209 protein-coding genes, 1 tRNA gene and 1 pseudogene (2 of these 211 cut by a window edge) are annotated in these 228075 nt (G+C 70.4%); 79 read left to right on the top strand and 132 right to left on the bottom strand.

The window, feature by feature from the left end; all coding sequences use genetic code 11:
* The 4 genes in view from MICNX66_RS06865 to MICNX66_RS06850 are tightly spaced (at most 52 nt apart) and all read right to left on the bottom strand, a layout consistent with a single transcriptional unit that may run on beyond the window.
* On the bottom strand, positions 1-785 hold the 5' portion of the coding sequence (locus tag MICNX66_RS06865; RefSeq protein WP_187663860.1) for an aspartate ammonia-lyase. It extends 676 nt beyond the left edge of the window; the window shows 785 of its 1461 coding nt (coding positions 1-785); the start codon lies at positions 783-785; the stop codon falls past the left edge of the window.
* 52 nt (positions 786-837) lie between these two features.
* On the bottom strand, positions 838-1767 hold the full coding sequence (locus tag MICNX66_RS06860; protein WP_187663859.1) for a phosphodiesterase: 930 nt from the start codon (positions 1765-1767) through the stop codon (positions 838-840).
* A 47-nt stretch (positions 1768-1814) separates the two neighbouring features.
* Positions 1815-2150 carry a peptidase gene (locus MICNX66_RS06855; protein ID WP_187663858.1) on the bottom strand — a complete coding sequence of 112 codons (336 nt, stop codon included), beginning with the start codon at positions 2148-2150 and terminating at the stop codon, positions 1815-1817.
* The gene (locus MICNX66_RS06850) at positions 2147-3511 is read right to left on the bottom strand and encodes an inorganic phosphate transporter (RefSeq protein ID WP_187663857.1); all 1365 of its coding nucleotides are present in this window, start codon (positions 3509-3511) and stop codon (positions 2147-2149) included. Before MICNX66_RS06850 ends, MICNX66_RS06855 begins: the two co-directional genes overlap by 4 nt.
* 154 nt (positions 3512-3665) lie before the next feature.
* Here MICNX66_RS06850 and MICNX66_RS06845 point away from each other — a divergent pair, with 154 nt between their 5' ends.
* Together MICNX66_RS06845 and MICNX66_RS06840 are read left to right on the top strand one after the other, a co-directional pair.
* On the top strand, positions 3666-5759 hold the full coding sequence (locus tag MICNX66_RS06845) for a S9 family peptidase (protein ID WP_187663856.1): 2094 nt from the start codon (positions 3666-3668) through the stop codon (positions 5757-5759).
* A gap of 283 nt (positions 5760-6042) precedes the next feature.
* Complete coding sequence (locus MICNX66_RS06840) at positions 6043-6906, top strand: DUF559 domain-containing protein (protein WP_187663855.1); 864 nt, start codon at positions 6043-6045, stop codon at positions 6904-6906.
* A gap of 197 nt (positions 6907-7103) precedes the next feature.
* Here MICNX66_RS06840 and MICNX66_RS06835 read toward each other — a convergent pair whose 3' ends face one another.
* From MICNX66_RS06835 to truB, 6 genes are all read right to left on the bottom strand, one after another.
* Positions 7104-8132 (bottom strand): 6-phosphofructokinase, encoded by a 1029-nt coding sequence (locus tag MICNX66_RS06835; RefSeq protein ID WP_187663854.1) that lies wholly within the window; start codon positions 8130-8132, stop codon positions 7104-7106.
* A gap of 204 nt (positions 8133-8336) precedes the next feature.
* On the bottom strand, positions 8337-10481 hold the full coding sequence (locus MICNX66_RS06830) for a DEAD/DEAH box helicase (RefSeq protein WP_187663853.1): 2145 nt from the start codon (positions 10479-10481) through the stop codon (positions 8337-8339).
* A gap of 201 nt (positions 10482-10682) precedes the next feature.
* Complete coding sequence (locus MICNX66_RS06825) at positions 10683-11633, bottom strand: bifunctional riboflavin kinase/FAD synthetase (RefSeq protein WP_187663852.1); 951 nt, start codon at positions 11631-11633, stop codon at positions 10683-10685.
* A complete protein-coding gene (locus MICNX66_RS06820) occupies positions 11630-12067 on the bottom strand; it encodes a hypothetical protein (protein ID WP_232089220.1) in 438 nt (145 codons plus the stop codon). Before MICNX66_RS06820 ends, MICNX66_RS06825 begins: the two co-directional genes overlap by 4 nt.
* A 56-nt stretch (positions 12068-12123) precedes the next feature.
* On the bottom strand, positions 12124-12492 hold the full coding sequence (locus MICNX66_RS06815) for a hypothetical protein (protein ID WP_187663851.1): 369 nt from the start codon (positions 12490-12492) through the stop codon (positions 12124-12126).
* Positions 12489-13382, bottom strand: coding sequence for a tRNA pseudouridine(55) synthase TruB (truB, locus tag MICNX66_RS06810; protein ID WP_187663850.1), 894 nt, complete (start codon positions 13380-13382; stop codon positions 12489-12491). The genes MICNX66_RS06815 and truB overlap by 4 nt, the downstream gene beginning before the upstream one ends.
* A gap of 52 nt (positions 13383-13434) precedes the next feature.
* Between truB and MICNX66_RS06805 the strand changes: the two genes are divergently transcribed.
* Positions 13435-14331, top strand: coding sequence for an A/G-specific adenine glycosylase (locus MICNX66_RS06805; protein WP_187663849.1), 897 nt, complete (start codon positions 13435-13437; stop codon positions 14329-14331).
* Positions 14332-14338: 7 nt separating this feature from the next.
* On the opposite strand, the gene MICNX66_RS06800 is transcribed toward MICNX66_RS06805, so the two are convergent.
* The 6 genes from MICNX66_RS06800 to MICNX66_RS06775 all read right to left on the bottom strand — a co-directional run bounded on the left by MICNX66_RS06800 (position 14339) and on the right by MICNX66_RS06775 (position 22436).
* The gene (locus MICNX66_RS06800) at positions 14339-16345 is read right to left on the bottom strand and encodes a helix-turn-helix domain-containing protein (protein ID WP_187663848.1); all 2007 of its coding nucleotides are present in this window, start codon (positions 16343-16345) and stop codon (positions 14339-14341) included.
* 208 nt (positions 16346-16553) lie between these two features.
* The gene (rbfA, locus tag MICNX66_RS06795) at positions 16554-16979 is read right to left on the bottom strand and encodes a 30S ribosome-binding factor RbfA (protein WP_187663847.1); all 426 of its coding nucleotides are present in this window, start codon (positions 16977-16979) and stop codon (positions 16554-16556) included.
* Positions 16980-17084: 105 nt separating this feature from the next.
* Entirely contained in the window at positions 17085-19814 is a 2730-nt protein-coding gene (infB, locus tag MICNX66_RS06790) for a translation initiation factor IF-2 (RefSeq protein WP_187663846.1), read from the bottom strand.
* Positions 19815-19908: 94 nt separating this feature from the next.
* The gene (locus MICNX66_RS06785) at positions 19909-20163 is read right to left on the bottom strand and encodes a YlxR family protein (protein ID WP_187663845.1); all 255 of its coding nucleotides are present in this window, start codon (positions 20161-20163) and stop codon (positions 19909-19911) included.
* A gap of 62 nt (positions 20164-20225) precedes the next feature.
* The gene (gene nusA / locus MICNX66_RS06780) at positions 20226-21209 is read right to left on the bottom strand and encodes a transcription termination factor NusA (protein ID WP_187663844.1); all 984 of its coding nucleotides are present in this window, start codon (positions 21207-21209) and stop codon (positions 20226-20228) included.
* Positions 21210-21395: 186 nt separating this feature from the next.
* Entirely contained in the window at positions 21396-22436 is a 1041-nt protein-coding gene (locus MICNX66_RS06775; RefSeq protein ID WP_187663843.1) for a TIGR00730 family Rossman fold protein, read from the bottom strand.
* A gap of 134 nt (positions 22437-22570) precedes the next feature.
* On the opposite strand from MICNX66_RS06775, the gene MICNX66_RS06770 reads away from it, so the two are divergent.
* Entirely contained in the window at positions 22571-23074 is a 504-nt protein-coding gene (locus MICNX66_RS06770) for a pyridoxamine 5'-phosphate oxidase family protein (protein WP_187663842.1), read from the top strand.
* 22 nt (positions 23075-23096) lie between these two features.
* On the opposite strand, the gene MICNX66_RS06765 is transcribed toward MICNX66_RS06770, so the two are convergent.
* Positions 23097-24857 carry a proline--tRNA ligase gene (locus MICNX66_RS06765; RefSeq protein WP_187663841.1) on the bottom strand — a complete coding sequence of 587 codons (1761 nt, stop codon included), beginning with the start codon at positions 24855-24857 and terminating at the stop codon, positions 23097-23099.
* Between the two features lie 39 nt (positions 24858-24896).
* The gene (locus tag MICNX66_RS06760) at positions 24897-25667 is read right to left on the bottom strand and encodes an isocitrate lyase/PEP mutase family protein (RefSeq protein ID WP_187663840.1); all 771 of its coding nucleotides are present in this window, start codon (positions 25665-25667) and stop codon (positions 24897-24899) included.
* Between the two features lie 78 nt (positions 25668-25745).
* Here MICNX66_RS06760 and MICNX66_RS06755 point away from each other — a divergent pair, with 78 nt between their 5' ends.
* Positions 25746-27161, top strand: a complete 1416-nt coding sequence (locus MICNX66_RS06755; RefSeq protein WP_187663839.1) for an RNB domain-containing ribonuclease — start codon at positions 25746-25748, stop codon at positions 27159-27161.
* A 103-nt stretch (positions 27162-27264) separates the two neighbouring features.
* Positions 27265-27957 (top strand): nucleotidyltransferase domain-containing protein, encoded by a 693-nt coding sequence (locus MICNX66_RS06750; protein WP_187663838.1) that lies wholly within the window; start codon positions 27265-27267, stop codon positions 27955-27957.
* Between the two features lie 85 nt (positions 27958-28042).
* Here MICNX66_RS06750 and MICNX66_RS06745 read toward each other — a convergent pair whose 3' ends face one another.
* Genes MICNX66_RS06745 through ispG form a run of 3 tightly spaced genes read right to left on the bottom strand, consistent with a single transcriptional unit; the run spans position 28043 to position 30437 of the window.
* Positions 28043-28909 (bottom strand): hypothetical protein, encoded by an 867-nt coding sequence (locus MICNX66_RS06745; RefSeq protein ID WP_187663837.1) that lies wholly within the window; start codon positions 28907-28909, stop codon positions 28043-28045.
* A 51-nt stretch (positions 28910-28960) separates the two neighbouring features.
* Complete coding sequence (locus MICNX66_RS06740) at positions 28961-29293, bottom strand: nuclear transport factor 2 family protein (protein ID WP_187663836.1); 333 nt, start codon at positions 29291-29293, stop codon at positions 28961-28963.
* 13 nt (positions 29294-29306) lie between these two features.
* Positions 29307-30437, bottom strand: a complete 1131-nt coding sequence (gene ispG, locus MICNX66_RS06735) for a flavodoxin-dependent (E)-4-hydroxy-3-methylbut-2-enyl-diphosphate synthase (RefSeq protein WP_025103167.1) — start codon at positions 30435-30437, stop codon at positions 29307-29309.
* 210 nt (positions 30438-30647) lie between these two features.
* Here ispG and MICNX66_RS06730 point away from each other — a divergent pair, with 210 nt between their 5' ends.
* Positions 30648-32531: a chorismate-binding protein gene (locus tag MICNX66_RS06730; protein ID WP_187663835.1), complete on the top strand. Its 1884-nt coding sequence runs from the start codon at positions 30648-30650 to the stop codon at positions 32529-32531.
* A 15-nt stretch (positions 32532-32546) separates the two neighbouring features.
* Here MICNX66_RS06730 and MICNX66_RS06725 read toward each other — a convergent pair whose 3' ends face one another.
* Positions 32547-33860 (bottom strand): M50 family metallopeptidase, encoded by a 1314-nt coding sequence (locus MICNX66_RS06725; protein ID WP_187663834.1) that lies wholly within the window; start codon positions 33858-33860, stop codon positions 32547-32549.
* Positions 33861-33926: 66 nt separating this feature from the next.
* Between MICNX66_RS06725 and MICNX66_RS06720 the strand changes: the two genes are divergently transcribed.
* From MICNX66_RS06720 to MICNX66_RS06710, 3 genes are all read left to right on the top strand, one after another.
* On the top strand, positions 33927-34511 hold the full coding sequence (locus MICNX66_RS06720) for a hypothetical protein (protein WP_187663833.1): 585 nt from the start codon (positions 33927-33929) through the stop codon (positions 34509-34511).
* An 88-nt stretch (positions 34512-34599) separates the two neighbouring features.
* Positions 34600-35274: a YcnI family copper-binding membrane protein gene (locus MICNX66_RS06715; protein WP_187663832.1), complete on the top strand. Its 675-nt coding sequence runs from the start codon at positions 34600-34602 to the stop codon at positions 35272-35274.
* A gap of 94 nt (positions 35275-35368) precedes the next feature.
* Positions 35369-36985, top strand: coding sequence for a Mur ligase family protein (locus tag MICNX66_RS06710; protein WP_187664138.1), 1617 nt, complete (start codon positions 35369-35371; stop codon positions 36983-36985).
* A 12-nt stretch (positions 36986-36997) separates the two neighbouring features.
* Here MICNX66_RS06710 and dxr read toward each other — a convergent pair whose 3' ends face one another.
* Together dxr and MICNX66_RS06700 are read right to left on the bottom strand one after the other, a co-directional pair.
* On the bottom strand, positions 36998-38080 hold the full coding sequence (dxr, locus tag MICNX66_RS06705) for a 1-deoxy-D-xylulose-5-phosphate reductoisomerase (protein WP_187663831.1): 1083 nt from the start codon (positions 38078-38080) through the stop codon (positions 36998-37000).
* A 42-nt stretch (positions 38081-38122) separates the two neighbouring features.
* The gene (locus MICNX66_RS06700) at positions 38123-39085 is read right to left on the bottom strand and encodes an FKBP-type peptidyl-prolyl cis-trans isomerase (RefSeq protein WP_187663830.1); all 963 of its coding nucleotides are present in this window, start codon (positions 39083-39085) and stop codon (positions 38123-38125) included.
* 124 nt (positions 39086-39209) lie between these two features.
* Here MICNX66_RS06700 and MICNX66_RS06695 point away from each other — a divergent pair, with 124 nt between their 5' ends.
* The gene (locus MICNX66_RS06695; RefSeq protein WP_187663829.1) at positions 39210-39989 is read left to right on the top strand and encodes a lysophospholipid acyltransferase family protein; all 780 of its coding nucleotides are present in this window, start codon (positions 39210-39212) and stop codon (positions 39987-39989) included.
* Between the two features lie 9 nt (positions 39990-39998).
* Here the strand turns inward: MICNX66_RS06695 and MICNX66_RS06690 are convergent, their stop codons facing one another.
* Positions 39999-40496, bottom strand: coding sequence for an OsmC family protein (locus tag MICNX66_RS06690; RefSeq protein WP_187663828.1), 498 nt, complete (start codon positions 40494-40496; stop codon positions 39999-40001).
* A gap of 84 nt (positions 40497-40580) precedes the next feature.
* Here MICNX66_RS06690 and MICNX66_RS06685 point away from each other — a divergent pair, with 84 nt between their 5' ends.
* Positions 40581-41576, top strand: coding sequence for an asparaginase (locus tag MICNX66_RS06685; protein WP_187663827.1), 996 nt, complete (start codon positions 40581-40583; stop codon positions 41574-41576).
* Between the two features lie 28 nt (positions 41577-41604).
* On the opposite strand, the gene MICNX66_RS06680 is transcribed toward MICNX66_RS06685, so the two are convergent.
* The 16 genes from MICNX66_RS06680 to prmC all read right to left on the bottom strand — a co-directional run bounded on the left by MICNX66_RS06680 (position 41605) and on the right by prmC (position 57487).
* Positions 41605-44370 carry an FtsK/SpoIIIE domain-containing protein gene (locus MICNX66_RS06680; RefSeq protein WP_187663826.1) on the bottom strand — a complete coding sequence of 922 codons (2766 nt, stop codon included), beginning with the start codon at positions 44368-44370 and terminating at the stop codon, positions 41605-41607.
* Between the two features lie 57 nt (positions 44371-44427).
* Positions 44428-45225, bottom strand: a complete 798-nt coding sequence (locus MICNX66_RS06675) for a PP2C family protein-serine/threonine phosphatase (RefSeq protein WP_187663825.1) — start codon at positions 45223-45225, stop codon at positions 44428-44430.
* 243 nt (positions 45226-45468) lie between these two features.
* Positions 45469-46278 carry a large exoprotein gene (locus MICNX66_RS06670; RefSeq protein ID WP_187663824.1) on the bottom strand — a complete coding sequence of 270 codons (810 nt, stop codon included), beginning with the start codon at positions 46276-46278 and terminating at the stop codon, positions 45469-45471.
* Between the two features lie 136 nt (positions 46279-46414).
* The gene (locus MICNX66_RS06665; RefSeq protein WP_187663823.1) at positions 46415-47161 is read right to left on the bottom strand and encodes a YaaA family protein; all 747 of its coding nucleotides are present in this window, start codon (positions 47159-47161) and stop codon (positions 46415-46417) included.
* Positions 47162-47236: 75 nt separating this feature from the next.
* Complete coding sequence (locus MICNX66_RS06660; RefSeq protein ID WP_025103153.1) at positions 47237-47497, bottom strand: F0F1 ATP synthase subunit epsilon; 261 nt, start codon at positions 47495-47497, stop codon at positions 47237-47239.
* A gap of 2 nt (positions 47498-47499) precedes the next feature.
* Entirely contained in the window at positions 47500-48954 is a 1455-nt protein-coding gene (gene atpD, locus MICNX66_RS06655) for a F0F1 ATP synthase subunit beta (protein WP_187663822.1), read from the bottom strand.
* 26 nt (positions 48955-48980) lie between these two features.
* Positions 48981-49877 (bottom strand): F0F1 ATP synthase subunit gamma, encoded by an 897-nt coding sequence (locus tag MICNX66_RS06650; RefSeq protein WP_187663821.1) that lies wholly within the window; start codon positions 49875-49877, stop codon positions 48981-48983.
* A gap of 19 nt (positions 49878-49896) precedes the next feature.
* Positions 49897-51537, bottom strand: coding sequence for a F0F1 ATP synthase subunit alpha (atpA, locus tag MICNX66_RS06645; protein ID WP_062634989.1), 1641 nt, complete (start codon positions 51535-51537; stop codon positions 49897-49899).
* Between the two features lie 47 nt (positions 51538-51584).
* Positions 51585-52376, bottom strand: coding sequence for a F0F1 ATP synthase subunit delta (locus MICNX66_RS06640; protein ID WP_187663820.1), 792 nt, complete (start codon positions 52374-52376; stop codon positions 51585-51587).
* Positions 52376-52954, bottom strand: a complete 579-nt coding sequence (locus tag MICNX66_RS06635; RefSeq protein ID WP_060922506.1) for a F0F1 ATP synthase subunit B — start codon at positions 52952-52954, stop codon at positions 52376-52378. Before MICNX66_RS06635 ends, MICNX66_RS06640 begins: the two co-directional genes overlap by 1 nt.
* A gap of 27 nt (positions 52955-52981) precedes the next feature.
* A complete protein-coding gene (gene atpE, locus MICNX66_RS06630; RefSeq protein WP_025103147.1) occupies positions 52982-53218 on the bottom strand; it encodes an ATP synthase F0 subunit C in 237 nt (78 codons plus the stop codon).
* 43 nt (positions 53219-53261) lie between these two features.
* Positions 53262-54050, bottom strand: a complete 789-nt coding sequence (gene atpB / locus MICNX66_RS06625; protein ID WP_187664137.1) for a F0F1 ATP synthase subunit A — start codon at positions 54048-54050, stop codon at positions 53262-53264.
* 144 nt (positions 54051-54194) lie between these two features.
* A complete protein-coding gene (locus MICNX66_RS06620) occupies positions 54195-54713 on the bottom strand; it encodes a hypothetical protein (RefSeq protein WP_187663819.1) in 519 nt (172 codons plus the stop codon).
* Positions 54710-55882, bottom strand: coding sequence for an MraY family glycosyltransferase (locus tag MICNX66_RS06615; RefSeq protein WP_187663818.1), 1173 nt, complete (start codon positions 55880-55882; stop codon positions 54710-54712). Before MICNX66_RS06615 ends, MICNX66_RS06620 begins: the two co-directional genes overlap by 4 nt.
* Entirely contained in the window at positions 55879-56574 is a 696-nt protein-coding gene (locus tag MICNX66_RS06610) for an L-threonylcarbamoyladenylate synthase (RefSeq protein WP_187663817.1), read from the bottom strand. Before MICNX66_RS06610 ends, MICNX66_RS06615 begins: the two co-directional genes overlap by 4 nt.
* A 52-nt stretch (positions 56575-56626) precedes the next feature.
* Entirely contained in the window at positions 56627-57487 is an 861-nt protein-coding gene (gene prmC, locus MICNX66_RS06605; RefSeq protein WP_187663816.1) for a peptide chain release factor N(5)-glutamine methyltransferase, read from the bottom strand.
* A 98-nt stretch (positions 57488-57585) separates the two neighbouring features.
* Here prmC and cysK point away from each other — a divergent pair, with 98 nt between their 5' ends.
* Positions 57586-58524 (top strand): cysteine synthase A, encoded by a 939-nt coding sequence (gene cysK, locus MICNX66_RS06600; protein ID WP_187663815.1) that lies wholly within the window; start codon positions 57586-57588, stop codon positions 58522-58524.
* A gap of 8 nt (positions 58525-58532) precedes the next feature.
* Positions 58533-59102: a serine O-acetyltransferase EpsC gene (epsC, locus tag MICNX66_RS06595; protein ID WP_187663814.1), complete on the top strand. Its 570-nt coding sequence runs from the start codon at positions 58533-58535 to the stop codon at positions 59100-59102.
* A 27-nt stretch (positions 59103-59129) separates the two neighbouring features.
* Here epsC and MICNX66_RS06590 read toward each other — a convergent pair whose 3' ends face one another.
* The gene (locus MICNX66_RS06590) at positions 59130-60674 is read right to left on the bottom strand and encodes a CitMHS family transporter (protein WP_187663813.1); all 1545 of its coding nucleotides are present in this window, start codon (positions 60672-60674) and stop codon (positions 59130-59132) included.
* 150 nt (positions 60675-60824) lie between these two features.
* Here MICNX66_RS06590 and MICNX66_RS06585 point away from each other — a divergent pair, with 150 nt between their 5' ends.
* Positions 60825-62471 carry a sensor histidine kinase gene (locus MICNX66_RS06585; RefSeq protein WP_187663812.1) on the top strand — a complete coding sequence of 549 codons (1647 nt, stop codon included), beginning with the start codon at positions 60825-60827 and terminating at the stop codon, positions 62469-62471.
* Complete coding sequence (locus MICNX66_RS06580; protein WP_187663811.1) at positions 62468-63121, top strand: response regulator; 654 nt, start codon at positions 62468-62470, stop codon at positions 63119-63121. Before MICNX66_RS06585 ends, MICNX66_RS06580 begins: the two co-directional genes overlap by 4 nt.
* A 16-nt stretch (positions 63122-63137) precedes the next feature.
* Here the strand turns inward: MICNX66_RS06580 and prfA are convergent, their stop codons facing one another.
* The 5 genes from prfA to lysA all read right to left on the bottom strand — a co-directional run bounded on the left by prfA (position 63138) and on the right by lysA (position 70055).
* On the bottom strand, positions 63138-64217 hold the full coding sequence (prfA, locus tag MICNX66_RS06575; RefSeq protein ID WP_187663810.1) for a peptide chain release factor 1: 1080 nt from the start codon (positions 64215-64217) through the stop codon (positions 63138-63140).
* An 8-nt stretch (positions 64218-64225) separates the two neighbouring features.
* On the bottom strand, positions 64226-66175 hold the full coding sequence (gene rho / locus MICNX66_RS06570) for a transcription termination factor Rho (RefSeq protein ID WP_442922893.1): 1950 nt from the start codon (positions 66173-66175) through the stop codon (positions 64226-64228).
* Between the two features lie 164 nt (positions 66176-66339).
* Positions 66340-67305, bottom strand: coding sequence for a homoserine kinase (gene thrB, locus MICNX66_RS06565; protein ID WP_232089233.1), 966 nt, complete (start codon positions 67303-67305; stop codon positions 66340-66342).
* A gap of 5 nt (positions 67306-67310) precedes the next feature.
* The gene (locus MICNX66_RS06560) at positions 67311-68615 is read right to left on the bottom strand and encodes a homoserine dehydrogenase (RefSeq protein WP_187663808.1); all 1305 of its coding nucleotides are present in this window, start codon (positions 68613-68615) and stop codon (positions 67311-67313) included.
* Between the two features lie 21 nt (positions 68616-68636).
* Positions 68637-70055 (bottom strand): diaminopimelate decarboxylase, encoded by a 1419-nt coding sequence (lysA, locus tag MICNX66_RS06555; protein WP_232089219.1) that lies wholly within the window; start codon positions 70053-70055, stop codon positions 68637-68639.
* 146 nt (positions 70056-70201) lie between these two features.
* Here lysA and MICNX66_RS06550 point away from each other — a divergent pair, with 146 nt between their 5' ends.
* From MICNX66_RS06550 to MICNX66_RS06535, 4 genes are read left to right on the top strand one after another with little or no spacing between them, the layout of a single operon-like run.
* A complete protein-coding gene (locus MICNX66_RS06550) occupies positions 70202-71275 on the top strand; it encodes a YihY/virulence factor BrkB family protein (protein WP_187663806.1) in 1074 nt (357 codons plus the stop codon).
* Between the two features lie 52 nt (positions 71276-71327).
* Positions 71328-72218 carry an alpha/beta fold hydrolase gene (locus tag MICNX66_RS06545; RefSeq protein ID WP_187663805.1) on the top strand — a complete coding sequence of 297 codons (891 nt, stop codon included), beginning with the start codon at positions 71328-71330 and terminating at the stop codon, positions 72216-72218.
* Positions 72211-72792, top strand: a complete 582-nt coding sequence (locus tag MICNX66_RS06540) for a TetR/AcrR family transcriptional regulator (protein ID WP_187663804.1) — start codon at positions 72211-72213, stop codon at positions 72790-72792. The genes MICNX66_RS06545 and MICNX66_RS06540 overlap by 8 nt, the downstream gene beginning before the upstream one ends.
* 1 nt (position 72793) lies before the next feature.
* On the top strand, positions 72794-73528 hold the full coding sequence (locus MICNX66_RS06535) for an alpha/beta fold hydrolase (RefSeq protein WP_187663803.1): 735 nt from the start codon (positions 72794-72796) through the stop codon (positions 73526-73528).
* Between the two features lie 15 nt (positions 73529-73543).
* On the opposite strand, the gene MICNX66_RS06530 is transcribed toward MICNX66_RS06535, so the two are convergent.
* Positions 73544-74386, bottom strand: a complete 843-nt coding sequence (locus tag MICNX66_RS06530; protein ID WP_187663802.1) for an LmeA family phospholipid-binding protein — start codon at positions 74384-74386, stop codon at positions 73544-73546.
* Between the two features lie 7 nt (positions 74387-74393).
* Positions 74394-76058, bottom strand: a complete 1665-nt coding sequence (gene argS / locus MICNX66_RS06525; protein ID WP_187663801.1) for an arginine--tRNA ligase — start codon at positions 76056-76058, stop codon at positions 74394-74396.
* A gap of 93 nt (positions 76059-76151) precedes the next feature.
* Between argS and MICNX66_RS06520 the strand changes: the two genes are divergently transcribed.
* From MICNX66_RS06520 to MICNX66_RS06480, 9 genes are all read left to right on the top strand, one after another.
* Positions 76152-76961, top strand: a complete 810-nt coding sequence (locus tag MICNX66_RS06520; RefSeq protein WP_187663800.1) for an SGNH/GDSL hydrolase family protein — start codon at positions 76152-76154, stop codon at positions 76959-76961.
* A gap of 16 nt (positions 76962-76977) precedes the next feature.
* Positions 76978-77050: transfer RNA gene (locus tag MICNX66_RS06515), tRNA-Arg, on the top strand.
* A 399-nt stretch (positions 77051-77449) separates the two neighbouring features.
* Complete coding sequence (locus tag MICNX66_RS06510; protein ID WP_187663799.1) at positions 77450-77728, top strand: helix-turn-helix domain-containing protein; 279 nt, start codon at positions 77450-77452, stop codon at positions 77726-77728.
* Between the two features lie 31 nt (positions 77729-77759).
* On the top strand, positions 77760-77954 hold the full coding sequence (locus tag MICNX66_RS06505; RefSeq protein ID WP_187663798.1) for a type II toxin-antitoxin system HicA family toxin: 195 nt from the start codon (positions 77760-77762) through the stop codon (positions 77952-77954).
* On the top strand, positions 77951-78334 hold the full coding sequence (locus MICNX66_RS06500) for a HicB family toxin-antitoxin system (protein ID WP_187663797.1): 384 nt from the start codon (positions 77951-77953) through the stop codon (positions 78332-78334). The genes MICNX66_RS06505 and MICNX66_RS06500 overlap by 4 nt, the downstream gene beginning before the upstream one ends.
* Before the next feature lie 237 nt (positions 78335-78571).
* Complete coding sequence (locus MICNX66_RS06495; RefSeq protein WP_164498170.1) at positions 78572-78745, top strand: hypothetical protein; 174 nt, start codon at positions 78572-78574, stop codon at positions 78743-78745.
* A 61-nt stretch (positions 78746-78806) separates the two neighbouring features.
* On the top strand, positions 78807-80093 hold the full coding sequence (nhaA, locus tag MICNX66_RS06490; RefSeq protein ID WP_187663796.1) for a Na+/H+ antiporter NhaA: 1287 nt from the start codon (positions 78807-78809) through the stop codon (positions 80091-80093).
* A gap of 100 nt (positions 80094-80193) precedes the next feature.
* A complete protein-coding gene (locus MICNX66_RS06485; protein ID WP_187663795.1) occupies positions 80194-81342 on the top strand; it encodes a zinc-dependent alcohol dehydrogenase in 1149 nt (382 codons plus the stop codon).
* Positions 81343-81344: 2 nt separating this feature from the next.
* Entirely contained in the window at positions 81345-81911 is a 567-nt protein-coding gene (locus MICNX66_RS06480; protein ID WP_187663794.1) for a hypothetical protein, read from the top strand.
* Positions 81912-81940: 29 nt separating this feature from the next.
* Here MICNX66_RS06480 and MICNX66_RS06475 read toward each other — a convergent pair whose 3' ends face one another.
* From MICNX66_RS06475 to MICNX66_RS06460, 4 genes are all read right to left on the bottom strand, one after another.
* Entirely contained in the window at positions 81941-84112 is a 2172-nt protein-coding gene (locus MICNX66_RS06475; protein ID WP_232089218.1) for a heavy metal translocating P-type ATPase, read from the bottom strand.
* 67 nt (positions 84113-84179) lie between these two features.
* On the bottom strand, positions 84180-84440 hold the full coding sequence (locus MICNX66_RS06470) for a YHS domain-containing protein (RefSeq protein ID WP_187663793.1): 261 nt from the start codon (positions 84438-84440) through the stop codon (positions 84180-84182).
* A gap of 23 nt (positions 84441-84463) precedes the next feature.
* Entirely contained in the window at positions 84464-86719 is a 2256-nt protein-coding gene (locus MICNX66_RS06465) for a heavy metal translocating P-type ATPase (RefSeq protein WP_187663792.1), read from the bottom strand.
* Positions 86719-86928 carry a heavy-metal-associated domain-containing protein gene (locus MICNX66_RS06460; protein ID WP_025103117.1) on the bottom strand — a complete coding sequence of 70 codons (210 nt, stop codon included), beginning with the start codon at positions 86926-86928 and terminating at the stop codon, positions 86719-86721. Before MICNX66_RS06460 ends, MICNX66_RS06465 begins: the two co-directional genes overlap by 1 nt.
* Before the next feature lie 158 nt (positions 86929-87086).
* Here MICNX66_RS06460 and MICNX66_RS06455 point away from each other — a divergent pair, with 158 nt between their 5' ends.
* Positions 87087-88019, top strand: coding sequence for an HAD family hydrolase (locus tag MICNX66_RS06455; RefSeq protein WP_187663791.1), 933 nt, complete (start codon positions 87087-87089; stop codon positions 88017-88019).
* A gap of 19 nt (positions 88020-88038) precedes the next feature.
* Here MICNX66_RS06455 and MICNX66_RS06450 read toward each other — a convergent pair whose 3' ends face one another.
* From MICNX66_RS06450 to MICNX66_RS06430, 5 genes are all read right to left on the bottom strand, one after another.
* A complete protein-coding gene (locus tag MICNX66_RS06450) occupies positions 88039-88932 on the bottom strand; it encodes a formylglycine-generating enzyme family protein (RefSeq protein WP_187663790.1) in 894 nt (297 codons plus the stop codon).
* Between the two features lie 34 nt (positions 88933-88966).
* Positions 88967-91300: an arylsulfatase gene (locus MICNX66_RS06445; protein WP_187663789.1), complete on the bottom strand. Its 2334-nt coding sequence runs from the start codon at positions 91298-91300 to the stop codon at positions 88967-88969.
* Between the two features lie 78 nt (positions 91301-91378).
* Positions 91379-92713, bottom strand: coding sequence for a hypothetical protein (locus MICNX66_RS06440; protein ID WP_187663788.1), 1335 nt, complete (start codon positions 92711-92713; stop codon positions 91379-91381).
* 29 nt (positions 92714-92742) lie between these two features.
* Entirely contained in the window at positions 92743-93084 is a 342-nt protein-coding gene (locus MICNX66_RS06435; protein ID WP_187663787.1) for an SHOCT domain-containing protein, read from the bottom strand.
* Position 93085: 1 nt separating this feature from the next.
* Positions 93086-93520: a DUF6325 family protein gene (locus MICNX66_RS06430; protein ID WP_187663786.1), complete on the bottom strand. Its 435-nt coding sequence runs from the start codon at positions 93518-93520 to the stop codon at positions 93086-93088.
* A gap of 145 nt (positions 93521-93665) precedes the next feature.
* Between MICNX66_RS06430 and MICNX66_RS06425 the strand changes: the two genes are divergently transcribed.
* The gene (locus tag MICNX66_RS06425) at positions 93666-94091 is read left to right on the top strand and encodes a DUF6325 family protein (protein ID WP_187663785.1); all 426 of its coding nucleotides are present in this window, start codon (positions 93666-93668) and stop codon (positions 94089-94091) included.
* Positions 94092-94104: 13 nt separating this feature from the next.
* On the opposite strand, the gene MICNX66_RS06420 is transcribed toward MICNX66_RS06425, so the two are convergent.
* Positions 94105-96561: a LuxR C-terminal-related transcriptional regulator gene (locus MICNX66_RS06420; RefSeq protein WP_187663784.1), complete on the bottom strand. Its 2457-nt coding sequence runs from the start codon at positions 96559-96561 to the stop codon at positions 94105-94107.
* Between the two features lie 178 nt (positions 96562-96739).
* Between MICNX66_RS06420 and MICNX66_RS06415 the strand changes: the two genes are divergently transcribed.
* The 4 genes from MICNX66_RS06415 (at position 96740) to MICNX66_RS06400 (ending at position 102815) form a co-directional block, all read left to right on the top strand.
* Complete coding sequence (locus MICNX66_RS06415; RefSeq protein WP_232089217.1) at positions 96740-97876, top strand: AI-2E family transporter; 1137 nt, start codon at positions 96740-96742, stop codon at positions 97874-97876.
* A gap of 123 nt (positions 97877-97999) precedes the next feature.
* The gene (locus tag MICNX66_RS06410) at positions 98000-99679 is read left to right on the top strand and encodes a SulP family inorganic anion transporter (RefSeq protein WP_187663782.1); all 1680 of its coding nucleotides are present in this window, start codon (positions 98000-98002) and stop codon (positions 99677-99679) included.
* Positions 99680-100351 (top strand): GAP family protein, encoded by a 672-nt coding sequence (locus MICNX66_RS06405; RefSeq protein ID WP_187663781.1) that lies wholly within the window; start codon positions 99680-99682, stop codon positions 100349-100351. It begins immediately after the preceding gene.
* A gap of 121 nt (positions 100352-100472) precedes the next feature.
* The gene (locus MICNX66_RS06400; RefSeq protein WP_187663780.1) at positions 100473-102815 is read left to right on the top strand and encodes an arylsulfatase; all 2343 of its coding nucleotides are present in this window, start codon (positions 100473-100475) and stop codon (positions 102813-102815) included.
* Positions 102816-102838: 23 nt separating this feature from the next.
* Here the strand turns inward: MICNX66_RS06400 and MICNX66_RS06395 are convergent, their stop codons facing one another.
* The 3 genes from MICNX66_RS06395 to MICNX66_RS06385 all read right to left on the bottom strand — a co-directional run bounded on the left by MICNX66_RS06395 (position 102839) and on the right by MICNX66_RS06385 (position 108272).
* Entirely contained in the window at positions 102839-105370 is a 2532-nt protein-coding gene (locus MICNX66_RS06395; protein ID WP_187663779.1) for a LuxR C-terminal-related transcriptional regulator, read from the bottom strand.
* Between the two features lie 144 nt (positions 105371-105514).
* A complete protein-coding gene (locus MICNX66_RS06390; RefSeq protein WP_187663778.1) occupies positions 105515-106498 on the bottom strand; it encodes an FUSC family protein in 984 nt (327 codons plus the stop codon).
* A gap of 103 nt (positions 106499-106601) precedes the next feature.
* Complete coding sequence (locus MICNX66_RS06385) at positions 106602-108272, bottom strand: SulP family inorganic anion transporter (RefSeq protein ID WP_187663777.1); 1671 nt, start codon at positions 108270-108272, stop codon at positions 106602-106604.
* 180 nt (positions 108273-108452) lie between these two features.
* On the opposite strand from MICNX66_RS06385, the gene MICNX66_RS06380 reads away from it, so the two are divergent.
* Genes MICNX66_RS06380 through MICNX66_RS06370 form a run of 3 tightly spaced genes read left to right on the top strand, consistent with a single transcriptional unit; the run spans position 108453 to position 110157 of the window.
* Entirely contained in the window at positions 108453-108839 is a 387-nt protein-coding gene (locus MICNX66_RS06380; protein WP_187663776.1) for an SHOCT domain-containing protein, read from the top strand.
* A 38-nt stretch (positions 108840-108877) separates the two neighbouring features.
* On the top strand, positions 108878-109711 hold the full coding sequence (locus MICNX66_RS06375; RefSeq protein WP_187663775.1) for a mechanosensitive ion channel family protein: 834 nt from the start codon (positions 108878-108880) through the stop codon (positions 109709-109711).
* A 44-nt stretch (positions 109712-109755) separates the two neighbouring features.
* Positions 109756-110157: a RidA family protein gene (locus tag MICNX66_RS06370; protein WP_187663774.1), complete on the top strand. Its 402-nt coding sequence runs from the start codon at positions 109756-109758 to the stop codon at positions 110155-110157.
* 1 nt (position 110158) lies between these two features.
* Here MICNX66_RS06370 and MICNX66_RS06365 read toward each other — a convergent pair whose 3' ends face one another.
* Genes MICNX66_RS06365 through MICNX66_RS06350 form a run of 4 tightly spaced genes read right to left on the bottom strand, consistent with a single transcriptional unit; the run spans position 110159 to position 113729 of the window.
* Positions 110159-111235 carry a DNA polymerase IV gene (locus MICNX66_RS06365; protein WP_187663773.1) on the bottom strand — a complete coding sequence of 359 codons (1077 nt, stop codon included), beginning with the start codon at positions 111233-111235 and terminating at the stop codon, positions 110159-110161.
* 39 nt (positions 111236-111274) lie between these two features.
* Positions 111275-112126 carry a CPBP family intramembrane glutamic endopeptidase gene (locus tag MICNX66_RS06360; RefSeq protein WP_187663772.1) on the bottom strand — a complete coding sequence of 284 codons (852 nt, stop codon included), beginning with the start codon at positions 112124-112126 and terminating at the stop codon, positions 111275-111277.
* Entirely contained in the window at positions 112123-112848 is a 726-nt protein-coding gene (gene trmB, locus MICNX66_RS06355; protein WP_187663771.1) for a tRNA (guanosine(46)-N7)-methyltransferase TrmB, read from the bottom strand. Before trmB ends, MICNX66_RS06360 begins: the two co-directional genes overlap by 4 nt.
* A 41-nt stretch (positions 112849-112889) precedes the next feature.
* Positions 112890-113729, bottom strand: a complete 840-nt coding sequence (locus tag MICNX66_RS06350; protein WP_187663770.1) for a DUF3097 domain-containing protein — start codon at positions 113727-113729, stop codon at positions 112890-112892.
* Between the two features lie 122 nt (positions 113730-113851).
* Here MICNX66_RS06350 and MICNX66_RS16985 point away from each other — a divergent pair, with 122 nt between their 5' ends.
* The 4 genes from MICNX66_RS16985 (at position 113852) to MICNX66_RS06330 (ending at position 117991) form a co-directional block, all read left to right on the top strand.
* On the top strand, positions 113852-115882 hold the full coding sequence (locus MICNX66_RS16985; RefSeq protein ID WP_187663769.1) for a TPM domain-containing protein: 2031 nt from the start codon (positions 113852-113854) through the stop codon (positions 115880-115882).
* A gap of 59 nt (positions 115883-115941) precedes the next feature.
* A complete protein-coding gene (locus tag MICNX66_RS06340) occupies positions 115942-116685 on the top strand; it encodes a PspA/IM30 family protein (protein ID WP_187663768.1) in 744 nt (247 codons plus the stop codon).
* A 62-nt stretch (positions 116686-116747) separates the two neighbouring features.
* On the top strand, positions 116748-117551 hold the full coding sequence (locus tag MICNX66_RS06335; protein WP_187664134.1) for an arginase family protein: 804 nt from the start codon (positions 116748-116750) through the stop codon (positions 117549-117551).
* Entirely contained in the window at positions 117548-117991 is a 444-nt protein-coding gene (locus tag MICNX66_RS06330) for a Fe-S oxidoreductase (RefSeq protein ID WP_187663767.1), read from the top strand. The genes MICNX66_RS06335 and MICNX66_RS06330 overlap by 4 nt, the downstream gene beginning before the upstream one ends.
* Position 117992: 1 nt before the next feature.
* Here MICNX66_RS06330 and MICNX66_RS06325 read toward each other — a convergent pair whose 3' ends face one another.
* From MICNX66_RS06325 to MICNX66_RS06315, 3 genes are read right to left on the bottom strand one after another with little or no spacing between them, the layout of a single operon-like run.
* Positions 117993-118463, bottom strand: coding sequence for an SIP domain-containing protein (locus MICNX66_RS06325; protein WP_187663766.1), 471 nt, complete (start codon positions 118461-118463; stop codon positions 117993-117995).
* A 33-nt stretch (positions 118464-118496) separates the two neighbouring features.
* Positions 118497-119231: a tyrosine-protein phosphatase gene (locus tag MICNX66_RS06320; RefSeq protein ID WP_187663765.1), complete on the bottom strand. Its 735-nt coding sequence runs from the start codon at positions 119229-119231 to the stop codon at positions 118497-118499.
* The gene (locus MICNX66_RS06315) at positions 119228-119704 is read right to left on the bottom strand and encodes a carboxymuconolactone decarboxylase family protein (protein ID WP_187663764.1); all 477 of its coding nucleotides are present in this window, start codon (positions 119702-119704) and stop codon (positions 119228-119230) included. Before MICNX66_RS06315 ends, MICNX66_RS06320 begins: the two co-directional genes overlap by 4 nt.
* Positions 119705-119882: 178 nt before the next feature.
* Between MICNX66_RS06315 and MICNX66_RS06310 the strand changes: the two genes are divergently transcribed.
* From MICNX66_RS06310 to MICNX66_RS06285, 6 genes are all read left to right on the top strand, one after another.
* The gene (locus MICNX66_RS06310) at positions 119883-120800 is read left to right on the top strand and encodes an alpha/beta fold hydrolase (RefSeq protein WP_187663763.1); all 918 of its coding nucleotides are present in this window, start codon (positions 119883-119885) and stop codon (positions 120798-120800) included.
* Between the two features lie 92 nt (positions 120801-120892).
* Positions 120893-122410, top strand: coding sequence for an ABC transporter substrate-binding protein (locus MICNX66_RS06305; RefSeq protein ID WP_187663762.1), 1518 nt, complete (start codon positions 120893-120895; stop codon positions 122408-122410).
* Positions 122411-122426: 16 nt separating this feature from the next.
* The gene (locus MICNX66_RS06300) at positions 122427-123377 is read left to right on the top strand and encodes an ABC transporter permease (protein WP_187663761.1); all 951 of its coding nucleotides are present in this window, start codon (positions 122427-122429) and stop codon (positions 123375-123377) included.
* On the top strand, positions 123374-124243 hold the full coding sequence (locus tag MICNX66_RS06295) for an ABC transporter permease (RefSeq protein WP_187663760.1): 870 nt from the start codon (positions 123374-123376) through the stop codon (positions 124241-124243). The genes MICNX66_RS06300 and MICNX66_RS06295 overlap by 4 nt, the downstream gene beginning before the upstream one ends.
* Positions 124240-125031 carry an ATP-binding cassette domain-containing protein gene (locus MICNX66_RS06290; RefSeq protein WP_187663759.1) on the top strand — a complete coding sequence of 264 codons (792 nt, stop codon included), beginning with the start codon at positions 124240-124242 and terminating at the stop codon, positions 125029-125031. Before MICNX66_RS06295 ends, MICNX66_RS06290 begins: the two co-directional genes overlap by 4 nt.
* On the top strand, positions 125028-125816 hold the full coding sequence (locus MICNX66_RS06285; protein ID WP_187663758.1) for an ABC transporter ATP-binding protein: 789 nt from the start codon (positions 125028-125030) through the stop codon (positions 125814-125816). The genes MICNX66_RS06290 and MICNX66_RS06285 overlap by 4 nt, the downstream gene beginning before the upstream one ends.
* A 79-nt stretch (positions 125817-125895) precedes the next feature.
* On the opposite strand, the gene MICNX66_RS06280 is transcribed toward MICNX66_RS06285, so the two are convergent.
* From MICNX66_RS06280 to MICNX66_RS06270, 3 genes are read right to left on the bottom strand one after another with little or no spacing between them, the layout of a single operon-like run.
* Entirely contained in the window at positions 125896-126510 is a 615-nt protein-coding gene (locus tag MICNX66_RS06280) for a GNAT family N-acetyltransferase (RefSeq protein ID WP_187663757.1), read from the bottom strand.
* A gap of 4 nt (positions 126511-126514) precedes the next feature.
* Positions 126515-127234: a uracil-DNA glycosylase gene (locus MICNX66_RS06275; protein WP_187663756.1), complete on the bottom strand. Its 720-nt coding sequence runs from the start codon at positions 127232-127234 to the stop codon at positions 126515-126517.
* A complete protein-coding gene (locus tag MICNX66_RS06270; protein ID WP_187663755.1) occupies positions 127231-128013 on the bottom strand; it encodes an SDR family oxidoreductase in 783 nt (260 codons plus the stop codon). Before MICNX66_RS06270 ends, MICNX66_RS06275 begins: the two co-directional genes overlap by 4 nt.
* A gap of 159 nt (positions 128014-128172) precedes the next feature.
* Between MICNX66_RS06270 and MICNX66_RS06265 the strand changes: the two genes are divergently transcribed.
* Positions 128173-129495 (top strand): bifunctional o-acetylhomoserine/o-acetylserine sulfhydrylase, encoded by a 1323-nt coding sequence (locus tag MICNX66_RS06265; protein WP_187663754.1) that lies wholly within the window; start codon positions 128173-128175, stop codon positions 129493-129495.
* Between the two features lie 106 nt (positions 129496-129601).
* Positions 129602-130807 (top strand): homoserine O-acetyltransferase MetX, encoded by a 1206-nt coding sequence (gene metX, locus MICNX66_RS06260; protein WP_187663753.1) that lies wholly within the window; start codon positions 129602-129604, stop codon positions 130805-130807.
* Positions 130808-130813: 6 nt separating this feature from the next.
* Here the strand turns inward: metX and MICNX66_RS06255 are convergent, their stop codons facing one another.
* Genes MICNX66_RS06255 through MICNX66_RS06235 form a run of 5 tightly spaced genes read right to left on the bottom strand, consistent with a single transcriptional unit; the run spans position 130814 to position 135070 of the window.
* On the bottom strand, positions 130814-131419 hold the full coding sequence (locus MICNX66_RS06255; RefSeq protein WP_187663752.1) for an NUDIX domain-containing protein: 606 nt from the start codon (positions 131417-131419) through the stop codon (positions 130814-130816).
* Between the two features lie 9 nt (positions 131420-131428).
* Complete coding sequence (locus MICNX66_RS06250) at positions 131429-132658, bottom strand: MFS transporter (protein ID WP_187663751.1); 1230 nt, start codon at positions 132656-132658, stop codon at positions 131429-131431.
* 9 nt (positions 132659-132667) lie between these two features.
* On the bottom strand, positions 132668-133000 hold the full coding sequence (locus MICNX66_RS06245) for a thiamine-binding protein (protein ID WP_187663750.1): 333 nt from the start codon (positions 132998-133000) through the stop codon (positions 132668-132670).
* 4 nt (positions 133001-133004) lie between these two features.
* On the bottom strand, positions 133005-134243 hold the full coding sequence (locus MICNX66_RS06240; protein ID WP_187663749.1) for a hypothetical protein: 1239 nt from the start codon (positions 134241-134243) through the stop codon (positions 133005-133007).
* Positions 134240-135070, bottom strand: coding sequence for an ADP-dependent NAD(P)H-hydrate dehydratase (locus MICNX66_RS06235; protein ID WP_187663748.1), 831 nt, complete (start codon positions 135068-135070; stop codon positions 134240-134242). Before MICNX66_RS06235 ends, MICNX66_RS06240 begins: the two co-directional genes overlap by 4 nt.
* A 56-nt stretch (positions 135071-135126) precedes the next feature.
* Between MICNX66_RS06235 and MICNX66_RS06230 the strand changes: the two genes are divergently transcribed.
* On the top strand, positions 135127-136194 hold the full coding sequence (locus MICNX66_RS06230) for an NADH:flavin oxidoreductase/NADH oxidase (protein WP_187663747.1): 1068 nt from the start codon (positions 135127-135129) through the stop codon (positions 136192-136194).
* A 59-nt stretch (positions 136195-136253) separates the two neighbouring features.
* On the opposite strand, the gene MICNX66_RS06225 is transcribed toward MICNX66_RS06230, so the two are convergent.
* From MICNX66_RS06225 to MICNX66_RS06215, 3 genes are all read right to left on the bottom strand, one after another.
* Positions 136254-137315: a hemolysin family protein gene (locus MICNX66_RS06225; RefSeq protein ID WP_187663746.1), complete on the bottom strand. Its 1062-nt coding sequence runs from the start codon at positions 137313-137315 to the stop codon at positions 136254-136256.
* Positions 137312-138631 carry a hemolysin family protein gene (locus MICNX66_RS06220; protein ID WP_060923227.1) on the bottom strand — a complete coding sequence of 440 codons (1320 nt, stop codon included), beginning with the start codon at positions 138629-138631 and terminating at the stop codon, positions 137312-137314. The genes MICNX66_RS06225 and MICNX66_RS06220 overlap by 4 nt, the downstream gene beginning before the upstream one ends.
* Positions 138632-138744: 113 nt before the next feature.
* A complete protein-coding gene (locus MICNX66_RS06215; protein WP_187663745.1) occupies positions 138745-140199 on the bottom strand; it encodes a GuaB1 family IMP dehydrogenase-related protein in 1455 nt (484 codons plus the stop codon).
* 161 nt (positions 140200-140360) lie between these two features.
* On the opposite strand from MICNX66_RS06215, the gene MICNX66_RS06210 reads away from it, so the two are divergent.
* Complete coding sequence (locus MICNX66_RS06210) at positions 140361-144044, top strand: multifunctional oxoglutarate decarboxylase/oxoglutarate dehydrogenase thiamine pyrophosphate-binding subunit/dihydrolipoyllysine-residue succinyltransferase subunit (RefSeq protein WP_187663744.1); 3684 nt, start codon at positions 140361-140363, stop codon at positions 144042-144044.
* A 66-nt stretch (positions 144045-144110) separates the two neighbouring features.
* Here the strand turns inward: MICNX66_RS06210 and MICNX66_RS06205 are convergent, their stop codons facing one another.
* From MICNX66_RS06205 to MICNX66_RS06195, 3 genes are read right to left on the bottom strand one after another with little or no spacing between them, the layout of a single operon-like run.
* A complete protein-coding gene (locus MICNX66_RS06205) occupies positions 144111-145412 on the bottom strand; it encodes a GNAT family N-acetyltransferase (RefSeq protein ID WP_187663743.1) in 1302 nt (433 codons plus the stop codon).
* 50 nt (positions 145413-145462) lie between these two features.
* A complete protein-coding gene (locus MICNX66_RS06200) occupies positions 145463-145708 on the bottom strand; it encodes a zf-HC2 domain-containing protein (protein ID WP_025103064.1) in 246 nt (81 codons plus the stop codon).
* On the bottom strand, positions 145705-146367 hold the full coding sequence (locus tag MICNX66_RS06195) for a sigma-70 family RNA polymerase sigma factor (RefSeq protein ID WP_025103063.1): 663 nt from the start codon (positions 146365-146367) through the stop codon (positions 145705-145707). The genes MICNX66_RS06200 and MICNX66_RS06195 overlap by 4 nt, the downstream gene beginning before the upstream one ends.
* A gap of 66 nt (positions 146368-146433) precedes the next feature.
* Between MICNX66_RS06195 and aroA the strand changes: the two genes are divergently transcribed.
* The 3 genes from aroA to bcp are packed head-to-tail and all read left to right on the top strand — an operon-like array spanning position 146434 to position 149307.
* Entirely contained in the window at positions 146434-147750 is a 1317-nt protein-coding gene (aroA, locus tag MICNX66_RS06190; RefSeq protein ID WP_187663742.1) for a 3-phosphoshikimate 1-carboxyvinyltransferase, read from the top strand.
* 3 nt (positions 147751-147753) lie between these two features.
* Positions 147754-148824 carry a ribosome small subunit-dependent GTPase A gene (gene rsgA / locus MICNX66_RS06185; RefSeq protein ID WP_187663741.1) on the top strand — a complete coding sequence of 357 codons (1071 nt, stop codon included), beginning with the start codon at positions 147754-147756 and terminating at the stop codon, positions 148822-148824.
* A 9-nt stretch (positions 148825-148833) separates the two neighbouring features.
* On the top strand, positions 148834-149307 hold the full coding sequence (gene bcp, locus MICNX66_RS06180) for a thioredoxin-dependent thiol peroxidase (RefSeq protein WP_187663740.1): 474 nt from the start codon (positions 148834-148836) through the stop codon (positions 149305-149307).
* A gap of 15 nt (positions 149308-149322) precedes the next feature.
* On the opposite strand, the gene MICNX66_RS06175 is transcribed toward bcp, so the two are convergent.
* Positions 149323-149709 carry a hypothetical protein gene (locus MICNX66_RS06175; protein WP_187663739.1) on the bottom strand — a complete coding sequence of 129 codons (387 nt, stop codon included), beginning with the start codon at positions 149707-149709 and terminating at the stop codon, positions 149323-149325.
* Positions 149710-149938: 229 nt separating this feature from the next.
* On the opposite strand from MICNX66_RS06175, the gene MICNX66_RS06170 reads away from it, so the two are divergent.
* Positions 149939-150187 (top strand): WhiB family transcriptional regulator, encoded by a 249-nt coding sequence (locus tag MICNX66_RS06170; RefSeq protein ID WP_017203224.1) that lies wholly within the window; start codon positions 149939-149941, stop codon positions 150185-150187.
* A gap of 59 nt (positions 150188-150246) precedes the next feature.
* On the opposite strand, the gene MICNX66_RS06165 is transcribed toward MICNX66_RS06170, so the two are convergent.
* Positions 150247-151731, bottom strand: coding sequence for a sensor histidine kinase (locus MICNX66_RS06165; protein ID WP_187663738.1), 1485 nt, complete (start codon positions 151729-151731; stop codon positions 150247-150249).
* A gap of 24 nt (positions 151732-151755) precedes the next feature.
* A complete protein-coding gene (locus tag MICNX66_RS06160) occupies positions 151756-152142 on the bottom strand; it encodes an Rv3235 family protein (protein WP_187663737.1) in 387 nt (128 codons plus the stop codon).
* Between the two features lie 185 nt (positions 152143-152327).
* Here MICNX66_RS06160 and MICNX66_RS06155 point away from each other — a divergent pair, with 185 nt between their 5' ends.
* Positions 152328-152942, top strand: coding sequence for a hypothetical protein (locus MICNX66_RS06155; RefSeq protein WP_187664133.1), 615 nt, complete (start codon positions 152328-152330; stop codon positions 152940-152942).
* 3 nt (positions 152943-152945) lie between these two features.
* Here the strand turns inward: MICNX66_RS06155 and MICNX66_RS06150 are convergent, their stop codons facing one another.
* Entirely contained in the window at positions 152946-153224 is a 279-nt protein-coding gene (locus tag MICNX66_RS06150) for a helix-turn-helix domain-containing protein (protein WP_187663736.1), read from the bottom strand.
* Between the two features lie 98 nt (positions 153225-153322).
* Here MICNX66_RS06150 and MICNX66_RS06145 point away from each other — a divergent pair, with 98 nt between their 5' ends.
* Positions 153323-153943: an SAF domain-containing protein gene (locus MICNX66_RS06145; protein ID WP_187663735.1), complete on the top strand. Its 621-nt coding sequence runs from the start codon at positions 153323-153325 to the stop codon at positions 153941-153943.
* Entirely contained in the window at positions 153940-155220 is a 1281-nt protein-coding gene (locus tag MICNX66_RS06140; RefSeq protein ID WP_187663734.1) for an AAA family ATPase, read from the top strand. Before MICNX66_RS06145 ends, MICNX66_RS06140 begins: the two co-directional genes overlap by 4 nt.
* On the opposite strand, the gene MICNX66_RS06135 is transcribed toward MICNX66_RS06140, so the two are convergent.
* Both MICNX66_RS06135 and secA read right to left on the bottom strand, forming a co-directional pair.
* On the bottom strand, positions 155111-156337 hold the full coding sequence (locus MICNX66_RS06135) for a pyridoxal phosphate-dependent aminotransferase (RefSeq protein ID WP_187663733.1): 1227 nt from the start codon (positions 156335-156337) through the stop codon (positions 155111-155113). The genes MICNX66_RS06140 and MICNX66_RS06135 overlap by 110 nt on opposite strands.
* 67 nt (positions 156338-156404) lie before the next feature.
* A complete protein-coding gene (gene secA / locus MICNX66_RS06130; protein ID WP_187663732.1) occupies positions 156405-159209 on the bottom strand; it encodes a preprotein translocase subunit SecA in 2805 nt (934 codons plus the stop codon).
* A 190-nt stretch (positions 159210-159399) separates the two neighbouring features.
* Between secA and MICNX66_RS06125 the strand changes: the two genes are divergently transcribed.
* Complete coding sequence (locus MICNX66_RS06125; RefSeq protein WP_187663731.1) at positions 159400-160032, top strand: PadR family transcriptional regulator; 633 nt, start codon at positions 159400-159402, stop codon at positions 160030-160032.
* A 72-nt stretch (positions 160033-160104) separates the two neighbouring features.
* Positions 160105-161430, top strand: coding sequence for a hypothetical protein (locus MICNX66_RS06120; protein WP_187663730.1), 1326 nt, complete (start codon positions 160105-160107; stop codon positions 161428-161430).
* 76 nt (positions 161431-161506) lie between these two features.
* On the opposite strand, the gene hpf is transcribed toward MICNX66_RS06120, so the two are convergent.
* From hpf to mtrA, 5 genes are all read right to left on the bottom strand, one after another.
* Positions 161507-162163, bottom strand: coding sequence for a ribosome hibernation-promoting factor, HPF/YfiA family (gene hpf / locus MICNX66_RS06115; protein ID WP_085607163.1), 657 nt, complete (start codon positions 162161-162163; stop codon positions 161507-161509).
* A 131-nt stretch (positions 162164-162294) separates the two neighbouring features.
* Complete coding sequence (locus MICNX66_RS06110) at positions 162295-162942, bottom strand: ComF family protein (protein ID WP_187663729.1); 648 nt, start codon at positions 162940-162942, stop codon at positions 162295-162297.
* A 91-nt stretch (positions 162943-163033) separates the two neighbouring features.
* Entirely contained in the window at positions 163034-164752 is a 1719-nt protein-coding gene (locus MICNX66_RS06105) for an LpqB family beta-propeller domain-containing protein (RefSeq protein WP_187663728.1), read from the bottom strand.
* The gene (gene mtrB, locus MICNX66_RS06100; protein WP_187663727.1) at positions 164749-166428 is read right to left on the bottom strand and encodes an MtrAB system histidine kinase MtrB; all 1680 of its coding nucleotides are present in this window, start codon (positions 166426-166428) and stop codon (positions 164749-164751) included. The genes MICNX66_RS06105 and mtrB overlap by 4 nt, the downstream gene beginning before the upstream one ends.
* 7 nt (positions 166429-166435) lie before the next feature.
* The gene (gene mtrA, locus MICNX66_RS06095; RefSeq protein ID WP_025103044.1) at positions 166436-167116 is read right to left on the bottom strand and encodes an MtrAB system response regulator MtrA; all 681 of its coding nucleotides are present in this window, start codon (positions 167114-167116) and stop codon (positions 166436-166438) included.
* A gap of 95 nt (positions 167117-167211) precedes the next feature.
* On the opposite strand from mtrA, the gene MICNX66_RS06090 reads away from it, so the two are divergent.
* From MICNX66_RS06090 to MICNX66_RS06070, 5 genes are all read left to right on the top strand, one after another.
* Positions 167212-168522, top strand: a complete 1311-nt coding sequence (locus tag MICNX66_RS06090; RefSeq protein WP_187663726.1) for a glycerophosphoryl diester phosphodiesterase membrane domain-containing protein — start codon at positions 167212-167214, stop codon at positions 168520-168522.
* Positions 168519-169160 (top strand): DUF4129 domain-containing protein, encoded by a 642-nt coding sequence (locus tag MICNX66_RS06085; RefSeq protein ID WP_187664132.1) that lies wholly within the window; start codon positions 168519-168521, stop codon positions 169158-169160. The genes MICNX66_RS06090 and MICNX66_RS06085 overlap by 4 nt, the downstream gene beginning before the upstream one ends.
* Positions 169157-170344 carry a DUF4350 domain-containing protein gene (locus MICNX66_RS06080; RefSeq protein WP_232089216.1) on the top strand — a complete coding sequence of 396 codons (1188 nt, stop codon included), beginning with the start codon at positions 169157-169159 and terminating at the stop codon, positions 170342-170344. The genes MICNX66_RS06085 and MICNX66_RS06080 overlap by 4 nt, the downstream gene beginning before the upstream one ends.
* Before the next feature lie 97 nt (positions 170345-170441).
* On the top strand, positions 170442-171365 hold the full coding sequence (locus tag MICNX66_RS06075) for an AAA family ATPase (protein WP_232089232.1): 924 nt from the start codon (positions 170442-170444) through the stop codon (positions 171363-171365).
* Positions 171366-172673: a DUF58 domain-containing protein gene (locus tag MICNX66_RS06070; protein WP_187663724.1), complete on the top strand. Its 1308-nt coding sequence runs from the start codon at positions 171366-171368 to the stop codon at positions 172671-172673.
* Positions 172674-172689: 16 nt separating this feature from the next.
* Here MICNX66_RS06070 and MICNX66_RS06065 read toward each other — a convergent pair whose 3' ends face one another.
* The gene (locus MICNX66_RS06065) at positions 172690-173682 is read right to left on the bottom strand and encodes a stage II sporulation protein M (RefSeq protein ID WP_187663723.1); all 993 of its coding nucleotides are present in this window, start codon (positions 173680-173682) and stop codon (positions 172690-172692) included.
* Positions 173683-173698: 16 nt separating this feature from the next.
* Between MICNX66_RS06065 and MICNX66_RS06060 the strand changes: the two genes are divergently transcribed.
* Positions 173699-174508 carry an RDD family protein gene (locus MICNX66_RS06060; RefSeq protein WP_187663722.1) on the top strand — a complete coding sequence of 270 codons (810 nt, stop codon included), beginning with the start codon at positions 173699-173701 and terminating at the stop codon, positions 174506-174508.
* Between the two features lie 21 nt (positions 174509-174529).
* On the opposite strand, the gene MICNX66_RS06055 is transcribed toward MICNX66_RS06060, so the two are convergent.
* Positions 174530-174736: a DUF3499 family protein gene (locus tag MICNX66_RS06055; protein ID WP_025103036.1), complete on the bottom strand. Its 207-nt coding sequence runs from the start codon at positions 174734-174736 to the stop codon at positions 174530-174532.
* Between the two features lie 78 nt (positions 174737-174814).
* Between MICNX66_RS06055 and MICNX66_RS06050 the strand changes: the two genes are divergently transcribed.
* Positions 174815-175240, top strand: coding sequence for a hypothetical protein (locus tag MICNX66_RS06050; protein WP_232089215.1), 426 nt, complete (start codon positions 174815-174817; stop codon positions 175238-175240).
* 9 nt (positions 175241-175249) lie between these two features.
* Here the strand turns inward: MICNX66_RS06050 and MICNX66_RS06045 are convergent, their stop codons facing one another.
* The 4 genes from MICNX66_RS06045 to manA form a co-directional block, all read right to left on the bottom strand.
* A complete protein-coding gene (locus tag MICNX66_RS06045) occupies positions 175250-176632 on the bottom strand; it encodes a DUF5719 family protein (RefSeq protein ID WP_187663721.1) in 1383 nt (460 codons plus the stop codon).
* A complete protein-coding gene (locus MICNX66_RS06040; RefSeq protein ID WP_187663720.1) occupies positions 176629-179670 on the bottom strand; it encodes a glycosyltransferase in 3042 nt (1013 codons plus the stop codon). Before MICNX66_RS06040 ends, MICNX66_RS06045 begins: the two co-directional genes overlap by 4 nt.
* 80 nt (positions 179671-179750) lie before the next feature.
* Positions 179751-180068: a WhiB family transcriptional regulator gene (locus MICNX66_RS06035; protein ID WP_149084934.1), complete on the bottom strand. Its 318-nt coding sequence runs from the start codon at positions 180066-180068 to the stop codon at positions 179751-179753.
* A 161-nt stretch (positions 180069-180229) separates the two neighbouring features.
* Positions 180230-181354: a mannose-6-phosphate isomerase, class I gene (gene manA, locus MICNX66_RS06030; protein WP_187663719.1), complete on the bottom strand. Its 1125-nt coding sequence runs from the start codon at positions 181352-181354 to the stop codon at positions 180230-180232.
* A 68-nt stretch (positions 181355-181422) separates the two neighbouring features.
* Here manA and MICNX66_RS06025 point away from each other — a divergent pair, with 68 nt between their 5' ends.
* Both MICNX66_RS06025 and MICNX66_RS06020 read left to right on the top strand, forming a co-directional pair.
* Positions 181423-182838, top strand: coding sequence for an O-antigen ligase family protein (locus MICNX66_RS06025; RefSeq protein ID WP_187663718.1), 1416 nt, complete (start codon positions 181423-181425; stop codon positions 182836-182838).
* Entirely contained in the window at positions 182835-184130 is a 1296-nt protein-coding gene (locus MICNX66_RS06020; RefSeq protein ID WP_232089214.1) for an O-antigen ligase family protein, read from the top strand. Before MICNX66_RS06025 ends, MICNX66_RS06020 begins: the two co-directional genes overlap by 4 nt.
* 13 nt (positions 184131-184143) lie before the next feature.
* On the opposite strand, the gene galE is transcribed toward MICNX66_RS06020, so the two are convergent.
* Positions 184144-185133, bottom strand: coding sequence for a UDP-glucose 4-epimerase GalE (galE, locus tag MICNX66_RS06015; protein ID WP_187663717.1), 990 nt, complete (start codon positions 185131-185133; stop codon positions 184144-184146).
* Between the two features lie 147 nt (positions 185134-185280).
* Between galE and MICNX66_RS06010 the strand changes: the two genes are divergently transcribed.
* From MICNX66_RS06010 to MICNX66_RS06000, 3 genes are read left to right on the top strand one after another with little or no spacing between them, the layout of a single operon-like run.
* Positions 185281-187191: a glycosyltransferase gene (locus MICNX66_RS06010; protein ID WP_187663716.1), complete on the top strand. Its 1911-nt coding sequence runs from the start codon at positions 185281-185283 to the stop codon at positions 187189-187191.
* Complete coding sequence (locus MICNX66_RS06005; protein WP_187663715.1) at positions 187188-188150, top strand: glycosyltransferase family 2 protein; 963 nt, start codon at positions 187188-187190, stop codon at positions 188148-188150. Before MICNX66_RS06010 ends, MICNX66_RS06005 begins: the two co-directional genes overlap by 4 nt.
* Position 188151: 1 nt before the next feature.
* Positions 188152-188751 carry a hypothetical protein gene (locus MICNX66_RS06000; RefSeq protein ID WP_187663714.1) on the top strand — a complete coding sequence of 200 codons (600 nt, stop codon included), beginning with the start codon at positions 188152-188154 and terminating at the stop codon, positions 188749-188751.
* A 22-nt stretch (positions 188752-188773) separates the two neighbouring features.
* Here MICNX66_RS06000 and MICNX66_RS05995 read toward each other — a convergent pair whose 3' ends face one another.
* From MICNX66_RS05995 to MICNX66_RS05965, 7 genes are all read right to left on the bottom strand, one after another.
* The gene (locus tag MICNX66_RS05995) at positions 188774-189508 is read right to left on the bottom strand and encodes an ABC transporter ATP-binding protein (protein ID WP_187663713.1); all 735 of its coding nucleotides are present in this window, start codon (positions 189506-189508) and stop codon (positions 188774-188776) included.
* The gene (locus tag MICNX66_RS05990; RefSeq protein WP_187663712.1) at positions 189508-190326 is read right to left on the bottom strand and encodes an ABC transporter permease; all 819 of its coding nucleotides are present in this window, start codon (positions 190324-190326) and stop codon (positions 189508-189510) included. The genes MICNX66_RS05995 and MICNX66_RS05990 overlap by 1 nt, the downstream gene beginning before the upstream one ends.
* 10 nt (positions 190327-190336) lie before the next feature.
* Positions 190337-191473: a UDP-galactopyranose mutase gene (glf, locus tag MICNX66_RS05985; RefSeq protein WP_187663711.1), complete on the bottom strand. Its 1137-nt coding sequence runs from the start codon at positions 191471-191473 to the stop codon at positions 190337-190339.
* Between the two features lie 49 nt (positions 191474-191522).
* On the bottom strand, positions 191523-192818 hold the full coding sequence (locus tag MICNX66_RS05980) for a nucleotide sugar dehydrogenase (RefSeq protein ID WP_187663710.1): 1296 nt from the start codon (positions 192816-192818) through the stop codon (positions 191523-191525).
* Positions 192819-192890: 72 nt separating this feature from the next.
* Complete coding sequence (locus MICNX66_RS05975) at positions 192891-193838, bottom strand: glycosyltransferase family 2 protein (RefSeq protein WP_187663709.1); 948 nt, start codon at positions 193836-193838, stop codon at positions 192891-192893.
* Positions 193839-193892: 54 nt separating this feature from the next.
* Entirely contained in the window at positions 193893-194960 is a 1068-nt protein-coding gene (gene wecB / locus MICNX66_RS05970) for a non-hydrolyzing UDP-N-acetylglucosamine 2-epimerase (RefSeq protein WP_187663708.1), read from the bottom strand.
* Positions 194961-195010: 50 nt separating this feature from the next.
* Complete coding sequence (locus MICNX66_RS05965) at positions 195011-196315, bottom strand: glycosyltransferase (protein ID WP_187663707.1); 1305 nt, start codon at positions 196313-196315, stop codon at positions 195011-195013.
* Between the two features lie 166 nt (positions 196316-196481).
* On the opposite strand from MICNX66_RS05965, the gene MICNX66_RS05960 reads away from it, so the two are divergent.
* Both MICNX66_RS05960 and MICNX66_RS05955 read left to right on the top strand, forming a co-directional pair.
* Entirely contained in the window at positions 196482-198257 is a 1776-nt protein-coding gene (locus MICNX66_RS05960) for an ABC transporter ATP-binding protein (RefSeq protein ID WP_187663706.1), read from the top strand.
* Positions 198258-198304: 47 nt separating this feature from the next.
* Positions 198305-199537, top strand: a complete 1233-nt coding sequence (locus MICNX66_RS05955; protein WP_187663705.1) for a glycosyltransferase — start codon at positions 198305-198307, stop codon at positions 199535-199537.
* A 54-nt stretch (positions 199538-199591) separates the two neighbouring features.
* Here the strand turns inward: MICNX66_RS05955 and MICNX66_RS05950 are convergent, their stop codons facing one another.
* Genes MICNX66_RS05950 through MICNX66_RS05935 form a run of 4 tightly spaced genes read right to left on the bottom strand, consistent with a single transcriptional unit; the run spans position 199592 to position 203490 of the window.
* A complete protein-coding gene (locus MICNX66_RS05950; RefSeq protein WP_187664128.1) occupies positions 199592-200578 on the bottom strand; it encodes a Gfo/Idh/MocA family protein in 987 nt (328 codons plus the stop codon).
* Positions 200575-201672, bottom strand: a complete 1098-nt coding sequence (locus MICNX66_RS05945; RefSeq protein ID WP_187663704.1) for a DegT/DnrJ/EryC1/StrS family aminotransferase — start codon at positions 201670-201672, stop codon at positions 200575-200577. Before MICNX66_RS05945 ends, MICNX66_RS05950 begins: the two co-directional genes overlap by 4 nt.
* Positions 201669-202280: an acyltransferase gene (locus MICNX66_RS05940; protein ID WP_232089213.1), complete on the bottom strand. Its 612-nt coding sequence runs from the start codon at positions 202278-202280 to the stop codon at positions 201669-201671. The genes MICNX66_RS05945 and MICNX66_RS05940 overlap by 4 nt, the downstream gene beginning before the upstream one ends.
* Before the next feature lie 46 nt (positions 202281-202326).
* Positions 202327-203490 carry a glycosyltransferase gene (locus MICNX66_RS05935; protein WP_187663702.1) on the bottom strand — a complete coding sequence of 388 codons (1164 nt, stop codon included), beginning with the start codon at positions 203488-203490 and terminating at the stop codon, positions 202327-202329.
* Between the two features lie 76 nt (positions 203491-203566).
* On the opposite strand from MICNX66_RS05935, the gene MICNX66_RS05930 reads away from it, so the two are divergent.
* Complete coding sequence (locus MICNX66_RS05930) at positions 203567-204265, top strand: glycosyltransferase family 2 protein (RefSeq protein WP_187663701.1); 699 nt, start codon at positions 203567-203569, stop codon at positions 204263-204265.
* 3 nt (positions 204266-204268) lie between these two features.
* On the top strand, positions 204269-204634 hold the full coding sequence (locus MICNX66_RS05925; protein ID WP_187663700.1) for a DUF2304 domain-containing protein: 366 nt from the start codon (positions 204269-204271) through the stop codon (positions 204632-204634).
* A gap of 3 nt (positions 204635-204637) precedes the next feature.
* On the opposite strand, the gene MICNX66_RS05920 is transcribed toward MICNX66_RS05925, so the two are convergent.
* The 15 genes and pseudogenes from MICNX66_RS05920 to MICNX66_RS05855 form a co-directional block, all read right to left on the bottom strand.
* Positions 204638-206533 carry a DUF6541 family protein gene (locus tag MICNX66_RS05920; protein WP_187663699.1) on the bottom strand — a complete coding sequence of 632 codons (1896 nt, stop codon included), beginning with the start codon at positions 206531-206533 and terminating at the stop codon, positions 204638-204640.
* The gene (locus tag MICNX66_RS05915) at positions 206530-207264 is read right to left on the bottom strand and encodes an ABC transporter ATP-binding protein (protein ID WP_187663698.1); all 735 of its coding nucleotides are present in this window, start codon (positions 207262-207264) and stop codon (positions 206530-206532) included. The genes MICNX66_RS05920 and MICNX66_RS05915 overlap by 4 nt, the downstream gene beginning before the upstream one ends.
* Positions 207261-208196 carry an ABC transporter permease gene (locus MICNX66_RS05910; RefSeq protein ID WP_232089212.1) on the bottom strand — a complete coding sequence of 312 codons (936 nt, stop codon included), beginning with the start codon at positions 208194-208196 and terminating at the stop codon, positions 207261-207263. The genes MICNX66_RS05915 and MICNX66_RS05910 overlap by 4 nt, the downstream gene beginning before the upstream one ends.
* A 52-nt stretch (positions 208197-208248) precedes the next feature.
* A complete protein-coding gene (locus tag MICNX66_RS05905; RefSeq protein WP_187663697.1) occupies positions 208249-209724 on the bottom strand; it encodes a hypothetical protein in 1476 nt (491 codons plus the stop codon).
* Positions 209721-210419, bottom strand: a complete 699-nt coding sequence (locus MICNX66_RS05900) for an acylneuraminate cytidylyltransferase family protein (protein ID WP_187663696.1) — start codon at positions 210417-210419, stop codon at positions 209721-209723. The genes MICNX66_RS05905 and MICNX66_RS05900 overlap by 4 nt, the downstream gene beginning before the upstream one ends.
* Positions 210416-211459, bottom strand: a complete 1044-nt coding sequence (locus tag MICNX66_RS05895; protein WP_187663695.1) for a nucleotidyltransferase family protein — start codon at positions 211457-211459, stop codon at positions 210416-210418. The genes MICNX66_RS05900 and MICNX66_RS05895 overlap by 4 nt, the downstream gene beginning before the upstream one ends.
* The gene (locus MICNX66_RS05890; protein WP_187663694.1) at positions 211456-212100 is read right to left on the bottom strand and encodes an acetyltransferase; all 645 of its coding nucleotides are present in this window, start codon (positions 212098-212100) and stop codon (positions 211456-211458) included. Before MICNX66_RS05890 ends, MICNX66_RS05895 begins: the two co-directional genes overlap by 4 nt.
* Positions 212093-213190: an N-acetylneuraminate synthase gene (gene neuB, locus MICNX66_RS05885; protein ID WP_187663693.1), complete on the bottom strand. Its 1098-nt coding sequence runs from the start codon at positions 213188-213190 to the stop codon at positions 212093-212095. Before neuB ends, MICNX66_RS05890 begins: the two co-directional genes overlap by 8 nt.
* Positions 213180-214349 carry a UDP-N-acetylglucosamine 2-epimerase gene (gene neuC, locus MICNX66_RS05880; protein ID WP_187663692.1) on the bottom strand — a complete coding sequence of 390 codons (1170 nt, stop codon included), beginning with the start codon at positions 214347-214349 and terminating at the stop codon, positions 213180-213182. The genes neuB and neuC overlap by 11 nt, the downstream gene beginning before the upstream one ends.
* Positions 214346-215503 carry a LegC family aminotransferase gene (locus MICNX66_RS05875; RefSeq protein WP_187663691.1) on the bottom strand — a complete coding sequence of 386 codons (1158 nt, stop codon included), beginning with the start codon at positions 215501-215503 and terminating at the stop codon, positions 214346-214348. The genes neuC and MICNX66_RS05875 overlap by 4 nt, the downstream gene beginning before the upstream one ends.
* Positions 215500-216495: a GDP-mannose 4,6-dehydratase gene (locus MICNX66_RS05870; protein WP_187663690.1), complete on the bottom strand. Its 996-nt coding sequence runs from the start codon at positions 216493-216495 to the stop codon at positions 215500-215502. Before MICNX66_RS05870 ends, MICNX66_RS05875 begins: the two co-directional genes overlap by 4 nt.
* A 51-nt stretch (positions 216496-216546) precedes the next feature.
* A complete protein-coding gene (locus MICNX66_RS05865; protein ID WP_232089210.1) occupies positions 216547-217818 on the bottom strand; it encodes an LGFP repeat-containing protein in 1272 nt (423 codons plus the stop codon).
* A 75-nt stretch (positions 217819-217893) separates the two neighbouring features.
* Positions 217894-217965, bottom strand: a pseudogene (locus tag MICNX66_RS17050) (hypothetical protein); the annotation flags it as partial.
* Positions 217962-219620: an LGFP repeat-containing protein gene (locus tag MICNX66_RS05860; protein WP_187663688.1), complete on the bottom strand. Its 1659-nt coding sequence runs from the start codon at positions 219618-219620 to the stop codon at positions 217962-217964. The gene MICNX66_RS05860 and the pseudogene MICNX66_RS17050, both read right to left, overlap by 4 nt.
* A gap of 101 nt (positions 219621-219721) precedes the next feature.
* Positions 219722-220795 carry a glycosyltransferase gene (locus MICNX66_RS05855; protein ID WP_187663687.1) on the bottom strand — a complete coding sequence of 358 codons (1074 nt, stop codon included), beginning with the start codon at positions 220793-220795 and terminating at the stop codon, positions 219722-219724.
* Positions 220796-220917: 122 nt separating this feature from the next.
* On the opposite strand from MICNX66_RS05855, the gene MICNX66_RS05850 reads away from it, so the two are divergent.
* Positions 220918-222681 (top strand): DUF4012 domain-containing protein, encoded by a 1764-nt coding sequence (locus tag MICNX66_RS05850; protein ID WP_187663686.1) that lies wholly within the window; start codon positions 220918-220920, stop codon positions 222679-222681.
* Between the two features lie 142 nt (positions 222682-222823).
* A complete protein-coding gene (locus MICNX66_RS05845; RefSeq protein WP_187663685.1) occupies positions 222824-223390 on the top strand; it encodes a hypothetical protein in 567 nt (188 codons plus the stop codon).
* Between the two features lie 176 nt (positions 223391-223566).
* On the opposite strand, the gene MICNX66_RS05840 is transcribed toward MICNX66_RS05845, so the two are convergent.
* The 5 genes from MICNX66_RS05840 to MICNX66_RS05820 all read right to left on the bottom strand — a co-directional run.
* Positions 223567-225021: an LCP family protein gene (locus MICNX66_RS05840; protein ID WP_187663684.1), complete on the bottom strand. Its 1455-nt coding sequence runs from the start codon at positions 225019-225021 to the stop codon at positions 223567-223569.
* Entirely contained in the window at positions 225018-225485 is a 468-nt protein-coding gene (purE, locus tag MICNX66_RS05835; RefSeq protein WP_187664126.1) for a 5-(carboxyamino)imidazole ribonucleotide mutase, read from the bottom strand. Before purE ends, MICNX66_RS05840 begins: the two co-directional genes overlap by 4 nt.
* A 124-nt stretch (positions 225486-225609) precedes the next feature.
* The gene (locus MICNX66_RS05830; RefSeq protein ID WP_187663683.1) at positions 225610-226734 is read right to left on the bottom strand and encodes a 5-(carboxyamino)imidazole ribonucleotide synthase; all 1125 of its coding nucleotides are present in this window, start codon (positions 226732-226734) and stop codon (positions 225610-225612) included.
* A gap of 94 nt (positions 226735-226828) precedes the next feature.
* Positions 226829-227341 (bottom strand): PH domain-containing protein, encoded by a 513-nt coding sequence (locus MICNX66_RS05825; protein WP_187664125.1) that lies wholly within the window; start codon positions 227339-227341, stop codon positions 226829-226831.
* A 94-nt stretch (positions 227342-227435) separates the two neighbouring features.
* Positions 227436-228075 carry the 3' portion of a biotin--[acetyl-CoA-carboxylase] ligase gene (locus tag MICNX66_RS05820; RefSeq protein ID WP_187663682.1) on the bottom strand. Its footprint extends 131 nt past the window's final position, so only the last 640 of its 771 coding nucleotides appear in the window; its start codon lies beyond the right edge, outside the window — the gene reads right to left on this strand; it ends in the stop codon at positions 227436-227438.

Genomic DNA, 228075 nt, shown 5'->3' with positions numbered 1-228075 from the left:
AGCCCCGTGATCTCGCGCAGGTGCTTCAGCACGGCCGGCGCGTAGTCGGGGTGGGTGGTGATGCCGGTGCCGATGGCGGTCGCGCCCATGTTGATCTCGAACATGAGCGAGGCGTTCTCGGTGAGGCGGCTGTGATCCTCGCCCAGGGTCGTGGCGAAGCCATGGAACTCCTGGCCGAGCGTCATGGGCACCGCGTCCTGGAGCTGGGTCCGGCCGACCTTGAGGATGTCGTGGAACTCCCCCGCCTTGCCGAGGAACGCCACGCGCAGGGCGTCCAGTTCGTCGAGAAGCGAGCGCAGCGTCAGCGACAGGCCGATCTTGACCGCCGTCGGGTAGACGTCGTTGGTCGACTGGCTGCGGTTCGTGTGGTCGATCGGGGAGAGGAAGGCGTAGTCGCCCTTCTCGCGTCCGGCCATCTCGAGCGCGATGTTGGTGATGACCTCGTTCGCGTTCATGTTCGTCGAGGTGCCGGCACCACCCTGGATGACGCCGACGGTGAACTGATCGTGGAACTCGCCGTCGATGACGCGCTGCGCCGCGCGGTCGATGAGGTCGGCGCGCTCGGCGTCGAGGACCCCGATCTCCTTGTTGGCCCTCGCGCTGGCCTGCTTCACCATCGCGAGCGCGATCACCAGTTCGGGGTACACCGAGATGGGGCGCTTCGTGATCGGGAAGTTCGCGTCGGCGCGGGCGGTGTGGATCCCCCAGTACGCCTCGGCGGGAATCTCCATGCTCCCCAGCGAATCGGTCTCGGTACGGGTATTGGCGGGCGCGGCAGAAGCCATGTCACATCCTCGTGGGTCGTGGCGAACGGAAAGGTCGGGGGATGCGTCCAGTCTACGCCGGTCCCTGCGGGGGTTTTCTGGAGAACGCCTCCAGGCGCCCTTCCGGCGTCAGCGCCGCCATGCGGGCGACCCACTCCTCGGAGAAGTAGTCGCCGGTCGGCGCATCGACCACCGGGACGACGGTGTGCGTGATGGTCTCCGGCCGCACGTGCACGAGCTGGAACGCCTGGGCGGCGTCCATGCCGTTCACCTCAGACGCGGGGCGCGCGACGTTCATCGTGTAGCAGGTGGCGGACGCCACGCTCACCGGGACGCCGGCGAACAGCCCGTGCGAGGAGTAGTGCAGGTGACCGGCGAGGATGCCGCGGACGTCGGTGCCCCGGATGACGGCGGCCAGCTCGTCCTGATGCCGCAGCTCGAGGATGTCGAACAGCGGCAGATGGCTGGGCAGCGGCGGGTGGTGCATCGCCAGGAGCGTGCCGTGCGGCGCCGGCTCGGCGAGGACCTCGGCGAGCCACGCGAGCTGCGCCGGGTCGAGGTCGCCGTGATGCCACCCGGGAACGCTCGTGTCGAGCGCCACCAGACGCAGCCCGTCGAGATCCCACACCCCGGTGACCGGCTCTTCCGTGGGCTCGGCATCGAGGAGGACCTCGCGCAGCACCGGGCGCTCGTCATGGTTACCCGCGACCCAGACCACGGGAGCGCCGAGTTCGGCGGCGACCGGCTCGATCGCCGCACGCAGCCGGCGGTACGCATCCGGCTCGCCGAGGTCTGCGAGGTCCCCGGTGATCACGATGGCGGCGGGAGCGGGATGCACGGCGCGGATCGCCTCGAGCGTCCGCGCGAACGTGCGCTCGACGTCGTACCGTCCCCCCAGCGCCGCACCTCCGGCGAGGAAGTGCGGATCGCTCACATGGATCAGGACGTGGGAAGCGGGGGCGTACCGACCGAAGACCGGTGGTGTTCCCTTCGCTGCGGACATGTCCTCAGCCTACGGCCGGTCACCGACGCACCCGGCGCACCGCGGACTCAGTGGCCGATGACGATCAGGAGGATGCCGGCGATGACTGCGGCGGCGCAGAGCACGAAGCAGCCGTAGGCGCCCACGAGCGCGAGCGTCTTCTGTCCTTCGGTGAGCGGACTCTTCTTCGCTGCCTTCGCCGCCTGCTTGGCGGCCCGCTTGAGCTCCTTCTCCGAGATCACCGTGATGGCGTCGGTGAACTCCGCGGGGCTCACGACGGGCGCCCGCCCGCTGCGCACGAGCAGACGCAGGCCCAGGGCGTAGAAGGTGACGATGGCGGCGGCGCCGATGAGCGCGGCGGCGAACACCTGCAGGAAGGCGATCCAGTCGATCGTGACGTTCATGCCGAGTCCCCGTTCTGCGACGCGTCGGACGACGAGGCGCTGCCGGTCTTCGCGGCCTTCGCGTCCGCCTTGGCCTTGGCCTTCTTCTTCGCCTTGTCCTTCGCCTCGGCCTTCGCCTTCTCCTTGGCCTCGGCACGGGCCTTCGCCTCCGCCTTCGCCTGGGCGATGCGCTGCTGGCGACGCGTGGGCGGCGGGGTGTCGGGAACCTCGACGGCGAGGTGGGATTCGGCGACGTCGCTCATGGCGTTGGCCGGCGTGACGGCGTTGCGCCGAGAGCGCATGTACAGCCCGAGGATGATCGCCACCGCGAGGACGGCGTCGATGGCGACGCCCCACGGGCCGAGCCACACGACGAGCAGTGCCGCCAGGGCGCCGACGCCTCCGGCCGCGGGCAGGGTCAGCAGCCAGCCGACGCCGATGCGACCTGCCGTCCGCCAGCGGACCGTGGACCCGCGGCGACCGAGGCCCGATCCGATGACCGATCCCGAGGCCACCTGGGTGGTGGAGAGCGCGAATCCGAGGGCGCTGGAGGCGAGGATCGTCGCGGCCGTCGAGCTCTCCGCCGCGAAGCCCTGAGCCGGCTTGACGTCGGTCAGGCCCTTGCCCAGCGTGCGGATGATGCGCCAGCCGCCGAGGTACGTGCCGAGGGCGATCGTGAGCGCACAGGCGATGATGACCCAGAGCTCGGGCTCGTGGTGCGCACCGGACTGCCAGCCGACGGTGATCATGGCGAGCGTGATGACGCCCATCGTCTTCTGCGCGTCATTCGTGCCGTGTGCGAGGGCGACGAGGGAGGACGTGAAGATCTGACCCCAGCGGAATCCGTCCCGTCCGTCCGGCTTGCCGTCGTAGCGACGAGTGACCGAGTAGGCGATCTTCGTCGCGACGTACGCGATGATGCCGGCCGTGATGGGGGCGATGAGGGCGGGGAGGACGATCTTCGACAGCACGGCGCCGAAGTCGATGCCGCCGAGACCGGCGCCGACGAGCGTCGCGCCGATCAGTCCGCCGAAGAGCGCGTGGGACGAGCTCGACGGCAGGCCGAGCAGCCACGTCAGCATGTTCCAGGTGATGGCGCCGATGAGCCCGGCGAAGATCAACGAGAGGAACAGCTCCGCTCCCGCGGCGATGATCGCATCCTCCTGGATGATGCCGCCGGAGATGGTCTTGGACACCTCGGTCGACAGGAAGGCGCCGACGAGGTTGAGGAGAGCGGCCAGGAGGACCGCTGTCTTGGGCTTGAGCGCTCCGGTCGCGATGGGCGTGGCCATCGCGTTCGCGGTGTCGTGAAACCCGTTCGTGAAATCGAAGAAGAGTGCCAGCGCGATGACGAGCACGACGATGAGGGCTGCGGTTTCCACCGTTCGCTTTCGGTCTTGAGGAAGAGGGAGATGTCGACGGGATCGACGTGACGAACGAAGAGTTCACCGTGGGTTTGACTTCCGTTTACCGGCCCCGGTAAATCCTGCCACCGTCCCCCGTGCCGGTCAACTCGACCTGGGATAGCGTGGGACGGTGACTGACGCCCCGATCGCCGCCCGCCGTTCCACCCTCCGCACGCATCACGGCGACACGGTCGACGACCCGTACGAGTGGCTGCGCGCCAAGGACTCCCCCGAGGTCATCGCACACCTGGAGGCGGAGAACGCGCACACCGAGGCCGAGACCGCGCACCTCGCCGCGCTCCGCGAGACGCTGTTCCAGGAGATCAAGGGACGGGTTCAGGAGACCGACCTCTCGGTGCCGACACGGCGTGGAGACTGGTGGTACTACAGCCGCACCGAGGAAGGCGCGCAGTACGGCATCCACTGTCGCGCCGCCGCCGCCGAGGGCGATTGGACGCCGCCGCGTCTCGAGCCGGGGGTGCCCGTCCCCGGTGAGGTGGTGCTGCTGGACGGCAACGTCGAGGCGGAGGGGCACGAGTTCTTCTCCCTCGGCGCGTTCGACACCTCCGACGACGCGACGAAGCTGCTGTGGTCGATGGACTTCGAGGGCGACGAGCTCTATACGGTCCGCGTCCGCGATCTGGAGACGGGCCTCACCCTGGACGATGAGATCCCGAACACCGGAGGCGCGTTCTTCACCCCGGACGGCACCGGGGTCCTCTACACGACCCGCGACGATGCGTGGCGCCCCGACACCCTGTGGCTGCACCGGCTCGGGACCCCGGTGTCGGACGACATCACGCTCTTCCACGAGCCCGACGAGAAGTTCTGGCTCGGCGCCGGGATCACGCGGAGCCGGCGCTACCTCGTGATCGGTGTGGGCTCCAGCATCACGAGCGAGGAGTACCTCGTCGACCTCGCCGGCGACATCACCGCGGAGCCGCGCACGGTGTGGCCGCGGCGCGAAGGCGTGGAGTACTCGCTCGAGCACGCGGTGGTGGACGGTGAGGACCGGCTCCTCATCCTGCACAACGACGACGCCCTGGACTTCGAACTCGTCTCCGTAGCGGCGGACGACCCGCAGGGCGAGCGCCGCGTCGTCGTCGCCCATCAGCCAGGACGGCGACTGCTCGGAGTGGACGCCTTCCGCGACTTCGCCACGGTGGAGTATCGCAGCGAGGGCCTCGAGCGCGTGGGCCTCCTGGACTACGCGACCGACACGGTGGAGGAGCTGCGGTTCGACGAGCCCCTCTACTCCGCGGGGGTCAGCGGCAACCCGGAGTGGCACTCCCCCTTCCTGCGACTCGGGTACACGTCGTTCGTCACGCCGGGCACGGTGTACGAGCTCGACCTCGCGACGCGGGAACTCGTGTTGCGCAAGCAGGTGACGGTGCTCGGCGGCTACGACCCCGCCGACTACGGACAGCGTCGGGAGTGGGCCACCGCGGAGGACGGCACCCGCGTGCCGATCTCCCTCGTGTGGAAGCGCTCCTTCGGCGAGCCCGGTGCGACCACGCGTCCCGTCCACCTCTACGGCTACGGCTCGTACGAGCACTCCATCGACCCGGGCTTCTCGGTCGCACGGCTCTCGGAGCTGGACCGCGGAGTCGTCTTCGCCGTGGCGCATGTGCGCGGAGGCGGCGAGATGGGTCGGCAGTGGTACGAAGACGGCAAGCTCCTGCACAAGCGGAACACCTTCACGGACTTCGTCGCCTGCGCCCGGCACCTCGTCGACGAGGGGACGACCACCCCGGCCCAGCTCGTCGCGGAGGGCGGCAGTGCCGGGGGTCTGCTGATGGGCGCGGTCGCCAACCTCGCCCCGGAGCTCTTCGCCGGCATCCTCGCGGGTGTGCCGTTCGTCGACGCGCTGACGACGATCCTCGACCCGTCGCTCCCCCTCACCGTGATCGAGTGGGACGAATGGGGCGACCCGCTGCACGACCCCGAGGTCTACGCGTACATGAAGTCGTACACGCCGTACGAGAACGTGCGCGACGGCGTGGAGTATCCGCGGATCCTCGCGGTGACCTCGCTGAACGACACCCGGGTGCTCTACGTCGAGCCGGCGAAGTGGGTCGCCCGGCTGCGGGAGGCCGGCGCGAAGGACGTGCTGCTGAAGTGCGAGATGGTCGCGGGGCACGGGGGCGTGAGCGGACGGTACAACTCCTGGCGCGAGCGGGCGTTCGAGATCGCCTGGCTTCTGGACACCCTCCACCTCGCCTGACCCGCGACATCAGGCGCTCGCGCGACATCAGGCGCCTGCGCGCTGACCTGGCCTGAACTCGCGCACGCCTGTGCTGGCGGGGCGCGACGCCGGCACAGGCATCGGCGCGGAGTCAGGCACGCGCGGGGCGTCAGGCGCCCATGCCTGTCCTGGCCTGAGCTCGCGTGGAGGCCTGTATTGACGGCGGACCACTGCTCCTGCACAGGCGGAGAGTTCCGGGAAGCGCCTCCCCAGCCGCGGTGGCGTGGTGAAGCGCGGCAGCGGGAGCCCGCAGGGTGGAGGGGTGACACGCACACGGGTGGAGAGCTGGGTCCGGGAGCAGGGAGGATCCGCGCATTCGTCGCGCGTGCGCGAGGCGGGCTTCACCGAGTACCAGATGCGTCGGGCGGTGCGGGAAGGGACGCTTGAGCGCGTGCGCCGGTCGTGGCTGCTCGTCCCTGAGGTCGATCCACGGCGCAGGGCCGCAGCATCCGTGGGCGGAAGGGTCACCTGCGTGAGCGCGGCGGCCCTCGCCGGATGGTGGGATGTCGGGGCCGCGGAGGTGCACGTCGCCCTCCCCCGCACCGCCTCTCGATTCGATCGCGTCGGCGTCCAGGTGCACTGCGCACAGGGGCCCGTTCCGGTGCATCCGCGGGCGGCGGTCGATCCTGTCCTAGGCGTCCTGTTCCAGGTCGCGCGATGCCGGCCGTTGATCGAGGCCCGCGCGATCTGGGAGTCCGCCGTCCGCCACGGGGCCGTGGAACTGGACACCCTCGCACGCGTCCGGTGGCGGTGCGATGCCGCGAACCGCCTTGCTCGAACCGTCCGCGGCCGGTCGGACTCCGGTCCCGAGACGGTCTTCGTCGAACGGATGCGCGCGGTCGGCATCGACGTGCGACAGCAGGTGTGGGTCGACGGCCATCCGCTCGACGGTGTCATCGGCGAACGGCTCGCCATCCAGATCGACGGCTTCCGCCACCACAGCGCCGCGGGCGACCGGCGACGCGACCTCGCTGCCGACGCAAGGCTCGCACTCCGCGGCTACACGGTCCTCCGCTTCGACTATCACCAGGTCATGGTCGACGACCGTCATGTCGAGGACACCGTCCTGGCCGCGCTCGCGCAGGGGCTCCATCGCGCAGACCATCGAGCGACGGGTCGCGGATAGCGGACCGAACACAAGCACAGGCCCTCACGCAAGTTCAGGCGAGAAAGACAGCAAGACGCCTGAAGCCACGCGAGAGCCTGACACGGCGTGAGGTCGTGAGAACAGGCGGCCACGCGGACACAGGCCCTCACGCAAGTTCAGGCAAGAAAGACAGCAAGACGCCTGAAGCGGCGCGAGAGCCTGAAGCCGGGCGGAGGTCAGCCGAAGAGGGCGGCGGCCTCGTCGTAGCGGTAGCGCGGCACCGTGTTCAGCTCGCCGAGAGCATCGGCGAACGGGACGCGGACGATGTCGGTGCCCTGCATCGCGACCATCTGCCCCCAGGCGCCGTCAACGATGGCGTCTGCGGCGTGCAGGCCGAGGCGGGTCGCGAGGACGCGGTCGAACGCCGACGGCGAGCCGCCGCGCTGGATGTGGCCGAGGATCGTGGCGCGGGTCTCGATGCCCGTGATCCGCTCGATCTCGGGGGCGAGCAGGTCGCCGATGCCGCCGAGCCGCGGTCGGTTGAACGCGTCCAGGCCCTTGTCGCTGTAGGCCTCGTCCATGCCGGCGAGCTTGAAGCCCTCGGAGACGACGACGAGCGGTGCGCGACCGCGATCGTGGGCGCTCGTGACGAGAGCGGTGATCTCGTCCAGCGACATCGGCACCTCGGGGATGCAGATGACGTGGGCCCCGGCGGCCATCCCGGCATGCAGCGCGATCCAGCCGACGTGACGACCCATGACCTCGGCGACCATGCAGCGTTGGTGGGAGTCACCCGTGGTGCGGAGCCGGTCCATGGCGTCCGTGGCGATGTTCACGGCGGTGTCGAAGCCGAAGGAGTAATCCGTGGCCCGGAGGTCGTTGTCGATCGTCTTCGGAACGCCGAGCACCTTGATGCCGTCCTTGGCGAGACGGTCCGCCGCCGCGAGGGTGCCTTCGCCGCCGATCGCGACGATGCCGTCGATCTTGTGGCCGTAGAGCGTCTTCGCGATGTTCTCCGCACCGCCGCGCTCCCCCTCGTACGGGTTGGTGCGGCTGGTGCCGAGGATCGTGCCACCCACCTTGGACAGGCCCTTCACCTCGTGCCGGGTCAGGGGCATGAAGTCGCCCTCGACGACGCCGCGCCATCCGTCGCGGATGCCGACGAACTCGAGGTCGTAGGTCGTGGTGCCCTTGAGCACGATGCCGCGGATGACCGCGTTGAGTCCGGGGCAGTCGCCGCCGCTCGTCAGGATGCCGATTTTCATGCTGCTGCCTTCGGAGGTCGAGGGATGGGGGTGAGGCGACAGTGCCTGCGATCGACACTAGCGCGCCGCCCCCTCGCGTGGCCATTCGAGCGCGTCGAAAACGGGCGATCTTGACGACTGCAACGACCGATGCCACCGAACTTCGCGCCGCGGCAGGAAAATCCGCCCGCAGCGGCGTTAAGAACTCTTGTTCTTGACGCTCGCTCAGCGGCCGCCGAGAGCCTCGCGCAGAAGATGCATCAGCGCGGCCAGCTGCACCGACTCGCTGGCGGTCTCCTCTGTCGCCTCGCCGTCCAGCGCGCGAGCCGCGAGCCCCTGCTTCTGGTCGATGAGCTCCGCGATCTTCGTGTCGATCGTGTGGGCGGCGATGATCCGCCACGCCGTGACGGGCTCGTCCTGTCCGATGCGGTGCACGCGGTCGATGGCCTGCGTCTGCTCGGCCGCGGTCCACGACAGCTCCGCGAGCACGACGTTCGACGCCGCCTGCAGGTTGAGGCCGACGCCGGCCGCCGTGAGCGAGCACACCGCGATGCCGACCTCGGGATCGCCGTTGAAGTCGTCGATGGCCTGCTGCCGTGCTGTGTTCGTCTGGTCACCGCGGATGGACACCGCGCGGATGCCGGCCGAAGCGAAGTGCGCCTCCGCCTGGTCCATGACGTCGATGTGCTTCGCGAAGAACACGACCTTGCCGACCGAACGCTGCAGCTGCGCGGCGTAGTCCGCCGCCAGAAGCGCCTTCGCCTGACCGATGCGGCGCACCATGGTGAAGACGTTGTCTCCCCCGGTGCCGGCCGCCTTCGACTCCTCGAGCTCGTTCTGCGCGACGAGACGGACGATGTCGTCGTCGATCTCGCCCGGGGCGAGGCCGCGGTCGCCGCGTGCCTCGATGATGCGACGGTAACGGGCGGCCAGCCGCTCCCCCAGCTCGCGCTCGGCCTGGCGGATGCTGCGGCCGAACTCGTCGTCGAGCTGCACGGGCAGATCGGCGATCAGCTTGTCGGGCAGATCGGCGGCGACGTCCTTCTTCTTCCGTCGCACGATGCCCATCGAGATCACCGCGTCGCGGGCCTCCGGGTAGAAGGCCTTGTCGGCAGGCGTCAGTCCCGTCGCGTCGAGCTTCTCCATGAGCTCCGGTCCGGGCTTCTCGCCGTTCGTCCAGCCGAGGAAACGCCAGATGGCGTCGAAGTCCTCGACGTCGTTGATGAGCGGGGTACCGGTGAGCGCGAGCATGAGCGGATCGTGCCCCGGCGTGCGCTCGCGCACCTGCGCGGCGAGCGAGAGCACGTTCTGCGAGCGCTGCGACGAGAGGTTCTTGATGAAGTGCGCCTCGTCGACGACCATGCCGCGCAGACCGATCGACGCCAGCCACGACATGTGACGGTCGAGGATCTCGTAGTTCACGATGAACACGTCGGCGAAGGCGTCGATGTCATCGCCGTCGCCCTGGATGACCGTGGCACGACGCTGCGGCGTCCACCGCTCGACCTCGCGCGCCCAGTTCATCTTCACGACGTTGGGCACGACGACGAGCAGCGGATAGGCGCCGGCGACGGAGGCCGCGAGCACCGACTGCGCCGTCTTGCCGAGGCCCGGCTCGTCGGCGAGCAGGAAGCTGCGGTGCCCGGCACGGACGGCCTCGAGGAAGCGCGACTGGTGCACCATGATCTCGCGGCCCTTGGGCGAGAGGTGATCGAACTCGGGGGCCGGGGGAAGCTCCATCGACGCCGCGGCACCGCCCGCACCCGTCTCGAATGCCTTGTACAGCGGCCCCATGAGCTCCCAGCCGTCGAGACGGCGGCGCGGCGTGCTGGCCGGACGCGGCGTCAGGTCGGGCGCCAGGAACGGGTTGGCGAGCTGGCGGGCCTCGACCGACGGCGGGGTGACCTGACGCTCCGCGATGGCCGCGGGCACCACCGACACCTGTACGGGCGCGGGGTCGGCGATGATGAGCTCCTCGGGGGGAAGCTCGGCACCGGACTCGAGCAGCCAGTCGCGACGCATCCGCTTGGCGACCGGCGAGGTGGCCTGGTCGGCCTCGAGCAGCTGGATGAGCGAGGTGTCCCGAGCGGCCGTCTTCGCGAGGATCGTCGCGACGCCGTCGAGCCGCTTGAGCAGCTCGGCGCGGGCCGCATCGGTGATCTCGGTGTCGGCCTTGACCCTGGCGCGCTCCTCGCGCACCAGGAACGCGATCACCTGGAACTTCGTGCGGTTCGTGGGGCCCAGCTTGCCGCGCTGGGACTTCGCCTCGATCTCGCGCACCTTGCGCGCGAGGATCGGGATGAGGGGTGCCTCGTCATCGCGACGGGACGTCTTCTTGCGCCGCGGGGCGGCGGTTGCCGTGGTCGGCATGCTCCTCCTGAGCCTGAAGGGCTCCGGCTCCCTCAGGGAGCCGTGAGCCGTTCTCGTCGTCCGCGTGTGGCGTGAGCCAGGACCGTGCGGACTGTGGATCGGTGTTCCCGCCGGAGCACGCGATACGTGCGGGACCGGTGGGAGCCTGATGCCATTCTATGCCATCCCGGCCCCCGGCCGCGGAAGCAGGGTGCCGCCGTGTTACACGGGTTCGTCGAGGATGGCCGCGGCCTGCGCGACGTCGGCGGCCATCTGCGTCATCAGCTTCTCGATGCCCTCGAACGCGACCATGCCGCGCAGCCGCTCGACGAACTCGACCGTCACGTCATGACCGTAGAGGTCGAGACCGGTCTCCCCCAGCACATGGGCCTCGACCTGACGCACGAGCACGTCGTCGAAGGTGGGGTTCGTTCCCACCGAGATCGCCGACGGATGCCGGATCCCCGTGTCGTGGTCGACGAGCCATCCGGCGTAGACGCCGTCGGCGGGCACGAACGCGTCGACGATCGTGGAGAGGTTCGCGGTCGGGAAGCCGAGCTCGCGTCCGCGCTTCAGGCCGTGGACCACGACGCCGCGCACGTCGGGATACCGTCCGAGCGCGCGAGTGGCCTCGGCGACATCCCCCGCCATCAACAGCTCGCGGATCCAGCTCGACGAGACCCGTCTGCTGGAACCCGGAAGGTAGACGTCGTCCACGACCTCGACCGAGAAGCCGTAGCGGGGGCCGAGTGCGCGCAGCAGCTCGGGCGTTCCTGCACCCCGGTGCCCGAAGCGGAAGTCGGCACCGACGAGCACGGTGGACACGTGCAGCGCGCCGACGAGGATGTCGACGACGAAGTCCTCGGCGCTGCGGGCGGCGAGCGTCTCGTCGAACGTGAGCACGAGCGTCGCGTCGAGTCCGAGCTCGCTGAGGAGTTCCAGCTTGCGGTCGACGGTCACGACGTTCTCGGGGCACCGGTCCGGACGGATCACGGCGAGCGGGTTGCGGTCGAACGTCACCGCGACGGCACGGCTCCCCGAGGCCGCGGCGGCCTCCTCCAGACGGCGGATGACCGCCCGGTGCCCCTCGTGCACGCCGTCGAACTTCCCGATGGCGACGGCGCTGGGGCCGTAGCCGTCCGGGACCTCGTCCGGATTCCGGAACACGATCACGCGGCGACCTCGACCGGACGCGCGGCCTCGACGGGCCGGTGCGTGCGGAGCCACCAGATCCCGAAGACCGGGAGGACGAGAGGGATGAAGAGGTAACCGCGCCCGAACAGCGACCACACGGTCTCGTGCTGGAAGAGCTCGGGGAGGACGAGGCTGAGGACGCCGACGACCAGGACGCCGGTGAGCTCGAACACGATCGCGACCCACGCGACGGTGTACCAGCCCCGACGCCGCGCGAAGACGAGTGCGAGCGTCGCCAGGACGTACACGACCGCGGCGAGCGCAGACAGCGTGTAGGCCAGCGGGGCCTCGTCGAATCGACGGACGATCTGCACGAAGCTGCGCCCGGTGGCCGCCAGCGCCATCACGGCGTAGACGATCACCAGGACACGACCGATACCGGTCATCCGGGTGGAGGGGGCGGTGGAGCTCATAGCGCATTCCATCCTAGAGCCGGGTGAGCCGCCCGGCGTCCGCTCCCGGCCCGCGCTCAGGCGACCTGGATCGTCCAGATGACCTGCATGCGCCACAGCATGATCGCGATAGCGAGGGCGGCCACGCCGAGAACGACAGTGCTCCACCGGCTGCGCTCCATGAGGGCCCAGAGCACCGCACCGATCGGGAGCAGAGCCGCCGAGACGAGATACACCCAGAACTCCAGCAGGTCCCCGGTCGGCGGATTCCCCGCGAGGGGCGCGACGATGGCGACCACGACCTGCACGAGCAGCAGCAGCTCGACGAGCGCGAGTGCGCCCACCGAGAAGTCGCTGGGGCGCCGACCGGCGAACCCGGCACCGAGGCAGAAGAGCCCGGCGGCGACGGCGACGACGATCTCCACGATCGTGAACCACAGGATCATCGGGAGACCTCCGGCATGTTCATGGCACTCTTCACATCGGCGCCGCGCTTCTCGACGATCCCCACCAGCGCGCCGTCGTCCTCGATGGCCGCGGCGAGCGGACCGTCCAGGCGCACCGCCTGCCCCGCCAGACGCTTGCCGTGGCGCAGATCGCGGGCCTCGTCCGCCGTGACGGGGAGTACGGGGAGCACGCGAGCGGCGGCCTCGCCGGGGGTGAGCACGGGAGCGGTGTCGAGCGCGTCGATCGACACCGCGTCGCGCACGTCGAACGGGCCGACGCGGGTGCGGCGGAGCGCCGTCAGGTGACCGCCGACGCCGAGGGCAGCGCCCAGGTCGCGGGCGAGCGAGCGGATGTAGGTGCCGGACGAGCAGTCCACCACGACATCGAGGTCGAGGGCGTGGTCGTCGCGGCGACGGGCGAGGACATCGAACCGGGAGACGACGACCTCCCGCGGCTCGAGGACGACCTCCTCCCCCGCACGGACCCGGTCGTACGCGCGACGACCGTCGACCTTGATCGCCGACACCGCGCTCGGGACCTGGGAGATCGCGCCCGTCAGCGCGGCCACCCCGGCATCGATCGCCGCGTCTTCGACAGCGACGAGGGCGGCGGGGTCCGCAGTGTGGAGGATCTCGCCCTCCGCGTCATCCGTGGAGGTGACGGCACCGAGCCGGATGGTCGCCTCGTAGGTCTTGTCGGCGCCCACGATGTACGTGAGGAGGCGGGTCGCACCCTCGATGCCGATGACGAGCAGCCCCGTCGCCATCGGGTCGAGAGTCCCGGCGTGGCCGACCTTGCGGGTCCCGAAGGCCCGTCGGGTGCGGGCGACCACGTCGTGACTGGTCAGCCCGCCGGGCTTGTCGACGAGGAGGATACCGGGGGTCGCCATCCCTCCAGCCTACCGAGGCCGAGAGCGGCGACCGCTCGCCTAGGCTGGAGGGATGGCCGCGCCCGCACCGTCCCCTGCGACGTTGACGCCCCTGCTCGGCTGGTACGCCGAGGCGGCACGCGACCTCCCGTGGCGCCGGCCGGACTTCCATGCGACGTTCGGCGCCTGGGGCGTCCTGGTGAGTGAGTTCATGCTGCAGCAGACGCCCGTGACCCGGGTGATCCCGCATCTCGACGCGTGGCTGACACGGTGGCCCACGCCCCGCGCGATGGCGACAGCGTCCACGGCGGACGTCGTGCACCAGTGGGCGAACCTCGGCTATCCGCGGCGGGCCCTGTGGCTGCACCGGGCCGCCATCGAGGTGGTCGAACGGCACGGAGGCGTCGTGCCGCGCGACGTCGACGCCCTCCTCGCCCTCTCCGGCATCGGCGACTACACCGCCCGTGCCGTGGCCGTCTTCGCGTACGGCGACCGACATCCCGTCGTCGACACCAATACACGGCGCGTCCTGGCACGAGCCGTCGATGGACGGGCGCAGCCGGGGCCACCATCCCGCCGCGACCTCGCTCTCATGTCCTCCCTGCTTCCCGAGGGGGTGACTGAGGCGAGCGTCCTCAACGCCGCGGCGATGGAACTCGGCGCGACGATCTGCACGTCGCGCGCGCCCCGGTGCGAGCGCTGCCCGCTGGCTGACACCTGCGCGTGGCTCGCAGCCGGCCGACCCGATACCGGAGACGAGCGACGGCGACAGGCCACGTTCGAGGGGTCGGACCGCCAGGCCCGCGGCGCCGTGCTCCGGCTCCTGCGCGATGCGGCCCCCGAGCCGGTTCCGCTCACGGCGGTCCTCCCGGCATGGCCCGACCTGCATCAGCGGGATCGGGCGATCGATTCCCTGATCGCAGACGGACTCGCGGAAGCGGACGGGAAGGGACTCTCGCTGCCGCGGTGAGCGCTGCTCAGAGGTACTGCTCGGTCCGGTGCGCCAACACGGTCAGCTCGACACGATTGCGCACGTGCAGCTTCGCGAACACGCGTCCGAGATGCACCTCGACCGTCCGGATCGACACCGACAGGCGCTCCGCGATCGCGCGGTTCCCCGTCCCTTCGACGGCGAGCATCGCGACCTCCAGCTCCCGCGACGTCAGCCGCTGCGCCCAGGCGCTCCGGCACACGGGGAGATGCGCGCCGCCCGTGACATGCGGGTCGGTCTCCAGCCGCTGCAGACGCCGGCGGACGGCACGCCCCCACGCGCTCGCCCCGGCGGCCTCGAACAGTATCTCGGCCTGCGCGAGGTGACTGCGGGCCTCGATCGGATCCCCGTGCAGCCCGGACCTGACCCCCAACAGCGTCTCGACACGGCCGCGGGCGAAGGGCGACCGAAGCCGTCGTGCCGCCTCTCGCAGGGTCTCCTGCTCCGTGCGCCAGGCACCGTCGCCGGACGCCGCGACGGCGTGACGCAGGGCGTCGGCGAACTCCGTCTCCGGTGGGCGCACCGCCGGTGACGCCCGTCCGGCCTCGGGGACGAGCACGACCTCCTCCACCCCCGGCACCGCGAAGCGCGCCTGCGGCTCCCCGCGATCCCGCCACAGCCCGATCGCACCGGCGGCCGCCTCGAAGGAGCCGTTCAGGAACGCCTCGACAGCGCGGTCCACCAGTACGTCCATGTCTGCGGCCGGAGGGAGCACGGCGGTGAGAGCCCTGGCGATCGGGCTGAAAGCGCCGAGGACCGCGAGATCGAGCCGCCGCGCCAGCACCACGCCGAGTCCCGCGAACGGGATCGCAACGGGGAGCTCGACCGCTGCCCGCCGCAGCAGCAGCCTGGCGCGACCGATGTCTCCCCGCCAGACCAGAAGCAGCACCTCGGTGACGATCCGGTAGGCCCGGCCCAGTGGGCTGTGCTCGAAACCGGGGATCATCGGATCGCGCTCCCCCACCCCGGGGAGATCCGCGGTCTGCAGCAGCCGCAGGCCCTCGTCGATGTCGCCGCCGCACGCGGCGAACAGCGCCCCCGACACGGCGCCCAGCAGCCCGCCGGCTCCTGGCACGTCACCCGTGACGACCTCCCCGGCGAGGAGGCCGCACAGCGACTCGACCGCGTCCCGCAGGACGCCGTCCCCGCCGACGCGCGAGGCACCGTCACGGACATCGGCGAGCCAGCGGCGCCCCGCCCTGCGGTCACCGCGCTCCGCGCACAGGATCGCCAGGAGCGCCGCGGACCGCGCCCAGGAGTCGCCGTCCGCCGTACGCAGCGGAGCGAGCCGCTGCGGATCGACGGCCGGCACCGCTCCGTACCGGAACGTGCGGGCGACGAGGAACGGTCCGAGCGCTCGCCCCCGACGGTGCTCGGCGGCACCGCAGACGAGGCTTCCCAACCATTCTTCGGCATCCGCCGCATGACCGCATGCGAGCGCCGCGCACCCGGCGAGCACTCGCGCTTCCTCGCCGATGTCGCCGGCCGCGTGCTTCGCGGCCTCGGCGGCGAGCAGCAGCACGCGTTCCGTGCGTCCCTCTGCGGCCGCGGCGCGGGCACCCGCCGTCAACGCCGCCGCGGACAGACGATCGCGGGCGGCGCCTCCACGGGCGCGATGCCAGGCCGCAGCCACCCGATCTCGCCGCCGGACGGCGACCGCGGCGAGGCGCGCGTGAGTATGCGCGACCTCAGCCGCCGACGCGGTCGCGTGCACTCGCGTCTCCATCCGGGGATCGGCGAACCGGACGCGTCCCGCGTGGATCACCAGGTAAGGCGAGGCGCCGCTCGCCCGCACCTCCTCCACGCCGCGCCCGTCCACCGCGAGAACCGGATAGAGGTCATCCTCGAACGCCAACGCCACGGTGAGCAGCAGCAGCCGGTCCGGGGTCGACAGCATGCCGAGAGGGACGGCATCGGCGGCGGACGGCAGCGGCCACGGCAGCCGGCCGAGACCTCGCCGCTGCTCCGGTGTGAGGCGGGCCGCCACCGCCATGACGGCAGCCTGATCCTCCGGAAGCGCGGCGACGAGCCGCGCGGCTACGTGCGGGGCACACGCGAGCTCTCGAGCCCGAAGCTCGTCCAGCAGCGCCTCGACGTCGCCGGGCGCGACGGACGACCCCGCAGGCGCGTTCCGAGACTCGATGTCGATCCCCCCAGATCCACCGGTTGTCCCGCCGCGGACCTGAGGGTATCAGACGGGATCAGTCCTCGTCGTCGTCCGCACGGTAGGGGTCGGCCTCACCGGCGTGGGTCGCGGAAGAGGCCAGCTTGGCGACCTCCGCGTCCCGCTCCTGCGCCTCACGGAGCAGGGCGGTGATGTGATCCGCGTTCTCCGGGAGGGCGTCCGGGATGAACTCGAGCGTGGGGACGAGTCGCGTGCTGAGCTGTCGACCGACCTCGCTGCGCAGCATTCCGGTCGCGGACGTGAGCGCGGCACCGCTGGCGAGGCGCTCCTCTTCCGTACCGAGCACCGTGTAGAACACGGAAGCGTGCTGCAGGTCGCCGCTCACGCGGACGTCGGTGATGGTCACGAAGCCGAGACGCGGGTCGCGCAGCCCCTTCTCCAAGCGCTCGGCGAGGATCACGCGGATGCGATCCGCGAGTCGGGCCTGTCGTTCACCAGCCATTGTTCCTTCTCCCACCTCTGTGCATCGCGGTTCCCAGCGAACCGCGGAGGCGGCTGCCCCCTCCCCCGTCATGGGAGGAGGAGGCAGCCGCCGGAGCCGTGCGGATCAGCCGCGCGGCTTCTCCACCATCTCGGTCGTCTCGATCTCGTCGCCGATCTGGATGTCGTTGTACTTGCCGAGGCCGATACCGGCCTCGTAGTCCGTCCGCACCTCGGTGACGTCGTCCTTGAACCGGCGCAGCGACTCGATGGCGAGGCCATCGGCGATGACGACGCCGTCTCGGATGACACGGGCCTTCGCGTTGCGCGTGATCGTCCCGGACCGCACGATGACACCGGCGATGTTGCCGAACTTCGAGGAGCGGAACACCTCGCGGATCTCGGCGACGCCCGACTGGACCTCTTCGTACTCCGGCTTGAGCATGCCCTTGAGCGAGCTCTCGATCTCGTCGATCGCGTTGTAGATGACGGAGTAGAAGCGGATGTCCACGCCCTCACGCTGAGCACGCTCGCGCGCCTTCGTGTCGGGGCGGACGTTGAAGCCCACGATGATCGCGTTGTCGATCGTCGCCAGGTTCACGTCGGACTCGGTGATCGCACCGACACCGCGGTGGATGATGCGCAGCTGCACCGAATCGTCGACCTCGATCTTGAGGAGGGACTCCTCCAGCGCCTCGACGGCACCGGAGACGTCACCCTTGATGATGAGGTTGAGCGACTCGACCTTGCCCTCTTCGAGAGCACGGGTGAAGTCCTCGAGCGAGATGCGCTTGCGGGCCTTGGCCAGCTGGGCGTTGCGCTCGACGGCTTCGCGCTTCTCCGCGATCTGACGCGCCATGCGGTCTTCCTCGGTGACGATGAAGACGTCGCCGGCGCGCGGCACGGAGTTCAGACCCTGCACCTGGACCGGTCGGGACGGCGCAGCCGCCTCGACGACCTCGCCGTTCTCGTCGATCATCGCGCGGACACGGCCGTAGGCGGTGCCCGCCACGATCGCATCGCCGACCCGGAGGGTTCCGGACTGGATCAGCACCGTCGCGACCGAACCGCGGCCCTTGTCGAGCTTCGCCTCGATGGCGACACCGCGAGCGGCCTTGTTCGGGTTGGCAGTGAGGTCGAGTCCCGCATCGGCGGTGAGCAGCACCGCGTCCAGGAGCTCCTGGATGCCGGTGTTGGCACGGGCCGACACGTCGACGAACATGACGTCGCCGCCGTACTCCTCGGCCACCAGACCGTATTCGGTGAGCTGCTGACGCACCTTGGCCGGGTTGGCCTCCGGCTTGTCGACCTTGTTCACCGCGACCACGATCGGCACGTTCGCCGCCTGGGCGTGGTTCAGCGCCTCGACCGTCTGCGGCATGATGCCGTCGTCGGCCGCGACCACGAGGATCGCGAGGTCGGTGACCTGCGCACCACGGGCACGCATGGCGGTGAACGCCTCGTGACCCGGGGTGTCGATGAACGTGATCGCCCGCTCGATGCCGTCGTGCTCGGTCCAGACCTGGTAAGCACCGATGTGCTGGGTGATGCCGCCGGCCTCACCCTCGATGACGTTGGTCTGACGGATCGCGTCGAGGAGGCGCGTCTTACCGTGGTCGACGTGACCCATGACGGTGACGACCGGGGGACGGATCTCTAGGTCGTCCTCGCTCTCCTCCTCCAGCTCCTTCTCGAGGTCGAGACCGAAGCCCTCGAGGAGCTCCTTGTCCTCGTCCTCGGGCGAGACCATCTGGACCTTGTAGCCCAGCTCCTCACCGAGGACCTCGAACGTGGCCTCATCCAGCGACTCGGTGGCCGTGGCCATCTCGCCGAGGTTGAAGAGGATCGTGACGAGGGTGCCCGGCTGCACCGTGTAGCCGGTCAGGGCCTCGATCTTGTCGGCGAAGTCCGCGATGGACGCACCGCGACGCATGCGGATGATCTCCCCGTTGCCGCGGGTGACGTTGACGCCACCGACGACCGGGGCGCTCCGCATCTCGAACTCTTGCCGCTTCGCCCGCCGCGACTTGCGCTGCTTGCTCTTGCCGCCGCCCTTACCGAAGGCACCGGCGGTACCACCACCGGGACCACGGCCACGGCCACCGCCGCCACCCGGACGACCGGCGAAACCGCCACCGGGACGGGGACCCGCACCGGGACCGCCACCGCCGCCGGGGCGACCGGGACCGCCCGTACGCTGCTGGAACGGAGCACCGGGACGACCACCCTGGCCGCCGCGGGGAGCACCGGGACGCGGCGAGCCGGGACGCGGGGCACCCGGGCGCGGAGCACCGGGGCGCGGCGCCTGCGGACGCGGGATGTTGCCGGGGGTCGGCCGCTGGCCCATCCCCTGCGCCGAGGCGAAGGGGTTGTTGCCGGGACGAGGGCCGGCGGGACGCTGGCCCATGCCCTGAGCGGACGAGAACGGGTTGTTGCCGGGACGGGGCGCGCCGGGCTTCGGCGCGTTGCCGTCACCGGAGGACGGCGCGGCCGGGGCCGGAGCCGCGGGCTTCGCGGGCGCCGACGGTGCCGGAGCCTTCTCCGCCTCGGGGGCGGGCGCCGGTGCCGGGGCGGCCGGAGCCGCAGGACCCGGCTTGGGTCCGGGCTTCGGGCCAGGGGTGGGCGCCGAGGACTTCGGTGCCGGCTTCGCGGCGGGCTTCGCCGCAGCGGGCTCGGACCCGGCCTTGAGGGACGGGTCGGCCTCGATCGCGGCGCGCAGCTTGCGCGCCACCGGGGGCTCGACCGTCGAAGACGGGCTCTTCACGAACTCGCCGAGTTCCTTGAGCTTCGCAAGTGCGACCTTGCTGTCGACGCCGAGTTCGGCGGCGATCTCATGTACGCGTGGTTTACCAGCCACAATTCTCCTGTCTGGGTCGGTCTGCCCAGACAGGGCAGACCACTAGTCGCGGACGGGTCTCATTTCGAGCCGTTCACTTTGTTTCCATAGCTGTTCAGCCTTTGTTTCTTGGTGGGTGCTGTTCGAAGGTCCGTGTGTCCAGCTGAGTGGTCACACGCAGTGCTCTTCCGAAAGCTCGACGCCGCAGAGCGGCTTCCATGCACTCGGGTGTCGGATGCACCCACGCGCCGCGCCCCGGCAGGACAGCACGCTCATCGGGGATGAGGTTGTCGTTCTGGGCAACCACCCTGAGCAGAGTGGAGCGGGGAGCACGCGTGCGGCAACCGACGCACGTTCGTACGGGTTCCATCTTACACCTGCGTTCCGTCCGTCCTCGCCGCCACCGGGCGTGGCGTCGAGGACGGACCGGGATCAGTCGAGGACGCTGTCCGGCTGGATGTCGATCTTCGCACCCGTGAGCTTGGCGGCCAGACGCGCGTTCTGACCCTCCTTGCCGATCGCGAGCGACAGCTGGTAGTCGGGCACGAGGGCGCGGACGGCCTTGGTGCTCGCGTCGAGGACGAACGAGCTCGTGACCTTGGCGGGCGACAGCGCGTGCGCCACGAACGTCGGCAGGTCGGCGTCGTAGTCGACGATGTCGATCTTCTCCCCCGCCAGCTCCTCCGTGACGGCTCGCACACGGCGCCCCATCTCACCGATGCACGCCCCCTTGGCGTTGATCGCCGGGTCGTTGGCCTTCACCGCGATCTTGGTGCGGTGGCCCGCCTCACGCGCGAGCGCGACGATCTCGACGAGTCCGGCGGCGATCTCCGGCACCTCGAGGGCGAAGAGCTTGCGGACGAGGCCGGGGTGCGTGCGCGACACGGTGATCTGCGGACCCTTGAGCCCCTTGGCGACGCTGGTGACGTAGACGCGCAGACGGGACCCGTGCGTGTACTCCTCGCCGGGCACCTGCTCCTCGGGCGGGAGGATCGCCTCGACGGAGCCGAGGTCGACGTGGATCATGCGCGGGTTGGGCCCCTGCTGGATCACGCCGGCGACGATGTCGCCCTCCTTGCCCTTGAACTCGCCGAGGACGGCGTCGTCGGCGATGTCCCGGAGGCGCTGGCTGATGACCTGCTTGGCGGCGAACGCGGCGATGCGCCCGAAGTCGTCGGGCGTCGCCTCCTCTTCGCCGATGATCGCACCCTCGTCGTCGCGGACGACCTGGAGGACGGCGACGTGGCCGGTCTTGCGGTCGAGGTGCACGCGGACGCCCTCCGGCGCGGCGCCCTCGGGCGAGACGTGCTTGGAGTACGCGGTCAGGATCGCCTGCTCGATGATCGCGACGAGCTCGTCGAACGGGATCGCCTTCTCCTTCTCGATCCCTCGCAGCAGACTCAGTTCGATGTCCATGACGGCCTCCCTATTCAGCTCTCGTCGCGCCCGAATGCACGCGCGACATCCGTACCACGATACCGTGTGCCGCGCCCCCGGGCCATCCGGGCCCGGGCACAGGCATTCGCGCGGCAGCAGGCGCCCACCGCGGGAACAGCCTGACTCCGCGTGGGAGCCTGTTGCGTCGTGGGATGCGTCGCGGGGTCAGACCTTCGGCGCGGACGGGAGCGCGTTGAGAGCCCCGATCAGGCGGAAGAGATTGCCCACCTGACGCTGATTCAGGTGCAGGGCGAGGCGCGGGAGGTCGAGCCGGTCGTCGTCGGCGACCTCCGGGGACCGCGGAGCCGTGCGCTCGATGCGCCCGGTGGACAGCAGCCCTGCGAAGCCGGCATTAAGCTCCTCGATCTCGGCGTCTGTCGGCTCGGCCTTGAGGCGCAGCACCAGGGTGTCGCCGACCCACCGCAGCGAATCGTAGTTGCGCCAGAACCCCGTGATCTCGGCGCGAGCCTCCTCCACGGAATCGGTGACGACGACCCGATCGAAGTCACCGGGGGAGATCACCCCCATCGGCGCGAGGTGCTCGTCGACGAAGCGCCGCATGCCCTGCCAGAACGATCCGCCCTTCTCGTCGAGCAGCACGATCGGCGTGGGCTCGGCCTTGCCCGTCTGCTGGAGGGTGAGCAGCTCGAACATCTCATCCAGTGTGCCGAATCCGCCGGGGAGGCAGATGAAGCCGCTCGACTCCTTGATGAGCATGAGCTTGCGGGTGAAGAAGTACTTCATCGCGACGACCTGATCGCTTCCCGCGACCAGGCTGTTCGCCTTCTCCTCGAAGGGGAGACGGATGGAGACACCGAGCGACAGCGCGGGCCCGGCTCCTTCGGCCGCGGCCTGCATGATCCCCGGCCCGGCGCCCGTGACCACCATCCAGCCGTCGCTCGCGAGGGCCGCGGCGACATCACGCGCCTGCAGGTACAGCGGGTCGTCGTGGAGGGTGCGGGCGGACCCGAACACCGTCACCTTCGGCACCCCGCGGAAGGGCGCGAACAGGCGGAACGCGTCCCGCATCTCGGCCAGGGCGGCGGAAGCGATCTTGAGGTCGAGGCGGTCGGTGCCGTCCTCCCCCAGCAGCAGCGCGGTGCGGAGCATCCGCATCACGAGGCGACGGTCCGTGGCCACACCCGCCTCGTCCAGCACACGGTTGATCTCGTCGCTCAGGGCTGCCGGCAGCGGTTCCTCGGTCATGCCCCCAGCGTCCCACGCGGCATCCGGTCGGCGGGACGCAACGCCGAGGGACCGTACCCCGGGGCTCCGGAGCACGGAGAAGGAGCGGTGTCAACACCCGTGCCCGCCGCCGGGGAAGGCGTCACCATGGCGACATGACAGAGATCACCGGTCCCGAAGCCCTCGCCCGCGTCGCCGAACTCGTGGAGGACATCGACTTCACCATGCTCACGACCACCGATCCGGACGGGAACCTCGTCAGCCGCCCCATGTCGACCAGGCAGATGGACGATGCCGGCGCCATCTGGTTCTTCACGGCGGAGGACACCGAGAAGGTCGAGGAGGCCCGTCGTCATCACGACGTGGGGCTGGCCTACTGCGACGCCAAGGGGATGCGCTACGTGTCGGTCGCCGGCACCGCGGAGATCGTCCACGACCGCGCGAAGATGGAGGAGCTCTACTCCCCCTCCCTCGACATCTGGTTCGAGGACGGCCTGGGGACCCCGGGCATCGCGCTGCTCAAGGTCACTCCGGTCGTCGCCGAGTTCTGGGAGCCCGCGAAGGGCAAGGTCGCGATGGCCGCCGGGGCGCTCAAGGCGCTGGTGACCCGAGACACCCCGGACGACGACATCATGAACCACGGCCGCATCACCTGCTGAGCGGCCCGCTCCGAGCGCCGGCTCAGCGCGCGGCGGAGACCCGCTCCACCGCTTCGGCGACCGAGACGGCCTCACGCTCGCCCGTCCGACGGTCCCAGAACTCCACCTGCCCGTCGGCGGCTCCGCGGCCGACGATGACGATCTTCGGGACGCCGACGAGCTCGGCATCGCCGAACTTGACCCCGGGCGACACCTTCGGGCGGTCGTCGTAGAGCACGTCGAGGCCGGCCGCCTCCAGCTGCGCGGACAGGCCCTCCGCGACGTCGAAGGCGACCTGGTCACGGCCGGCGGCGACGACCTGCACGTCGAACGGCGCGACCGAGGCCGGCCAGATGAGGCCCTTGTCGTCGTTGTTGAGCTCGGCGATGATCGCCAGGATCCGCGTCACGCCGATGCCATACGACCCCATGGTGACCGTGACGAGCTTGCCGTTCTCGTTGAGGACCTTCAGGCCGAGCGCCTCCGCGTACTTCCGCCCGAGCTGGAAGACGTGACCGATCTCCATGCCGCGGGCGAGCTCGACCGGACCGGAGCCGTCGGGCGCCGGGTCGCCGGCGCGCACGTTCGCGATCTCCACGATGCCGTCCGCCTCGAAGTCGCGCCCGGCGACGACCGAGTGCGCGTGCTTCTGGTCGATGTTCGCGCCGGTGACCCAGCTCGTGCCCTCGCTCACGCGGGGGTCGACGAGGTAGCGGATGCCCGTGGCGGACTCCTCGCCGAGCACCGCACCCGTAGGCGACCAGGGACCGATGTACCCCTTCACTAGGAGCGGGTTGTTCTCGAAGTCGTCCGCGGTCGCGGTCTCCACCTCGGCAGGGGCGAAGGCCACCTCGGCACGCTTCTCGTCCACCTCGCGGTCGCCGGGGATGCCGACGATCACGAGCTCACGGGTGCCGTCGAGGTGCTTCAGGGCGAGCACGACGTTCTTGAGCGTGTCGGCGGCGGTGTACTCGCCGTCGAGCTCTCGGTTGCAGTGCGCGACGAGAGTCTCGATGGTGGGCGTGTCGGGCGAATCGAAGATCACCGGAGCGCCATCGGCGTCGAACGGGACCGGAGCGGGCACGGGCGTGCTGAAGGCCTCGACGTTGGCCGCGTACCCCCCGGCGCTGCGGACGAAGGTGTCCTCCCCGACGGGCGTCGGGTGCAGGAACTCCTCGCTCCGCGAACCGCCCATCGCGCCGGCGTCGGCCTGCACGATCGCGTACTCGAGGCCCAGCCGCTGGAAGATGCGCTCGTAGGCGTCCCGCTGCGCCTGGTAGCTCACGTCCAGCCCCTCGTCCGAGGCGTCGAAGGAGTAGGCGTCCTTCATCGTGAACTCGCGCCCGCGGAGGAGACCGGCGCGCGGCCGGGCCTCGTCGCGGTACTTGTCCTGGATCTGGAAGATCGTCAGCGGCAGATCCTTGTACGACGAGTACAGGTCCTTCACCAGCAGCGTGAAGGCCTCCTCGTGCGTCGGCGCCAGGAGGTAATCGCCGCCCTTGCGGTCCTGGAGGCGGAACAGCAGGTCGCCGTACTCGTCCCAGCGCCCGGTCGCCTCGTACGCCTCGCGCGGCATCAGTGCGGGGAAGTGCACCTCCTGGGCACCGGCGGCGGCCATCTCCTCGCGGATGACGGTCTCGATCTTCGCCTTGACGCGCAGCCCGAGCGGCAGCCACGCGAAGATGCCTGCTGCCTGCGGTCGGATGTACCCGGCGCGGATCAGCAGCTTGTGACTGGCGACCTCGGCACCGGCAGGATCTTCGCGGAGCGTACGGAGGAAGAAGTTCGAAAGACGAGTGACCACGGCTCAAGTGTAGTGAGCCGCGGTCACCCGCCTCGTCGCTCAGTTGAGGGCCGGCAGTCCCTGCGGCACGACGCCGCCGCGGTAGAGGCTCTCGGCGAGCTCCTGCAGCGCGGTCAGCGCCACCCGCTGCGGCAGCGGACCGTAGGAGATGCGGGCCACGCCGAGCTTCTCGTACTCGGATGCGGCGAGCGCCCCGGGGATCCCGATCACGCTGACCTTGCGCTCCCCGATGCCCTCGACCAGCTGTCGCGTGACGTTCGCATCGAGGATGCCGGGGACGAACACCGCGGTGGCACCGGCGTCGAGGAAGGCGCGGCCGCGCTGGATGGCATCCGCGATGCTCTGCTCCACGGGCCGCGACCCGGCACGCACGAACGCATCGGTGCGGGCGTTCAGGGCGAAGGGCACGCCCTCGGCCTCCGCAGCCTTCACGATGGACTCGACGACGGCGACCGATTCGTCGAGCGGCTTGAGGCGGTCCTCGACGTTCGCGCCGACGACGCCGGCCGCGATCGCGAGGCGGGTGGTCTCCCCGGCGTCCCCGTATCCGTCGTCCAGGTCGGCGGTGACGGGAACGGACACGGCCGCGGCGATCCGTCCGACCATGTCGATCATGACGTCGCGCGGGGTGCCCCCGTCGTCGTAGCCGAACGACGCCGCGATGCCGTGACCGGCGGTCGCGATCGCCGTGGTCTCCGGCAGTGCGGCGACGGCACGCGCGGAGACGACGTCCCACACGTTCACCACGCGGAGGATCTCCGGGGCGTCATAGAGTCCGACGAGGGTCTGGGCCTTGGCAGCAGTGGTCATGTCCCCACGCTAGCGGCCGGTGCGGGCACGCGGGCCGGATGCCCGGGTTCCCTGCGGCGGTCGACCTAGGCTGGCAGCATGCCCCAGCGCCGCTCGCATGTCGCCCCCTCCGCCGCCCAGACCGAGCTCGCCGCGGCGCTCTCGGCCCTTCGGGAGGATCTGGACGCGTCGACGGAGTTCCCCGCCGACGTACTCGCGGAGGCGGAAGCCGCCACGGCGACTCTCCCCGACCTCGACCTCACGGATGTGCCGTTCGCGACCCTCGATCCGGCCGGTGCCCGCGACCTCGACCAGGCGTTCCACCTGGAACGGGACGGCGACGGCTATCGGGTGCGTTACGCGATCGCGGACGTGCCGGGTTTCGTCACCCCCGGTGGTGCCGTGGACGCGGAGGCCCGCCGGCGCGGACAGACCCTGTACGCCGCGGACGGCTCGATCCCGCTGCACCCACCCGTGCTGAGCGAGGACCGTGCCTCCCTGCTCCCCGACGTCGACCGCTCCGCCCTGGTGTGGACGTTCCACCTGGATGCGGCCGGATCCGTGATCGACTTCCGGTTGGAGCGCGCCCTCATCCGTTCCCGGGCCCAGCTCGACTACGCCTCCACCCAGGAGGCGCTCGACCGGGGCGACGGCGGTCACGCGGCCCTGCTGCCGGAGATCGGCTCCCTCCGTCTGGAGCAGGAGCGCCGCCGCGGTGGCGCCAGCCTGAACATGCCGGACGAGGAGGTCGTGCGCACCGACGACGGCTCCTATGCGATCGAGCGCCGCAGCCCGCTGCCCGTCGAGGAGTGGAACGCGCAGCTGTCGCTCATGACGGGGATGGCGGCCGCCGCGCTCATGATCGACGCGGGCGTCGGCATCCTCCGCACGATGCCGGAACCCGACGAGGCGGCCTTCACTGCCTTCCGGCACCAGACGGAGGCACTCGGGCGCCCGTGGACCGACGGCACCTACGGCGAGTACCTCCGGGGCCTCGACCGCTCCGACCCGATGACGCTCCCGGTGCTGGAGGCCGCCGCCTCGCTGTTCCGCGGCGCGGGGTACCTGGTGTTCGACGGCGAACCACCCGCCGACGCCGTGCAGGCCGCGATCGGAGCACCGTACGCGCACGCGACCGCACCCCTGCGCCGACTGGTCGACCGCTGGGTGCTCGCCATCTGCCTCGCCGTGTCGACCGGGCAGCCGGTGCCGGGATGGGTCCGCTCCTCCCTCGGAGAGCTCCCCGCGCTCATGCAGGAATCGGGTCGGCGGGCGTCGCAGTTGGACGCGGACACCGTGAACCGCGTCGAGGCCGCGCTGCTCACTCCGCTCGTCGGACAGACCATCGAGGCCACGGTGATCGAGCTCCGGGGCGAGCGGGCCGCCGTCCAGATCGCGGACCCTGCAGTGACCACGACCGCGCCGGTGGCCCCCGACACCAAGCCCGGCGATGTGGTGCAGGTGCGCGTCGTGCGCGTGGACATCGGGACGGGTGAGATCGAGCTCGCCCTCTGAGCCCGCCGCCGGGGATCAGGCGAAGACGTCGAATCAGGCGCTCCCGGGCAGGACTGCCTGTACCGCAGCGGCCGCCTGCGTCCGCGCCGGATACCCTGTCGAGATGGATCAGGCAGAGCGCATCGAGCGCTTCCTCGTGGCGCGGTATCCGCGTGCAGGGATCGCGATCGTCGCCGGGAGCACGGCCCGTGGGGAGCGCACGCCCACCAGTGACATCGACCTCCTCCTCATCGACGACGACCTCTTCGCCGACGTGTCACAGGTGAGCGAGGCCGCCACCCACGCGTTCGAGGACGAGATCTTCGAGGTGTTCGCGTACACGGTGGAAGGGTTCCGGGAGTGGGCGGACCGCGGCGTGGCCCAGCACCGCCCCGTCATCGCGCACATGCTCGTGGAAGGAGCCGCGATCCGGTCGACGCCCGCGCTCGCGGAACTGCGGACGCGGTGGTCCGCTGTGCTCGCTCTCGGCTCTGTGCTGAGTGAGACGGAGTCGCGGATCCGGCGGTACGTGATCACCGATCTCCTCGACGACCTCCAGGACGCGACGGACCCTCTCGAGCAGCGCGTCGTCGCCGGCCTGCTGTTCGAGCGCATGGCCGAGCTGATGCTGCTGGCCAGCGGGCAGTGGATCGGATCCGGGAAGTGGCTCCCCCGACGTCTGCGCGCGTGGAGCCCCGAGCGCGCGGACCAGCTCAGCACTCCGCTGCTCGCTGGAGACTTCCCCGGCTTCGCGGCGCGGGTCGATGAGGAGCTGACGATGGCGGGTGGTCGAGTGCAGGCGGGGTTCGTGCGCTGACCTCACTCGTTCACAGGCAGTCACGCGACAGCAGGCGACACCGGCGGCTGGCGCCTGTCCTCGCGTGATCGCCTGACGCGAGGGCTCAGGAGGCGGGAGTCGCGGTCGTCGTCATCACGAGCAGCTGAGGGTCGGACAGGTCCAGGGCCACCGTGATGGCGGCGAATTCCGCGAGGGAACGGACGTGGGTGCCGCCACAGAGGATGACGGCCTCGCCCTCCGGGAGCTCGCAGTGCCAGCGCCGCCGGTCCACGATCGTCGGTCCGTCCACCTCGATGCGGCTCGCGGCAGCCGAGGCGACCCACGCGGCGAGCTGCGCGTTGATGCGGTGCTCGCGGTCGGACAGCGTCGCCGCGAACGTCTCGGTGTCGAAGCCCGCACGGCGCAGGCTCTTGCCCAGGCGGTACTCGTCGACGGCGCCGTCCTCGTGGATGCGGCTGGACTGGTTCGCCCGTCCCTCGAAGTCCGGGTTTCCCAGCGCATCCTCCCCCGGGTCCTTGCGCCAAAGGTCCGAGACGGCGATATCGAGAGCGAGGGAGGCGAGGTGGCACGCGGTGTGACCGCGGCTGAGGCCGGCACGGTGCGCCTCGTCGACCGAGAGGGCCACGCGCGTCCCCTCCGCGAGCCAGGCGGGCGCGGCACCATCGAGCCGCTGGCCCACCAGCCAGGTCCACCCCTCGGTCCCGCGCTTGACGGGGATCGCGCTGCCCACCGCGAACGCGCCGTCATCCGAGACCGCCGCCATGAGCGCCTCGGTCACGTGGACGGCTCCGTCCTCGCCGGAGATCTCGCCGGTATCGCCGGGCTGATCGGGCCACGTGTGATCGACGGGGTGGAACGGCGTGGCGTCGACGACGACCACGGCTCCGTCGGCATCGTCCGCCACGCGGGTCACGACGGCGTCTCCACGGAGGCTGCCGTCCGGGAAGGTGACGATCGTGGGCGTGGTCATGGGGCTCCTCGGAGAGACGACGGAACGATGGTGCCGATCAGGCACGGGGTGTCAGTGGGACGGTGGGATCGTGAAGCTGGCGAGCCGGTCGCCGTCGACGACGAAGATCCCATCGGACTCGCCGTTGAAGACGCGACTGCTCCACCCGAAGCGGATGCGCGTCATGTCGCCGTCCGTGGTGGCGGAGAGCACGGTCATCCGTGCCGCGGCGCCGATCGCGTCGCTGTCCGCCCAGCCGCGCACGCCGTCGGCACCGGCTTTCACGGTGCCCCAGTCGCTCACGAAGCCGTCCGCGGTGAACGCGGCGACGAAGGCCTCGGTGTCTCCGGCATTGATCGCGTCGATCATCGTCTGGACCGGCGCGGGCAGGAGGATGTCGGACACGGCACTCCTCGGATCAGGCGGTGACGACCTGGGCGGTGCCGAGCGGAGCGTCCGGGCCCATCTCGGCGGCGATGCGGTTCGCCTCCTCGATGAGGGTGGCGACGATGTCAGCCTCCGGGACGGTCTTGATGACCTCGCCCTTGACGAAGATCTGGCCCTTGCCGTTGCCGGACGCGACACCGAGGTCGGCCTCGCGCGCCTCACCCGGGCCGTTCACGACGCAGCCCATGACGGCGACGCGCAGCGGCACCGTCATCTCCTTGAGCCCCTCGGTGACGTCTTCCGCGAGCGTGTAGACGTCGACCTGAGCCCGACCGCACGAGGGGCACGAGACGATCTCGAGCTTGCGCTCCCGGAGGTTGAGGGACTGGAGGATCTGGTGACCGACCTTGACCTCCTCGGCCGGCGGCGCGGACAGCGAGACGCGGATGGTGTCGCCGATGCCCTCCCCCAGCAGGATGCCGAACGCGGTCGCGCTCTTGATCGTGCCCTGGAAGGCCGGTCCCGCCTCGGTCACGCCGAGGTGCAGCGGCCAGTCGCCCCGCTCGGCGAGCTGGCGGTAGGCCTTGACCATCACGACCGGGTCGTTGTGCTTCACCGAGATCTTGAAGTCGTGGAAGTCGTGCTCCTCGAACAGCGACGCCTCCCAGACAGCGCTCTCGACGAGGGCCTCCGGCGTGGCCTTGCCGTACTTCTCGAGCAGGCGACGGTCGAGGGAGCCCGCGTTGACGCCGATACGGAGCGAGACGCCCGCGTCCTTCGCTGCCTTGGCGATCTCGCCGACCTGGTCGTCGAACTTCCGGATGTTGCCCGGGTTGACCCGCACGGCGGCGCAGCCGGCGTCGATCGCCTGGAAGACGTACTTCGGCTGGAAGTGGATGTCCGCGATGACCGGGATCTGGCTCTTCTTCGCGATGATGTGCAGCACGTCGGCGTCGTCCTGCGAGGGCACGGCGACCCGGACGATCTCGCAGCCGGAGGCGGTGAGCTCCGCGATCTGCTGCAGAGTCCCGTTGATGTCGGTGGTCTTCGTCGTCGTCATCGACTGCACGCTGACGGGCGCATCGCCGCCGACGAGCACCTTGCCCACCTTGATCTGACGGGACTTGCGACGCGGGGCGAGGACTTCGGGGACCTTCGGCATCCCAAGATTCACTGCTGGCACGATCCCAGCCTACGCCGCCAGGATGCGGAAGGGCTGGATGCGGCGGGTGTGGTAGTTTCGCCCCATGATCGCGCACATCACCTGGTGGCCCGCCTCCTAGGCGGTGTGTTCGCGTTCCCTCGAATCCAGACCGCCTCCGGGGCGGTCTTTTCGTTGCGCCGAGCCGGAGCCCTCGCACAGGAGACATCGATGACCCTCTCTCGCCTCGACGAGCTCAGCGCCGATCCCACCGCGTCCTTCGTGCTGATCGCCCGTGACGGCGCGGACACCGTGGAGCTGCTCACCGGCGCCGTGACCGACGTCGAGCTGCTCTCCGACATCCCTCTGACGTCCGAGGGAGAGCCCCGGGAGGTCTTCGCCCTCGTCCCCTACCGGCAGGTCCGAGAGCGCGGATTCGTCGCGCAGGACGACGGGGCGCCGCTGCGCTGCATCGTCGTGGACGAGCACCTCCATCTGCCGACCGCGGCTGTGCTCGATGCGCTTCCTACCGCGCCGATCCCACTGCGCGACGAGGGCTTCGACATCGCCGACGAGGAGTACGCCGCCATCGTCGAGACCGTGATCGCCGACGAGATCGGCCGCGGCGAGGGGGCGAACTTCGTCATCCGTCGCGACTTCACGGCGACCGTCGAGGCGGACGAACGGCAGGCGGCCCTCACCTGGTTCCGGGCTCTGCTCGCCCATGAGCGCGGGGCCTACTGGACGTTCGCGGTGTTCACCCCCGGCCACATCGCGGTGGGGGCGAGCCCGGAGGCACACGTCGTGGCCCGCGGTGGCGTCGTCACCATGAACCCCATCTCGGGGACCTTCCGGCATCCGGCGGGCGGCGCGACGAAGGAGACGCTGACCGACTTCCTGGCCTCGACCAAGGAGACCGAGGAGCTGTTCATGGTCGTGGACGAGGAGCTCAAGATGATGAGCGCCGTCTGTGCCGACGGCGGACGCATCACGGGCCCGCATCTGAAGGAGATGTCGCGGCTGACGCACACGGAGTACATGCTGCGCGGCCGGAGCGCTCTGGACCCCCGGGACATCCTCCGCGAGACGATGTTCGCCCCCACCGTCACCGGCTCCCCCATGCAGAACGCCTGCGCCGTGATCCGGCGGCACGAGCGCAAGCCGCGGGGCTACTACTCCGGCGTCGCCGCGCTCTTCACCCCCAACGCCGACGGCGGCCACGACCTCGACGCGCCGATCCTCATCCGCACGGTGTATCTGCAGGACGGCGAGCTGAGCGTTCCCGTCGGCGCCACCCTCGTCCGCCACTCCGACCCGCACGGCGAGGTCTCCGAGACCCACGGCAAGGCAGCGGGTGTGCTCGGCGCCATCGGCGCGATCGACCGGGACCGTGTGGCGGAAGCCCGCAGCGACGCCGACGCCCCCGGTGAGCCCCGGCGTCTCGCCGACGACCCGGACGTCGCCGCGCTCCTCTCCTCGCGCAACGCCCGCCTCGCCGAGTTCTGGCTGAACCCGCAGGGTGAGGACTTCACGGGGCCGTTCTCCGGCCGCTCCGCCCTCGTGGTCGACGCCGAGGACCGCTTCACGACGATGCTCGCGCATCAGCTGCGGCACCTCGGGCTCGACGTGACCATCGCGTCCTGGGACGACGTGGACGACGAGGCGGTCGAGACGGCCGATCTCGTCGTCGCCGGCCCCGGCCCCGGCGACCCCCGAGACGACGCGAGCCCGCGCATCGCCCGGATGCGCGAGGTCGTGGCGGCCAGCCTGCAGGCGCATGCCCCGCTGCTCGCGGTCTGCCTGAGCCACCAGATCCTGGCGGACCGGATGGGGATCGCGCTGACGCCCCTCGACGCTCCGCACCAGGGGCTACAGAAGGCCGTGCCGGTGTTCGGCGAGGACGCCTCGATCGGGTTCTACAACACCTTCACGGCACGGGTCGACCCCGGAGTGACGACGGTGGGCGCGGCCGAGGTGTCGGCGGATCCGGCGACCGGCGACGTCTACGCCCTCCGGGGCGACGGGTTCGCATCGGTGCAGGGCCACCTCGAGTCGATCCTGTCCCGCGACGGCATCCGCACGCTGGAGCGTCTGGTCGCACACGCCCTGCGCTGAGTGCGTCCCGGTCGCTCAGCCCAGCAGCTTGACCGGGTTGAAGAGGTCGGCCACCAGCAGCAGAGCTCCCATCGCGATCAGCAGCGTCGCGACGACGACGGTCAGCGGGACGAGTTTCGTGGCGTCGACCGGAGCCGGCGGCGGCCGCCGGAAGAGCTTCGCCCACGCCCGCTTGATCCCTTCCCAGAGCGCGACGACGATGTGTCCGCCGTCGAGGGGCAGCAGCGGGATGAGGTTGAACACGAAGAGCGCGACGTTGAGCGACCCGAGGAGGCCGAGCAGCACGGCGAAGCGGTTGAGGACCGGCGCGTCCGTCGCGGCCACCTCGCCCGCCAGACGCCCGACACCGACGACGCTCAGCGGCCCGTTCGGATCGCGTTCCCCACCCGTCACCAACGACACACCCACGTCCCACAGCCGCACGGGCAGCGTGACGATCAGCGAGCCGACCCGGGCGACCGTGTCCGCCGCCATCTGCGGTCCGGCGGTGAGCGGCTGCTGCACGTAGCCCATCTGCGCGATCATGCCCGCGTAGCCGACCTCCTTCACGACGGGTTCGCCGTCGTCGTCGAGCACCGGCTGCCCGCTCGCATCCGTGATGGTGCGCTCCGCGGCGATCGGCGCGAGGGTGAGCGTCTGCTCCGTGCCGTCCCGGCGCACGACGAGATCGAGGGGCTGCCCCGGCGAGGCCTGCACGATCGCCGTCGCCTCGGCGAAGGTCGCCACCGGTGTCCCGTCGATCGAGACGAGGACGTCCCCTGGCTGCACGTCGGCCGCCGCCGCCGGAGACTCCGGATCGTCGGCACCGCATTCGGTCGCCGACGATGAGGCCGGGACCACGCATTCGTTCACCGCCGCGACCGTCGTGGTGCCCTGCTGCACGCCGATTCCGCTGACGAGGACGGTGAAGATGACCACGGCCAGCACGAGGTTCATGAGCGGTCCGCCGAGCATGACGATCACGCGCTTCCAGACCGGCAGCTTGTAGAAGACCCGATCCTCGGCGCCCTCGGCGATCGTCTCGTCGTTGGCCGAGCGCGCATCCTGGATGAGCGTGCGGAACGCGCCGGACGCGGGTCCGCTGTCCTTCGACGACGGATACATCCCCGACATCGAGATGAAGCCGCCGAGAGGCAGGAGCTTGAAGCCGTACTCCGTCTCGCCGATCCGCTTCGACCACAGGCGCGGCCCGAAGCCGATCATGTACTGGCCGACACGCACGCCGAAGAGCTTCGCAGGGACGAGGTGACCGACCTCGTGCAGACCGATCGAGAGCCCGAGGCCGATCAGCATGAACACGATGCCGCCCAGATAGAGCAGGAATTCCACGTGCCCACGCTACTGCCCACCGCCTAGGAATCCGCCCGGCTCGCACAGCATGGCTAGGCTGGCGGGATGACGTCCCGGCAGCTGCGCTTCCTCCGCGCCGCCGCCGTGTCCGCGATCGCCACGCTCCTCGCAGCCGTGTCGCACACGCTCGCCGGCGGCGCCGCTCCGCACCCCCTGCTCATCGCCGCCGTCGCGGTGCTCTTCGTCCCCCTCTCCGCCGCGGTGGCCGGCGGTCGGCCGTCACGCGCACGGGTCGCCGTGGCCGTGCTCCTGGCGCAGGCCGCGTTCCACCTGCTCTTCCAGCTTCTGGGTGCGCCCACAGCGGGGGGCGCGTCCGTCATCGGCACGCACGCGCATCACCTCGACCTGGGCGCGCTCGCACCGCTGTCCCCGGCTCCCGGCCCGGACACGCTGATGCTGTCGGCGCACCTCGCCTGCGCGGTGCTGACCACGCTGCTGCTGTGGCACGGCGAGAGCGTGTTGCGCGCGATCGCCCGCTGGTTCCAGGCCGCGCTCCGGCGCGCGGCGACTCCCACCTCCGCGCCTCCCGCACCGCCGCGTCCGCTGCGCTCCGCTCTCCGCTCTCCGCTCGATGCCGCGATGACCGTGGTGGTGTCGCGGCGCGGTCCGCCGGTGCCCGTCGGCGGCTGAGCCGCCCCGCCGACCCTGCCGTCCTCGAGAGACGGCCCCTTCGGGCCGCGCTGTTCCCGCGCGCCCCACACGAGCATCTGGAGACCCCATGTCGAACCCCACCATCCGCCCCCGCCGTCCGCGCCGCGCCCTCCTCGGAGCCACCGGCATCATCGGCGGACTCGCCCTCGCCCTCGCCGTCCCGGCGATGGCCGGCGCCCACGTCACCGTCAGCCCTGACGAGCTCGCCGCCGGTGACCATGGCGTGCTGACCTTCTCCTTCTCGCACGGGTGCGGCACCTCGCCCACCACAGCCCTGCGCGTCACCATGCCGGAGGGCCTCGCCTCCGTCGCCCCGACGCTCGACGGCGACTGGAGCATCCAGGTGGAACGCGGCGACGACGGTCTCGTGAGCGCGGTCACCTACACCGCCCTCACGCCCGTGCCGACCGACCTCCGCGGCGCCGTCAGCATGTCGGTGGGACTGGACGAGGACACGCCCGAGACGCTCGCCTTCCCGGTGGTCCAGCAGTGCGTCGACGGGGCGACGGAGTGGACGCAGCTCGCCGAGAAGGGCGAGGACCCGCACGACCTCGACTCCCCCGCTCCCGTCGTGACGGTGACGGACAACGCCGAGGGCGGTCACGGCACGAGCACCGTACCGCAGCCCGCGACGGCCGACACCGGCGACGACGCCCTGGGTATCGCGCTGGGCGCCGGCGGCCTCCTGGCCGGTGTCGCGGCGCTCGTGGTCGCCGTGCTCGCGTTCCGCCGCCGCGCCTGAGCGTCCCGGGTCCGCCGCGCCCTGCTCCGGCGCGCGGCGGACCGACCCGCCCGGGGCGACACCGCCGTCATGAGAACATGGAGACGACATGTCGATGGAACAACAGCCGACCCTGCCCCCCGTGCTCCGCCCCGCGAACCCGCCCCGGCGCGAGCTGTCCGAACTCGCCTCCCGATTCGCCCGCTCCGTGCGCGGCGACGTGGAGGGCGTCGCTCTCAGTGGCATCACCCTCGCCACGGCGGACCTGCGTCCCGGCGAGGCGTTCGTCGCGATCCGCGGCGTGAACCGCCACGGCGCGGACTTCGCCAAGACCGCTGCCGAGAAGGGGGCGGTCGCCGTGATCACGGACCAGGCGGGCGCCGACATCGCCGCGGACGCCGGCCTCCCGATCCTCATCGTCGACGACCCCCGCGGCGTGCTCGGCGCGCTGAGCGCCTGGGTGTACGGCACGGGAGCGGAGGACCCGCTCCCCCTCCTCTTCGCGACCACCGGGACGAACGGCAAGACGAGCGTCTCGCACCTCCTCGAGGGCATCCTCGAACAGATGGGCGTCGTCACCGGGCTCTCCTCCACGGCCGAACGACACATCGCGGGCGAGGTCATCGTCTCGCGGCTCACCACCCCTGAGGCGTCGGAGATGCACGCCCTGCTCGCGCTGATGCGGGAGCGCGAGGTCGAGGCCGTCGCGGTCGAGGTCAGCGCCCAGGCCCTCTCCCGGCACCGTGTCGACGGCATCCGGTTCGACGTCGCGGGATTCACGAACCTCAGCCACGACCACCTCGACGACTACGCCGACATGGAGGAGTACTTCGAGGCGAAGCTGCCGCTCTTCCGGCCCGATCGCGCCGTCCGCGGCGTCGTGTGCCTCGACTCCTCCTCCGGGGCCCTGGTCGTGGAGCGCTCCGAGATCCCCGTCATCACCGTCGGGACGCCCTCCATCGCCGCCGACGCCGATCAGGCATCGCGAGCGGACTGGGTGGTCGTCATCGACGACGAGCGGACGACCGGAACGACGTTCACGATGACGGGACCGGCTGGCACGCTCACCACGACCGTCCCGGTGATCGGCCCCCACATGGCCGCGAACGCGGCGCTCGCGATCGTCATGCTGCTCGAGGGCGGCTATGCCTGGGAGCGGATCGTCGAGGCCCTGCAGCGCGACGGCGGCATCCACGCCTACCTGCCAGGGCGCACGCAGCTCGTCTCAGGCGCGCGGGGGCCGGCCGTCTTCGTCGACTTCGGCCACTCGCCCGACGCCTTCGAGAAGACCCTGGCCGCCGTGCGGCGGGTGACTCCCGGCAAGGTGCTCATGCTCTTCGGGGCCGACGGGGACCGGGACGCCAGCAAGCGCTTCGACATGGCCCGCACCGCGGTGGAGGGGAGCGACATCCTCGTCGTGACGGATCACCACCCGCGATTCGAAGACCCGGCGTCGATCCGCGCGACGCTCGTCGACGGCGCGCGTCGCGCCCGTCCCGACGCCGAGATCCACGAGTACTCCCCGCCGGAGGCCGCGATCGTGGCCGCCGTCGGACTCGTCGGCGACGGCGACGCGATCCTCTGGGCCGGCCCCGGGCACCAGGACTACCGCGACATCCGAGGGGTGCGGACGCCGTACTCGGCCCGCGAGCTCTCCCGGCGTGCGTTGAAGGCCGCCGGCTGGCCGGTGCCGGAGCCGCGCTGGCCCGTGCCGTACCCGGACGAGGACTGAGCCCGCGCCGCGTCAGACGGCGGCGATGAGCTGGTCGGCCTTCCGCCGCGCCCAGTCCTCGGCCGCCGCGAGCGATTCCACGGTCAACGCGTCCGGAGCGTCGTGCGCGTCGACGACCCGCTGCACGGTGTCGACGATGCCGAGGAACGGCAGGCGCCCTTCGTGGAACGCGTCCACGGCCTGCTCGTTGGCGGCGTTGTAGACGGCGGGGAAAGTGCCTCCGGCGCGCCCGACGGCCTTTGCGAGCGCCACCGCGGGGAAGGCGTCGTCGTCGAGCGGCTCGAAGGTCCAGGACGTCGCCGTGGTCCAGTCCAGCGGACGGCCCACACCGCCCACGCGGTGCGGCCAGTCCAGGCCCAGCGAGATCGGCAGACGCATGTCCGGCGGCGAGGCCTGCGCGATGGTCGAGCCGTCGACGAACTCCACCATGGAGTGGACGATCGACTGCGGGTGCACGACGACGTCGATGTCGTCGTAGGGCACGTCGAACAGCAGGTGCGCCTCGATGACCTCAAGCCCCTTGTTGACCAGGGTCGCCGAATTCGTGGTGACCGTGCGACCCATGTTCCACGTCGGATGCGCCAGCGCCTGTTCCGGGGTCACTCCGGTGAGCTCGTCGCGCGACCTGCCGCGGAACGGGCCACCCGAGGCCGTGACCACCAGACGGCGGATCTCATCGTGTGTGCCGGAGCGCAGGGCCTGGGCGAGCGCGGAGTGCTCGGAGTCCACGGGGACGATCTGCCCGGGTGCCGCGGCGGCGAGCACGAGATCACCGCCGACGATCAGCGACTCCTTGTTCGCCAGCGCGAGGGTCCGCCCCTCCTCCAGCGCAGCGAGCGTCGAGCCGAGACCGATCGAGCCGGTGATGGCGTTCAGCACCACATCGGCTTCGACGTCGCGGACCAGCTGCTCCGCCTCGACCGCGCCGAGAGCCGTGTGCTCCACCTGGAACTGCGCCGCCTGCTCGGCCACCATCGTGGCGTTCGACCCCGCGGCGAGACCGACGAGCTCGAAGCGTCGCGGATTGGCGCGGATCACATCCAGCGCCTGCGTGCCGATGGAACCGGTGGAGCCGAGGATGATGACGCGACGCATGACGCCAGCCTAGGACACGCCGCCGGCTCTCCCGGGCCGCGGCTACTGCTGCGGCTGGACCGGAGTCGTGGCGAGGATGTCGACGACGAACACGAGGCTCTCGTCCTGCAGCTCGTGCCCCTCGCTCGCGCCGTAGCCATCGGACGGCGGCATGACGACGAGAACCTGCGAACCGACCTTCTGACCCTCGAGCGCCTTCTGGAACCCGGCGACGACTCCCGTCGTCTGGAACTGGGCGGGGGCCGCATCGCGGCTCCAGCTGGAGTCGAACTCTTCGCCGTCGGACCACTTCACCCCGAGGTACTGGACCACGACGAGGTCGCCGGACGCCACCGTTGCGCCGTCGCCCTGCTTGAGGACGGAGACCTTCGTCTCGGTCGGCGCATCGCCGTCCGGGATCGTGACGGACGGCTTGCCATCGTCGTCGAGCTCGACCTCGGGCATGCCGGCGGTCGGCTCGACCTCCTTGCCGGAGGCGACCTCGGGGAGCCGGTCGACGGCCTCCGCGTAGACGACGATGTTGCTCTGCCCCTCACCGAGCGCGCTGCCGGGGATGGCGAGGACGACGCGGGATCCGACCGGCTCGCACTCGAGCGCGGCGACGAACAGCGACGACTGGTTCGGGTCGAGGAGCACGGGGAGCGTGCCGTCCTCGCCGCGCGCCGACGAGTCGACCACGTCGCCGCTGGCGGCATCGACGATCTGATACTGGACGGAGACGAGGTCGTTCGCCGCGAGGTCGTCTCCCTCGCCCTCGGACACGACGGTCCGCTCGACGTTCGCGAACTCCGCATCGGCGGGAACCGTGATCTTGGCGTCGAGACCTTCGCCGTCCACCTCGATGGCGTCCGAGGTGTCGCCGGCCTTCGCGTTCACGAGGCACTGGCTCGACCCGGAGGCGTCCGGAGAGGAGGTGCTCTGCGGATCGCCGTTCCCGGAGCATCCCGCCAGCAGCAGGGTCGCCGCAGCGACGGTGGACAGGACGAGCAGCGGACGGGTGCGCACAGGAAGACCTCACGATCGCGGGCGGGAGCTTCCATCCTGCCTCATCGCCCTTTGCTCGCGCTGGGAAGCGGCGGCGCGAGTCTTCATTCCCACGTCGGCATGGATCCGGGAGTAGCCTGCTCTGATGAGCTCTGAGCAGTCCGCGGACCCCGAAACCCCCTCAGAGGACTCCCCGAAGCCCCGGCACGCCGGCTTCACCTACACGCTGGGCCGCAGCCTCATCGCCCCGCTCGCCCGGCTCGTCTACCGGCCGCGCATCGAAGGACGCGAGCACGTCCCCACCACCGGCCCGGTGATCTTCGCCAGCAACCACCTGTCGTTCATCGACTCCATCGCCATCCCGGTGGCGGCTCCGCGTCCCGTGCACTTCCTCGCCAAGTCGAGCTACTTCGAGGGCACCGGCATGAAGGGCTGGGCGTCCAAGACGTTCTTCGAGGCGATCGGTGCGATCCCGGTCCGCCGCGGCGCCGGCCAGGCGGCGCTGGACGCCCTAGACCTGCAGCGTCAGCTCCTGGACGAGGGCCTCGCCGTCGCGCTCTACCCTGAGGGCACCCGCTCCACCGACGGCCGGTTGTACAAGGGCCGCACGGGCGTGGCCTTCCTTGCTCTGCAGACGGGAGCACCCGTCGTCCCCGTGGGACTCATCGGCACCGACAAGGTGATGCCGGTCGGCGCCAAGATGCCCACGCTGTCCGAGCGGATCACCGTGCGCTTCGGCGAGCCCCTGGATCTGTCGCCGCACGGACCGGCCACGAGCGGCCGCGCGCGCCGGCTCGCGACCGACGAGATCATGGCCGCGATCCACGCGCTCTCCGGACAGGAGCTCGCGGGCACCTACAACGAGGCGCCGGCTCAGAACACGATCGAGAAGATCAAGCAGGCGCTCCCGCACGAACGCCGCTGAGGAGTCCGTTCAGCCGGCGGCCGTCACCGTCGCTTCGTGCCGGACGGGGAAGTTGACCGAGTTGGCGATGAAGCACCACTCGTTCGCCTGAGCGTGCGCGCGCTCGGCCGCCTCGATCATCGAGGCCTCGGCGACGACGACCTCCGGGCGCAGCAGCACCTCGACGAAGGAACCGCCGCCGGCGCCGTCCTCGCGCATCAGGCCGCTCGCGGTGTCCCGGTAGGACACGACCACCACTCCGGCCGTCACGCAGGCGTGCAGGTACGACAGGAGATGGCACTCGGAGAGCGAGGCCAGCAGCAGATCCTCCGGATTCCACCGCGCCGGATCGCCGCGGAACGGCTTGTCGGAGGAGGCGAGCAGCTCGGGCTTGCCCGCGACTTCGATCGTGACATCGCGGCGGTAGTCCCGGTAGCCGCTCGTGCCGGATCCGGTGTTGCCGGTCCAGGTGGAGGTGAGGGCGTAGCGGTGCTCGCCGAGGGACCGCGGAGTCGTCTGCTCTGGCATGCGCTCAGTCTGCCAGGTGCGGCCGACACGGCGCCGACTCGGCACCCGACCAGGCTGGGCCGGACCCGCCGGTAGAGTTGTCGGGTGCTGGAGACTCTCACCGTTCAGGATTCCGTCGAGCTCGCCGTCGTGGAGCGGAGCGGCTTCATCGAGTCGCGTCACGCCGGGGCGGCCGTGGTGCTCTCGCCCGAGGGTGAGGTGGTCGCGCGGCACGGGAATGCGGATGCGCTGATCCTCCCCCGTTCCAGCCTGAAGCCCCTGCAGGCGGTCGCCTGCCTCACCGCCGGTGCGGTACTCGAGGGCGAGCAGCTGGCGCTGTCGACGGCGAGCCATTCCGGCACCGATCGGCACGCCGAGGTCGTGCGCGAGATGCTCACCGCGGGCGGCCTCAACGAGGACGACCTCGCGTGTCCTCCCGCCTGGCCGAGCGACTCCGCGACCCGCGATGAGATGGTGCGCGAGCACGGCCAGGAGGCGCGCATCCGCATGAACTGCTCGGGCAAGCACGCCGCGATGCTCCGCGCCTGCGTCGCGACGGGCTGGCCGACCGACGGCTACCTCGACCCCTCGCATCCGCTCCAGGCGCACATCCGCGATGTGATCGCCCGGCTGACCGGCGAGAAGATGGCCCACACCGCGATCGACGGCTGCGGTGCCCCCGTGTACGCGCTCAGCCTCACCGGACTGGCCCGCGCGATCCACCGCATCGGAACCGCCTCCGAGCGCTCCCCCTTCGCGCTGCACCGCGTGGCGGGCTCGTTGGTGAAGGCGGTGCGCGAGAACCCCTGGACCATCGACGGCCCCGGGCGCCCTGACACGATCGCGATCGAACGGCTCGGGGTCTTCGCCAAGGGCGGCGCGGAGGGTGTCATGGTGATGGTCGCCCCGAACGGGACCACGGTGGCGCTGAAGATGCTCGACGGCGGCGCACGCGCGTCCACGATCGTGGCCGCCATGCTGCTGGCACGCGCGGGCGGGCTCAGCGACGCCGACGTGACCGGACTGGCCGACTCCCTGCCGCTCACGGTGCTCGGAGGCGGCGCGAACGTCGGCGCGATCCGTCCGGGTGCGGGGATCTGACCCGACCTCGTCCCCGTGCCGCTGACCGTCATCGCCGGTCCAGCGCCGGGAGGACCACCCGCCGGGGAGGGCGGTCTCCGATCACGGACCAGGCCCGCCCGGCGTCCGGTCGCGCGTACGGCGGCTGAGCGCGGATGCCGACGAGCTGGCGGAGCTCGCCGGGCCGCTCCGCCCGGATGAGCACCTCCCCCTGCGATCGCACCCGCTGCCACAGTGCCCACTGACGCTGCCAGTTCTCAGCATCGCCCACCAGCACGAGCGGTCGCCCCGTTCCCCTCACCTCCGGACCCACCGCCTGTACGTCGCAGTCGGGATGCGCGGCCGCCAACGCCGCGACGACGCCGACGACGCCCGGGGTGACCAACGCCGTGATCTCCGCCTGCGGCACCCACACCGGCGTGCTCCCCCGCAGCTCTCCGGAGCGCGACTCCACCCCGGGACCCTCGACCCAGGCGAACTGCATCTCCCGCTCTCCGCACACGGCCCTCCCCGGCGGACGATCGCGGCGGAAGTGAGCGACCTCGCCGCCCGCGGCGATGTGCTCGACGCGTGTCGGCATCCGCAGCAGGGCCCGACGCGGGAGTGCCTCCAGCACGCGGGCCAGCGGACCCGTCGCCCGACCGGCCGCGAGCACCCAGGTGACGGTGGCCGATGATCGCACCAGCTGCTCCCACCGCTGGACGAACTCGTGGCCGACGTCGAGAGGCAGGCGCGCGTGGAGCAGATCGAGATCATCCGCGAGCACGACGTCGGGTGGCGCCGTGCCGCCCTCGACCCACGCGGCAAGCAGGTCGACGGCCGCTTCGGGATCATCCGGGAACCACGCGCTGTGGCGATGCTGCGCCGCGATCACACGCAAGGCTGTCGTCCGCCCCGTTCCCGGGGCGCCGAGGACCACGAGCCCGCGGTCGCGGCCAGGATGCAGAATCTCCAGCGGCTGCGCCTGATTCTCGGGCTCGTCAGCGCGTCCGAGCACCAGGGAGGGCCCGGCTTCCGAAGGCGCGGACCCTGCCCGAGCGGTCAGCAGCGCGTCGAGCGGCAGGCGCGTCGGGAGAGCGGGTCGCCACGGAGGTGGAGACGTCGGCGCTCCCGCCCATCGCTGCGCGATCCGTCGGATGACGTCGTCATCGGTGAGGGCGATGCGCACCGGCAGCGGCTCGTCGTCCTGCGGGCGACGGAGGAGCGCACGGCCTCGGCCCTCCGCTCCGCCGGGAAGCTCGGCGGCGCCGGAGGTGCCGAGCATCGCCCTGCTGTCAGAAGTCTCGGCGACGCGCAGGCTCAGCCGCAGCGGGCAGTTCGTCGCGAGCGCATCGCGGATGACCCCGGCGGCGCGCTGCGTGCCGAGGACCAGGTGCATGCCCAGGGCGCGCCCCCGCGCCGCGACGTCGGTGAACACCGCCGCCAGCTCTGTGTGCTCCTGCAGCAGGGCGGCGAACTCGTCGACGACGATCAGGAGTCGGGGAAGGTCGGTCTCACGCACGTCGCGCGCCTGCGCCGCCGCGAGGGCACCCTCACGGCGGCGCATCTCTGCGGCCAGGCTGGCGACGCCGCGCCGCGCCTCCGTCTCGTCGAGGTCCGTGAGGACGCCGACGACCTGCGGCAGCTCACGCAGGCGATCGAAGGCCGTCCCTCCTTTGAAGTCCGCGAGGAGGACACTCACCCGCTCCGGCCCGTACCCCGCGCAGACGGCGGCGACCCATGTGATGAGGAGTTCGCTCTTGCCTGTCCCCGTCATCCCCGTCACGATCGCGTGCGGGCCGTCCTCGACGATGTCGGCCATCACCGGGGCATCGTGTGCTCCCCGACCGAGCGCCACGAGGAGGCCTGGGCCCACCGGTGGCTGCGGAAGGTCCCGGAGCGCCACCGCCGCCCCGGTCGCCTCCGTCGCGGACCCTTTCCCGCCGCACAGCTCGGCGGCCGCCGTCGCCTGCGCCGACGACAGGTACTCGACGTCCACCCCGTCCTCGCCGTCCGGGGTGCGCAGAGTCGCCGCACCGGGTTCCACGATGTCGACCACCGTCGTGATGCCGTCCGGAACGTCCGCACCGGTCGGCAGGGTCCAGATCACCGCATCGGCGCTCGGGGCCGATGCGGCCTCCTCTGCGAGGGCGAGCCGGAAACCACCGCGTCGCGCCTGCTGCATGTGCGGGAAGCCCGCCAGCGCCCCGTCCCGCGCCGGGTCGCCGACGAGGGAGAGCACACTCGGGGAGAAGCGGAGACAGAGCTGGACGACGAGCGCACGTGCGGCGGCCCTGGCGAGCGGCTGCGGGCCCCGCAGGCATACTCCTCGACCGAGGAGGACGACCCGCGGCGCGTCTTCCAGGACACCGCACCGGCGGCGGAACGCAGCGGCGCGCTCGTCGTCACCGCCCTCGCAGCGCACGGTGCTGACCCGGGATCCGCGTCCCACGACGAGCGGAGTGTCGTGGTCGGGCGGCCGGGCATCCTGCAACGGGCGGCTGCGCAGACACGAGGCGGCATCCGGGTGACGACGTTCCTCGTCTGCGCGCTCCTCCGCGTGGCGGCGGTGCAGCTGGGCTTCGACCTCTGCCCATGCGGCGTCCATCCGGAGCACCTCGGCTCGCCGTTCGCGACGACGTCCGCGGGCTGCGTCGAGGAGCGACGCGCCCAGCATCAGCGGCCCGAGAGCCGCGAACCAGAGCGCATGCAGCGCACCGGTCGTGAACCAGAGAGCCAGACCGACTCCCACGGGGACGACGGCGGCGATGAGGGGAAGCGGGCGCCGCCGGGCCGGCGCCATGGCGGACGGGAGGACCAGGGGCGAGGAGTGCATGCCTCCAGTGGAGCTCACCGCCGGGGCGGATAGGGCCTCTCCACAGGGTCCGGAGCGCTACTCCCCCGAGTCCGCGGGTGGGGAGGAAGGATCCTCGGGATCGTCGACCTGCAGCACGATCACGGTGACGTTGTCGCGCCCTCCGTTGTCGAGGGCCGCCGCGAGCATCGCGTCGACGCTCTCCGCGGGGTCGGCATGAGCGCGGAGGAAGTGCTGGATGCCGTAGTCCGTGAGCTCCTTCGTGAGACCGTCGGAGCAGATGACGAAACGGTCGCCCGGCCGCACGTCGATGGTGACGTAGTCCGGCGCCGTGAGCTCGCTCGCACCGACCGCGCGGGTGATCACGTTGCTGTACGGGTGGCCCTCCGCCTCTTCGGGACTGAGCTTGCCGGCGGTGATGAGCTCCTGCACGACGGAGTGATCGGTCGTGACCTGCAGCAGCCGGTCGTCGCGCAACAGGTACACGCGCGAGTCACCGATGTTCAGCGCCACCCAGTGCGGCTCGTCTCCCTGTTCGTCCAGGTAGACGCCGGTGAGCGTGGTGCCGGTCCCCTCGTCGGTGGTGTCCGGGTGCTCGGCGATGTCGTCGACCGCGAGCGCGAGAGCCTTCTCGATCGCGGAGGGGGTGACGTCGTCGGCATCGACCATCGCCCGCAGACGCGCGACCGTGCTCTGACTCGCGATCTCCCCGCCGGCATGACCTCCCATGCCGTCCGCGACGATGAAGAGCGGATACTCGGCGAGGAGGGCGTCCTGATTCGTCTCCCGGCGGCGCCCCTGGTCGGTGACGCCGGCCCAGGACAGCCGCAACGGACGATGCGCAACCGTGAGGGTGTGCGTCTTGGTCTCAGCCACGAACTGCCTCCGATGGACCTGCGGCGGATGGGGCGGGCGCAGGATACTCACACATCGTAGTGGAACTCGCTCCTCGGGACCGCACCGGGATGGCGGTGGACGGGGCGCGGGGCGACGGGAGGAGGGACGACTTCCCTCCGCTGCGACGAGTCCATGTCTCCACGTTAGCGGCATGTGGGGACACGGAGGAGCCACGGACGCGAAGAACCCCCGATCCGAAGACCGGGGGTTCTCCTCACGTCGTCACGCAGGCGGCTGCGTGGGATCGTTCGGTGTGGTCGGCGGCGCCGGAGGAGCGGCGGGAGGAGCCGCGGGCGGGGCCGGAGGCGTCGTGGGCGGAGCCGCGGGAGGCGCCGGAGGCGTCGTGGGCGGCACCGGAGGGATCGGCGCACCCGTCGCCGGGGCGGCGGGGCCGGCGGGCGGCGCGTAGCCGGGTGCCGAAGGCGGCGTGTACGCCTGCGTCGGCGGCGCGTAGCCCTGCGGCGGGGTGCCGTAGCCCTGCGGTGCCCCATATCCCTGCGGCGCACCGTAGCCCTGCTGCGGGGCGGCCGCTGCCGGCTGGACGGGAATGCCGTCCCACACCGTGCGGTCGCCGAGGAAGCCGTTACCCGCCCAGGAGGCCGGCTGGATGTTCGGGTTCCAGCGCGACTTGTCGAACGCGTTGATACCGAGCCAGACGATGGAGAGGAAGACGTAGAGGACGACCCAGACGGCGTCCTTCTGGAGCTTGAGGCCCACGCGCCACGCGGCGATGACCGAGAGCACCGAGAGCGCGAGCGAGAACAGGAAGCCGATGCCGATCCAGCTCAGCAGGGCCGTGCCGGCGATGCCGTACAGGACGAGCCACGGGCTCAGGTCACCGAGCTTGAAGAAGATCATCATGTTGTAGACGGGCACCCAGGCACGCCAGTTGCCCTGCACGCCGGCCTTCTGGAAGATCTTCATGTAGAAGAGCGACACCAGGACGTACCCGGCGACCGCGATCAGCAGAATGACGAAGAAGTAGGCGAAGAGCAGGCCGAGATAGCCCGCTCCGTAGTCGTCGTAACCCATGAGGCTCACATTCTCTGGTCAGGGGAGACGGCTCTCGTCCCCCGCCACGAGACTCCCCGCCTCGCATTGGACATGGTAGCGGTGCGCCCAGGGGGCGGCAACGACCGCCGGGGGCGATTCGCCGGCCTCGGGACCGTCAGTCGGCGACGACCAGCTCGATCTCCCCCGGTGCGGCGCCGTCCCGCAGAACGACGTCGTGCGCCTGTGCCCACCGGTGCAGCCCACGGAGCGAGCCGAGACGTGGCCGGTCCTCGGCAAGTGCCCGGACGAGCAGCCCCTTGGACTTCTTGTTGAAGTGGTTCAGCGCCCTCCCCTGCGCCGTGACGACCCGCACGTACACGGACGGCACCCCGGCCGGCACGGGTCCGAGTGCCGCGTACGCCTCGCTGCGCAGATCGAGCACGAAAGCCGGGGCATCGGCCGCGATCGCCGCCGCCGTCGGATCGGCCCAGTGGCGACGCAGCGGCGGCATCCCCGGAAGCGTGGTGCCGGCTGCCAGGCGATAGGTCGGGATCGCGTCCAGGGCCGCGACCGGGCCGAACGGAGCGCTGTGAATCCACACCTGGGCGTCCAGCCAGCGACGGGAGGCGGTCGAGAGCGACGCCGCGTCGAGGGCGTCGAACAGTACACCGGTGTAGCGGTCCACCGCGGGCATCGTGGGCGCGCTCCTCATGACACGGTTGTGCGCGATGTCCCCCCGCTGCCGATCGCTCAGCTTCAGCACGCGCCGGCTCGCGTCCTCATCGGCGGCGAGAGCCACGAGAGCGTCGATCACGGCGGTCCGCTGCGGTGTGAGGTCCGGGAGTGCCAGCGCGGGCACATCCAGCGGGCCGCAGTCACCGCCCTCGCGCTTGGTCTCGGACGGCGGAAGCAGGATCTTCATGGGACCTCAGGGGAAAGAGACGCGTCCGCCTCGACACCCGGGCGGGTGTCGAGGCGGACGCGATGTACAGGACTGTCAGGAGATGAGTGCCGCGTTGCCGGCCACGATCGTCAGGACGTCGCCCTCCATGGAGAGGAAGCCGTCCTGCGCGTTCGCCAGCACCTTGGCGCCATCCGTCTGGGTGATCCGGACCTGACCCTCGGCGAGGATGGCCAGCACCGGCTCGTGACCGGACATGAAGCCGATCTCGCCCTCGACGGTCTTGGCGACGACGAGGCTCGCCTCTCCCGTCCAGACCTCCGCGTCGGCGGAGACGAGGCTGACATGCAGCGCCATGGTCAGGCGTTCTCCTTCTGGATCTGCGCCCAGCGCTCCTCCACGTCGGAGATGCCACCGACGTTGAAGAAGGCCTGCTCGGCGACGTGGTCGAAGTCACCCCGGGTGATCGCATCGAACGACTCGATGGTCTCCTTCAGCGGCACGGTCGAGCCCTCGACGCCCGTGAACTTCTTCGCCATGTAGGTGTTCTGCGAGAGGAACTGCTGGATGCGACGTGCACGCGACACGACGATCTTGTCTTCCTCGGAGAGCTCGTCGACACCGAGGATGGCGATGATCTCCTGCAGCTCCTTGTTCTTCTGGAGGATCTGCTTCACCGTCGTGGCCACGCGGTAGTGGTCCTCGCCCAAGTAGCGGGGGTCCATGATGCGCGACGTCGAGGTCAGCGGGTCGATGGCCGGGTACAGACCCTTCGACGCGATCTCACGGGAGAGCTCGGTCGTCGCGTCGAGGTGCGCGAAGGTCGTGGCCGGGGCCGGGTCGGTGTAGTCGTCGGCCGGCACGTAGATCGCCTGCAGCGAGGTGATCGAGTGACCGCGCGTCGAGGTGATGCGCTCCTGCAGGAGGCCCATCTCGTCGGCGAGGTTCGGCTGGTAACCCACGGCGGAGGGCATGCGGCCCAGCAGCGTGGAGACCTCGGAACCGGCCTGCGTGAAGCGGAAGATGTTGTCGATGAAGAGCAGCACATCCTGCTTCTGCACGTCACGGAAGTACTCCGCCATCGTCAGAGCCGACAGGGCGACGCGCAGACGCGTCCCCGGCGGCTCGTCCATCTGGCCGAAGACGAGGGCGGTCTTGTCGAAGACGCCCGCCTCCTCCATCTCGTGGATGAGGTCGTTGCCCTCACGGGTGCGCTCACCGACACCGGCGAACACCGACACACCACCGTGGTCCTGCGCGACGCGCTGGATCATCTCCTGGATGAGGACGGTCTTGCCGACACCGGCACCACCGAAGAGACCGATCTTGCCACCCAGCACGTACGGGGTGAGGAGGTCGATCGACTTGATGCCCGTCTCGAACATCTGCGTCTTCGACTCGAGCTGGTCGAAGTTCGGGGCCTTGCGGTGGATCGGCCAGCGCTCGGTGACCTCGATGGTCTCGCCGGGCTCGAGGTTCAGCACCTCGCCGATCACGTTGAAGACCTTGCCCTTGGTCACGTCGCCGACGGGGACCGAGATGGCCTCACCGGTGTCGCGCACCTCCTGACCGCGGACGATGCCGTCGGTCGGCTTCAGGGCGATGGCGCGGACCAGGTCGTCGCCGAGGTGCTGCGCGACCTCGAGCGTGATCTCGGTGGACTCCTCGCCCATCACGATGGTGGTCTTCAGGGCGTTGTAGATGTCGGGGATCGAGTCGTGCGGGAACTCGATGTCGACAACCGGACCGTTGACGCGGGCGACGCGCCCGACGACCGCGGTCGCCGGCTGCTCAGCCGTGGCGGTGGTGGTCATTTCTTCGTCTCTTTCCTGAGGGTCTGTCAGCTCGATGCGAGAGCGTCGGCGCCACCGACGATCTCGGCGATCTGCTGGGTGATCTCGGCCTGACGCGCGTTGTTGCGCAGGCGGGTGTAGTCGGTGATGAGCTTGTCGGCGTTGTCGCTGGCCGACTTCATCGCCTTCTGCGTCGCGGCCTGCTTGGCGGCGGACGACTGCAGGAGGGCGTTGAAGACGCGGCTCTGGATGTACACCGGCAGGATCGCGTCGAGCACCGTCTCGGCGTCGGGCTCGAACTCGTACAGCGGGTAGACGGTGCTGCCCGCCTCCGAGTCGTCGGCCTCCGCGATCTCCAGCGGCAGCAGGCGCACGGACTCCGGCGACTGCGTCATCATGCTGACGAAGCGGTTGTACACGAGGTGGATCTCGTCGACGCCGCCGTCCTCGCCGCCACGGTTGAAGGCCTCGAGAAGCGTCTGCGAGATCTCCTCCGCCGTGTGGAACGAGGGGGTGTCGGTGTCGCCGGTCCACTCTGCAGCGGCCGCGATGCGACGGAACTGGAAGTACCCGACGGCCTTGCGGCCCACGAGGTAGAACACCGGCTCCTTGCCCTGCTCGCGCAGGAGCTCCGCCACCTCGAGACCCTCACGGAGGATCTGCGAGTTGAAGGCTCCGGCGAGACCGCGGTCCGACGAGAAGATCACGACCGCGGAGCGGCGGATCGTCTCGGGCTCGCGGGTGAGCGGGTGGTCGACGTTCGAGTGCGTCGCGACGGCGGACACGGCCCTCGTCACGGCCCGCGCGAAGGGGGTGGACGCCTTGACGCGTGCCATCGCCTTCTGGATGCGCGAAGCCGCGATGAGTTCCATCGCCTTCGTGATCTTCTTGGTCGTCTGAGCAGAAGAGATCTTCTGCTTGTAGACCCTGAGTTGAGCGCCCATGAATCAGTACCTCACGCGGTTACGCGCGACGACCCTTGACGATCTTCTCCTGGTTGACGTCCTCGGCCTCGGCCGCAGCGTGCTCCTCGTGGCCAGGGGCGCCGATGGCGTGGCCCTTGCCGCCCTGGAACTCCAGGAGGAAGTTGTCGGTCTGCTTGTCGAGCTCGGCGACGGTGGCGTCGTCCAGCACGTTGGTCTCCCGCAGCGTGTCGAGCACCTTCGTGTTGCGACGCAGGTAGTCGAGCAGCTCGCGCTCGAACCGCAGCACGTCCTCGACCTCGATCGAGTCGAGCTTGCCATTGGTGCCGGCCCAGATCGAGACGACCTGCTCCTCCACCGGGTACGGCGAGTACTGCGGCTGCTTGAGCAGCTCGGTCAGACGGGCACCGCGCGAGAGCTGACGACGCGAAGCGGCGTCGAGGTCCGATGCGAACATCGCGAACGCCTCGAGCGAGCGGTACTGCGCCAGCTCCAGCTTCAACGTTCCGGAGACCTTCTTGATCGACTTCACCTGAGCGTCACCACCGACACGCGACACCGAGATACCCACGTCGACCGCAGGACGCTGGTTGGCGTTGAAGAGGTCGGACTGCAGGAAGATCTGGCCGTCGGTGATCGAGATCACGTTGGTCGGGATGTACGCCGAGACGTCGTTCGCCTTGGTCTCGATGATCGGAAGACCGGTCATCGAACCCGCACCGAGCTCGTCGGACAGCTTCGCGCACCGCTCGAGCAGACGGGAGTGCAGGTAGAAGACGTCGCCAGGGTAGGCCTCGCGGCCCGGCGGGCGGCGCAGCAGCAGGGAGACGGCACGGTAGGCCTCGGCCTGCTTCGACAGGTCGTCGAAGATGATGAGGACGTGCTTGCCGCCGTACATCCAGTGCTGGCCGATGGCCGAACCGGTGTACGGAGCGAGGTACTTGAAGCCGGCGGGGTCGGACGCCGGAGCCGCCACGATGGTGGTGTACTCCAGAGCGCCGGCCTCCTCGAGCGCGCCCTTCACCGAAGCGATGGTCGAGCCCTTCTGACCGATGGCGACGTAGATGCAGCGGACCTGCTTGTTGACGTCGCCCGACTCCCAGTTGGCCTTCTGGTTGATGATCGTGTCGATCGCGATGGCCGTCTTGCCGGTCTGGCGGTCGCCGATGATGAGCTGGCGCTGGCCGCGGCCGACCGGGATCATCGCGTCGATCGCCTTGATGCCGGTCTGCATCGGCTCGTGCACCGACTTGCGCTGCATGACGCCGGGGGCCTGGAGCTCGAGCTCGCGGACACCCTCGGTCGCGATCGCGCCGAGGCCGTCGATCGGGTTGCCGAGCGGGTCGACGACACGGCCGAGGTAGCCGTCGCCGACCGGGACGGAGAGGACCTCACCCGTGCGGGTGACTTCCTGACCGGCCTCGATGCCGGTGAAGTCGCCGAGGACGACGACACCGATCTCGTGCTCGTCGAGGTTCAGCGCGAGACCCTTGGTGCCGTCGGCGAAGGTCACGAGCTCGTTCGCCATCACGCCGGGAAGTCCCTCGACGTGAGCGATGCCGTCGGCGGCGTCGATGACGGTGCCGACCTCGGTCGCCGCGGCCCCGGTGGGCTCGTACGCGGCGGCGAAATCCTTCAGCGCGTCACGGATGACGTCGGGGCTGATCGATAGTTCTGCCATTGTCTTCCCTTTGTATCTGGGTGCGCGGTTCCCCGCGCGAAGTCGTGTTAGCCCGCGAGCTTCTGGCGAAGGTCGGCGAGTCGTGCGGAGATGCTGCCGTCGATGACGTCATCGGCGATCTGCACACGCAGGCCTCCGACGACGCTGGGGTCGATGACGACGTTGAGGGACACCTGGCCGCCGTATCGCTGCGAGAGCGTCTGGCCGAGTCGCGTGCGCTGCGCGTCGCTGAGCTCGGTCGCCGTGTGCACCGTGGCCACGAGGCGACCGCGCTGGTTCGAGACGATACGCATCGCCCGGCTCAGCAGCTGCCGCACCCGGCGCTCGCGCGGCTGACGCACGAGGGACGTGACGATGAGGGCCGTCGGAGCGCTGGCGGAGGCATCGACGAGGAGACGCTCGACCAGGGCGGCCTTGGCGTCCTCTCCCCCGAGCCGGCTGCCGAGCGCGAGCTCGAGCTCCGGGTTCGCCGCGATCACCCGCGAGAAGCCGAAGAGCTCGCCCTCGATGTCCGCGCCGGGCTCGGCGATGGTCGCCGCCCGGATCGCGAGCTCCTCGAGACCGTCGATCAGCTCGGAGGCGTTCGACCAGCGTTCGGCGACAGCGGTGCGCAGGACATCCTGCGCCGCGGAGCCGTACTGCCCGAACACCGCGGACACGACGTTCTGCCGCGCCGAGGTCGGAGCCGAGGGGTCGGCCAGCGCGCCGCTCAGCTGAGACGATTCGCCCACGGCCCGCGCGGCCGCGAACAGCTCGCGCGCGGTCTCGAGGGTGACGTCCTTCGCTGCGGCAAGCGTCTGAGTGGATGCCGCGAGTGCCTGAGCGGTCGCGCTGCCCATTACGACTGCCCGCCCGGGACCTGAGCCTGTCGAAGGTCGGATGCTTCGAGATCGGCGAGGAAGCGGTCGACCACGGCGGCCGCGCGGGCGTCGTCGGAGAGCGTCTCGCCGACCACGCCGCCGGCGAGGTCCAGAGCGAGCGAGCCGACCTCGCTGCGCAGGGAGACGAGAGCCGTCTGGCGCTCTGCCTCGATCTGCGTGTGCGCGGTGGCGGTCAGACGCGCGGCCTCGCTGGCTGCGGTCTCCTTCGCCTCGGCGATGATCTTCTTGCCGTCCTCACGGGCGGCCTCACGGATCTCACCGGCCTCGGTGCGTGCCTCGGCCAGCTGTCGGGTGTACTCCTCGAGAGCCGCTTCCGCCTGCTTCTGCGCCTCATCGGCCTTGGCGATGTTGCCCTCGATGGCGGCGGACCGCTCGTCGAGCATCTTCGTCAGACGAGGAAGGGCGACCTTCCACACGACGGCGAGGATGATGAGGAACCAGAAGCCCGACCAGATGATGTCGTACCACGCGGGGATCAGCGGGTTGTTCGCCGCCTCACCCTCAGCCGCGAGGTTCGTGACAAGAGCGTTCAGCATCCTGTCTCCTTCAGAAGTCGGTGGGGATTACGGGAAGGGGATGAATCCGACGGCGATGCCGACGAACGCAAGCGCCTCGGTGAAGGCGATACCGATCCACATGAGGACCTGCAGGCGACCGGCCAGCTCGGGCTGACGGGCGACGCCCTCGATGGTCTTGCCGACCACGATGCCCACACCGATGGCCGGGCCGATGGCCGCGAGGCCGTAGCCGACCGCCGCGAGGTGGCCGTTGATTTCAGCGAGAACCGTAGTTGCGTCCACGGGTTTTTCCTTTCGTTGGGTGGGAGGGCTGTTGCCCGCCCGCTCAGTGCTCTTCTGCGACCGCGAGCTGGATGTAGACCGCGGTGAGGACGGTGAAGACGTAGGCCTGCAGGACGGCGACCAGGATCTCGAAGAGAGTGAAGGCACCGCCGAAGGCGAGGGTTCCGATACCGAGGGCAGCCCAGCCGCCGCCCGCGGTGAAGAAGAAGAACTGGGTCGCCGCGAAGCAGAGGACCAGGATCATGTGGCCGACGACGAGGTTCATCAGCAGTCGCAGGGTGAGGGTCACCGGGCGGATGATGAACGTCGAGATGAGCTCGATCGGCGTGACGATGAAGTAGACCGGCCACGGCACGCCGGACGGGAAGAGCGCATTCTTGAAGAAGTTCTTCGGGCTCTTCTTGATGCCGGCGTAGATGAACGTGACGTAGCTGACCACGGCGAGCGTGAGCGGCACCGCGATGATCGCCGTTCCCGGCATGTTCAGGAACGGGATGATTCCCGTCACGTTCATGAACAGCACCATGAAGAAGATCGTGGTGAGGATCGGCAGGAAGCGGTCGCCGTCCTTGCGGCCGAGCAGGTCGTGCGCGATGCCGCCGCGGACGAAGCCGAGGCCCATCTCGACGAGGCTCTGGAACCGGCCGGGCACGACCTTCATGCGGCGGGTGCCGAGCCAGAGGATCAGGACGACGGCGATCACCGAGAGCAACTGGATCAGGTGGATCCGGTTGACCGGGATGGGTCCGACGTGGAAGAGGATCTCCGGGAAGAACTCATCGATCGAAGGGCCGTGGAACTCGCCATCAGAGGACGCGAGTCGGGGGGTCAGGGTCGCAGCAAGATTAAACAGCGCGGGCTCCAGCTTCGGGGCACCGGTCAGAACCGGGGCGACGATGGTCGGTGTGCTACACAGCGCAAGCGCTCGCGGGCGAGCGGCGGGCACTCCTCAACACTATCAGAATCCAAGGGTGCCCTAAGACCGCGGGGCCGCGTCCGCAGGGCCGTCGGAGGCATCGTTCACCGCTCCGGGGGCGCGGTCCTCCGGCACCTCGGTGGGCAGCGTGGTGTCGCTGACGTTCGGCAGCCGCATCTGGGTGAGAACGACGACGTCGATGATGAGGGACATGAGCACCCCCGCGACGATCGACAGGAAGAACACCATCGGCTCGATCCACGGCTGTCCGGCGAGCAGGATCATCACGACGACGAAGACCCCGAGCTTCAGCAGCCACCCGCCCAGCACGATCGCGAAGAAGAGCTGCACGTACAGCGGATCGCCGTACCACCGGTTGGCGATGAGGATGCTCAGCCCGGTGATCCCGAGGAACAGCGCGGCGAGGAGGACACCGAGGAGACCGCTGACCAGCCCCTCCCCCTGCGCGACGGCGAAGCCGATCCCGCCGGCGACGAGCGCCAGCACGACGGTGGCCACCGCCGACCAGACGAGGGTGCGACGCAGGATCGGGGTGCTGGAAACGGGGCTCGGACTCATCGGGGCTCCAGGGGGATCGGGTCGGGCGCGACGCCCGCGGCGGTCTTGCGTCGGCGGGTGGGACTCAGGGTGATGACGAGGCATGCGGCGATGCCGACGACCCCGAACGCGACACCCGGAAGGTACTGGCCGGGCCAGTCCTCTCGGGCGCCGACGTACATCAGGAGGACGGCGAGGGAGATGACGGCCGTCCAGGCGTAGAAGATCAGGACCGCGTCGCGGTCGCGGTGGCCGAGGTCGAGCATCCGGTGATGCAGGTGCTTGCGGTCCGGCGAGAACGGCGATCGCCCCGCGCTCATCCGACGCAGCACGGCGAGGCCGAAGTCCAGCAGCGGGAGGAGCACGACCAGCAACGGGAGCAGGATGGGCAGGAAGGCGCCGACCAGCTGCGAACGTCCCAGGCGCTCCGGGTCCAGGGCGGACGGATCCATCTGCCCGGTGATCGCGATGGCCGAGGTCGCCATGAGTAGACCGATCACGAGAGCACCGGAGTCGCCCATGAACAGCTTCGCCGGGCTCCAGTTCAGCGGAAGGAAACCGAGGCAGGCGCCGATGAGGACCGCGGCGAGGAACGTGGAGAGGTTGAAGTAGCTCGACGCCCCCGAGTCCCGCGTGAAGATGTACGAGTACGCGAAGAAGACGCCGTTCGAGATCAGGCAGACGCCGGCGACGAGACCGTCGAGACCGTCGATGAAGTTCACGGCGTTCATGACGATCACGATCGCGAACATGGTGATCGTGATGCTCAGCCAGCTCGACACGACGATCAGGTCGCCGAACGGCAGGGAGAGGATCTGCAGGCCGCCGCCCACCGTGATGATGCCGGCGGCGAGGAACTGCGCGCCCAGCTTGATCATCCAGTCGATGTCCCAGAGGTCGTCCATGACCCCGATCACGGCGATGAGCAGAGCGGCCGCGAGGATCGACCACATGGTCTGCGGCGGCGTCCAGATGCTCTGGAAGAACGGGTTGGCGGCCGAGACCGCGAAGGCGGCGACGATGCCGAGGAAGATCGCGACGCCGCCGAGTCGGGGCGTGGGCGTGGTGTGCACGTCGCGTTCGCGGATGCCGGGATACAGCTTGAAGCGGAGGCTCAGCCGCCACACCGCCCAGGTCAGCACGAAGGTGATCGCGGCGGTGACGATGATCGTGAAGAGGTACTGCTTCACGAATCCTCGTCCTGCGGGTCCGGCTCGAGCAGGTCGCCCAGGACCTCGCGCAGCTGCTCCCTGGTCACGACGCCGTCCCGCAGGATCCGGACGACGCCCTGCTCGGCGTCACCCGCGCGGCGGACGAGCGAGGTCGCATCGATGATCGTGGACGCGACGCCGTCCTTGCTCATGCCGTCGTCCAGATACACCGCGACGCTGTCGCCCAGCATCTTCTCCGCGTCGAGCGCGGAGATCGCTGCCGCCTTGCCGGTGAGGTTGGCACTGGACACCGCGAGCGGTCCGGTCTCGGCCAGCAGCTCGAGCACCACCCGCCCCTCGGGCATGCGGACGGCGACCGTGCCCTTGGTCTCCCCCAGATCCCACACCAGCGAGGGCTGCGCCGGCAGCACGATCGTGAGCCCCCCGGGCCAGAACGCGTCGACGAGACGCTGGACGGGCTCCGGAACAGCCTCCGCGAGGGCCGTCAGCGTCTCCTTCGTGCCGACGAGCACGGGCGGCGGCTGATTGCGGCCGCGACCCTTGGCGTCCAGGAGGCGCTGCACCGCAGGCGGCGAGAAGGCGTCGGCGGCGACGCCGTAGACGGTGTCGGTGGGGATGACGATGAGGTCGCCGCGGCCGATCGCCTGGCGCGCATTGCGCATCCCGGCGAGCAGCTGCGCCTCGTCGCTGCAGTCGAAGATGGGGGACATGACGGTTCGATTCTACGCGGCGCGGGTTCGGGACGAGCTCGACGTCTGCTGATCAGGGGCGGACGGCGGTGGTGGCGCGGTCGCGCAGCGTCAGATCGCGATGGGTGGCTGCGGCCCGCCATCCGTCAGCCGCGAGCAGCTCGCGGATCGGGGAGCCCTGCAGTTCTCCGTGCTCGATCACCAGCGTGCCCCCCGGCCGCAGCAGACGCAGAGCCCTGGTGCTGAGCACACGGACGACGTCCAGCCCGTCCTCTCCGCCGTAGAGCGCGAGGGCGGGGTCGAACAGCCGGACCTCGGGGTCGCGCGGGATCGCCTGAGCGGGGACGTACGGAGGGTTCGAGATGACGACCGCGGCTGTGCCGTCCAGTTCGGGGAAGGCATCGGCGAGATCGGACAGCACGAGCGTGAGGTTCTCGACACCCTCGACGTTGCGACGGGCCCAGACATGGGCCTCCGGGGAGATCTCCGCGGCGTACACCCGGGCGTGCGGCACCTCGGTCGCCATCGCGAGCGCGATCGCCCCGCTGCCCGTGCCGAGATCGACGCCGATGGGGGACGGATCGCCCGATCCCAGAAGGGCGTCGATCGCATACTGCGCCACGGTCTCCGTCTCGGGCCGGGGGACGAAGACACCAGGGCCCACCGCGAGCTCCAGATGCCGGAACGGTGCGGTGCCGGTGAGATGCTGCAGGGGCTCACGGCCTGCGCGTCGGGCGACGAGCGCGTCCAAGGCGGTCGCGTCGTCGTCGTCGAGCCTGTCGCCCCGGACGATGGCCGCCTGCACCTCCCCGCGGCGCTGTCCTCGGACGTGTCCGGCGAGCAGCTCGGCGTCGACGAGGGGGTCGGGCACGCCGGCGTCGGCGAGACGCTGCGCCGCGGCGCGCACGGCCGCAGCGAGGGAGAGGTCGGGCATGGCTCCAGCGTAGAGTGCGCGCACGTCACAATGCCCCGTCCCCCCTCGGGCTCGCCTAGGCTGGATCGGCAGCGCACCCGCACAGGAAGGGCTCCCCCATGTCCGGCATCCACCCCGACATCACCACCGCTTTCGGCAACACGCCGCTCGTCCGCCTCAACCGCGTGACCGAGGGCCTCGGCGCCACCGTGCTCGCCAAGCTCGAGTACTACAACCCTGCGTCCAGCGTGAAGGACCGCATCGGCATCGCCATGATCAATGCGGCGGAGGCCGCGGGTGAGCTCTCCCCCGGCGGCACCATCGTGGAGTCCACGAGCGGCAACACCGGCATCGCCCTCGCCATGGTCGGCGCCGCCCGCGGCTACCGTGTCATCCTCACGATGCCCGCCTCGATGTCGAAGGAGCGCCGTGTGCTGCTCAAGGCGTTCGGCGCGGAGATCGTCCTCACCGACCCCACCAAGGGCATGAAGGGCGCGATCGAGGAGGTCAAGCGCATCGTCGACGAGACCCCTGGCGCGGTCTGGATCCGCCAGTTCGAGAACGCGGCGAATCCGCAGATCCACCGCGAGACCACGGCGCAGGAGATCCTCCGGGACACCGACGGCGCGGTCGACATCTTCATCGCCGGCGTCGGCACGGGCGGGACGGTCACCGGCACAGGCCAGGCGCTGAAGGCGGCGAAACCCGAGGTCCAGGTCATCGCCGTCGAGCCGAAGGACTCCCCCGTCCTCACCGAGGGGCACCCCGGACCGCACAAGATCCAGGGCATCGGCCCGAACTTCGTGCCCGACGTGCTCGACCGCGAGGTGCTCGACGAGATCATCACGGCGGAGTTCGAGGACTCGCTGCACGTGGCCCGCGAGCTCGCGGCGAAGGAGGGTCTGCTGGTCGGCATGTCCTCCGGTGCCGCCGTGTCGGCGGCCCTGGCCGTCGCCGCGCGCCCGGAGAACGCCGGCAAGACCATCGTCGTGATCATCCCGGACACCGGCGAGCGGTACCTCTCCACCGCCCTGTTCGAGGACCTGCGCGAGGACTGAGGTCGTCGATGGGCATGATCGGGCGAATGCGCGAGGACATCGCCGCCGCGCGCCTTCGCGATCCGGCCGCGCGCACGGCGATCGAGGTGGCACTGCTCTACCCCGGCCTGCACGCGATCTGGGCGCACCGCGTCTCGCACGCGCTGTGGCAGCGGCGCCTCCGGCTCCTCGCGCGCGCCGGGTCGCAGATCTCCCGGTGGCTGACCGGCGTCGAGATCCACCCCGGAGCCCGGATCGGCCGGCGCTTCTTCATCGACCACGGCATGGGCGTCGTCATCGGCGAGACAGCGGAGATCGGCGATGACGTGCTGATGTACCACGGCGTGACGCTCGGGGGCCGGACACGGGACATCGGCAAGCGGCACCCCACCCTGCAGGACGGCGTCGCCGTGGGCGCAGGGGCGAAGATCCTCGGCGCCGTCACGGTCGGAGCCCGTTCCGTCGTGGGCGCCAACGCCGTGGTCACCAAGGACGCACCCGCCGACAGCGTGCTCGTCGGCGTTCCCGCGAAGCCGCGCCAGCGGACCGCCGGAGAGGACACCAGGGCCCTGCTGACCGCCCCGGACTACTCCATCTGACGCTCGCCCCGCGGCCGGCGACCTTCGTCACTGCGCGACGAAGAACGGGACGGCGCCGACCAGGATGCCGATCCCCAGCATCACGAGCGACACGATGACCGCGCGCCACAGCACCTTCCGGTGGTGGTCTCCGAGGTTCACCCCGGCGAGCGAGACCAGCAGCAGGATCGCGGGGACCAGCGGACTCTGCAGGTGCACCGGCTGCCCGGTGATCGAGGCTCTGGCCATCTCGACCGGATCGATGCCGAAGTTCGCGGCGCTCTGTGCGAGCACGGGGAGGATGCCGAAGTAGAAGGCGTCGTTCGACATGAAGAACGTGAACGGGATGGACAGCACACCCGTGATCGGGGCGAGGAACGGTCCGAGCGCGGGTGGCAGCACGGTGGTGATCCAGGTCGCCATCGCGTCGACCATTCCGGTGCCGGAGAGGACTCCCACGAGGACGCCGGCCGCGATGACCATCGATACGACGCCGACGATGCTCGGGGCGTGCGCGACGATCTCCGCCGCCTGATCCTTGATGCCGCGGAAGTTGACGACGAGGGCGACGCCGGCCCCGACCATGAACACGTAGGGCAGCGGAAGGATGTCGACGACAAGGAGCACCATGACGGCGACGGTCAGCAGGAGGTTGAACCAGATCAGCCGCGGGCGCAGGGTGGGGCGGGCCGGATCGAGCATGGTGTCGGCCATCGCCGTGTCCGCGGGGTCGACGCTCCCGGCCGCGACCGGGGCGTGCCCGCCGGCGACGACGACGAGGTTGCCGGTGCGCAGCGAGGCGCGCGCGCCCGGCTTGAGCTCGGCGCCGCGGAAGATGCGGGGCACAGAGGCGAGCACACCGCCGTCGGCTCCGGTGAGCCGCCCGTCCGCATCGATCCGCCCCAGACGACGCCGCTCCCCCAGGCCGAGCAGCCAGGCGAAGCCGAGCGTCACGACGATGCCCGCGCCCAGCGCGGGAAGCATCGGCACGAAGATCTCCGTCGGCTGCACGCCGAGCGCGGTCGCGGCGCGCACGGTCGGTCCGCCCCAGGGGACGATGTTGAGCGTGCCGTTCATGAGGCCGGCGACGCAGGTGAGGACGACGGGGCTCATGCCGAGGCGCAGGTAGATGGGCAGCATCGCGGAGGTCGTGATGATGAAGGTCGTCGAGCCGTCGCCGTCGAGGGACACGGCGCCGGCGAGGATCGCGGTCCCGAGCACCACCTTCGCCGGGTCATCGCCGAGCAACCGCGTGATCAACCGGATGAGCGGGTCGAAGAGGCCGACGTCGATCATGATGCCGAAGAACATGATGGCGAACATCAGCAGCGCCGCCGTGGGCGCCATGGTGCCGATCGAGTCGAGGATCATGTCGCCCAGGCCGAGACCCGCCCCCGCGAACAGCCCGAAGACGGTGGGCACCAGGATCAGCGCCACCATGGGCGTGAGGCGCTTGGTCATGATCAGCGTCATGAACACGAGGACCATCGTGAAGCCGAGGATGACGAGCACCCCCTCCGGCGGCACGAAGGCCACGTCGTAGGTGGGTGCCTCCTCGGCGGCAGCGATCAGCGCGGTCGATGCGTGGAACATGCGTGACTCCTTCGTCGTCGCTCCGTCATCGCTGACGGATCCTGACGAGGCTAGGCAATCCGGGGAAGCAGAGCGCGGTATGCCGCATTCCCGGGTGTTGTGCGCGTACCGTGACTTCTGCGCATATTGCGCGTCGGGAGCGAGGTGACGATGTCCACGGAGAAGCGGGTCCGGTTCGCGACCCGCGCCCTGTTGCTGCATCTCGCCGCCGTCGCCCTCGTCGTGACGCTGTGCACGGGCGTGTATCTCGCGCTCGCGGTCCAGCAGCTGCGCGCCGAGGCGGAGTCGACGGCACTCGGCATCGCCAGGACCCTGGCGGAGGACGCGCAGGTGCGGGAGACGGTGACCGCCATCTCCGCGTCGGACGACGAGCCGGATGCGGCCGCGCTGCGCGACGGGGAGCTGCAGCAGGTCTCCGCCGCCGTCATGGCGCGCACCGGGGCTCTGTTCGTGGTGATCACGGACGACCACGGCATCCGCCTCGCCCACCCCCTGCCGTCGCGGATCGGCGAAGTGGTGAGCACCCCGTTCGCCGAGGTGCTGGCGGGCCACGAGGTGGTCGACTGGCAGACCGGCACGCTCGGCGAGTCGGCACGCGCGAAGGTGCCGGTGCGGGACGATACCGGCACGCCGGTCGGCGAGATCAGCGTCGGGTTCGAGCGCACCGGGGTCTTCGACGACCTCCCGCCCGTGCTCGCCGCGATCGGGCTGACGGCCGCCGGCGCGCTCGCGCTCGCGCTCGCGACCTTCCTTCTCCTCCGCCGCCGCTGGGAGCGGTTGACCCTCGGCGTGCAGCCCGAGGAGCTGGTCGCCCTCGTGCAGAACCAGACAGCGGTGCTGAACGGTGTCGGCGACGGCGTTCTCGCGGTCGACAAGGACGGCGTCGTGCGGGTGAGCAATGCCGCGTCGGATCGGCTCCTCGGGCTCCACGACCCGGTCGGCCGCCGCGTGGGCGAGCTCCCGCTGCCACCCGTCGTACGGGACACGGCCACGGGAGCCCGCGAGCGTGCGGAGGCGGTCGTCGGCGACCGGGTGCTCTATCTCGAGTCGAGCGCGGTGCGGCGCGACGGGCAGGAACTCGGTGACGTGCTGATCGTGCGCGACCGCACCGACCTCATCGCCCTCACCGAGCGGCTGGAGGCCGTGCGCACGATGACCTCAGCACTGCGCGTCCAGCGCCACGAGTTCGCCAACCGCCTGCACGTGGCGGCCGGCCTCATCGACGCCGGCCGTGTCGCCGACGCGCGCGCCTTCCTCGACGAGCTGGTGAGCCGTGGTCCCGTGTCGTTCCCCGTCGCCGGCCTCGACCTCGTGGGCGATCCGTTCCTGCACGCCTTCCTGGGAGCCAAGGGCGTGGAGGCCGCCGAACGGGGCGTCGCCCTGCGGATCGCGGAGGACACGCAGCTGATCGGCACCGTGCGTCGGGCGGAGGACGTGGCGAGCGTGCTCGGCAATCTCGTCGACAACGCGATCGCCGCCGCCGTCACGGGCACGAGGGACCCGCGGTGGGTCGAGGTCTCCGCGCTGAGCGATGGCGGCGCGCTCGTCGTCACCGTCTCCGACTCCGGCGCCGGTATCCGGGAGCCCGACCTCCGAGCGCCCGCCGTCGACGCGGGAAGCGAGGATCGCGTGCACGGGCACGGTATCGGCCTGCCCCTGGCCACGGAGATCGCCCGTCGGAGCGGCGGCGACCTCTGGATCATCGACCCCGGCGGCACCGGCCACGGCGCGGTGTTCGCCGCCCGCATCGGAGATGCCGTCGACCCCACTCCGCATCTCTCGAAGGAGGACCTGTGACGGAACCGCTGCGTGCGCTCATCCTCGACGACGACTTCCGGGTGGCCGACCTGCATCGGGCGGTCGTGGACGACCATCCCGGATACACCGTGACCGGAACCGCGCGCTCCTGTGGCGAGGCTCGCGACCTCGTGCGCTCGACACGCCCCGACCTGCTGCTCGCCGACGTCTACCTCCCCGACGGCGACGGCATCGGACTCGTCCGCGAGGTCGGGGTGGACGCGATCCTCATCTCCGCCGCGGACGACGCGCCCACCGTGCGACGAGCCCTGCGGGCCGGCGCGATCGGCTATCTCGTGAAACCGTTCGACCGTCGCGGACTGACCGGCCTCCTCGACCGGTACCTGCGCTATCGCAACCTGCTCGCGGGTGAGCGGCCCCTCACGCAGGAGGACGTGGACCGGGCGCTCGCGATCCTGCACGGCGGCGGCGAGCCGGTGTCCCTATCGCGCTCGGCCACCGAGCAGCGCGTGCTCGCAGCGCTCGGAGACGGCGAGTCCTCGGCCGCGGAGGTCGCCGAGCGGGTCGGCATCTCACGGGCCACCGCGCAACGGCACCTCGCGGCTCTCGCCGCACGGACGATCGTCGAGGTGCGGTTGCGGTACGGATCGACCGGACGGCCCGAGCACCGGTACGCGACGCGCACGTGACGCGGTGGGCGGCCGCTCAGCCCTCGGAGCCGACGGCGGCGAGGCGCGCTTCTTCGTCGGCGGCGATGGCGCTCTCGATGATGGGGTCGAGCGCACCGTCCATGACCTGATCGAGGTTGTACGCCTTGAACCCGGTCCGGTGATCCGCGATCCGGTTCTCCGGGAAGTTGTAGGTACGGATGCGCTCCGAGCGGTCCATGCCGCGGATCTGCGACTTGCGCGCGTCGGAGGCGGCCGCGTCGAGCTCCTCCTGCTGCTTGGCGAGCAGTCGGGCGCGCAGCACGCGCATCGCGGCCTCACGGTTCTGCAACTGCGACTTCTCGTTCTGCATCGACACGACGATGCCGGTCGGCACGTGGGTGATCCGGACCGCGGAGTCGGTGGTGTTCACCGACTGGCCGCCGGGGCCCGATGAACGGAACACGTCGATCTTCAGATCGTTCTGATCGATCTGGATCTCCTCGGGCTCGTCCACCTCGGGGAACACGAGCACGCCGGTCGTGGACGTGTGGATGCGTCCCTGCGACTCCGTGGCCGGCACCCGCTGCACGCGGTGCACGCCGCCCTCGTACTTCAGGTGCGCCCAGACGCCCTGTGCAGGGTCGGACGAAGAGCCCTTGATGGCGACCTGGACGTCCTTGTAGCCGCCGAGGTCGGACTCGTTGCGCTCGAGCAGCTCGGTCTTCCACCCCTTGGACGCGGCGTACTGCACGTACATGCGCAGCAGATCCGCCGCGAACAACGCCGACTCGGCGCCGCCCTCCCCCGCCTTGATCTCCATGATCACGTCGCGGGCGTCGTCGGGGTCGCGCGGGATGAGAAGGCGCCGCAGACGCTCCTGCGCCGCCTGCACGCCCTCCTCCAGCGCGGGGACCTCGGCGGCGAACGCCTCGTCCTCCCTGGCGAGCTCGCGCGCCGCCTCCAGATCATCGACGGCGCCCGTCCACGCCTCGTGCGCCGCGACGATGCGCGACAGCTCGGCGTACCGACGGTTGACACGCTTGGCGCGGGCCGCGTCGGCGTGCACCGCCGGGTCGGAGAGCTCCTCCTGGACCCGGCGATGCTCGTCGATCAGAGTCTGGACGGACTCGAACACGTCGGGCCTCAGCGGATGTTGTTGTCGTGCCCGTGGGCGCCCGAGGGCAGCGTCGGGATCGACTTCTGCATCTGAACGAGGAACTCCACGTTGGAGTGGGTCTCCTTGAGCTTGCCGAGCACGACCTCCAGCGCCTGCTGCGGGTCGAGGCCGGCGAGAGCGCGGCGCAGCTTCCAGGTGATCTTGACCTCGTCGGCGGAGAGGAGCATCTCCTCGCGGCGGGTGCTGGACGCGTTCACGTCCACCGCCGGGAAGATGCGCTTGTCGGCGAGCTGGCGGGACAGGCGCAGCTCGCTGTTGCCGGTGCCCTTGAACTCCTCGAAGATGACCTCGTCCATCTTGGAGCCGGTCTCGACGAGCGCGGTGGCGAGGATCGTGAGGGATCCGCCGTTCTCGATGTTGCGGGCGGCACCGAAGAAGCGCTTCGGCGGGTAGAGCGCGGATGCGTCGACGCCACCGGTGAGGACGCGGCCGGACGCCGGAGCGGCCAGGTTGTACGCGCGTCCGAGGCGGGTGATCGAGTCGAGCAGCACGACCACGTCGCGGCCCAGCTCGACGAGGCGCTTGGCGCGCTCGATCGCGAGCTCGGCGACCGTCGTGTGGTCTTCGGCTGGCCGGTCGAAGGTGGAGGCGATGACCTCGCCCTTCACCGTGCGCTCCATGTCGGTGACCTCTTCGGGGCGCTCGTCGACGAGCACGACCATGAGGTGCACCTCGGGGTTGTTCTGCGCGATCGCGTTGGCGATCTGCTGCAGGACGATCGTCTTGCCGGCCTTGGGGGGCGCGACGATCAGGCCGCGCTGGCCCTTGCCGATCGGTGCGACGAGGTCGATGATGCGCTGCGTCAGCTTCTCCGGAGCCGTCTCCAGGCGCAGACGCTCCTGCGGGTAGAGCGGCGTGAGCTTGCCGAACTCCACGCGGGTGGCCGCGTCGTCGACCGAGAGGCCGTTGATGGAGTCGACCTTGACGAGGGCGTTGTACTTCTGGCGGCCCTGCTGCTCGCCTTCGCGCGGCTGCTTGATGGAGCCGACGACCGCGTCGCCCTTGCGGAGGTTGTACTTCTTGACCTGGCCGAGCGAGACGTAGACGTCGCTGGGCCCGGCGAGGTAGCCGGTGGTGCGCACGAAGGCGTAGTTGTCGAGCACGTCGAGGATGCCGGCGATCGGGATGAGGACGTCGTCCTCGGTGATCTCGGTCTCGAACTCGTCGACAGGGCCGGCGCCGCGACGCTTGTTGCGCTGACGGTTGCGCCCGCTGCCGTTGCCGGACTGGTCGTCGTCGGCCGGTGCGTTCTGCGCCTGCTCCTGACCGCCGCCCTGCCCGCGGCCGCGGTTGCGGTTGCGGTTGCGGCTGCGGCCTCGACCACCCTGCTCGTCGCCGTTGTCTCCCTCGCCGGACGCGTCCTTCGCGGGGGCGTCCGCCTCGGCCTCGTTCTTCGCGGCAGCGCCGTCGTTCTTCGGCTCGTTCTTCGCCGCGTCGTTCTTGGTGCGGCCGCCCTGGGCGGTGCCCGCGTCGGCCGTCTCGGTCGCGCCGTCGGCCGGTGCCGCCTCGGCCTTCTCGGTCTTCGCCTCGGGGGCCTCGGCGTCCGCCTTCTTCGTGCGACGGCCGCGTCCGGACTTCGGGGCCTCGGCCGGTGCCTCGGCGGCCTCGGCAGCAGGCGCCGGCTCGGCGGCGGCGGTCTCGGCGGGGGCCTCGGCGTCCGCCTTCTTCGCGCGGGTGCGGCGCGGAGCCTTCGCCTTGGGCGCGGCTTCTGCCCCCTCGGCGGAGTCGCCGGCAGCGGCGGGAGCATCGGCGGTGCCGGACTCCTCCGCCTTGGCGGCCTTGGCAGCGGCCGTCGCGGTGCTCGCCCGGCGCGGCGCGCGCTTCTTGGCCGGAGCGGACTCGGTCGCCTGCGCGGCGACGGGGGCGTCGGCGGTCGGAGCCGCCTGATCGTTCTGGGTCTCGGAGAGGTTCTCCACGAGTACTCCCTTATAGGTCATGGGAAATGAGCGTGAACGCGCACAACGGGTGCTGCGCACGATCGCACGGGCTGACGCTCGGCGTCAGCCAGCCTCGGCACTTGGGCCTCAGGGGTTTGCGTGCGGGTCTTGCAAGAGATGCAATGGGGCCAGATTCACGAATGCTACGTGGAGCCCTCCGCTCGATCCCCCACTGTACCACCACGGACGTCGACGGCGAGCAGGAGCGCCTCCCACGGGGTGTCGGTCACCCGATTGGCCACCTCGACGGCGTCCAGGCGACTGCCCGGACCGTCCGCGAGGACGAGCACACTGGGGCCGGCGCCGGAGACGACGGCGGCGAATCCGGCGGCCCGCAGCGCCTGCACGAGGCGCTGCGTCTCGGGCATGGCGCCGGCGCGGTAGTCCTGGTGCAGGCGGTCGGCGGTCGCGTCCAGCAGCAGCTCCGGGCTCTGCATCAGCGCCGCGATGAGCAGAGCCGACCGGGACACGTTGAACACGGCGTCGGCCGTGGAGACGTGCGGCGGCTGCAGCGAGCGGGCCTGCGAGGTCGACATCGTGTACGCGGGGACGAGGACCAGGGGCGAGACGCCCCGATGCACGAGGAGCTTCTTGTGCTGCGGACCCCGCTCCCCCATCCACGCGATCGTGAGCCCGCCGAACAGCGCGGGCGCCACGTTGTCCGGGTGGCCCTCGAGCTCGGTCGCGAGGCGCAGCAGATCGGTGTCGGAGAGGTCGACGTCGCCGGCCATCAGCCCCTTCGCCGCGAGCACGCCGGCAGCGACGGCCGCACCGGAGGACCCCAGGCCGCGGCCGTGCGGGACCGCGTTCTCGGCCACGATGCGCAGGCCGGGCATCGGCCTGCCGACATCCGCGAAGACGTAGGCGATCGTCCGGACGATGAGGTTGGACGCATCCCGTGGGATGTCGGCGGCGCCCGAACCGGAGACCTCGATCTCGAGCTCCCCCTCCGGCAGAGCGGTCACCTCGAGACGGTCGTAGATACTCAGGGCCAGGCCGAGCGTGTCGAAGCCGGGGCCGAGATTGGCGCTCGTCGCCGGCACCGTCACCTCGACCGTGCGGCCGATGCGGGCGCCGTGCTCCTCGGGAGCGGGAGCCGTAGCCGTCACCGTGGTCACTCGCCTTCCACCCGGAGGACGGACACCACGCGGGCGACGACATCGCTGTCGGCCAGCACGTCCACCGTGTCGCTGAGGGCCTGCTCGGTCGCACGGTGCGTGCCGATGATGAGGCGCGCGGTCGGCTCGTCCTCGCCCTCGACGGTCTGGACGACGGTCGCGACGGACACTCCGCCGTCGCTGAGGATGCCCGCCACGGTCGCGAGCACGCCGGGGGCGTCGGAGACCTCGAGGGTGATCTGGTATCGCGTGGTGACGTGGCCGATGGGCACGACGGGGAGATTCGCCCGGGTGGACTCGCCCACGCCGACGCCGCCCGCGATATGCCGACGCGCAGCGGAGACGACGTCGCCGAGGACGGCCGAGGCCGTCTGCACGCCGCCGGCGCCCGCCCCGTAGAACATGAGAGAGCCGGCGGCCTCCGCCTCGACGAAGACGGCGTTGTTGGCACCGTGCACGGAGGCGAGCGGGTGGGACACGGGGACGAGTGCCGGGTAGACCCGCACCGAGATGGACTCGGCGCCGTTCGCCTCGATCCGCTCGCAGACGGCGAGCAGCTTGATGACGAAGCCGGCCGCGCGGGCCTCCTCGATCATCGACGCGGTGATCGAGGTGATGCCCTCGCGATGCACCGCCTCCAGCGGCACCGCGGTGTGGAAAGCGAGGCTGGCGAGGATCGCGGCCTTCTGCGCGGCGTCGTAGCCCTCCACGTCGGCGGTGGGGTCGGCCTCCGCATACCCCAGGCGCTGCGCGTCGGCGAGCACGTCGGCGAAGTCGGCGCCCTCGGTGTCCATCCGGTCGAGGATGTAGTTCGTGGTGCCGTTGACGATGCCCATGATGCGCACGACGCGGTCGCCGGCGAGCGAGTCGCGCAGCGGACGGATGATCGGGATGGCGCCGGCGGCCGCCGCCTCGTAGTACACCGATGCGCCGACGCGATCCGCGGCCTCGAACAGCTCCGGCCCGTGGGTCGCCAGCAGCGCCTTGTTGGCGGTGACCACGTCGGCGCCGGAGCCGATGGCCTGGAGGATGTTCGTGCGGGCGGGCTCGATCCCGCCGATCAGTTCGATCACGATGTCGGCGCCGAGGATGAGCGACTCGGCATCGGTCGTGAAGAGCTCCTTCGGCAGCTCGACGTCGCGGGGCGCGTCGAGGTTGCGCACCGCGATGCCCGCCAGCTCCAGCGCGGCACCCGCGCGGTCGGCCAGCTCGTCGCCGTGGCGGAGCAGGAGGGCCGCCACCTGGGAGCCGACGGCTCCGGCGCCCAGCAGCGCCACGCGAAGTCGTCTGTAGTCAGTCATGGGTGCTCCTTCTGGGGTGGGTCATCGTGCTCCCTCGGGGGCGTGCGCCCCGTCGATGCCCGCGTCGCGGGCCAGCAGGTCGTGGACGGTCTCGCCGCGGACGATCACCCGCGAGCGGCCCTCGCGCACCGCCACGATCGGCGGCCGCGGGACGTGGTTGTAGTTGCTCGCGAGAGAGGCGCAGTACGCGCCCGTCGCGGGCACCGCGAGCAGGTCCCCCGGGGCGACGTCGCCGGGCAGATATTCGTGATCGACGACGATGTCGCCGGACTCGCAGTGCTTGCCGACCACCCGGCTCAACTGCGGGTCGCCCGTGCCCGCGCGCGAGGCCAGGCGGGCGGAGTAGCTGGCGCCGTAGAGGGCCGTGCGGGCGTTGTCACTCATCCCGCCGTCGACGCTGACGTAACGCCGGGTCGCCCCCGAGGCGACCGTGACGTCCTTCGTCGTGCCGACCTCGTAGAGCGTCACGCCCGCGGTGCCGACGATCGCACGCCCGGGCTCGAACGACAGCGCCGGCACGGGGATGCCGCGCGCCGCGCAGCCCTCGGCCACCGCCGCGACGATGCCGCCGGCGAGCTCGTCGATGGGGGTGGGGTCGTCGATGCGGGTGTAGGCGATGCCGAACCCGCCGCCGAGGTTCAGCTGCGGCACGGGGCCGTCCTCGAGGAGGGCGGCGTGCAGTTCGAGCACGCGGGAGGCGGACTCGCGGAAGCCGGCCACGCCGAAGATCTGGGAGCCGATGTGGCAGTGCAGTCCGGCGAACTCCAGCCCGGGGATCTCGCGGATCCGTGCCACGGCGACCTCCGCCTCGGCGAGCGGGAAGCCGAACTTCTGGTCCTCGTGCGCTGTGGCGAGGAAGTCGTGGGTCTCGGCGTGTACGCCGCTGATGACCCGGACCATGACGCGCTGCACGGAGTCGGTGCGGGCGGTGATGGCGGCCAGGCGCTCGATCTCGATCGCGCTGTCGACGACGATCGTCCCCACGCCGAGGGCGACCGCGCGCTCGAGCTCGGCGACCGACTTGTTGTTGCCGTGGAAGCCGAGCGAGGCCGGAGCGACCCCCGCGGCGAGGGCGACTTCGAGCTCGCCGCCGGTGCACACGTCGATGCGGAGCCCCTCGTCGACGACCCACCGGGCGACCGTCGTGCACAGGAACGCCTTGCCCGCGTAGTACACCTGCGCGGTCGTGCCGTGGGCGGAGGCGGCGCGGTCGAAAGCGTCGCGGAAGGCCCTGGCGCGGCGGCGCACCTCGTCTTCGTCGAGCACGAGGAGCGGCGTGCCGTAGGCCCGGACGAGCTCCGGCGCCGTCACACCCGCCAGCACGAGGGCTCCGTCCTCGTCGCGCTCCGTGGAGGACGGCCAGACCCCGACCGCGAGATCGTTCGGGTCGTCGGGGACGACGAGCCAATCCGGAGCGAGCGTGGCGGCAGAGTCGAGCACGGAACACCAATCGTGGGACGGATCTCGGGCGGAGGCGCACATCGAGTTGCCCCGATTCTAGGGCACCCCCTGTCCCCGCCTGGTCATGGTGACACGCCGCGTCAACCCCCTGGGGAGGGGTGCCGAGCGGCTCATAGGGTGGGGGCGTGGCAGACACCGACACGCGAGACTCCGAGAACCGTTCCGCAGCCCCGGCCCGACCGGGACTCGTCGCCCGCATCACGGGACCGGTGATCGCTTGGGCCCTGGCCCGGCGCCCGGTCAGGGCGGTGCTGCTGTACTCCGAGCGCCGCGGTCCGATGCTCGCCGACAGCGTGACCTACCGGGCCCTGTTCAGCGTCTTCGCCGGCGTGCTCCTCGGCTTCTCGCTCGCGGCCCTCTGGCTCTCCGGAAACCCGGAGGCCTGGCGCGCGATCATCGACGCCGTGCAGTCCGCGGTCCCCGGGCTCATCGGCGAGGGCGGTGTCATCGATACGAAGGACCTCCGGACTCCGGCGTCGTTCTCGATCGCCGGCATCATCTCCCTCGTCGCGCTGGTCGGTGCCGCGCTCGGCGCCATCGGCTCGCTCCGCACGGCCATCCGGACCATCGCCGGCACGATCCAGGCGGACATCCTGTGGATCTGGGTCATCGTCCGCAACCTGCTTCTCGGCATCGGCATCGGCCTCGCGTTCGTGCTCGCCGCCGGGATCACCTTCATCGGACAGCTCGGGGTGACCTGGATCGGCGACCTGCTCGGGGTGCCGTCGGATTCCCCTCTGCTCGCCTGGACGGTCCGGATCCTGTCGCTCCTCGTGGTGTTCATCCTCGACGCGGCCCTGATCGTGGGCGCCTTCCTCCTGCTGTCCGGCGTCCGACCCGCTGCGCGGTCGTTGTGGAGCGGCGCCTTCCTCGGCGCCTTCGGCCTGATCGTGCTGCAGCAGCTCTCCGGGCTCTTCGTCGGCGGTGCGACGAGCAACCCCCTGCTCGCCTCGTTCGCCTCGCTCCTCGCGCTGCTGATCTGGCTCCAGCTGTCCACCCAGATCATCCTCGTCTCGTGCGCCTACATCGTCACGGCCGAGGAGGAGCGCGGTGACCGCCTGCACGAGCGGTTCGGCGCACGCACGTTCGTCCAGCGGCGGCTGCAGCGCGCCGAGGTGGACGTCAAGATCGCCACGGCCGAGCTGCGCGACGCCCAGCGCGCGGCGGCCGAGGAGAACGGCACCGCCGAGAAGAAGTGACCTTCCTCGTTGTGACCGCAATCGATATGGTGGTCACAACGAGAGGGGGCGCATGTCCGCACCACGACGGCACACCGTGACCGTTCCCGGCGCGCGGGTGTCGGTCGCGGAATGGTGCCCCGCGGCGGAGACGCAGCCGCCCGTGCTCCTTCTGCACGGCGGCGGCGCCGACAGTGCAGAACTCTCCTGGGGCGAGGTCGGACCGGCGTTGGCGGCCGCCGGACACCGCGTCGTGGCACCGGACCACCCCGGGTTCGGACGCAGTCCGCGCCTCGAAGCGCCGCTGACGCAGGAGCGCCTGGTGCAGTACGTCGGCGACCTCGTCGATGCCCTCGACCTGCAGGCCTACGTCGTCGGCGGACTCTCCCTGGGTGCCGGGTTGGCGTTGGGCCACCTCCTCGACCGCCCGGACGCTGCGCGCTCCGCCGCCCTCCTCGGCAGCTACGGGCTGATGCCACGGCTGACGGACGGACGCCTCGGTGCCCTCTCGCACCTGTCGACATTCCTGCTCCTGCGTTCGGGGCTGCTCGGCGCCATGACACGCGCCTACGCGCGCGACCGGAAGGCGATGATGCGCGGCCTCCAGGATCTCGTGCACTCCCCGGACGCCCGCAACCCGGCTCTCGTCGATGCGGTGCTCGCCGAGGCAGCGACCGGCTCCGGCCTCACGACGTTCGGCGACTGGCAGCGGGATCAGGTGCGACCGCTGCGACTCCGCACCGACTACCGCGACCGGCTCGCCGAGATCCGGGTCCCCGTCCTGCTCGTGCACGGCGACCGGGATTCCGGCGTGCCTCTTCGGAGGATCGAGGAGGCGGCGGACGCGCTGCCGGCCGGCCGGCTCCTGGTGGCACCGGGAGCCGGACACTGGGTGCAACGCGACCGCCCCGACCTCGTGATCCCCGCCCTCCGGGACTGGTTCGCCCGAGGCTCCGATGCCTAGGCCGCTCGTGCCCGACCGGCGCGCTCGCATCCTCGATGCCGCGGAGCGGATGGTGCTGACCCACGGGTTCGATGCCATGAGCGTCGCCGCGATCGCACGCGCGGCCGGCATCGGCAAGGGCGCGGTCTACCTGGAGTTCGCGGCGAAGCGCGACATCCTCGACGCGCTGCTCCAGCGCGGCACGTCTCGGATCGCCGATGCGGTCGCCCGTACCGCAGGACCGCAGCCCTCGCTCAGTGCCCTCTACCGCGCCACAGCTGCTGCCCTGCTCGGCGACGAGCTCATGACGGCCGCGTTCCTCGACGACGCGGGAGTGCTCGGTGCGCACGTCGCCGCGCAGCCACCCGCCCGGTGCCGGATGCGTCACGAACAGGTCGTCGCCGGGATCCGTGAGCTGCAGGAGCAGGGCCGGATCGCGCCGGACGTGGAGCCCGAGGCCCTGGCTCTCGCGTTGTCCAGTGCCACGCTCGGCCTGCTCTCCGCGGCCCGCACCCTGGGGCCCCTCGATCGCGCGACGCTGGAGAGCGCCATCGACACGGTCGGCCGCATGGCCGCGAGCTTCGAGACGGAGTGACATGCATCACGAGACGACTGGCTCCGCAGGAACCCCTCCCCTCCTCCTGCTGCACGGGGGCGGGGTCGCCGGCTGGATGTGGGAGCCGCTGCGCAGTCACCTCGACCCCGCACGGCGGGTCATCCTCCCGGATCTTCCGGGACACGGTGGCAGCGCGACAGCGGACTACGTGTCGCACGAGGAGACGGTCGCGGCGCTCGTCCCGCTGCTGGAGCAGGAGACGCAACCGGCGACCGTCGTCGGGTTCTCCCTCGGCGCCCAGCTCGCCGTCCTGCTCGCGGCACGACGACCGGACCTCGTCGCCGACGCCGTGGTCATCAGCGCTCAGGCGGAACCGCTGCGCGCCGTCGGCCCGACCCTCGCGCTGCTCCGCCTCACGGCAGGGCTCGCCAGGAACGAGCGCTTCGCCCGCCTTCAGGCCCGCGAGCTGTTCATCCCCGACGCGCTGCTCCCCCGCTATCTGGAGACCTCCGCGGCCATCTCGCGCACGACCCTGCTGCGCGCGGTAGAGGAGAACCTCCGTTTCACGCCTCCGCCCGCGTGGCGCGCGCATCCCGGCACCGCCCTGATCCTGGTCGGTGCGGAGGAGAAGCCGATGATGCGCCGCTCCGCCGCGCTGCTGGACCGGGTGCATCCCCGCAGCACCCTCGAGGTCGCCGAGGGGTGCGGACACGGCATCCCCCTGCAACGGCCGGCGGAGCTCGCCGCGCGTCTGGAGGAGCGCCTGGCCACCTGACCGGTGCGTGACCGCTCAGCGGTCGCAGGTCCCCTTCTCCTGGAGCGTCTCGTCCGTGACGATCGCCCCGTCCACGTCGATGTCGATCACGGCCTGGTCGTCGACGATCTCGATTCCCGTCAGGGTGAGGCCGGCCGGCAGCTGGTCCGCGATGCAGACGCGCCGCGGTTCGGTGATCCCCTCGCCGAGGGAGCCGAACGACGAGCCCACACGATCGAGATCGATGTCGACGCCGCCGATGCTCGCCGCCACCGGGGTGAGTTCGAGGTCGCCCTCGACAGCCCCGGGGGTCAGGGTCACGGATACCGGCACCGCGGTGCCGAGCACGTCGAACGAGCCGCCGAGGGTCGCGTTCGGTGCCACGAACTCCACGGTGTCGACAGGGAGTTCCGAGTCGGCGAGCAGAGCGGTGAACTGCTCCTGGTCGATGCGGATGGTGCCGTCCGCGCCGTCGAGGTCGCCGCCCCGCAGCGGAACGCCCGTCGCCGTGACGTCGGCGGCACCGGTGATGCCCTGCAGCGTGACGGCCTCCGTCGACAGGCGCAGGGTGTCGAGACGACCGGCGAGGAGCTGTGGGAGGAGGATCCCCTCGGTCTCGACGTCCAGCTGCTGGTCGGCAGGGAGGTCGAGCTGCTCGATGACGATCGATCGGACGACACCGGGCAGCACCGCACGGGCGACGAACTCGGCCGCGACCACGAGGGCGGCGAGCACGACCACGACGATGAGCACGACCCACGGCCACCGCCGGCGACGACGTCCGGCACCGCCCCGACCGTCCGCCGCGTCCGGGACCACGAGCGTCGGGTGCTCGTCCGAGGGCTTCGGATACGGGAGGGTGTGGTTGTCGTCGCTCATGGCGCTCCTACATGCGCTCGGGCGCGGACACGCCGAGCAGGTCGAGTCCGTTGCGGAAGACCTGGCCGGCGGCATCGTTCAGCCACAGGCGCGTGCGGTGCACGTCCTCCACCGGGGCGTCGCTCAGCGGGATCACCCGGCAGTTGTCGTACCAGCGGTGGTACAGGCCGGCGAGCTCCTCCAGATAGCGCGCGACGCGGTGCGGCTCGCGCACCTCGGCCGCGAACGCCACGATGCGGGGGAACTCCTGGAGCGCGCCCAGCAGCGCCGCCTCGGTCTCGTGCGTGAGCGTCTCCGGGGCGAAGACGGAGCGGTCGACGCCGGAGTCGGCGGCATTGCGCGCGACGTTGTGGGTACGGGCGTGTGCGTACTGCACGTAGAACACCGGGTTGTCGTTCGTGCGCTTCTGCAGCAGCTCCGGGTCGAGGTCGAGCGGCGAGTCGGCGGGCGAGCGCTCCAGCGAGTAGCGCAGCGCGTCCGTGCCGAGCCAGTCGAGCAGGTCGTCCATCTCGATGATGTTGCCGGCACGCTTGCTGAGGCGGGCGCCGTTGATCGAGACCATCTGGCCGATCAGCACCTGGATGTTCTTCGCGGGGTCGTCCCCCGCCGCCCCCGCAACCGCCTTGAGGCGGTGCACGTAGCCGTGGTGGTCGGCGCCCAGCAGGTAGATCTTGTCGCGGAAGCCACGGTCGCCCTTGTTCAGGTAGTAGGCGGCGTCGGCGGCGAAGTACGTGTACTCGCCGTTCGAGCGGCGGATCACGCGGTCCTTGTCGTCGCCGAAGTCCGTCGTGCGCACCCATACGGCGCCGTCCTCGTCGAACACATGGCCCTGCTCGCGCAGACGGTCGACGGCTTGGTCGATCAGGCTCGATCCCGAGGCGTCCTTCGCGTGGAGGGTGCGCTCGGAGAACCACACGTCGAACGGCACGTTGAAGCGCTCGAGCGAGTTCTTGATCTCCGCGAGCTGGTACTCGTAGCCGAGCTCGCGGGCGACCGTGAGCTGCTCCTCCTCCGGGAGATCGAGCAGGTCGGGACGCGCTTCGAGCACGCGACCGGCGAGCGTCGCGATGTACTGCCCCGGGTAGCCGCCCTCCGGCGTGGGCTCCCCCTTGGCCGCGGCCAGCACGGACGCGGCGAAGCGGTCCATCTGCACGCCCGCGTCGTTGATGTAGTACTCACGGACCGCGCGGGCGCCGCTCGCGAGGAGCAGGCGCACGATCGCGTCGCCGAGGGCGGCCCAGCGCGTGTGCGCGATGTGGAGAGGACCGGTGGGGTTGGCCGAGACGAACTCGACGTTCACGCTGACTCCCTCCTGCGAGGAGTTCGTCCCGTAGGCGGGACCGGCGTCGACGATGACCTTCGCGAGCGCACCGGCGGCGGCGGCGTCGAGACGGATGTTGAGGAAGCCCGGACCGGCGACCTCCACGCTCGCGATACCGTCCACATCGGCCAGTCCGCCGGCGATCTGCTGGGCGAGTTCACGCGGGTTCGTGCCGAAGGGCTTGGCCAGGCGCATGGCGATGTTCGAGGCCCAGTCGCCGTGGTCGCGGTTACGCGGGCGCTCCAGCACGATGTCGGCGGCGGAGAGGTCGAACGGCTCGCCCGGACGTCGTTCCTCGGCGATGGGGGCGAGGACGGCGAGGAGGGCGTGGGCGAGCGTTTCAGGATTCATAGACTCCCCAGTTTACGGGGGCGCGCCGCCCCTCTCCGCCGCCCCTCGTCGCGAAGAGTTTGCGTTCCGCGTTCCGTGATCTACTCTCATGCCATGAACGCCCCCGCCGCCTCTCGTCGACTGCGCATCGCGGGCGTCGCCACCGCTCTTCTCGTCGCCGTCGCCGCGGGGGTCCTCGGAGTCTGGCGCCCCTGGGTTCCGGCGCCGTCGTCCCTCCCCGTCGGCGCGGCAGCCGGAGACGAATCCATCGCGGTGATCGCTCCCGCGCCGCTCGCGCTCCCGGAGGAGCCGACCGTCCTCGTCTTCGGTGATTCCTGGACCTACGGCTCGGCCGCCTCCGACCCCACCCTGGGGTATGCGTACGTGCTCGCCGACCTCCTGCGCGGCACGACCATCGTGGACGGCGTCCGGGGCAGCGGCTACCTCAAGCCCGGCATCGACGGCCCCACCTTCGGCGAGCGCATCGCGGCACTGGACCCGGCCCTCGACCCGGATCTCGTCATCATCCAGGGCTCCATCAACGACCGGGCGCAGGGCGAGGCCGGCTATCGCGACGCCGTGACCGCCGCATGGGACGCGCTGACGGCGCGCTACCCGGAGGCGGCGATCGTCGTGCTCGGGCCCGCGCCGCACGAGCTCCCGGTCGGGGCGCAGACGGCACGGATCGATCGGGACCTCGCGGCTCTCGCCTCGGCCCGCGGCTGGTGGTACATCTCCCCGATCGAGCGGGACTGGATCACCGACGAGAACTATCTCGCCGTCATCGACGTGGAGGTCGGGCGCAAGCATCCGTCCACCGACGGCCACCGCTACCTGGCGGAGAAGCTGGCCGCAGCGCTCGACGAACTGCGCGCCGCGCCGGTCACCGAGGCCGGTGGGTCGGAGACCACCCCCGACGAGTGATATTGTCGATCGGTACGCCTCCGTAGCTCAGTGGATAGAGCGCCGGTTTCCGGTACCGTAGGTCGCAGGTTCGACTCCTGTCGGGGGCACTAGAAAACACTGGGAGAGCTGGGGAAACCCCGGCTCGCAGTAGCCAAAACTGTGGCCACCTCGATTTTCGAGGTGGCCACGTTTTTATCGGCGTTTCGCGCTCAGGCGGCACGTTTCAGCCGTCCGCGGAACCGTTTTGCCGATCCGCTCTCTCACCATCCGCGCCGTCACCGGGCCAGCTTCGATTCCTTGAATGGATCGCCCGGCGGTGGAGGAGCGTCCAGTAGCGGACTTCACTGATGTGGCGTTGGGCCGCGGATGGGGTGGGTGTCGGTTGGGGCGCTTCGGGTCTCGGTTTCGACTGCGAGTACCGGGCGTCACGGTTCCGATGATCGCTGTGGCGTCAGGCATCCGCTTCTCTAGATGACACGCAATTGAGCGGCATTTACGATGCGAGCATGGGGATCAACTACGCCGCCGCGACCACTGTGCAGCTAAGGGCCGAGATCGCGGGAGCCGGGCGCAGTATCCGAAACGTCGCTGCGGAACTTGGCGTCGACTACACCACTCTGTTCAGGGCGGTCACTGGCGGGAGGCCGATTCGAGTGCAGACTGTCTTTGATCTGCTCGAGGTTCTCGGGGTGACTCCAGGCGTATTCTTCGCGCGCGTTCAAGAGAGGGCTGAGCGGGTGGCCGAAGAAACCGCAGCCACCCATCGCCTGTCTAGGCTCCCTTGATGCCACTGTCTACCCTGGGTAGACTATACTCATGGTCAGCGAGCAACCCACCCGGAAGATGGTCAAGGCACTACGGGCCGCCGGGTTCACCGCGGTCCGAACGGTTGGGTCGCACACCGTCTGGGCAAAGGAAAACACCAGCATCAGCGTCCCGGACGGGCACAAGACGATCTCTCCCGGCGTTGTTCGCCAGATCAACAAGGCAATTGAGGAGGCCACCAAGTGAAGAGCTATGAGGTCATCGTCAGCCGTGAGGGAAAATGGTGGATGGTCGCCATCCCCGAGATCGATGGGCTCACGCAAGCCCGCACGATCAAGGAAGCGCATCAAATGGCAAAAGAGTACATCGCCGTCACCCTCGATATTCCACTCGATTCATTCGGAATTCACGTCAAAGCTGAGCGCATCGGGACTGTAGAGCACGTCACGCAGATCCTCGAAGACATCAAGATCGAACGCGCGGAGGCCGAGAGGAAAGAGCGCGAAGCGAATGAGCGAGCTCGAGCGTTGGCCAAACAGCTAGCCGCTCAAGAGATCACTCTTCGGGACATAGGCGACTTGTTCGAAGTTTCTCACCAACGCGCGCATCAGCTCGTCAAATCGTAATTTCACCCTGAATGCGGTTCGCTCGCGCAGCAGGTACCCGTCTGATGCGATGCCCGTGTTAGATGAGCTGAAGGCGACCGCGGGTAATCGAACCAACCGATCTGCTTGCTGAGGCCTGGGCAATTGGATCGGATACTTCACTTGAGACAAGAGGGATCGTCCAGACGGACGGTCCCTCTTCTCGTGCGCCCAGGGTCCCGTCAGCAGCCCCGACGCACGGACCGGTAGCCTGGATCCGTGCCCTCCCTCCTCATCGCCGGTTCGACGCGCGCTCCGCGCCGTCTGTCGTCCGCGACGCCGATGACGGAGTGGATGCGCGTGGTCCTGCACCCCGGCACGAACGGGTGGACGAGCGTCTGGGGCACCCTCTCGCACGGCGAGATCGCGGGCTGCCCGCCGCCACAGGGATAGGCCGCACCCGGACGGGTGCGGCGACATCGCGTCACCCATCCATCTGCCGTGAGGTATCCCTGTGTCTTCTTCGTCGTCCCCTGCCCGTTTCCGTCTCGCGCCGCATGAGCTCTGGCGCGGCATCCGCTCCACCGCCCGCAGCGACGTGCTCGGCGGCGGTCTGCTGCTGACCGCCACGCTCGCCGCCCTGATCCTCGCCAACTCCCCCGCCGCCCCGTGGTACGAGGCGATCAGGGACTTCCGCTTCGGTATCCCGGAGTGGCACCTCGAGCTCAGTGTCGGTGCCTGGGCCGCCGACGGCCTCCTCGCGGTGTTCTTCTTCGTCGTCGGTCTGGAACTGAAGGAGGAGTTCGTCGCCGGGCGCCTGCGTGATCCGCGCCGTGCCGCGCTTCCGATCGCCGCCGCGGTCGGCGGCGTGGTCGTCCCTGCCCTGCTGTTCGTCGCGATCAACGCGACCTCGGGCGCCGACGTGCTGCGCGGGTGGGCGATCCCCACGGCCACGGACATCGCGTTCGCGATCGCCGTTCTCGCCGTGGTCGGCCGCTTCCTCCCGCCGGCCCTGCGGGTGTTCCTGCTGACCCTCGCGATCATCGACGACCTGATCGCCATCACGATCATCGCCACCTTCTACACCGAGACCATCAGCTTCCCCTGGCTGATCCTCGCGCTCCTCCCCCTCGCAGGCTTCGCGCTCGCCGTGCAGAACGGCATCCGATCCTGGTGGATCCTGCTCCCCCTCGCTCTCGCCGTGTGGGCATTCGTGCACGCCTCGGGGGTGCACGCGACGGTCGCCGGCGTGCTGCTCGGCTTCATGGTGCCGGTGCGCCCGACGGACCGCGCGCGGGTGCGCACCGGAACGGACGGCGACGGTGCCCCGGTGTACGACGGGCTCGCCGCGCACTTCGCCGACCGCTGGGGCATCGTCGCGACCCTCGTCGCCGTGCCGGTGTTCGCGTTCTTCGCGGCCGGGGTCGAGATCGGCGGCATGAACGGCCTCGTCTCGGCGCTGACCGATCCGATCACGATCGGGATCATCGTGGGGCTCGTGCTCGGGAAGCCCCTCGGCATCCTGCTCACGACCTTCCTGTTGAGTCGCGTGCCGACCCTGCGCCTCGATGAGTCGCTGCGCTGGCCGGATCTCGCGGGCATGTCCCTGCTCGCGGGCATCGGGTTCACGGTCTCGCTGCTGGTGGGCGAACTCGCGTACGGCAGCAGCAGCGTCGCGGACGATCACGTGAAGATCGGCGTCCTCGTCGGCTCGCTCCTCGCCGCGGTCCTCGGTGGCCTGGTGCTCGCGGCCCGCAGCCGTCGTGCGCGTGCGGAGACCGGGGCCCTCCCCGAGAGGTGAGCACCCGCTCTACGCTCTCCTGCGCCGTTCGTCAACGCCCTGAGTGATCCTCGAGGCGGTGCTTAGCGTCGGTCACCCCGACGCAGCGAAGGAGCACCCGATGAAGGCGATGACCTACCGCGGACCGTACAAGATCCGGGTCGAGGAGAAACCCGATCCGACGATCCAGCATCCGAACGACGCCATCGTGCGGGTCACGAGGGCTGCCGTCTGCGGATCGGATCTCCACCTCTTCCACGGCATGATGCCCGACACCCGCATCGGGCACACCTTCGGTCACGAGATCGTCGGGGTGGTGGAGGAGGTGGGCTCCTCGGTGGAGACGCTGCGCCCTGGCGACCGGGTGATGGTGCCCTTCAACATCTACTGCGGGTCGTGCTACTTCTGCCGTCGCGGCCTCTTCTCGAACTGCCACAACGTGAACCCGAACGCGACCGCCGTCGGCGGGATCTACGGCTACTCGCACACGACAGGCGGGTACGACGGCGGGCAGGCCGAGCGCGTCCGTGTGCCGTTCGCCGATGTCGGCCCGTCGGTGATCCCGGAATGGCTCGCCTCGGAGGATGCGCTGCTGCTCACAGACGCGTTCTCCACGGGCTACTTCGGTGCTCAGCAGGGTGACATCGCCGAAGGGGACACGGTGGTCGTGTTCGGCGCCGGTCCCGTCGGCCTCGCCGCCGCGCGCTCGGCCTGGTTCCTCGGCGCGGGACGCGTCATCGTCGTCGACCATCTCGACTACCGGCTCGAGAAGGCCAGGCAGTTCGCCTTCGCCGAGACGATGCACCTCCACGAGGTCGGTGACATCGTCCTTGCCCTGAAGAAGGCGACCGGCTACCTCGGCGCCGACGTGGTGATCGACGCGGTCGGCGCGGAGGCGGACGGCAGCGTCGTCCAGCACGTGACCGGCGCGAAACTGAAGCTGCAGGGCGGCTCCCCCGTCGCCCTGAACTGGGCCATCGACAGCGCGCGCAAGGGAGGGACGGTCTCGATCCTCGGGGCTTACGGGCCGCTGGTCACCTCCGTCCGTCTCGGGGACATCGTCAACAAGGGACTCACCGTGCGCGGCAACCAGGCTCCCGTGAAGCGGCAGTGGCCGCGACTGCTCGAACATATCCAGGCGGGGCACATCCGTCCGTCCGAGCTGCTCACCCATCGCTTCCCCCTGGAGCACATCGCCGAGGCCTACCACGTGTTCTCGTCCAAGCTCGACGACTGCATCAAGCCGCTCATCGTCGTCGGAGAGGAATGACCATGCCGTACGAAGGATCTCGACCCGTCCCCGCGCCGACCCCCGACGAGCTGCGCGCCCGGATCCCGGGCTGGGGCGCCGACCTCGCCCCGGAGCACCGCCGCACCTGGCAGCAGGTGGACGATGTCGGCGACACCGGCGCCCATTGGGACCTCCCGGAGCGTCAGGGCCCCGACCGCGGCCGCGAGCGCTCGATCGAACACGGCATGCTGCCCCCGGTCTGGGGCACCGCGCAGCCGCTGCACGGCGTGTCCGGAGCCATCCGGCGCGTGGCCTACGATCGGTTCAGCGAGACGAAGAACACCCGCTGGCTGCTGCTCGTCCTGGGAGACCGTGTGGAGGCCGTGACGGCGCACGCCCGCTCCCTGGTGACCCGGCGACCGGACGATCCGATCACCCAGACCGGCGTCCTCGCGGAGCCCCGTCACCGTCCGCTCGCATCACGGTTCGGACGAGGCCGCATCGATCTCCGGCACACGTGGCTCGACCCGATCATCGTCGTCGGGCCCTGGGCGCTGACGGCGGTCCTGGGCGTCCGCGCTCTCCGCCGCCTCGGCCGCCGGCACTGAGCCGGGACCGAGACGGCGGCGTGTGAGGCTCAGCGCTGCAGGATCTCGGCGGTGACGACCTCCGGACGGAGGTCGAGCCGCCGCAGCAGCTGCGCGTTGAGGGCCACCACGATCGTCGACAGCGACATCAGCACCGCACCCACGGACATCGGCAGCACGAAGCCGATCGGCGCGAGCACCCCCGCGGCGAGCGGCACGGAGAGCAGGTTGTACCCCGCCGCCCACCAGAGGTTCTGCTTCATCTTCCGGTAGGAGGCACGGGACAGCTCGATGACCGACAGCACGGCGCGGGGGTCGTCGCCCGCGAGGATGACCCCCGCGGACGCGATCGCCACGTCGGTCCCTGCGCCGATCGCGAGACCCACGTCGGCCTGGGCGAGGGCGGGCGCATCGTTCACGCCGTCTCCCACCATCGCGACCTTGCGGCCCTCGCGCTGCAACTCCTGCACCTTCGCCGCCTTGTCCTCCGGCCGGACGCCGGCGAACACGCGATCGATGCCGAGGTCCGCCGCGACGGTGTGCGCGACGGCCTCCGCGTCACCGGTGATCATCACGACCTGGACGCCGAGCGCATGCAACGCATCGACCGCGTCCCGCGACTCCGGACGCACCTCGTCCGCGAGCTTGAGCGCCCCGACGACCTGGCCGTCCCGCAGCACGTGCAGGATGATCGCACCGTCTGCACGCCAGCCCTCCGCGACGGGGAGCTCCTGGGCGTCCTCCTCCGTGAGCAGATGCGGGCCGCCGACCCGGATCACAGTTCCGTCCACCGTCGCGGTCACACCGACCGCAGGAGAAGACGAGAAGTCGCGGCTGGCCGGCACCGGGAGCTCCTTGTCGCGCGCAGCGCGCACGATGGCCTTCGCCAGCGGATGCTCGCTGTCGGCCTCGGCGGCCGCGGCGAGCGCCAGCACCTCGTCCGCGGTCTCCGCGCCGGCCACCGACACCTCGGACACGACGGGCTCGCCCTTGGTCAGGGTGCCGGTCTTGTCGAACAGCACGGTGTCGACGGTGCGCATGCTCTCCAGGGCGAGCCGGTCCTTCACGAGGACGCCGCCGCGCGCCGCACGCTCGGTCGCGATCGACACGACGAGCGGGATGGCCAGTCCCAGTGCGTGCGGGCAGGCGATCACGAGGACGGTGATCGTGCGGATCACGGCGTCATCCGGCAGACCGACGGCGCTCCACACGACGGCGGTGATCACGGCGGCACCCAACGCGAACCAGAACAGCCAACCCGCGGCCGTGTCGGCGAGGCGCTGCGCGCGAGACGAGGAGTTCTGCGCTTCCGTGACGAGCCGCTGGATCCCCGCGAGCGTCGTGTCGTCGCCGGTCGCGGTGATCTCCACGCGCAGCCCGGAGTCGGTGGCGACGGTGCCCGCGGTCACGGGGTCGCCGGTCGCACGGGTGACCGTACGGGACTCCCCCGTCACCATGGACTCGTCCATCGAGGCGCGGCCGTCGACGATGCGACCGTCCGCGGGGATGCTGCCGCCGGGGCGCACCACCACGACGTCTCCCACGCGGAGGTCCGAGGGAGAGACGCGCACGACCTGATCGCCCTCGACGCGCTCCGCCTCGTCCGGCAGGAGGGCGGCCAGCGAGTCGAGGGCGGAGGTGGTCTGTGCGAGCGACCGCATCTCGATCCAGTGCCCCAGCAGCATGATGACGATCAGCAGGGCGAGCTCCCACCAGAAGTCGAGCTCGTGGTGCAGGAGGCCGAGGCTCGCTCCCCACGAGGCGACGAACGCCACGGTGATCGCGAGACCGATGAGCAGCATCATCCCGGGCTTGCGCGCACGGATCTCGCTGACGGCGCCGGTGAGGAACGGCTTCCCTCCCCACACGTACATGACGGTGCCGAGGACCGGCGACACCCATGCCAGGCCCGGGATGCCGGGGAGCGGGTAGCCGAGGATCATCGCGAACATGCCCGAGAGCAGCACGGTGGGGACCGCGAGGACGAGCATGATCCAGAACAGCCGCCGGAACTGGGCGACGTGGTCGCCATGACCGCCATGGCCCCCGTGACCTCCGTGTCCCTCGTGATCCCCGTGCCCGGTGTGCCCGGTGTGTCCTGCGTGGTCCGTGTGGTCTCCGTGCGCGGTGTGGTCCGCGTGTCCGGAGTGGCTCGTCTGCGTCCCGGTCCCGGCTGCCGCGGGGTGGCCGTGCGCGGAATGGTCGTGGTGCGAGGTGCTCATGTCTTCCCTCCAACGTCGATGATGCCGTGCGGGGCCGATTCTGTCGCGGCCCCGCACGGATGGGGGCTCAGGCCGCCCTGGTGTACTTCGCGGGATCGGCGTCGAACGCCGGCCCGCAGCCCGCGCAGCAGAAGTAGTAGCGCGTGCCCTCGTGGTCGCGGTACAGGCCCGCGGCCTCGGCGGTCGCGATCACCACGGGTGTTCCGGCCATCACCGGGCATTCGGCCATGCCCTCGGCCGGCACGGCGAGCAGGTCGGTGCGCCCGTCGGCGGAGACGCCGCTCTGGCGCGGGACGCTGCAGCAGGATCCTGCGGGGGAATCGGACATGTCGGTGCTCCTCTGTCGTTCGTTCACGGGGTGTCCACCGCCCTGCTGCGGAAGGACCGCAGGCGGAGGCTGTTGCCGACGACGAAGACGCTGGAGAACGCCATCGCCGCACCGGCGAGCATGGGGTTGAGCAGGCCGAGCGCCGCGAGCGGGATCGCCGCGACGTTGTAGGCGAAGGCCCAGAACAGGTTGCCCTTGATCGTGCCGAGCGTGCGGCGGGACAGGCGGATCGCGTCGGCGGCACTGCGGAGGTCGCCGCGGACGAGGGTGATGTCGCTCGCCTCGATCGCCGCGTCGGTTCCGGTCCCCATCGCCATCCCGAGGTCCGCCTGCGCGAGGGCCGCCGCGTCGTTCACGCCGTCCCCGACCATCGCGACGACCTTGCCCTCGTCCTGAAGCCGGCGCACGACGTCGACCTTGCCCTGGGGCAGCACCTCGGCGATCACCTCGGTGATCCCGACCTCGCGTGCGATCTGCTCCGCCACCACGCGGTTGTCACCGGTGAGCAGGACGGGGGTCAGCCCCAGTGCGCGGAGCTGCGCCACCGCCTCCGCACTCGTGGCCTTGACCGTATCGGCGACGACGAGCACTCCGCGGGCCCGGCCATCCCAGCCCACCGCGATCGCGGTCGTGCCCTGAGCCTCCGCCTCGGTCGTGGCCGCTCTCAGCCCTGCGGACAGGTGCTGCGACCAGTCGGCGAGCAGCGAGGTGCGTCCCACGACGACGGCGTGACCGTCCACGATGCCCTGGACACCCTTGCCCTCGATGTTCCCGAACTCCTCGACGGCCGGCAGGGCGCCGAGTTCGCGGGTGGCCGCGGCCGCCACAGCCTGAGCGATCGGGTGCTCGGAGGCGTCTTCGAGGGCGCCGGCCAGCCGCAGCAGCTCCTCGCGCTCCACCCCGTCGTCGGTGTGCACCGCGGTCAGCGTCATGCGACCGGAGGTGACCGTCCCCGTCTTGTCGAGCACGATCGTGTCGACCTTCCTGGTCGACTCCAGCACCTCGGGGCCCTTGATGAGGATGCCCATCTGGGCGCCGCGACCGGTGCCGACGAGCAGGGCGGTCGGCGTGGCCAGACCCAGCGCGCAGGGGCAGGCGATGATGAGCACCGCGACCGCGGCGGTGAACGCGGCGGACGCAGGGAATCCGGCCGCCAACCAGGCCACCAGCGTGCCGAGGGCGATGACGATCACGATCGGCACGAAGATCCCGGAGACCTTGTCCGCGAGCCTCTGGACCTCGGCCTTCCCGGTCTGCGCGTCCTCTACCAGCCGCGCCATCTGCGCGAGCTGGGTGTCGGCGCCGACCCGGGTCGCACGGACCACCAGCCGTCCGCCGGCGTTCACGGTGGCTCCGGTGACGGCATCGCCCGCGCCGACCTCCACGGGCACCGACTCACCGGTGAGCATGGAGGCGTCGACCGCGGACGTGCCGCCGACCACGACACCGTCGGTGGCGATCTTCTCCCCTGGACGCACGACGAACTGGTCCCCGACCCGCAGCTCGCTCGTCGGGATCCGCGTCTCGACGCCGTCGCGGAGCACGGCGACCTCCTTCGCGCCGAGTTCCAGCAGCGCGCGGAGCGCCGCACCGGCCTGCCGCTTCGAGCGCTTCTCGAAGTAGCGCCCGGCGAGGATGAACGTGGTCACCCCGGCTCCGACCTCGAGGTAGATGTTGGCAGCACCGTCGCTGGGCGCCACGGTCAGCTCGAACGGGTGCGTCATACCTGGCACCCCGGCGGTGCCGAAGAAGAGCGCGTACAGCGACCACAGCAGCGCGGCGAGCGTGCCCATCGAGATGAGCGTGTCCATCGTGGCCGCTCCGTGCCGGAGGTTGATCCAGGCCGCCTTGTGGAACGGCCAGGCCGCCCACACGATCACGGGTCCCGCGAGCGCGAGCGACAGCCACTGCCAGTACGTGAACTGGAGCGCCGGGATCATCGCCATCGCGATGACCGGGACGGTGAGCACGACGGCGGCGATCAGCCGCTGCCGCAGCGCGGTGAGCTCCGGATCCGGCTGCTCTCCGTCGGGCTGCGCACCCTCCGGCGCGGGAGGCGCAGGGACGACGGCGGTGTAGCCGGTCTTCTCGACCTCGGCGATGAGCAGGGCGGTGTCGACGCCCGCCGGCACCGTGACGCTCGCCTTCTCGGTCGCGTAGTTCACGGTGGCGGTGACGCCGTCGAGACGATTGAGCTTCTTCTCGATCCGCATCGCGCACGACGCGCAGGTCATGCCGCCGATCTCCAGCTCCACGCTGGTCGCGGATGGGGTGTCCATCAGGACCGTACCGCCTGGTAGCCCGCCTCGTCCACGGCGGCCAGCACGGCCGTGTCGTCGACGGGGGCGGAGCTGCGCACCACGAGTCTCCCGCTCTGCGCGCTGACATCGATACCCTCGACACCGGGGATGCGCGACACCTCGTCGCGGATCGCCATCTCGCAGTGGCCGCACGTCATTCCGGTGACCTGGTACTCGCTCGTGCTCATCATGCTTTCCTTTCCTCGGGATACCCCCCTGGGGTACTCCTTCGGCACAACCTTATACCCTCCGCGGGTATTCCCGCACGCCCGGGCGGCAACGGGACTCGTCCGCTCCGGGTGAGGGACGCTCGGCATCCGACGCCGCGCCTGGGAGGATCGCGGTCATGGACTCCACTCCCCTGTCATCCTGGCGGGACACCACCACGCGCCGCGCCATCGAGGCGTTCGTCGCCGCCGCGACCACAGGCCCGGAGACCGTCCCCGTCGAAGAACGGATCGCCGTGTTCGACAACGACGGCACACTGTGGTCGGAGAAGCCCATGCCCACCCAGCTGCACTACGTGGTCGAGCGCTGGCGCGAGGCGGCCACCCGCGACCCGTCCCTCGCCGAGAACCAGCCGTACCGCGCGGCGGTGACCGGTGACCTCGCCTGGCTCGGCACCGCGATCGACAAGCACTACGCCGGCGACGACTCCGACCTCGGCGTCATCATCCAGGCGCTCCTGGGGCTGACCGACGGTGTCAGCGTGGAGGACTACGCCCGTTCGGTCACGGAGTTCTACCGCTCCGCGCAGCACCCGATCCTCGGTCGCCCGTACGCGGATTCCGTGTACACGCCGATGGTGGAGCTGCTGCGCTACCTCGAAGCCCATGGCTTCACCTGCTACATCGTCTCCGGCGGCGAGCGCGACTTCATGCGGCCGATGACCCAGGCGAACTACGGCGTCCCTCCTGAGCGCGTGATCGGCTCGGCGCTCGGGCTCACCTACGACGAGAAGGATGCCAGCGTCCGCTACTCGTCCGCCCTGGCGTTCTTCGACGACGGTCCGGAGAAACCGGTGCGGATCTGGAGCCGGATCGGTCGGCGTCCGCTGCTCGCCGCCGGCAACTCCAACGGGGACATGCCCATGCTCGACTTCGCGCACGGCGGCCCTCGCCGCGGACTCGCGCTGCTGATCCATCACGACGACGCGGGCCGCGACGACACCCCCTACGACACGGGAGCCGAGAAGGCCCTGCGCGCAGCCGACGACCGCGGCTACACCGTGGTCAGCGTCAAGGACGACTGGGCGTCCGTGTTCCCCGACCCGGCCTGAGTCCGGCAGTGCCGGGCGGTCAGAGGGCGCAGCGGAAGCCGATGTGGGTCATGGCGGTGTCCTCTGCCTGCGCCGATCGCGCCGCAGGGCGGTAGCGGAGGCAGTACTCCGGAGCGCAGAGGTGCGAGCCGCCCTTGAGCACGCGGCGCGGGATGGGCGACCCGGGCTCGGAGGACAGCAGGCTCGCGCGATGTCCCGCCTCGACGCCCACGGCTCCCGGCGGTACATGTCGGTGCGTCCAGTAGTCCGCCGTCCATTCCCACACGTTGCCGATCATGTCGTGCAGGCCGTAGCCGTTGGCGGGGAACGAGGCCACCGGAGCGGTGCCGATCCACCCGTCGGCGCCATCGTTCCGGTACGGGAAGGCACCCTGCCAGGTATCCGCCATGAGGGTGCCGTCCAGCTTCGTGTCCTCCCCCCAGGCGAAGCGGGCACCGACGAGGCCACCGCGCGCCGCCCATTCCCACTCCGCCTCGGTGGGCAGGCGCCTGCCGGCCCACGCGGCGTAGGCGACGGCATCGGGGTACGCGACCTGCACGACCGGATGATCGAGACGGTCATCGATCGACGAGGTCGGCCCGAAGGGGTGCCGCCAGGACGCCCCGGGCTCCCACCGCCACCACTGACGCCAGTCGCGAAGGTCGACGGGACCGCGTGTCGGCGTGAAGACCATGGCCCCGGGGACGAGGTCGTCCGGGTGCACGCCTGGGTAGTCGGCAGGGTCCATCGGCCGCTCGGCGATCGTGACGTAGCCGGTGTCCTCGATGAAGGCCGCGTACTGGCGATTGGTCACGGGATGCTCGTCCAGCGTGAACGGCTCCACGCGCCGCTCGTGGACGGGCCCCTCCTCCGGGTAGAACTCGTCCGACCCCATGAGGAGCGTGCCGCCGGGGACCTCGATCATCGCCGTCATGCCCTCATGCTAGGCCTCGGCCCGCTCCGGTCGATCACTCGCGCGACAGCATCGCCGCTGCCTCGAGTTCCATATCGAGATACTGCTCCGTGCTCACGTCCACCGCCACGCCCAGGAGCTTGCCGCCGGTGAACGGGAACGGGTTGCGGTACTGCGCGCTCACCGGGTCGGCGCTGTCCCACCCGACGCAGAGTCCGTCGCCGCAGAGCGTGAACTTCCCGACCTGCGCCCGCATCGGACCGGACGCCACCGCACGATCGTCGACGTACAGCGTGGTCGTGCCGACGGACTCGCCGTGCTCCCCCGCCCCCTCGCGGACGAACTCCACGCCGAGGGTATGCGGGCCGGGGGTGAGCTCGTCCGAGGTGAACGACTGCTCCGGCGGGATGCCGAGGAAGTTGTACACGTAGACGAGCCTGTTGTCCTTGAGGAACAGGGAGTGCCCGCCGAAGCGCGAGCCGTGCGCGAAGAGCACGCCCTCGGCACCCTCGTCGAGCACGACGTCGGCGATGATCTTGTAGGAGCGCCCTCGGACGTTCACCGCGACGCTCTCCGGTACCGCCGCGGTGCCGGGGAAGTACACATAGCGATCCCGGGGCGACTCGGCCTGGGGCCGCGGGACCGTCAGGATCTCGCGGGCGGAGCGGTCATCGAGCGGAAGGGCGAAGTTCGCCTCCGCCTCGGCGAACCATGCGGTGATGAGCTCCTGCAGCTTCTCCGGGTGGGTCGCGGCGAGGTCGTTCGACTCGGAGCGGTCCTCGTCCACGTGGTACAGCTCCCACACGTCGTCGTCGAAGTGGCCCTCGCCGCTCAGCGGCGCGTGTACGGCGGCGGCCTTCCAGCCGTCCTTCCAGATGCCCCTCGTGCCGAGCATCGAGTAGTACTGCACCGTCTTCTGCGTCGGACCGTCCGGCGCCGCGTCGAAGGACGACTTCATCGAGACGCCGTCGAGCGGTCTCTGCGGCACCCCACGGTAGGACTCCGGCATCTCGATGCCGATGACGTCGAGCACTGTCGCCACGACGTCCACCGAGTGGTGGTACTGGTGGCGCAGCTCCCCCTTCGCCGCGATCCCCTTCGGCCAGTGCACGACCATCGGGTCGCAGGTGCCGCCGGAGTACTGGGAGTAGCGCTTGAACATCTGGAACGGCGTGGAGAACGCGGCCGCCCACCCGGTCGGATAGTGGTTGTAGGTGTCCGCGGAGCCGAGGGTGTCGATCATCGCGAGGTTCTCGGCGAGATCGTCGGGGTAGCCGTTGAAGAACTTGTTCTCGTTCACGGAGCCGTCCGGTGATCCCTCCCCCGAGGCGCCGTTGTCGGCGCAGTAGAAGATGATCGTGTTGTCCAGCTGGCCCGTCTCCTCCAGATAGTCCACGATCCGACCGACCTGGGCATCCGTGTACTCGGAGAAGCCGGCGAAGACCTCGGCCATCCGCGCGAACAGCCTCCGTTCGTCGTCGTTCAGCTCCGCCCACGGGCGCACGTGGTCGGCCGGGTTCGCCGCCTCGTCCGGCAACGGGTTGAACGGCGTCATCTGCGTGCCCTCCGGCAGCACGCCCTTCTCGATCATGCGGGCGAGCACCCACTCGCGATACGCGTCGTAGCCGTCGTCGAACGCCCCCTTGTACTTGTCGATGTACTCCTGCGGCGCGTGGTGCGGAGCGTGGTTCGCGCCGGGACAGAACCACATGTACCAGGGCTTCGAGGGGTTCGAAGCCTGCTGGTTCCGGATCATCGCGAGCGCCTGGTCGGCGAGATCCTTCGACAGGTGATACCCGTCCTCCGGGCTGTACGGCTGCTCGATGAAGTGGTTGTCCTCGACGAGATCGGGGTACCAGTTGTTCGTCTCGCCACCGAGGAAGCCGTAGAACCGGTCGAACCCGAGTTGCAGCGGCCACATCGAGCGGCTGCCTCCCGGCGCGATGTCCTCCTCCGGGACGTTGTGGTCTTTGCCGAGCCAGAACGTGCTGTAGCCGTTCTCCTGCAGCACCTGCCCGATCGTCGCGCACTCCGCCGGGAGCCGTCCCGCGAAGCCCGGGAAGCCGTTGGTGCCCTCCATGATCACGCCGGCGCGATTGACGTGGTGGTTGCGCCCCGTGAGCATGGTGGACCGCGTCGGCGAGCACAGCGCCGTGGTGTGCCACTGCGTGTAGGTGAGGCCCCCGGCGGCCAGACGATCCATGGTCGGCATCGCGATGCGACCGCCGTACGGCGACCAGGAGGCGAGCCCGGTGTCGTCGTAGAGCACGACGAGGACGTTCGGTGCTCCGTCCGGCGCCTTCCGCAGCTCGTACGGCGACCAGTCGGGACGGGAGTCGCGGACGTCCAGCGTGATCTCGCCCGAGAAGTCTGCGTTGAATTCCGACATCGTCTCTCCTTCGTTCAGGGCGCGTCCGCGCTCCTCGGCACGAGTCTTCCGAGCCGGCGTCCGTGTGGACAACGGTTCTCACCCGGGAAGGGTGATCTCAGTGGCGTCATCCTCGACCGGCTCGTCCGTCTCATCCGCTGCGGAGTCCGGGCGGCGCAGCAGTTCCACGAGGACCGTCAGCACGAGGACGCCGATCGCCACGCCCACGACGGCACCGAAGGTCACAGGGCGCGTCGCCACGAGGATGAGCACACCGATCGCCATCCCCGTGATGAGGATCGCGCCCCGATAGCGGTCGACCGCCCGCCCGAATCGTCCCGTGGATATCCCCCGAGCCTCCGCCGCCTCGCGCAGCGCCCCGGAGCCGCTCTCGGTCGCACCGCGCACCGTCGAGGCGCTGCGGCTCGATCCGGCCAGCCAGGCCCAGAGCGCGATGAGCACGCCGACGAGAGCGAGGGCGACGATGGTGGACCCGAGGAGCGCCGTGAGCTGATCGAAGAGGGATTCGGCCGCCGCAGCCGTCATGATGGACGGACTGACGGCGCTGACGAAGAACCCGCGTCCGATCCCCATCCCCGCGGCGAGGAGCAGGAAGACGACGGCGAAGCCCGCGCTCGTCCAGAACAGCGCCCGCGGCCGGTCCACCGCCAGCAGCACGCCGAGCACGACGAGGCCGAGCACGACCCAGGGCAACCAGAACCCTGCGGCCACCGCGATCTGGTAGACCGTGCGCACCAACGCGAGGGCGTCCGCCTGCACCACCGGGATGGTGCGATCGATCACGGGGATGAGGTCGGCCACGCCGGCCCCACGCTCGGCGAGAGCCTCCTTGACGCGTTCCACGACCGCCCCCACGTCCACCGAGAGCACGCCGTCGTCGCTCAGCTGCAGTGCGGTGCCCGGGTCGTCCTGGAGGATCGCGACGGCACGCTCATGCGTGAAGCGCAGCGACTCCGCCCAGATGTCGGCGAACTGCGGCGACGACACCACCTCGTGCACGACACCGTCGATCAGCGACGACAGCCCGGACGCGGCCGGTGCTTCCAGGAGCCCGAGGGCGGCTGTGGCACGGGGCGGCAGATCGAGGGCGCGCAGCCCATCGAAGAGCTCTCCGACCACCGCATCCAGGTCGACCTGCTCATCGATGGCGGTCGTCACCTGATCGGCGACGAAGTCCTGGACGTCCGGGTCCTGGGCCAGTGGAGCGAACGTCGCGACGAACCGATCCGCATCGACGAGCTGCAGCCGCGCCCACGTCCCCATCGCCGCGATCGGTGCGAGGAGCACTGCGACGACGAGCACGATCCCGGCGATGATGCTCCGGGCCGAGACCCGACGTCGAGGGCGACGCAGCTCCTCGTTCTCCTGCTCCAGCGCGCGCAATCGTTCCCGCAGATCGTCGATCTCGCTCATGGGCGCCTCGTCTCGATCGTCGCGGGCGCTCAGCCCAGCAGCTTCTGCTTCGCCGCGGTGAACTCCTCTTCCGTCAGCACACCGGAGGCCTTCAGCGACCCGAGCTCCTGCAGCTTGGCGATCAGGTCGTCCGCCGGTGCGGGCGGCGGGGACGCCGGCGGCGCATACTGCGCAGCCGCGGTGCGGGCCGCGTCGTCCATCTGGGCCTGTTGCTGGGCGGCCTCATACTGCTGCTGCTCGTACTCGCTCTGCGCGCGGCGCTCCTGGTGCCGCATGGCGGCTCCCTGCACCGCGGTCGCCGTTCCGGCGACCACCGCGGTCCGTGCGGCGAGACCGATGAGCCCCGGCCGGCCGAATCTCCGCAAGGGCATGTCATTCACCTTCCTGTTCGAGGATGTCCATCACCGCGTTCACGACGGGAGCCGGAATGCGCTCGGTGCGCAGCACCTGGCCTCCCGCGGCGGCGACATCCTGGGCCAGGGTCCGGGCGAACAGGAGTTCCAGGACCACCACGGCCGCGGATCGTCCCGGTGGCACGACCTCCGCCAGGGCGAGGACGTCGTCCTCGCTCGCGAGTCCGGCGACGATCGGCTCGAGCCCTCCGAGCGCCGGGGACCCGTCGCCCTCGTCCAGTTCGAGGATGTCGAGTTCCCCGCCCGCCGTCCTCGTCACCAGCACGAAATCCAGCACGCGCACGACGCCGCTCGACACGAGGTCGGTCAGCGCCCCGAACGTCGCCGGGTCCGGCCGGTCGCCGTCGAAGCCCACGAGGTAGAACTCGACGGGCCCGAATCGGAACTCCTCCATGTCGCCACCCTTCGTCCGGCAACAGGATGGCACCGCGACCGTGGGGCGCGTAACCCCTCTCACCCGCTCCGGGTGAGAGGGGGTACTCGGGCTCTCGCGCGGCTGTCACCATCAAGGACGGAGCGATGGAGGATCGAGGGCGGTCATGAGAAGCCGGGTGCTGGGCGACGTCGCGTTCGTCGTGATCGAGCTCCGCCGCGAGCACCCGGGACCACCGGTTCTCGAGCCACTCCTGCGGCAGGTCGAAGCAGGCACCCTGCGCGTGCTGGACTTCCTCGTGGTGCGGCGGGACGCCGACGCACACCGCATCACGGAGATCGACGGCGACGACTTCGCGCTCGCCGGTCTCCGCCTGTATGCGCCCGGACTCATCTGCGTCGAAGACGTCGGACACTTCCTCCCCTGGGTCCCCGTCGGCTCGGTCGCCGCCGTGATCCTCGTCGAACAGTGCTGGGACGTCCGGTTCGTCCGCGAGGTCGAGGACGGCGGCGATCGGATCCTGGCGACGCAGGCGATCCCCTCCGCGGTCGCGAACGCCGCCCTGGCGGCGACCCTGGGCGCAGCGTCGTGAGACGGCTCACCGCTCACACCATGGCGTGGACGGCCTCCCGCCGGGACGACACCCCGAGCTTGCGGTAGATCGCGCGTTGATGCGTCTTCACCGTGTTGACCGACACGGAGAGTTCCTGCGCGATCTCCGGCAGCGTGCGCGCCGTCTGCATCTGGTGGAAGACGTCGCGTTCCCGCTCCGACAGCCGATCGGTCACGGATCCGACCGCGTCGACGGCGAGGCATGTCTCGATGAACTCCTCGAACTGCGTGCCGTGATGCACATGCGCCTGCAGCAGCCGGCGCACCGCGACCTCCCGCGGACCGAAGAGCACGACGAGGTTCTCCGCTGACGCGACGGCGAGTGCGGCCTCGCACAGGTCATGCGCGTCCTCCTGGTGGCCGGTCGCCCTCCGCAGCGCAGCCGCGGTGATCAAGGTGGCGGCCTTGACGTACGACAGCTCGGAGGCGCCCCGCAACGATCGCAGCATCTCCAGCGCCGCAGCGTGATCCTCGGCGCGACGCAGGATTCCGGACAGGGCGACGCCCACGAGCGGGAGGTCGGTACCGCTCGCGTACTTCTTCGCGATGCGCAGTGCGCGCTCCCTCCGCCCCACCGCCTCTTCGAGCAGGGCCACCGACGACTCTCGGAACGCCGGCCACGCCACCCCCTGCACGACGTCGATAGGGAGTTCCTGCACGCCGATGGCCGCCCGGCGACATATCGCGGGGTCTCCTGTGAGCGCGGCCGAATAGGCGCCCATCATGCGTGCATGCCCGGCGAGGTCGCGGCCGGATGCGGCTTCCTCCCGTGCCGCGTCGAAGATCCGGACCGCCTCCTCCGCCTCGCCGGACCAGTACGCGACCCACCCCGCGGCGGCCATGGCGCTGCCGCGCGCGAAGGTGTTCCGCGGAAGAAGAGTCTCGCGGGTGCTCTCGGCCTCGGCGAGCACGGTCGCGGCCTCCGTGAGCCGACCGGAGGTGGCGAGGCCGTAGGCGAGATGTCCGACAGCGCGGGACGTGAGCTCCCGGTCGCCCGCTTCCTGCGCCTCGCGCGCCGCTGCAGAGAAGTACTCGATCGCGAGGTCCGGCGATTCGCGACTGCGCAGCGCGGTCCACCCCAGCAGGTGGTTGAGCGCCACCCGACCGCCGTACATCCTGTCGTCCTCGGCATCGAGCAGCGCGCGGATCTCGGGACCGGACACCGCCACCTCGACGGACGACTCCGCGAGCAGCAGGCGGACGATGAGGAGGACGGCAGGGGCGGCCTCCCCCGGCGTGCGGTCGAGGAGGGCCTCGGCCCGTCGGCACAGCTCCCGGGCGACACGATGGTCCCCGAGGACATCGCTGGCCCCGGCTCGCACGAGCAGCAGGTGCGGATCGTCCGGGTTGTCGCGCAGGAGAGTCGTCGCCGTCCGCTCCACGTCGCCGGCCGAGGAGCCGACCACGAGGCCCAACCAGTGCCGGAGGAGGATGGCCCTGGCACCGGCGCGATCCCCGGCGCGCCGCGCGTGCGTCACGGCGGCGATCGGATCCGTGTGCTCCAGAGCACGGGCGGCCCGGCGGTGCACGGTGGCGAAACGGGCGGCATCCGTCCGCGCGAGGTCGGCGCACCGACGCGCGAACGCGGGGTGCCACCGGTACGTCGGGCCGTTCGGGCCGTCGAACCGGTCAAGGAAGAGGCCGAGTCGGACGCAGCTCTCCAGGAGGTCGGCGGCGTCCTCCCTCGCCGTCACGAGTGCGGCGGTCTCCGGGGTGAGCTCCGCGCAGGCGGTGCCGTCGAGCACGAAGTCGGCGAGCGCGGGCGGCAACGCGTCCAGCACGTGCTCGCGGACGTACTCGCCGAGGAACGACGCGGCCGTGGACGCGGCCGTCGACGGCAGCGCACCTCCCACGAGGACGAGCCGTACCGCTATGGGCCACCCGCCGGTCTCCTCTCGCACGGCGGTCGCATCGAGACCTCGGGGCGCCGACCGCAGCAGACGACGGATCTCGTCCGTCGAGAACCGGAGCGTCTCCACGCCGACGAACGATCCGGGATGCATGAGTCGATGTCGGGACAGGGTGACCTCGATCAACGTGGTCCCGACGAGGACGAGGTGCAGTCCGTCCGGAGGCTGATCGGCGAGGAGCCCCAGAAGTCCCTCCCGCCAGGACTCGCCGGCACGGTGCGCGTCGTCCACGATGAGGTGCATCGGATGCTCGGCGTCCTGAAGCGCCGCGCAGATCTGCCGGTAGGCGCGCACCGGATCCTCGATATCGCGGCGGACGGCGAACGCGCGCCCCGTGCGCTCGGCGGCGAGCGCCAGCGCATTCACCACCCCGGACGTCAGCAGCGCGGGATCGTCGTCCGAGGCGCTCAGCGTGAGCCAGGCGACGTCGTCGCGCGCCACCGCCCAGGCCATGACCGCCGTCGTCTTGCCGTAGCCGCTGGGCGCGCTGAGAACCGTCACCCCGTCGGCCTCCACGGCCGCCGTGATCGCTGCGGTCACGCGTTCCCGCGGCAGGACGCCGATGGGCGGGGCGGGCGGCCGGAAACGCATCGCCGGTCCCGGCCTCGTGGAACGTACGGGAGGCGGCATGGCAACACGAAACCACGGGCCCGAGCGCCCTTCCAGGGGGTGGGCCCGCAATCACCCGGATGAAAGTGCCGGGGACTACGCTGGCCGCGTGACCTCGCTCCCGACTCCTTCCGGCCCCGCGGCAGACCGCGCGTCCTCGCCCGCCTTGCGGACCTTGCTGATCCTGGCGGCGAGCGCGATCGTCCTCGCCGGCGTCTCGCTGGCGCGTGAGGTCTTCGGTCCCTTGGCCCTCGCGATCGTCATCGTGGTGATCTGCGAACCGATCCGCCGTCCGTTCCAGCGCCCCGGTCGGCCCGCCTGGGTGGGGACGACCGCCGTGATCGTGCTCGCCTACGTGATCCTGCTGGCGATGGCGGCGCTGCTGTGGCTCGCCGGCACCCAGTTCGCCCGTCTGGTCGGCGACCTCGCGTCTCAGGACGGGCTGGTGCGCGCCGCCGATCAGATCGTCGCCTGGTTGCAGTCCCTCGGACTCGATCAGGAGGCGGCGGATGCCGCAGCCTCGGTCCTCGACCCCGAGACCCTGCTCGGTGTGGCGGGGAGCCTGGGCAGCGCGGTGCTCGGAGTCGCCACCGCCCTGTTCTTCGTCTGCGCCTACATCATCTTCCTCGCGGCGGACGCCGCTCGCTACCGGACGGCACCTGCACTCTTCGGCGCCACGCACGGCCCGGCGTTGCAGCGCATCGCCCGCCTGCAGACGGGGGTCCGCCGGTACTACGTCGTCAATGCCGCGTTCGGCGCCGTCGTGGCGATCGTCGACGGCCTCGCGCTCTGGTGGATGGGCGTTCCCGCCCCGGTCGTCTGGGCGATCCTCGCTTTCGTGACGAACTTCATCCCGAACATCGGCTTCGTGCTGGGACTCATCCCGCCCGCGATCCTCGCCTTCGTGGTGGGCGGCTGGCCGCTGCTGCTCGGCGTCATCGCCGTGTACTGCGTGGTCAACGTCGTGCTCCAGGTGCTCGTCCAGCCCAAGTTCGTCAGCGACGCCGTCGACCTGAGCCTCACGCTGAGCTTCTTCTCCGTGATCTTCTGGACCTTCGTGATCGGGCCGCTCGGCGCCATCCTCTCCATCCCGCTCACCCTGCTCGTGCGCGCCCTCGTCCTGGAGGGCGACCCGGGCTCCACGTGGGTGCGCTGGGTGAGCGGCGACCGCACCGCCCTCCCGGCGCCGGCTCCGACCCCTGAGCCCTCCGCGGTGCCCACCCGACGCCGCTTCCGACGACGCTGACGCGGCGCGGGCGACTCTTTCATCCGAAATCACCAGGGCGAGGCTCTCCGACCCTCTGGTCGTCGGCTGCCGTCGATGCCATATTGAAGCCGGAACCATCCATCGGGCGGGAAGGGAGACCGGATGCCGCGTCCGCTCGCGGGCCTGACCCGACGCAACCTCGCGACCGAGCTCACCGCGGGAGTCACCCTTCTGGCGATCGCCATCCCCCTCAACATCGGATACGCGCAGATCGCGGGGCTCCCCGCCACCGCCGGACTGTACGCGCTGATCATCCCGACCGTCGTCTATGCGCTCGTGGTGTCGTCGCGTCAGCTGGTCGCCTCCCCCGATGCCGCCGCCGCCGCGCTGGTGGCCTCCTCCATCGGCGGGCTCGCGGTCGCCGGGAGCGCCGACTACGCCACCCTCGCCCTCGCCCAGGCGATCCTCTGCGGCGGGATGTTCCTGCTGCTCGCCGTCTTCAAGCTCGGGTTCCTGGCGAATTTCCTGTCCAAGCCGATCCTCGTCGGCTTCGTCGGAGGCCTGGCGCTGGACATCATGGTCAGCCAGATCGCGAAGATGCTCGGCGTGAAGATCGACTCCGGTGCGGAGTTCGTGGACAAGGTCGTCGCGCTGGTCACAGGTCTCCCCTCGCTCAATGGCTGGTCCGTGCTCCTCGCCGCCGTCTCCGTCGCGGTGCTGCTCGTCGGACAGCGCTACCTCCGCGCCGTCCCCTGGGCGCTGATCGTGCTCGTCGCGACGACCGTCGTGGTCGTCCTCACCGGCCTCGACGGACGGGGCGTGGATGTGCTCGGCGAGGTCCCCGCCGGCCCTCCCGCGCTCACCTGGCCGGTCATCGACTGGTCGCTGTGGCTCGCCCTCATCCCCTCCGCGATCGCCCTGACCCTCGTGACCACGGCGGAGGGCCTGCTCGTGTCGCGCTCGTACTCCGAGAAGCACCGCTACCCGTTCCACGCCAACCGCGATCTGCTGGCGTTCGGCGTCGCGAACGTCGCGGCCGGCGCTCAGGGCAGCTTCGCGGTCGGGTCCTCGACCTCGCGCACCGCCGCGATGGACCAGGCGGGCTCGCGCACGCAGCTCCCGGCGCTCGTGCTCGCGGTCGGGACACTCCTGCTGCTGCTCTTCGGCACCGCGCTCCTCGCCGACATCCCCTCCCCGGCGATCGGCGCCATCGTCGGCGTGGCGATCATCCCGCTCCTCGGCATCCGCGACTTCATCCGGCTGTGGCGGCTGGATCGGTTCGAGTTCGTCATCGGTGCCGTCTGCTTCCTCGTGACACTGTTCGTCGGGTCGATCGCGGGAATCGTCGTGGCCTTCGTGCTCGCCCTCATCAATCTCGCGCAACGCGCCTCCCATCCGGCGATCGACGTGCTGGAGACCTCGGGCGACCCCGGGGAATCCCTGTTGGAGGATGCTCCGACCGGCACGACCACCGCACCGGGGGTCATCGTCGTCCGGCTCGCGGCCCCGCTGTTCTTCGCGAACGGCGCTGTGTTCTCCGCGGCCGTGAAGGACGCGGTCCGCACCGCGGGCCCCTCCGCCGTCCAGCATGTCGTGATCGACATGGAAGCCGTCACGGACGTCGACGTCACCGGAGCTGAGGCCTTCCAGGCGCTCCGGGAGTGGCTCGACACCCAGTCGATCTCGCTGGCCTTCAGCCGCGTCCGTCCGAACACTCTCCGCCGCCTCCGCACCCTGGGCCTCCTCGACCGGGAGACCGTCTACGCGACCAACCGCGCGGCGATCACCGACCTCTCGCCGACCGATGCCGCCTCGTCGGCTCCGCACAGGAAGGGCAGCTGAATGGGTGCCGTCATCGGGGAGATCCTCCCCCTCGCCGTGGGTGTCGCGATCAGCCCCGTGCCGATCATCGCCGCGATCCTCATGCTCCTGTCCCCGAAGGCGCGGGTCACGAGCATCGGGTTCCTCCTGGGATGGATCGTGGGCATCGTCGCCGCGGTCACCGTCTTCACCCTGCTCTCCGCCGTGCTTCCGGAGGAGGATCCCGACGCCTCCCGGCCGATCCGCGGCGTCATCCAGCTCATCCTCGGCCTCCTGCTGCTGGTCCTGGCCGTCGGTCAGTGGCGCAAACGCCCGAAAGCGGGGCAGCCCGCGGCCCTGCCGTCATGGATGAAGGCGATCGACACGATGTCGTTCGGCACCGCCCTCGGTCTCGGGCTCCTGCTGTCGGCGGTGAACCCCAAGAACCTCCTCCTCGCGGCCGGTGCCGGCGTCGACATCGGCAGCGCGTTGCTGGGCGCAGGCTCCACGATCCTCGTGATCGCCGTCTTCACCCTGATCGGGGCATCGACGGTCCTCGTTCCCGTCATCGGCTATCTCATCGCCGCCGCACGACTTCGCGCGCCGCTCGACGCCCTGCGCGGTTGGCTCGCCGCCGAGAACGCGGTCATCATGGCCGTGCTGCTGCTCGTCATCGGCGTGTCCATGATCGGCAAGGGCATCGGCAGCTTCTGAGCACAGCGTCCGGCTGGCCGAGGAGATCACCCGGATGAACGCGGCTCGCATCCGTGACCACGGCGCCGGCGCGGCAGTACTGTGCGGGGAAGGCGGTTCGGCAGAGATGAAGGAGATGGACATGGCCCGTGATTTCCAGGGCAGGATCGAACTCGACGTCCGCGATTCGGAGGCCGACTGGGAGGCCTTCCTCCCGGCGAAGCCACGAGAGGGAGCACCCAACGTTCTCGTCGTCCTGTACGACGACACCGGCATGGCGGCGTGGTCCCCGTACGGCGGACGCATCAACATGCCGACCATGGATCGCCTGGCGCAGAACGGTCTGACCTACTCCCAGTGGCACACGACGGCGCTCTGCTCGCCGACCCGCTCGACGTTCCTCACCGGGCGCAACCACCACCTGAACGGCTTCGCGACGATCTCGGAGTCGTCCACGGGGTTCCCCGGATACAACTCCCACATCCCCGACTCGAACACGACCATGGCCCACGTCCTGCGCGACGCCGGCTGGTCGACGTTCTGGGTGGGCAAGAATCACAACGTCCCGATCGACGAGTGGACGGCCGGCGCCTCCAAGAAGCACTGGCCGCTGGCGCAGGGCTACGACCGCTTCTACGGCTTCATCGGCGGTGAGACCAACAACTGGTATCCCTCCCTCGCCGAGGACAACCACTACATCGACCAGCCCGCCCTCCCCGAAGACGGCTACCACCTGTCGAAGGACCTCGCCGATCAGGCGCTGTCGATGATCCGCGACGTCAAGCAGACGGAGCCGGACAAGCCCTGGTACCTCTGGTTCTGCCCCGGCGCGAACCACGCCCCGCACCACGCCCCGCAGGAGTACATCGACAAGTACAAGGGCATGTTCGACGACGGCTACGAGGCGTACCGCGAGTGGGTACTGGCCCGGATGATCGAGAAGGGCATCGTCCCGGAGGGCACCGAGCTCACCCCGCTCAACCCGATGCCGGAAGGCTCGTTCTCGGCCGCCGACGAGGTACGCCCGTGGGACTCCCTGGACGCCGAGGAGAAGGCGATGTTCTCGCGCATGGCCGAGGTCTACGCCGGATTCAGCGAGTACACCGATGCCCAGGTCGGCCGTATCGTCGACTACCTCGAGGAGTCGGGACAGCTGGACAACACCCTCATCATCTACTGCGCCGACAACGGCGCCTCCGGAGAGGGCAGCCCGAACGGCTCGGTCAACGAGGGCAAGATCTTCGGCGGGTACCCGGACGACGAGGCCGAGAACCTGCGCATGGTCGACAAGCTCGGCTCCCCCGACACCTACAACCACTACCCGACGGGCTGGGCCGCCGCCTTCTCGACGCCCTACAAGATGTTCAAGCGCTATACCTACCAGGGCGGCGTCTGCGATCCGTTGGTGATCCACTGGCCGGCCGGCATCAGCGCGCGTGGAGAGGTCCGTCATCAGTACCACCACTCCACCGACATCGTGCCGACGATCCTCGAGGCCTGCGGCGTCGAGTTCCCAGAGGTGTACAACGGCATCGAGCAGACGCCGTTGTCCGGCGTCTCGATGGCGTACTCGTTCGACGCGGCGCCGGAGGCACCCACGGAGAAGGAGACGCAGTACTACGAGATGTTCGGGCAGCGCGGCATCTGGCACCACGGCTGGAAGGCCGTCACCGTCCACGGCCCGATCAGCGGCACGGGGCACTTCGACGAGGACGAATGGGAGCTGTACCACACCGACGTCGACCGCGCCGAGGCCGTCAACCTCGCCGCGGAGCACCCGGACAAGCTCGAGGAGCTCAAGGCGCTCTGGATGGAAGAGGCGAAAGCCAACGCGGTGCTCCCGCTGAACGACCTCCAGATCATCGGGAACCCGAAGGACTTCGAGACCTTCGTGGCGATGGAGTTCCATCAGCCCGCGCCGCCCTCCGGCCGGTTCGTCTACTATCCGGGCACCAGCGAGGTGCCGGAGCGGTCGGCGGCGAACACCCACGGCGTCTCCTTCAAGATCGCGGCGGAGGTCGAGTTCACGCCCGACACCGAGGGCGTCATCTTCGCGCACGGCTCCCGGTTCGGCGGCCACGCTCTGGTGGTCAAGGACGGTCAGATCCATTACGTCTACAACTTCCTCGGTATCCCGCCGGAGGACCGCATCTCCGGCCCCGCCCCCACTTCCGGGAAGCACATCATCGGGGTCGATTTCGTCAAGGAGGGCATGGGCGAGTACCGGGAGGGCGTCGGGCCCGCGCGGCTCTACATCGACGAGGAGAAGGTCGACGAGAAGCAGATCCGCACGGTCCTCGGTCACTTCTCGCTCTGCGGGGAGGGCCTGACGATCGGACGGGACAGCGCCGACCCCGTGTCGTCCCTGTACGGATACGGATTCGACTTCCGCGGCGGGAACATCGCCCAGGTCGTGTTCGACATCGCCGACGACGCCTATCTCGACCTGGAGGCGCACCTGGCGGCCGCCATGGCCCGCGACTGACGGCCCGGCGGCCGCCCAGGCCCTCAGAGCAGTCCGAGGGCCTGGGCGGCCGCCGTCACCCCGTCGCGGTCCGAGACGCCCAGCTTGCGATAGATGTTGCGCACGTGCGTCTTCACCGTGTTCGGCGAGATGTACTCCTGCTGTGCGATCTGGCGCAGCGTGGCGTTGCGACTCAAGGCGCTCAGCACGATGCGCTCGCGCTGCGTCAGCTCCTCCTCGACGAGGACCCCGGCGGCGGCGAGCCGCTCCCGCACCCGATCGGCGAAGTGCGTGCGCGCCCCGACCGTCGCCCGGGCCGCGAGCAGCCGCGACACGACGGGTCCCGCTTCTGCGATGCGGCGCACATGATCCTCCGGCTCCGCGAGGGCGAGGGCGGTCGCGAGCGCCAACTGCGCCCGATCCGGCTCCCCGTCGTGCACGTCGAGCTCGGCTTCCACCAGCCACGCGTCGATCATCGACGCAGGAAGCAGACACGGGGTCGCCCCCTCCAGCACCGACGCCAGCGCACCCCGGGCGATGCCGTCCCGGCGGTCGTGCACGGCGGCGATCGCGCGGAGCACGAGCACATCCCCCGTATCCCCGAGCGCGTCCTCCATGTCGGTGATGAAACGGTCGCGGAGCGTCGGCTCCCCCAGCCGGTCGAAGGCATGGACGGCGAAGGGCGCCATCATGGCGTACCAGTGCGGCGGAAGCGGCAGATCATCACGGGGGGTCAGGGTGTCCAGGAGCCGCACGGCCGCCTCGCGGGGATCCGCGGACCGGTCCGCCTCGAGCAGCCCGCGCATCCCCTGCAGGCCCCGCGCGATCGCGGTCTCTCCGCCGTCGGCGATCACCCGCGCCGCCGTGTGCAGGGTCTGCGCCTCGTCGATGGTCTGCATGCCCTCGTAGGGTGCCCAGAAACGCCAGACCCGCGTCACCTCGAAGAAGGGATTGTCCGGCTCGTCGAACTCGTGCCAGCGGTGCTCGAGAGCGGCTCCCGCGACGATGGCGTCGCGGAGCCTCCCGCGGAACAGCACGCTGGTGGCGAGGACAGCTTCGGCCTGCAGCTCCGCCGCGCGCGCCCCGATCGCTCGCGCGAGATCCCCCGCGAGTCGCGCGGTCGCCTCCGCCTGATCCAGCCGTCCGATGTAGAGCTCCGCCGTCGCGGCCTCCAGGAGGGCGTAGGTGTCGAGCTGCTCCTCTTCGCTGAGGCCGCGGAGGGCGGCGCCCGCCCCGTCGAGCGCCTCGGCGATCCCGCCCCGGCGCAACGCGGTGTGGAGTTCGATCCCGTGCCGCCACCGACGGTCGACGTCGGACTCCCCCGCGTCGACGGACGGCACGATCACGGCGGCCGACGGGTCCCCGCAGGACAACTCCGCCGCGGCGATCAGCATCCGCACCGTCGGCACCGATCGCAGGGCAGCCGGCAGCTCCCCCATCACCTGCCGCACCGCGTCCGCGCGGCCGTCCAGCACGAGCTGCATCCCACAGCGCCGCAGGACGCCGGTCGTGCAGGCCGTCTCCCCACCGCGGACCGCGTGCCGCAACGCGAGGAGAGGCTCCTGTCGGGCGGCGAACCAGTCCGCCGCCCGACGGTGGAGCTGCTCCTCTCGGTCGGGGCCGCCTTCCCGCAGCCGGCCGAGGAGGAACTCCCGCAGCAGTGGCGGATAGTGGTAGCGGGGCGGGTCCGCGGCGTCGGGTCCCGCGAGCACGGTGAGGCGGAGCAGCCGGTCGATCAGGGCCGTCACGGCCCCGGCTTCCGAGAGCACTGCGGCGAGTTCGGCGGTGAAGGTCTCCACGACCGCCGTCGCCTCCAGGAAAGACCGGAGCTCGCCGTCCAGGTCGCCGAGGACCTCCTCGACGAAGTAGTCTGCGACTTCGGGGGCGTCTCCGCGGAGCGGACGGGAGAGCACGGTCTGCGCCCCCGCGGCGTCGAGCATCATGAGCTGCAGGCCGGTCGCCCATCCCTCGGTTCGGGAGAGCACGGAGCTGATCTCCCCCTGGGAGAGCCGGATACCCCGCGTGCGGAAGAACGCCCTGACCTCGGTCGGGTCGAACGCGAGCGCGCGGGCGTCCAGTTCGAGCGCCACCCCCGCGATGCGTCGACGCGCCAGAGGGATGGCTCTCGTCCCTCGTCCGGAGAGCACCACGTGCACGTTGCCCGGGGCGTTCTGCACGAACGTCGAGATCAGCTGCGCGGTCTCCTCGTCCTCCACACGGTGCACGTCGTCGACGACGACGACGATGCGCCCCCTCGCCTCGCTGAGGGCCCGGGCGAGCGCCCGCGCCGTGGCCGCGGACCGCAGGGAGGACACCTGGGACAGCGCGTCCTGCAAGCCGGGATCGTCGATCCGCTCGAGGGCCGCACGCACGAGCGGCAGGTCCGCCTCCCCGCGCTCCAGCGCCACCCACACGAGCGCGATCTCCGCATCGGCGCGGAGATCCTGCGCCCACTGCAACAGCAGCCTGGTCTTCCCTGATCCTGCCGGCGCGCTCACGAGCGTGAGCGTCCACGGCCCGTCCATCGCGGCCGTCAATCGCGAGAGCAGGCGCTCTCGACGGACCTCGCCCTTCACCGCAGCAGGTAGGGGACTCTCGTCCGTTCCCGCCCTCCGTACATCGTGCAGCACTCGAAACCCCCCGATTTCGATCTTGCTCCCCCTCGCGGGCAGTCTATTGCAAGGTGGGAGCGGTCCCGCAAGAGGTATCGCGGACCGGGCTCACTCGGTGACGCCGGCGCGCACCGGCCGTCGGATCGCCAACAACGCCGGCACCAGCGCCCCGAAGAACAGCGCGAGGGCCACGCCCAGGAACGTCTCGAGGGTCCGCTCCAGGAAGCGCGCGGTCGGCGACTCGACCGATGTCGACAGCAGCAGGGTGAGGACGAGGAAGGTCGTGAAGGCGGGGGCGACATACCACCGGCTCTCCTGCACCGCGCCGAGACACCCCAGCACGACGCCGATCGCGAGGCCGATCACCGCACCACTCGGAGACAGCAACGCGAAACCGGCGGCCGCCAGCGCTCCGATGAGCACCGACGCCGCCCGACCGACGCTGCGGAGGACGAGCTGCCCGCGCACGGGACGCATCACGAGCAGCACGGCGCCCGTCGCCCAGCCCACGTGCTCGACCCCGGTCGCGAAGCCGATGGCGGCCGCCGTCCCCGCGGCGGCGCCCAGGAGAATCCCGTAGATCAGCAGGGCTCGCCCCTTGGGCATGGCCGCCGGGGCCCGCGCACCCGCCCCGTGCTCCGGCCACAGAAGCGCGATGAGCCACGCGTAGATCGAACCCGTGACGATCGCGCCCGCCAGAAGGAGCGTCGTCGAAGACAGGGGGAAGCTCAGACCGATCCCGACCATGGGCAGGACAAGGGTCAGAGCGAGCTGTCCGGCGCGCTCCCGCGCGGCGAGCATGCTGGCCAGCACCGCCAGCACGGCCAGGGCGAGCACGGCGAAGATCGGTACGAGGGAGAGGGTGGCGCCGAGCAGGAGCCCCAGCGCCACCAGCGCCCCCAGCACCGGGATCGCCGAGCGGGCCCGCCGCCGCGGGGGCAGTCCGATGACGGCCGCGGGCAGGACCCCGATGCTCAGCGCCAGCGCGAGAGCGGGGTCGAACGGTGCGACCGCGATCGGAGGCACGGCGTACAGGACGCCGAGACCGAACCGCGACCACCGCCACGTCAGTCCCCCGCGCGCCGCCATCATCGTCTCGCTCTCCGGTTCCGGCTGCGGTCGGGCATGCTCTCCCCGGTATCGATCGCCCCACGGATCCCTCGTGCCGTCAGCCTAGGCAGGCGATGACCGCGCGTCACCGCTCGTCGGGCACTTCACCCGGGTGAACGCCCCCGCGCTCCTCCCGGTCCGCCGCGGCCCGGAGCCCGACATCGACGGCAGGGTGCACGCGGCCCGCCTCCACCAGCCCGGCGTACCAAGGGGTCCGCGCCGCGACGACGGACGCCTCCTCCGGCAGAGCCGCGAGGTGGAGCTGCACACCGAGTTGAGCCAGCTCCCGGTCGAGCGCCTCCAGGGTGTCGAGCACGGTGATGGACATCACCACCTGCTGCGGCAGCCCGAGCACGAGCGTCCGCACCGGCTCGGCCTGAGCCGCGACCGTCTGGACGATGAGCCGCTGGTTGGCGAGCGCGTTCGCGGTGTACAGCCCCCGTTCCGGTTCCAGACCGAGAGCACTCCCCCTCCGCCCCACGACCCGGACCCGGGGGATGTTGAGCTCCCGCAAGACGAGGACGAGGGTCACCACGACCCCGACGGCCACCGCAGGAAGGAGTCCCGCCGTGAGGCCGATCGCCGCGACCGCGGTCGCGACCCAGAAGTCCACTCTGCTGATGCGCGCCCACCGCACGAGCTCGGGGATGTTGATGAGTCCGGCCACCGCCGTGAAGACCATGGCGGCCAGCGTCGCCTCCGGCAGCAGGCTGAGCACAGGAGCGAGGAAGAGCGCGACCAGGACGGCCAGCGCGACCGTCGTCAGCGTCGCCAGCTGGGAGCGGGCGCCGGCTCCCTGGTTGACCGCGCTCTGCGAGAATCCGCCTGCTGCGGGCATGGCCGCGAAGAATGCGCCGACGGTGTTCGCCGCCCCGGTCGCGAAGAGCTCCTGGTCGCTGTCGATCTGCGGCTCCGTCGCCTGGCGCAGGCTGCGCGCGACGGCAGCGGACTCGAGGAAGGCCATGACGGCGATGGCGAGCGCTCCCGGCACGAGGGCCGCGGCCTCGGACAGGTCAGGGATGCCAGGAACGGGCAGACCACCGGCCACCGGGGCGATGAGGTCGACCCCGAGTTCATCGATCCCGCCGACCCCGACGAGCAGCATGCCGGCCGCGACGACGACGAGGGTGCCCGGCACCCGCGGAGCGAAGCGCTTGAGGAGCAGGAGGGTGGCGATGGATCCGGTCGAGAGGAGCAGCGTGGGCACGTTGACGCTGTCGAACGCCCCTCCCACGGCGACCAGGGACCGGAGGAAGCCGTGGCCGGAGAAGTCGAACGACTCTCCGAGGAGCTTCGGCAGCTGGCCCACGGCCACCGTCGCCCCGACCCCGATCTTCAGTCCGAGCACGGTGGCTCCGCTGATGTTCTCGACGAGCGAGCCCAGGCGGCACGCCCGCGCGAGCAGCAGCACCGCCCCCACCAGGAGGGTGAGCATCATGAGCGCGCCGAGAGCGTCGTCCGACCCCGCAGCGACGCCCGCCGAGACCAGCGTCGTCGCGGTGAGGGTGGCGATGGTCGAGGTCGTCGAGACACTCATCGCCCTGCTGCCGCCCAGAAGAGCGTAGACGAGCATCGGCACGATGCACGTGTAGAGGCCGACCTGCACCGGGAGGTCGGCGATCGTCGCGTAGGCCATGGCCTGCGGCACCACCACCGCACCCGCGGAGAGGCCGGCGAGGACGTCCCGCACGATCCACCCGCGCTGGTAGCCGTCCAGAGTGCTCAGCAGCCAGGACGGTCTGCGCACTGCGCTCATCGGGGCTCCCTCCGCCGTCGAGGGAAGCGTACTGCCGACGCTCCGGCGGCGTCCGGCCGAGGACGCGTCGCGGACCCGAGTCACCCGGGTGAACTCCCCACGGAACCGGTGCGGAGGGTCACGGCCGCCGGTATGTTCCGAGCGTGCCCCGGCGACGGCGGCACCGAGAAAGGAGCAGTCATGGGATTTTGGGCATCGTTCTGGGACATCATCTGGTGGTTCCTGTGGATCTTCGCCTTCACCGCGTACCTCTTCGCTCTGTTCGCGATCATCGGAGACCTGTTCCGCGACCACAAGCTGAGCGGCTGGTGGAAGGCCGTGTGGATCCTCTTCCTGATCTTCGTGCCGTTCCTCACCGCCCTCGTCTACCTCATCGCCCGCGGCAACGGCATGGCCGAACGCAGCAGCGCCGAGGCGCGTCGGGCGCAGGAGGCCGCGAACGCCTACATCCAGCAGGTCGCCGGCAGCAGTCCGAGCGAGGAGATCGCGAAGGCCAAGGCACTCCTCGACGCCGGCACCATCACGCCGGACGAGTACTCCCTCATCAAGGCGAAGGCGCTGCAGTAGGCCGCGGCCGGCCCCCACCATCGCGAGGAGCCCGCGGCATGGACCTGCAGGATCTGCTGCCCACCGACATCGACTGGTGGCAGCTGCTGCTCGCCCTGCTCGTCGCCCTCGCGACCTGGATCATCTCGCGGTTCGCACGCCGGGGCACCACAGCCCTGCTCCGGCGTGCCCCCGGGATCTCCGCCGCCGTCGGGACGGCGATCGCGCAGTTCGTCGGCTACGCCATCCTCCTGCTGGGCTTCGGCATCGCGCTCGCGATGCTCGGCGCCAACGTCCAGCCTCTGCTCGCGATCGTCGTCATCCTCGGCATCGTGGCGATCCTCGTCCTCCGCGGCGTCGCCGACAACTTCGCGGCCGGTGTGCTGCTGCAGGCACGGCAGACGGTCCGCATCGGCGACGAGATCGTCGTGGAGGCCCTGGATTCGGTCATCGCCGGGACCGTGACCGAGCTCAACGCCCGCGCGGTGATCCTGCACACCGTCGACGGGCGCACCCTCCACATCCCCAATGCGCGCCTGCTCTCGGATCCCGTCGTCAACGACTCCACCCATGGCGCCCGGCGCAGCGAGGTGGAGGTGCGGGTCCGGCGGGACGGGACGACCGGGATCGATGATCTGCTCGCGCCGCTCGTCGACGCGGCCAGGACGGCGGAGGGCGTGCACCGGCACGAGGGCGTGCGGGCACTCGTGGTCAGCGTGAGCGCAGACCGGCTGACCGCGCGGCTGCAGTTCTGGCACCACCCGCTGCACGGTGCCGTGGCGAGTGCCGCGGTCGTGATCGCGGTCTTCGATGCCCTCGGCAACCTCGGCACGACCGGCACGGTGACCAGCGTCCCGGCCCCACCACCGCTCGTCCCGTCCGACCCCGTGTGAGACCAGGGGTGCGCGATGTCGGTGCCCTCGGGCATGATCTGCGCATGGACATCACCTTCCTGCAACCGGACGGCCTCGTCCGCAGCCCTGCCTTCAGTCACGCCGCTGTCGTCCCGCCCGGGGCGACCACCGTCTACATCGGAGGGCAGAACGGCGTCGATGCCTCCGGTGCCGTCGTCTCCCCCGACGTGGCCGCGCAGTCCCTTCGCGCTCTCGACAACGCCCGAGTCGCACTGGAGTCCGCGGGGGCGACGCTCGACGACGTCGTGAGCTGGACCGTCCTCATCGATCAGGAGGCAGATCTGCGCGCGGCGTACGGCGCCGTGGCCGCCACGCTCGCCAGAGAGGGCGCCCCGCCCCTGGTGACCGCCGCACGGGTGGCGGGCCTCGGCGTGCCCGGAGCACTCATCGAGGTGAGCGCGATCGCCGCAATGGTCCGCGACTGAGTCAGATGCGACCGCGCACGGGGGTGCGTTCCGCGCCGTCCGGCTCGTCGGGCATGGTCATCTCGGCACGGACACCGAGCAGCCGCACTTCCCGGTCGGCGTCGAGGGTCTCGCCGAGAGCGAGTGCCATCGCGACCACGTCCTCTCGTTCCGTCGTGGGGTCCGGGAGCTTCCGGCCGAAGGTCTTCGTCTCGAACGGCGCATACCGCACCTTGAGGTGCACCCGGGTGACCGGGCGCCCTTCGACGGCGCAGTCGTCGAACGCGTGGCCCGCGAGCTCGCGCAGCGCATCCTGTACCGCGTCGCGTGTCGTGAGGTTCTGCTGATACGTGGTCTCTCGACTGTGGCTCCGGGCCACCCACGGGGTGTCGTCGACGATCCGTGGCCCCAGCCCCGAGCCCAGACCCAGATACCACCGCCCCATCTTCGGACCGAACTCCGCGACCAGCGTCTCCTCGTCCGCGGCCGCGAGCTCGCGCACCGTCGCGATACCGTGGGTCGCCAGCCGCTTCTGCACCTTCGGCCCCACGCCCCACAGGTCACGCGTCGGCCGGTCGCCCATCACCGCGAACCAGTTGTCGGAGGTCAGCCGGAAGACCCCCCGCGGTTTGCCGAACTCGGTCGCGATCTTCGCCCGCACCTTGTTGTCGCCGATGCCCACCGAGCAGTGCAGGCCGGTGGCCTCCTCCACCGCCCGCTGGGCGGCCCGCGCGACGCCCTCCGGATCATCGGTCGCGACTCCGAGGAAGCACTCGTCCCACCCCACCACCTCGAGCACCACGTCCGGCAGCGCACGCAGCGCGGCCATCACCTCGTCCGATGCCCGCTCGTACTCCGCGTGATCGACGGGCAGGAACACCGCGTCCTCCGGCGCCTTCCGCGCCGCGATCTTCAGCGGCATGCCCGACCCGATGCCGAACGCGCGGGCCTCGTACGACGCCGTCGAGACGACGGCCCGCTCGGTCGGATCACCGCGTCCCCCGACGATGACAGGACGGCCGGCCAGCTCCGGACGGCGCCGCACCTCGACTGCCGCGATGAACTGATCCATGTCGACGTGCAGCACCCACTCGGTCATGCATCGAGTGTGACCGCTGACGACCGGGAAGTCACCCCGTCAGACCAGGAAGATCGGCAGGAGCCCGGGGTTGTGGGCGTGGACGAGGACGGCGAAGACCACCGCATCGAAGAGGAGGTGCACCGTGACGACGTAGGCCAGCGAATGGGTGCGGAGGAAGATGAACCCCTGCAGCAGCGCGAACGGGATGGTCAGCAGCGGCCCCCACTCCCGGTAGCCGAGCTCCCAGAGGAAGGAGACGAAGACGACGGCCTGCAGCACGTTCGCCAGCGCATCGGGGAAATGGCGACGCAGCAGCGCGAAGACGGTGCAGATGAAGAACAGCTCATCCCAGATGCCGACCGCGCCGACGCCGACGAACAGCCGCGCGATGAGATCGGGCGTGTCCACCACGGGCCAGTTCTGATAGACGCCGCTGGTGATGAAGTAGAAGGGCAGGATCAGCCAGCCGAGCACCAGCACCGCGACGAGCCAGCCCCAGTGGAGCAGTCCCCAGCGCTGCCCGGTCCGCCAGGGGAACCGGATCGCCCGGTCGCGGAAGGCGAACCGCGAGAGCAGATACGGCACGAGCACCGCACCGCCGAGCGCGAGGGCGAAGCGCAGCATGGCCAGGTTGTCGAGCTCCGCCGCGAGCGGGATGACGCTCACGATGAGCATGCCGAGCGCGATCAGCGAGAGGTCACGGGTGAGCGAGGGCCGCCGGGATCCGTCGGCCCCGGTCAGCGGCTCGCCGCGGCGCTCCACGAGCAGGGCGGCACCGACGCCCAGCGCCAGCAGCAGCCAGCCGAGCCAGGGCAGCGCCACGACGAAGAAGGCCGGGGCGGCCGCGCACACCAGCGCCGCGGGGACGAGGCGCACCCCCATGGGCGCACTCGGAGAGGCCTCCGTCATGCACGATCCCGTCGGCGGTACACGAGATCGCGGATGTCGCGGCCCTTCGCGCGGCCCTTCCGCTCGAAAGCGGTCATGACGCGGCCGTCGAACCGCTCGGCCCAGTCGCCCTCGAAGGCCCGCTCGAACAGAGGCTCGGCGTCGAGCACCTCCCGCATCTGCAGTGCGTAGTCCTCCCAGTCGGTCGCGAGCCGGAGGAGGCCGCCGTCGCGCAGCGCCCTGGCGGCCGTGTCCCCGAATCCCGGGCGCACCAGGCGACGCTTCGTGTGGCGCTTCTTGTGCCAGGGATCGGGGAAGAAGATCCACACCTCGGCCGCCGCTGCCTCCGGCAGGTACGAGGAGAGCACCTCCGGCGCATTGGCCTCCACGACGCGGAGGTTCTGTGCACCCGCGCGGTCGGCGTCGAGCATGGTCCGGGCGAGCCCCGCACGGAAGACCTCCACCGCGAGGAAGTCGTCGTGCGGACGGCTCGACGCGGCGGCGACGATGGCATGCCCCTGGCCGGACCCGATCTCGACGAAGAGATCGGCCTCCCGGCCGTACTCGGCGGCGACGTCCAGCCGCGCCTCGGGGTGCACGGAGGTCCATGCCACCGCGCGCGGGACATCCAGCAGATAGTGCGGGGCGAGATCGGTGAAGGCGCGCTCCTGCGCCTCGGACATCCGGCCGCTCCGACGCACGAAGGACACCGGTTCGTCGCGGAAGGTACGCGGTTCGGGCATGGATCCAGGGTAGTCGCCGGCGGTCCCGCGGCCGGACGCGGTCACCCCGCGGGCGCGGTGACGAAGTCGATCAACTCCTCCACCCGCCCGAGGAGCGCGGGCTCGAGGTCGCGGTAGGTCGTGACCTTCGACAGGATGTGCTGCCAGGCCCTCGCCGTGTCGGCCTGGGTCTCGTGCGGCCAGCCGAACGCGCGGCAGATGCCGGTCTTCCAGTCGACGCCGCGCGGGATCTCGGGCCATGCCGCGATGCCGAGTGCCCGAGGGGTGACGCACTGCCAGACGTCCACGAACGGGTGGCCCACGATGCGGACGTGCCGGCCGTGCGGGCCGCGGGCGACCGCCTCGGCGATGCGGGACTCCTTCGACCCCGGCACGAGGTGGTCGACGAGGACTCCGTACCGCCGTCGCGCACTCGGGGGCTCAGCGGCGAGGAGCTCGTCGAGCAGATCCACGCCCTGCAGGTACTCGACGACGACGCCCTCGACGCGCAGGTCGGCGCCCCACACCTTCTCGACGAGCTCGGCGTCGTGCCGCCCCTCGACGAGGATGCGGCTGGGCAGCGCCGTCCGCGCCCGCTGATCCGCCACCGCGAAAGATCCGGAGGCCGTGCGACGGGGTCCCTGTGCGGACGCCGCCGGGGCGGCGAGGCGGACCGGAGCTCCGTCGATGAGGAAGCCGCCGCCGAGGGGGAACAGGCGCCGCCGGCCGAGCCGGTCCTCGAGCTCCACGGTGCCGCCCTGCACCTTCGTCACGGCCCCGCAGAACCCGTCCGCCGCGACCTCGACCACGAGATCGACCTCCGCGGGCACCTGCGGCACCGGCTTCGCGCCGCGCTCGCGCCAGCCCGCCGCCAGCACGTCCGATCCGTACCTGTCGTCCATGCCTTCCAGCGTATGTGCCTCCGCTGAGGGCGAACGCCGAGACGCGCGCGAGTGCTGTCGCGTGTCGTACCCAGTGCATAGACTCGACACATGGGGCTCGGCTGCCGGTCGGAGGGAACACGATGACGAAACGGTGGCTGACGCTGGGTGCTCTGGCCCTCGCGGTCGCGACGGGTGCGCTGTCCGCCTCGGCGGCGTCCGCGACCGATCCGCTCACGCTCGACTCCGGGTACGTCACCGATCAGGCCGACGTCCTCTCCCCCGCCGAGGAGGAACAGGTCGAGTCGCGCCTGCAGGAGCTCACCGACAACTCCTCCGCCGACCTCTTCGTCGTCCTCGTCGACGACTTCACCGACCCGAGCGACAGCGTCGACTGGGCCGATCAGGTCGCGAACGACAACCGGCTCGGCCCCGAACAGTACCTGCTGGCGATCGCCGTCGAGGGCCGCAGCCTCTACATCTCCGCGGACTCCTCCGGACCGTTGAGCGACGGGCAGCTCGCCACCATCGAGGACGCCATCGCCCCGCTCGCCGGCAGCGGCGACTGGGTCGGCGCCATCACACTGGCCGCGGACGAGATCCAGGGGGACGGCGGCGCCGGAGCGCTCCGCGTCATGCTGATCATCGTCGGGGTGGTCGCGGCCGCCCTGCTGATCTGGCTCGTCGTGGCCCTGGTCCGTCGCTCGCGCCGCAGCGCAGCCATCCGCGAGCGGGGCGCCATGCCGGAGACCCCGGACCCCGCCGATCCGTTCTCCACGCTCACCGATGCGCAGGTGGAGCAGCAGGCAGGCGCCGCGCTCGTCCGCGCCGACAACGCCATCACCTCGAGCCGGGAGGAGCTGGGATTCGCCGTGGCGCAGTACGGCGAGGGCGCGACCGCGGAGTTCTCCCGCGCCGTCGACGAGGCGAAGGCGAAGATCGCCGAGGCGTTCGACCTGCGGCAGAAGCTCGACGACGAGATCGAGGACTCCATCCACGACCGGCGCGCGTGGCACATCCGCATCATCCGGCTGGCGGACGAGATCGACGACATCCTCGACGACAACACCGAGGCCTTCGATGAACTGCGCAAGCTGCAGGAGAACGCGCAGCAGGAGCTGGAGCGCGTGCGTCGAGAGCGGGACGAACTGATGTCGCTCCTCGCCTCCGCCGCACCCGCGCTCGCTGCTCTCTCCGGAACGTACGACCAGAGCACGCTGGCCACCGTGGCGGACAACCCCGCGCAGGCTCAGGAACGTGCGGCACTGACGGATCGCTCGATCGATGCGGCGGCTCAGGCCCTGGCCGCCGGCCGCAGCGGAGAGGCCGCCTTCGCGATCCGCACCGCCGAACAGGCGGTCGCACAGGCCGAGCAGCTCGTCCAGGCGATCACCGCCCTCGGCGCCGAGCTGTCCGCCATCGAAGCGCAGGCGCAGGCCCTCGTGGCGGAGCTGGAGGCCGATGTCACCGCAGCATCGCAGCTCCCCGATCCGACCGGCGCTCTGGCCGCCGCGTCCGGCGCTGTCACCGCGCAGTTGCGGGCGGCGCACCAGGATCTCCTCGGCACGCCGCGGAACCCGCAGCGGGCCCTGGACGCGCTCACCGCTGCGAACGCCCAGATCGACGGCGCGATCGCCCAGGGGCGGGAAGCCGTGGACCGCGCGCGTCGCGCACAGCAGCTCCTCGAGCAGACGCTCGCCCAGGCCGGGTCGGAGATCCGCGCTGCGCGCGACTTCATCGAAACGCGTCGGGGGACGGTGGGTTCCACCGCCCGCACCCGGCTCGCTGCGGCGGACGCCGCCCTCACCCAGGCGCTCACCCTGCGCACGACCGAGGTGGAGCGCGCCCTCGCCGAGGCGCAGCGCGCCCTCGGTCTCGCGCGCGAGGCCACATCCGCGGCGGAGGCCGACCTGCGCGCGTACTCCCCCGGCGCCTACGCGGACGACGGCTGGGGCGGAGTCTTCGGCGGCTCCGGGTCCCGCTCCACCGGCTCCGGCATCGGCGGGGACATCCTCGGCGGGATCATCGGCGGACTGCTCGCCGGCGGCGGGGGCGGCGGCTCCTCGCGGCGCAGCAGCGGCTGGCGCTCCTCGGGCGGCTTCCGCAGCTCCGGGTTCGGCGGCGGCGGATCCCGCGGTGGCGGACGAGGACGGTCCGGAGGTCGACGCTTCTGATCCCTCGCACAGACACATACGCCAAGCTCTCGAAGACGCCCCTCTGAAAGGAACCACGCATGACCAAGCAGTCCATCTTCGGACGGATCTCCACCCTCGTCCGCGCGAACATCAACGCCCTCCTGGACTCTGCGGAAGACCCGCAGAAGATGCTCGACCAGCTCGTCCGCGACTACACCAACAGCATCGCCGACGCCGAGTCCGCCATCGCGGAGACCATCGGCAACCTGCGGCTGCTGGAGCGCGACCACGAGGAAGACGTGCAGGCGGCCACCGAGTGGGGCAACAAGGCCCTCGCCGCCAGCCGCAAGGCCGACGAGATGCGCGGCTCGGGCAACAGCGCTGACGCCGACAAGTTCGACAACCTCGCGAAGATCGCCCTGCAGCGCCAGATCAGCGCCGAGCGGGAGGCGACGAGCGCCGAGCCGCAGATCGCGGCTCAGACCGAGATCGTCGACAAGCTCAAGAGCGGCCTGAACGGCATGAAGGACAAGCTCAACGAGCTGAAGAACAAGCGCAGCGAGCTCCTCGCCCGCGCCAAGGTCGCCGAGGCGCAGACCAAGGTGCAGGACGCGGTCAGTTCGATCAACGTGCTCGACCCCACCAGCGAGCTGGGACGGTTCGAGGACAAGGTCCGCCGCCAGGAGGCTCTCGCCCAGGGCAAGGCGGAACTGGCCGCTTCGAGCCTCGACGCCCAGTTCGAGAGCCTCGAGGACCTCGGGGAGCTCACCGAGGTCGAGGCGCGCCTCGCCGAGCTGAAGGCCGGCGGCAGCGCGCCGCGGCAGGCGCTCGAAGGCAACTGACACCGTCGCGGATGCCCGGGCGCACGCCCGGGCATCCGCCGTTCCGTCTCCGGGAGGTCTCCATGGTGCGTTTCCTCGTCGTGCCGCAGTGGCAGGGTTCACCCGCCGCCCGCGCGATGCTCCTCGTCGACGGCGCGTCGGCCATCGCGGGCGATCTGCCGCGTGCGGCGACGACCGTCCTCGACGTCCCCGTCGAGGCGGGGGAATCGCTGGGTACGGGCGTCCGACGACTCAGCGCGCTCGCCCGGACCCGGGAGCTCGTGGCCGGGCATCTCGAAGCCGGAACCGTGCTGATCGGCGGCGACTGCAGCATCACCGTCGCCGCACTCGACACGCTCCCCGGAGGCACTGACGACCTCGCGGTGGTCTGGTGCGATGCGCACGCCGACCTGCACACTCCGGACACATCACCCTCCGGTGCGTTCTCCGGCATGGCGCTGCGCGCCGTCCTCGGTGAGGGAGAACCGCAGCTCGCCCTCTCCCCCGGCATCCGCCGGGACCGCGTCGTCACCGTGGGCGTCCGGAACGTGGACGACGCCGAGACCGACGAACTGGACCGCCTCCGGGACCTCGGGGTGGCCGACCTGGACGACCCGGGGGCGCTCGCCGACGCCGTGCAGGCCACGGGCGCCCAGCGTGTCTGGGTCCACATCGACGTCGACGTCCTCGATCCCGCGACCTTCACCGGGGTCTCCGCTGCCGTCCCCTTCGGCGTCACCCCGACGTCTCTGAGCACGGCGATCAGAGAACTGCGGGCCCGCGTCCCCTTGGCGGGGGCGACCATCGCGGGCTTCGCGCCCCGTACGCCCGCCGACGCGGTCGACGATCTCGGCGCGATCCTGCGCCTCGTCGGAGCCGTCGCATGAGTCCCAGGGCGGGCTGGGAGACGATCGCGGCAGAACGCCTCGCCCGCGGGCGCCGGGCGGATCGCCGCATCCCCTCGTTCCTGCTGCGCTCGCCGATCAGCCGACTGGGCTACCTCTGGGGAACGGCCGTCGGCTGGATCTGGGGCACGCTGTGGAGCACCGGTCCGATCGAACGGCGCGGCGGACTCTGGGTCTTCCGCGGCATGCCCCGGTGGACCTTCCACCGCGGCGGCGTCTGCGTCGGCGGGTGCTTCCTCACCGGCGACGCGCGGCCGACCGACGCGGTGCTGCGCCACGAGGCCGTCCACAAGCAGCAGTGGTTGCGCTACGGCTTCCTGATGCCGGTGCTCTACCTGTTCGCGGGACGGGACCCGCTGCGCAACCGCTTCGAGATCGAAGCAGGACTGGAAGACGGCAACTACGTGCGCCGCACCCGCTGACTCAGTTCTCGACGGGAAGCAGACCGAAGCGCTCCGGCACGCGGATGCGGTGCGCGGCGACGCCGAGGCGGTCGGTGAGGTGCTCGACGATGTCGGCCGTGCCGAGGTAGCCGCCGAGCAGTGTGACGTGCGTCTCGACCTCGTCATCCAGCAGCATCTCGTCAGCCCATGCGCACGTGGCTCGGGCCAGCGCCTGACCCGGGGTGCAGCCGCGTCCAGTGCCCGGGGCTCCGGAGCGCGCGGAACGCGCGAGCCAGGTGACGGTCATGCGGCCCGGCGCGTGGATCACGCCGATGTCGGAGGCATCGGGAACCTCGATGAAGATGCGACCGGACGCACAGAGCGGGAGGGTCGCGAGGAACGCCTCGAGGTCGAGCAGCGAATGCTCGTCGGCGGTGACCAGGTGGTGTGCGCGACGGCGCGCCGCGCGGCGTGCCGCACGCGTGCTCCGGGTGTCGAGCGTGGTGTCCATGGTGATCCCATCGTACACCAAGCGAAGGCTTGCCTAACCTTCGGCGGCGGCATCCTCCGACACGGGCTCGACGAGCGCATCGCGCAGAGCGGCGAGCTCGTCATCGGTCATGCCGTTCGCGCGCAGATAGCCGGCGGCCGACCCCCACCGTTCGTCCACTTCCGCGAGCAGCCGACGCATCACCTCGGCCGGTGAGCGGGTGGCGAGATCCACGGCGTGCACCGCCTCGGGATGCTGCGACCGCAGGTACGCGGCGATGCGCCGTGACCGTTCGGCCGGCAGCTGCGACTCGGTGAGAGCGTAATCGGCGATGACGGCTTCCCTGTCGGCGCCGACCGCCGAGAGCGCCAGCGCCACCGTCACCCCCGTGCGGTCCTTGCCCACGGTGCAGTGGACCAGCGTCGGCTCCCCCGCGGCGATCACCCGGACGGCGGCGACCAGCCGCTCGCCGCTCTCCTCCAGAAGATGCAGGTACAGGTCGTCGAGACTCGTGTCGGACTCGAAGAAGGAGCGCACCGACCCGAGGAACAGCGGAAGGTGGGTCGTCTCCGGGCCCTCGATCTCGCTCGGTTCCGCGGCGACCTCCTCGCCGTCGCGGAGGTCGACGATGTGGCGCACCGCCGACCGCAGGCGCGCGGCGCCCTTCGTCGTCGCCGTGGAGAGCTGACCGGACCGCAGCAGAACGCCGTGGCGGATGCGTCCACCCGCCGCGGGGATCCCGCCGACGTCCCGGACGTTGGTCACGCCCTCGACGTCGAGGACCGTCACGCGCCCGCCTGAGAGCCGCGCGGGGGCACCGGGTAGCGCCCGGCGATGACGATGCGGTTGAAGGCGTTGATCGACACGCACGCCCAGCTCAGCGCGGCGTACTCCTTCTCGGTGAAGACGCTCCCCACCAGGTCGTAGACCTCGTCCGAGATGCCATCCTCCGCAATGAAGGTGAAGGCCTCGGCCAGCTCGAGCGCGGCACGCTCGCGATCGCTGAACACACCGCTCTCACGCCACACGGCGATCTGACTGATCGTGTCGGCGTCCAATCCGGCAGCGACCGCGCGGTCCACGTGGATCCGCGTGCAGTAGCTGCACCCGTTCAGCTGCGAGCAGTGGATCATGACGATCTCCTTCAGCCGATCATCGATCCCGTTCGCCGCGCAGATGCTGCCGACCGTCTTCGAGAAGGCGTCGAGGGCCTGATAGGCCGCAGGCTCCGTCTTGGACAGGTGCACGCGCTGTTCGCTCATACCCCCCATGATATTCCGGCGAGTGCGCGGGAGAGCGGCACCCCGAGGGGAGGTCGAAATGCAGATCGACAAGCATGCTGCGCAAAATCCGAGCTGAACGCACACCGAATACCGGTGCTGAATTGTCGATGTGCTCTCGCATTTCCCGTGGCGGCGATTTCGGGCGCAGAATAGCCGCGTGGCGATCGACAGCAGCGAGTTCTCCTATCTTCCCGCACAGGCCGATGCTCTCGGCGTCCCGCTCCCGACGGTGCAGCGACTGACCCTCCCCCTTCCCGACGGCCGGTCCGTCAGCGCGCTGCGCTTCGGCACCGACGCCCCGCGCATCACGCTCCTGCACGGCGCGGGGCTGAACGCCCACACGTGGGACACGACGGCGCTGGCGCTCGGACAGCCGCTCCTCGCGATCGACCTCGCCGGCCACGGCGACTCCGCCTGGCGTGACGATGCGGACTACTCCCCCCGCACCCTCGCCGCGGACGTGGTCGCCGCGCTGGACGCATGGACGTCCGGGCCGCAGGTGCTCGTCGGACAGTCTCTCGGCGGTCTCACCGGCGCCGCTGTCGCCGCGGCCCGACCCGACCTGGTGGCCGCGCTCGTCGTCGTGGACATCACCCCCGGCATCGATGTCTCCGCCGGCCCCGCCGCCCTGCGCGAGTTCTACGCCGGCCCGACGGACTTCGCCAGCCGTGCGGAGCTCGTCGACAAGGCGATGGCCCTCGGATTCGGCGGCACCCGCCCCGAGACGGAGCGCGGCGTCTTCCTCAACACGCGCGTGCGTGCAGACGGGCGCGTGGAGTGGAAGCACCATTTCGCGCGCCTCGCGGCGGCCGCGCTGGCCGCTCACGACCCCGGCACCGCGGCGGCCCCCTCGGTGCTGCACGAGACCGGCTGGGATGATCTGGCGGCCGTGGCAGCGCCCGTCACGCTCGTCCGCGCCGAGCGCGGCTTCGTCAGCGCTGCCGATGCGGAGCAGTTCCAGCAGCGGCTCCCCGACGCCCGCGTCGTGGTGCTGGACGCCACGCACAACGTGCAGGAGACGGCACCTCGTGACCTCGCGGCACTCGTCGCCTCCGCGGTCACGGCCGGAATATGACGTTCCGTTCCGCACCCGCCCCGCATACCTCTGCCCGACCCTAGGCTCGTCCCACCGGCACACAGCACCTGCCGCACCGAGAGGAAACACCCATGTTCCGACGTCATCGACGCCTCGCGCTGATCTCCGCGCTCGCGGCCACCGCCGTGATCCTCAGCGCCTGCTCCGGCTCCGCCGAGCCCGCCCCGTCCGCGGGCGGCGAGCCCGACCCCGACGCCACCCTGCACGTCGGTCTCGTGCTCGAACCCACGAACCTCGACATCCGGCACACCAGCGGCGCCGCTCTCGAGCAGGTCCTCATCGACAACATCTACGAAGGACTGGTCAGCCGCACGCAGGAGAACGAGATCGTCGAGCGGCTCGCCTCGGACTACGAGGTGTCCGACGACGGCCTCACCTACACGTTCACCCTCAACGACGGCATCACCTTCCACGACGGCTCGCCCCTCACCTCCGCCGACGTCGTGGCGTCGTACGAGACCGTCCGCACCGACACGACGGTGCAGGGCAACGCGGAGTTCGCGTCCGTCGCCTCGATCTCGGCCCCGGACGCCACGACCGTCCAGATCGTGCTGTCGGAGCCGAACCAGAATTTCCTCTTCTCGCTCACCGGCCCGGCCGGCCTCGTCTTCAAGAAGGGCGACACCACCGACCTCAAGACCGCGGAGAACGGCACCGGGCCCTTCACGCTCACGCGCTGGAACAAGGGCAGCACGATCACCTTCGCCCGCAACGACGAGTACTGGGGCGAGCCGGCCGGCGTCGCCGAGGTCGAGTTCCAGTACATCCCCGACTTCACGGCCGGAGTGAACGCCGCTCTCGCCGGCGACGTCGACGTGCTCACCGCTGTGGACCCCAACCTTGCTCCCCAGCTCGAGGACTCGGGCGACTTCACACTCACGACGGGCCGCACGACCGACAAGGCCACGCTCGCCTTCAACAACAAGAAAGCCCCGCTGGACGACGTCCGGGTGCGAGAGGCTCTGCGCCTGGCGATCGACCACGACGCGCTCATCGAGGCCGTCGGCGCCGGCACCCCGCTGTACGGTCCGATCCCCGAGCTCGACCCCGGCTACGAGGACCTCTCCGACGTCATCTCCTACGACCCCGACCGGGCGAAGGAGCTGCTCGCCGAGGCCGGCCAGGAGGATCTCGACCTCACTCTGACGATCCCGTCGTTCTACGGCACCACCGTGCCGAAGGTCCTCATCTCGGACTTCGACAAGGTCGGTGTGAACCTCGAGGTCGACTCCGTGGAGTTCCCGACCTGGCTCGAGGACGTCTACACCAACAAGGACTACGATCTCAGCTTCGTCCTGCACGTCGAGCCGCGGGACTTCGGCAACTTCGCCAATCCGGACTACTACTTCGGCTATGACAACGCCGAGGTGCAGGACCTCTACGCGCAGGCGATGGCAGAGGTCGACGCGGACGCCTCCGCGAAGCTCCTCGCCGAGGCGGCCCGCATCGTCTCCGAGGACCACGCGGCCGACTGGCTCTACAACGGCCAGACGATCACCGCCGTGAGCCCGCTCGTCAGCGGCTTCCCTGAGGACTCGATCAACTCGCGCATCGACCTCGCGGGTGTGACCGTCTCCGCGGCGAGCTGACGACGGCCGACTCCCCGTGCTGCGTTACGCGCTCGTCCGAGGGGCCCTGCTGATCGCGGGGCTCCTCGTGTCGAGCGCGCTCATCTTCCTCACGCTGCGGGTCTTCCCCGGCGACGTCGCGCAGCTGATCGCCGGCACGCAGGCCTCGCCCGCCGAGGTCGCGGCCCTGCGGGAGTCACTGGGCCTGAACCAGCCCCTGCTCGTGCAGTACACCGACTGGATCGCCGGCATCCTCCGCGGCGACCTCGGCACGTCGTTGCTGTCCGGCGCGTCCGTCGGCGAGGAGCTCCTGCTGAAGGCGCAGGTGACCGTCCCGCTCGGGATCATGTCGCTGGCGATCGCCGTGCTGATCGCCGTCCCCTTCGGGATCCTCGCCGCCCTGCGGCGCGGCCATCGCGACGGTACCGCGCTCAGCGTCGGCGCGCAGGCGCTCGCGGCGGTGCCCGTCGTCTGGGCGGGCATGATGCTGATCGTGGTGTTCTCCGTGTGGCTCGGCTGGCTGCCGCCCCAGGGCTTCCCCCGCACCGGATGGTCCACGCCGGGCAGGGCGATCGAGGCGCTGCTGCTGCCCGCCCTCACCATCGGCATCGTCGAGGGGGCCATGCTCATGCGCTTCGTGCGCAGCGCGACCCTGCAGGCGGCCGGGCAGGACTTCGTCCGCACCGCGGCCGCCAAGGGACTGACCAAGACCCGCGCCCTCATCCAGCACGGCATCCCCGCGGTCGGGCTCTCCATCATCACGGTCCTCGGCCTCCAGGTCGCCGGGATCATCGTCGGCTCGGTCGTTATCGAGCAGCTGTTCACGCTTCCGGGCATCGGCCGCATGCTCGTGACCGACGTCGGCACCCGGGATCTCGTCAAGGTGCAGAGCGAGCTGCTCGTGCTGACCGGCTTCGTGCTAGTGGTCGGCTTCCTCGTGGATCTGCTGCACCGGGCGATCGATCCTCGACAGCGGGAGGCCGCATGAGCGCGCGCTGGTTCCCCCGGCTGTGGCGGACCTCGACCGGTCGCTTCGGGCTGATCGTCATCGCCATCGTCGCGCTGGCGGCCGTCGTGTCGCTCTTCTGGACGCCGTTCGACCCGCGGGCCTCGAACATCGGCGACCGCTGGCTGCCGCCGAGCTGGCCGCACCTGCTCGGCACGGACGACACCGGTCGCGACATCCTGAGCCTGCTCATGGCCGGGGCGCGGACGACTGTGTTCGTCAGTGTGGGTGCCGGACTCGTCGCGACGCTCGTGGGCATCGCCCTCGCCGCCCTCGGCGCCCTGACCACCCGCCTCGTCCGGGAGACGGTGGCCGTGCTCGTCGACATCCTCATCGCCTTCCCCGTGCTGCTGATCGCGATGATGATCTCGTCGGTGTGGGGCGGTTCGCTCTGGGTCGTGATCTGGGCGGTGGGGATCGGGTTCGGCGTGAACATCGCGCGGGTCACGCGTCCGGAGCTGCGCCGCGTACAGCAGAGCGACTTCGTGCTCGCGGCGCGCGCGTCCGGCCTCACCCCCGCGCAGAACCTCGTCCGTCACCTCCTCCCGAATGTGGCGCCGGTGTTCATCGTGCAGCTGTCGTGGTCGATGGCCGTGGCCGTCCTCGCGGAGGCCGGCCTGTCCTACCTCGGGTTCGGCGCTTCGGTCGTGGAGCCCAGCTGGGGGCTGCTGCTCGCCGATCTGCAGCGTTACATCGGTGTGCACCCCCTCACGGTGATCTGGCCCGGACTCACCATCACCCTCACCGTGCTCGCCCTCAATCTGCTCGGCGACGGGCTCCGCGAGGCCACGGATCCCACGCTGCGGCACCGCGCCGCCGAGACGCACACACCGGCGGTGGTCGCATGAGTCTGACAGTCGAGGATCTCGTCATCGAGATCGACGGACGGCGCGTCGTCGACGGCGTGTCGTTCCAGGTGCCCGACGGCGCGCGCCTCGGCGTGATCGGCGAGTCGGGCTCCGGCAAGTCCCTCACCGCGCTCGCCGTCCTCGGGCTCCTGCCGGACGGGGCGACAGCGCACGGGAGCATCCGGTGGGACGACACCGAGCTGATCGGGATGCCGGACCGCGATCTCGCCCGGCTGCGCGGCGACGACATCGGCATCGTCTTCCAGGAGCCGCGGACCGCGCTCAACCCGATCCGCACCGTCGGCCGCCAGATCGCGGAATCCATCCGCATCCACGAGGGCCTCGGGCGGCGCGAGGCGCGCGACCGGGCGATCGCCGAAGCCGCCCGCGTGCGGCTTCCCGACCCGGAGACCATCGTCGACCGGTACCCGCACCAGCTCTCCGGGGGTCAGCGGCAGCGCGTGGCGATCGCGATGGCCCTCGCCTGCCGTCCGCGGCTGCTGATCGCGGACGAACCCACGACCGCCCTGGACGTGACGATCCAGGCGGAGATCCTGTCGCTGCTGCTCCGGCTCGTGGCCGACGAGGGCATGTCGCTGCTGTTCATCACGCACGACCTCGCGGTGCTGTCCCAGGTGGCGACCGCGGGCGTGGTGCTGGAGCACGGTCGCGTCGTCGAGAGCGCCCCGGTGTCGCGGCTGCTGACCGCGCCCTCCTCACCGGTCACGCAGGGCCTGCTGCGGGACGCGACCGCGACTCTCTGGCGTCCCGACGGAGGCACGGCATGAGCCTGATCGAAGCACGAGGGCTGCGGCGGGACTTCGTCCTGCCGAAGCGGACGGCGTTCGAGCGCACGCGGCGGCAGACGGCGCTGGAGCCGACCGACCTCGACGTCCCCGAGGGCGCCTCCGTCGGGATCATCGGCGAGTCCGGATCCGGGAAGTCGACCCTCGTGCGGCTCCTGCTCGGGCTCGACCGTCCGACCGCGGGGAGCGTGTCGGTAAACGGCCGGACCGTCGATGCCACCGCCTCCGCGCGGTCGCTGCACTGGCTGCGTCGGCAGACGGGACTCGTCTTCCAGGACCCCTACGCCTCGCTCGACCCCCGGATGACGGCCGGGCAGATCGTGCGGGAGCCGCTGTGGGCGCTCGGCATCGACGGAGATCATCGCGCCAGGGTACGAGAGGTCATCGCCCAGGTCGGCCTCGACCCCGAGATGGGCGACCGCTACCCGCACGAGTTCTCCGGCGGGCAGCGGCAGCGGATCGCCCTCGCCCGCGCGCTCGTCCATCGTCCGCGGATCCTCGTCGGCGACGAACCGCTGTCGGCGCTGGACGTCACGGTGCGCGCGCAGATCCTCGAGCTCCTCGCGGAGCTGCGGGTCGCGGACGAGTTCACGCTGCTGCTCGTGTCCCATGACATCGGTGTGGTGCAGAACCTCTGCGACACGGTCGTCGTCATGAAGGACGGCCGCATCGTCGAGCGCGGTCCGACCCGTGACGTCCTTCTCCACCCGTCGGCGGACTACACCCGCACGCTGCTCTCCGCGATCCCCGTCATCCCCGACGCCTGATCGTCGACCCACCCCCTTGCGTGCCTCCCACCCCGTTGCGCGCGTCCGCAAGGGGCCGGGGCGCACACAAAGGGGTGGGTCAGCGCGGGAAGAGCGAGAGGCGACGGCGGGGGCGGGACGGGCGCAGGGCTCGGCGCAGGTAGACGGTGCCCAGGTCACGACCGAACTTCCGGCCGACCCGCCCCATGCGCCCGGCCTCCACGAAGCCGAGCTTCTCGTGCAGCCGGATCGAGGCGTCCGCCCCTTGATCGCTGACGACGGCGACCATCTCGCGCAGCCCGCGCTGTTCGCAGGCGTCGATCAGGGCCTGCAGGAGAGCGGAGCCGAGTCCCTTCCCCGCCGCGCCCGGCCCGAGGTAGATGGAGTCCTCCACCGTGTACCGGTAGGCGTTCTTCCCGGCCCACGGCTGCGCGAGGGCATAGCCGAGGATCGCGCCGGAGGGCGACACCGCCACGAGGAAAGGCAGCCCGAGCCGCTCCAGGAGCGCGAACTTGTCTCTCCAGTACGGGATGCTGCTGCGGCGCTCGTCCAGAGTGACGGCCGAGTTGCTGACGAAGTGGTTGTAGATCTCGCGCACGTGCGGGAGATCTGCGGCCCTAGCGGGGCGGATCGCGTACGAGAACGTGTCCGGTGCGGAGGCCGGTCGCAGATGACGCGGGAGAACGCGACGACGGTCCCCGGGCTCGAACTGCATGGGCTCAGCTTAGGGAGCCGTGCCCCTCACCCTCCACCCTCCAGTCCACCGGAGCGCTGCCGAGCTCTTCCAGGAGCGCGTTCGCGCGGGAGAAGGGGCGGGAGCCGAAGAAGCCGCGGCTGGCCGAGAGCGGGGACGGATGCGCCGAGGCGATCACCGGGGTGTCGCCGAGGAGAGGCTGGAGATTCGCCGCGTCGCGCCCCCAGAGGATCGCGACGAGCGGCTGGTCGCGCGCGACGAGGGTGCGGATCGCGAGCTCCGTCACCTGCTCCCACCCCCAGCCGCGGTGGGAGGCCGCGGCTCCGGGGCGGACCGTCAGGACGCGGTTCAGCAGCAGCACGCCCTGATCGCTCCACGCCGTGAGGTCGCCGTGCGGCGCGGGGGACAGCCCGAGGTCCGCTTCGCGCTCCTTGTAGATGTTCATCAGGCTCCGCGGCAAGGGGCGCACGTCGCGGTCGACGGCGAACGACAGCCCGATCGGGTGGCCGGGGGTCGGGTAGGGGTCCTGACCCGTGATGAGCACCCGGACATCGGCGAGCGGTCGCTGGAAGGCCCGCAGCACGTTCGGTCCCGCGGGAAGGTACCCGTGACCCGCGGCCTGCTCGGCGCGCAGCCGCTCCCCGAGCGCCGTGATGGTGTCCTGCACCGGGGCCAGCGCCGCCGCCCACCCCGCGTCGATCAGTCCCTCGTCCGCGAGCTCGGCGAGGGTGCGTCCTCCGGTCACTCGACGGGCCGGACCCGCAGCGGACCCCGCGCGAGCAGGTGCTGCGCCGACTGAGCGACCGGCCGCATCGTGATGAGGTCGAGGTTCACGTGAGCGGGGGCCTCCAGGGCATAGGCGATGACGTCCGCGACATCCTCGGCGCGGAGGGGCGCCTCGACGCCGGAGTACACGGCCTCCGCCGCGACGGCGTCGCCCCCGAGCCGGTTCAGCGTGAACTCCTCGGTGTGCACCATGCCCGGAGCGACCTCGGCCACGCGGAGCGGCTCGCCGTTCAGCTCCTGGCGCAGCGCCCGGACGAGCATCGCCTCCGCAGCCTTCGCCGCGTTATACCCCGCACCACCCGGGTAGGCGGTCTGCGCAGCCGTCGAGGTCACGAAGAGGAGGTCGGCGTGACCGTCCGCGTCCGCGGTGCGACGCAGCAGCGGCAGCAGCCCCGCCACAAGGCGCTGCGTGGCGAGCACGTTCGCGTCGTACATCCACTGCCAGTCGGCGAGCGCGGCGTCCTCGACGCGGTCGGTCCCCCGCGCGCCGCCGGCGACCTGGACGAGGGCGTGGACCGGGCCCGTGCGCTCCAGCTCTCCGACGAGCGCCGTCACCGCGGCGTCGTCGGTCAGGTCGCAGGCGATGGTCGACGCCCCCGTCTCGGCGGAGAGAGCGGCGAGGCGGTCCGCACGGCGCGCGACGCCGACGACGTCCCACCCCCGCGCCCGCAGCACCCGCACCGTCGCCTGACCGATCCCGGAACTCGCACCTGTCACCACTGCACGTCTGTTGGCCATGTCCTCCACCGTACGATGTCCGCGCGGGTTCCGCCCGTTCCGGGCCGCACGCCGTGTTACGTCACATTTCCCGGTTGCTGTTGACACGGCGCGATATTCCGTACTCTCGCTGCAAGGGCACCAGCCCATCCGACCTTCCGACCGTTCCAGGGGGAACACATGTCCGCACCCGAGACCTGGCGTTTCGAGACCAAGCAGATCCACTCGGGCGCCGCCCCCGACCCCGTCACCAAGGCCAGGGCGACACCGATCTACCAGACCACGTCCTACGTGTTCGACAGCGCCGACCACGCCGCGAACCTCTTCGCGCTCGCCGAGTTCGGCAACATCTACACCCGCATCCAGAACCCGACCCAGGACGTCCTGGAGCAGCGCCTCGCCGCGCTCGAAGGGGGCACCGGCGCCCTCGTCCTCTCCAGCGGCCAGGCCGCCTCGACCTTCGCGATCCTCAACATCGCGCAGGCCGGCGACCACTTCGTCGCGTCGAGCTCGATCTACGGCGGCACCTACAACCTGTTCAAGTACACCCTGGCCAAGCTCGGCATCGAGGTCACCTTCGTCGAGAACCAGGACGACCCGGAGGAGTGGCGCCGCGCCGTCCGCCCGAACACGAAGCTCTTCTTCGCGGAGACGATCGGCAACCCGCAGATCAACGTGCTCGACATCCGCACGGTCGCCGACATCGCCCACGAGAGCGGCGTCCCGCTGATCGTGGACAACACGATCGCGACGCCGTACCTGATCCGTCCGTTCGAGCACGGCGCCGACATCGTCGTCCACTCGATCACGAAGTTCCTCGGCGGCCACGGCACCACGATCGGCGGCGTCGTGATCGACGGCGGCTCCTTCGCATGGTCGGAGAACGTCGAGAAGTTCCCCGGCCTCACCGAGCCGGACCCGTCGTACCACGGCGCCAGCTACACGGCCGCGGTCGGCGACCCGCTCGCCTACATCATCAAGGCCCGCGTGCAGCTGCTCCGCGACCTCGGCTCGGCCATCGCCCCGCAGAGCGCGTGGAACCTCATCCAGGGTGTCGAGACGCTGTCGCTGCGCATCGAGCGCCACGTGCAGAACGCCCAGGAGATCGCCGAGTGGCTGGACAGCCGCGACGACGTGGCCGGGGTCAACTACTCCGGCCTTCCCTCCTCGCCCTGGTACGCCACGGCGAACGAGTACGCCCCGAAGGGTGTCGGCGCCGTGCTGTCGTTCGAGCTCAAGGGCGGTGTCGAGGCCGGACGGGAGTTCGTCAACAGCCTCTCCCTGTTCAGCCACCTCGCCAACATCGGCGACGTGCGCTCGCTCGTCATCCACCCGGCCTCCACGACGCACGCCCAGCTCACGCCTGAGCAGCAGCTCACCGCGGGTGTGACCCCCGGCCTCGTGCGCCTGTCCGTGGGCCTCGAGAACATCGAGGACCTCAAGGCGGATCTGGACCAGGCGCTCGCCGCCGCGCGTGCCGTCTCGGAGGCCGCGCGCGCCTGACCCGCACGCCCTCCACGAAGGCCCCGGACCGCACGGCTCGGGGCCTTCGTCGTGCCCGTGTCGTAACCTGCGGGCCGAGACCCACCGGCCAGGCGAGAATGGAGACATGGACTGGCAGACGACCTCCGAGGACACGGTGCCGTCGGCACCGGTGACGGAGGCCGACGTCCGGCTGCTCCGTGCCCGCCCGCCGGCCACCGGCGCCTGGCGGGACGGCGATCCCGTCGGCGGCCGCCGCTTCGCCGCGTTCGGCGCCTTCACCGCGGAGAGCGGAGCACAGCTTCCCGGCATCCGCCTCGCCTACGAGAGCTGGGGCGAGTTGAACGCCGCCCGCGATAACGCGGTGCTCGTCCTGCACGCTCTCACCGGCGACAGCCATGTGCGCGGCGAGGCCGGCGCCGGCCACCCGACCGCCGGCTGGTGGGAGGACGTCGTCGGCCCCGGTGCGCCGCTCGACACCGACGAGTGGTTCGTGATCGCGCCGAACATGCTCGGCGGCTGCCAGGGATCGACGGGGCCGGCAAGCATCGCCCCGGACGGCTACGAGTGGGCGTCGCGCTTCCCCTACCTCACCATCCGCGACCAGGTCGCCGCGCAGGTGCGCCTGGCCGACGCGCTCGGCATCGACAGCTGGGCGGCGGTGATCGGCGGCTCGATGGGCGGCATGCATGCGCTCGAGTGGGGCGTGTCGCAGCCCGACCGGGTGCAGCGGCTCGCGGTGCTCTCCTCTCCCCCGGTCACCACCGCCGACCAGATCGCGCTCAACACCGTGCAGCTGGAGACCATCCGCATGGACCCGCGCTACCAGGGCGGCGAGTACTACGACCTCGCGGACGGCGACGGTCCGCATCGCGGCCTCGCCCTCGCCCGCCGCATGGCTCTGCTGAACTACCGCAGCCCGATCGAGCTCAACCAGCGGTTCCAGCGCTCCTGGCAGTCCGACGTGTCGCCGCTCGGCCACGGCGGGCGCTTCGCGGTGGAGTCGTACCTCGACTTCCATGGCAACAAGTTCACGCGGCGCTTCGATGCGAACAGCTACGTCACCCTCGTCGAGGCGATGAACTCGCATGACGTCGGTCGCGGCCGCGGCGGCGTCGAGGAGGCCCTGAAGGCGGTGACCGCGAAGACCCTCGTCCTCGGCATCGACAGCGACCGCCTCTTCCCCGTCGACGGGCAGCAGCGGATCGCGCGGAGCATCGCGAACGTGCTCGACGGCGAAGCGGTGGTGCTCACGAGCGACTTCGGCCACGACGGCTTCCTCATCGAGACCGAGGCCGTCGGCGCGCACCTACGGCGTCTACTCGACGCCTGAGCCGCGTCACACCGGATCGAACCGCCACGGCAGGGTGTGGGCGTGGAGGGTCCCCTGTGCCCAGCCGAACGCCCGGCCCTCATCGAGCACCTGTGTCTGGAACAGCTCGACAGCCCCGCCGGAGGCCAGCGCCGCATCGACATCGGCGAAGGTGGAGAGTCGGTGCAATGTGAGCCAAGTCGGCGGGAAGAGTCGCCACTCTCCTGACGCGTGACGGGCGAGAGCCTCGGCGGGTGACACCCAGGCGAGCTCGACGACCTCGTCGGCGGACGGCGACGGTTCGGCGTCCGGCGCGAGGGCGAGGAAGAACCAGGTGCGGATCCGGACCGGCGCCTCCGCCGGCGGACGCCACTCCGACAGCGGCACCAGATCGCGCGCCGTCAGTCCGACCTCCTCCGCGGTCTCCCTGGCGGCGGCGCGACGCGCGTCGTCGACCTCTGCAGCGCCCGGCTGACGGTCCCCCTGCTCGACCTTCCCGCCGGGGAAGACCCAGGCGTCTGCGAACGAGCCTCGCGACGGACGGCGCAGCAGCAGCACCTGGAAGCCGTCGGCGGCGGGCCGCAGCAGCACGACGGTGCCGGCGAGCGGGAGGTCCTCGTCGGGGGTGGTCACCCCGTCACTCTACGATGCGAGGACCGGCGTCTGCGCGACCCGCCGCGCCTCCACGCGGTAGGACACCAGTGCGATGAGGAGACCGGCCACTGCGAGCACGGCGCCGGTCCACGCCGGCGCCGTGAAGCCCCAGCCGACCGCGATCACGATGCCGCCGAGGAAGGCGCCGAGGCTGTTGCCGATGTTCAGGGCGGAGTGGTTCATGGCCGCCGCGATGGACTGGTTGTCGCCGGCCACGTCCATCAGCCGGGTCTGGATCGTCGGGCTCAGCACGGACGAGACGAACCCGACGAGCACGACGACGAGGCTCAGGCTCACGATCCAGAACGAGAGCACGGCGAGCAGAGCGAACACGACCGCCATCGCGGCGAGACCGAGCAGCAGCGTGCGGCGGAGGTCGATGTCGGCGAGGTGACCGCCGACGAGGTTCCCGCCGGTCATGCCGAGCCCCATGAGCACGAGCACGATCGGCACGACCCAGTCCGGCGATCCGGCGACCTCCGTCACGAGCGGGGCGATGTAGCTGTAGACGGCGAAGAACCCGCCGAACCCGATCGCCCCGACGCCGAGCGTGAACCACACCTGACCGATGCGGAACACTCCGAGCTCGGCCCGCATCGTGCGTCCGGGGTTCCCCGGGTGTGCGGGTACGAACAGCGCGATGAAGACGGTGGCGAGCGCGAACACGAGCGCGACGACGGCGAAGGCCGCGCGCCAGCCCCATGCCTGACCGAGGAAGGTACCCAGCGGCACCCCGATGACGTTAGCGACCGTGAGTCCGGTGAGGATGAACGCGACGCCCTTGGCACGGTTGCCCGGTCCCATCACGTCGGCGGCGACGAGCGCACCGATGCCGAAATACGCACCGTGCGGGAGCCCGGCGAGGAAGCGAGACACCCCCACGAGCTCGAACGTCGGCAGCACCACGGTGAGCGCGTTGAACACCGTCAACGCCAGGGCGAGCACGATCATCACCCGGTGCCGCGGATAGCGGGCGACGAAGCCGGCGATGGTCGGGGCGCCGATGACCACGCCGAGCGCGTACAGCGAGATCAGCCAGCCGGCCTGGCTCAGCGCCTCCTCCTGGCTCGACGCCCAGACGGACGGGAGGAGGTCGGCGGCGATGTTCGGCAACAGGCCCATGACGACGAACTCGGTCATGCCGATGCCGAAGCTGCCGATGGCGAGGGAGAGGAGCGCCCACTTCGCCGCACCCCTCGAAGGTGTCGAGGGATTCACCGGTTCAGCTTACCGGTCGTCGGACTCCTCGATCGCCGCCTCCAGGCGCTCGACCTTGGCGTCGAGCTCCCCGGTGTAGCCGGGACGGATGTCCGCCTTGAGGACGAGGGACACCCGCGATCCGTACGGCATGACCGCCTCGGTCGCCCGCTTGACCACGTCCATCACGGTGTCCCAGTCGGGCCCCTCGATCTCGGTGAACATGCTCGTCGTGCGGTGCGGGAGCCCGGAAGCACGGACGACGCGCACCGCGGCGGCCACCGCATCGTGCACGGAGGCATCGCTGCGGTCGGCGCCATCGGCGGGCGTGCCGCTGGGGGCGACGGAGAAGGCGATCAACATGGGTTCACTCCTGGGTTCGGGGACGGCGGACGACGGGGACACGCGCGAGCGCGACGGCGCTCACGACGGCGAGGATGACGAGCAGGACGTTCCGCATCGTGAGCAGCAGGACGGGGGCGGCTTCGGCCCGCAGCAGCCCGTCGTAGCTCAGCGGATACACGAGACAGGTGAGCAGGCACAGCGCGAGCACGAGCGCCGCGGCGGCCCGCGCGCGGCGGCGGTCGAGCACGAGCCACAGGATCACGGGCGCCAGCAGCCAGGTCTGGAACTGCGGCGAGCCGACCTTGTTCAGAGCGATGAGCACCGTCACCAGGAGCAGGGCCAGCGGCGGGAAGAGTCGCGCGAACGACGCGCCGCGGGCGGCCTTGACCCCGCCGGCGAGCGCGACGACGACCACGGCGAGGGCGAGGAGCGGGGTGAGGACCGTGGAGACGACCTCCGCTCCCGGCGCGACGATCTGGAAGGTGAGGATGTCGTAGCTGTACTCGATGCGGGCGGCCCCCGTCACGGCCATCCAGAGGAACGGCGTCGCGGCGACCGCCTCGATCTGGAGCCCCCGGCCGGTCTGTGCGGTGAGGAAGCCGAGGATCTCGGTGTCGGCGCCGAGCAGCAGGAGCGCCACCACCACACCGGCGGTGACCCCCGCGGCGGTCAGGAGCATCCGCAGCCGCGCCCTCCCGGCCACGACCGCCGCGAGGAGGAGCGCACCGGGCCAGATCTTGATCCAGGCGCCGATGGTCAGCAGCGCCGCGGCGATGGTGGGGCGGGTGACCAACCACAGACCGGCGACGACGGCGAGGGGCACGGTCACGGCATCGATCCTGTACAGCGCGATGGGTCCGAGGAGCAGCAGCGCCGCACACCAGAACCACGCGGCTGTCCGACGCGCCCGTACGCGTCCGCACCCGACGAGGACGGCGAACGCCAGGGCGTCGAGCGCCGTCACCAGCAGTGCCCAGCCGATGAGGTAGGCGCCGGAGACGCCGAGCAGCGGGAGGAACGGTGCGGCGAGCCCGGCGGCGAGCATCATCGGCAGGAGCGCGAGCTGCGGATACACCCAGGACTCCGTGACGCCCACGACCTCCCCGCCGCTCCACGCCGCGGTGGCCCAGGGCTCGTACACGAGCACGACGTCCCCCATGGGCTGGCTCGGGTAGACCCAGCCCAGCCACGCGGTCACGAGGTGGACGAGGAGGAAGGCGATCCACAGGGCGAGCGCGCTCCTCCGGGTCGAGGTCCTCACGACAGGAGGTCCGCGACCGCGCGGGGCAGCGTCTCCGCGACGTCGAGCGCGACGATCGGATGGCCGCTCGCGCCCGCTGTCGCCGCGGCGGCGATGCGGGCGGCGTGCCCGTGCAGCCAGACGGCCGCCGCAGCGGACTCGACGAGCGGGCTGTCCGGATTCGCGGCGATCACGGCGGCGACGATCCCGCCGAGCACGTCGCCCGTGCCCGCCGTCGCGAGCCAGCCCGTTCCCGCCTCGACGGCGATCAGCGTGCCGTCGGGTGCGGCGAGCACGGTGCGCGCGCCCTTGCGCAGCACCACGCCGTCGATCGCGGCGGACACGGCGCGGACATCTGCGAGATCGTCCGAGGCCCCGTCGATGCCGATGCGCTCCCGCAGCCGCGCGAACTCCCGGCCGTGCGGCGTGGCGACGAACGGGACGCGTGCGGTCGGCGCCAGATCGAGCGCTCCGGCGTCGATGACCACGGGGACGTCGCCGCCGACGATCTCCCGCAGTGCCTGCGCCTCCGTCGCGCTCCGGTCGTCCGGGTTGGTCCCGGAGCCGATCACCCAGGCACCGATCCGCGTGCGTCCGGCATCCGGCCCGCCGACGGTCTCCGGGCGCCGCGAGAGCACCGCCGCGACCGCCGACGGCGCGCCCACGTAGCGGACGAACCCGGCACCGGTGCGCCAGGCGGCTTCGACGCCGAGCACCGCGGCGCCGGGGTAGGCGGCCGATCCCGTGCGCACCCCCACGACGCCCCGCGAGTACTTGTCGTCCTCGACGGTCGGAGCGCGGAAGAACCGCGCCGCGTCGTTGCGGGACCACTCGCGCACGTCGCTCATGACTCCACGTTAGCCCGACGGCCCTGTCCCGTCCGCGTCGGCGGTACCGTCGAACGGTGAGTCTTCTCTTCTCCCCGCTGACCATCCGGTCCACCACGTTCCGCAACCGCCTCTGGGTGTCCCCCATGTGCATGTACAGCGCCATCGACGGCGTCGCGCAGGAGTGGCACCACACCCACCTCGCGCAGTTCGCTTCGGGGGGCGCCGGACTCATCGTGGCCGAAGCCACGGCCGTCGTGCCGGAGGGGCGCATCTCTCCCCGCGACCTCGGGCTGTGGGACGACGCGCAGCGCGACGCCCTGGCCCCGATCGTCCGGGCGATCCACGACCGAGGGGCGGCAGCGGGCATCCAGCTCGCGCACGCCGGGCGGAAGGCCTCGACCTGGTGGCCGTGGGCGGACGAGCGCGGCACGGTCCCCGCCGCCGAGGGCGGATGGACGACCACCGCACCGTCGGCCGTGGCCTACGAGGGGTTCGCCGCGCCGGTCGCGCTGGACGCGGCGGGCATCGACCGCGTGGTCGACGGGTTCGCCGCCGCGACCCGGCGGGCGCGGGAGGCCGGATTCGACGTCATCGAGATCCACGGCGCCCACGGCTACCTCCTGCACCAGTTCCTGTCGCCGCTGTCCAACCTCCGTGAGGACGAGTACGGCGGCTCGCTGGAGAACCGGGCCCGGCTGCTGCTGCGCGTCGTGGACGCGGTGCGCGAGACGGCCGGCGACGACGTGCCGCTGTTCGTCCGCATCTCGGCGACCGATCACGCCGAGGGCGGGTTCACGCCCGAGGAGGCCGCGACGGTCGGCACCTGGGCGACCGCGCACGGCGCCGACCTCATCGACGTCTCCAGCGGCGGCCTCGTCGCGCACCAGCGCATCAGCGTCTCCCCCGGCTACCAGGTCCCGCTGGCCGAGACCGTCCGCCAGGGCGGGCGGATCCCGGTGTCGGCCGTCGGCCTCATCACCGCGGCCGCGCAGGCCGAACAGGTGCTCGCCGACGGCGCGGCCGACGCGATCTTCGCCGGACGGGAGTGGCTGCGCGACCCGCACTTCGCGCTCCGCGCCGCGCACGAGCTGGGGGCCGAGGTCGCCTGGCCGCCGCAGTACGAGCGGGCGCACTGGCGCTGACGCCCACGACGAAGGCCGCCGGTTCCCGTGGGAGCCGGCGGCCTTCGCGTGTCGCGACGTCAGTGACCGCGGACGCGACGGGTCGCGTCCTGCACCTCGCCGACGAGCTCCTCGAGGATGTCCTCCAGGAACAGCACGGCGGTTGTCTCCCCCCGCGCGTCGCGGACCTTGGCCAGGTGACGGCCCGCACGTCGCATGACGGCGAGGGCGTCCTCCAGGTCGGTGTCCTCCTGCACGGGCACCATGTGATGGATGCGCTTGCCGGGGATCGGCTCGAGCACCTTGGCTTCGGCGTCCGGCCCCTCGGAGGCCCGCAGGATGTCCTTGAGGTGGACGTAGCCGATCGGGACGTCCTCGTCGTCGACGATCACGTAGCGCGAGAACCCGTAGCGGGCCACCGCCTTCTCGATGTCGTCCGGCGTGGTCGTCTGCGGCAGTGTGACCAGGTCGCTCAGCGGCACGGCCACGTCGCGGGCCTTCTTGTCGGTGAACTCCACCGCGGCCGTCACCGTGCCCGCGGTGTCCATGAGCACGCCCTCCCGGCGCGACTGACTGACGATCGTCGCCACCTCATCGAGCGTGAAGGTCGACGCCGCCTCGTTCTTCGGCTCCACCCGGAACAGGCGCAGCACACCGTTCGCCGCCGCGTTCAGCAGCCAGATCACCGGCATGAACACCTTCGACACCCACACCAGCGGCGTCGCCAGGAGCAGCACGGCCCGGTCCGGAATCGAGAACGCGAGGTTCTTCGGCACCATCTCGCCGAACACGACGTGCAGGAACGACACGATGAGCAGCGCGATCGTGAACGACACGACGTCCACCGCACCATCCGACCAGCCCACGGCGTGCAGCGGCACGGCGAGCAGGTGGTGGATGGCCGGCTCGGAGACGTTCAGGATGAGCAGCGAGCAGATCGTGATGCCGAGCTGCGAGGTCGCGAGCATGAGCGTCGCGTGCTCCATGGCGTACAGCGCCGTCTTGGCGGGACGCGAGCCGCGCTCCGCCTTCGGCTCGATCTGCGAGCGCCGCGCGGAGATCACCGCGAACTCGGCGCCGACGAAGAACGCGTTCGCCGCCAGCAGGACGACGAGCCAGGCGAGGCCTCCCCAATCGCTCACAGGGACACCCCCTCGATGATGACGGCATCCGGTCTCGGGACGTAGCGCACCCGATCCACCCGGCGTCCGTCCATGCGGACCACCTGCAGGGTGCCGCTCTCCAGGGGCACCTCGTCGCCGACGACAGGCACCCGCTCCAGAACGCTCATGACGTAGCCGCCGACCGTGTCGTACACATCGCCCTCCGGCACCTCGACGCCCGCGCGGCTGCGCAGCTCGTCCGGGCGCAGCTCGCCGGGGAAGGTCACCCCGTCGCGGTTGCGGATGATCCCGGCCCTCGTCCGATCGTGCTCGTCGGAGACCTCGCCGACGAGCTCCTCCACGAGGTCCTCCAGGGTCACGATGCCGGCGGTCCCGCCGTACTCGTCGACGACGACCGCGAGCTGGTAACCCCGGCCGCGGAGGTCCGAGATGAGCGCGTCGACATGGGCGGTCTCCGGCACGCGGAGCGGATCGGTCGCGAGAGCGCCGACGGGCACCTCGGCGCGACGCTCCCGCGGCACCGAGATGGCGGCCTTGAGGTGCACGACGCCGGTGATGTCGTCGAGGTCCTCGTCGAACACCGGGAAGCGGCTGTGGCCCGTGCGCCGGGCGAGCTGGATCACGTCGTCCACGGAGTCGCCGGCGGCGATCGCGTGCATGCTCGGGCGCGCCGTCATGACGTCCGCCGCCGTGAGCCGGGAGAAGGTGAGCGTGCGGTCCAGCAGCGTGGCGGTGTCGGCCTCCAGAACTCCGGCGCTCGCCGACCGTCGCACGAGCGACGACAGCTCCTCCGCGCTGCGGGCGCCGGAGAGCTCCTCCTTGGGCTCGATGCCCATGCTGCGCAGCACGCCGTTGGCGCTGCCGTTCAGCACGACCACCGCCGGCTTGAACACCGTCGTGAAGGCGATCTGGAAGGGCACGACGAGCTTGGCCGTGGCCAGGGGCAGCGCCAGCGCGAAGTTCTTCGGGACGAGCTCGCCGAGGATCATCGAGAGCACCGTCGCGACGAACATCGCCACCACGGTCGCGATGGGGGCGACGGCGGCTTCCGGGATGTTCCAGGCGACCAGCGTGGGACGCAGGAGGTTCGACAGCGCCGGCTCCATCGTGTATCCGGTCAGCAGCGTGGTCAGCGTGATGCCGAGCTGTGCAGACGAGAGATGCGTCGACGTGTGCCGGAGAGCGCTGATCGTCAGGGAGAGGCGGGACTCCCCGCGCGCCTGCCGCGCCTCCAGATCCGCGCGGTCGAGGTTCACGAGGGCGAACTCGCTCGCCACGAAGAGGCCGGTGCCGACCGTGAGCAGAAGCCCCACGCCCAACATGATGTAGTCCATCAGATCTTCCTCTCCGGGGAGAGAACGGGACGGTGGGGCGATGTTCGGCAACTGGGAGGGTCGTCCATAGTGCGCTCGATTCTACAGAAGCGGACTGTGGACGCGGCAGGCGATCACCAACTGACCGGCAGCGCCTTGCCCTCCTCGTATCCCGCCGCGGACTGCAGTCCGACGAGGGCGCGCTCGTGGAACTCCGGCACGGTCGCAGCACCGGCGTACGTGAAGGACGACCGCACGCCCGAGGTGATCATGTCGAGCAGGTCCTCCACTCCCGGCCGCAGCGGGTCGAGATAGATCTTCGAGGAGGAGATGCCTTCGGCGAACAGCTCCTTGCGCGCCCGCTCGTACGCGTCGAGCCGACCGAACCGCGCCTGCACGGCCTTCGTGGACGCCATCCCCCACGACTCCTTGAACAGCCGCCCGTCCGCGTCGCGCTGGAGCTCCCCCGGGGCCTCGATCGTCCCGGCGAACCAGGAGCCGACCATGACGGAGGCGGCACCGGCCGCGAGCGCGAGGGCGACGTCGCGGGGGTAGCGCACCCCGCCGTCGGCCCAGACGTGCGCTCCGGCCTCGGCGGCGGCCGCGGCGGTCTCCAGCACCGCGGAGAACTGCGGACGACCGACCGCCGTCATCATCCGGGTCGTGCACATCGCCCCTGGGCCGACGCCGACCTTGAGGATCGAGGCGCCCGCGTCGACGAGATCTCGGACGCCGTCCGCGGTGACGATGTTCCCCGCGACGATCGGGAGCCCGAGGCCGAGGGACGCGACCTCCTGCAGCGCCCGGAGCATGCCCTCCTGGTGACCGTGCGCGGTGTCGACGACGAGCACGTCCACGCCGGCGGCCGCGAGCGCCTTCGCCTTGGCCGCCACATCGCCGTTGATGCCGACCGCCGCGGCCACCGCGAGGCGGCCGTCGGCGTCCACGGCCGGGCGGTACAGGGTGGCGCGCAAGGCGCTGCGCGCGCTCAGCGTCCCGACGAGGTGGCCGTGGTGCACGACGGTGACGATCTCGACGTCCGCCTCGGTGATGACGTCGAAGGCGTGACGCTCGGAGCCGATGTCGTCCGCGTCGATGGACGGCGTCCCCCGGTGCACGAGGTCGCCGAGCTGTGCATCGGGCAACGCGGTCGCCAGACGCGTCGCCGGAAGGACGCCGACGATGCGGTCCACAGCGATCGGCGCCGCCCCGTAGGCCACGACGATCCCGTGTCCCACGGCGGCCGGAAGCAGGCGGAGCGCGTCGGCGACGGTCGCCTCCGGGGGCAGCACGAGCGGCGTGTCCCAGAGCACCGGCTGCCCCTTCACGTCGCGGATCGCGGCGTCGAGCTCCTGGAGCGGCAGGTCCTGCGGGAGCACGCCCAGCGCCCCGCGGCGTGCGAGCACGGCGGCGATACGCGGCCCTGTCACCGAGTTCATGTTCGCGGCGACGAGCGGCAGCGTCGCGGGCGTGCCGTCGTGCGGGGCGAGATCGACCTGCAACCGACTGGTGACGGCCGAACGGCGCGGCACCAGGAAGACATCCGAGTAGGTCAGATCGACGGTCGGCTGCGCACCTGAGAACTCCATGCCTCCACGGTACCCAGATCGGCGCGGCGCGGGTCGCTCTCTTCGACGTCTCCCCGGTCGAAACAGGTTAGGCTTGGTGGTCGAGAGTGTGCGGGCCCGAGCGCATCCTGCGTCGTGCGTCCGCATCGGAGATCTTCAGCGATGAAAGAGGGCGATAGAGCGTGTCGAACCAGGTGACCGGCGTCGGTGGCGACGGGGGGTTCGGAGCCAATTCCTGGCTCGTCGAAGAGCTCTACGAGCAGTTCAAGGAGAACCGCGACTCGGTCGACAAGGAGTGGTGGCCCATCCTGGAGAAGTACCACTCCGAGACCACCGCAGGCGGAGGCGCTGCTGCTCCCACCGCGACGACGGCCCCGGCACACCCCGTGACCGCGCCCATCCCGGTGATCGGCTCGCAGCCCGTCGCCCGCACCACGGCGAAGCCCGCGGCCTCCGCCCCGATCCCCGCCCAGGCGCCGAAGCCGAAGCAGGAATCCAAGGAGGCGCAGCCGCCCTCCGAGGAGGACAAGGTCACCCCGCTGCGCGGTCTGCCGAAGACCCTCGCCGCGAACATGGACGAGTCCCTCACCGTCCCCACCGCGACGAGCGTGCGCACGGTCCCCGCCAAGCTGATGATCGACAACCGCATCGTCATCAACAACCACATGGCCCGCACCCGCGGCGGCAAGGTCAGCTTCACCCACCTCATCGGCTGGGCGCTCATCCGCACCCTCGACGAGTTCCGCAGCCAGAACGTCTTCTACGCTGAGATCGACGGCAAGCCGTCCGTCGTCGCCCCCGCGCACGTCAACCTCGGCATCGCGATCGACCTGCCCAAGCCCGATGGCACCCGCGCCCTCATGGTCCCGAGCATCAAGCGCGCCGACACCATGACCTTCACCGAGTACCTCGCCGCCTACGAGGACCTCGTCACCCGCGCACGCTCCAACAAGCTCACCGCCGCCGACTTCCAGGGCACCACGGTCTCGCTGACCAACCCCGGCGGCATCGGCACGGTCCACTCGGTCCCGCGTCTCATGAAGGGCCAGGGCTGCATCATCGGCGCCGGTGCCCTCGAGTACCCGGCCGAGTTCCAGGGCGCGAGCGACAAGACGCTCAACGAGCTCGCGATCGGCAAGACGATCACGCTCACCAGCACCTACGACCACCGCGTCATCCAGGGCGCCGGCTCCGGCGAGTTCCTCAAGAAGGTGCACGAGCTGCTGATCGGCCAGCGCGGCTTCTACGACGACATCTTCGCCGCGCTGCGCATCCCGTACGCGCCCATCCGCTGGAACCCCGACATCGCGGTCGACCTCGCCGAGCGCGTCGACAAGCAGTCGCGCGTGCAGGAGCTCATCAACTCCTTCCGCGTGCGCGGTCACCTCATGGCCGACATCGATCCGCTCGAGTACCGGCAGCGCTCGCACCCGGACCTCGAGATCGAGAGTCACGGGCTGACGTTCTGGGACCTCGACCGCGAATTCGTCACCGGCGGCTTCGGCGGGCGCCGCGTCGCGAAGCTCCGCGACATCCTCGGCGTGCTGCGCGACTCGTACTGCCGCACGCTCGGCATCGAGTACATGCACATCCAGGACCCGGAGCAGCGCCGCTGGTTCCAGGACAAGGTCGAGGTCAAGTACCAGAAGCCCGGCCATGACGAGCAGCTGCGCGTGCTGCGCAAGCTCAACGAGGCCGAGGCCTTCGAGACCTTCCTGCAGACGAAGTTCGTCGGTCAGAAGCGCTTCTCCCTCGAGGGCGGCGAGTCGCTGATCCCGCTCCTCGACGAGATCCTCCAGGGCGCGGCCACCGCCGGTCTCGAGGGGGCCGCGATCGGCATGGCCCACCGCGGTCGCCTGAACGTGCTCACCAACATCGCCGGGAAGACCTACGGCCAGGTCTTCCGCGAGTTCGAGGGCACGCAGACCCCCGGCAACCAGCGCGGCTCCGGCGACGTGAAGTACCACCTCGGCACCGAGGGCACCTTCGTCGCCGACGACGGCTCCTCGCTCCCCGTGTACCTGGCCGCCAACCCCTCGCACCTGGAGACGGTCGACGGCGTGCTCGAGGGCATCGTCCGCGCCAAGCAGGACCGCAAGCCCATCGGCACCTTCGCCTGGCTGCCGATCCTCGTCCACGGCGACGCGGCCTTCGCCGGCCAGGGCGTCGTCGTCGAGACGCTGCAGATGTCGCAGCTGCGCGGCTACCGCACCGGCGGCACGATCCACGTGGTCGTCAACAACCAGGTCGGCTTCACCACGACGCCGAGCGACGCCCGCACCTCGGTCTACGCCACCGACGTCGCCAAGACGATCCAGGCACCCGTGTTCCACGTGAACGGCGACGACCCCGAGGCGGTCATCCACGTGGCCCAGCTCGCGTTCGAGTACCGTGAGCGCTTCCACCGCGACGTCGTGATCGACCTCGTCTGCTACCGCCGACGCGGTCACAACGAGGGCGACGACCCCTCGATGACGCAGCCGCTGATGACAGACCTCATCCAGGCGAAGCGCTCCGTCCGCCGCCTCTACACGGAGTCGCTCGTCGGTCGCGGTGACATCACCGAGGAGGAGTACGACGAGGCCAAGGCCGACTTCCAGAACCGCCTGGAGATCGCCTTCGCCGAGACGCACGCCGCCGAGACCGGAGCCACCCCGATCGCCCCGGAGGAGGCCCCGCAGGTCGAGGACCAGGTCGGAGCCCCCGAGGTCACCGGTGTCCCCGCGGAGGTCATCCGCCTCATCGGCGATGCATTCGTGAACAAGCCCGAGGGCTTCACCGTGCACCCGAAGATCCAGCAGCTGCTGGAGAAGCGTCTCGACATGAGCCGCAACGGGAACATCGACTGGGGCTTCGGCGAGCTGCTCGCCTTCGGGTCGCTTCTCGTCGAGGGCACTCCGGTGCGCCTCGCCGGCCAGGACTCGCGCCGCGGGACGTTCGTACAGCGTCACGCCGCGCTCCATGACCGGGCGAACGGCCAGGAGTGGCTGCCGCTGTCGAATCTGTCCGACGCCCAGGGCCGCTTCTTCGTCTACGACTCCCTCCTCAGCGAGTACGCCGCACTCGGCTTCGAGTACGGCTATTCCGTGGAGGCTCCCGAAGCCCTGGTGCTCTGGGAGGCGCAGTTCGGCGACTTCGTCAACGGCGCGCAGTCGGTCATCGACGAGTACATCTCCGCCGCGGAGCAGAAGTGGGGTCAGCAGTCCAGCGTCACCCTCCTGCTCCCCCACGGCTACGAGGGTCAGGGGCCGGACCACTCCTCCGCACGCATCGAGCGGTTCCTGCAGCTGTGCGCACAGGACAACATGATCGTGGCGCGTCCGTCGACGCCGGCGTCGCACTTCCACCTACTGCGCCGTCAGGCCTATGCGCGCCCGCGCAAGCCGCTGATCGTGTTCACCCCGAAGGCGATGCTGCGCCTGCGGGGAGCGACGAGCCCGGTCGAGGCGTTCACCGGCGGTCGGTTCGAGCCGGTCATCGACGACGACCGCGGTCTCGATCGTTCCGCCGTGAAGCGCGTCCTCGTGCACAGCGGCAAGGTGCACTGGGACCTCCGCGCCGAGCTGGAGAAGAACCCGAACCCGGAGATCGCCCTGGTGCGTCTGGAGCAGCTCTACCCGACACCCATCGACGAGCTGAAGAAGATCACAGACTCGTACCCGAACGCCGAGCTCGTATGGGTGCAGGAGGAGCCGGAGAACCAGGGCGCGTGGCCGTTCCTGGCCCTCGCGTTCGCGGATGTCCCCGGCGACCGCTCCTTCCGCCCCGTGTCGCGTCCGGCTTCGGCGTCTCCGGCGACGGGCTCGTCCAAGGTGCACGCCACCGAGCAGGCCGCTCTGATCCGCGCGGCGGTCACCCTCGGCTGATCCGCTCTCGGACGACGAGAAGGGCGCCCCGGCTTCGGCCGGGGCGCCCTTCTCGTCGTCCGGGGATCAGTACCAGATGTCGAGGGACGGAGCCGGGAAGGCGACGAACGCGCGGTCCAGGGCCTCGACGGCCGCGGGCGCGCCGGCGATCCGGCCCGCACCGTGCAGCGCGGCGACACGGATACTGCCTGCGTAGATCGACGAGAGCGCGGAGACGTCGAGGACGAGGTCCGCCCCGGTATCCGGAGCCGCCTCGACGCGCGCCTGCCCCTCGGCGTCGATGCGCAGACGCCAGGTGCCCGCCGCGAAACCGAGCGCGTCCTCGATGCGGAGCACCGTGTCCAGGGGCGCGGCGTAGGACCGGGCCGTGAGCGCGGCGGGGACGTCCAGGACGCGGAGCCAACCGTGGTCGTGCACCTCCTGGGTGACCCCGCGCGGGTCTCCGACGAGCCACGGCAGCGGGTCGTCGAGAGGACGGAGGTCGGCGGTCACTTCGTCCACGAGATCGTGCTGCAGCGCGAATCGCCACAATGCGGCCGTCGCCTCCGCCGTCTCGCCGACGAGCAGACGCACGTGCAGCGCGAACCGGAAAGTGCCCCCGCGCTCGGCGAGGTGGAACGCCATCACGCCGCGCACCTGCCCGGACTCGTCGCGATAGCGGATACCGCGCACCCGGTCCCGGTCGGTGTCTGTGCTCGCGAGCCCGCTGATGCCCGCCCAGCGGGCCGGCCATCCGGGGACCTGCCCCGATCGGGCGATACGCGCCCGCTCGTGCGCCTCCGCCAGCGCGGCCGCGAGCTCTTCGCGCTCGAGGTACTCGACGCCGCCCGCGGGACCGGGCCCCGCCCATCCCGCGCGGCGGACGTCGACGGTGAACCGCGACACCGGGACGGCAGAGCCGAAGCCGTACCGTCCGTAGATCGTCGCCTCGGACACCGTGAGCCCGGCGACCGGGAGACCGGCGTCGGAGGCGGCGCGCAGCTCCCCCTCCAGCAGCGCCCGCGCGATGCCACGACGACGATGGGTGCCGGCCACAGTGACTCCGCTGATCGCCCACATGCCGATCTCACCGCCGGGGATCGTCAGCGGAGTCACCCAGGAGTCGATGGTCGCCACGGGGAAACGGTCGGCCGGGGTGTCGGGCTCGTACACGCCGATGTTGCGCCGGCTCCTCAGGGTGCCGACGCCTTCCTCGCGAGCCGCCTCCGAGGGGTCGGCGCCGAGGAACCCGCGCGCCATCGCTCGCTGGAAGGCGGCCACCCGCGCCGAGTCCGTCGTATCGAGGACCCGGTAGTCGAGGTCCTGTGCCGCGAGGCGGTCGACGGAGGTCTGGTCAGCGGGGATCCCGCGCGCATCGATGAGGGCCATGCACACAGCCTACGGGCGGTCTCCGACGCCCCGCACGCGCTCGCAGCGCCTCAGTGCTGTGCGGCCTGGACCTCGCGCAGCCGGGCGAACACCTGGTCGCGCAGCTCCTCGGGAGCGGTCTCCTTGCAGGCACGGGCGATGACCTCGGTGAGGGTCGTCGCCACCAGAGCCTCGTCCCGGCACGCCGGGCAGTTCTCCAGGTGCTCGCGGATCTCGGCGTGCTCCGTCTTGCACACCTCATTGCGGAGGTACTCCTCCAGATCCTGACGGGCCTTGTCGCAGCCGCAGTCGCTCATTTCTTGCTCCTCGGGTCAGCCGCGGCGATTCCCCGCTCCGCGGCGTAGTCGGCCAGCAGCTCCCGCAGCATCCGCCTGCCACGGTGCAGACGGCTCATGACGGTGCCGATGGGGGTCTTCATGATGTCGGCGATCTCCTGGTACGCGAAGCCCTCGACGTCGGCGAGGTACACCGCGAGACGGAAGTCCTCCGGGACCGCCTGCAGCGCGTCCTTGACGACCGACGCCGGCATGCGGTCGATGGCCTCGGCTTCGGCCGACCGGCTGTGCGAGGCCGTCGTCGACTCGGCGCCGCCGAGCTGCCAGTCCTCGAGCTCGTCGATGGTGCCCTGGAACGGTTCGCGCTGCCGCTTCCGGTAGATGTTGATGTACGTGTTGGTGAGGATCCGGTACAGCCACGCCTTCAGGTTCGTTCCCTGCGCGAAGGTCGACCACGACCCGTAGGCCTTGACGAAGGTCTCCTGCACGAGATCGGCGGCGTCCGCGGGATTGCGCGTCATGCGCATCGCGGCGGCGTAGAGCTGGTCCATGAAGGGGAGCGCCTGCTCCTCGAACTCGCGCCGAGGGTCGCCGACGGTGGCTGCGGTTGCGGTGTCGTCCATCACCGGCCAGTCTAGGCGGCTGAGGTCGATCACCTCGCGTTCCAGCGTCGCAGGCATCCTCTTCCCTTCGCACCGAAGCTGCCTCTCACGAGGACGGCGTTGCGTTTACTAAGGTGAGAACCGATGAGCGCCAAAAGGTATTCCCCCACCCGTGTGCAGGGCGCCTACCCCGCGCCCACGATCGACGGCCCGGTCCACGCCGAGCTCACGATCCCCGGGTCCAAGTCCCTCACCAACCGCGAGCTCCTCATCGCGGCCATCGCGGACGGCCCCGGCCGCCTGATCGCGCCGCTGCACTCTGACGATTCGCAGCGCATGGTGGAGGCCCTCCGCGCGCTCGGCGTCGGCATCGAGGAGGTCGACGCCGGCCACGAGTTCGGTCCCGACCTCGTGATCACGCCCGGCAAGCTCCGCGGCGGCACGACGATCGACTGCGGCCAGGCCGGGACCGTCATGCGCTTCATCGCGCCGCTGGCCGGCCTCGCCGAGCAGGACGTCCACCTCACCGCGCACGAGACGGCTCTGCACCGACCCATGGGCGGGCTCATCAGCGCCCTGCGCGACCTCGGCGTCGACATCGACGACGAGGGAACCTGGGCCCTCCCGTTCACCATCCGCGGCCACGGTCACATCCGCGGCGGTCGCGTGGAGATCGACGCGTCGGCCTCCAGCCAGTTCGTGTCCGGGCTGCTTCTGGCCGCTCCACGCTTCGACGTCGGCCTGCACCTCGTGCACACCGGCGAGCGGCTGCCGAGCCTGCCGCACATCGACATGACCATCGAGGCCCTCAGCCGCCGTGGCATCCGCATCGAGCGCCCCGCGGTCGGCGAGTGGCTGGTGGAGGCCGGGGTCCCCCGCGCCAAGGAGATCCCCATCGAGCCGGATCTCTCCAATGCGGCACCGTTCCTCGCGGCCGCGCTCGTCACCGGCGGCTCCGTCGCGATCACCGGCTGGCCGGCGCACTCGACCCAGCCCGGGGCGCTGCTGCCCGAGATCCTGCAGGCTGCAGGCGCCCACGTCAGCCGTCACGGCGGGGTCCTCACCGTGCGCGCCGGTTCCGGCATCCGCGGGCTCGATCTCGACCTCTCCGCCGCCAGCGAGCTGACGCCGACCCTCGTGGGTCTCGCGGCCTTCGCCGACGGCCCCACGACGATCCGGGGCATCGGCCACATCCGCCTCCACGAAACCGATCGCATCGCGGCGCTCGTCGGCAACCTGCGCGCTCTGGGCGGGACCGCCGAAGAGCTCCCCGACGGCATCCGCATCGTGCCGAGCCCGCTCCGCGGTGGCTCCTGGGCGGCGCACCACGACCACCGGATGGCGACGACCGGCGCGCTCATCGGCCTCCGCGTCCCCGACGTCGTGATCGACGACATCGGCACCACCGCCAAGACCCTCCCGGAGTTCACCACGCTCTGGGAGCGGATGCTGCGAGGCTGACGGGTGAGCTGGCTGGACGACGCCGACGACCTCGAGGACGACTTCGAGGACTACGACGAGAGCAGCATCCGGACCCGCCCGAACCCGAAGGCCAACCGACCGCGCACCAAGCGGCGCCCCGCGCACGAGGACGCGCAGGTCGGCCGCGTCCTGGGTGTGGACCGGGGCCGGTACTCCGTGCTCCTCGACGAGGACACCCCGCAGGAGCGCACGATCACCGCCGCCCGCGCCCGCGAGCTGCGGCGCACGCCGATCGTCACGGGCGACCAGGCCCGCGTCGTCGGCGACACCTCGGGAGACGAGGGCACGCTCGGGCGGATCGTGGGGATCGTCGAGCGGACCTCGCTCCTGCGTCGCAGCGCCGACGACACCGACGAGGTCGAACGGGTGATCGTGGCGAACGCGGACCAGATGCTCATCGTCGTCGCCGCGGCCGATCCCGAGCCGCGTGCCCGCCTGGTCGACCGCTACCTCGTGGCGGCCCTCGACGCCGGGATCCGCCCCCTCCTCGTGGTGACGAAGACCGATCTCGCCGACCCGGCGCCCTTCCTCGCGCACTTCGACGGCCTCGACCTCCGCGTCTTCACGAGCGCACAGGACGAGATGCCCGTCGACGAGATCGGCGCGGCGCTCATCGGCCACTCGACCGTCTTCGTCGGGCACTCCGGCGTGGGCAAGTCGACCCTCGTGAACGCCTTGGTCCCGACCGCGGGCCGCGCCACCGGACACGTGAACCAGGTCACCGGCCGGGGACGCCACACCTCCTCCTCCACCGTGTCCCTCCGCTACGAGGGCCCAGGCGGCACGGGCTGGGTCATCGACACCCCCGGCGTGCGCTCCTTCGGGCTGGGGCACGTCGAGCCCGCGAACATCCTCGCCGCCTTCACCGAGCTCGCCATCATCGCGGAGGACTGCCCGCGCGGCTGCACGCACCTGCCGGACGCGCCGGACTGCGCCCTCATCGAGGCAGCGGAGCGCGGCGAGCTGAGCGAGACGGGGCGGGCGCGGCTGGACTCGCTGCAGCGGCTGCTGCAGACCTTCGCCGACAAGGCGGAGCAGCCGCCCGGACGGTAGGCTGGGGGCGTGACCGAACGCCTGGAAACCGGAACCGCCGCCCCCGACTTCTCGCTGCTCGACCAGGACGGGAACACCGTCCGGCTGGCCGATCTGCGCGGCACGAAGACCGTGCTGTACTTCTACCCCGCGGCGATGACCCCGGGGTGCACCACCGAGGCCTGCGACTTCCGCGACAGCATCTCTTCGCTCCAGGGCGCCGGGTACCAGGTCGTCGGCGTCTCGAGGGACGAGCCTGCGAAGCTGGCCGCCTTCCGCGACCGCGACGGTCTCACCTTCCCGCTGCTCAGCGACCCCGACCACGCAGTGCACGAGGCGTACGGCGCCTGGGGCGAGAAGATGAACTACGGCAAGGTCGTCGAAGGCGTCATCCGCTCGACCTTCGTCCTCGACGAGGACGGCATCATCACGAGTGCCCAGTACAACGTGAAGGCCACCGGCCACGTCGCGCGTCTGCGCAAGCAGCTCGGCATCGACGCCTGACGCGTCGCGGCGGAGTCACTCCGCTTCGCGCCTCGTCCCCTCACGGCGTGCGCTCGCGATGAGGAGGGCGAAGCCGGCGACGGCGGGAACCCCGAGGCCGAGCACGAACACCCACGGGATCGGCGGCAGCGTGAGGGCGCCGAGCGCCAGGGCGATCGCGAGGACCTGGAACACCACCCCGCCCGATCGCGCCCAGGAGCGCCCGGCGCGGGTGCCGAAGGCGAAGGCTCCCAGTGCCGCGGCACCGATCAGGGTCAGGACGATGAGAGCGATGGCCGTCGGCAGCGATGCGGCGTCCCCTGCCCCGAGTCCCGCCATCTCGATGGCCGCGAAGACGAGCAGGGCGACCGCTTCGACGGCCAGGACGGCGGCGGCGGCGCGGGCGATTCCCGGTGCGCGCACGTGGTCCTCCCGGGGATCGAATGACGAGAAAACCCTTGATTTCAGGGTATTCATGTAACAGAATAGAGAAAGTCATGTGCTCCCACAGCGGCGTGGGGCGAACGTTCGCGTTCGCATCACAATCAGCGGGCATCCGCCCGTATCTCAACAGGGTAGCGGAACCCGAACCGTCGCCCGAATCGAGAGGTCGCATCGCGACATCTCATGAAATCCACACCGAGGAGCCCCCATGGACTGGCGTGACAAGGCCGCCTGCCTGACCGTCGACCCCGAACTGTTCTTCCCGGTCGGCAACACCGGCCCGGCCGTCGACCAGATCGAGAAGGCGAAGACCGTCTGCGCGACGTGCACGGTCACCGAGATCTGCCTGCAGTACGCCCTGGAGACGAGCCAGGACTCGGGCGTCTGGGGCGGCCTGTCCGAGGACGAGCGCCGCGCGCTCAAGCGCCGCGCCGCCCGCGCCCGCCGCGCCTCCTGAGATCCGAGAAGCGGCCTGAGACACCGTCTCAGGCCGCTTCTGCGTGTTCCGACGAGGCGTCAGCGCTCGAGCCAGCGCAGCGGGATGTCGATGACCACCTCGGTCCCCTCACCCTCGCTCCCCCGCCAGTCGATCGTGCCGCCGAGCTCGCCCTGGATCAGCGTGCGGATGATCTGCGTGCCGAGGCCCTGACCGATCCGGCCCTCCGGGAGCCCGTGGCCGGTATCGCGAACCGTCACCCGGAGGTTGTCCTCGGTGCGCTTCGCGTCGATCGTGACGACGCCCTCCTGCCCGGCGAGGCCATGCTCCACCGCGTTCGTGACCACCTCCGTCAGGGCGAGGGCGAGCGGCGTGGCGTATTCGCTCGGGAGCACGCCGAAGTGTCCCGTCGACTGCGTGCGGGCCCGCGTGTTGGGAGCCGACGCCACCTCGGCGACGAGCTTGAGGACACGATGGAAGACCTCGTCGAAGTCGACCTTCTGCGTGAGGCCCTGAGCGAGGGTGTCGTGGACGACCGCGATCGCATCGACGCGGCGCATGGCCTGCGTGAGAGCATCCCGCGCCTCGTCGGAGTGCGTGCGTCGCGCCTGGATCCGGAGCAGGGACGCCACCGTCTGCAGATTGTTCTTGACCCGGTGGTGGATCTCGCGGATCGTCGCGTCCTTGGTGATGAGCTCCTGCTCCTGGTGACGCAGCTCCGAGACGTCGCGGCAGAGCACGATCGCCCCGATGCGGGTGCCGTGATCCTTCAGGGGGATGGCACGGAGGGAGACCGTCACCCCCCGCGCCTCGATGTCGGTCCGCCAGGGCGCCCGCCCCGTGACCACCACGGGCAGCGACTCGTCCACCTGGCGGGACGGCGGGACGAGCCGGGTGGTCACCTCGGCCAGGGACTCGCCCTCCAGCTCGTCGTCGAAGCCCATCCGATTGAACGCGGACAGGGCGTTGGGGCTGGCGAAGGTCGTGATGCCGTCCACGTCGATCCGGATGAGACCGTCCGATGCCCGAGGCGCACCGCGGCGCGGCGATGTCGGCGCTGCAGGGTCGGGGAAGCTGCCGTCCGCGATCATGCGGAACAGGTCGTTGGCACACTCGTCGAAGGTGATCTGCTGACGCGACGGCGTGCGGACCTCCCCGAGGTTGGTGTGCCGCGTCACCACCCCGATCACGCGCGGAGCCTTGTCCTCGCCGCGCCGCTCGATCACGATCGGGACCGCGCGCACCCTGGTCGGTGTCTCCTCGAACCAGTCGGGCGAGGACGAGTCGACGATCTCCGCCGACTCGAAAGCGCCGTGCACCTGCGTGCGCCACTGCGGGCGCACCCGCTCCCCGACGATGTCCCGGTAGAAGAGCGTCGCCGCACCGCTCGGTCGCGCGTGAGCGACGGCGACGAAAGAGCCGTCGTCCGTCTGGATCCACAGGACGATATCGGCGGAGGCGAGGTCCGCGAGGAGCTGTCCGTCACCGGCGAGCCGGTGCAGCCACTCCACGTCGTCGTCGGTCAGAAGGCCCTGGGCCTGGGCGAGATCACTGAGGGTTGACACCTCACCAGCCTAGGCTCCCCCGCCTCAGAGGATGGCGAGCGACGTCGCGCGCCACCGTCGGTCCAGTCCCTCGAGTCGGATGGCCACGGCACGGGTGCGCCCCGGGCCCGCGACCACGACGACCGCCTCGACGATGCCGTCCCGTGGGTGCGTCACCCGCACCGTCCGGATGACGAAGGTGGGTCGGGTCGGCGCGACACCGCGAGCACTGCGCGCACGGGCGGCGAGGTTGGCCCTGGTGACGACGCTGCGGTACGCCTCCTCGCTGAACCAGCGGGCGAGCTGATCCACCTCCCGCACTCCGGCGAGGGCCTCGAGAGCCCCCTGGGTGAGGCTCCGCACGAGGAGCACGGGGTCCGGAAGCTCATCGGCCGGAGTGGGCTGCGGTCCGAAGTACTCGGCCAGCATCATCTCGATCTCCCCTCGGAGGCGTCGGCGAGCCGTCAGTAGAACACGTTCCCGGTACGGCACGGTCGGCGCAGGAGGAGGTCTGTGGACAACCCGTAGATTCCGCGCTTCGGGCGAGGGCCGGGGCGACCGTCCGCGCGGATGTGGATAACTCGGACGACACGATGTCCGCCCCTACGCTCGGTCGGGTGCACTGGGATTCCCTCTTCGACGACCTGGAAGGACAGCTCGCCGCGGAGTGGGAGGCGGAACGCGCCGCCCGCGACGCCGAGTCCGAGCGACTCCGCATCGCTCGACTCGACCTGCGCGCTCGATTGCGCCATCTGTGCGCCGCGAACATCGAAGCGACACTCCACCTCGTCGACGGGGCTCACCTGCCCGTCGGCCTGCGGTCCCTGGGCGTGGACTGGCTCGCCGCCGTCTCGCGCGTGCCGCAGGGCGCGCGCGTGCCGAGCTCCATGCTGCTGATCCCGATGACATCCGTGCTCGGACTCACGCTCGACCACGGATCGATGCTGGGCAGCCTCGCCGACGACACGAACGGTGGAGCGACCACGCTCCGCGAACGGATGACCTTGGGGTTCGCCCTCCGCGACCTCGCGCGTCGCCGTCTTCCGGTGCAGCTCCGCCTCCTCGTCGGCGACGATCTCCACGGGACCATCGATCGCGCCGCCGCCGACCACCTCGATCTCGCCGAGCACGACAGCGGCGCCACCCGCCGGGCCGACGCGGTACGGGGCTTCCGGATCGTGCCGTACGCCGCCCTCGCCGCGATCCGCGTGCAGGGAGCTCCGACTCTCTGACGCTCAGGGATGCCGGGACGCGGCGGGTCCCCACAGCTCGGGGAAGCTCGCGGCCTGCGACTGCCGCCACAGGGCCATCCGCCGCGCCTCCTCCACCTGCGCGGCCAGGTACTCCTCGATGCTCGACTCCTCGATGCGCCAGCGCGCGGGCGCACCGAGGGGGGCGCCGCGAAGGTCTCCGGCATGGACGAGCGCGATCACCTCGTCCAGATCGATGCTCAGCAGCTCTGCCACCTGCGCAGGCGCGAGGAAACGGGGGGTGTGCGGGTGTGGGGGTGTCATGCCCTCATTCTGGGCGCGCAGGGCGGAGGAGGTGCGGGGTGGCGAGAGCTTGTGGATAACTCGACGGCCCTGGTGGCCGCTTCTGTGACCATAACGCCATGGCCCCGCTCTCCCGTTCCCCTCGTCGCTTCCGCGGAGATGCCCGCTTCGCGGTGGGCATCGTGCTCGTCCTGGCGTCGATGGCCGGCGTCTGGTTCGTGCTCACCTCATCCGATCAGGCGACGCCGGTGCTCCAGGCGCAGCGCACGATCGTCCGCGGAGAAGTCCTCCGCGCCTCCGACTTCGCGACCGTCGATGTGGCACTCGGGGCCGTGTCCGACGAGTACCTCCGGCCAGGTCAGCTCGATACGGGCCAGGTCGCGGCCCGGACGCTGTCGGAGGGCGAGCTGGTGCCCAGGACGGCGACGACGACGGCAGTGGACAGCCGCACGACGACGGTCGTCGTCGCGAGCAGCGTGGGCCTTCCCGAAGACGTGGAGGCCGGAACCGAGGTCGAGATCTGGCAGGCGCCCCTGCGCGAGGACGGGCGTTCCTATGACGAGCCCCGCATCCTCGTCGGAGACGTCGTCGTGCGTGCCGTCCTCGAGCGGGAGGGGCTCCTGGCGGACACCACCGCGGAGCTGGAGATCGTGATCGACCGGAGCGATGTCGCTGCGGTCCTCGCCGCGGTCACCGGCGGTGCGGCACTCTCCGTGGTCCCGGTCGGGGCAGGGTCGTGAGCGTCGTCCTCATCGCGGTGGCCGCGCCGCGGGCCGACGAGCTGGTCGCCGAGCTGGAGTGGGAGGGCGTCTCGGCCGCCAGCATCCCCTCCGCCTCCGCGGCGATGATCACGTCTCGTCTGCATCCGGAGGTGGAGGCCGTCGTCGTTCCCGCGAGCAGGGCTGTGCTGACCACCGACTTGCTGTCCACGTGCGACCGCGCCGGCATCCGCGTCCTCACACTCGGAGGCGCTGACGGTCGCGCCGCGATACGGATGGGCCTCGCCCCTCCCCTGCGCGCGGACGCAGCGGGGTGGGAGATCGCGGCGGCACTGTCCGCCGACCTTCAGCCCGTCGCCCCGGCTCCGTCGGCTCGACCCCGGGTCATCGCCGTCTGGGGTCCGCACGGGGCGCCGGGGCGGTCGACGGTCGCCGTCCAGCTCGCCGTGGAGCTGGCGCGCCGCGGACGCCGGACGGCGCTGGTCGATGCGGACACCGTGGCCCCCGCTCTCGCGCTGCTCCTCGGGATGGACGATGACGCCCCGGGCCTCGCCGCCGCCTGCCGTCGCGCCGAGGCCGGCGCGCTCGATCCGGCGGAACTGACCCGCCTCTCCACCCGCCTCGCAGCCGGAGGTGCCGAGGTCGATGTGCTGGCCGGGCTCAACCGCCCCAACCGCTGGCCGGAGCTGTCCGATGCGCGGGTCCGGGCGACGCTCTCCCTCTGCCGGACATGGACGGAGGAGACCGTCGTGGACGTCGCGGCCGCCGTCGACGCGGACGAGGAGGCGACCTACGACGTGGTCGGCCCGCGGCGGCACGCGGCGACCGTCGCAGCACTGAGCGAGGCGGACCGGGTCGTGGCGGTGGCGGCAGCGGATCCGTTGGGGATCAGCCGATTCCTCCGCGACCACGCCGAGCTCCGGCGCCTCGTGGGCCAGACGCCGGTGACGGTGGTCGTGAACCAGGTCCGTCCCGGCCCCCTCGGCCTCGATGCCCGGAGTCAGATCCGTCGCACGCTGGAGCGCTTCGCCGGGCTCACCGACATCGTCTTCCTTCCCCTGGATCGTCGCGCCGTCGACGCGGCTCTCCTCCATGCCCGGCCGATCTCGGACGTCGCGCCGCGGTCGGCGCTCGTCGCTGCCGTCCGTCGGCTCGCGGCCGGTCTCGAGCCGTCCGCTCCTCCGGCGACTACTGGCGGTAGCTCGACAGGAAGTTCCCGAGGCGCTCGACGGCTTCGCTCAGCACTCGCGGCTCTGGCAGGGTCACGAGCCGCAGGTGATCAGGCGTCGGCCAGTTGAACCCGGTGCCCTGCACGAGGAGGATGTGCTCCGAGACGAGCAGGTCGTAGACGAGTTTGGCGTCATCGCGGATCTCGTGCACGTTCGGGTCCAGTCGGGGGAACGCGTAGAGAGCGCCCTGGGGCTTCACGCAGGAGACGCCGGGAATGGCCTCCAACCCTTCCCAGGCGATGTCGCGCTGCTCGTGAAGACGCCCCGTCGGGGCGATGAGGGCGTCGATCGACTGGACTCCGGACAGCGCCGCCTGCACGGCATGCTGGGCAGGGACGTTCGGGCAGAGCCGGGTCGACGCCAGCAGGGTGATCCCCTCGATGAACCCCTTGGCATGGTCTTGGGGACCCGTGACGACCATCCACCCGGAGCGGTAGCCGGCGACGCGGTAGGTCTTGGACAGTCCGTTGAAGGTGAGGCAGAGCAGATCAGGGGCGAGAGTCGCCGTCGGGATGTGCACCGCGTCGTCGAAGAGGATCCGGTCGTAGATCTCGTCGGAGAGGATGAGGAGCTGGTGCTCCCGCGCGATCTGCACGAGTCCCTCCAGCACCTGCCGCGAGTAGACCACACCGGTGGGGTTGTTCGGGTTGATGATCACGAGCGCCTTGGTGCGCGGGGTGATCTTCGACCGGATGTCTTCGAGGTCGGGCTGCCAGTCGTCGTCCTCGTCGCAGAGGTAGTGCACGGGGGTGCCGCCGGCGAGGCTCGTCATTGCCGTCCAGAGCGGGTAGTCGGGAGCGGGGATGAGGACCTCGTCCCCTTCGTCCAGCAGCGCCTGCATGGTCATGGTGATCAGCTCGGAGACGCCGTTGCCGAGGTAGACGTCGTCCGGATCGAAACGCGGGAACCCGTCGATCTCCTCGTACCGGCTCACGACGGCGCGGCGAGCCGAGATGATGCCCTTGCTGTCGCTGTAGCCGTGGGCCGTGGGGAGCGCGGCGAGCATGTCGTGCACGATCTGATGCGGGGCGTCGAACCCGAAGATCGCCGGATTGCCGGTGTTCAGCTTGAGGATCCGGTGGCCCTCTGCTTCCAGTCGCGCCGCCTCGACGAGGGCGTTTCCGCGGATCTCGTACAGGACGTTCTTGAGCTTCGACGACTGGTCGAAGGTGCGCGATGGTGTCATCGATCAAGCCTACAGGGACGAAAGGAGGGCCAATCCGCACGGACTGGCCCTCCTTCTCACCCGGGGGCTACTTCTTCTTCTTGCTCTGCGCGCGGCGCTGCTCGCGGTTGCCCGCGGCCGGGGCGCTCTGCTCCGTGCGCTGCCCGAAGGCCCCGCGCGGAGCCTCCTCGGGCTCGGCCGCCTGCGGTGCCTGAGCGCGCGCGGCGGCCTGACGCATCCGGTCGGTCGCGGCCTGCTGCACCTGGCCCCGGTCGTTGCGGACCTCGACCTCTCCGGCGTCGTTGGCGGCCGAGTACTCCAGCCGCTGCTCTCCGCCGTCGTTGGCGAGGCCCTTCGCCTCGACCTCCGCGGTCTCGGCGTCGCCCGCGCGACGGACCTCGACCTCGAGGTTGTAGAGGTAGCCGACCGACTCCTCCTTGATCTGGCCCATCATCGACTGGAACATCGCGTAGCCCTCGCGCTGGTACTCGATGAGCGGGTCACGCTGCGCCATCGCCCGCAGGCCGATGCCGTCCTTGAGGTAGTCCATCTCGTACAGGTGGTCGCGCCAGCGGCGGTCGAGCACCTGCAGGACCACGCGACGCTCCAGCTCGCGGGTCGCGGCCTCGCCCAGCGACTCCTCGCGCTTCTCATACGCGATCTTCGCGTCCGAGAGCAGCTCGCGCGTGAGACCCTCGGCGGTGATGCCGCCCTTGCGACCTGCGGCCTCGGAGACAACCTCGTCGATCGTGACGCTCACCGGGTAGAGCGTCTTCAGCTCGGTCCAGAGGGCGTCAAAGTCCCAGCTCTCGTTGTGTCCCTCGCCGGTGTGGTCGCGCACGACGCCGCTGATCGCGTCCTCGATGAAGTGCTGCACCCGGTCGGCGATGTCGTCGCCCTGGAGGATCTGACGACGGTCGGCGTAGATCGCCTCACGCTGACGGTTGAGGACGTCGTCGTACTTGAGGACGTTCTTGCGCATCTCGGCGTTGCGGGCCTCGACCTGCGACTGCGCGCTGCGGATCGCGCGGGACACGAGGCCCGACTCGATCGGCACATCGTCCGGGAAGTTCGTGCGGGCCAGGATCGCCTCGGCGGCACCCGACTGGAACAGCCGCATGAGGTCGTCGGTGAGGCTCAGGTAGAAGCGGCTCTCGCCCGGGTCGCCCTGACGGCCGGAACGACCGCGCAGCTGGTTGTCGATGCGGCGCGACTCGTGGCGCTCGGTGCCGAGCACATAGAGGCCACCGGCCTCGATGACCTTCTCGGCCTCCTCCTCGACGACCTTCTTCATCGCCTCGTAGGTCTCGTCCCAGGCGACCTCGTACTCCTCCGGCGTCTCCACCGGGTCGAGCCCCTTCGCCTTCAGCTCCTGCACCGCGAGGAACTCGGCGTTACCACCGAGCATGATGTCCGTGCCTCGACCGGCCATGTTCGTCGCGACCGTCACGGCACCGAGCCGACCGGCGCGGGCGACGATCTCCGCCTCGCGCGCGTGGTTCTTCGCGTTGAGGACCTCGTGCTTGACGCCCTTCTTCGCGAGCAGCCGCGACAGGTATTCGCTCTTCTCGACGCTGGTGGTGCCCACGAGCACGGGCTGACCGCTCGCGTGGCGCTCCGCGATGTCCTCGACGACCTGCGCGAACTTCGCCGCCTCGTTCTTGTACACGAGATCCGGCTGGTCCTTGCGGATCATCGGCCTGTTCGTGGGGATCGGGATGACGCCGAGCTTGTACGTCGACATGAACTCGGCGGCCTCGGTCTCGGCCGTACCGGTCATGCCGGCGAGCTTGTCGTAGAGGCGGAAGTAGTTCTGCAGCGTGACGGTGGCGAGGGTCTGGTTCTCGGCCTTGACCGGCACGCCCTCCTTCGCCTCGATCGCCTGGTGGATGCCCTCGTTGTAGCGGCGGCCGACGAGGATACGGCCGGTGTGCTCGTCGACGATCATGACCTCGTCGTTCATGACGACGTAGTCGGTGTCCTTCTTGAAGAGCGCGAGCGCCTTGATGGAGTTGTTCAGGAACGAGATCAGCGGCGTGTTGGCCGACTCGTAGAGGTTGTCGATGCCGAGGTAGTCCTCGACCTTCTCGATGCCGGGCTCCAGGACGCCGACGGTGCGCTTCTTCTCGTCGACCTCGTAGTCCTCACCGGCGACGAGCGTGCGCGCGATCTTGGCGAACTCGGCGAACCAGCGGTTCGCCTCACCGGACGACGGCCCGGAGATGATCAGAGGCGTGCGTGCCTCGTCGATGAGGATGGAGTCCACCTCGTCGACGATCGCGAAGAAGTGCTCGCGCTGGACGAGGTCCTCCTTGCGCCAGGCCATGTTGTCGCGGAGGTAGTCGAAGCCGAACTCGTTGTTCGTCCCGTAGGTGATGTCGGCGGCGTACTGCTCGCGGCGCACGGCGGGTGTCTGCCCGGACACGATGATGCCCGTCGTCATGCCGAGCGCGCGGTAGACACGACCCATGAGCTCCGCCTGGTAGCTCGCGAGGAAGTCGTTCACGGTGATGACGTGCACGCCCTCGCCCGCGATCGCGTTCAGGTAGGCGGGGAAGGTCGCGACGAGGGTCTTGCCCTCACCGGTCTTCATCTCCGCGATGTTGCCGAGGTGCAGGGCCGCGCCACCCATGATCTGCACGTCGTACGCGCGCATGCCGAGCGTCCGCTTCGCGGCTTCGCGCACCGCGGCGAACGCCTCCGGCATGAGCTGGTCGAGCGTCTCGCCCTTCTCGTACCGGGCGCGCAGCTCGGCGGTCTCGTTGCGCAGCTCGTCGTCCGTGAGCTGGGAGATGTCCTCCTCGAGGGCGTTCACCGCCTTCACCACCTGGTTCAGACGGCGGATGATCCGCCCCTCACCTGCACGCAGCAGCTTCTCAAGAGGATTCGCCACGGATGTCATCTCCCTGTCATTGGGTCATTCGCCGGTCGTCGCGAGGCGAGCGACAGGCATGCTTTGCCATGTTACCGGGCTGTGACCTCCACGTCGCCTGCAAGGGCGGCCGCCGCGCCGCGTCAGTGAAATTGCCGGGTATGCATATACTCGGCACTGCTTTCCATCCACCATCCTCGGGAGACCGGCCATGTCCGTACGCCAGAGCCTGCTCGCCATCCTCGATCAGGGCCCCTGTTACGGCTACCAGCTGCGCCACGAGTTCGACCGCCGGACCGGGTCGACCTGGCCCCTCAACGTCGGCCAGATCTACAACACCCTGGAGCGACTCGAGCGCGACGGCCTCGTCCAGCGCGGGGAGGCCGACGACCACGGCCATGTCTACTGGCACATCACCGCAGCGGGCTCGGCCGAGGCGGCGCGCTGGCTCGCCGCCCCGGTGCTCCGCGCTCCGGCGACGCGCGAGGAGCTCGCCGTGAAACTCGCGGTCGCCGCCACGCTGCCCGGAGTGGATGCCGCGACCATCCTCCGCAGCCAGCGGGACGCCTCACAGCAGCGGCTGGACGAGCTGCGCCGCACGCCCTCCCCCGGGCTCGCGGCGGGCAGCCCCGAGGACCTCGCGTGGTCGCTCGTCCTCGACTCCCTCATCTGCGCGGCGGAAGCCGAGCTCCGCTGGCTCGATCAGGCGGAGGCGCGGCTCGCGCAGCACCCGCACCCCGAGATGGCGCTGGAACTGACCACCGAACGGCCCAAGAGGGGACGTCCGGCGAAGGCGACGCCGTTGGCCGTCGGCGGCGAGGACACCGTCGCGGTGCCCGCCTGAGCTCCGCGGCGGGCCGTTCGCCTGGAGCGGATGCTCAGCCCGCGCGGGTGCCGGGGAAACTAGGATCGGCACATGGCTGGATTTTGGGGTAGACGCAAACGCGAACAGGAAGAACTCGCCGCGCAGGACGCGGACCTCGCCCGACGCGCGGAGCAGGCACTCGTCGCCGCCGACGAGCGGATCCGCACCACCTCCGACGAGCTCGTCTTCGCGGAGGCCGAGCTCGGCGAGTCCCTGACGTCCGACCTCAAGGCCGCGCTGCTGTCGGTCCGGACGCACCTGCGGGAGGCGTTCCAGCTCCACCAGCTCAACCACGACGAGATCCCGGACACCGATGAGGAACTGCGCACGCGGAACGCGCGGATCCTGCAGCTCTGCGACTGGGCCCAGGACCTGCTCGACGAGAAGACCACCGTGCTCGCGGAGTCGGTCGCGAAGGTGCGGCGAGCGCCCGAGATCATCGCGCAGGTGCGCGCCGACGCGGAGGCTCTGAGCGCCCGCATCCCGCAGACGGACGAGACCGTGTCCCGGCTGTCCGCCCGCTACTCCGACTCCGCCATGCATCAGATCACTGCGAGCGCCGCCGAGGCGGAGCAGCTGATCCGCTTCGCCACCCACAGCGCCGACATCTCGGAGCGCCGCCGTGCCGCGAAGCAGAACGAGGAGGCGAACCTCGCACTGGAGACGGCCACCGAGGCGACGCGCCGCGCCGGCGCCCTGCTCGATGCCGTCGAGGACTTCGAGATCGAGGCGCTGCGCGCCGAGTCGACGCTGGCCGAGGTCATCGCCGACTCCCGCAACGACCTCATCGCCGCGCGGACCGCTCCTTCCACGCCCGCCGTGGCGGAAGCCGTCGCGCGGCTGCAGGCGGCTCTGGCCGCGCTCACCCCCTCCGGGCAGCCCAACGACCCGTTCGCCGAGCTCTCCCAGCTGCGCGAAGCGAACGCGGGCCTCGACCAGGCCATCGCCACGGCGCGACACCGGGCCGAGAACCCCCTGCCGTCCATCGCACAGGTGCAGCACGCGATGGACGACGCCGACCGGCAGCTCGGCGTCGCTCGCGGCCTCATCGCCGGCCACCGCGGATGGATCGGCGCCGACGCCCGCACCCGTCTGGCCGAGGCCGAGCGGCTCCGGGTCGACCTGCCGGCTCTCCTGCCCGCCGAGGAGACGCGCGAGGCGGCCCTGGCGCAGGCCCGCAGGGTGGCCCACCTCGCCGCGGAAGCTCTCCAGCTCGCACAGCGGGACATCGACTCCTCGCGCCCGCAGGACCAGGACTGGGGCGGGGGCTGGGGCGGCGGCCCCCGTCGCGGCGGCGGCATGGGCGGTGGCGACCTCGCCTCCGGTATCCTCGGCGGGCTCGTCATCGGCAGCCTCCTGGACGGCATCTTCGACTGACGCCCCCCCCCCCCCCCCCCGAGCTTCACACGGGAACGGCCCGATCCCCGCAGGGATCGGGCCGTTCTCGGTCCTGTCAGGAGGCGAGCGCCTCAGCGGGCGGAGCCTGCGTGCTGAGGGCGATGACACCGTAGTCCCAGCCCTTGCGGCGGTAGACCACGCTCGGGTGGTCGGTGCGCGCATCGACGAAGAGGAAGAAGTCGTGCCCGACGAGCTCCATCCGGTCGACGGCCTCCTCCACCGTCATCCACTCCGCCTCGAAGCTCTTCGTGCGGATGACGACCGGGGAGTAGTCCTCCTCCTCCTCGCTCTGCACGGGGATGCTCCCCGTCGCCACGGCGTGCAGCACCTCGGCGGAGGCGGGCTGCACGTCGATGCCCTCGAGCGAACCGCTGCCCTTCTCGAAGTGCGGGCCTCGCGGATGCTGTCGTCCGTCGACGCGCTTCTCCTTCGCGCGGCGCAGCTGCTCGGTCATCTTGTCGATCGCGAGGTCGAGCGCCACGAACTTGTCGCCGTCGACCGCTTCGGCACGGACCACGGGGCCCTTCCCGACGAGCGTCAACTCGACCGTCTCGTCCGGGACCCGACCGTTGCGGTAGACCCGGTGCGTGACCTTCACGTCCAGGCGTTGCGCCTTGGCGGCGAGTGTCTGGATCTTGGCGATCTTCTCTTCGACGACGGTGCGGAAGCGATCGGTGATGCCCACTCCGACGCCCACGATGCTCGTTTCCATTGCTGCCTCCTTGTCCCGGTCCACCCGGCCAAGGGCGGACCGTGGTCGCCTTGTGACACCCCACCGTAGTCCGACCCGCGGCCGATGTCACGGCCCGAGGCCCTGTGTCTCCGGTGAGTCTGCAATGAACCTCATCCGGATCGGGCCGACATCGGCGTGGCGGCGAGCGCGACGACCCCGGCGACGACGAATCCGGCGGCGACGAGGGCGCGGCTGGCCTCGTCGAGCGTGGCCCCCGTGGTCACGACGTCGTCCACCACGATCGCGGGTGCGCCGAGCCCTCGTCGGCGTGCGCGCATCGCGCCCCGGAGATTGTCGGCCCTCGCGACGGCAGACAGCTCGCGCTGGTCCCGCACCTGACGGGTGAGAGCGAGGACGCGCTGCGGCTCCGCACCGGCGGACCGGACGAGGAGCTCAGGCACGCGGTAGCCGCGCCGACGGAAGGCTGCCCGCGAGGTAGGGACGGGGATCACCCAGACTCCCGGTCCGACAGCAGGGAGGAGGACGGCGGAGAGGGCGGCGCCCAGCGGTCGTCCCAACGCGGTCTGCCCCGCTCCTTTCAGACGCCGGATGCAGGAAGCGGCCGGACCGTCCAGGTCGAGGGCGGCGCGGACCCGCAACCCGCCCGGGGTCCGCACGTCGCGCGGCCTCGCGGTGAGCGCGACCCGGCAGCTGTCGCAGAGCACGATGCCGGGCCGGTCGCATCCGGCACAACTCGCCGCGAGCAGCAGCCCCCCGGTCTCCGCGGCGAGCGCGCCCACCCGTGTCGTGAACCCCATGTCGAGATCCTGCCGTCAGGCGCGTGCCCCCGAGAGCCATCCCCTTGTGGCGGGACTCGATCGGCGCCGAGGCCGTTCCGTGCAGGAGAGGTCATTCGCCGGTTCGTGTGGCCAGGACGGAGACGCCTTCCGTCACCTCCCGCCACGCCGATCCCGCGTGCGCGAACAGCTGCCCCGAGGTGTCCAGGATGCGCACACCCGCCGGAGTGCGGGCACCGGCGATCGACGCCGCATTGCTGGGTGCACTCTCGGCCGAGCCCGGTCCGCCGACCGGCTGCACGATCAGACGGGGCGTCGTGGAGTCTGTGAGCACGGCCAGCCGATCGGGCCCCAGCCAGACGAGCCCCGTCGACGGCTCGGTGAGCTGGAGCAGCTGTCGCACCTCACCGAGCTCTGTGGGCACACCGGCGCCGTCCCGGACGACCGCCGCGACGACCACCCAGAGCTGGCCGCCGACCCGGACGACAGCCGCGAGCCTGGCGCCGTCGGCGGCGACCCGCAGATCGGAGATGGACGAGGCGTTCGGCCACGCGCCGGCGACCTCGTGTCCGACCACATCGGGGCCGACGGCGAGCACCGCCTGCGGGGCTGACGCGGGCACCGACCACACGTAGCCGTAGGGGTCGAGGGACGGCTGCACGAGGCCGGACCGGGCATCCAGCTCGTTGCGTCCGTTCTCGGTCGCGAGGTACACGTGGCCGTCGTCGAGCTGCAGCGCTGCGGTCGCGTCGTCCGCGGCCACGTCGATCGCCTCGATCGGCTGCGTGACCGCCTGGATCTGCGCGCTGATCCCGGGGATCGACGCGATCTCGTCACCGACGATGCGACCGAACCTGCCGTCCTTCAGCACGAGCGTCCCCGGCTCCGACGGGGTGCTGATGACATCGACGACCCCCGCGTCGAGCGCGCGGCCGTCGACGCTGAAACGCACCTGCGTGACGTTCACGCCCGCGGCCTTCAGCGTGGCCTGCAGCTGGGTGCGCATCCGGGCCAGCGTGGTCTCGTCCAGGCTCGCCGCGGGTCGGGTCAGCGCCACCTCGGCCGCCTGCCCCGTGATGAGCACCGCGTCCTGTGCCAGTTGGACGTCGGCGGGGAACGCCGTCTGCACGGCCGGATCGAGCCACTCCGCCGGAGTACCGCTGACGAGGGCCTGCGTCACGGTCGTCGCCGGGCTCTGGCGTCGCGGGAACCACCGCATATCCGGGACGAGTCGGGACCAGCGCGCGTCGAACCACTGCAGCGAGTACCCCTCGAACACATTCGGGAACCGGCTCTGGTCGATCACCACGCCGTCGGGCGCCTCGGTGATCCGCCACTCGCCGTCCTCCCCCCTCGCGAGCGCGAACGGCACGCTCGAGTCGCCGGGGGCACCGCTGTACGCCCCGGAGTCGTCCACGCTGGCGACCAGCTCGAGGAGGACCTGCACCTCGGCCTCCTCAGCGTCCTCCACCTGGTCGTCGGGGACGTTCGAGCTGAGGGTGCGGGCCTCGGGACCAGCGTCGATGGAGACCCCCGCCGATGGTCGCCAGCTGCGCTGCAGAGAAGGCGCCAGGAACTCCCGAGCCGTCGCCCAGTTGTCCGATGTCGTGATGCCGGCTTCGAGGAACCCCTCGACGATCTCCTCGGGGCCCGCCCCCGCAACGGGACCGGAAGCCACGGGGAGCACGTCGACGTCGTCCGGGGACTCCCCCAGCTGGAGACCGACCGCGACGTCGCCGCTCGTCGGCAGACCGGCGCACGCGGGAAGCAGCAGCGCGACCAGCGCCAGTGCGGCGCCACGGACGAATCGGCTCCTCGCGCGCGGGCTCATGACTGGTCCTTCCCGTCGAGCAGATCGGAATAGGTCTCGGCGATCGAGATCGGCTGCGTCGCGTCGCCGAGTTCTGTGAGGGGCTCCTGCGGCTCCACCGGGATCGGGCTCGGGCCGTCCAGCACCCGGTCGTGGCGGGGAATGGTCAGCACGAAGTGCGAGCCCACCCCCAGCTCCGACCACACGGCGAGGGTGCCGCCGTGCAGGGTGGCGTCGCCGAGGGCGATCGACAGGCCGAGCCCCGTGCCCCCGATGGTGCGCTGCCGCGACGGGTCGGCGCGCCAGAAGCGATCGAACACACGTTCCGCGTCTCCGGGGTCCATCCCGAGCCCGAAGTCGCGCACGCCCGCGGCCACCGCGTGCTGGTTGCTGTCGACCGTGACGACGACCGGACGCCCTTCTCCATGCTCGATCGCGTTGCCGATCAGGTTCCGCAGCACGCGCCGCACACGACGCGGGTCCATATCCACCGGCGAATAGCCGCCGGGCGCCACCAAGCGGATCTCCGTGCCATGCCCTTCCGCAAGAGGTCGCATCTGCTCGATGATGTCCTCTGCGAGTTGGGCGAGACTCGTCGCCTCCAGCTCGAGCTGCACGGACCCCGCGTCGTACCGACTGATCTCCAACAGGTCGGCCAGCAGCGTGTCGAACCGCTGCACCTGCGCGTGCAGGAGCTCGGCGGTGCGGGCGGTCGTGGGGTCGAACTCGTCGCGCTGGTCGTTGAGCATGTCGGCGGCGAGGCGGATCGTCGTCAGCGGGGTCCTGAGCTCGTGCGAGACGTCGGACACGAAGCGCTGCTGCACCATGGAGAGCTCGCCGAGCTCCTTGATCTGCGCCTCGATGCTGTCGGCCATGGCATTGAAGGAGCGCCCCAGCGTCGCGAGCTCGTCCTCGCCGTGCACCTCCAGCCGCACGCCGAGATCGCCCGCCGCGAGCCGCGCACTCGTCTCGGCCGCCTGGACGATCGGGGTGGACACGGTCCGCAGCACGATCCAGGAGATGGCCGCGACGATGGCCACCAGCCCGATGCCGGCGATCCAGAGGGTGCGCTGCACGAACACGAGGGTCTGGTCGGCGTCGGCGAGGTCGTAGGCGAAGTAGATCTCGAAGGTCCCGGCCTGCGGCACCTGGAGCTGCTGCCCCACGACGATGCCCGGCACGACGCCGCCGTCCTCCGTGGGCAGGGCGACGGACTGCCAGGCCTGCCGGTCGTCGAACTCGCGGACCCTGGCCTGCAGCTCGGGGCTCAGCAGATCCGGCGTGAGCCCGGCGGTGAAGCCGTTGAGCCGGACCGTCCCCGAGCCGTCCTGGATCTTGAAGCCGGCGAGCAGGTCGGCGCTCGACGTGCGCGAGAGGGTGTCGGGGATGCCGTTCCACAGATCGGTGAGCGCGGCGGGGTCATCGCCCACCTCCGCCACGTCCAGCAGGGACTGCGCCTGGTCCACCGCTCGGCGGGCATCCTCCAGCGCGACGTTCTTCCGCGACACGAAGAGGTCGTTCTGGATGACCAGCGCCATCGTGACGCACGTGATGAGGATCGCCAGCGACGTGGCGACGAGGGTGATCGCGAGGGTGCGGAACCGGAGTGAGCGCCGCCACAGCGCCGCCAGCACGTCCGGCCAGCCGCGCCAGTCGCGGAGGACGGCGACGGCCGTGGTCGCAGTCGTCGCGGCCATGGGGTCCCTAGGTGACGCTGCCGGCGCGGTAGCCGACGCCGCGGACCGTCATGACGATCTTGGGGTTGTCCGGGTCGAGCTCGACCTTCGCCCGCAGCCGCTGCACGTGCACGTTCACGAGCCGGGTGTCCGCCTTGTAGTGGTAGCCCCAGACCTGTTCGAGGAGCATCTCGCGGGAGAACACCTGCTGCGGCTTGGAGGCGAGGGCCACGAGAAGCTGGAACTCGAGCGGCGTGAGGGCGATCGGGGTCGTCCCGCGGCGCACCTCGTGCGCGTCCACGTCGACGGTGAGGTCGCCGATCCGCAGCTGCTCGCTGGAGGCCTGCGGCGTCGGGCGCAGCCGGGTGCGGATGCGGGCCACGAGCTCCTTCGGGTTGAACGGCTTGACCATGTAGTCGTCGGCGCCGACCTCGAGGCCGCGGACGACGTCCGCCGTGTCGCTGCGCGCCGTCAGCATGATGATCGGCACACCCGACTCGGCGCGGATGCGCGTGCAGATCTCGATGCCGTCCATTCCGGGGAGCATCAGGTCCAGGAGCACCAGGTCGGGGCGCTGCGCGCGCCACTCGTCGACCGCGCGCGCACCGTCCGCGCAGAACACCGGCTCGAATCCCTCGGTGCGCAGCACGATGCCGATCATCTCGGCGAGCGCGGTGTCGTCGTCGACCACAAGGATGCGTGAGGTCATAACTGTTACCTTATGGCACCGAGTCCCGCCCTCCGCAGGTCTGCGCCTCAGTGCCCGGATATGACACGATGGGAGCGCACGACGGAGGGAGGCCCGTGAGCGGCCAGACGTGGACCCCAGCTCCCCGGAAGGGCATCATCCCCCTTCATCCGCTGACGTTCGGCATGCTGCTGGGCAAGGCCTTCGCGGCGCTGCGGCACAACCCGAAGGTCCTGTTCGGGTTCGCCGTCGTCATCCAGCTCATCGTCGTCGTCGCCACCGCCGGGGTGATGGGGCTCGTCCTGTTCTCGACGTTCTCCCGGCTGGAGACGGTCTCCCCCTCCTCCCCCGACTTCGAGGCCGTGTTCGCCGGCACGATCGCCATCAACCTCATCGCCGGCCTCGTCGTGGGGCTCGCCTCCGTCGCGTTCACCGCGATCATGCAGGGGGTGGTGGCCGCCGAGGTCGGCTACGCGACGGTCGGCGTCAAGGCCACGCTGCGGATGCTGTGGCGCCGCATGGCCCCGGCCTTCTGGCGGCTCGCCGGCTTCGCGTCCCTCTCCGTGCTCGCGCTCTTCGGCGGGCTCGCGATCGTCGCGGTCGTCATCGCCGCTCTCATCGCCGGCGGTCTCGGGGGCACCCCGGAGATGATCGGCATCGTCGTGCTCGTCGTGGTGCTCCTGGCCCTGGCGGCGATCCCGCTCACGGTCTGGCTGTCGACCAAGCTGCTGCTCGTCCCGTCGATCCTCGTGCTGGAGCGGGCCCGCTTCCGGGAGGCGTTCGTGCGGTCGTGGCGCCTGACCCGCGGCCGGTTCTGGGTCGCGTTCGGCGTGACCTTCCTCATCAGCCTCATCATGGGCCTGGCGATGCAGGTGGTCAGCATCCCGACCGCCATGTTCTCCTCGTTCCTCGGGACGGTCATCGCCCCGACCGGGTCCAGCGAGCCGAGCGCCGTCATCGCGTACGTCTTCGCCCTCCTCGCCCCGCAGGTGCTGCTGCTGATCCTGCAGGCGATCACCATCGTCGTGCAGAGCACCGGCGGCGTGCTCGTCTACCTCGACTGCCGGATGCGCTACGAGGGGCTCGACCAGACGCTCCTCTCCCACGTGGAGCGCCGCGACCTCGGTGTGCCGGAAGACCAGCTCGGCGACCCGTTCGCGATCGATCCCGCCCGTGCGGTCACCAGCGCTCCCCCGCCCCGGCAGGTGCCGGAGCACGTGATGATGTCCCAGGGCTACGGCTCCCCGGCGTACGGCGGGCCCCCCGTGGCGCCGATGCCGTTCCCGGGGGCGGCGGGTCCTCTCCCGACCTCTCCCGCGCCGACCGCGTTCGCCCCTCCGCCGCCGCCCGCACCGGCCCCTCCCGCCCCGCCGTCCGCCGAGGACGCAGCCGGATGGACGGCGCCGGGCAGCACCCCGCCGTCATGATGCGACGGTTCGACGACGTCTTCGTCCCGGACGGGGACGAAGCGCGACGCTGGGCCGAGGAGGAGCTGTCCAATCCGCGGTACGCGGACGCGAAGCCCACGTGGTTCGACCTCCTCGCCCGCGACGTGATGCGCTTCCTCGCCGATCTCTTCAGCGGGGAGAACGGGGCGAGCGTCGGCCCGACCGCACTCATCGTGGTCACGGTGCTCATCGCCGCGGCTCTGGTCACCGCGCTGATCGTGTGGGGGCGCCCCCGACGCTCGAGAGCGATCCGGCGCGCGCACGGCGACCTCCTCGGCGCCGCCGACGACCGCAGCGCGGAACAGCTCCGCGCCGACGCCGAGCGCAGCGCACGCCAGAGCGACTGGGACGCCGCGGTCGTGCTCCGCTACCGCGCGATCGCCCGCAGCCTGCTCGAGCGCGACCTCATCGATCCGGCGCCCGGAGCGACGGCGCAGTCCCTCGCCCGCTCGGCGAGCGCGGTCTTCACCGACGAGGCGGACGCCCTGCGGCGGGCCGCCGCGTCCTTCGACGACGTGCGCTACCTACGGCATCCCGCCACGGAGGACGACTACCGGCACCTCGCCGCGACGGACGAGCGCCTCCGCGCCCACCGCCCCGAGGGGGTGCCCGCGTGACGACGATCGCATCGGACGAGATCGCCGTCGACACCACCGCCGAGCGCCCGCGGCGTCGGACCGCCTCTCTCCTCGGGTGGCTCCTCGTCGCGGCGCTCGTGGTCGCGGTCGCCCTCGCAGCCTCCCAACTCGCGGCGAGCGGCCCCGGCGCGCGGGGCACCCTCGATCCGGAGAGCCGGTCCGGCACCGGCGCCCTGGCCCTGGCCGAGCTGCTGCGGGACCAGGGAGTCGAGGTCGAGGTCGTCCGCTCGCGGGCCGCGGCAGCCGCCGCCCTCGACGAGGACACCACGCTGGCCCTGACCAACCCCTACACGCTCTCCGACGACGCGCTGGCGGATCTCCTCGCGCCGGCCGACCGCGTCGTCTTCCTCTCCACAGGCACGCATCTGCTGGCCGAACTCGCGATCGGCGAGAACGCGTCGGGTTCGGCCGCGCCGAGAACAGCCACCTGCGCAGTCCCCGAGTTCGCCGAAGTCGGCGCCATCCGCCCTGATCGGCTCTTCTCCCCCGCAGACGACGTGACCGGGTGCTTCGGCGAGGACGATGCCGCGGCCGTGCTCGTCGACGAGAGGGACGGATACCGCGCGGTGGTCGAGGGCGTGAAGCTGTTCAGCAACGCGGCCCTCGCCGAGGACGGCAACGCCGCGCTCGGACTCGCCCTGCTCGGGCAGACCGACCGGGTCGTCTGGTACGTCCCGTCGTTCGAGGACACCGACATCGAGGGCACCACCCCCGACACGCTCGGGAGCCTCACCCCGGACTGGGTCACCCCGGCGATCCTGCTGCTCCTCGCCGCGGGCCTGGCCGTCGCCCTCGCCCGCGGCCGACGTTTCGGCCCGCTCGTGGCGGAGACCCTTCCGGTGACCGTCCGCGCGTCGGAGACGATGCACGGACGCGCGCGGCTGACGGCCAGGGCCGCGGACGCCCCACACGCCGCGGACGCACTGCGGGAGGGCACTCGTAGGCGACTGGCCCGACGACTCGGGTTGGCTGTGCATGCGGACGCGGACGAGATCGCCGACGCCGCCGCCGACCGTCTCCGGATCCCGCGCGGCACGCTGCAGAGCCTGCTGGCGGGACCTCCGCCCACCGACGACGCCGCCCTCGTCGCGCTCGCCCGTCGGCTCGACGAGCTCGAGACCGCCGTGGAGACGAGCGCGCAGTCCCCGCGGAGCGGCACATGAACATCCGTCCGCCCCACACCCCTTTCCCGACCGAAGCCGAGGAGACCCCGTGACCGACGAGAACAGTCCCGCCGACGACGCCGCGCTGCGACAGGCCATGCACCGCGTCCGCACCGAGGTCGACAAGGCGGTGGTCGGCCAGGCCGGCACGGTCACCGGCCTGCTCGTGTCGCTCCTGGCGCGCGGCCATGTGCTGCTGGAGGGTGTTCCCGGCGTGGCGAAGACCCTGGTCGTGCGGTCGTTCGCCCGGGCTCTCGGGCTCGACACCAAACGCGTCCAGTTCACGCCCGACCTGATGCCCGGCGACGTCACGGGGTCCCTCGTCTACGACGCCAGGACCGGGGAGTTCGACTTCCGCGCGGGCCCCGTGTTCACGCACATCCTGCTCGCGGACGAGATCAACCGCACGCCCCCGAAGACCCAGGCGGCGCTCCTGGAGGCGATGGAGGAGCGTCAGGTCTCCGCGGACGGCGTGAGCCGCGCGCTGCCCGACCCGTTCCTCGTCGCCGCGACGCAGAACCCCGTCGAGCACGAGGGGACCTACTCTCTGCCCGAAGCCCAACTCGACCGCTTCCTGATGAAGCTCGTCGTCGGCATGCCGGAACGCGACGCCGAGGTGTCCGTGCTCCGGCGCCATGCACAGGGCTTCTCGCCGCGCGAGCTCACGGGCGTCGACGCCGTGATCGGCGCCGACGAGATCCGCGCCGCCCAGCGGGCCGCGGCCCGGGTCGAGGTGACCGACGACGTACTCGGCTACGTGGTCGACCTGGCCCGCGCGACCCGCCACTCCCCCTCCGTCGAGCTCGGTGCCAGCCCCCGCGCCTCGACGGGACTGCTCGCCGCGGCCAAGGCCTGGGCCTGGCTCAACGCCTCCACCGCCGTGACGCCGGACCACGTGCAGACGATGCTCGTCCCGGTCTGGCGGCATCGTCTCCAGCTCCGTCCTGACGCGCAGATGGAGGGCGTGTCCGCGGACGCCGTGCTGACATCGGTGGTGCAGCAGACCCGGGTGCCGATCTAGGTGTTCGTCTCGGGCCGTCTCGCCGTCGCCCTCGCCGTCGGCATCGTGCCGCTGGTCCTCACCGGGCTGGCGGGGTTTCCGCCGTATGCGGTGCTGGGCGGGTGGATCGGGCTGTGCCTCCTCCTCGTGGCCGTCGACGTCGTCCTGGGCGGCGACCCGCGCGCGGCGACCGTCACCCGTCGCGTCCCGTCGCGCGCCCGGCTCGGCGAGCAGGTGCCGGTCAGCGTGGCGGTGCAGAACCGGGGGACGCGGACGCTCGACGTCCTGCTCCGCGACGCGTGGCAGCCCACCGCGGGAGCGCCGTCGGAACGGCAGCACCTGCGCATTCCGCCCGGGGAACGGCGGCGCGTGGAGATCCCCCTCCGCCCGAGACGCCGTGGCGAGCTCGTCAGCGCCTTCGTCGTGCTTCGTTCCCGCGGTCCCCTGGGGCTCGCCGGCCGACAGGCACTGCACCCCGTCCGCGGCGCGATCCGTGTGCTGCCCGCCTTCTCCTCGCGCAAGCATCTGCCTTCGCGGCTGGCGCGGCTGCGGGAGCTCGATGGGAACACCAGCATCCAGGTCCGGGGACAGGGCACCGAGTTCGACTCCCTGCGCGAGTACGTGCGAGGGGACGACGTCCGCTCCATAGACTGGCGGGCGACGGCACGAGCGGGGACGACGATGCTGCGCACCTGGCGCCCCGAGCGCGACCGGCATGTGGTCCTCATCGTCGACACCGGGCGCACGGCCGCAGCCCGGGTGGGCGACGGCACACGACTCGATGCGGCGCTGGAGGCCGCGCTCCTGCTCTCCGCGCTCGCGGCACGGGCAGGCGACCACGTGCACCTGCTCATGCACGACAGGGTGACCAGGGCACGGGTGACCGGGGTGGACGGCGCGGCGCTCCTGCCGGCTCTCACCGACGCCATGGCTCCGGTGCACGCCCGCCTCGTCGACACCGATTGGCATGGGGCCTTCGCGTCGGTGCGGACGCTGACCACGCGTCCCTCTCTTCTCGTCGTGCTCACGGCGCAGGACGCCGCCGAGTCGGCACGGGGCTTCCTCGGTGCCTTCCCCGACGCCTCACGGGCCATGACGGTGCTGGTCGGTTCGGTCACGGACGACGGCATCGCCGCCCTCACCCGCGCGCGGGAGTCCCGGGAGGACGTCTATCTCGCCGCCGCCGCCGAGCGCACGCTCCGGGACGCCGAGAACGTCGCGGACGCGATCCGCCGCGCCGGTGGCGAAGCCATCGCCGCGGACCCCGAGGACCTCCCGCCGCGGATCGCCGACCGCTACCTCGAGCTCAAGGCGGCGGGGCGGCTCTGACGGCGGTCGCCGTTCCTCAGCCCGCCACGAGCCGCGGCGTGCCGGACTCGTACTCGACGAGGTCACCGGTCTCGCCGCGGCGATAGGCGCGCCTGCCGATCACGAGCATGTAGATGAGGAAGACCGCGAGGGCCGCGGCACCGATGCCGATCTTGACCGGCCAGGGCAGTGCCCATCCGGTGACGAACCCCTCGACCAGCCCGGAGAGGAAGAGCGCGAACACGAGCCCGAGGGCGACGGTGGCCAGCGCCCTGCCCTCCTCCGCGAGCGCCTCGCCGCGGGTGCGGTGGCCCGGCGCGACCCAGGCCCAGAACATGCGCAGGCCGGCGGCCGCGGCGACGAAGATGCACGTCATCTCCAGCATGCCGTGGGGAAGGATGTACAGGACCATGAGGTCGGCCTTGTCGTGGATCGCCATGACCGCCCCCGACGTGCCCAGCCCCATGGCGTTCTGCACGAGCATGTAGACGGGCCAGATGCCGGTCACCCCGAACAGCACGCACTGCATCGCTATCCAGGCATTGTTCGTCCAGACCATCCCTATGAACACCGCTGCGGGGTTCTCGGTGTAGTAGCCGGTGAAGCTCTCGTCGGCGTACTGCTCCAAGGCGTCCGGTGGACCGAGCGTGGCGACGAGCGCCGGGTCACCGGCGATCCACGCGGCCGTGCCGACGGCGACCGCCACGAAGGCGAGCGCGATGACCAGGGTCGTCCGACGCAGGCGGTAGAGCGCCGCGGGGAGCTGGAGGCGGAAGAACCGCGACGTCTGGGTGAGGATGCTGTCCGCGGCCCCCGTGAGCCGGAGCCGCGCACGCACGAGGATCGTGGAGAGGTAGGCGCCCTGCGGGGACTCCCCGACCGACGTCTTCAGTTCCGCGAGGTCGGCCGATGCGGCACGGTAGCGCACGATGAGCTCGTCGACACCGGCACCGTCCAGGCGGGCACGGCTGAGGGTGTCCAGCCGTTCCCATTCGGACCGGCGCGCATCGGTGAGGGCATCGGCATCCACCTGATTTACTGTACTCATGTCCGCGCAGATCGACGTCTCCGACGAGGTGCTCTCCGGCGAGGCGGTCGCGATCGACGTCCAGCCGGTGGGGTTCCTCCTCCGGGCGGCCGGCGCCGTCATCGACATGCTGCTGGGCTACGCCGTCTTCGTCGGGTCGATCTTCCTTCGCATCTGGCTTCTCGACATCGGCGTGCTCGACACCGCCACCGACCGCATCGCCCTCGTGGCCTCCCTCGTCATCAGCTTCGTGATCCTGCCGATCACGATGGAGGTGGCGCTGAAGGGACGCAGCCTCGGAAAGCTCGCCGTCGGCGGCAGGATCGTACGGATGGACGGCGGAGCGGCCGGGTTCCGCCACGCGTTCATCCGCGCCCTGCTCGGCGTCCTCGAGATCTATCTCACCTTCGGCGGCCTCGCCGTCCTGGTCGGGGCCTTCACGGCGCGTTCCCAGCGCCTCGGCGACCTGGTCGCCGGCACGTACAGCCAGCGGGTACGCACCCCGCAGCTGGTCACGCTCGCGCCGACGCTGCCTCCGGCGCTGACGGCATGGGCGCAGGTCGCCGACGTGGCGCGGCTTCCTGATCGGCTCGCCCGCCGCATCTCCCAATTCCTCGTGAGCGCCCCGCGCATGCTCCCGGCTGCTCGGGAACGCGTGGCCCGCGACCTGCTCGCCGAGGCCGCACCCTTCATCTCCCCCGTACCGGCGGCGCCGCCCGAGCTCGTGCTGGTCGGCGTCACCGTCCTCCGCCGCGAGCGCGAACGCCGCGCGCTGGACAACGCGGATCGACGTGCGGAGCGACTGACGGGTCGCCGTCTGGGCGCCTGACCACCTCGCCGGTCGCGTCGGTCAGGCGCGCAGGGCCTCGTGGCGGACGACCAGCCATCCCGCAGGGACGGAGAGGCGGTCCGCATGCGGCGCACAGAGGTCGTGCGCCTGCGGATCGTTCGCCGCACCGAGCGGCCCGAGCGCGGCCATCTGATCCCCGTAGTCATACGTGAGGGTGGCCACGGCCTCGCGCGCGCAGCCGACCTTCGAGCACAGTCGTCCGTCCATCTCCGTCAGCGTACGGCGCCTCCCGGCGGCGGCGGGGCTGCCGCGCCGGGAGCCGCCACAGCGCCTAGACTTTTCGGCATGCCCCGTCGCCGTTCCGTCCCCGCCGCCGCCGCTCGCCGCGGTGCCAGGCACGGCCGGCACGGTCGTCTCGGACGCAGCGAAGTCGTGAAGCCGCCGCTTGCCCCGTTGGACGGCCGCATCGATCGCTTCGACCTCACCGTGGGCACAGCGGTCGAGTTCCTGCGCGGGACGTGGCCGGAACTCCAGGACGTCCGATTCGAGATCGGTGCGCTGCCGACGTACGACGCCGACGGCGAGGTGCCGCGTTGGCACCTCGACCGCGATCAGCGGAGGATCGTCCTCTTCCGGATCCCGATCGAGCGGCTGCTCCCGCCGGGACACGACGACGCCGCGCATCGACGGATGGCGATCGAGAGTGCCGTCTTCCGTGCGGCGGCGGAGTACGTCGGCCGGGAACCGTGGGATCTCGGCCACGGCCGCTGACCCCGCCCGTCAGGGGTAGACGGTGATCGACGCCTCGACCCCCGGCGACGGCGGGACCGGAAGCACGGCGAGGGCGCCGGGCGCCGTCATCGCGACGGCGGCGTGCACCTCTCCCTCCGGACGGAGCACATAGGTCGTGTCCGCTGCGACGTCGAGGCCACGGGTCTCCCCCGCCGGGATGACGATCTCCTGCGGCGAGCCCCCGTCGATGGTCGAGAGGGAGACGGTGGTCTCCTCATCGGACGTGTTGGCCAGCTGCAGCCGCGGGGATGGACCGGACGGCACGGCGAAGGCGACCTCCGCGTCTATCTCCGGTGCGGGGGTGACCCACGCGAAATCGGAGTCCGCTCCGAAGCCGTCCTGCTGCCGCACCCCGGCGACGACGGGGGCATCGGCCTCGATCTCCACGGTGTAGGTCCCCGGCTCGAGACCGCTGAGCGAGACCTGCGCGGGCTCGTCGGCGGTGAGCGGCACCGTGAACGCGTCCAGACCGGCGCCACCGCCCTCGGCGGTCACATGGACCTCGGCGAGCGCGTCCGTTCCGGGCGCGAGCAGACGCAGCACCGTCATGTCGCCCTGGTCCCCTGCTGCCGCGAAGGCCTGCACACCGGGGAGCACGACGTGCTGCTGCGGGCCCGACACCGCTTCCTGCTGGTCGGCCCCGGCCGGGTCGAGCACCTGCATCAGCGCCGACTGCAGGACGGCGCGGACGGGCGCTCCGACCGCACTCACCTTGACGACGGGGACGTCGTTGCCCGCAGCGATGGACGTCAGCGGCAGTGCCGTCTGCGTGCGCGGCGGGACGATGACCGTCCGTCCGCCGCGGGCCGTTCCGTAGACCGCGAGCGTCACGGTCGCGGGGACGTCGGCTGTGTTCGCGAGGAGGACGACGTCCTCGGCTCCGGTGCCCACGTACCCGCCGACGAGCCACGACTCGAGCCGAGGCACTCCGCAGGGAGAGGCGGCGAAGCCGGCGAGGTCCTCCGCGGCGAGAGTCGACGACTCGGCGCCGGCGATGAGCGGTGCTGACCGCCCCTCGACGGCTCCGGTGAGCACCGGCACCTCCTGCCCGTCCACGAGGTCCGGCACCGCGAGCCCCGTCTGCGACGGGACGCCGTTCGTGCCTCCCGCTGTGAGCTCGGGGGTCGCCGCCCGGCGCATCTCCGACGGCGCGGCCGTGTTGCGACCGAGCGCGCGGAAGTCGCCGGCGCACACCAGGACGCTGTCTCCGGGGAGCGGGGTCACCCGCTCCTGCGCCGGCTCGTGCGTGACGGTCGGCCAGGGGGCGTGCACGGCGGTCGCGACGCCCAGCACACAGGCGGCGGCGACCACGACGCCGGTGACGACCCGTGCGCTGGTCGCAGCGACGCGGAACGCGCGAGTGCCCGTCATCGGTGGTCCTCCTCGGAGCTGGTGCTTCCCTGGTGGTCGGCGGACGAGACATCCGGCCGGTCCTCCTCGCCGTCCGCCGTCGGGCGGGGGTCTGCACCGTCGTCAGCGGGTTCGGCGTCGGCGATCGGGGCGAGTGCCTCGTCGGCGAGCGCGGGTTCGTCCTGCGGGTCCTCGACGGTACCGACCGGCGGCACGACGGCCGCGTCCGGCACCGAGTCCTCCGCGTGGCGTGGCAGGACCAGAGGTTCCTCCGGCGCCCTGCCGACGATCCTCGACTGCGCTCTGGCGGCCCGACGCGACGCGCGCGTCGGGATGGACAGGAGCAGCGCGGCGAGCACGACGAGGAGCTGCAGCGTCACGACGACCCTGGCGGTCCCCTCCTGCGTCGCGCTCAGCGCTGCCGGCTCCGCCGGCTCGCCCTCGAGGCGCCAGAGGACCCCGCGGTCCGTCGAACCGGCCTGCACGAGGCCCGCCCGCTGGTCGATCGCGGCGACGGAGGCCGTGCGCAGGGTGCGTGCGCGATCCCCTTCGCCCGGTACCTCGGCGAGGAGGACGTAGCTGATCCCCTGCGCGAGGAGCTGCGCCGGCGCGTCGAAGTCGCGGGCGGAGATGAGATCGACGGCGAGGACGGCGAGGTCCGTCCCCTGCGGTTCGACCGCCGTGGAGAGCATCGTCGTCTGCGCTCCCAGGGTCTCGCTCGCGCCGCGCACCACCTCGACGGCGAGACCGCCGTCGTTCTGCGGCGTGAGGATGAGAGTGGAGATCGGACGGTCCCCGGCCGCCTGCGCACGCACGTAGGCGGGCAGCGTGGATTCGGGGCCGTTGGTCAGCGCGGAACGGTCGCCGTGGAACGCGGTGAGGGCGGGGACCGCGCACACCACCAGCGCGAGGGCGGCCAGTCCCGTGGCGGCCACGCGCAGTCGGGGAAGCGTGAGCGCCGTGTCCAGCGTGATCGTCGCCGCGCCGACGACGCCGATCCAGGCGAGGCTCAGACCGGTGCCCGGCCAGAGCGGGACCGCGGTCGCTCCTGCGGAGGCGACGCTGACACCGACGGCGAGGAACGCCGTGGCGAGTCCGCTGAGCGCGACGACCAGCATGGTGATCCCCGCACGCCACCGGGGCGAGACGGCGGATCCCAGTGCGAGCAGCGCGAGCGGCGCGCACAGCAGCGCCGCCCAGGTGCCGGGAAGGACGGTCGCCCACCCTGCCAGATCGCTCGTGGGGAAGCCACCGGCGATCGCCAGGCGACCGGCGGCGTCGGCGGCCGCCTGCGGCCCGAGCCACGTCCGTCCGGGATCGGCGAGCAGACCGAGGGCCGTGCCGTGGGCGAACTGCCAGAAGATCAGAGGAGCGAACAGCGCCGCGGTCGGCAGCGGGAGCCAGAGCAGGCGGCCGGCCCCGCGGAACTGCGCAGTTCCCAGCACGATCCCCAGAGCCACGACCCACAGCACCGCGAGCGCCGGAGCGAGGACCGGCGCGCAGGCGACAACCGCCGCCAGGAGCAGGGACGCGCTTCCGGCCGCGCCCCAGGAACGGTGGGCGACCACCGCCGAGTGGAACAGCCACGGGAGCAGCAGGTGGACGAGCACGGCGGAAGGCCGACCGTCCACGAGTGCGGTGAGGAACGTCGGCGCGAGCGCCCACGCGATGCCGGCGAAGATGCGCAGGCCGGCTCGGTCGGTGACGCGGGTCGCGGCGAACCATCCCCCGAGGACGGCGAGCGGCAGTGCGAGGATCCACAGCAGCACCATCGCGAAGGACGGCGCCCCGGGCCACAGCGAGCCCAGCACCGCGACGACCGCGGCGAACGGGTCCGCAGGGCCGACGAGGTCGATGCCGAGCCCGCGCCTCCCCCACGCCGCATCCTGCCACAGCGCGGCGACGGTCTCGCGCAGGGGCAGGAGGCCCCCGCCCCCCAGCGCCGGCCAGGCGAGGAGGCTGGTGAAGGAGGCGATGCTCACGACGAGCGCGGCCAGCACCGCCCACGCCCCACCCCCGGAGAAGAAGCGGAGCTCGCTGACGGCACCGTGTTCGCTGCCATGACCGTCGTCGAGCCGGCGCCGCAGCTGCGCGGGGGTGACCCGCAACGGGGCGATGCTCGCCCAGGTGGAGGATCGGAACGAGCGGATACGGGCGCGCGATCGCGCCACGGCGCCGAAGCGGATCATCGCGAGGAGAGCCGCGCCCCACTCCGGGAACACCGCCTCGGGCCGCTTGCCGATGAGATGGGTGAGGGAACGCCACAGCGCGAGCGGCAGGAAGGTCAGCCAGTGCAGCGGCACGGCGGCCGCGGGCGCATAGGCGAGGCGCCGATGGAGCTGGGCGAGACGGGTGACGAATGCCCTCCGGGCTCGTCCTGCCGGTAGCGCCGCCGGACCATCCGGGGCCGCGGAGACCCTCGCAGCCGGGGCGAGGACCACACGCCCGCCTCCGAGCCGCGCGCGGACGCCGAGGTCGAGGCCCTCGTCGGCACCGCCGAGGGCGGGGTCCGGCCGCAGCGCGTCGCGCACCTCGCCGCGGATGAGCAGGCCGCGGATGTCCGCCCCGAGGGCGTCGTCCATCCGGTCGTGCTGTCCCTGGTCCAGCTCCCCGGCGGCCAGCTCGACCGAGCGGCCGAAGGTGGTCATGCTCACGCCGAGGGAGACGATCTCGCGCTCGTTGTCGGTGGCCACGAGCTTCGGAGCGACGATCGCCGCGGACGGGGAACGCTCCAACATGCCCGTGAGCCGTTCCAGCGCCCGCGGGTGCGGCGCGGTGTCCTGCGCGAGGATCCAGATCGCCGATCCGTCGAGGACGCGTGGACGCGCCAGCTCGAGGGCCTCGGCGAACGAGGTCGACGACCGCGCCTCGATGATGCCCTCGACGGTGGCGGCGACGGCGTCGCTCTCCCGTGCTGTGGTGGCGTCGCCGCAGATGATCAGCGTGACGGCCGCGGGCGGGAGCGTCTGGGAACGGACGGCGTCGAGCGTGCGGAGGAGCTGGGCGCGGGCGGAGGGGCCGGGGCGCGCGACGATGAGGGCATGAACTCGGGCTGGCATGACGTGGTCAGCCTATGCGGGGCGTCAGTCCAGGAAGCGCACCGCTCCCGGCGCGCCCACGAAGCCGCGCCGTGGAGGCGTCAGCTGGCGCGCCGCTTGAGCTTGCGCCGCTCGCGCTCGGAGAGCCCGCCCCAGATGCCGAAGCGCTCATCGTTGGCCAGCGCGTATTCGAGGCACTCGCCACGCACGTCGCACGCCGTGCAGATGCGCTTGGCATCCCGCGTGGAGCCGCCCTTCTCCGGGAAGAAGGCCTCGGGGTCGGTCTGCGAGCAGAGCGCGTCGCTCTGCCAGGCAAGGGCGTTGTCGTCGTCCGGGTCGGACCGGCGGACCCCGGGAACACCGAGGTTGACCGGATCGACGAACCAGTTCTCCGGCACATCGGAACGGTAACCCGTCATCTCGACCTCCAACCCTTCAGAAACCGCCCCCCTGGCGGGCCGTGCTCACCTAATTACACCCGTGTCATTCGCTCGGGTCAAGTCGCGGATCGTAAACCCTCAAGCGTTTCTTGAAGGTTCATGAGCTTCCACCGGCGTGTCGCGCGCCTGCGCTCGACCCCTCAGCGTCCGGGGGTCGCGACGAAGACCTCGCCCGCCCCGGAGAGCGTGAGGGAGCGCTCATCGGCGTCGGCGAACGCCACCGTGCCGATCGGGACGGAGACTTCCGCTCCGGACTCCGCCGTCACCCGGACGGAGCCGGCTGTCGCCAGCACCATGGTCGGGCCGGACACGTCCAGGGTGACCGCCGTGTCGTCGATCCTGACCCGTCGGAGGGCGAAGTCGGGCACGGGCACCGGGTACGTCGTCACGGCTTCGTCGCCCGCGGGCCGCAGGACCGGGACCTCGCCGGGCGTGGTGTCCAGCACGGCGAGCAGTTCGGGCACATCGATGCGCTTGGGGGTCAGACCGCCCCGGAGCACGTTGTCGCTCGCGGCCATGATCTCGACACCGAGGCCGGAGAGATAGGCGTGCAGCAGCCCCGCCCGAAGGAAGACGCCCTCGCCGCGGCGCAGCACGAGGTGGTTCATGAGCAGGGCGACGACGACCCCGGGATCACCCGGCGAGCTCTCGGCGATCGCGGCCACCGCACGCAGGGCCGGGAACTCCTCCCCTGCGGCGCCGGCGGCGGCGACGACGGCGGCGATGATCTCCTCGACCTCCTCCTGCGCTCCTCCACCGAGCAGCCAGCCGATCGCGTCGCCGAGCGGGTCGCCGTCACCCGAGAGCCGCTCCCGCAGGGCCCGCACCCCCGGACCGTCCTCGAGGGCCTCGAGCAGGCGCAGCGTGTCCGCTATCGGACGCAGGCCGCTGAGCGACTCGAAGCGGTCGCTCAGGGCGACGATCAGCTCCGGCTTGTGGTTGGCGTCGCGGTAGTTCCGCCGCGGGTCGTCCAGCGGCAGCGCGCTCTCCCTGGCCCAGCCGTCCTGGGCCTGTTCCCTGGTCGGGTGCACCTGGATCGACAACGGCCGCGCGGCGGCGAGGAGCTTGAGCAGGTACGGCAGCGTGCCGCCCGTCACCGTGTCCAACGTCCCCCCGTCCGCGAGGTCGGCGGGATCTCCCGGGTGGTCGCCGAACCAGACCTCGGCCTCCGGCGCACCCGTCGGGGTGCGGCCTTCGAGCTCGGCGAGGAGGGACGGCGATCCCCAGGCATAGTCGCGGGGCACGTTGGTGAGGCTGCGCAGCATGCCCCCAGCGTAGAGCCCGGTGCGACGGACAGGTCGGATCCGGGCACGTCGCGGTAGCCTGAGTCGCGATGGCCCAGTACACCAAGCACCCGGTGGCAGCCCTGCCCACCGCGCCCGAGCGCGAGTCCACGGGGCACCTCCTGCTGCGCGGATACGTCATCGCCGTCCTCTTCGTGGCGTTCGCGCACTCGGCGGTGTACAACCTGCTCGGCGAGATCGGCGCCGCGATCGTGCTCGCGCTCTTCAGCGCGGCCACCCTCGCGATCGGCGTCCCGATGCTCGCGAGGAACCGCCCGCAGCCCTTCCGCTGGCGCCGGCTCCCCTGGGCGGCCGTCGGCTACACCGCGCTCGCCCTCCTCTCCGTCGCCTGGTCCCAGTGGCGGGTTCCCACCGTCGCCACGGGCATGCTCCTGGCCGCCGTCACGGTGAACGGCCTGTTCATCGCGCACGTGCTCACCTGGCACGAGATCGTGCGCGCCCTGTCGTCCGCCTTCAAGTGGATCCTCGGGCTCTCCCTCGCACTCGAGCTGTGGGTGTCGTTGGTCCTGCACGGCCCTCTCCTGCCGAACTTCGCGGACATCCCCACAGGGAAGATCGATCCCCAGTGGTACTGGGTCCGCGACAACCTGTTCGACGGGGGACGCATCCAGGGCATCCTCGGCAACGCGAATCTGCTCGGCATCGTCTCGCTGTTCGCGCTGATCACGTTCGGCGTGCTGTTCGCGGCGAAGGCCCGCTGGCGGACGACACTCGCGCTGTGGATGATCCTCGCGGCGTACTTCCTCTTCCGCACCGCGTCCGCGACCGCGCTCGCGTGCGCCGGTGCAGCCGCCGTGGTCCTCGTCGTCGCCCTGCTGATGCGCCGTGCAGCGTCGCCGACCGCCCGCACCCGGATCTACGTCGTCGCGATCGGGTCCACCGCAGTCCTCGCCCTCGCCCTGTGGCTGCTGCGCGAGCCCCTCCTCGGTCTCCTCGGCCGCAGCGCCGATCTCACCGGCCGCTCGAACAAGATCTGGGCGGCGGTCCTGGGACGCGTCGGGGAGCACCCGGTCATCGGCAACGGCTTCTCCAGCCCGTGGGTCCCCACGGACCCTGCCTTCGACGGCTGGATCGTCGACCACGGGATCACCGTGTTCCACGCCCACAACATGTGGCTGGACGTGCTGCTGCAGCTCGGCGTCCTCGGACTCGTGCTGATGGCCGTGGCGTACGGCAGCCTGCTGTGGCGCTCCTGGTTCTTCGCCGTCGATCGCCCGCGGTGGGACCTCGATGCCCACCGCCCGTACTCCCCGCTGACCCTGCTGCCGAGCCTGTACACCGTCGTCCTCCTGGTGCAGGGGCTCACCGAGTCCACGCCGATCATGCTGTGGGGCTGGCTGCTCCTGGTGCTGCTGTCGTTCAAGCTCAAGTCGGTGCCGCTGGTGGGCGTCGGCGAGCGCGACCTCGTGTTCGAGCGCGGCACGGCGACGCGGCGGGTGCCGTGACGGTGCATCCGCTCGTCCGTCTCCTCGGCTCAGCCGAGATGGCCAGGGCCTTCACGCTCGCGGCACTGACCGCCGTGTTCGGCTCGTTCGCCATCGGACGGATGACGTCGCCGGTCACCCTCGCCACCGTCATCACCGCCCTGTGCCTCCTGGGAGCCGCGATCCTCTGGGTGCGCAGGGAGGAGCTGTCCCCGCTGCGCATCGCGCCCTCCTCCCTCCTGGCGTTCCTCGCGTGGGCGCTCGTGAGCCTGGTGTGGACGACCGACCGCTCCGACACCGTGCTGGGCTGGCTGTCGCTCTTCGGGTACGCCTTCCTTGCCATCACCATCGGGCACATCCGCGACACGCTCCAGACCGTCCGTGCACTCGGCGACACCCTGCGCGTGCTCCTCGGCGTCTCCCTCGGCGTGGAGATCCTCTCCGGGGTGCTCCTCGACCTCCCGTTCGCGTTCCTGGACATCCAGGGCAACCTCGCCGCCGGCGGTCCGGTCCAGGGGCTGTTCGGCAGCCGCAACATGCTCGGCTTCATCGCGGTGCTCGCCCTGATCACGTTCGTCATCGAGTGGCGCACCCAGTCCGTCGACCCCCCGCTCGCCGTGGTCTCCGTCGCCCTGGCCGGCGGCCTGGCCTTCCTGTCGTCCTCACCGACGGTGCTCGTGCTGGCGGTCGCCGTGGGGATCGTGACCGTCGCGCTCACCATCGTCCGCCACACCGCTCCGGCGCGTCGGAACCTGGTGCAATGGGCGCTGGGCGTCCTGGTCGCGCTCGCCCTCACCGTCGCGTTCGCGCTTCGTCACCAGATCATCGCGCTGCTCGACGCCGGCTCCGACTTCTCCATGCGGGCCGAGCTGTGGAACATGATCCTCGACTTCGTCGCCGTGAAGCCCATCACCGGGTGGGGGTGGTTCGGCGACTGGGCTCGAGGCGAATACCCCTTCACGTTCATCAACTTCCAGCTCGACGACCGGCACCAGAGCGCGCTGAACGCCTTCTTCGACGTGCTGCTGCAACTCGGCGCGGCGGGGCTGGTGCTGTTCCTGCTGCTCGGTGGGATCGCGTTGATCCGCTCCTGGCTGGTCGCGAGCGTCCGCCGCTCGGTCGTCTACGCCTGGACCCCGATCACGCTCGTGACCCTCGCGGTGGACTCGATGTTCGAGAGCTTCACCCTCGTCGGCGCCGGGTGGTTCATGCTCGCGCTGTGCGCCCTGCGCGCCGGTCAGTCCCGGTCGTGGCGCGAGAACATCGACGCGGCGCACACGGGGACCATTCCCACCCTGCGCCCACAGGAGTGAGCTCGGCGGGCGGTCAGCGGACGGTGGGGAGCTTCTCCGCCCAGGCGAGCGCGTCGCGCACGCCGTCGTCGACAGAGCGCTCCGCACGCCACCCCAGCACCTCGCGCGCCCGATCCACGATCGCGAAGGCCCCGGCCTGGTCGCCGGGCCGGCGATCGGTCTCGACCACAGGCAGCGGTGCCCCGGTCACGCGCTCGAACGCCTGCACGAGTTCCCGGACCGTGACACCGTCTCCGGTGCCGAGGTTGATCACCTGATACGGCTGCTCCGGCGTCGCGACGTCGTCGAAACGGGTCACCGCCGCGACGTGTGCGAGCGCGAGATCCCAGACGTGGATGTAGTCCCGCAGGCCCGACCCGTCACGGGTGGCCCAGTCCGTGCCGGTGATCGTGAAAGGCTCACCGGCCGCGCGCGCCTGCATGATCTTGCCGAGCGCGTGCGACGGCGTGGGGTTCTGCAGTCCGGTCCGGAGCTTCGGGTCGGCACCGATCGGGTTGAAGTAGCGGAGCGCGATGGCCCGGAAGTCCCCGGCGGCGGCGGCATCGGAGAGGATCTGCTCGACCATGGCCTTCGTGGTCGCGTAGGGGCTCGAGGGGGCGAGACGCCCGCTCTCGTCGACCCCGTCGCCCGTCTCCCCCGCGTAGATCGAGGCGGAGGAGCTGAACACGATGCGCGGGATGCCCGCATCGCGGAGGCGCCGGAGGAGCGTGATCGTCTTGCCGACGTTGCTGTCGTAGTAGCCGAGCGGATCGGCCACGGACTCCGGCACGACGATGCGCGCGGCGCAGTGCACGACCGCGTCGATGTCGGGGTGCTCGCTCAGCAGCCGGTCGAGGACGGCGGCGTCGGCGATGTCGCCGACGTAGAGGTGGCGTCCCTCCCCGAAGGCCGCCAGCCCGGTGGACAGATCGTCGAGCACCACGACCTCGATCCCGGCCTCGATGCACGCCGTCGCCACGGTCGATCCGATGTAGCCGGCCCCGCCGGTGATCAGTACCTTCATCGCGGCCAGTCTAGCCAGACGCGCCGAGCGCAGGGGGTCGGCTCTCCGCAGATCCGAAGGCGACCACCGGTAGGCTACTCACTGCTCGTCGAGTCGCGCGCTGCCCCTCCGGCAGCAACCGCGGCACCAACAACGGAGAACCTCCCTGTGGCCCACGTCCTTCAGAACGTCGTCTTCCCGCTCGATCGCGACCCCGATCTTCTCCCGCTGTACGCGGATCCGGAAACGTGGTCGGTGATCGAGGAGGAACCGGTCCGGGTCTCCAGCCGCGCGCACCTGGGCAACATCCTGGGACGGCACCGCGCCCGCATCGTGGCCGGTCGGCGCGTCTCCCTCGGTACCTACTTCAACGCCTTCCCCGCGTCGTACTGGCAGCACTGGACGAGCGTCCGCGAGGTGCAGCTCACGGTACGGACCACGGGGCCGGCGACCATCCTCGTCTACCGCTCCAACGGCGGCGGAGTCCGCCAGCGCGTGGCCACTCGGGAGGTCACCGGCGAGGCGACGACCTCGTTCGACCTCGACCTCACCCAGTACAGCGACGGCGGCTGGATCTGGTTCGACATCGTCGCCGACGAGAAGCCCGCCGTGCTCGAGGGCGCGGAGTGGACCACTGAGCAGGAGCCTGCCCGCACCGGGAAGGCCTCCCTCGGCATCACGACGTACAACAAGCCCGACTACTGCGTGGAGACCCTGAGGGCGCTCGCCTCCTCCCCCGATGCGCTGGAGTTCGTCGACCGCATCTTCCTCGTCGACCAGGGCACGCAGCTCGTCGCGGACCAGGACGGCTACGCCGAGGTCGCCGAGCGCCTGGGCGAGACGCTGCAGGTCATCCGCCAGGGCAACCTCGGCGGATCGGGCGGCTTCGCCCGAGCGATGCACGAGTCCCTGCAGCGCCCGGAGAGCGACTTCGTGCAGTTGCTGGACGACGACGTCCGCATCGAGCCGGAGTCCCTGCGGCGCTCCATCGTCTTCGGTCAGTTCGCGACGACGCCCGTGCTCGTCGGCGGACACATGTTCGACCTCCTCGACCGCCCGAAGCTGCACGGCTGGGCGGAGGTCGTCGACGAGGGGCCGTTCATGTGGCGCAACCTCTACCAGGAGAAGATGCCGCACGACTTCGGCGTCGCCAACCTGCGCCAGTCGCCGCTGCTGCACATGCGGATGGACGCCGACTACAACGGCTGGTGGATGTGCCTCATCCCGCTCGACGCGGTGCGCAAGGTCGGGCTGTCCCTTCCCGCCTTCATCAAGTGGGACGACGCCGAGTTCTGCCTGCGTGCCGGCGAGGCGGGCTTCCCGACCGTGTCGATGCCCGGCGTCGCGCTCTGGCACGTCTCCTGGGTGAACAAGGACGACTCGATCGACTGGCAGGCCTACTTCCACGCCCGCAACCGGATCGTCGCCGGGCTCCTGCACTCCGGAGCACCTCGAGGCGGCCGCCTCATCGTGCACAGCCGGCGCGTGGATCTGAAGCACCTCATGATGATGCAGTACTACCCGGTGGCGCTGCGCAATCGCGCCCTCCGCGACGTGCTCTCCGGACCCGACCACATGCGCCGCAACCTGGCCACGGCGATGCCGGCCGCACGCGCCCTGGCCGCGGAATACCCGGAGACGGTGGTCCATCGCGATCCTGCGCGCGTGCTGCACTCGCGCCGCGGACGACAGGTCTACAAGCGGCTGCCGAAGAACGAGTTCGACAGCCCGACCGGCTTGCGACTGCGGATCTTCACACTGAAGACGCTGCTCTCGCACTGGGTGCACCGCCCTGACCCGGCGAACATCGCTCGGCCGGAGGTGGAGTTCGGGAAGGGTGACGCACACTGGTGGCGCGTCCCGCTGTACGACAGCGCGCTCGTGAGCGCCGCCGACGGGTCCGGGAAGAACATCTACACGCGCGACCGTGCCAAGTACCGCCGCATGCTCCGAGACACCGTGCGTCTGCACGCTCAGCTGCGACGTCGATGGCCCGAACTGCAGCGTCAGTACCGGGAAGCACTGCCGGAGCTCGTCTCGCCCGAATCCTGGCAGCAGGTCTTCGAGGAGAAGGCATGACCACCGAGGCTCCTGCCTTCGATCCCTCTTCCGCCGCGATCGTCATCGTCACGTACAACCGCTCGCATCTGCTGACCGGCCTGCTCACGAGCATCACCGCGATGGATCCGAAGCCGGGCCACGTGATCGTGATCGACAACGCCTCCTCGGACGATACGACCGACGTCGTCGAGTCCTTCCGAGACGACATCGGCACCGACCTCGTGTATCGCCGTCTCGACGTCAACACCGGCGGGTCCGGCGGATTCAGCGAGGGCATGCGCACGGCGTACGACCTCGGCGCGCAGTGGATCTGGATGATGGACGACGACGTCGAAGTGCTCCCGGACGGTCTCGCCCGAATGGGCGCCTGGGCACCGCGCTTCAAGAGCATCCAGGGACGGCGCTACGACTACGACGGCAGCGAGTTCTACTGGCAGTACCGCATCGCGGAGCGCATGGGCATCCCGATCCCCTTCGCCCCTGCAGGCTTCGATTCCTCCGGCTACAAGGAGATGAACAGCGGCTGCTTCGAGGGGATGTTCATCCACCGCTCGATCGTGAAGCAGATCGGCCTCCCCGACCCCCGCTTCTTCATCTACTGGGACGACCAGATGTACGGGTGGCTGGCCTCGCGCCTGACCACCGCGGTCATCGTCGACGAGTTCGTGCTGCGCCGCACCCGCGAGATCCGGCAGTGGGACATGGGCATCCGGCACATGAACGCCTCGAGCAACGCCTACCGTTACTACATCATGCGCAACCGGGCCTTCATCAAGCAGTACTATCGCGTGCACGGCGTCTACAACCCCGTGCTGTTCGGTCTCGGGACGACCGCGACGTTCTTCAAGGAGCTGATCCGGCTCGTCTTCGTGGAGCGCACCGTCCGCGGCACGAGCAACCTGTTCCGCGGGCTCAGGGACGGCGGCCGCATCGGTCGCGATCGCACCTGGGAGCCGATGAGCCCTCTGGAGGCCTGACATGGACGAGCCGCAGCCCGAGGTACGGTGGGCCCCGCTTCCCCCCGCGCCGAAGCGCACCGGCCGGGTGTGGCTGATCGTCGGGCTGAGCGTTGCGGTGCTCGCGATCGTCGGGGTCCTGCTGTTCTTCCTGTTGCCGCGCGATGGTGGCCCCGAGCCCGCCGGCAGCGCGAGTCCGTCTCCGACGGCAAGCCCGTCCGAGACGTCCGCTCCCACGCCGACCGCCACGTCGGCCCCGTCCGCGACCCCGGACCCGACTCCGATCACGACCGCGCCCCCGGTCGGCGACCCGACGGTCGAGGTCTTCCGCGACAAGGTGTCCGGGTGGCTGAACTCCGCTGACCGGGGACTCGACATCATCGCGGGAGCGAGCGGCCAGGACGCGCTTCCTGTCGTGGATTCGCTCCAGCAGGACGCGCAGCGCCTGGGCGACGCACTGCCGCCGTCGTCCATCCAGGACCCCTGGCGCTCCGGCGTGGAGACCTACGCGCAGCGCCTCGCAGCACTGCGAGCGGCGATCGAGAGCGGCTCCGGAGTGTCAGGGGCGATCGCCGATGCACGCTCCGCCGCGGCAGATCTGCGCGGCCTCGTCGGCCTCTGACACTCCGGGTCGGTGCGTCGCCTCAGACGGAGTAGTCCGCGTTGTAGCGGTCCAGGACGTCCTTGATCGGGGCGTCCATGGCGAGCGTGCCGCGATCCAGGTACAGCCCCCTGGTGCAGAACCGGCGCAGGTCGCGCTCGTTGTGACTGACGAAGAACAGCGTGCGGCCGTCCGAGAGCAGTTCGTCGATGCGCTTGTAGCACTTCTCCCTGAAGGCCTTGTCGCCGACCGCGAGCACCTCGTCGACGAGCAGGATGGGTTCGTCGAGCTGCGAGACGACGGAGAACGCCAGACGCACCTTCATGCCGTTCGAGAGGTGCTTGTAGGGCGTCTCCTCGAATCCGGCGAGTTCGGCGAAGGCGATGATGTCGTCGTACCGACGGGCGACCTCGTCCTTCGACATGCCGTGCAGTCCGGCGGTCAGGCGGACGTTCTCCCGGACCGTGAGGTCGCCGACGAATCCGCCGGTGATCTCGATGAGCGGGGCGACGCCGCCGTTCACACTCACCGTGCCCTCATCGGGCAGGAGGACGCCGGCCACGAGGCGGAGCAGCGTCGACTTGCCCTGCCCGTTCCGACCGACCACGCCGATCGACTCACCCGGCTGCACGGTGAAGGAGACGTCGCGCAGCGCCCAGAACTCGCCGGGACGCGAGCGCCGGGACGCTCCTGCGAAGAGGTCCTTGAAGTTCCGCTGCCCGCGACGGTTGCGGCGGAAGCGGACGCCGAGGTTCTGCACGACGATAGCGGCGTCCATCACAGCTCCTTCAGGACGGGGCGCTCGAGACGTCGGAACGCCCAGACGCCGAGCGCGAGGATGACCAGGCACATCACGGCGCTGACGGTGAGCGTGAACGGGTTCCACTGATCGGGGAAGAACGGCATGCGGTACAGCATGAAGATCCCCGCGAGCGGATTGAAGGCGCCGAGGGTCTGGAAGATGCCGGGCAGGTCCGTGACGTTGTAGATGATCGGTGTCGCGTAGAACATCGCACGCAGGATGAGGGCGGTGGTGCGCTCGAGGTCGGTGTAGAGCACGCACAGCGGAGCGACGAGCAAGCCGAGCCCGACGAGCAGCACGGTCTGCATGAGGATGGCCACCGGCACCCACAGCACGCCCCAGCCGATCTGCACGACCTGGTCGGCATGACTCTCGAACAGGAGGTTGATGACGATGAACAGCACCAGCACCGGCAGGGAGAACAGGAACTCCATGCCCTTGCTGAGGACGATGCGGTTCACCCAGATGGAACGAGGGATCGACGTCGAGCGGACGAGGCGGGCGTCCTTCTTGAACGCCCGGGTGAAGTCCGACACCGAGCTGTTGAACCACACCCACGGCAGCAGCGCACTGATGAGGAAGATGATGTACGGCTGCTCGCCGACGTCGCGGCTGAACACCTGCGTGAACACGAACCAGTAGATCGCGCTCATCACCAGCGGGTCGAGAACCGACCACACGTAACCGAGGAAGCTGGTCGCATACCGGACCTTGAGGTCGCGCGCGGACAGCAGCCACAGCGAATGCAGATAGCGCCGGGGCGTCCCGGGCGCCCCGACAGCAGCGTGACTCACGATTCCGAGTCTAGGAGAGAGTGTTGTTCCAGAGCGACAGCGCCGACCCGATGGCCATATGCATGTCGAGGTACTGGTACGTGCCGAGGCGACCGCCGAAGTGGACGTCCTTCTCCCCCTTCGCGAGCTCGCGGTACGCCAGCAGGCCCTCGCGGTCGGCCGGGGTGTTCACCGGGTAGTACGGCTCGTCGGCGCGCTCGGCGAACCGGGAGAACTCCCGCATGATCACGGTCTTCTCGGACTCGTAGACGTCCTTGCGCTCCGGATGGAAGTGCTTGAACTCGTGGATGCGCGTGTACGGCACGTCCATGTCCGGGTAGTTCATGACGCTGGTGCCCTGGAAGTCGCGGACGTCCAGCACCTCCTGCTCGAAGTCGAGCGTGCGCCAGCTCAGCGCCCCCTCGGCGTAGTCGAAGTAGCGGTCGACGGGACCGGTGTAGACCACCGGGACCTGACCGACGGTCGCCTTCTTGTTCAGCGGCTGGGACTCGTCGAAGTAGTCGACGTCCAGCTTCACCTCGATGCGGGGGTGGTCGGCCATCCGCTCGAGCCACGCCGTGTAGCCGTCCGTGGGCAGGCCCTCCCAGGTGTCGTTGAAGTACCGGTTGTCGTAGGTGTAGCGCACCGGGAGCCGGCTGATGATGTCGCCGGAGAGCTTCTGCGGGTCCGTCTGCCACTGCTTCGCGGTGTAGTCGCGGAAGAACGCCTCGAACAGCGGGCGGCCGACGAGGGCGATGCCCTTCTCCTCGAAGTTCGTCGCGGACTTCGCATCGAACTCGCCCGCCTGCTCCTTGACGAGAGCGCGAGCCTGGTCCGGCGTGTACGCGGCCTGGAAGAACTGGTTGATCGTCCCCAGGTTCACCGGCATCGGGAAGACGACGCCCTTGTGGGTCGTGTAGACGCGGTGCACGTAGTTCGTGAACGACGTGAAGCGGTTGACGTACTCCCACACCGTCGCGTTCGACGTGTGGAACAGGTGCGCACCGTAGCGATGCACCTCGATCCCGGTCTCGGGCTCCGCCTCGCTGTAGGCGTTGCCGCCGATGTGCGAGCGGCGGTCGATGACGGTCACCGTGCGGCCCGCTTCCGCGGCGCGCTCGGCGATGGTGAGGCCGAAGAAACCCGACCCGACGACGAGAAGATCCATGTTCCCCATCGTATCGGGGCGCGCCTGGGAGGTCGGGTCACCGGGCCGATCAGGCCGCAGCGCCCACCACGATCCGCGGGGTCCCCGCCCAGCGAGCCGCATCCGTGGCGTTGCGCCCGTCGACGAGCAGCCGGACCCCCGGCAGGTCCGCCGGCGACACTTCGCGGTAGTCGGCGTGATCCGTCTGCAGGATCACGAGGTCCGCCTCGCCGCCGAACTCGTACGCGTCGAAGCCGAGGCGTCCGAGCTCCTCGTCGCTGTACAGCGGATCGTGCACCACGACCTGCGCGCCGCGGTCCTGGAGAGCCTTCACCGTCGGGAACACGCCGGAGAACGCCGTCTCCTTGACGCCGCCGCGATAGGCGGCCCCGAGCACGACCGCCCGCAGACCGCTCAGGTCGCCGAGGATGCCTTCCGCCTGCGCCACCAGGCGCTCCGGCATGGAGGCGTTGAGCTGGCGCGCGACGCGCACGATGTCGGCGTCGGGGTCGGTGGACAGGTACAGGCGGGGGTAGACCGGGATGCAGTGTCCGCCGACGGCGATGCCGGGGCGGTGGATGTGGCTGTACGGCTGCGAGTTGCAGGCCTCGATCACCTTGTAGACGTCGATGCCGTGTGCAGCGGCGAACAGACCGAACTGGTTGGCCAGACCGATGTTCACGTCGCGGTACGTCGTCTCGGCGAGCTTCGCCATCTCCGAGGCCTCCGTCGTTCCCAGGTCCCACACACCGTTGGGGCGAGGGAGGTCGGGACGCTCGTCGAACTGCAGGACGGACTCGTAGAACTCGCGGGCGCGACGGTTTCCCTCGTCGGACAGCGCGCCGATGAGCTTCGGGTACTTGCGCAGGTCCGCGAAGACCCGCCCGGTGAGCACGCGCTCCGGCGAGTAAGCGAGGAAGAAGTCCGTGCCCTCCGTCAGGCCGGAGCCCCCTTCGATCATGGGCTTCCACCGGTTCCGCGTCGTCCCCACGGGCAGCGTCGTCTCGTACGACACCAGGGTGCCGGGCGTGAGGTGCTCGGCGAGCGATCGCGTCGCCGAGTCCATGTACTGGAAGTCCGGCTCCCATGTCTCGTCGTTCACGAACACGGGTGCGACGAGCACGACGGCGTCGGCTCCCGGGATCGCCTCGGCGTAATCGGTCGTGGCGCGCAGACGGCCGGAGGGGACGAGCTCCTGCAGCTTCTCCGCCAGGTGGGCCTCACCGGGGAACGGCTCCTGCCCGGCGTTGATGATGTCGACCGCCTTCTGGTTGACATCGACGCCGATCACATCGTGACCGGAGGAGGCGAACTGGACGGCGAGGGGAAGCCCGATCTTTCCGAGGGCCACGACGGCGATACGCATGGGGTCCAGTCTATGGGGCGATTCGGCGGATGATGCCCGCGCGCGACAGACCCCTCGGAAGGGGGAGCACCGTCATGATCGGCGTGCGAAAGACCGGCGCTGGCGCACCACCCACCCGACGATCGGCACGGCAAGGATGCGGCTTCGCAGGGTTCTCTGATAACGCCGACGAGCACCCTCGTCGAACGCGGCGCCGAGGTCAGGGTGCTCCATGCGGATAGCGCTCGCGATCGCATGGAAGGCGCGGTCCCGCTGCGCTGTGAGCATCTCCTGCGCCCGCCCGCTCGCATCGTCGGCGGTCCACCGGGAGAGAAGAGCGTCGTATGCCTGCAGCTGTTTCCAACGCGACTCGACCGACCAGTACTGGCCCCCTGCCGCATCCCGGATACCCGATGGCCGGTACGCACCTTCGGCGACGGTGGGCAGCGCGAGCCAGGTGCAGCGTTCGCCAGCCAGCATCAGGCGCATGGCGATGTGCACCTGCGGGTATACGAGGGCGTCGACCTCCTCGGCCTCCGCTCGCTCCGCGAGCTCCCCCAGCGCGGGCAGGCAGTCCTCCACGCGATACACCAGGCCCGGCGCGTGCGCGGATGCCGCGAGGAAGTCCCTGGGGGCGATCGCCCCGGTGAACGAGCGTCCCCGGGAAACTCGCCCATCTCTGAGGAACTGGGGAGAGACGAAAACGGGGGCGTGGTCGCTCAGGTATTCCACAAGGGCTCGGATGTTCTCCATCAGGACACGGTCGTCATCGGCCGTGAGCATGAGGTACTCGGTCTCGCACTCGCGGAACAACCTCGCAAAGGTGCCTGCGTAACCCAGATTCTCCGGGTTCCGCAGCACGCGGACCCTGTCGACGACCGCCGGATCTGCGCGCAGGCGCTCAGCGGCGTCGTCGGTTCCCCCGTCGTCGATGACGACGATGTCGACCAGTTCAGAATCCTCGTGCGCCAGGATCTCCGTCACGGTCTTCCTGACGTCCTCGGCGCGGTTGTAGGTGGGGATCCCGATAGTCAGAAGCACGGCCGAATCGTATCGCAGAACCACATGGCCACGCTGGCGCCCTGCGCCGAGTGCTCAGCCGCCGAAAGCCGCGACGATCGCGTTCACCGCGCGTGTCGCGGCATGCCCGTCGCCGTACGGGGCCGCCTCGGTCGCTTCGGGCGCCGGCCTCGTCAGTGCGGCGGTGATCTCCTCCGCGGAGTTCGCCAGCACATTCCATCCGAGATCGACCGTCTCCACCCACTCGGTCTCACGCCGGACTGTGGTGCACGGCACCCTCAGCAGGAAGGCCTCCTTCTGCAGGCCTCCGGAATCAGTCACGACGCCGGCGCTCGAGAGAACCGCGGCGATCAGCTCCGGGTACGCGAGTGGATCCCGCGTTCGCAACGCGCCCGCGTCGAGCGCGATGCCGTGCTCGGCCGCTTTGGCGCGCACGCGCGGATGCGCCAGCAGGATCACCGGCTTGTCCGCGGCAGCCAAGGCCGCAACGACTTCGCGCAGCCGCTCAGGGCTATCCGTGTTCTCGGCGCGGTGAATGGTGGCCACGTAGTACTCCCCCGGACCACTGATGCCTGCAGCGTCGGTCGAGCCCTCGCGGATCACAGCATCACGAACCTGGAACAGCACGTCGGTCATGACGTCGCCAACCAAGACCGACCGCGCGGAGAGTCCCTCCTCTGCGAGGTGCCCCATCGCCACTTCAGTGGGTGCGAGGCAGAGATCGGCGGAATGGTCGGTGAGTACACGGTTGTGTTCCTCGGGCATCGCCCTGTTGAAGGACCGCAACCCTGCCTCCAGATGGGCCACGGGGTAGTGCAGCTTCACCGCGCTGATGGCGGCCGCGAGCGTGGAATTCGTGTCGCCGTAGACGAGGACACTGTCCGGCTCGAAACGCGCAAGCACCTCATCCATCTGGGCGAGCATCGCGCCCGTCTGAACACCGTGTGAAGCGGAACCGACACCCAGGTGCGCGTCCGGCTCGGGGATGCCGAGGTCGCGGAAGAAAACGTCCGAGAGCATCGGGTCGTAGTGCTGGCCGGTGTGCACGATGACGTGCTCGTGGCCGGCAGCCTGCATGGCGTGGGCGATGGGGGCGAGCTTGACGAACTGCGGGCGCGCGCCCACGACACTCATGATCTTCACGACACCCATCCTAGGCAAGCCGCTGCGGGGCGATGCGCTTGGACAGGCTGTCAGATTGCGCGCGCCGCGCCGAGCAGGTGTGCGCTGAACGCGGAGTAGTTCGCGTCGCTCGACCATGCCCGCTTCCAGTGCGCGATGCTCGCCTCCACGTACCGTCGGTAGTCATCCGTCTCCGCAGCGGTCAGCAGCTCGAGTCGGTCGGCGATCTCCTCGGCGGTCGGCGTAGCCGGGAGCAGTCCGTCGAACATCCCGCCATCGACGTCGATCAGTTCGCTGTTGCCCCCGACGTCCGTGGCGATCACGGGGAACCCCTGTGCGAGTGCCTCCATGATCGACACGGGAACCCCCTCCGATTCGGAAACGTTGACGAACACACCGCCCGGCTGTGCTGTGTACTGCGCGCGGACTTCGTCGTTGGTGAGGTCGCCGAGGAACTCGAAGGTTCCGGACTCCAGGTGTTCGCCCGCCTGTCTCTCGACAGCAGCGGCATACTCCCCACCCCCTGAGCCGATGTGGGTCCAGGTGACCTTCAGCCCCCGACGCTGCGCGACGGCAAGCGCCTGTATGAGCAGCGGGATGCGCTTCACCGGCACCAGGTAGGCGCAGGTGTACACCTTCAGCGGGTGTTGCACCACGTTGCCTGCCGACCTCGCCGGTGCGACACCGAGATGGCCAGTCTTGATGCGGTCGGCGTAGTCCGGGTACTTCGTCCGGAGGTAGTCCGCCCCGTGCTCTGAAGCGGTGAAGACCTCCGAGACGCGGGAGAGGAGCAGCTCGCGCTGAGGCAGGAAGTCGCCAGGGCTACGCTCGGAGAACACGTCGTAGCCGTGTGCGCGGCTGATCACCGGCACCGTCCGACTGCCCAACCGGTCAGCCAGTCGCACCGCCGTCCGCGCCGGCACCATCATCCAGTAGCTGTACAACACGGCGCGCGTTCCCGGAGCGAGCCGCGCGCGGACCGGTGCTGCCACCTCGTCGGCGACCGTGCAGGCGAGCAGATCGAGACGGAGGTCGACGAAGATCCGCCGCGGATGGGGGAAGGATCGCAATGCGCGCCCGAAAGCCGCCGCGGCTCTGACGGGGTGCCGGACCACATAGCGAAGAGCTCTCCGGATGCCGGCCTTCGCCGTGCTGACGGCTTCGGGGAGGATCACCTCGACGTTCTCGGGAGTCGCCCGTCTCCGTGTCTGTCCGACGCTGCGGACGACCGGGATGAGGAGCACACGATCGAATGCCGCCGCGAGGTGGCCGATCTCCGATTCGAGGAACTCCTCGCCGGGGGCGAACGGGAAGCAGTTCGTGAGGAGGATCAGGCAGGTCTCCGAAGCCTGCTCTCTGGCGGCGGCGTGGCGCATCGGACTCCCGTCGGTTCAGCTGCCGTCCATCCTCGCACACGGGTGAAGAGCGACGCCTCCGCGTCTCTGCGCACGCCCACAGATCCGCCCGAATGCCAACGGGTAGGATCCATGAGGGTTTCCCGCGTCGGCGTAGCCCTGTGAAACAGCAAGGAGACTCACCCCGATGAGAAGCATCTGGCGGACACTGCTCGATCTGTTCCGCGTGCTTCCGCGCGATGCCCGCCCGTTCTATCTCTGGTATTCGATCGCCACAGGCCTGCTCGCGATCCTCGACACCGCGGCGCTGGCTCTGATTGTCCTCGCGGTGAACACCTTCGTCACCGACAAACCGATCGAGATCCCGTTCTTCGGCCCGCTCCCCGAGTCGGCCACGGCCTGGGTCGTGGTCGCCGTCGCCGCGCTGTTCATCCTCAAGGGAGTGCTCGCGGCGACGCTGCACTGGCGCGCCACGCGCCGGTTCGCCAGGTACGAGCTGGACCTCGGCGACAGGTTGTTCGCCGCGTACACCCACTCAAGCTGGGAGGACCGTTCGCGGATCAGCACTGCGGAGCTCACGCGCGTGGTCGATTCCTCGGTGGGCAGCGCGAACCGCGGATTCCTTCTCGCGCTCTCCCAAGTGCCCGGCAACCTGTTCACGTTCCTCGCGGCACTGCTCATCCTCGTGATCGCTCAGCCGCTGACGGCACTGATCGCCTTCGTCTACCTCTCGATCGTGTCCGGAACCATCTCGCTCACGCTCTCCCGTCGTTCGAAATCCGAAGGCCAACGCAGTCGTGACTACTCCTATCGGGTCGCGACTGTGATGACGGAGATGGTGGAGGCGCTGAAAGAGGTCACGTTGCGGGGCAAGCTTGACGAGGCCGGGCGCGTCATCTCGAAGAACCGAGCGGTTGCGACCCGATCGCGGGCGAACCTCGCCTTCATGACCATCGTCCCGCGCTACGCCTTCGAGGCCGCCCTGATCGGCGGATTCGTCCTCATCGGCGCCTCGGCATTCCTGACCGGCGGCGCCGCGGAGGCTGTCGTGGCCATATCGCTGTTCGCCGCGTCCGGATTCCGGATGATCCCCTCGATGAACGCTGTGCAGGCCAGCCTCACAGCCGCATCCTCGAACGAGGTCTACGCGAGGGACGTGATCCGACAGCTCACGCAGACGAACACGGCCGTGCAGACCGAGCCGAGCGACTCCGAGAGCCTGCCCCTGCACCCCCGCGAGCTGCGGTTGCGGAACGTCTCCTTCAGCTACGACGGTGACCGCGGACCGGTCTTGAAGGACCTCGATCTGAGCGTCCCGTTCGGATCCAGCCTCGCTATCGTCGGTCCTTCGGGCGCCGGGAAGTCCACGCTGATCGACATCATCCTCGGCCTCAGCGTACCGACGTCGGGAACTCTCGAGATCGACGGGCACCCCGTGGACCGTGTCCTGCATCAGTGGCGTCAGCGCGTGGGGTATGTGCCGCAGCGGGTGGCGCTGTTCGACGGCTCCGTGGCGCAGAACGTCGCGCTGACGTGGGAGCAGGACTACGATCCCGACCGTGTCGTCCAGGCTCTTCGACGAGCGCACATCAGCGAGATTGCCGAGCGTCCCGGCGGACTCGAGGAGCGTCTCGGCGAACGCGGCTCCTCGGTATCCGGAGGGCAGCAACAGCGACTCGGGATCGCCAGGGCGCTTTACACCGATCCCTTGGTGATGGTCATGGACGAAGCAACGAGCTCGCTCGACACGGCCACCGAGAACCGAGTCGTCGAATCGATGAACGAGCTGCACGGCAAGGTGACCTTCATCACCGTGGCGCACCGTCTCGCCACCATCCGGCACTACGACCAGGTCTGCTACCTCGATCAGGGTCGCGTCCTGGGCTTCGGCACCTTCGACGAAGTCGTCGCGCAGGTACCCGACTTCCGGTTCCAAGCGTCGCTCGCCGGACTTGTGCCGTAGCTTCGTCCGCTCCCTCCCCCGTCCGCCCTTCCCAGGAGACCCGGAACATGCGAATCCTGCTCATCTGCCCGTTCTTCCCGCCCGAGAACAAGATCGCCGCCGTGCGGATCTCGAAGCTCGCCTCGTTCTGGGCCTCCGCGGGGCACGAGGTGCGTGTGCTCACCCGCGACGGCGCGGACGAGGGTCTCATCGTCCCCGAGCACGCCGGGCTGACCATCCACCGCGTGGCGGACCCGATGATGAAGGCCGTCTCCGGCGTGCAGAGCCTCAAACCGAAGAAGCCGCGGCCGTGGCACCGTGCCGCGTCGGTCGCTTACGCCATCGCGATGAAGTTCGTCTGGCCGGACATCTACGGCCGGTGGGCGAAAGCCGCAGGGCGCCACGCCGCCGCATGGGACTGGCGCCCTGACGTGGTCGTGACCAGCGTCGGCCCGTTCAGCGCCCTGATGCTCGGTTCCAGACTGGCGAAGCACTTCGAGGCCGAGCTCGCCGTCGACTACCGTGACCTGCTCTCCAACAGCACCTACTACCCGTACGGCGCGCTCCGACGTCGCCTGGACTCGTCTGTCGAGCGTCGGCACGTGTCGGACGCTGCCTTGCTCACCACGGTCAGCGCCCCCCTCGCGGACGAACTCGAAGCTGCGTATGGGGTCCCCACGGTCGTGGTCACCAACGGCTACGACCCCCAGGACTTCGCGCATCTCGAGTACCACCCGTCCTCTTCCGAACTGCGCATCGCCTACTGCGGCTGGGTGATCCCTAAAAGACGCGATCCCCTGCCGTTCCTCAGCGGCGTTGCGGAGCTGCTGCGTGCGCACCCGGACACCCGCATTTCCGTCGACTTCTACGGTCCGCATTCGGCCGAGGTCGCTGCCGCCATCGAGTCGCTGGGGCTCGATGCCGCCGTCCGCCAGCACGGGAAGGTGAGCCACGCGGAGTCGCTGCAGATCCAAGCCGACTCCGACGCGCTGCTGCTTCTGCTGTGGAACGACCCCGGCGAGAAGGGCGTGCTGAGCGGCAAGGTCTTCGAGTACATCGGAGCTGCGCGCCCGATCATCATGACCGGGCTCGAGGACAGCGCCGCCGGCGACCTGATACGCGACAACGGGCTCGGCGTCGTCAGCAATGACCCCGCGGCGATCGCGGACGCTCTATACGCGATGGCCGAGGAGAAGTCGCGCACCGGACGCGTACAGGCCCCATCGCTCGCCGAGGGCACGCAGTTCACGCGTGACGCCCAGAGCCGGGTGTTCCTGGACGCTCTGGAAGCGATCGTCTGAGCCCGAGATCCGGAAGGAGCTCGTGCTGAGTCATCCCTCCGGACCCCTCGGGCCTCAGATCGTGATCGAGCTGCCCGTGCGCGCGGACTCCAGCGCGGCCTCGACGACTGCGAGCGTGCGCAAGCCCTGGGCCATCGTCACCACGTCGCTGTCGGCTCCCAGGACCGCGTCGCGGAACGCCTCGTGCTCGACACGCAGGGGTTCCCGCTTCGCGAAGGCGTAGCGGGTGACGTCGCCCTCGGACACGCCACGGAACGTCGACACGGACTCCCACTCCAGCGGAATGGTGCCATTCGCGTAGAACGTGAGATCGCCGGTCGAGGTGTCGGCGACGAACGCGCCCTTCTCGCCTGTGACCACGGTCAACCGCTCCTTCATGGGCGAGAGCCAATTGACGATGTTATTCACGATGACACCCGACATGGTGCGCCCGGTGATCGTGATCATGTCCTCATGCTCTCTGCCGCTCTTGAACGCCGTCTGCGCGAACACGCGTTCGTAGTCGGACTGCACGACCCAGGCCGTGAGGTCGACGTCGTGCGAGGCGAGGTCCTTCGCCACTCCGACGTCGGCGATGCGGGACGGGAACGGCCCCTGCCGGCGCGTCGCCACCTGGTAGACCGCACCGAGCTCACCGGCCTCGATCCGACGGCGCAGCTCCTGCAGCGCGGGGTTGAAGCGCTCGATGTGACCGACCGCGCCGACCAGGCCCGCGCTCTCGAACGCGTCCACCATGCGCTGTCCGGCCTCGATGCTGTGCGCGATGGGCTTCTCCACCAGCGTGTGCACTCCGGCGGCGGCCAGTTTGAGCGCCGCGTCCTCGTGGAAACGCGTCGGCACGGCGACGACGGCGAGATCGATGCCCGCATCGATGAGGGCTTCGATGTCGGGCAGGATGCTGAGGTCGCCGGCGACACCGTGCGGGTCTCCTCCGGGGTCGGCGATAGCGACCAGGTCGACGCCGTCCACCTCACGCAGGACGCGCGCGTGATGGCGTCCCATCATCCCAACGCCGAGCAGACCCGCCCGCAACACCATCAGGCGCCCGCTCCCGCGAGGGTGTTCACTGCGGTGACGATGCGATCGAGGTCGTCCTGCGACAGCGACGGGTGCACCGGCAGCGACACCACCTCGCGGGCGGCGCGCTCGGTCTCGGGCAGGTCCAGATCCGGTGCGTAGGGTGCGAGCGACGGCAGGCGGTGATTCGGTATCGGATAGTAGACGCCCGAGCCCACATTGTGCTCCGCCTTGAGAGCCGCGACGAAGCCGTCACGGTCCTCGGGGACGCGGATCGTGTACTGGTGGTAGACGTGCACGGCGCCCTCGGCGACCGGAGGCGTCATGACGCCTCGCAGCTCGGCATCCAGGAACGCGGCGTTCGCCTGGCGCTGAGCCGTCCACGCGTCGACCTTCGTCAGCTGCACACGCCCGATGGCGGCGTGGATGTCGGTCATACGGGCGTTGAAGCCGACGATCTCGTTCTCGTACTGACGCTCCATGCCCTGGTTGCGGAGCAGTTTCAGCATCCGGGCGATCCCGGCGTTCTCCGCCGTGACCATGCCACCTTCACCACTGGTCATGTTCTTCGTCGGGTAGAGGCTGAACATGGCGAACTGTCCGAACGTGCCGACAGGGCGGCCGTCCAGCGAAGCGCCGTGCGCCTGCGCGGCGTCTTCATACAGCGCGACACCGCGGTCAGCGGCCAGCGCCTCGAGCTCGCGCATGCGGGCCGGGTGCCCGTAAAGATGCACGGGCAGGATGCCCTTGGTGTTCGGGGTGATGGCGGCGGCGACGGCGGCCGGATCGAGGGAGAAGGTCTCCGGCTCGATGTCGACGAAGACCGGCGTGCCGCCGGTGAGTGCGACGGAGTTGCCGGTCGCGGCAAATGTGAACGACGGAACGATGACCTCATCGCCCGCACCGACGCCCGCAGCCAGCAGCCCGAGGTGCAGGCCGGCGGTGCCGCTGTTGACGGCGACGGACGGACGCCCCTGCACGAAGTGATCGGCGAACTCCGCCTCGAAGGCAGCGACCTCCGGCCCCTGGGCGACCATGCCGCTGCGGAGCACCCGGTCGACGGCCTCGCGCTCCTCGTCGCCGATGATCGGCTTCGCCGGGGGGATGAACTCGCTCACACTGCCTCCTTGGTCAGGGTTCCATCGTTCTCCGCATAGCGTTCGCCGCTCTGCGGGCAAATCCATACACCGGCCTCGGCGCCGGCGGTCAACGGTACGCCGGACTCGCCGACCCAGCCGATCCGCTTGGCGGGCACACCCGCCACGAGTGCATACGCCGGGACGTCCTTGACGACCACCGCTCCCGCGGCGACCGTCGCCCACGCGCCGATGGTGACCGGGGCGACGCACGTCGCCCGGGCACCGATCGCCGCGCCCGTCTCGATCGTGACGCCGACGGGCTCCCAGTCGTGCGCGCTCTTGATCGAGCCGTCCGGGTTGATGGCCCGCGGATACGTGTCATTGGTGAGGACCACGGCCGGCCCGATGAAGACACCGTCGCCGAGCCGCGCCGGCTCGTAGACGAGCGCGTAGTTCTGCACCTTGCAGTTGTCGCCCATGACGACGCCGGTGCCGACGTAGGCCCCCCGCCCGATGATGCAGTTCTCGCCGAGCTGCGCCTGCTCCCGCACCTGTGCGAGATGCCAGATCGAGGAGCCGTCGCCGATGGAGGCATCCGAGGAGACATCAGCGGATTCGACGATCCGCACGCGGGATGATTCGGTCACAGCGCTCCTTGCATGATGCCAGGACGTGGCGGCACCACAGGCGATTCTACCGGCGTCGGCCGCGCAGACCGTCAAGCACGCTCCGCACGACATCGGCGGCCTTCCCACCGACCGTGCTCCAGGACACCGTGTCGACGGCCCATTGCGCTCGACGCGGACGCTCGCGCTCCGTCGTCCCGTCCTGTGCCTGGGCGACGAGTCGTCGCATCGCCTGCGCGACCTCGGAGACCGTGAAGTCGCTGGCCTCACCGAGACCCGCGGCCCGAACGACCTCGGCGCCCGTCTGCGCCCCCGCGAAGAGCACGGGGGTGCCGACGGCGGCCGCAGCGTACGTCTTCGTCGGTCGTGCGAAATCGTAGCCGATCCCGGGCACGATGCTCACGAGCGCACCCACCGCTCCCCTGATCCAGGACGCCGAGCCTGCAGGCGGCACGAGCCCACCGAAGTGCACGCGGCCGGGCACCAGCGTGTCCGCCAGCGCCTTCAGTTCCGCCTCCACGGATCCCTGGCCGAAGAACCGGATATCGACGTCGACGTCGTCCAGCTCGGCCAATGCGCGCACGAACACGTCGGGCTGCTGCCACTCCGACATCGTTCCCGTGTACACGAAGTACGGACGCTCGGCGGCGGCGGGTGACACATCGGGGCGGAACACATCCGTGTCGATGCCGTTGCCCACCTCGACGACGCGCTCGGGCAGCGCACCGACCGCGACCAGACGTTCGGCGACCTCCGCCGACACGGCGATCGACCGCGCGGAACGCCGGAGCACGAAGCGCTCGACCGCTGTCATCAGTCGCACCACCAGTCCTGGCGCCTCCGTCGAGGCCACGGCATCCGACCACACGTCCCCCGGGTAGTACACAACCGGTCGCCTGGTGAGCATGCCGGCGACGGCAGCCACCAACCCCGTGGTAGGTGGCGCCTCCGCGACGATAACGTCGGCACGGTTCACGAGCAGACGGAAGAACAGAGGGATATCGAACGACAGGTACTGCACGTACCCGCGGATCGCGCCGGAGCGGTCACGCAGCACGGGCATCCGTTTGATCCTGGCTGCGGTGTCCTCAGCGCGCGCGACGCTGCCGGCTGGCGGCCGGGTGGTGAGCACGGTCACGTCCGCGCTCGTCGTCATGGCCTGCACGAGCGCCTCCATCCGGAAGCTCGCGGCGGTCACCTCCGGGGTGTACAGCCGGGTCGCGACGATCACTCTGTTTCGTTTCGTCATCTCGTCCAACGGGCTCGGGGTTCACGGTGACCGGAAAGACACCTGACACAATGGAATCATGTCCCCGAGCGTCCCCTCACCTCGAACGCCCGATCGGCGAGCCTGGATCGTCATCCCCCTGTACAACGAAGCCAGCGTCATCGGCAGTGTGATCACCCAGTTGCGTCAGGAGTTCGCCCACGTCATCTGCGTCGACGACGGCTCCAGCGACGCTTCCGCACGGATCGCCACGGAGGCCGGAGCGATGCTCGTCCAGCACCCCGTCAACCTGGGTCAGGGTGCCGCACTGCAGACCGGCATCACCTACGCGCTCAGCCACTCGGAGTGCGAGTACATCGTCACCTTCGACGCCGATGGCCAGCACCGTATCGAAGATGCCCTCGGGATGCTCGAGCTAGCGCGTGCGGAGGACCTCGCGATCGTCTTCGGCTCGCGCTTCCTCGACGACCGGACCAACCCCGGCTGGATCAAGAAGGTCATGCTGAAGACCGCAGTGTGGGTGACGAACCTCACCACCAGTCTGAAGCTCACCGACGCGCACAACGGCCTCCGGGTGATCCGCCGCGACGCCGCCGAGCAGATCGATCTGAAGCAGGACCGCATGGCGCACGCCACAGAGATCGTGCTCGAGCTCGGCCGCACCGGCCTGCCCTGGCGGGAGTATCCGGTCGAGCTGCTCTACACCGACTACTCGAAAGCCAAAGGACAGAGTGTGCTGAACTCGGTCAACATCCTCGTCGATCTGGTGGTGAGGTGACCCATGTGGATCCAGTTCCTTCTCATCGCGGCGATCGTCGTGCTCGCCGCCTTCATGATGCGGCGCACCGGCGCCGACAGCCATCTGGCCATCCGCCGCATCCTGATGGGCCTGTTCGTTGTCGTCGCGGTGCTCTCGGTACTCTTCCCCCAGTGGCTCTCGTGGCTCGCTCAGCTCGTCGGCGTCGGACGCGGCACCGATCTCGTGCTGTACGGACTCATCGTGATGTTCCTCGCATTCGTATACACGCAGTATCGGCGAAACGCCCAACAGCAGCGTCAGCTGACACGACTCTCGCGCAAGATCGCTCTGCTGGAGGCCGAGGAACACGAGTCACGAGAGCACCCGGTCGAGGGCGATCGCCCCTGAGGTCTACGGGCAGCCGGTGACCTGATAGAGCGCAGCACTGTCGCCGACGCTGGCGACCTCGGTCAGGATCGGGGACCCGGCGAGGTCGTGCAGACCGTTGTACGTGACGTAGTGGTTCTCATAGAGCTGCCTGTCCCCGAAATCGAGCACGTGCGTGACCCCCAGGCGGTCGATCGATGAACAGACCTCGGTCGAGGCGGTGTTCAACGATCGAGCCAGCAGCAACGCGTCGGCGTCGTATCGCCCGGTGACGTGCGGGAACACGACGTCGTGGCCTGTGTACGCATAGAGCAGTGCCGCGCCGGTGAGCGGATCACCGAGCACGAGAGCGTCCGGTCCGAGCAGAGAGGATGCTTCGGCGAAGAGCTCGGCCTCGTCCGCGGAGAGCCCCTGCGAATGAGCGTCGAAGCGGAAACTCACATTGCGCATGTACCGCAGATCGTTGACCAGCGCGCTCAGGTGTGTGGCGGCGAGCAGCACACCGAGGACGACCACCGCAACAGCGCGCACGCTGCGCCTCTGCTTCCACTGTGTCCGGATCCAGCTCCAGACCACGGCTGCCCCGAGTGCTGCCAGCGGCACGCCCAGCACTCCGAGAAGCGCTGCCACACGAGTCGTGTCGTCGTACCAGATTCCCACCAACGCGCTTCGGAGCCCGAGAATCGAGAGCGAGGTCGACACGAGGAACAGGATGATCGCGACCCCATAACTCCCCAGGATCCACCATCGACGGCTCTTCGCGACGGTCCAGATCCCGACGAATGCCAGCGGTCCCACGAGCAGACCGGTCGCCCGACCGACGGGGCTGAGGAAGGCGACCTCGCCGAGGGCCGCGCCGAGGGTCGAGCCCGGGAGCCATTCGTGAGTCGTCACGTTGGCGAGTCTCCACACGGCAACCAGTGCCACCGTTGCGACGGCGACCGCGATCACGACGAGCACCCTCGTACGGGTGCTCCCCGCCTTCGCCACCCTCCAAGCGCCCCATACGGCGAACGGCACCAGCAGAGCGATCGCCCCGAGCAGCGCGGAAGGGTGGCCGAGGGCGGTCGCGCCCATCGCGGCGATGGCGGTCAGGACGAGACCGGTGCGCTGGCCCCACGTCAGGCCGGGACGGCAGGCCAGGACGACGAACGCGAGCAACAGCGGGATCTGAAGCGTCCCGATCAGGTTGGGATACAGCACTCCCCAGTTCAGGAAACCGAGGGGGAAGACGCTGAAGCCGAATGCGACCAGCGGAGCCCACGCCGCCGCGGCGCGATAGCGCGCGAAGAGAACGTTCGTCAGGGTGGCGAGGGCGACCGGCCACACGACGGCGATCGCCGCGATCGTCATGACGTTCGTCGCGGGGACGATTCCAGAGCTGAAGGGTACGACCAGAGAGACCAGCGCATGCCACAGGGTCGGGTAGAACGTGCTCGCGACGCCCGGCATCACCATGGTCATGTGGAACGGCGATGCATCGCCGTTCTCCATGACGAACTCGACGGCGTTGAGATGGAACAGGCCGTCGAAGAGCTGACTCGGATGTCCCGCACCCGACATGCCCACGATCAAGATCAGTATCCAGCCGAGTGCGCCGACGCCGACCCCCAGCCATACACTCCGGCCGGCACCCCCACCCAACGGCTGGACGGCCGATCGCCGGACGAACCAGAGCGCAGCGGCCACCACCGTGATTGCTGCCGCCGCGATGAGCACGGGCAAAAGCGACCAGCGCAGACCGAGGACGGGTGCCAACAGCGTGGCCGCACCGACGCTCGCCAACGACAGGACGATCGCGCCTCCGAGAGCCGTCACACCTCGGAGACGAAGCAGCAACGCGGAGGGAAGACCGGGGAGGGTCAGCAGCGCGCATGCGACGAGAAAGGCCGGGATCTGCCCGAGCCAGTCGGCGCTCACGCGTCCACCAGCGCGATGGCGCCCTCGAGCTCGCCGTCGTAGACGACCCTGCCCTTGCTGATGACCACGCCCCGCGTGCACAGCTGGCGGACCATCTCCATGTCGTGACTCACCACGACGAGGGTCTTGCCTGCAGCCACAAGCTCTTCGAACTTCTGTCGGCACTTCTCCCGGAACGGCACATCGCCGACCGAGAGGATCTCATCCATCAGGAGCACGTCCAATTCCACGTGGATCGCCACGGCGAACGCCAGGCGGAGGAACATCCCTGACGAATAATGCTTGACCTCCTGATCGATGAACTCCTCGATCTCGCTGAACGCCACGATCTCGTCGTAGCGCTCCTCTATCTGGTGCTTCTTCATCCCGAGGATCGCAGCGTTCAAGAACACGTTCTCTCGGCCGGAGAGCTCGGGATGGAAGCCCGCCCCGACCTCGATGAGCCCCGCCACGCGTCCTCGGGTGAGCACCTCACCGGCGTCCGGGTCCATGACGCCGGAAATCATCTTGAGCAGTGTCGACTTCCCCGAGCCGTTCATCCCGAGGATGGCGACCGACTCACCTTCCTGGATAACGAGGTCGACACCCTGGAGAGCCTCGAACGTCGACGTCAGCTTCCGGCGCCGGATCCAGGACACCACGGTGTCCTTCAGCGAGAACGCATGGTTCAGCGTGAACGTCTTGCGAACACCCTCGACGATGATGCTCGGACGGAGCGCGGTATCACTCATAGGTCCTGTGCGAACTTTCCTTCCAGGCGTCGGAACACGAGCTGCCCGAGCAGCAGCGCGCCGACGGCGATGAGCGCGGTCCACAGCGTATTCATGCCGAGGTCGGGCGGGATCGGGGTCAGCGCCTCACCGGCGTACCCGGCGGACTGGACGAGGTCTTGACTCGCGGGGCGCCAGAACGCGTAGTGGAAGAGTTCCACGCCCTGGGTGATCGGATTGAGCATGTAGGCCTCGACGAGCCAGGACGGCCAGCCCAGCTTGTCGACCACCGCCTCGTACACCATGGTCCAGGCATAGAGCACTGGCGACGCCCACGTCGCCAGCAGGAGAAGCAGTTCGACGATGTTCTCCGCGTCACGGAACCTCACGTTCACTGCTCCGAAGAAGAGACCGGTGCCGAGCGCGAAGACCATCACGATGAGCATTCCGGCGATCGCCGCGAGCACGCCGAGCACCGTCATGTGCGCGAATCCGCCCATGAGCGCGCACACCAGCAGGAGGAGCCCGACCTGAGGGAGAAAGTGCACGAAAGACACCAGCACCGCCGAGACCGCGAAGAGCTGCCTCGGCAGGAACACCTTCCGCACCAGCGCCGCATTCCCGACGATCGACCCCGTCGCGTTCTTGAACCCCTCGGAGAAGAGGTTGATGACGACGATGCCGGAGAAGAGGTACACGGCGTAGTTCGGGACACGGTCCAGGTTCATGAATATCCCGAGGACGACCCAGAAGACCAGGAACTGCGCCGCTGGGCGGACATACGACCACACCCAGCCCAGCACGGAGTTGCGGTACCGGGTCGTCACGCCGGTACGGACGAGGAGGCTCAGCAGATACCGCCAGCGCACCACATCGATCAGCCCGTGGCTCGTGCCGGGGGTGTCGAACTCGGTGCGTGGGATGGCAGCGAAGAGATCTCGGGTTTCAGTCACAGTCCACTCATTCGACGCACGGCGGCCTGTGCCGCGACTCCATCATTCTAGATCAGGCGGGTTCGGAGCTTCCTGCACGCGGACTGTCCTCCGAGTCGAGGCTTGCGGCCAGCCAGTCTCGGAAGTTCTGGACTGCGTGCGTTGCCCAGATGCTGTCGTCGACCCTCGCCGCCGTCCGATGCCCCGCACTGCTGCGGATGCGATCTGCGATCTGTCGCGCGTCCTGCACCCGATCCCCGAACGCATCGCCGATTACTGCGGCCGCGAACGCACTGTCCCGCGGGATCACCTCGCACCCGAAGGCCCGGGCCTCGAACAGCACCGTGCTCGCCTCACCGACCACCACCGTCGTCTGCTTCAACGATTCGTAGACGTCCGGTTGCTCGTCAACCGTCACTCCCGGGTGCGCAGAGAGCCGCGGGTACCTCCCCCCGGTCTCGTAGCGCTCGCCCGGATGCGGACGGAAGACGACCGACCAGCTGTCATCGAGCAGCCCCCGCAGCTCGATGACGAGCGCATCGGTCCGCTCAGGGTCAGTGCGAGAGGAGACCACGAGGACCTGCGGGCGTCGGGACGCCGGCGCGGATGCGGCCTGCCGCTCGAGATGCGGCTTTCCGATCGCCGTCACCCGCCCGGGATGACGGATCGAGTCGGACCAGAAATCGCCGAACGTCAGCACCTCGTCCGGCAGCGCTCGGCGGAGCGCAGGCTCCCGGAACAACCGCCCGTAGTTGTATGCGGCGTGGGACGGGCCGATCCAGCCGTGTTGCGGCTCGGCGACGTACGCGCCCGCGTCTTTGAACAATCCCACCGATTCGCCGTGATACGTGTACGAGCCGTTGTCGAAGAGGACGACGCGCGGACGGACCCTGTCGATCAGGCGGCGAAGTTCGTCGAGCTGCGGTCGGCGATAGTTCTCATCCCGGACCGCGCGTTGCGCGATCTTCGCGAACGCACCGGGCTCTTGCCCCAGCCGTCGGGCGAAATCGGCGAGCAGCGACTCTATCGACCGCCCTACCGCATCGGACGGATGCGCGCCGCGCACCCGCATGGTCACCCGCGCGTTCGCGGCATCCATGGTCAGCGTCGGACGGAACGACGGCCGTCCCAGAGGGGACGGCAGAGGTTGCTGCTGCACCACCACCGCATCCCCGGCCGCCCCGGCGAAATCGTCGACGAGCCAGTTCAGCGCTGTGCCGTCCGAGGCGGCCAGCGTGCCGCCTCCGACGTAGAAGCAGACATCGTGGCGTCGAGCGCGCCGCGGCGCATCCCAGCGGTCCGGAAGCTGGGCCCTCGCGATGCGCCGGGCCTGCTTCCATCGGTTCCACGTACCGGGTGTCACATCGACACTGCCGGTCTGCTGTGCGGAGAGCGCCCAGGCCACCCGCATGCGGACCTGGGCCCAGAAGGGCACCGATGCTCCGGGCAGCGTCTCCCGCACTACGTCGGGGGCATCGTCCTCGAGGTCGAGCAACCGGCGTACCGCATCGGACGTCCGCGCGTCGAGGCTGCGCGAATCGGCGGTCACAGATCCTCCCGTTGCTCCATCAGCCACTCGACGATGCGGAAGTCGAACTCGCTGTCCACGTCGACGGAACGTTCAGCGGGCATCTCGTACAGGATGGTCGACGGCAGGAAGACGACCTGGTCCTCCACCAGCGCCTGCCGCTTCCACACGTAGATGGAGCCGTTCATGTCGAAGCACCGCGGCGCGTCCTGCCGCCGGAGCACCGCGTCGTCGGGCTGCTTGCTCACGGCGACGGTGCCGTCCGGCTGCTCCTCGACGAGGTTGAAGTACGGATTGCGCCGCGCTTCCGCACCCGTGATCAGTGACGCGGCCTCCGATTCCTCGAACATCCGCACGGCCGTGCGGATGTCGTCCAAGGTGCGGAGCGGACTGGTCGCGTCGAGGTCCACGCACACGTCGTAGGTCCTACCGGTGCGCTGCTCCGTGGTGCGCACGGCGTGGGCGATGGCGGGGACCTTGCCCGCCGTGTCGGTAGCCATCTCCGGGGGTCGGCGCACGACGCCCGTCGCGCCGTACTGCGGGGCGAGAGCAAGGATCTCCTCCGAGTCGCTGGAGACGACGACCTCGTCGAAGAGTCCTGTCGCCGCAGCTTGCGCCACCGAATGAGCGAACATCGGCCGCCCCGCGACCATGCGGAGGTTCTTCCCCGGGACTCCCTTCGAACCGGCGCGCACAGTGATCGTGCAGATCCTCATCTGGTTCTCCGTTCCCACGCCACCCTGGCGCGTTCGAGATCTTCCGGTCTGCCCACATCGATCCACTCTTCGCGGATCTCATAGGCGGCGACCGAACGATCGGCGTCCATGAGGCGCGACAACAGCGTCGGCATGTCGCAGTACTCGTCCTGTTCGAGCAGTTGCAGGGCGTCCGGATCGAGAACATAGATCCCGGCGCTGACGAGCTCGCTGTGATACGGCTTCTCGGCGAGCCCGGTGACACGGTGGCCGTCACGGCGGATGACGCCGTACGGGATCTCGAAGCCGTACTCGCGCGCTCCGATCGTGGCGGTCGCCCGCGCATCGCGATGGAAGCCGAGCATGCGCCGGAGATCGACGTCGGTGAGCAGGTCCGAGTTCATCACCACGAAGGGCGAGGTGATCTCGCCGCGCAGCTGGGCGATCGCGCCGGCTGTGCCGAGCGGCATCGGCTCGTGCAGGTACGTGACGTCCAACCCGTGCGCGCTGCCGTCGCCGAGATGCTCCTCGATGAGATGCCCGAGGTGGTTGACGGACACGTGCACGCGGCGGAACCCCTGACTGCGGAGCCTGCCGAGGATGATGTCGATCATCGGACTGTCGCCCAGGGGGACGAGAGGCTTCGGAATGTCCTTCGTGATCGGGTAGAGCCGCTGCCCCCGGCCGCCGGCCATGAGTACCACGGACGTCGGAAGCGGCGTGGCGATGCGCTCGCCCTCGCCGACGACGTCGACGATGCGCCCGTCGTCGACCACCGCGACGACGCGGATGCCGCGTCTCGCCTTCAGCTCGTCGACGGCGTCCTGAGTCGCCGTCGGAGGTACCGTGCCCGGGCTCGCGTTCATCACCCGATCGACACGGTCCTCGAGCGATGCTCCGGCGAGGAGGCCACGACGGATGTCGCCGTCGCTCACCGCTCCGACCAGTCGCCCTCCGTCATCTTCGACGAAGACGACCTGGCGTCGGCTCCGGTCGAGTTGGGAGAGCGCGTCGCGGATGCTCGTCTCCGGGTGCACGGACAGGTCGGCGTTCGAGCTCATGCCGGTTCCCTTCTCTCGGATTCGATGACCCTGGCCGGCACGCCCGCGACCACAGCCCCCGCCGGGACGTCCCTGATCACGACGGCGCCGGCACCGATGACGCTCCCGGGTCCCAGCGTGAGTCCCTGGCTGACACGGGCACCGAGACCGACGTGGGCGCCCTCGCCGATCCGGACACCGCCGGCGATCACCGCACCGGGAGAGACGTGCGCGTGGGCGTCCACCAGGACGTCGTGCTCGATGATCGCCCCGGAATTGATCAGCACGTTCTCCCCGATGACGGCCCCGCTGTTCACGAGCGCCGCGGCGAGCACCTGAACCCCCGCCGCCAGGCGGGCCCCCGGGTCGACGAAACCTCGAGGATGGACGATCTGCGCCGCCCGCAAACCGTATGCGACGGCCCGCTCATACAGAGCGCGCCGGGCCCGCGTCGACGCTGTCGAGCCCAGCCCGTTGACGAAGAGCACGTCATCCGCGCGGAGCGACGAGAGCAGGTCGTCGTCGCCGAGGTACGGACAGTCCTCGCCCAGATCTCCGGCCTCCGGCGCGAGATACCCGCGCACTCCGAGCCCCAGAGCGCGTGCGGCCGCCAGCACGGACTTCGCGTGTCCCCCGCCGCCCAGCAGGACCAGCTCACTCATCGATGAGCTCACCGCGTCGGTATGCCCGGGACGCCAAGCCGCCGACGACTTCCCAGAAGTCGAAGGAGGTGCGACCCGTCGCGGGGCGGAAGCACGCGAGGTCCTGCTCCCTGATCACGGCGCCGGAGGGGATGTCCCGCGCGGCCACCAGACTGCGCCGCACGACCGCGCGGTTCCCCTCCTCGACGCTCTGCGCCCGCTTCTCCGGCGATCCGAGCATCGCCGGCACGCGGCGGACCGCCGCGACGTAGTCGCGCAGGCCGTCGGGATCCAGCGAGGCCGCGTGATCAGGTCCCTCCGCGGCGACGTCGAATGTGAAGTGCTTCTCGAGGACGGTCGCGCCGAGCCCGACGGCGAGCACGGAGGCCAGCGAGCCGAGCGAATGATCGGAGTAGCCGACCCTGTGCCCGAACGTGCTCGCGATCGTCGGCATCGCTCTCAGGTTCAGGTGCTCGTCCGCTGCCGGGTACTCAGTCGTGCAGTGCAGGATCGTCACGTGCTCGTCGAACCGGATGCGCTCGTTCCGTGCCTCCCACGCCCTGGCGAGCGCGCTCTCGGTGAGGCGCTCCGAGGGCTCAAGCACACCGTGACGCTGCCCCAGTCCCGCGGCGAGGAAGCGCAGCGCCCTGGCGATCTCCTCCAGATCGGCCATCCCCGTGGATAGGATCACCGGCAGCCCGCTTCGGCCCGCTTTGACCAGGAGCGGGGCGAAGGTGAGATCACCCGACGCGATCTTCACGAGAGGGATGCCGAGCTCGTCGATGAGGAAGTCGAGACCGTCGAGATCGAAGGCCGTGGACAGGAACCGGATTCCGCGCTCGTCACAGTGCGTCCGCAGGGCTCGGAACTCCTCACGGCTCAGCTCCAGCCCGCGGAGGAGGTCATGCTGGCTGCGCGCGTCTTGGTCGGACACCCGCTGATAGTCCGCGAGCTCTGCCGTCTCGAGCGCGAGCGCATCGGCGGAGAAGGTCTGGAACTTCACCGCGTCCGCCCCCGCGTCGGCGGCGAGGTCCACGAGCTCCTTGGCGACGTCGAGCGAACCGTTGTGGTTCACCCCCGCCTCTGCGATCACGAACACATCAGCGGCCATGGTCATCTCCCTGTTCGAGATCGTGGAAGGACTTCTTCGGCGGGCGGGGGATCTCCGCGTCTCGCAACGTCGCCGCCGTGCGGGCGGCGAAGCCCGGCCGACCGAACGGACTCTCCGGATCGGCGAGAGGCGGGGCGGCGAGCTGCCGGCGGATGGCGGCGGCGATCGCCGCGGCGGTGGGCTCTGGCACCTCCACGCTCGCGGCGATCGGTCGGCCCTTCTGGCGATCGCCGATCAGCACAGAGGGGGTCCCGAGGACCGGCGCCTCCAAGACGGTGCTGGACGAGTTCCCCGCGACGACGGCAGCCGCCCTCATGGCGCTGAGATAGCCGCGCTGTCCGAACGATTCGACATAGTCGACGCGCTCGGGGTGTTCGGACACGAAGCGCGCGATCCGTTCCCGGACCGCATCCGTGCCGATGTCCGAGTTTGACCCCGTGATGACGATGTGGAGCTCGTCCACCGCGAGCAATCCGTCGAGGAGCTCCTCGACGAGGTGCTCGGCCGGTGCCACGTCCATGATCGCCGGATGGAAGGTGACGAGCGCCGTCGGCTCGGGCAGCCGGATGCCGAACCGTTCCTCGACGTCACGGCGCGGCATCGGCTCGAAGGTCTCCAGGATGTCGACGATCGGCGCGCCGAAGAAGAAGACCCGTCGCGGGTCCTCCCCCAGCTGGATGACCCGCGTGCGGTGCTCAGGTGTCGAGGTGAAGTGCAGGTACGACATCTTGGTGATCGAGTGGCGGAGTGCGTCGTCCATCGCCCCCTCGGTGAGCTCCCCGCCATGGATGTGCGCGACCGGAACCGAGAGGATCGTCGCGGCCGTCGCGACGGCGTAGGCCTCCAGACGATCCCCCAGCACCACGACCACGTCGGGGCCGATATCCGCCAGCGCCCGCGCATACTCGGGCAGGGCGCGGCCGACGTCCGCGGCGGCGGCGAGAGCGCTATCGTCGCCCGACCAGATCGGAACCGCCGCGGCGACGGTGAACCCGTCCCGCTCGATCTCGGACACCGTCCTCCCGAAGGAATCCGTGAGATGAGTGCCCGTGACGATGATCCGCAGGTCGAGCTGCGGGTCGTCATCGATCGCCCGGAGCAATCCGCGCAGCAGCCCGTAGTCCGCACGGGTGCCGGTGACGACGGCGATCGTCCTCATGCCGCTGCCAGCGCCGGCGAACTCGGAATGCACACGACGGACGCGTGCAGGGCTTCAGCCACGGGCACCCGGGCGTGGGGCAGCTGACGATAGGGCGCCTGGGCGTGCAGCAGATTCCAGAACGGCCGGCACTGCAGGCCGGCGTCGTTGGTCGCCTCGAGGAACTCATCGCGGCGCGCGATGTCGCCGTCCACGCGAACCGCGCACAGCCAGTAGTTGCTCACGGTCCCCTCCGGCTCGTCGAGGAACTCGATGCCATCGACGTCGGCGAAGGCGGAGCGGTAGCGAGCCGCCAGCCGGCGTTTGTCGGCGAGGAAGCGAGGCAGGCGTTCGAGCTGCGCGACGCCGAGGGCGGCGTTGAGGTTGGGCATCCGGTAGTTGTACGCGACCTCGTCGTGCTCGAACTCCCAGCGGTGCGGCAGCTTCGCCGTCGTGGTGAGGTGGCGCGCCCTGTGGGCGAGCTCGTCGTCGTCGGTGAGGATCATCCCGCCGCCACCGGTCGTGAGGATCTTGTTCCCGTTGAAACTGAGAATGCCCATCCGGCCGAACCTGCCTGTGTGGACGCCGTCGACCCGGCTGCCGAGCGACTCGGCGGCATCCTCGACCACGGGAACGCCGTACTCGGTCGCGAGCGCGACGAGCTCGACGATGCGCATCGGGTGGCCGAGCGTGTGCATCGGCACGATGGCGGCGATGCGTCGTCCGGTGACGGCGTTCACCAGGCCCTCGGACGTGGATCGCGCGGAGCGGAGCACGTCCGAGACGGCATCGACAGACAACCCAGCGGACATCTCATCGCTGTCGACGAAGTACGGCTGGGCGCCCGCATGCGAGACCGCGTTCGCGGTGGCCACGAAGGACAGGGTCGGGACGATCACGTCGTCGCCCGCGCCGACTCCGACCAGTTCGAGCGCGACCTGCAAGGCCGACGTTCCGTTGGACACCGCGATCGCGTGACGGGCACCGGTGAACTCGGCGATGCCCCGCTCGAACTCGGTCACGAAAGCGCCGACACTCGAGACGAAGGTCGAGTCGAGGCATTCCTGCACCCGTACCTTCTCGACCTCGGTGATGTCGGGGACGTGCAGGCCGACGAAAGGCTCATCGCCCACCACGCGGCGGATCGTGCGGACGAAATCTGCGGGGGTGATCATACGACGTACGCGTCGGTGCGGTAGCGCGCCAGGTTGCCCGGGTCGGTGAACCACTCGGCGGTGGCGCGCAGGCCCTCGCGGAAGCCGTCCACACCGTCGTACCGGGGCGCCCACCCCAGGATCTCGCGCGCCTTCGCGTTGTCGGAGAAAAGCCGCTCCACCTCCGAGTTCGCCGGGCGCAGCCGCGCGGGATCCTCGGTGGCCACAGCATCGACGCCCATCACCTCGGCGATGAGATCGAACGTCTGCCCGATGGATACCTCGAAGCCGACACCGAGGTTGATCACCTCTCCGACGCCGGCGGTGCTGGTCAGCGCCGTCGTGAATCCGGCGACCGTGTCCGGGACATAGGTGAAGTCGCGGGTCGGAGTGAGTGCCCCGAGCTGGACCTCCCGCTTGCCGGCGGCGAGCTGGCTGATGATCGTGGGGATCACGGCGCGGGCGGACTGCCGCGGCCCGAAGGTGTTGAACGGGCGGATCGTCACCGCGGGGAGCCCGAACGACGAGTGGTACGCGTTCACCATCTGGTCCGCCGCGATTTTGGATGCGGAGTACGGCGACTGCCCCTGCAGCGGGTGCCCCTCATCCATCGGCACGTACCGGGCGGTGCCGTAGACCTCGCTGGTCGACGTGTGGATGAAGCGGCTCACGTCGGCGGCACGCGCTGCATTGAGCAGGTTGAGCGTGCCCTGGATGTTCGTCTGCACATACAGGTCAGGAGCCGCGTACGAGTAGGGGATGGCGATGAGTGCGGCGAGGTGCAGGACCGCATCACGGTCACTCACCGCCGACATCATCAGCGCAGGATCACGGACGTCACCAGGCAGGAACTCGATCTCTTGGGCGACCTCGTCCGCGATGCCATCGAGCCAACCGCGCGAGTCGAACGAGTTGTACAGCACCAGGGCTCGGACGTCGTGACCATCTCTGACGAGCTGCTCCGCGAGGTGCGATCCGATGAATCCGTCAGCTCCTGTGAGCAGTACCTTCATGCGTTCGAGTCTATCCGATCCCCGCGAACTGCCCGAGGCGACGGCCGCGCCTCAGCGATAGGCGACCGTCGCCGCCTTGCCTTTCACATAGCTGATCGAGCCGCCCTGGAACGCCTGCACACACGACGTCGCCGAGCACGTCTCCACACCCGCCGGCCACCCGAGCTTTCCACGCAACCATCCCGCCTTGCTGTACGCGGTCATGATCGTGTTCGACGACGCGAACGTCCCCGCCACCGACGAATGGACCCACCCACCGGAGAACTTCTGCGCCATACCGCCACCGTTCGGGTCCGCCACGAGCGAAGGTACGGGATCGACAGCTCCGCCGAGCGCGACCGCACTGCTGGTTGGATCAGCGCGAACCTTCGCGATGGCCGCGGCCGAGACACCCACCGCACTCGTCGGCTCAGCGGTGCCCGTGAACGAGAGGACACCCCCGGCGAACGCCTGGGTACACGAAGCGCCCGTGCACACCTCAGCGCTCACCGGCCATCCGAGTGAACCCCTCACCCAACCGGCCTTGCTGTATCCCGACATCATCCGCGTCGAGGTCGCGAACGCACCCTTTGCAGAAGAGTGGATCCACCCACCCCGGAAGCTCTGCGCGACCCCGTCGCCGTTCGGATCCGTCACCTTGGACTCCGCACTCGTGGGCCATCCCAGCTTCCCCCGCAGCCACCCCGACGCGCTGTACTCCTTCATCGACGCGTTCGACGTCACGAACGCCCCGGCCGCCGACGCGTGAATCCACCCGTTCGCGAACTGACGGACGAGACCATTGCCCTGCGGATCCGACACCACCGTCAACTGCCCGACCGGCGCACCCAGCGCCCCCGAGCTGCCGCCCTGCGCCGCGAACACCACATCGATCGCGTCCGCCTCGACGCCCACCAGCGGAACCGCCGCCTTCCCCTTCTGATAACCGATCGAGCCGCCCTGGAACGCCTGCACACACGACGTCGCCGAGCACGTCTCCACACCCGCCGGCCACCCGAGCTTTCCACGCAACCATCCCGCCTTGCTGTACGCGGTCATGATCGTGTTCGACGACGCGAACGTCCCCGCCACCGACGAATGGACCCACCCACCGGAGAACTTCTGCGCCATACCGCCACCGTTCGGGTCCGCCACGAGCGAAGGTACGGGATCGACAGCTCCGCCGAGCGCGACCGCACTGCTGGTTGGATCAGCGCGAACCTTCGCGATGGCCGCGGCCGAGACACCCACCGCACTCGTCGGCTCAGCGGTGCCCGTGAACGAGAGGACACCCCCGGCGAACGCCTGGGTACACGAAGCGCCCGTGCACACCTCAGCGCTCACCGGCCATCCGAGTGAACCCCTCACCCAACCGGCCTTGCTGTATCCCGACATCATCCGCGTCGAGGTCGCGAACGCACCCTTTGCAGAAGAGTGGATCCACCCACCCCGGAAGCTCTGCGCGACCCCGTCGCCGTTCGGATCCGTCACCTTGGACTCCGCACTCGTGGGCCATCCCAGCTTCCCCGCAGCCACCCCGACGCGCTGTACTCCTTCATCGACGCGTTCGACGTCACGAACGCCCCGGCCGCCGACGCGTGAATCCACCCGTTCGCGAACTGACGGACGAGACCATTGCCCTGCGGATCCGACACCACCGTCAACTGCCCGACCGGCGCACCCAGCGCCCCCGAGCTGCCGCCCTGCGCCGCGAACACCACATCGATCGCGTCCGCCTCGACGCCCACCAGCGGAACCGCCGCCTTCCCCTTCTGATAACCGATCGAGCCGCCCTGGAACGCCTGCACACACGACGTCGCCGAGCACGTCTCCACACCCGCCGGCCACCCGAGCTTTCCACGCAACCATCCCGCCTTGCTGTACGCGGTCATGATCGTGTTCGACGACGCGAACGTCCCCGCCACCGACGAATGAACCCACCCGGCGTCGAACTGCTGCGCGGTCCCGTTGCCGTTCGGGTCCGTGACGGCCGTGGGCGTGGTCTTCGGGTATCCGAGCTTTCCCCCGAGACCGCCCTGAGCCGTGTACTCCTTATACACCTCACCGTAGACCTGTCGCGCGCCGAGCGCCTTCGTCCAGGTGATGATGCCGTTGACGTACGTCACGGTGCACCGCGCGGTCGTTGCCGTACAGGCCGGAGTCGTCTTCGCGGCGCCGAGAACGCCGGTCGCCCCGCCGAGCGAGGTGTGCAGGCGACGGATGTCGCCGAGCGGGTCCACCACCGGCTTCTGGGTCGAGCCGAACCAGTCCGTGAAGTAGTTGTAGAAGTTCCGGTTACCGTACGCGGAGCACCCGTCACCCTTTCCGTAGCCGGCCCGCAGCGCTGCGGCGTTCGGCTGGTACGGCGTGTAGTAGTACAGCGCGGACGTCGCCTTGTTCGCGACGTAGACCGGCGAGGATCCGCAGGAGCTGTTCGGGTTGTAGAGGATGTTCCAGGTGCGCCCCGGCGCGTACCACTGGAACCACTTGCCCTCCATGTAGATCTGCATCTGGCGCGCGGCGCCGTAGATCTGGTGGAAGAAGCCGATGTAGTTCGGGTCGCACGGCGCGGTGTCCGGGCAGCCCTGCCCGAGCGCGATCCGGTACCGCCAGGCGCTCGGCCAGGTGTGGGTCACGAGCCCCTGCTCCTTCTGGAGCATGACGATGAGCACCTGCGGGTTGATGTTGCAGGCCTGGGCCACGCGATAGATGATGCGCGCAGCGGACTCGTTCGCAGCACCGGAGTATCCGCTGCAGTACTGGTCCCCCGGACGGGTGACCGTGTTCATGCGGAAGTCCTTGAGACAGACGATCGGCTCGTTGTTCTCGTCCCGTCCGCCGAGGCAGCGGGAGACCTTGCTGTTGAAGAAGGTCTGGATCTGCGCTTCGGTCATCGTGCTCTTGTTGGTGAACACGGCGTCGCTGATGATGTTGCCCGGCGTGAACCCGACCAGAGTGGTCTTGGCCAGCCCGGTCTGCGCGGGATCGGCGGCGGTACGTGCGACGGTCGGTGCGACGGAGGTCGCGGCGGAGGCGGCGGTGGCGGGGACCACCGTGCCGATCACCAGGGCGGAGGCAGCGAGGAAACAGGTGAGAAGGCGGGTGACCTTCGTGGTGTTTCGAGAGCGTGGGGCACGTCGAGACATGTGACCAGTGTGACGGAAGTTGCGGGATGATGCCACTGTTGCCACGGAAATGCGATCAGCCCTCGGCGTGTCGCGTGGATGCGAAGCTGGCGTTCAGGTGTTCAGAGGTCTGCGTGCAGACTCCACACGCGCTCCGCCGCACTCGCCCAGGAGAACGCCCGCGACCGGTCGGCGGCGAGCACGCGCAGGCGCTCCCTCCCTGTCGTCGCCGCGTCCTCCACGGCCTCCGGCAGAGCACTCTCGCTGACCACCGCTCCCCCGTCGGCGAGGACGTCGTGATGACACCCGGACTCCACGGCGACCACGGGCACGCCGAGCGACATCGCCTCCACAGCGCGCCACGGCCACCCGGAGACGGCATCGGTCGACACGAAGACGCGCGCCCCGGCGACGACGGCGGCGCGATCCGAGACCTCGAGCGTCCCCCGGATGTGCGCGCGCCGCTCGGGCAGCCCGGCGGCGGCGGCGATCTCGGCGATTCGCGGTTCCGCCCCCTCGGCCGCTCCGATCACCACGGCGTCGAGGTTCGCCGCGACGGCGCCGCGGAAACCGGCGGCCAGCGCGTCCTCCGGCCCGGAGAGGACGAGGTAGTCCGCGGGGACACCGAGGTCGTCCCGACGCGAGGCGACGTCCGCGGGACGCAGGAGGTCCTGAGGTGGCGCGCCGGCGATGACGCGGATGCGGTCACCGAGCTTCGCGAGACCGGACAGGCGCTCCGCCATGGAGTGGGACGGAACGACCACGGCATCTGCGTGTTTCACGGCACGTCGGAGCATGCCTCGTTGCCAGGCGACGGCGCCGCGCGACAGCTGAGACGGCGCCTCCCAGGCCCGCAGGTCCCACAGCGTGACGGTGGTCTGATCGTTGTCGTGCACCCGGTCGTGGCGGATCAGTGGGGCGAGCAGCGTCGGCGCGTGGATGAGGCCGCCGCCGACGCCAGGGGCGATACCGAGTTGCCAGGACGCGGCGAGCTCGCGCCGTCCGACCGCGAGCGTGCGCACTTCTCCGATCCCGCGGAGCGGCACCTCTGCCCCCGAGGGCACGATCGCATCGACCGTGCAGTTCGGCGGCGCCGTCTGGACGAGCCCGGCGGCGAGATCTCGCGATGCCGCCGCCTGATCGGGGTCGACGACGTGCACGAGCTGATCCAGAACAACACGCAGTCGAGCACCCATGCGATCAGGCTAGCCGCGGGATGCCGACGACCCCGGGAGCGCATCACCTGTCCGCACCGCTACTCAGCGTTCCCACAGCATCGGGAGCGCGCCCGGCAGCTTCGCCGTGCTTGAATGCCAGGGTGAGCGATGGTCGCCTTCCCGTCCGCCGCCGATGGGTCGGGTGGACCGTCGGCCTCGTCCTCGTGCTCCTCGTCCTCGCACTGGGCTGGGTCACGGTGCGCGGCATCGGCGCGGTCGACAACCTGCAGCAGATCGCGAAGGCGACCAGTCAGCTCAAGCAGTCCATCGCCGACGGAGATCTCGACGGGGCGGCCCCGATCGCCGACCGCATCTCCCGCAACGCGGAGTCGGCCCGGTCGCTGACCGGGGACCCGGTCTGGCAGGCCTTCGGGGTGCTGCCCTGGATCGGGCCCAACTTCCGCGCGGTGAGCGATGTCGCCGAGATCGCCGACGACGTCTCCACGGACGCGCTCGGTCCGCTGCTCGACGTCGCCGCCGACGTCGACATCACGAGCCTCGGCTTCTCGGGCGGGGCGATCGACCTCGCCCCTTTCGCGACCGTCGAGAAGCCACTCGGCACCGCGAGCTCGGCCTTGGCTGCCGCGGAGGAGCGGGCGCGGCGCATCGATGCCGACGCCACCCTCCCCCCTCTGGCCGACGCCGTCCGGGAGATGCGCGGAGCCGTCACCCAGGCTGCGACGGCCGTCGGCGCGCTGCACGGCGCCTCCGTCCTGCTGCCGACCATGCTCGGGGGTGAGGGCCCGCGCACCTACGTGCTCGCGATGCAGAACAACGCCGAGCTGCGGTCATCGGGCGGCATCATCGGATCGATCGCGCTCCTGCGCGCGGAGAACGGCAAGGTCACGCTGCAGCGGCAGGCGTCGACGCGCGACTTCCCCCCGCTGGACACGGCGCTCCCGCTCAGCGACAGCACCGTCGCGCTCTTCGAGGACCGCCCCGGCCGCTATCTGCAGAACATCACCAGCATCCCCGATTTCCGGGAGGCCGGGCAGACCATCGCCGCCCGGTGGGAAGGGCGGTACGGGGGAAAGGTCGACGGGGTGATCGCGGTGGACGCCGTGGTGGCCGCGCACCTCATGCGGGCCACCGGAGACCTGTCCTTCGGGCCGTTCACGGCGACCGCGGAGACCGTGACCGACCTGCTCCTCTCCGAGATCTACGCAGCGATCCCCGATCCCGCGGCTCAGGACGCGATCTTCGCTCAGGCCGCCGGCGGACTGTTCTCGGCTGCTCTGTCCCATGCCGAGCCGCAGGCCCTCGTCCGCGCGCTCGCCGACGCCGCCGGCGAAGGCCGCATCCGGATCTGGAGCGCGCATGAGGCGGAGGAGTCGCTCCTCGCCGCCAGCGCGCTCGGCGGCGCCATGCCGCAGGATGACGAGGACGCCGCGGTGGTCGGCGTCCTGATGAACGACGGCACCGGCGGGAAGATGGACTATTACACCCGCGCGTCCATCGCGACGGCGGTGGGCACCTGCGCAGGGGTGCCGACGACCCAGGTGCGCGTCACGTGGTCGAACACGGCCCCCGCCGACGCCGCCACCTCCCTGCCCCCGTACGTCACCGGCGACGGCGTGTACGGCGTGCCGGCCGGCAGCGTGCGCACTCTGATCGCCGTCTACGGTCCGGAAGGCGCCCTGCCTTCGCACATCGACCGGGACGGCTCGGAAGAGGGCGTGCAGACGACGACCATCGGCGATCGCTCCGTCGTGCAGCACGAGGTGCTCCTCGCCCCCGGCGCCTCCACGACGATCACCGTGGAGTTCCAGGGCGACGGCGCCGGAGCACGTCTCACCGAGGTCGAGCACACCCCGCTGATCGTGGGTCCGAAGCTGACCCGCGACACCCTGCAGTGCGGCTCGTGACAATCGCCGACGGATGAGGTACTGTCATCTCACTGGGGAATAACCGGGGTCCGTGAACCTGCCGTGGGGGCAGAGGATCTCGCGCAGTCGGACGCAGGGGTGTGTCCGGAGGCGATTCCGCGTGAAATTCTGGGGAGAAATCATGCTGAAGAAACTGGCTGCCATCAGCCTTACCGCTGGCGCGCTCATCTTGGCCGCGCCGACCGTCGCCTCTGCGGCACCGAGCGACTCCTACCCCTCGCCTCCGGGCGCGAAGGTGGGCGACGCGATCATCGACACCTGTGAGGTCTCGACCGTCGCCTTCGGCGCCGGGTACTTCGAGCCCTCGGAGACCGTCGGAGTGTCCGTCTCGGGGCAGAACGCCGGCGCCGCCGCCATCTCGGGCAACACCGCCGCATCCGACGGCAGCCTGAGGGTCACGTTCCGCCCGCCCTCCGACGGGCAGGGGGCCTACGCCCTCGACTTCGCCGGTTCTCGGGCATACACCGCCACGGTGACGGTCTCGCACGGGAACGCCGCCGCTTCCAGCTGCGACCACGACCCCGGCACCGCTGCTCCCGCCGGGACCGAGCTGCCGCTCACGGGCGGCACGGAGCTCGCCCTCACCGGCGGATCGGTGTCGCCGTGGATCGTCGGCGGCGCCGCAGTCGCTCTGGTCGCCGGTGGTGGCCTCGTCGCCGTCGGAGCCGCGCGCCGCAAGCGCGCCTGAGTCGCGCGCCGCACGCGCGCCTGAGCCAGGTCGCCGCCTTGTGCGGTGGCCGGCTGGACGACGGTGATCCCTCCCCCTCCGATCACCGTCGTCTGGCGAATCCGGTCATGCACCGGACGGCCCACGGGCGATGTTCCCGGGAACATCGCCCGTGGGCTGCGTCGTCCCCCGCGGACTCACGGGGCGGGGGTAGGGGTCTCCGTCGGCGGATGCAGTTTCTGCTGCATGAGCTCGTGGATGAAGTCGTAGTTCGGGTCGAACTCGTCGACACCGTTCTCCGGCGTCAGTTCGACCGTCTGGACCGGCTGCTCCTTGGCCTTGAGCATGAGATCGAAGAACTCCGGCAGCTTGCCCTGCGGAAGATCCGTGTCGATGAGCGCCGTGCCCGCGGCAGCCACCTCGTTGAAACGCGTGAGCACGGTCTGCGGCGTGAACTGGGCGAGGATCGCCTCCTGCAGCTCGCGCTGCCGCTTCATGCGGTCCCAGTCGCTGGTCGTGTACCGCGAGCGGGCGTACCACTGCGCGGTGTCGCCATCCATGTGCTGCTGCCCGGGCTCGATCCACCCGATCGCCCACTCGTTCACGTCGGTCCCGGACCACCCCTCGGGCGGACCGCCCTTGGGGAGGCGCTCGGTGACGGCGATGTCCACGCCGCCGAGGGCGTCCACGAGGTCGGCGAAGCCGTGCATGTCGACGAACACGTAGTACGGGATCTCGATGCCGAGCACGCCCTCCGCGGCGTCCTTGGTCGCCTCGATGCCCGGTGCCGAGCCCGTGGCGTCCGCGTCCGGATAGAGCCCGGTCCCCTTGTCCTCCCGGCACACCTCCGCGGCGTTGCGCACATGGTTCATCCAGCCGTTCCAGCCGCAGGTGGACGAGCCCTGTCCCTGGAAGCCGTCGGGATACAGCTCCTGCATCGGGCTGCCGTCGCTGAACGGCGCATGCGGGAGCTCACGGGGGATGCCGGTGATGGTGACCGCGCCGGTCTCGGCATTGACGGAGACGACGGAGATGCTGTCGAACCGCATCGAGTCGCGACCGTCTCCACTGTCCGCGCCGAGCAGCAGGATGTTGTAGTAGCCGTCGCTGGGTGGCAGGCTCGGCCCACTCTGCCCGAAGATGGCCCCGACGCTGCCCCGCACCGAGCCCACCGCCGTGGCCGCGTACCCGGTCATGCCGCCGACCAGCCCCAACAGGAGGAGGGCGACGACCGGGAGGACGAAGCGCGACGGCGCGGGGACCTTGACCAGACGGACGAGCCGGAGCGTGTCGAAGGTGAGGACGATCCAGAGCACCACGACACCCACGAGCAGCACCTGCACGAGGGTGAGCAGTACCGCCGAGACGAAGCCGCCGCCGATCGTGAGCCAGAGGAAGACGGGGCGCGCGAACAGGGCGAGGGCGAGGGCGAGGACGGCCAGGACCCACGTCGTCAGCGTGACGCCGAGTCCGAACCTGCCCAGGCGGCGATTGCCCGCGAGCACCTGCGCGGAGCCCGGGATGAGGAGGTTGAGCCCGACGAGCCACCAGGCACGCTTCGACATGAGGCCCGGATCGGCCGGGTCCGGGTGTCGCAGCGGCCGCGTCTCGATGAGCGGACGTCGTGTCGCGCGCGGGGGCGCAAGGGTCACAGCGAGCCCTTCAGCCGATCGTTCTTCTCCTCGACCTGCGCCTCGAGGTCGGCGGCGTAGGCCTCGACGCGGTCCGCCAGATCGTCGTCCGCGGCAGCGAGGATCCGGGCCGCGAGCAGGCCGGCGTTGCGCGCGCCGCCGATCGACACCGTCGCGACCGGGATACCCGCGGGCATCTGCACGATCGACAGCAGGGAGTCCATGCCGTCCAGGTACGCGAGCGGCACGGGGACGCCGATGACCGGGAGCGCCGTCATCGATGCGAGCATGCCGGGCAGGTGGGCGGCACCGCCGGCGCCCGCGATGATGACGCGCAGGCCACGAGACCGCGCCTCACGCGCGTACGACATGAGCTTGTCCGGCGTGCGGTGGGCCGAGACCACCTCGACCTCGTGAGGGATCCCGAAGTCGGTGAGCGCTTGGGACGCGTCGCTCATGACGCGCCAGTCGGAGTCGGATCCCATGACGACGCCGACCAGAGGAGCGGCGGAGGAGTGCAGTGGCTCGGTCACCAGATCAGGCTACGGTCTCGCGCTGGGAGAACCCCCGAGCGGCACACGTCTTTTCCGTGTGCCGCCGCGGGAATCCTCAGGCGAAGGCCGCTGCGGCGGCCCTGGCCTCGTACACCGCGTCGTCGAGGTCGTCCCCGGCGACGTTCACGTGCCCCACCTTGCGGCCGGGCCGCGGCGCCTTGCCGTACGTGTGGATCTTGGCATCGGGGTGCGCGGTCATCGCCGCCTCGAAACGGTCTCCGAGAGTGCCGTCCGTCGGGCCGCCGAGGATGTTCACCATGACCGACCATGCCGCGCGGGGCTGGGTGTTCCCCAGGGGCAGATCCGCCACGGCACGCAGATGCTGCTCGAACTGTCCGGTGACGGCTCCGTCCTGGCTCCAATGTCCGCTGTTGTGCGGTCGCATGGCGAGCTCGTTCACGAGGATGCGCTCGTCGTCCGTCTCGAAGAGCTCGACCGCGAGCATCCCGGTCACGCCCAGGCCCTCCGCGATACGACGGCCGATGTCCTCAGCGACCTCGGCGAGACGCTCGGTCGCCGCGGGCGCCGGGGCGATCACCTCGGCGCAGACGCCGTCGCGCTGCACCGTCTCGACGACCGGATACGGGATCATCTCTCCCCCGGGTCGGCGTGCGACCTGCTGGGCGAGCTCACGGACGAAGGGGACGAGCTCCTCGACGAGCAGGGCGTCAGAGCCCTGCAGCGTATCGAGCCAGTCCTGCGCTTCGGCGCCCGAGCGCACCACCCGCACACCCTTGCCGTCGTACCCGCCCCGCGGCGTCTTGACCACCGCGGCACCGTCGTGCTCGTCGAGGAAGCGTTGCAGGTCGTCAGCGGAGCGGACCGGAGCCCACTCGGGCTGCGGCACGCCGAGCTCCGCCAGCCGGGAGCGCATGACGAGCTTGTCCTGGGCGAACTGGAGCGCATCCGGGCCGGGGTGCACGGCGACGCCCTCGGCGACGAGAGCGCGGAGCACGTCCTGCGGCACATGCTCGTGGTCGAACGTGATGACGTCGACGTCGGCGGCGAAGGCACGCACGGTCTCGAGGTCCCGGTAGTCACCCACCGCTGTGGCGGCGAGGCCCGCGGCCATACCCTCCTCTTCGGCGAGCACCCGCAGATCGAGACCGAGCTCGACCGCCGGAGCGATCATCATCCGTGCCAGCTGTCCTCCGCCGATCACGCCCACGCGCAGCGCCATGTGCCGCCTCCATTCGTCATGCCCATTCTTCCGCACGCGCGAGCGCCCGGGGAACGCAGGTGCGCCCCGGACGGACCGGGCACGTCGGCCGAGCTCAGGCGAAGTCGTCGCCGCTCGCCTGGGCGTCGCGGTGGGCGAGGATCTGACCGACCTCGATCTGGTCGGCGAGGGTCTCGTGCACGAGGGTGACGTTCGGCACGTTCACCAGACGCAGAGGCGCGTCCACGCCGTTCGAGAGCGTGATGGTCCCGCAGCCCCACATCCGCTGCAGCGGGCCGCGACGGACGCCGATCGTGTAACCGCGTGCGTGCGACATCTCGCGGCGGTTGCGCGCACCCAGGCCCTGGGCGGCGATGACGCGACGCGTCGTGATCGTCGTCGTACGGGAGTACCAGACGATGAAGGGGATCACGACGGCGACGAGGACGACGGTCCCCGCAGCCGCGAGCAGCATCCAGTCCTCGAAGCCGGCCAGCAGGTTGCCGTAGAAGTAGGCGGTGGCCCCGAAGACGGCGATGAGCACGAGCGCCGACCAGAAGAGCCGACGCGCGTGGCCACGGAAGCGCGCGATCAGCAACTCCTCGGCGGGAGTGCCGGGCGGCGGCATCAGCGGGCGTCCGCCGAGCGTCACGGGCTGGGTCACACCCCCATTGTGCCCGGGATCGCCGACAACATCGTCCGTGCGGCGGCGTGTCCCCGCCTCACGCGGGGCGGACGTGCACGACGTCGCCGGCCGAGACCGCGTGCACGGTGCCCTCCGCCTCGACGCGCAGGCGTCCCTCGGGGTCGATGCCGACGGCCGTGCCGTCGAGCAGGGAGCCGCCGGGGAGCGAGACCCGCACGGCCTGTCCCACCGTCGCGCACCGTGCGGCGACCGCCGCATGGAGACCGCTCGCGATCGCGTCGTCCGCCGCGGTGAGCGCGGTCAGGTGACCGTCGAGCGCCGAGAGGTAGGAGCGGAGCAGCTCGTCCTCGTCGACGACCACGCCGTGCACCGCGAACGAGGTGGCCGTGGGCACCGGAAGCTGCGTCGCGGTCATGGACGTGTTGACCCCCGCGCCGACGATGACAGCGTGCGGGGTCGCCTCGGCGAGGATGCCGCAGATCTTGCGGCCGTCGACGAGGACGTCGTTCGGCCACTTGAGGGCCACGGTGGCGGCGGGCAGCTGCGCGGCGACGGCCTCGGTCATGGCCGCTCCGGCGGCGAGCGGGATCCAGCCTCGCGCCGCGGGTTCGGCGGGCAGATCGCGGAGGAGGACGCTCACCGCAAGCGCCGACCCCGCCGGGGCCACCCACCGGCGATCCAGTCGCCCCCGTCCGGCGGTCTGGTGCCGGGTCAGG

Source organism: Microbacterium sp. Nx66, from assembly GCF_904066215.1.
Taxonomy (GTDB): Bacteria; Actinomycetota; Actinomycetes; order Actinomycetales; family Microbacteriaceae; genus Microbacterium; species Microbacterium meiriae.
Note: the sequence above shows the minus strand (reverse complement) of the source record. Positions and strands in the feature narration are given on the sequence as shown.

What these genes read in the sequence shown, in the direction of transcription:
- MICNX66_RS06860 (WP_187663859.1), bottom strand. Translation starts at nt 1,767, where the DNA reads ATGTCCGCAGCGAAGGGAACACCACCGGTCTTCGGTCGGTACGCCCCC.
- MICNX66_RS06855 (WP_187663858.1), bottom strand. Translation starts at nt 2,150, where the DNA reads ATGAACGTCACGATCGACTGGATCGCCTTCCTGCAGGTGTTCGCCGCC.
- MICNX66_RS06835 (WP_187663854.1), bottom strand. Translation starts at nt 8,132, where the DNA reads ATGAAAATCGGCATCCTGACGAGCGGCGGCGACTGCCCCGGACTCAAC.
- MICNX66_RS06830 (WP_187663853.1), bottom strand. Translation starts at nt 10,481, where the DNA reads ATGCCGACCACGGCAACCGCCGCCCCGCGGCGCAAGAAGACGTCCCGT.
- MICNX66_RS06820 (WP_232089220.1), bottom strand. Translation starts at nt 12,067, where the DNA reads ATGAGCTCCACCGCCCCCTCCACCCGGATGACCGGTATCGGTCGTGTC.
- MICNX66_RS06815 (WP_187663851.1), bottom strand. Translation starts at nt 12,492, where the DNA reads ATGATCCTGTGGTTCACGATCGTGGAGATCGTCGTCGCCGTCGCCGCC.
- truB (WP_187663850.1), bottom strand. Translation starts at nt 13,382, where the DNA reads ATGGCGACCCCCGGTATCCTCCTCGTCGACAAGCCCGGCGGGCTGACC.
- MICNX66_RS06805 (WP_187663849.1), top strand. Translation starts at nt 13,435, where the DNA reads ATGGCCGCGCCCGCACCGTCCCCTGCGACGTTGACGCCCCTGCTCGGC.
- MICNX66_RS06800 (WP_187663848.1), bottom strand. Translation starts at nt 16,345, where the DNA reads ATGGCGGTGGCGGCCCGCCTCACACCGGAGCAGCGGCGAGGTCTCGGC.
- rbfA (WP_187663847.1), bottom strand. Translation starts at nt 16,979, where the DNA reads ATGGCTGGTGAACGACAGGCCCGACTCGCGGATCGCATCCGCGTGATC.
- MICNX66_RS06785 (WP_187663845.1), bottom strand. Translation starts at nt 20,163, where the DNA reads ATGGAACCCGTACGAACGTGCGTCGGTTGCCGCACGCGTGCTCCCCGC.
- nusA (WP_187663844.1), bottom strand. Translation starts at nt 21,209, where the DNA reads ATGGACATCGAACTGAGTCTGCTGCGAGGGATCGAGAAGGAGAAGGCG.
- MICNX66_RS06775 (WP_187663843.1), bottom strand. Translation starts at nt 22,436, where the DNA reads ATGACCGAGGAACCGCTGCCGGCAGCCCTGAGCGACGAGATCAACCGT.
- MICNX66_RS06770 (WP_187663842.1), top strand. Translation starts at nt 22,571, where the DNA reads ATGACAGAGATCACCGGTCCCGAAGCCCTCGCCCGCGTCGCCGAACTC.
- MICNX66_RS06760 (WP_187663840.1), bottom strand. Translation starts at nt 25,667, where the DNA reads ATGACCACTGCTGCCAAGGCCCAGACCCTCGTCGGACTCTATGACGCC.
- MICNX66_RS06755 (WP_187663839.1), top strand. Translation starts at nt 25,746, where the DNA reads ATGCCCCAGCGCCGCTCGCATGTCGCCCCCTCCGCCGCCCAGACCGAG.
- MICNX66_RS06750 (WP_187663838.1), top strand. Translation starts at nt 27,265, where the DNA reads ATGGATCAGGCAGAGCGCATCGAGCGCTTCCTCGTGGCGCGGTATCCG.
- MICNX66_RS06745 (WP_187663837.1), bottom strand. Translation starts at nt 28,909, where the DNA reads ATGACCACGCCCACGATCGTCACCTTCCCGGACGGCAGCCTCCGTGGA.
- ispG (WP_025103167.1), bottom strand. Translation starts at nt 30,437, where the DNA reads ATGCCGAAGGTCCCCGAAGTCCTCGCCCCGCGTCGCAAGTCCCGTCAG.
- MICNX66_RS06730 (WP_187663835.1), top strand. Translation starts at nt 30,648, where the DNA reads ATGACCCTCTCTCGCCTCGACGAGCTCAGCGCCGATCCCACCGCGTCC.
- MICNX66_RS06720 (WP_187663833.1), top strand. Translation starts at nt 33,927, where the DNA reads ATGACGTCCCGGCAGCTGCGCTTCCTCCGCGCCGCCGCCGTGTCCGCG.
- MICNX66_RS06715 (WP_187663832.1), top strand. Translation starts at nt 34,600, where the DNA reads ATGTCGAACCCCACCATCCGCCCCCGCCGTCCGCGCCGCGCCCTCCTC.
- MICNX66_RS06710 (WP_187664138.1), top strand. Translation starts at nt 35,369, where the DNA reads ATGGAACAACAGCCGACCCTGCCCCCCGTGCTCCGCCCCGCGAACCCG.
- dxr (WP_187663831.1), bottom strand. Translation starts at nt 38,080, where the DNA reads ATGCGTCGCGTCATCATCCTCGGCTCCACCGGTTCCATCGGCACGCAG.
- MICNX66_RS06695 (WP_187663829.1), top strand. Translation starts at nt 39,210, where the DNA reads ATGAGCTCTGAGCAGTCCGCGGACCCCGAAACCCCCTCAGAGGACTCC.
- MICNX66_RS06690 (WP_187663828.1), bottom strand. Translation starts at nt 40,496, where the DNA reads ATGCCAGAGCAGACGACTCCGCGGTCCCTCGGCGAGCACCGCTACGCC.
- MICNX66_RS06680 (WP_187663826.1), bottom strand. Translation starts at nt 44,370, where the DNA reads ATGCACTCCTCGCCCCTGGTCCTCCCGTCCGCCATGGCGCCGGCCCGG.
- MICNX66_RS06670 (WP_187663824.1), bottom strand. Translation starts at nt 46,278, where the DNA reads ATGGGTTACGACGACTACGGAGCGGGCTATCTCGGCCTGCTCTTCGCC.
- MICNX66_RS06665 (WP_187663823.1), bottom strand. Translation starts at nt 47,161, where the DNA reads ATGAAGATCCTGCTTCCGCCGTCCGAGACCAAGCGCGAGGGCGGTGAC.
- MICNX66_RS06660 (WP_025103153.1), bottom strand. Translation starts at nt 47,497, where the DNA reads ATGGCGCTGCATGTCAGCCTCGTCTCCGCCGACGCGGAGGTCTGGACG.
- atpD (WP_187663822.1), bottom strand. Translation starts at nt 48,954, where the DNA reads ATGACCACCACCGCCACGGCTGAGCAGCCGGCGACCGCGGTCGTCGGG.
- MICNX66_RS06650 (WP_187663821.1), bottom strand. Translation starts at nt 49,877, where the DNA reads ATGGGCGCTCAACTCAGGGTCTACAAGCAGAAGATCTCTTCTGCTCAG.
- atpA (WP_062634989.1), bottom strand. Translation starts at nt 51,537, where the DNA reads ATGGCAGAACTATCGATCAGCCCCGACGTCATCCGTGACGCGCTGAAG.
- MICNX66_RS06640 (WP_187663820.1), bottom strand. Translation starts at nt 52,376, where the DNA reads ATGGGCAGCGCGACCGCTCAGGCACTCGCGGCATCCACTCAGACGCTT.
- MICNX66_RS06635 (WP_060922506.1), bottom strand. Translation starts at nt 52,954, where the DNA reads ATGCTGAACGCTCTTGTCACGAACCTCGCGGCTGAGGGTGAGGCGGCG.
- MICNX66_RS06620 (WP_187663819.1), bottom strand. Translation starts at nt 54,713, where the DNA reads ATGAGTCCGAGCCCCGTTTCCAGCACCCCGATCCTGCGTCGCACCCTC.
- MICNX66_RS06610 (WP_187663817.1), bottom strand. Translation starts at nt 56,574, where the DNA reads ATGTCCCCCATCTTCGACTGCAGCGACGAGGCGCAGCTGCTCGCCGGG.
- prmC (WP_187663816.1), bottom strand. Translation starts at nt 57,487, where the DNA reads ATGCCCGACCTCTCCCTCGCTGCGGCCGTGCGCGCCGCGGCGCAGCGT.
- cysK (WP_187663815.1), top strand. Translation starts at nt 57,586, where the DNA reads ATGTCCGGCATCCACCCCGACATCACCACCGCTTTCGGCAACACGCCG.
- epsC (WP_187663814.1), top strand. Translation starts at nt 58,533, where the DNA reads ATGGGCATGATCGGGCGAATGCGCGAGGACATCGCCGCCGCGCGCCTT.
- MICNX66_RS06590 (WP_187663813.1), bottom strand. Translation starts at nt 60,674, where the DNA reads ATGTTCCACGCATCGACCGCGCTGATCGCTGCCGCCGAGGAGGCACCC.
- MICNX66_RS06585 (WP_187663812.1), top strand. Translation starts at nt 60,825, where the DNA reads ATGTCCACGGAGAAGCGGGTCCGGTTCGCGACCCGCGCCCTGTTGCTG.
- MICNX66_RS06560 (WP_187663808.1), bottom strand. Translation starts at nt 68,615, where the DNA reads ATGACTGACTACAGACGACTTCGCGTGGCGCTGCTGGGCGCCGGAGCC.
- MICNX66_RS06545 (WP_187663805.1), top strand. Translation starts at nt 71,328, where the DNA reads ATGTCCGCACCACGACGGCACACCGTGACCGTTCCCGGCGCGCGGGTG.
- MICNX66_RS06540 (WP_187663804.1), top strand. Translation starts at nt 72,211, where the DNA reads ATGCCTAGGCCGCTCGTGCCCGACCGGCGCGCTCGCATCCTCGATGCC.
- MICNX66_RS06535 (WP_187663803.1), top strand. Translation starts at nt 72,794, where the DNA reads ATGCATCACGAGACGACTGGCTCCGCAGGAACCCCTCCCCTCCTCCTG.
- MICNX66_RS06530 (WP_187663802.1), bottom strand. Translation starts at nt 74,386, where the DNA reads ATGAGCGACGACAACCACACCCTCCCGTATCCGAAGCCCTCGGACGAG.
- argS (WP_187663801.1), bottom strand. Translation starts at nt 76,058, where the DNA reads ATGAATCCTGAAACGCTCGCCCACGCCCTCCTCGCCGTCCTCGCCCCC.
- MICNX66_RS06520 (WP_187663800.1), top strand. Translation starts at nt 76,152, where the DNA reads ATGAACGCCCCCGCCGCCTCTCGTCGACTGCGCATCGCGGGCGTCGCC.
- MICNX66_RS06510 (WP_187663799.1), top strand. Translation starts at nt 77,450, where the DNA reads ATGGGGATCAACTACGCCGCCGCGACCACTGTGCAGCTAAGGGCCGAG.
- MICNX66_RS06505 (WP_187663798.1), top strand. Translation starts at nt 77,760, where the DNA reads ATGGTCAGCGAGCAACCCACCCGGAAGATGGTCAAGGCACTACGGGCC.
- MICNX66_RS06485 (WP_187663795.1), top strand. Translation starts at nt 80,194, where the DNA reads ATGAAGGCGATGACCTACCGCGGACCGTACAAGATCCGGGTCGAGGAG.
- MICNX66_RS06480 (WP_187663794.1), top strand. Translation starts at nt 81,345, where the DNA reads ATGCCGTACGAAGGATCTCGACCCGTCCCCGCGCCGACCCCCGACGAG.
- MICNX66_RS06475 (WP_232089218.1), bottom strand. Translation starts at nt 84,112, where the DNA reads ATGAGCACCTCGCACCACGACCATTCCGCGCACGGCCACCCCGCGGCA.
- MICNX66_RS06470 (WP_187663793.1), bottom strand. Translation starts at nt 84,440, where the DNA reads ATGTCCGATTCCCCCGCAGGATCCTGCTGCAGCGTCCCGCGCCAGAGC.
- MICNX66_RS06465 (WP_187663792.1), bottom strand. Translation starts at nt 86,719, where the DNA reads ATGGACACCCCATCCGCGACCAGCGTGGAGCTGGAGATCGGCGGCATG.
- MICNX66_RS06460 (WP_025103117.1), bottom strand. Translation starts at nt 86,928, where the DNA reads ATGAGCACGAGCGAGTACCAGGTCACCGGAATGACGTGCGGCCACTGC.
- MICNX66_RS06455 (WP_187663791.1), top strand. Translation starts at nt 87,087, where the DNA reads ATGGACTCCACTCCCCTGTCATCCTGGCGGGACACCACCACGCGCCGC.
- MICNX66_RS06450 (WP_187663790.1), bottom strand. Translation starts at nt 88,932, where the DNA reads ATGACGGCGATGATCGAGGTCCCCGGCGGCACGCTCCTCATGGGGTCG.
- MICNX66_RS06445 (WP_187663789.1), bottom strand. Translation starts at nt 91,300, where the DNA reads ATGTCGGAATTCAACGCAGACTTCTCGGGCGAGATCACGCTGGACGTC.
- MICNX66_RS06440 (WP_187663788.1), bottom strand. Translation starts at nt 92,713, where the DNA reads ATGAGCGAGATCGACGATCTGCGGGAACGATTGCGCGCGCTGGAGCAG.
- MICNX66_RS06435 (WP_187663787.1), bottom strand. Translation starts at nt 93,084, where the DNA reads ATGCCCTTGCGGAGATTCGGCCGGCCGGGGCTCATCGGTCTCGCCGCA.
- MICNX66_RS06430 (WP_187663786.1), bottom strand. Translation starts at nt 93,520, where the DNA reads ATGGAGGAGTTCCGATTCGGGCCCGTCGAGTTCTACCTCGTGGGCTTC.
- MICNX66_RS06425 (WP_187663785.1), top strand. Translation starts at nt 93,666, where the DNA reads ATGAGAAGCCGGGTGCTGGGCGACGTCGCGTTCGTCGTGATCGAGCTC.
- MICNX66_RS06410 (WP_187663782.1), top strand. Translation starts at nt 98,000, where the DNA reads ATGCCGCGTCCGCTCGCGGGCCTGACCCGACGCAACCTCGCGACCGAG.
- MICNX66_RS06405 (WP_187663781.1), top strand. Translation starts at nt 99,680, where the DNA reads ATGGGTGCCGTCATCGGGGAGATCCTCCCCCTCGCCGTGGGTGTCGCG.
- MICNX66_RS06400 (WP_187663780.1), top strand. Translation starts at nt 100,473, where the DNA reads ATGGCCCGTGATTTCCAGGGCAGGATCGAACTCGACGTCCGCGATTCG.
- MICNX66_RS06390 (WP_187663778.1), bottom strand. Translation starts at nt 106,498, where the DNA reads ATGATGGCGGCGCGCGGGGGACTGACGTGGCGGTGGTCGCGGTTCGGT.
- MICNX66_RS06385 (WP_187663777.1), bottom strand. Translation starts at nt 108,272, where the DNA reads ATGAGCGCAGTGCGCAGACCGTCCTGGCTGCTGAGCACTCTGGACGGC.
- MICNX66_RS06380 (WP_187663776.1), top strand. Translation starts at nt 108,453, where the DNA reads ATGGGATTTTGGGCATCGTTCTGGGACATCATCTGGTGGTTCCTGTGG.
- MICNX66_RS06375 (WP_187663775.1), top strand. Translation starts at nt 108,878, where the DNA reads ATGGACCTGCAGGATCTGCTGCCCACCGACATCGACTGGTGGCAGCTG.
- MICNX66_RS06370 (WP_187663774.1), top strand. Translation starts at nt 109,756, where the DNA reads ATGGACATCACCTTCCTGCAACCGGACGGCCTCGTCCGCAGCCCTGCC.
- MICNX66_RS06365 (WP_187663773.1), bottom strand. Translation starts at nt 111,235, where the DNA reads ATGACCGAGTGGGTGCTGCACGTCGACATGGATCAGTTCATCGCGGCA.
- MICNX66_RS06360 (WP_187663772.1), bottom strand. Translation starts at nt 112,126, where the DNA reads ATGACGGAGGCCTCTCCGAGTGCGCCCATGGGGGTGCGCCTCGTCCCC.
- trmB (WP_187663771.1), bottom strand. Translation starts at nt 112,848, where the DNA reads ATGCCCGAACCGCGTACCTTCCGCGACGAACCGGTGTCCTTCGTGCGT.
- MICNX66_RS06350 (WP_187663770.1), bottom strand. Translation starts at nt 113,729, where the DNA reads ATGGACGACAGGTACGGATCGGACGTGCTGGCGGCGGGCTGGCGCGAG.
- MICNX66_RS16985 (WP_187663769.1), top strand. Translation starts at nt 113,852, where the DNA reads ATGACGAAACGGTGGCTGACGCTGGGTGCTCTGGCCCTCGCGGTCGCG.
- MICNX66_RS06340 (WP_187663768.1), top strand. Translation starts at nt 115,942, where the DNA reads ATGACCAAGCAGTCCATCTTCGGACGGATCTCCACCCTCGTCCGCGCG.
- MICNX66_RS06335 (WP_187664134.1), top strand. Translation starts at nt 116,748, where the DNA reads ATGGTGCGTTTCCTCGTCGTGCCGCAGTGGCAGGGTTCACCCGCCGCC.
- MICNX66_RS06330 (WP_187663767.1), top strand. Translation starts at nt 117,548, where the DNA reads ATGAGTCCCAGGGCGGGCTGGGAGACGATCGCGGCAGAACGCCTCGCC.
- MICNX66_RS06325 (WP_187663766.1), bottom strand. Translation starts at nt 118,463, where the DNA reads ATGGACACCACGCTCGACACCCGGAGCACGCGTGCGGCACGCCGCGCG.
- MICNX66_RS06315 (WP_187663764.1), bottom strand. Translation starts at nt 119,704, where the DNA reads ATGAGCGAACAGCGCGTGCACCTGTCCAAGACGGAGCCTGCGGCCTAT.
- MICNX66_RS06305 (WP_187663762.1), top strand. Translation starts at nt 120,893, where the DNA reads ATGTTCCGACGTCATCGACGCCTCGCGCTGATCTCCGCGCTCGCGGCC.
- MICNX66_RS06295 (WP_187663760.1), top strand. Translation starts at nt 123,374, where the DNA reads ATGAGCGCGCGCTGGTTCCCCCGGCTGTGGCGGACCTCGACCGGTCGC.
- MICNX66_RS06290 (WP_187663759.1), top strand. Translation starts at nt 124,240, where the DNA reads ATGAGTCTGACAGTCGAGGATCTCGTCATCGAGATCGACGGACGGCGC.
- MICNX66_RS06285 (WP_187663758.1), top strand. Translation starts at nt 125,028, where the DNA reads ATGAGCCTGATCGAAGCACGAGGGCTGCGGCGGGACTTCGTCCTGCCG.
- MICNX66_RS06280 (WP_187663757.1), bottom strand. Translation starts at nt 126,510, where the DNA reads ATGCAGTTCGAGCCCGGGGACCGTCGTCGCGTTCTCCCGCGTCATCTG.
- MICNX66_RS06270 (WP_187663755.1), bottom strand. Translation starts at nt 128,013, where the DNA reads ATGGCCAACAGACGTGCAGTGGTGACAGGTGCGAGTTCCGGGATCGGT.
- MICNX66_RS06265 (WP_187663754.1), top strand. Translation starts at nt 128,173, where the DNA reads ATGTCCGCACCCGAGACCTGGCGTTTCGAGACCAAGCAGATCCACTCG.
- metX (WP_187663753.1), top strand. Translation starts at nt 129,602, where the DNA reads ATGGACTGGCAGACGACCTCCGAGGACACGGTGCCGTCGGCACCGGTG.
- MICNX66_RS06245 (WP_187663750.1), bottom strand. Translation starts at nt 133,000, where the DNA reads ATGTTGATCGCCTTCTCCGTCGCCCCCAGCGGCACGCCCGCCGATGGC.
- MICNX66_RS06235 (WP_187663748.1), bottom strand. Translation starts at nt 135,070, where the DNA reads ATGAGCGACGTGCGCGAGTGGTCCCGCAACGACGCGGCGCGGTTCTTC.
- MICNX66_RS06220 (WP_060923227.1), bottom strand. Translation starts at nt 138,631, where the DNA reads ATGGACTACATCATGTTGGGCGTGGGGCTTCTGCTCACGGTCGGCACC.
- MICNX66_RS06215 (WP_187663745.1), bottom strand. Translation starts at nt 140,199, where the DNA reads ATGGAGTTCTCAGGTGCGCAGCCGACCGTCGATCTGACCTACTCGGAT.
- MICNX66_RS06205 (WP_187663743.1), bottom strand. Translation starts at nt 145,412, where the DNA reads ATGGCCCTCATCGATGCGCGCGGGATCCCCGCTGACCAGACCTCCGTC.
- MICNX66_RS06200 (WP_025103064.1), bottom strand. Translation starts at nt 145,708, where the DNA reads ATGAGCGACTGCGGCTGCGACAAGGCCCGTCAGGATCTGGAGGAGTAC.
- MICNX66_RS06195 (WP_025103063.1), bottom strand. Translation starts at nt 146,367, where the DNA reads ATGCCTGCGACGCTGGAACGCGAGGTGATCGACCTCAGCCGCCTAGAC.
- aroA (WP_187663742.1), top strand. Translation starts at nt 146,434, where the DNA reads ATGAGCGCCAAAAGGTATTCCCCCACCCGTGTGCAGGGCGCCTACCCC.
- MICNX66_RS06170 (WP_017203224.1), top strand. Translation starts at nt 149,939, where the DNA reads ATGGACTGGCGTGACAAGGCCGCCTGCCTGACCGTCGACCCCGAACTG.
- MICNX66_RS06160 (WP_187663737.1), bottom strand. Translation starts at nt 152,142, where the DNA reads ATGATGCTGGCCGAGTACTTCGGACCGCAGCCCACTCCGGCCGATGAG.
- MICNX66_RS06150 (WP_187663736.1), bottom strand. Translation starts at nt 153,224, where the DNA reads ATGACACCCCCACACCCGCACACCCCCCGTTTCCTCGCGCCTGCGCAG.
- MICNX66_RS06145 (WP_187663735.1), top strand. Translation starts at nt 153,323, where the DNA reads ATGGCCCCGCTCTCCCGTTCCCCTCGTCGCTTCCGCGGAGATGCCCGC.
- MICNX66_RS06135 (WP_187663733.1), bottom strand. Translation starts at nt 156,337, where the DNA reads ATGACACCATCGCGCACCTTCGACCAGTCGTCGAAGCTCAAGAACGTC.
- MICNX66_RS06125 (WP_187663731.1), top strand. Translation starts at nt 159,400, where the DNA reads ATGTCCGTACGCCAGAGCCTGCTCGCCATCCTCGATCAGGGCCCCTGT.
- MICNX66_RS06120 (WP_187663730.1), top strand. Translation starts at nt 160,105, where the DNA reads ATGGCTGGATTTTGGGGTAGACGCAAACGCGAACAGGAAGAACTCGCC.
- hpf (WP_085607163.1), bottom strand. Translation starts at nt 162,163, where the DNA reads ATGGAAACGAGCATCGTGGGCGTCGGAGTGGGCATCACCGATCGCTTC.
- MICNX66_RS06110 (WP_187663729.1), bottom strand. Translation starts at nt 162,942, where the DNA reads ATGGGGTTCACGACACGGGTGGGCGCGCTCGCCGCGGAGACCGGGGGG.
- MICNX66_RS06105 (WP_187663728.1), bottom strand. Translation starts at nt 164,752, where the DNA reads ATGAGCCCGCGCGCGAGGAGCCGATTCGTCCGTGGCGCCGCACTGGCG.
- mtrB (WP_187663727.1), bottom strand. Translation starts at nt 166,428, where the DNA reads ATGGCCGCGACGACTGCGACCACGGCCGTCGCCGTCCTCCGCGACTGG.
- mtrA (WP_025103044.1), bottom strand. Translation starts at nt 167,116, where the DNA reads ATGACCTCACGCATCCTTGTGGTCGACGACGACACCGCGCTCGCCGAG.
- MICNX66_RS06085 (WP_187664132.1), top strand. Translation starts at nt 168,519, where the DNA reads ATGATGCGACGGTTCGACGACGTCTTCGTCCCGGACGGGGACGAAGCG.
- MICNX66_RS06075 (WP_232089232.1), top strand. Translation starts at nt 170,442, where the DNA reads ATGCACCGCGTCCGCACCGAGGTCGACAAGGCGGTGGTCGGCCAGGCC.
- MICNX66_RS06060 (WP_187663722.1), top strand. Translation starts at nt 173,699, where the DNA reads ATGTCCGCGCAGATCGACGTCTCCGACGAGGTGCTCTCCGGCGAGGCG.
- MICNX66_RS06055 (WP_025103036.1), bottom strand. Translation starts at nt 174,736, where the DNA reads ATGGACGGACGACTGTGCTCGAAGGTCGGCTGCGCGCGCGAGGCCGTG.
- MICNX66_RS06050 (WP_232089215.1), top strand. Translation starts at nt 174,815, where the DNA reads ATGCCCCGTCGCCGTTCCGTCCCCGCCGCCGCCGCTCGCCGCGGTGCC.
- MICNX66_RS06045 (WP_187663721.1), bottom strand. Translation starts at nt 176,632, where the DNA reads ATGACGGGCACTCGCGCGTTCCGCGTCGCTGCGACCAGCGCACGGGTC.
- MICNX66_RS06040 (WP_187663720.1), bottom strand. Translation starts at nt 179,670, where the DNA reads ATGCCAGCCCGAGTTCATGCCCTCATCGTCGCGCGCCCCGGCCCCTCC.
- MICNX66_RS06035 (WP_149084934.1), bottom strand. Translation starts at nt 180,068, where the DNA reads ATGACGGGTTACCGTTCCGATGTGCCGGAGAACTGGTTCGTCGATCCG.
- manA (WP_187663719.1), bottom strand. Translation starts at nt 181,354, where the DNA reads ATGCTGCGCAGCCTCACCAACGTGCCCCGCGACTATGCCTGGGGATCG.
- MICNX66_RS06025 (WP_187663718.1), top strand. Translation starts at nt 181,423, where the DNA reads ATGGCCCAGTACACCAAGCACCCGGTGGCAGCCCTGCCCACCGCGCCC.
- galE (WP_187663717.1), bottom strand. Translation starts at nt 185,133, where the DNA reads ATGAAGGTACTGATCACCGGCGGGGCCGGCTACATCGGATCGACCGTG.
- MICNX66_RS06005 (WP_187663715.1), top strand. Translation starts at nt 187,188, where the DNA reads ATGACCACCGAGGCTCCTGCCTTCGATCCCTCTTCCGCCGCGATCGTC.
- MICNX66_RS06000 (WP_187663714.1), top strand. Translation starts at nt 188,152, where the DNA reads ATGGACGAGCCGCAGCCCGAGGTACGGTGGGCCCCGCTTCCCCCCGCG.
- MICNX66_RS05995 (WP_187663713.1), bottom strand. Translation starts at nt 189,508, where the DNA reads ATGGACGCCGCTATCGTCGTGCAGAACCTCGGCGTCCGCTTCCGCCGC.
- glf (WP_187663711.1), bottom strand. Translation starts at nt 191,473, where the DNA reads ATGGATCTTCTCGTCGTCGGGTCGGGTTTCTTCGGCCTCACCATCGCC.
- MICNX66_RS05980 (WP_187663710.1), bottom strand. Translation starts at nt 192,818, where the DNA reads ATGCGTATCGCCGTCGTGGCCCTCGGAAAGATCGGGCTTCCCCTCGCC.
- MICNX66_RS05965 (WP_187663707.1), bottom strand. Translation starts at nt 196,315, where the DNA reads ATGCGCCACGCCGCCGCCAGAGAGCAGGCTTCGGAGACCTGCCTGATC.
- MICNX66_RS05960 (WP_187663706.1), top strand. Translation starts at nt 196,482, where the DNA reads ATGAGAAGCATCTGGCGGACACTGCTCGATCTGTTCCGCGTGCTTCCG.
- MICNX66_RS05955 (WP_187663705.1), top strand. Translation starts at nt 198,305, where the DNA reads ATGCGAATCCTGCTCATCTGCCCGTTCTTCCCGCCCGAGAACAAGATC.
- MICNX66_RS05930 (WP_187663701.1), top strand. Translation starts at nt 203,567, where the DNA reads ATGTCCCCGAGCGTCCCCTCACCTCGAACGCCCGATCGGCGAGCCTGG.
- MICNX66_RS05925 (WP_187663700.1), top strand. Translation starts at nt 204,269, where the DNA reads ATGTGGATCCAGTTCCTTCTCATCGCGGCGATCGTCGTGCTCGCCGCC.
- MICNX66_RS05915 (WP_187663698.1), bottom strand. Translation starts at nt 207,264, where the DNA reads ATGAGTGATACCGCGCTCCGTCCGAGCATCATCGTCGAGGGTGTTCGC.
- MICNX66_RS05900 (WP_187663696.1), bottom strand. Translation starts at nt 210,419, where the DNA reads ATGAGGATCTGCACGATCACTGTGCGCGCCGGTTCGAAGGGAGTCCCG.
- MICNX66_RS05895 (WP_187663695.1), bottom strand. Translation starts at nt 211,459, where the DNA reads ATGAGCTCGAACGCCGACCTGTCCGTGCACCCGGAGACGAGCATCCGC.
- MICNX66_RS05890 (WP_187663694.1), bottom strand. Translation starts at nt 212,100, where the DNA reads ATGAGTGAGCTGGTCCTGCTGGGCGGCGGGGGACACGCGAAGTCCGTG.
- neuB (WP_187663693.1), bottom strand. Translation starts at nt 213,190, where the DNA reads ATGGCCGCTGATGTGTTCGTGATCGCAGAGGCGGGGGTGAACCACAAC.
- neuC (WP_187663692.1), bottom strand. Translation starts at nt 214,349, where the DNA reads ATGAGGACGATCGCCGTCGTCACCGGCACCCGTGCGGACTACGGGCTG.
- MICNX66_RS05875 (WP_187663691.1), bottom strand. Translation starts at nt 215,503, where the DNA reads ATGATCACCCCCGCAGATTTCGTCCGCACGATCCGCCGCGTGGTGGGC.
- MICNX66_RS05870 (WP_187663690.1), bottom strand. Translation starts at nt 216,495, where the DNA reads ATGAAGGTACTGCTCACAGGAGCTGACGGATTCATCGGATCGCACCTC.
- MICNX66_RS05860 (WP_187663688.1), bottom strand. Translation starts at nt 219,620, where the DNA reads ATGTCTCGACGTGCCCCACGCTCTCGAAACACCACGAAGGTCACCCGC.
- MICNX66_RS05855 (WP_187663687.1), bottom strand. Translation starts at nt 220,795, where the DNA reads ATGGGTGCTCGACTGCGTGTTGTTCTGGATCAGCTCGTGCACGTCGTC.
- MICNX66_RS05845 (WP_187663685.1), top strand. Translation starts at nt 222,824, where the DNA reads ATGCTGAAGAAACTGGCTGCCATCAGCCTTACCGCTGGCGCGCTCATC.
- purE (WP_187664126.1), bottom strand. Translation starts at nt 225,485, where the DNA reads ATGGGATCCGACTCCGACTGGCGCGTCATGAGCGACGCGTCCCAAGCG.
- MICNX66_RS05830 (WP_187663683.1), bottom strand. Translation starts at nt 226,734, where the DNA reads ATGGCGCTGCGCGTGGGCGTGATCGGCGGAGGACAGCTGGCACGGATG.
- MICNX66_RS05825 (WP_187664125.1), bottom strand. Translation starts at nt 227,341, where the DNA reads ATGCCGCCGCCCGGCACTCCCGCCGAGGAGTTGCTGATCGCGCGCTTC.